We start from the raw sequence: 230686 nt of genomic DNA, 5'->3' as shown, positions 1-230686 counted from the left end.
CGTATACCGATTATCCTGAAAAGCCAACCTATCGTTTTGGCTATGGCTTAAGCTATACAAGGTTTGAATTGACCGATGTACTCTTTACCGATCATCAAGATCATTCGATTAAGGTTTCTTGTCGAGTGAAAAACACAGGTAATCATAGTGGAGCAGAGACGATTCAAATTTACGGGAAAAAACAACAAGGTTTTATTCCCCCACGAGAAAAAGAATTGCTCGCATTTAAAAAAGTACATCTAACCCCATTGGAAGAACGAATGATTGAAATTATCCTAACAAAAGAACAGTTATACTATTTAGATGAAACGTTTAAAGAAGTATTGCCAAGAGAAGTTCATTTGACAGTTGAAACAGTTACCTTTAAACAAAGTATTCAATTATTTAGAAAGGTTGATGATCATGAAAAAAGCACATGGTGTATCCGCAGTTGAACAGGAAAACGAAGACCGTAAGCTGCGAAAAGACATTGTCGAAAACCATCAAAGCGAAACAGATCATTACCAGGAGTTACCCGCTAATATCCAAAAAAAACTCGATTGGTTTCAAGATCAAAAACTGGGAGTGATCTTTCATTGGGGGCTGTATAGTATTCCCGGTATTGTAGAGTCTTGGCAATTGTCACAAGAAGACAGCTGGGCAAGAAAAATACCTTGGCGCACGAACATGGTCGAATTACGAGAAGATTATTGGGGGTTGATTCATAGTTTCAATCCTTATAAGTTTGAACCAACTAAGTGGGCAAAGCTGTGCCGACAAGCTGGTTTTCGCTACATGATTTTTACAACAAAACATCATGACGGCTTTACGATGTATGATACAAAGTATTCGGATTATAAAGTAACTGCAGCGACATGTCCCTACCATAAAGCGCCGCAAGCAGACATTTTTAAGGCAGTTGTCACCGCTTTTAGAAAGGAAGGACTAGCGACAGGTGCTTATTATTCAAAACCAGATTGGCATAGCTCTTATTATTGGTTGCCAGAAAGAGAAGCGACTGGGAGATACGCAAATTATGACCCAAAAGAGTTGCCTGAAGTCTGGCAGAAATATGATCGGTTTGTTACGAATCAACTCACTGAAATTAGCCAAAATTATGGCCAACTTGATATCTTATGGTTAGATGGAGGCTGGGTGAATCAGGGCAATGAACAACTCGATATGGAAAGAATAGCGAGTGAAGTTCGGCATTCTCAGCCAGATCTCTTGATTGTCGATCGAACCATTGGCGGGGCCTATGAGAACTATGTGACACCAGAAAGAAAAATACCTGAACAACCACCAGTCAAAGTATGGGAAAGTAATATCCCATTAACCAAAAATTGGGGCTATTGGCCAAATGATGAGTATAAAGAAGTAGCAGAAGTTATTCTATCATTCGTCCAGATCGTTGCAAAAGGAGGAAATCTACTACTAGGAATCGGACCTAAACCAAATGGAGAGTTACCTACAGAAGCGGTAGCGATTTTAGAAAGACTAGGCGATTGGTTGGAAAAATATGGCGAAGGAATCTATGAGACAAGAGCAGTACCGTTTGATTCCCCTGAAGGCTGGTATGTGACCCAGAAAAATGACGATTATTACTTTTTTTATAAAGAAAACGCTTCATCTTTATTGCTGTCTGAGGTAGGATTGGATTATAGAAACTTTACCATTCAAGAACTGTCTGAAAAAAATCAGGTAATGGGATCAGAAACTTTAGTACCAGGAAAAACGATAGAGGGCATTGGTTGTTGGCAACTAATGGCAGAATAAGGAGTGGATGCTAATTGATGAATGAATCAAACAAGCCAATATCTGTTACAAAAGCACCTTCTTTAAAAGAGCGTGGCGTGATTTTAGATATTGGACGTAAATTTTATTCAATGGATTTTCTGAAAAAACTTGTAGACTACATGGCTTCATTGAAAATGAATGCTTTGCAACTTCACTTTTCTGATAATGAAGGATTTCGGTTGGAATGCGAAACAATTCCAGAAATCACATCAGAGAAATTTTTGACGAAACAGGAAATGACGGATTTGATTGATTATGCGGAGCAAAAGGGGATTTCTGTGATTCCAGAGTTTGATAGTCCTGGTCATTTGCAACGGCTGTTGGCAATCTATCCACAATGGCAAATGGAGCGAAAAGGCGAGGATTCTTTGATTTTTCCCACTAATCGAGCCCTTGATATCACCAAAAAAGATGCAGTTACCATGATCAAAAAGATGATAAAAGAATATGCAGAGTTATTTCATCGTTCCGATTATTTCCATTTAGGTGCAGATGAATACATTGAATTTTCAGAGTTGGATAAATATCCTGCATTAAAAGCACAAGCAATCGTGGAATACCACGATCCAACCCGTCAGTATGATGTTTTCATCGACTACATCAATGAGTTAGCAGACTATGTCGAAACATTAGGTAAAAAAGCTAGAATTTGGAATGATGGTGTCTATAAAAAAGGACTGCTCATGAAAAGTAAATTAAAACCTTCTATTCAAATTACGTATTGGACGAAACATCAAGCAACAATGGCGACTGCGGGGGAATTTCTCACTCGTGACCATCAATTGATCAATGTCAACGATCAATTTTTCTATTTTGTTTTAGGAGAAGGTGCCAGTTATAAATATCCTACAGCTCAAAAGATTCAAGACCACTGGACGATTGATCAATTTCCTGAAAACCAACGATTAACAAACGAACAAATGAAAAAAGTACAAGGTGCCTATTTTGCCATCTGGAGTGACTACCCTGATGCTTTGACTGAAGAGGAAGTCTTAACGATGATTAAAGAACCATTAGCTGCACAACAGCAAATCATCTGGCACGAAACAATATGAACAAGCAGTGATCAAAGAGGTGAATCTATAGTTGATGTTGTCTTCAATAATTGATCCTGGTGTTTCTTAAAAGTTGTCCAAACAAAAAAGCCGAAGATTTCAAAAATTGTTTCTTTTTTGACATTCTTCGGCTTTTTTAGATCTAGAAATTGTTACCAGGTTCTTAACTATCTAATCAATAATAAGATCTGGTTAGAACGATTCTCGTACCAAAAGGCATCAACGCTAATTTAGCTAATTTAAACGACTGTTTACCAAATGGAATACCAATGATCGTAATATAGAGTATAAGACCACTAATCACATGGGCAATCGCTAATGGGAGTCCACTGATAATCAACCAGATGATATTGATAATTAAAGAAGTCCCACTATCGCTATAAATCACTTCTTTACCAAATGGGAAAAAGCTAAGAGTTGCCAGCTTAAAACATTGTAACCCGATTGGAATACCAATGATCGTTATACACCAAATGACTCCTGCTAAAAACCAACCAATCCCACCGATACAGCCTCCAAAAATAAACCAAATCAAGTTTCCTAACATTCTCATTTTAACACCTACTAAATTTTTTCCCATTATACCATGTAATGGTTCTTAGAGTTCCTTTATTAAAGTTATTTAATTATGTGTTTTTTGTTTTGGATAAATGTTTTTTAATATTAATTATATATAAAAATAGTTATTTAATGGTGAACTAAGAACAGAAAGAATGTGAATGGAAAAGTGGGTTTGCTTAATTACCTTAATAAAGAAAAGTGATTGACTTATGCATCTTTTAGATATATCATTCTTGTATCTAAAAGATAGATAAGGAGGAAGAAACATGATGAATGAACTGTTTGTTCTAGGAGAATTGATGGAATCACCACAAAATGGTTATCACTTAAGAAATGCAATGCAGGCTTCTTTAGGCAAAAATCGCAAAGTCAGTTTTGGTGTTTTATACCCATTGTTAGACAAGTTGGCAAAAAATGGCTTAATCACTATTACTGTTAATGAAGAAGGCCGTACACAAAAGACTGCCAGTATTACTGATAAAGGACGTCAACGATTTTTTGAATTAATGAAACAAGATGTTCCCAGTGGCGCTCATACAGAAGAAATTTATTTAATCAAACTCGATTCGATGCAACATCTCTCATTAGACGAACAAAAAGAATTGTTAATGGTCTACATACGTGAAAAACAAATCACGGTTGACGAAATCAAGGGCTATTTAAAAAAACTAGACGAAGTAAAAAAAATCGATCATTGGTATGCGTCTAAAAAATTAGAATTATTACTTGGAAAAGCTCAGTTAGCAATCCAGTGGGCAGAAGATTTTTTATCAGAACTACCTTATGTGGAAGAATAAGCATGATCATGGTGTAGAACAAAACGTGACAGTTCTTAACATCAGGTCGATTTTAAAACGTCATAAAAAAGCAACGATACTGTAACTTTTTATTAGTTACAGTCTCTTTTATACAAAAAAATATATATCTAAAAGATATATTAAGGACGATAGATGGAGGAATGAGCATGTCTCAACAAATCAAAATTGCCTTAGTAATGGCAATGAGTTTATTTATGGAAATATTAGATGGTACGATTGTTACAACAGCTTTACCCAAAATGGCGACCACTTTTTCAACAAATATGTCACAAATCTCACTTTTAATCAGTGCGTATTTAGTCACAGTGGCGATTTTTATCCCAATGAGTGGCTGGTTAGCCAATTATTTTGGTAAGAAAAAAATCTGGCTTCTGGCTGTTTTTCTATTTACCATTAGTTCATTAGGGAGCGCCCTTGCGCCTAGTTTTGGGGTTCTTTTAGGAATGCGAATGTTGCAAGGTTTCTCTGGAGCGTTGATGACACCTACTGCACGATTGATCGTTTTTGAAAAAACACCAGTCGACCAACTATTAAAAATGACGAGTTATCTTGTTTGGCCAGCATTAATCGCACCTGCGATCGCTCCTATTATGGGTGGAGCAATCATTACCTATTTAAGTTGGCATTGGATTTTTTTGATCAATTTGCCAATCGGTATGTCGAGCTTGATCCTAGGATATTCATTGATTCCGTCAGACCATGACCTGATCAAAAATAAATTTGATTGGCTCGGTTTTGTGGAAATGGCAATGGCATCCACCTTACTTGTAGTCGGTGCAGAATTATCTTCACGAGACGGTCTTTCATTTGAGATAGCAGGAATTGTGTGTATCGTGAGTGGAATAATATTTCTTTTGTTCACATATCAACATTTAAATAAAGTCGAACAACCCTTATTTTCATTAAAAGCCCTATCAAAAACTTCTTTTAGAATCGGCCAAACCAGTGGGGCAATCCTTTGGTTATCTGTCGGAGCGATGCCATACTTGTTGACGATCTATTTACAAAATATTTTTCATTGGTCAGCAGTCGTTGCAGGAAGTTATGTTATTTTCATTTTTATTGGAAATATTGGGATCAAACCCTTCACGACATCGATTATTCGCTCACTTAACTACAAAGGGGCATTGATTGCGTCATTCCTAATGATTTTGAGTAGTTCTTTCTGTTTAGTTTTCATTGAATCAACCACGTTTCCAGCGATTATTATGTTACTAGCTTTTGCTTCAGGAATCGGACGCTCGCTCGCACTCACAGCGTTTATGGGATTAAGTTTATCAGAAATTCCACCACAAGAACGCAATAGCGCCAATACCTTGAATACAGTTGTCCAATCTTTAGCTCAAGGATTAGGGGTATCATTTATTACGTTGGTGATTCATTTATTGGAAATCCAATTGTCGATCCCACTGGCTTATAGCCTAGGTTTTGCTGTTTTAGGGGCGCTAATGCTTCTGCCAATCATTGAAATCCTAAAAATCCCACAAACAATGGGCATAGCGACAATGAAGAAATAAATCTAAAATAGTAGACAGGTAGATTTATTGAAGAAAAATTTGAACTAAGGGTACTTTACAATCAAAAAACTATTCAAAAATTAGCCCTTCGCTGACTTGATTGAGCGAGGGGCTAGTTTATGTAGCGTTTTATCGAAAAGCCACATTGGTAGTAAGTTGAATAACGACACTTCGATTCAAACAAACGCCAACCCTATTACCAATAAGCAAATCAAGGATCATAGATTAGCGAGTCAGTACAAGCAATTGTTTTAAGTAATTGGCTAAAAACTCTGAATGACTATTCTTAGAGTAGATCTTGAAAAATGAGACTAAAATAAAATCATCAACTACTATAACCAAGTTCATTCGAGGTTCTTTAAATGTTTGTCGTAGATCTGATTTTTTGATCAACATAAGAACAAGTAATAATCCGATCTTACCTAGTAGGGAAAATCCTTCGTGTGACTCGGACACAAGTTAGCTTTCCTTAAAATATAATCGAGCCTATTTGATAAAGTTTCTTTGAGTATAGGAGAGGAATGATACCCAGTAAACGATAGTTCAAATCAATGATAATCAACGAGAATGCCTAAAAAATCTGTAATCTTCACAATAGTTCTAGTAAGCGAAGTATCAACGGATTGATTCTTTTAATAAAAATTATTTAAAAATTTTTATTATATAACAAATTAATACTCTTGTTATTGATTTACAATGTAATTGTCAGAACGATAAGCGAGAGGAGAAAATAATGGTTTTTAAATTCTTACAAAAATTCAAAGAAGCCAATCAACTGGAAAGCAACGCCCAAGAAGTGGTTTCCAAACAATACTTAGAAATAAGAAAAACGTCTTTTGTGCAAAAGAAAGATGAGAAAATCGTAATCGACTTTTTAAGTGACATGGATAAAGATTTCGGTAGTAGCCAAGATGATCGAGTGAGGCAAGGAGAACATTTTGAGCAATTTTTAGCAGCAGCTTTCCGATTAGCAGGATACGGGGTTGAGATAACGAAGAAAAGTTATGTCAAAGATCATCGTAAGTATGTGGGAGATGGGGGTGTCGATTTAATTTTGACGAAAGAAAAAAAGCGGATCGCGGTACAAGCAAAATCCAATCGCTTAAACGCAAAACCCACACCGACACTGATTGGACGTAAAGATATCACTAATTTTTCAGGAATTTCAAATAAAAATTGGGATAAAAAAATGTTTATCACCACTTCATTTTTTTATCAACAGGTCTATGAAGAAATTGAACAAAATGAAAAAGCAAAAGAAATCGAGTGGTATGATCGCTACGGGTTATTACAATTATTAAATCAAATCATACCAGAAACGATGCTAAAATTTCAGCTTTTAAATTCTTTGCCAATGGGTATAAAAATATGCCCCAAATGTAGTGAAGGAATCATAATTAATTGTCGAAATGGAAAAACCGGCCATCTATTTAAAGCATGTTCCTTACATTGTGGTCATACAGAAAAGTTCAACACAACGGAATGATTGCATTAGTCAGCGATTCTTTTTCCAAAATCTCTACATATACTAATACAGTGATACTTCGATTGAATGCTAGTCAATACTATGGACGCTAAGACAGCGTTATAGTTTAAAAAATCCACAAAAAATATGTGATGCAGCCATACTTGGGAATAATTCCCCGTCAATTTTTCAATAGAAAGAATAAACAGTTCAAACAAGTGATTAAGAAAGGACTCTAGAATGGATAAATGACAAAAATACTCAAAGTAAAGCAAATTGAAGCAATGAAATTTTATACGGATATCTATCGAGAAGCAAGTTCATTCAGAAACATGTGGGTAATCAAACCCTTTTATCTGTTTTTATATGTTCTTAGCCTATGGATTAATACGTTATTTATTCTAGTTATTTTGGGTAGTAGTTTTTTATATTTAACTGGAAATCCTCATGCTTATAATAATATTGAAACAATCTTTTACCAATTCAACGTGGCGACTGCGTTTCTGTTATTCTGTTACTATAAAAGATATCGAACAAAGCATGGTCGTCCTAAAAAATACCATAATTATTTATATAAACGAAAAGCTGAAAGAATGCTTGACGAGCGAAGTATCAATCAATTGATTTTTGATGTGGAATACTTGATCAAAAAGAAAGAAAACCACGGAACCAGTATGTTAAGTATTTACCAAAACTTTATCGTAGCTTTGTGTTTTCCTATCACGATCTATCTTATCCAAAATTTTTTTGAGAAAGGCAGTATAAATTTTAGTACTTTTCTAATCAGTCTTTTTCCACTGACATTCATTTTTGGGATTTTTAAATCGAATAATTTATTTATATTAGTAAAAAGCCTTTATGTCGAAGATTATTATATGCTTGTTCATGTAAAAAAAGAATTAGAATATATGAAGACAATCAAAATAAATAAGACCAAACGTTGAAAATCGGTATTTATGTGTCTCACTCAATCAATAGAAAAATAAACAGCACCTAATCTGTTCCAAAATAGTAAAACCGTCATTTTAGAGATAGGTTATATTCAATCTAAAGCTCAAACTCATCCTCACAATGATATGGGGTCAACTTATTAGTAAATATCTGGAATACGACTAAGGCTAGAGTGCGCGGAATAAATTCATAAAGAGAGGGATATTAGATGAAGTATATCACTAAAAGTTGGTCATTTATTTCTATTTTAATCTTGTTAATCATTTTTGAATTAGTTAACACATATCTTATTTATCAGTTTCCTATTTATTTACGAATAGGCATACTTATGCTCATTGGGTGGGGATATGAAATAATCATAAGACGTTTTTTTAAACATTAACTATAAAAAACTATGGTAGAACATCATGAAAAAATACTATAAGATTATCTCTGATTTACGTTGAGCAACTTTAGAATCAGCGCTTAATACAGCATTTTCAAGAAAATAAGATAGAATTAAAAAAGGTTAGGCTGGTTTCCTACGAGAACTAGCTATAATGATGCTGGAATAGCTATAGCCGGAATAATATAGAGGAGTGAGTTTTCTTGTATAAAAACTGGAAAAAGTATACGAAAAACCATCCATACGCTAGTATTATCATTGTGGCGTTAGTAACCAGTTTAATAGGTATTTTTATCGAATATTTACTGAATCGAGACTTTCTAAGAAGCGGCTTTGGAGTAACGTTGATTTTGATTATCGGGCAGATAGTTGTTGTAAAGAAAAATAAGAAATAATTTACTGAAATAAAGTGTCGGGGTAAGGAGAGTTTAAGTAATACAAGATTTAAAATTTTAAATAATAAATATTCAAGTCATATCTGAAATTTGATATGACTTTTTTGCTTTTAGATTTTTTGAACAGTATAAAGAAAATGATTAATTTTGCAGAAGAAAAATTATCTGTGGATACAAATATCTTGTTTTTTTAAAATGATTTTTTATTTATAACGTTTAGTTAATAGTATATATCTACAAAGTAATCTTTCAGAAATATGGCTAGTAAAAGTAAACGTAGACGATGTATAATAAAGATGTTTTAATATGTTATAGATATCTTGAACAATAAGATATTTTTTATTAAACTTTTGAATTTTTTTGATCATAATTATATTGATGCCATTAGGGGATACATTGTTATGGGAACAACACTAATTACTAAAAAAGATTTACTTAAAAAATTAGATATAACTACAGAAGTATTAAATTATTTAGTTAGACATGGTATGCCAAAAGATGAAGAAATGTTTGATTTTGCCAAAGTGATTTCATGGAGAGAAGAATGGTCAAAAAAAATATTGGGTAATATAGAAGTGGGTGAAGTTTTTACTAATAAAGAAATTGCAGAGAAATTTAAATGTTCTATGCAAGGCGGAATGAGAAGATCTCATAAAACTAATACTCTTGTACTCTTTAGTGATCAAACAGGAGGCAATGTTTATAAAGATAAATGGTTAAATGGTATTTTACAATACACAGGTATGGGTTTGAATGGTGACCAAATATTAGATAAAGCTCAAAATAAAGTTTTAGCTAATTCAAAATCTAATTTTGTAAAGCTTCATCTATTTGAAACCTTTAAACCAAAAGAACACACATATTTAGGAGAAGTATATTTAGCAGGAAAAATATATACTGATAATGAGCAAGATAATAGCGGTAAAATGAGGAAAGTATATAAATTTCCTTTAGCTTTAATAAATCAAAAGCAATTGATAGAAGATAAAGAGATATACAGTCATGAAGAGAATCAAATTAGATATGTTCGTAATTTGTCTAATATTAAAATAGAAGAGGAGGCAAGAAAAATTAGCAGTTATAACAAAAAAATGGCTGTTAAATATGGTAATAAAGAAGAGTTTTTATTTTCAAAAACAAAAGTATATAAACGAAATGTTTTCATATCCGAATACGTTAAGCGACTTGCAAAAGGTATCTGCCAACTCTGTCAAGAAAAAGCACCATTTATAAAAGACGGTGTACCTTATTTGCATTGTCATCACATAGAGTATTTATCAGAAGGGGGGAAAGATGTAATTGAAAATTGTATTGCATTATGTCCAAACTGTCACGCTAGAATTCATGAACTTGAGTTGCCAGATGATAAAGATAAACTAATTAAGATTGTTGCGGAGAGAGAGTATAAACTGACTCACATATAAAGAAAAATTAGCAACTTCGTTAAACCTTCTATACTTTTATAGGTACTGTATTATGCGAGCGTTCGCTATAAAAAGACTGGGTTGTATCAATATTTGTTCGAAGTTCTTTTTCATGGTCTTCTGGTAAATAGGCGTCTTCTAGAATCATATTAGAAAATGCATGAGATTTTCCAAGATAGGGAATATCTTCATAGTAACGGAGGAGCTCATACATTTTTGTAAAGTTCTAGGTTCGAGTATTAGGATCGGAAAGTCATTGTCAAATAAAGTAACTTTTACGCTTTATGGATATTTAAATATAAAATAATGAAACAATTGAACAAAAGAGAAAGGGTATGCTATAATAAACATGAAAAAAGGAACTGCGTCAACAGTTCCCTTTTGACAGCACCGCTAAAGACGGTGGCAAGTTATATAGTTATCTCAAAAAGGAGTAACCAATCTCTCGCTAAAGTGACGGTTACTTCTTTTTGTCGTTTTTGTGGGCTAAGGTTAGAATGCCAAAAATCAGTGTTGCGATCAAAGATCCAAAACTGATCATTAGCCCTAACGCTGCTTCCACAGACAAAAGGCGTCTCCTTTCTCTAAAGTTTGAGATTATGTGCATAAGCACCACCTCACTTTCAGATTAGATAGCCACCGTCATTAAACTTTACTGTCATAACTGATTATAGCATATAGGATTTGTTATTATTACCTTAAAAATAAAAACAACTGTTCTTTTGTTTTGGAAATTGAATAGAAGAATAAGCGTATGCTATAATGAAGATGAAAAAAGGAACTGCGCGAACAGTTCCCTTTTGACAGCACCGTTTAAGACGGTGGCTCAGTTTAATAATAGTTACAAAAAATAACCGTTCAAACTGGCTAAGTGTAAATTGCGGTTATTTTTTGTCGTTTTTGTGATTGCTGATTGTCAAAACTAACGTTGCAAAAGCTATCGCAAACATTAGCGCTTCAAAAACAGACAAGCTTATTCCTTTCTAGGGAGCAAGTCATAAACCAACATAGGCATCACCCAATTTCTATTGGGATTAGCCACCACATAAACTGTGCTGTCTCAATTATATATAGCATATAGACCTAGTTATTTTCTTGAAATTTCAAGTATAATTAGGTCTATTTTTTTGCTTAAAAATAAGAAACCAAGAGGGATTGTGAACTGAAAAAAGATCAAGAAAAAGGAGAAAAAAAAACTTTTTATCCGTGAAAACGTAAGTATATTAGAATCGATAGAAGTTAAAGTTATTTAGTCAAATAAGAAAAATTAAAGTTGCTTTATAACATAAGAAAGAAACAAAATAAAATAAGATTAAGGGGAACAAAAATCAATGAAACAACCAATCCCGCAGAACAAAAGGTTTCTGCGTATATCCATATCCCGTTTTGTGAGCATATCTGCCATTACTGTAACTGGCTGACTAAAATTAGTTCTTTTATTTAAAAAATTCAAATAGTTATGACTTTAAAAACGCTTTTTATGATGAGGTAAACTAATAACATCGTTATTAGTTTACAGTTGTATCGTCATATAAGACAAATAAAAAAATTGGGAGGATACAGATTTTTAAATGAAAATTAGTATTACTTACATCTGATTTGGTTGTCTCTATTACTCCATCAATCTCGATAGGATCAAATGTATTTGCTAATGAAAATACAGAAATTTCGTTGAATCAATCAATAGACAGAACTATTACTGAATAAAAGCTTACTGAAGGATTCAGGCAATTATTTAATTTAAATATTGACGATTTAATCACTATTTTGAAACAATAAGGAATTGATCCATATACAATTTTTACTGCTAGCGAAATAGCATTACAAAGAAGAAAAGAGCTACTCAGGGCTAGGGTAAATAAAGTATTTAATTTCAATAACGAAACAAAAGATATTTATTTGAACTCTTATATTGCGACTACTGCAAAAACTGTTGGGCTTGCAGCGATTGTACATTATGTAGGTTTAGGATAGCTCAAGCTATTAATGGTTCTATCGGAACTACTATTCATACAAGTAAAGGAATGATTATTCTTGTAAATAAACAACCAGGATGAAAATGGGGTTCGAATATTGATTGTTGAGTAATCATAAGTGTACGCAGCCAATAAAGTAAAGAAATCTTGATTGGCTGGTGTTTTATATGAAATATTTATCTAAAATATGGCTATTTTTTCATTATTTAATATTACTAGTGATTTTTGAATTGATTAACATATTTATTATTTATTGTTTTCCTATTTATGAGAGAATTGTAATACTTGTTCTCATTGCTTGGGGATATGAAATAATCGTAAGCCATTTAAAAAAAACATCTTTATAATCATAAGCAATAAAGAAATTGTTACATAAAATCATGAAAAAAAGACAACAGAATTATCGCTGATTGGTTAAACAATTGTTGGCCAAAAAACAAAAGAAATGATGAAGTACATAGTTAATGGGATAAGCATTAAATGAAAAGGAGATGGATACTATATGAGAATAGGTAAACTGATTACTGCTGCTCTTGGTGTGGCGAGCATAGCAAATGAAGCACGTAGTTTAGGACACCAAAATCAAGGAAGGGAATTAGAACGAAATCCGTATGTAGAAAACTTGGGTAGAATTAATTTTTTACCTGATGACATTCATCCACACGAAGTTCAACACTCGAAACACAACAATGGGATGAACGCTGACCAAACCTCAAGACTACTAGACGGAATGCAAAGAGATGATCCAAGACACCCCTATTCAGCTCAAATATCTAAAAAAAAATCTAAAAAATCTAAAAAAATGATGAAATTCATCCACACAAAGTTCGACACTCGAAACACAATAATGTGATGAACACTGACCAAACCTCAAGACTATTAGACGAAATGCAAGTCGATGATCCAAACCCCTATTCAGCTCAAAAATCTAAACAATCAAAAGAAATTGATGTAGAATTTTCAAAGCATCTCGAGGATCAAAAAGCTCATGACGGAGCAATTTATCAACTAGTGGAAAAAGAGTCAGAATTTATCAAACTCTTAAACGGATATATTACTGAAAAACCTGCAGAAATTAATCAATTAAAATCATACCGTGAGCAGTCTGAAGAATTATGCAAAGAATTACGTCTTGTGAGGAATGATTTAAAAACTTTTGTGAATAAGACAGAACAGAAGATGGAATCGCTTGAAAAATATTTAAAAAATGATGGAATAGAGAATAGAACAGAAGTAGAAGAATATGAGTTTCGTTACATAATGGACTTAGACAATCTAAAAAACAAAAAAAGGGAGGCCAATAGTTTTTTAGCGAATTGTAGAAAGCTAACAAGATTCCTAAAAAATGAGATAAACTACCTGAGAACCCCTGCAGTGCATTCTCTTGAAACAGAAAGTCCTACTATTTTTTCACAAGAGTCTACAAAATCAAAAGGAACCCATTTGGGTAGCACTTATAAAACAACGATAAGTATGCCTGAAATAACGAATAAACCTACAACAGCGCTACCTACTCTTTCTCCACAAGAAGAATCTATAGCAATAAGATTTGAAGATCTTTCAAACAATTTCAACATGGCAACTAAAAATATAAAATATTTACGTGAACAAATTAATGAGTTCCATTTACAGTTACGCTCGAATAAGAAAATGTCTCCTAGTGATATTCAGCAGACAGAAAAAAATCTTAATATTTTTGAGAATATCATCCTTCCAACATTAAAGTGTGAAAAAACGAATATTCAATATGCAATAATTAATGAGAAAAATTGTATAGAGTTGCTTGTAAAAAAAGGAAAATTAAGCCCCTCGTTAGCAACAAAGTATACTGATGAATACAATAAACTCATTAATAACTTTGAACAATCTAATAACAGAAGAAATAAAAGAGGCCAGTCAATGAAACCTACTCTTTCAGAAAAACTAACAAATACTGCTATAAAAACTAACAAAGAATTTTCAAGAACTAAACGAGAGTCAACTTTTGAAAGGTAGTCTATAAAAAAGTGTGTAAACCCCCAGAGGTTGTATCAAGTGATGCAGAGTTTTTCAAATGGATAAACCTAAAGAAAAGAATGATTAAAAGAATTAGATTTAAAACGTACATACAACATAAAAGACAGAATGAAATAGCTAAGAAGTTCAGCAATTGAGGAGATACTTGTTGAATTACCATGTGCCTGGTCTTTTTTGATTAGTCACTGTATAAACATTACTGTCTTTACCATTACACTCATATCTCTTTATTGGCAGAAGCAGGCGTTCCGATCAAAGCGATCATGGAGCGAGTGGGTCATTCCAACATGAAAACAACTTTAGAAATTTATAACCAAGTAACCAATACAACCAAAGAAAAACGAGTCCAAGAAATCGATTCTTGGATTTTTTAGTGGATTTGTTTGGAAAATACGGTTAGTATGCGTATATGAGAGGTTGTGAAAGCGATGGTATGCTTCAAGAATTAAGAGCGAAAAATCGAAAATAGCTTTCCATATTTTTGAATTTTTTGAACTTAATTCCGTAGAAGCAATCGCTTGAACACCGTTTAAAGAAGGTCGAAAACAGGTACGACTTTTCGACGTAAGGAGAATTTAGTTTAATGAATGAAACAACCAATCCCGCAGAACAAAAGGTTTCTGCGTATATCCATATCCCTTTTTGTGAGCATATCTGTTATTACTGTGACTTTAATAAAGTATTTTTAGAAGGTCAACCCGTAGATGAATATGTCGAGATGCTTCTAAAAGAAATGGAAATCACACTTGAACAACATCCTGTAAAAGAATTAGAAACACTGTATGTTGGTGGTGGGACACCTACGTCTTTGACTGCAGTGCAATTGGATCGTTTGTTAGCAGGCGCTAGGGAAATATTGCCTTTTAAAGAAGGAAAAGAATTTACGGTTGAAGCGAATCCTGGAGATCTAACGAAAGAAAAGCTTCAGGTCATGAAAAATTATGGAGTGAATCGTTTATCAATGGGGGTGCAAACTTTTGATAATCGGTTGCTGAAAAAAATTGGGCGGAAACATACCGCAGAGGATGTTTACCAAACAATGCGTTTTTTAGAAGAAGAAAACTTTACGAATGTGAGTATTGATCTGATTTATGCGTTACCTGGACAAACGTTAGAGGGCTATCGAGAGACATTGAATCAAGCACTTGCACTTGATTTGCCCCATTATTCATTGTATTCATTGATTTTAGAAAATAAAACGATGTTTATGAATTGGGTGCGGCAAGGGCGTTTAGAACTGCCTGATCAAGAAACCGAAACGCGAATGTTTGAAGAAACCATACAAGCGATGGAAAAAAAGGGACGTCATCAATATGAGATCAGTAATTTTGGATTGAAGGGGCATGAATCAAAACACAATTTGATGTATTGGAACAATGATCATTATTTCGGCTTTGGCGCAGGTGCAAGTGGATATCTTGGGAATAAACGATACCGTAATAAGGGACCGATTCAACATTATTTACGTCCATTAAGAGCAGGAGAACTCCCTGTTTTGGAAACTGAAGTACTTTTAAGAGAAAATCAAATCGAGGAAGAAATGTTTCTTGGGTTAAGGAAAAAGATAGGAATTTCCAAACAACATTTTTACGAACGATATCAGCAAACAATCGAATCGCTTTATTCAAAAGTTTTGACAGATTTAGAAAAAGAAGGATTATTGGTCAATGAATCCGATCGAATTTATTTAACGCCAAAAGGAACTTTTCTAGGAAATGAAGTATTTGAACGTTTCTTGCTTGAAAAATAGTTGTGAGAGGTCAATAAAACCTTTAAATTTCTTTATAGATCGATTAAATAATGGAAGGTATTAAGAAACCTATTTATCTTTCGTGTTGATCTATCAATGTATTTATCAGAGAACACCCCTTTTAGCACTCGTTAAATGAGAGTGCTAAAAGGGGTGTTCTTTTTCTTGACACACTATGCGCTTCTTGCTATATTAGTAAGTGGGTTAGCACTTAGAAGATATGAGTGCTAATGAGAGGTGAAGAAGATGTTAACACAAAGACAAAGTGAGATTTTACGTCTGATCATCCAAAACTATACGAGTAGCGGTATACCCGTCGGCTCCAAAACCTTAATGGAAGATGGAGTCAAGGCAAGCTCAGCAACGATCCGTAATGACATGAAAGCCTTAGAAGATGCTGGGTTGTTACTTAAAACTCATTCTTCATCAGGAAGGATTCCTTCAGCATTAGGTTATCGGCATTATGTGGATCATTTGCTAAAACCTGCTCGTGTAACCAATGATGATCTGCAGCAGATTCGGCTGTCTTTAAGCAAAGAATTTCATGAAATTAACGAGATTATTCAACAATCTGCTGAGATTTTATCCGAGCTGACTAGTTACACAACCTTCTCGTTAGGCCCAGAAATTAAAGACCGCCGTTTGACTGGTTTTCGTATCGTTCCTTTAAATAGTCGTCAAGTGATTGCGATTGTAGTAACTGATAAAGGAAATGTAGAAAGCCAAGTTTTTACACTTCCTGAAAATCTAGGAAGCCAAGATTTAGAAAAAATTGTTCGCATTGTCAATGAACGATTGGTGGGAGATCCATTGATGACTGTCTATCATAAATTGCGGACAGAGATTCCAATGATTTTGCATAGATATTTTCAGACAACTGAAGGAATATCAAATCTTTTTGATACGATACTCGGACATGCGTTTGAAGACAAAATTTATGTAAGTGGACAAATGAATCTACTAGATTATGAACTCCACCAAGATCTGGAGCAATTCAAATCGATGTTTTCGTTTATGACAGATACTTATGAATTAACCCAAATGATCGTCCCAACGGATAGTAACATCCACATCAAAATTGGATCTGAATTAGGAAATGAGCTTTTACAAAATATGAGCATGATCCAAGCAAGTTACGAGATTGCTGGACACGGTCGAGGTACAATAGCCTTGTTGGGACCAACCAGTATGCCTTATTCAAAAATGTTGGGTCTGGTAGATGTCTATCGTCAAGAATTAGCGAACAAGCTTGCTGATTATTATCGATCAATTGATTTGACTGGATCTTAGCATGAAAACGAATCACTGACTGATTAACGAAAAGGAGTGTGTCTTGTGAAAGAAAAAAAAGAAGAGTTAGAAAAAGACGTAGCGGATATTCAAGAAGATACGGAAATCGATACGGAAGCGACGGAAGACTCAGGTGTCTCTGACGTAGAAGCTGAAGAATTTGAGCGTTTAAATTTAAAGGCTGAAATGGAAGAGTTGGAAGATAAATATTTACGTGCTCGAGCTGAGATTGCAAATATTGCAAATCGAAGTAAAAATGAGCGTGAACAATTACAAAAATATCGTTCACAAGATCTTGCTAAAAAATTATTACCTTCAATTGATAACTTAGAGCGTGCTTTGGCTACAGATGTGGCTGATGATCAAGGTGCAAGTTTGAAAAAAGGTGTCGAAATGGTACTAGAAAGCTTGAAACAAGCACTTAAAGAAGAAGGAATCGAAAAAATCCCAGCAAAAGGAGAGGCTTTTGATCCGAACCTCCATCAAGCTGTACAAACCGTGCCAGCGACTGAAGAACTTCCAGCTGACACAATCGTCGAAGTACTACAAGAAGGTTACAAATTACATGACCGCGTATTAAGACCAACAATGGTTATTGTTGCGCAATAATGTCATGATATAAAATTAACTAAGATAAGGAGACGTTAATTATGAGTAAAATTATCGGTATTGACTTAGGTACAACCAATTCAGCAGTAGCTGTTTTAGAAGGAAACGAAGCAAAAATTATTGCAAATCCAGAAGGTAACCGTACAACTCCTTCTGTTGTCTCATTTAAAAATGGGGAAATTCAAGTGGGTGAAGTTGCTAAACGTCAAGCAGTAACGAATCCAAATACGATTTCATCGATCAAACGCCATATCGGTGAACCAGGCTATAAAGTAGAAGTAGAAGGAAAATCATATACACCACAAGAAATCTCTGCAATGATCCTTCAATATATCAAAGGATTCGCTGAAGACTATCTAGGTGAAAAAGTTGAAAAAGCAGTTATTACTGTGCCTGCTTACTTCAATGATGCACAACGTCAAGCAACAAAAGATGCTGGTAAAATTGCTGGCTTAGAAGTTGAACGTATTGTAAATGAACCAACTGCTGCAGCGCTTGCTTATGGCTTGGATAAAACAGATCGTGATGAAAAAATCCTAGTATTTGACCTTGGTGGTGGTACGTTCGACGTATCTATCCTTGAATTAGGTGATGGCGTATTTGACGTACTATCAACAGCTGGAGATAACCATCTAGGTGGGGATGACTTCGATAACAAAATCATTGATCACATGGTAGCTGAGTTCAAAAAAGAAAACGGCATTGATTTATCACAAGATAAAATGGCATTGCAACGTTTGAAAGATGCTGCAGAAAAAGCGAAAAAAGATTTATCTGGAGTATCAAGCACACAAATCAGCTTACCGTTCATCACAGCTGGCGAAGCAGGCCCTCTTCACTTAGAAATGACATTGACTCGTGCGAAATTTGATGAATTAACCGCTGATTTAGTAGAGCGTACAAAAATTCCAGTACGACAAGCCTTGAAAGATGCTGGTTTATCACAATCTGAAATTGATGAAGTTATCTTAGTTGGTGGTTCAACACGTATTCCTGCAGTTGTTGAAGCAGTAAGAAAAGAAACTGGAAAAGAACCAAACAAATCTGTAAACCCAGATGAAGTAGTAGCGATGGGTGCTGCTATCCAAGGTGGGGTTATCACAGGTGATGTCAAAGACGTTGTGTTACTTGATGTTACTCCGTTATCATTAGGTATTGAAACAATGGGTGGCGTCTTTACTAAATTAATTGATCGAAACACAACGATCCCTACAAGTAAATCACAAGTGTTCTCAACGGCTGCAGATAATCAACCTGCTGTAGATATCCATGTCTTGCAAGGTGAACGTCCGATGGCTGCTGACAACAAAACGTTAGGAAGATTCCAATTAACAGATATTCCTGCAGCACCACGTGGTGTGCCACAAATCGAAGTTACTTTTGACATTGATAAAAATGGGATCGTGAATGTTTCTGCTAAAGACCTAGGTACACAAAAAGAACAAAAAATCACGATTAAATCTTCTTCAGGTCTAACTGATGATGAAATCGAACGCATGGTAAAAGATGCAGAAGCGAATGCAGAAGCAGATAAAGCACGTAAAGAAGAAGTGGATTTACGTAACGATATTGATGCTTTACTATTCTCAGTTGACAAAACACTAAAAGAATTAGAAGGTAAAGTTGACGCAGAAGAAGTGAAAAAAGCGGAAGAAGCTCGCGATGAATTGAAAGCTGCTGTTGAAGCAAACAATATCGAAGAAATGAAAACAAAACGTGATGCATTGAATGAAATCGTGCAAAACTTGACAGTTAAATTGTATGAACAAGCTGCGCAACAAGCACAAGAAAATCCAGAAGCAGCACAAACAGGTGCAGATGATGTAGTAGACGCTGACTTTGAAGAAGTCGACGGAGACGACAAAAAATAATCTCATTAAGTAATCGTTAGCTGTTTAGTAGAAATGACAAGTTTCAGTAGAGAAGGTTTTCCCTTTCTCTAGCTGGGACTGTTATCATACAATACAACCTTTTGAATACGTTGTTAAACAATATTAAGCAGGATCTAAAAGACGAGTGAACCGAAGTTTATACAACAATTTACTTTGCCGTTCGTTTTTAGTGCCAATGCTTGAAAGAAGGTTTAGCAAAAGAGATCAGCTCTAAGAAATAATCCGAAGAATGCGAAAATAGATTCTCATATTTTCGAGATTCTTCGGATTATTTTCCGATAGTGCTACATTTAGAGTGGTCTAAAAGGTTAGTAGGCGTTCACTTTCAAGAATGAAGCGCAAAATAGTGACTTATCGTCTGGAGATTTGATGTGCATGATTATGCCTGTTGAATAACAGAAGTCATAAGAACAATGGGAGAATTTCTTGGACAATAGCTGTTGCTTTGAGGTAGTTCGATCTGGTCATAAGATAAGATTTGAGGAACATTCTTTCTTCAATTTGGAAAACTTGACTTAGGTATGAGCCTTAAACTAGCTTCCTTTTTTAAATACTTGAAAGTAGCAGTTTTTGTTTTCGTAAAAGTATGATATGATAACAAGCGACGTGGAAATGATGAGAACCAATAGGAGGAAAGCCTATGGCAACAAAACGTGATTATTATGAAGTCTTAGGGCTCTCGAAAGGAGCTTCTGAAGATGAAATTAAAAAAGCTTATCGAAAGCTATCAAAAAAATATCATCCAGATATCAATAAAGAAGCTGATGCAGAAGAAAAATTCAAAGAAGTATCAGAAGCTTATGAAATTTTAAGTGACCCGCAAAAACGGGCAGCTTATGATCAATATGGACACGCAGGTACCGATCCAAACTATGGCGCTGGTGGAGCCGGTGGCGGCTTTGGTGGTTTTGGCGGCTTTTCGGGTGGCGGTTTTGGCGGCTTCGAAGATATCTTTGATTCATTCTTTGGCGGTGGCGGTCGTACGGTAGACCCTAATGCGCCAAGACAGGGTGCGGATTTACAGTATACGATCGATCTTTCTTTTGAAGAAGCGATTTTTGGCGTAGAAAAAGAAATCAAGTATAATCGAGAAGAAATTTGTCATACTTGCCATGGAAATGGTGCGAAACCTGGAACACAACCAACAACTTGTCATAAGTGTCATGGATCAGGGACAATCAATGTGGAACGTCAAACGCCACTTGGCCGTGTGATGAGTCGTCAAACTTGTGACGTTTGTCATGGTACTGGTAAAGAAATCAAAGATCCTTGTCCAACTTGTCATGGTTCTGGTCACGAAAAGAAAGCACATTCTGTTAAGGTGAATGTACCAGCAGGTGTAGAAGAAGGACAACAAATGCGTCTGGCAGGTCAAGGTGAAGCTGGAGAAAACGGCGGACCATTTGGTGATCTATATGTTGTATTCCGTGTGGAAGAAAGTGATATTTTCGATCGTGATGGTTCAGAGATCTATTACGAATTGCCATTGAGTTTTGTACAAGCTGCTTTAGGTGATGAAGTAAAAGTGCCAACCGTTCATGGAGATGTCAAACTTAAAATTCCGGCAGGTACGCAAACAGGAACGAATTTCCGTTTACGTGGCAAAGGAGCGCCTAAACTTCGTGGAGGAGCTACTGGGGATCAACATGTGAAAGTGAAGTTGATCACGCCGAAGAACTTAAATGAACAGCAACGTGAAGCATTGCGTGCTTTTGCTGAAGCTGGCGGCATCAAAGTAGAAGAACAACAAGAAGATGGCTTCTTTGATAAAGTGAAAGATGCCTTTGGCGGTAAGAAAAGAAAATAAAAGAAAAGCAAATCAATAAATTCAGCTAGCATCTCTGGCAGTTAGACCAACATCTAATTGCTGGAGAATCGCCCGCCCTCTTATTGATTTGCTTTTTTTTATTTAGACAGGAGAAAGTGGCAAACAAATAATTAAAGCAGGGACGAAAGAAGAGGACAAAAAGGAATCAAGTGTTTTTTGTCAATTTTATAAATGCCTTTAAAATAAAGACCGTTGCAAGGGATAGGCATCCTTTTGCAACGGTCTTTAACAATTTCATCATCTTAAGGTTAAATATCTAGTACTTTATCTAGGAAATCTTTTGTTCGTTCATTTTGTGGATTTTCAAAGATTTGTTGTGGTGTGCCATCTTCTAGGAAATTCCCTCCATCAATAAACATGACACGATTGGCAACTTCTTTAGCAAAGCCCATTTCGTGTGTAACGATAACCATCGTCATCCCTTGCTTAGCTAATTTTTTCATGACGTTCAAGACATCTCCGACCATTTCTGGGTCTAGTGCAGAAGTTGGTTCGTCGAAGAGCATGATATCAGGATTCATCGCTAGAGCACGAGCGATAGCGACCCGTTGTTTTTGTCCACCAGAAAGCATTTCTGGATACATGTCTTTTTTATCTTCAAGGCCGACGGTTTGTAGCAATTTGATTGCTTTCTTTTCAGCGGCTTCTTTTGATTCTTTTTTCAAATCCATAGGTGCTAATGTAATGTTTTCTAGCACTGAAAGATGTGGGAATAGATTAAAATGTTGGAATACCATTCCAATGTGTTGTCTTACCAAATTGATATCGGTGTTTTTGTCCATTAAGTGGGCCCCGTCAATGATGATTTCGCCGTCTGAAGGCTCTTCTAAACGGTTTAAGCAACGTAGGAAGGTACTTTTTCCTGAACCGGAAGGACCGATGATACAAACAACGTCACCTTCGTTGATTGAAACATTGATATCATTTAAAACGGTATTTTCACCGTATTTTTTTACAAGATGTTCAACTAGAATTTTTTCAGCCATCTTATTTCACCTTCTTTTCTAAAACTTTTGCTAATTTTGTCAGAATAGTAATGAGGATCAAATACATGATAGCAATAATTAGATAGACGTACGTACTTTGTGTCGTACGTGCAACGATAATTTTACCAGTTTGCAGTAACTCTACCACACCGATCGCTGAGATGATTGTTGTATCTTTCAATGAAATAACGAATTGGTTCACGAAAGATGGCAACATGATCTTGATTGCTTGTGGTAAGATGATTTTTTGCATGGTTCGATTATATGAAAGTCCTAAACTGCGAGAAGCTTCCATTTGACCAACTGGCACAGCTTTGATCCCACCACGAACGATTTCTGCGATATAAGCGCTGGCGTTCAAAGTTAGTGTGATAATCCCGGCAATGAAGTCGGGAATAGTAAATCCGACGATACCTGGTAATCCAAAGAAGATGAAGAATGCAAGAACCATCATTGGAATACCGCGGATGACATCGACATAAATACTTGCAATTGTTCGTAGGGCTCTGATTGGCGCTACGCTGAATAAACCAAAGATAACACCAACAACTAATGCCAAGGCGAATGAAATTAAAGTTAATAAGATCGTTTGCCATAAACCTTTTAGTAAAACTTTGTAGTTGTTTTGTAATAGACCAGTTAGTGTAGATTCATCTTTGCTGGCTTTAGTAGGCGTATTATCTGTTGAGATATATTTGTTGATGATTTTATCGTATTCGCCAGTTCGTTTTAATTCTTTTAGACCTTCGTTGAACATTTGTAATAGTTCAGGATTTTGGCCTTTTTTCACAGCAAAAGCGTATTTACCACCAGATTCTTTAGCAATCGGTGTTTCTAATTGTTGATTGTTTTTAATTGCATAGCCGATAACAGGGTAGTCGTCCATCATGGCGTCAATTGCGCCAACTCTCAATCCGTCATATAACTGATCTGCAGAATCGAAGTACTTGATGGTATAGCCGTACTGGTCTTCGTGGGCATTTAAAAAATCAGCACTTTCAGTTCCAACTTTGGCACCTACTGTTTTTCCTTTTAGGTCTTCATAGGACTTGATTGAATTGTCTCCTTTTTTGACAGCGATTTGAATCCCGCTTTCAAAATAAGGATCTGAGAAATCATAGCTTTTTTTTCGTTCATCGGTCACAGTCATTCCTGCGATCATTCCATCTGCTTGACCAGATTCTAACGCTTGTAGCGCAGCAGAGAAACCACGATAATCCATACGTAGGTTAAATCCTTGCAGTTTGGAGATTGCCTCCATTAATCCAACATCAATTCCCTCGTATTTGCCTTCAGCGTTTTGAAACTCGAAAGGTGCAAAAGCTGAATCGCTGGCAATGACATACGTCTCTTTCTTAGGTTCTATTTTTTGCATCGTCTCGCTCGTACTTGAGTCAGCAGTAGTTTTATCGTCAGCTTGTACAGGATTGCTAAGCGCAAATGTGACAAGTCCTGTCATTATGAAAATAATCGTATGAAGCAAATGCTTTTTTTTCATAATTAACCTCCTAAAATTTCAATAACTTTTCATATTTTCCTATTATATGCGAAAACTAATAATAGATACAAGCTGAGTTGCTGAAAAAAATAAAAAAAATGTCATTTTGTAACAATCTATGTTATAAAATGTAACATAATAAATGTAGAGAGGAATCTGACGTAAGATAAATAATTACTTAAGGGACATTATTGATATATAATTTTGCTGCCTAATTTACTACATAATACATGTATGAATTTATATAATATAGTAGAAAAGAAAAAACTCAAAAGTAGCGAAAGTATGTTCGGTGTGGTATAATAAATCAACAAGGAATGCCTTTGCTTTCCTTTTCTTTTTTGTGGTCGTAAAATGAAGAGGAAAGAATGAAAAGGAGGATGAAATATGATAGAAAGAGATACCTCCCGACACTTTGAGTTGGTGTCAAAATATCAACCAGCAGGAGATCAACCCGAAGCCATTACACAGTTAGTTGATGGGGTAGTTGGTGGAAAGAAAGCTCAGATACTTTTAGGGGCAACTGGTACAGGGAAGACGTACACCGTTTCGAATTTGATTGAAAAAGTGAATAAGCCAACATTGATTATTGCCCACAATAAAACATTAGCTGGACAATTATATGGGGAGTTCAAAGAATTTTTCCCCAATAATGCAGTTGAATATTTTGTATCTTATTACGATTATTATCAACCTGAAGCTTATGTCCCTTCAAGTGATACTTACATTGAAAAGGATTCTAGTGTCAATGATGAAATTGATAAATTACGACATTCGGCAACCAGTTCGTTATTAGAACGAAATGACGTGATCGTGATTGCTTCTGTTTCTTGCATCTTTGGTTTGGGTTCACCTTTTGAGTATCAAAAACAAGTCGTTTCAATTAGACAAGGAGCTGAGCTTGATCGTAATCAATTGATTCGTGATTTAGTTAGTATCCAATTTGAGCGCAACGATATTGATTTTCAACGTGGTCGTTTTCGAGTACGTGGGGACGTTGTGGAGATTTTCCCAGCCAGTCGGGATGAACGTGCGTTGCGTGTTGAATTTTTTGGGGATGAGGTCGAAAGGATTCGTGAAGTCAATGCGTTGACTGGTGAGGTCTTGGGAGAAACTGAGCATGTGGCGATATTTCCAGCGACTCACTTTGTTACAAATGATGAACACATGGAACATGCGGTTGCAAACATCAAAGCAGAACTGGAACAACGTTTGACTGTTTTGCGAAATGAGAATAAATTGTTAGAGGCTCAACGGCTAGAACAACGAACGAACTATGATATTGAAATGATGTTAGAGATGGGTTATACATCTGGAATCGAAAATTATTCGCGACACATGGATGGTCGAAAAGAAGGTGAGCCACCATACACATTACTTGATTTCTTTCCCGAAGATTCATTAATGATTATTGATGAATCGCATGTGACAATGCCGCAAATTCGGGGAATGTACAATGGTGACCGCGCAAGAAAACAGATGTTAGTCGATTATGGTTTTCGTTTACCATCGGCATTAGACAATCGTCCGTTACGTTTAGAAGAGTTTGAAAAGCACGTGAATCAAATCGTTTATGTATCTGCTACGCCTGGTCCATATGAGTATGAACAAACGGATACAGTGATTCAACAGATCATCCGACCAACTGGGCTACTAGATCCAATCATCGAAGTGCGGCCGATCATGGGGCAAATTGATGATCTGGTAGGAGAAATCAATGAACGAGTTGAAAAAGATCAGCGCGTGTTTGTAACTACATTGACAAAGAAAATGTCTGAAGATTTGACTGATTATTTTAAAGAATTAGGAATCAAAGTCAAATATCTGCATAGTGATATCAAAACATTAGAACGTACCGAAATCATTCGTGATCTTCGTTTAGGTGAATTCGATGTACTTGTAGGAATCAACTTGTTACGTGAAGGACTTGATGTACCGGAAGTTTCGCTAGTAGCGATTTTGGATGCAGATAAAGAAGGCTTTTTACGGAGCGAACGTTCTTTAGTACAGACGATTGGACGTGCAGCACGGAATGCAGAAGGAAAAGTGATTATGTATGCTGACAAAGTGACTGATTCTATGCGCAAGGCTATCGATGAAACTGCTAGACGACGTAGTATCCAAGAACAATATAATCAAGAGCATGGTATCGTGCCGAAAACGATCATCAAAGAGATCCGTGATTTGATTTCCATCACGAAAGAATCCGAAGATGATGCAAAAGAAACGGTTCAAGTATCCTATGAAGAAATGACAAGAGAAGAAAAAGCTACATTATTAATGAAATTAGAAAAAGAAATGAAAGATGCTGCTAAAGCATTAGATTTCGAGACAGCCGCAAATGTACGGGATATGATTCTTGAACTAAAGGCGTCAGAGTAGGGGGATTATATGGCAAATGATAAAATAATTATCCATGGTGCAAGAGCCCACAATTTAAAAAACATCAATGTGACAATTCCGCGAGATAAATTTGTGGTGGTCACTGGATTATCTGGTTCTGGGAAAAGTTCGTTAGCATTCGATACATTATATGCAGAAGGACAAAGAAGATATGTCGAAAGTCTTTCTGCTTATGCACGGCAATTTTTAGGGCAAATGGATAAACCGGATGTTGATAGTATTGATGGGCTAAGTCCAGCAATTTCAATTGATCAAAAAACAACTAGTAAAAACCCTCGTTCAACAGTAGGAACTGTCACAGAAATCAATGATTATCTCCGATTGCTGTTCGCACGTGTGGGGCATCCTATCTGTCCGAATGATCACATTGAGATCACCAGCCAATCTATTGATCAAATGGCTGATAAAGTTTTAGAATTACCTGAACGAACTAAAATTCAAGTTCTTGCGCCGATCATTGTCAAGAAAAAAGGCCAACATAAAAAAGTTTTTGAACGTATTCAAAAAGAAGGATACGTACGTGTTCGAGTGGATGGAGAAATCTATGACTTAAGTGAAGTACCAGAATTAGAAAAAAATAAAAAGCATGATATCGCAATTGTCATAGACCGTGTCATCATAAAAGAAGGAATCCGTTCACGTTTGTTTGATTCAATCGAAGCTGCCTTGCGTTTAGCAGAAGGCTATGTTTTGATTGATGTCATCGGAGAAGAGGAAATGCTGTTTAGCGAGCATTACGCTTGTCCTTATTGTGGCTTTACTGTTGGTGAATTGGAACCAAGACTGTTTTCTTTCAATGCGCCATTTGGTGCTTGTCCTGATTGTGATGGTCTTGGTGTCAAATTAGAAGTGGACCAAGATTTAGTGATACCTGATCGTACGAAGACGTTGAGTCAAGGAGCGATCGTCCCTTGGAATCCAATCAGTTCACAATACTATCCACAGATGCTGGCTCAAGCCTGTGAAAGTTATGGGATTGATATGGAGACGCCTTTTGAAGAGTTGCCACTTGAACATCAAGAAATCGTGCTCAATGGGACAGACGAGCTGTTCCATTTCCACTATGAGAATGATTTCGGTGGTGTTCGTGATGTTGAAACAACTTTTGAAGGGGTATTGAAAAACATTAAGCGTCGGTACCATGATACAAACAGTGATTTCACAAGAGAGCAAATGAGACAATATATGACTGAATTGACTTGTCAAACTTGTCATGGGTATCGTTTGAATCCTCAAGCTTTATCCGTTCAAATCAATGGGACGAATATTGGACAAACGAACGAGTTGTCTATCCAAAAAGCGGTCAACTTCTTTTCAAATTTGACCCTTTCAGACCAAGAAAAAGTAATAGCTAAACCGATTTTAAAAGAAGTGAATGATCGACTTTCATTTTTAGAAAATGTTGGTCTCGATTATTTAACGCTGAGTCGTGCATCAGGAACTCTTTCAGGAGGAGAAGCACAGCGGATCCGTTTGGCTACTCAAATTGGTTCGAATCTCTCAGGAGTTCTTTATATTTTAGATGAACCTTCTATCGGACTCCACCAACGAGACAACGATCGGTTGATCGGTTCATTGAAGAAAATGCGTGATCTGGGGAATACATTAGTCGTGGTCGAGCATGATGAAGATACGATGCGTGCGGCAGATTATTTGATTGATGTGGGCCCTGGTGCGGGGCATCAAGGAGGAGAAATCGTTTCAGCTGGCACGCCAGCAGAAGTTGCTGCTGATGAAGATTCTTTGACTGGACAATATCTATCCGGTAAAAAGAGTATCCCAGTTCCAACTGAACGACGAAAAGGGAATGGACAAGCTATCAAAATCACTGGGGCAACGGAAAATAATTTGAAAAATATTTCAGTGGAATTTCCTTTAGGTGAATTTGTTGCGGTGACTGGTGTGTCCGGTTCAGGTAAGAGTACATTGGTCAATAGTATCCTAAAACGAGCTCTTGCACAAAAAATCAATCGTAATTCAGCAAAACCTGGTAAATTCAAATCAATTTCCGGTTATGAAAGTATTGAAAAAATCATTGATATCGATCAAAGTCCGATTGGGCGCACACCACGAAGCAATCCTGCGACATATACTAGTGTATTTGATGATATTAGAGATTTATTTGCACAAACAAATGAAGCTAAAATGCGTGGGTATAAAAAAGGCCGTTTTAGTTTCAACGTTAAAGGTGGACGTTGTGAAGCCTGCCGAGGCGATGGAATTATTAAGATTGAAATGCACTTTCTACCTGATGTTTACGTTCCTTGTGAAGTTTGTCATGGGAAGCGATATAATTCTGAAACGCTAGAAGTTCATTATAAAGGAAAAAGTATTGCAGATATTTTAGAAATGACGGTTGAAGATGCCGTTGAATTTTTCCAACCAATCCCTAAGATTCATCGAAAACTTCAAACCATTGTCGATGTTGGTCTAGGCTACGTTACGATGGGGCAACCAGCTACAACATTATCTGGTGGGGAAGCACAGCGGATGAAACTCGCTAGTGAATTACACAAAATAGCGAATGGTAAGAACTTTTATATTTTAGATGAACCAACGACTGGTTTGCATACAGATGATATTGCCCGGCTACTTGATGTCTTGCAACGTTTAGTAGATGCAGGGAATACGGTATTAGTGATCGAGCATAACCTTGATGTTATTAAAACCGGTGATCATATTATTGATCTTGGACCAGAAGGCGGGGAAGGTGGCGGTACGATTTTAGCCACTGGTACACCTGAAGAAATCATTGAGGTGAAAGAGAGTTATACTGGTCGATACTTAAAAAAAATCATGAATGGTGAAAACCAACTGGATAGTTAAAAAAAAATTAAAATCAAGTATCTATTCTTGTTTTATTGACCAGTATAGACTAAAATACGAAACATGGTAGTTCTTTCTACACTAATTGGTATAGATAAAAACTTCCTATAAGTTCAATCCGTTCAAAAAAGAATTGAGCAATCGGAGGAGATTCCTTTGATTGCTTTTTTCTTTATGGTATGATATTCCTTGTGTAGTTGAAAAAGAAAACTAGAGATTATGAGTAAGTGAGAGATAATGATGAACAGTAATGTAAACGAAGAATTTATTCCTATTTTATTGGGTAGCGACATGAATGTCTATGGAATGGCACGTTCATTTCATGAAGCGTATGGCAAAGTTTGCCAGGCGTATGCATCAAATCAGTTGGCACCAACTCGCTATAGCAAAATTGTCAAAGTAGACGTAATTCCTGGTTTTGATAAAGATCCGGTCTTTATTGAGTCCATGTTACGTTTAGCAAGAGAGAAATATTCAGATCAAACGAAGAAGTATCTCTTGATTGCATGTGGAGATGGCTATGCAGAACTGATTTCTCAGCATAAAGAAGAACTCTCAAAGTATTTTATTTGTCCTTACATCGATTATTCGTTATTTAAACGTCTGATTAATAAGGTTAGTTTTTATGAAGTTTGCGAGGAATACCAGTTACCTTATCCCAAAACGTTGATTGTTAGAAAAGAAATGTTAGTTGATGGGCATTTGAATCAAGAGTTACCATTTGACTTTCCAGTGGCATTAAAGCCGGCAAACAGCGTAGAATACTTATCTGTCCAATTTGAAGGTCGAAAAAAAGCCTTTATTATCGATAATCGTGAAGAATTTGACTTGATCTTAGGTCGTATTTACGAAGCAGGTTATACAAGTGAAATGATCGTCCAAGATTTCATTCCTGGGGATGATAGTAATATGCGTGTGTTAAATGCTTATGTCGATGAAAACCATCAAGTAAGAATGATGTGTTTAGGTCACCCATTACTAGAAGATCCAACACCAGCTTCGATTGGTAATTATGTGGTGATCATGCCAGATTATAATGAAAAGATCTATCAAACGATTAAACGATTTTTAGAAGATATTTCCTATACTGGTTTTGCGAATTTTGATATGAAATACGATCCAAGAGATGGTGAATACAAACTTTTTGAAATCAACCTTCGTCAGGGAAGAAGCAGTTTCTTTGTCACTCTTAATGGCTTGAATTTAGCAAAATTTGTGACAGAAGACCGTGTATTTGAAGTTCCATTCACAGGGACTACCTATGGGACGAGCCAATCGGATCAAGCAAAATTATGGATGGGTGTACCTAACAAGGTCTTTTTAACTTATGCAAAAGCAAATGAAGACAAAAAAGTTGCAGAAAAAATGATTAAAGAAAATCGTTATGGAACGACTGTTTTTTATGAGAAAGATCGTTCGCTCAAACGCTGGTTATTGATGAAGTATATGTTTAGAAATTACATTCCTCGATTTAAAAAATACTTTCATGTGAAAGAAGGTTGATTCATGGAAAACTTTTTTAGTATTTTGGGCGGAATGGGAACGATGGCCACAGAGAGTTTTGTCCGTCTAATCAATCATCGAACCAAAGCCTCAAAAGATCAGGAATATTTAAATTATGTATTATTTAATCATGCGACAGTTCCTGATCGAACGGCTTATATTTTAGATAGGGAACAAGAAAGTCCAATGCCTTACCTACTAGATGATGTTGAAAAACAAAATTTACTCAAACCAAATTTTATCGTTTTAACGTGTAATACAGCTCATTATTTCTTTGATGAACTTCAAGCAGCCACTGAGATTCCGATTCTTCATATGCCACGAGAAGCGGCAAATGAGCTTGTCAGACAAAACACAACTGGTAAAGTAGCCATCCTGGGTACGGAAGGTAGCATGAAAGCTGGAATTTATGAAAAGGAAGTGAGACAGCTAGGCTTTGAGGCTGTCATTCCTGATGCTCAACTTCAGGCGAAAATCAACCATTTGATTTATCATGATATCAAAGAATCAGATTATTTAAACAAAGAACTATACTACGAAATTTTGGCAGAAGCGGTGGCGCGATTTGATTGCGAAAAAATTATTTTAGGCTGTACAGAATTATCGTTGATGCAAGAGTATGTAGGGGAAAATGAATATCCCGTCATTGACGCACAGTCAATCTTAGCTGATCAAACGATCGCCCGTGCCTTACAACACCGACAAGCTACCATATCAAGTTGAAAACTTTTATGAGCAAAGATTAGGGGCGGATACCTACAGTGGTATTTGTCCCTATTTTTATCGACAACTTCATTTTTAAGAATGTTTAACTGGTAATGATACGCCCGGAAGTGATATAATTTTAGGAAGAGATATGAGAGGGGGCCGTTTGATATGGCTGATAATTTACAACTAGTAATCATCACAGGGATGAGTGGCGCTGGGAAGACGGTCGCTATTCAAAGTTTTGAAGATATGGGGTATTTCTGTATTGATAATATGCCACCAAATCTAATTCCAAAGTTTTGGGAATTGATCAAAGAATCGGGTAAAGTGACGAAAATGGCATTAGTGGTAGACTTGCGTTCACGCTCGTTTTTTGAAGAAATCCAAAATATGTTAGTCGAAATTGAGAATACGGATTTTATCGATACGTCGATTTTATTTTTAGATGCATCCGATGAAGAATTAGTCGCACGATACAAGGAAACAAGACGTACCCATCCAATGGCAATGAACGGTTTAGTCACGGAAGGAATTCGTAAAGAACGTGCGATATTGAATGATCTAAAGATGCAGGCCTCGGTCATTATAGACACGACGACTTTAACACCACGTCAGTTAAGGGAAAAAATCAATCAAACGTTTAAGACCAAAGGCGATCAAGGCTTTCGAATCGAATTTGTTTCCTTTGGATTCAAATATGGCTTGCCAATTGATTCAGATATCGTGATGGATGTACGCTTTTTACCAAATCCCCACTATATCCCTGAATTAAGACCTTTGACAGGAAAAGATCAACCAGTTTATGACTATGTGATGTCATTTGATGAAACTGAGCTGTTTTATAATAAGTTTTTAGATTTATTACAGACGGTTTTACCAGGATATATCAAAGAAGGTAAAAGCAGCTTGACGATTGCTATTGGCTGTACCGGAGGGCAACACCGTTCAGTTGCGTTAACAGAACGTTTATCAGGTGCTTTGAAAGAAAATTATAAAGTCAATGTGACTCACCGTGACAAAGATAAACGGAAAGAGACGGTGAATCGCTCGTGAAGATGAAAACTTACCGTATAAGAAAGCCCAAAATCGTTGTCGTTGGGGGTGGCACAGGCTTACCGGTTATTTTAAAAAGCTTGCGTAACCAAGGGGCTGATATTACAGCAATCGTAACTGTCGCAGATGACGGGGGCAGTAGCGGTGCAATCAGAGAATCAATTGCGATGGCGCCCCCTGGCGATTTGAGGAATGTGTTGGTTTCATTGTCGGATATGCCACAATTTTATGAAGATATCTTTCAGTATCGTTTTAAAAAAGAAGATCAATTTTTAGCCAATCATACGATTGGTAATTTGATCATTGCCGCTGTCGCAGAAATGAGAGGAAGTACATACGAAGCAGTACAACTCCTATCTAAGATGATGCATGTGGACGGTCATATCTATCCTTCTTCTGAAACACCATTAACACTCCATGCAGTTTTTAAAGATGGTACTACTGCGGTGGGGGAATCAAAAATTGCGGTCGATCGAAAAACGATTGATCATGTCTATGTGCGAAATACCACGGATGATAGCGAAGCCAAACCAGCACGAAAAGTTGTTTCTGCCATTATGGAGGCAGATATGGTCGTTTTAGGACCGGGTAGTTTGTTTACTAGCATTTTACCTAATTTGGTCATCCAAGAAATTGGAGAAGCAGTAGCTAAAACAGAAGCCGAAGTGGTGTATATTTGTAATATCATGACACAAAAAGGTGAAACAGAACATTTTACAGATGCTGATCATATTCGGGTGTTGCATGAACATTTGAAACGACCATTTATTGATACTGTTTTAGTTAACACAGAAAAAGTACCAGCAGGTTATATGGATCCCGAAATTTACGATGAATACCTCGTACAAGTAACCCATGATTTTCATGGATTACGGAATGAAGGTTGTCGAGTGATTTCGACTGACTTTTTAGAATTAAAAAATGGAGGTGTCTTCCATGATGGTGAAAAAGTTGTGGAAGAGCTATTTCGTTTGGTTTTTGGTTCCAAATATTAAACGGTAGGTTACTAAAAGAAAGGAGGAGAATAGGGTGTCATTTGCGGCAGATGTCAAAAAAGAACTTACTGGACTTGAAGTTCACCGCGAACATGCAAAGGCGGAATTAGCTGCACTTTTGCGAATGAATGGATCTTTAGGGATTGTGAATCAACAATTTATCCTAAACGTTCAAACAGAAAATGCAGCTATCGCTAGACGGATCTATTCTCTTTTAAAAGATCATTATAATGTCCGAAGCGAGTTACTCGTTCGAAAAAAAATGAAATTGAAAAAGAATAATGTCTATATCGTTCGTTTGAAACAAGGAACGAAAAATGTACTGATGGATCTAGATATCATGGACGGAATGATGTTCAATGGGCATGTATCTGATGAAATTTTAGGAAATGCACAAAAAATGCGATCCTATCTAAGAGGAGCATTCATGGCGTCTGGTTCAGTCAATAATCCTGAAACTAGTCGTTACCATTTAGAAATTTTCTCCATTTATGAACAACATAATCAAGACATTTGTGATATGTTAAATTATTATGGTCTTCATGCTCGAACATTGGAACGTCGAAACGGCTATATTTCATATTTAAAAGGCGCAGAGAAAATTGCTGACTTTTTAACCTTAATTGGTGCGACGAATTCGATGTTGCGCTTTGAAGATGTCCGTATCGTACGTGATATGCGAAACTCAGTCAACCGACTTGTCAATTGTGAGACAGCTAATCTGAATAAAACGATTGATGCTGCAGCAAAACAAATCGAAAATATTGAATTGATTGAAAGTAGAGTTGGATTAACTGCACTACCAGAAAAATTGCAAGAAATTGCAGAATTGAGATTAAAGCACCCAGAAGTCAGTTTAAAAGAGCTAGGAGAAATGATTCCATCAGGAGCGATCTCTAAATCCGGAATCAATCATCGAATCAGAAAGATTAATGAATTTGCAGAAAAGTTGCGCGAAGAAGCAAGTTAAGTGAAAAAATTTTTAATTTTTTAATTAATGAAGATTTTGGGACAAGTATTTGTCTCAGAATCTTTTTTTATTATATTTCCAAAAAAAGTTCTAATCAGTGTCCTTTAATATGTTAAAAAGTAAGTAGCAAGTCCCATTGATAACGGTTATTGCTACTAAAAACAAAGGAGAATAGTGTCATGAAATATCTGAATAAAATACTGAGAGCCAAGGTTGTTCAAGGTTATGAACAAGGAAAAACAGATGAAGAAATTGCAGATAGCTTGAAGATATCCCGTAAAACAGTGGTTGAAATCAAATTGCTTGAAATCGCATGTAAACTAAGTCAAGGATTTACGGAACTTGAAATAGCTGAACGATTTCACAAGCCCGTTGAGGAAATTCACAGAAACAAACACAACTATATTCTAAGACGTTTTTCGGATTCCTCTAGTAATAATTCCATTTCTGAGATTCCACCTTCCTCTAGGATTGACTCCATTTCTCAGCAGATAGGTGGTACGAAGGCGTATGTTCTTGAAAAAATAATTATTCAAAAGCTGAAAAAAATGGAAAATATCGAGGATATTACTAAGAGTGTTTCTATTTCATTAGGAGAAACTAAAAAGATAATAGAAAATTATGCAATACGAAAAATCTGTGAGGAAGGATACACACTGGAAGAATTGAATAAAATGTTGTATCTTAATTTGGCTGAGAATCCACGAGTCCATAATATCTACCTTGAAGTTAAAAAGGAAAACGAATCAGGAGAAAAAGGAGTAGAAAGTAGGAGACAAAATGAAATAATTAATTTTTACAAAGAAAATAGAAAAGACAAGTTAGAAGAAATAACATCAAATGAATTAAATAAATATCTAATTAATTATATTGCTATCCAAAGAAAGAAAGGTAAAAATATTGAGGAAATTGCACAAGAGTTGAATAGAAGTCATAAAACAATTCGAATGATAATAGCGCAATTTATTATCAGTGAATCAAGTAAGGGAACCCCTAAACAACACATTTCTACCTATCTTTGGTTAACAACAGCTCAAATGAAAAAAAATGTATACAACTATCTTACAGTAGAGTTAAAGGCTAATACAATGCAACATATTGCTTGGTTAAACAGTTCTACGTTCGATCAGATTCAATTAATGTATATCGAAGGCGCACTTGAAATGAAAAAATCCATTCATAAGATGCGCCCCAATAAAGATAGTTCAAAAAAATTAGCGTTTCTAAAACGCCACAATAAGGAGGAAATGAAGAAAATACGAGTAGAGTTCATTCAAGGACTTGAAAATAAAATAAGTCATGAAGAACTTATCGAGCAACTAAAGATTAGTAGACCAACTGCTTATAGGATACTTAATTTAGAAATCGCACGTAGCATATACCAAGGTTTTTCGGTACTTCAGATAGCTGAAAGACTACATAAAAGTTCAATTAGTATAATGGACAAAAAACATGCATTTATCCAAAATAGTTTTAAAAGGCATAGTGATATCCCTCTCATTGCTGAGAATATTGGTTGTTCAGAAGATTATGTGATGGAAAAATTGGTCGTTCACAAGCTAAAAATAAAGAAAAACATAAAGAATATCTCTGAAAGCTTGAATATTTCGGTAGAAAAAACTAAAACGATAATAGAGGATTATGCAATAAAAAAGATTCATCAAGGATATACACGGGAAGAATTAAATAGTATATTACCTGTGAGTTTAGATGGATATCCGAGGATACTTGAGACTTTCAAAAAAGTTGAAAAAAATAATAAGTTAGAGGGAGAAAGTAAAAACACAAATACCTTATTATTAAAAACACAACCAGAAAGGGTACTTGAACAACTAAGCTTCGAAGAGCTTGTTAAGAAACTAAGAAAAGGGATAAAAATTGGTGATATTGCAACCGAATTGGACTGGACTTCGGAAATGGTGAGACATCGAATGGCTGAATTTATTATACAACATTCAATTAAGGGAATGTCTAAAGAAGAAATAGGTAACCAGCTTTGTTTAACTCAAACTGACATAAAAGTACTTCCATATCAATATATTAGAGATTATATAGCAATGTACCATCAAATTCAAAGAATTGCGGAGAAAAATGGCAGCACGTTGGCTCAAATTTATAAGATATATGTAGAGGGGGGAGTTGCAAAAGGAGTATCCATTAATGAAATTGCATGTACGCTAAAGATAAACGAAGAAGCCGTTCAAGAGATAGTGAATAAAATTCAGAACGAATCTCAACCAGAATTAAACACTCCAGAACCACCTATCATTGAGAAAGCAATCTCTGAAGTTAAGAAAAATCTGATACAAGAAGGCACGATCCAACCACCAAAACCAATATCTATGGCTGAATCAACAAACCAGTTTCATCAAACCGACCCTGAACCAAATAGCTTAGATCTATTGAGTAAATCTATTATTAGTGAGTATAAAAAGAAAAAAAATATAAAAATGATTTCAGCTAAATATAATGTACCGCTAGAAGTGGTACAAAATATAATAAGCGAATACATAGTAAATAAAGGAAAGAAGGGGAGACGGATTAATGAGGTTGCGGCAGAGTTATATTTTTCTACCATTCATACAGGCGATGGACAAGTGTTATTTATCCATCAATCTGGAAAGGTCTCTGAAGTTAAGAAAAATCTGATACAAGAAGGTACGATCCAACCACCAAAACCAATATCTATGGCTGAATCAACAAACCAGTTTCATCAAATCTACACTAAAACGAATAGATTAGATTCATTGCGTGAAATCATTGTTAGTGAGTATAAGGAGAATCAAAATATAGGAGTAATTTCATATCAATATAATTTATCACCAGAAGAGGTCAAAGAAATAATATATGATTACATCCAAAATGAAGAAAAGAAAGAGAGGACAGTTAACGAGATTGCGGAAGAATTTTCTTTTTATTCCGTTCCTAATTCCGATGGAAAACTGCGGTTTATCCATAAAGATGAAGTGTTATCTCTAGTTAAAAACAATCCGTTGTACCAAAGCACGAGTCACCAACCACTACAACCAATATCTATGGATGAATTGACCAAACGTTTTCATCAAATCGAGCTTAGATCAAATAGCTCAGACCAAGTGAAAGGAAAATATGAAAAGAGTCAAGAAATGAAATCAGAAGGAGAGAGGAAGAGAAGAAATTCAGAATCGGATCCTGGCGCCCTGGACCTAAGTCTGAAAAAAGCACGGGTAGACTCACCCATATTGTCACAGCCAAAAAGTTTTTCATCGACTACAACTCGTGCCGTTGAAAAAGTACAAAATGTCATCGAACAGAAATGGCAACAGCATCTAAATAACCCACGTGTCCAAGCTAGTTTACGAAGCTTTGTCAACGAAAGGTCTTAGGATAGATAGATGGTGTATCAATCCGTTTTTTTAACTTTTTCTAAATTAAGATCTGGATAGTCGCTCAATCAAAAATGACCCAAGGACCTTAAAAATAGGCTAGGCTATTTTGAGGTTCTTTGGGTCTTGTTAGGATCGGAACGATAGTGTCAATCCTGATCAATAATGATTACAAGTACATGTGATAGTCAGGATTATTACTCGTTAATGTAGTCAATTAGCTCTTCTTTTTTGATCGATTCATCAAAAATATGCTCTTCCAAAATAACAGTTGGAACAAAACGGATATTGGCAGCATTCGCCTCAGCTATAATTGCTTGAGAGGCAGGAGATTCTTCTTGGTAAGTTAGACCTAACTTATTTTGAGCATAATCTGCTACTTCTGCTAGACTAAGATTTTTCCAATCATCCTGCGAATCAAATACTTTTTTGATTTCTCGTAAAGCTACTTGACCGTCTGACGTATCAATATGATGATGCATCACATTCCCACGTTGCAAACTTTCTTTTTCTTTATCAAAAAGTTTGATCACCCGTTGCAAACGACCTTTACTTACAGCTTCTTCGAGTAATTCATAAGATTCGTTGAACCATTGACGGCAATAAGGGCAAGCCAGATTGATAAACTCTGCCATTTTCTTAGGAGCATCTAAGTTTCCATAATGAATGCCAGTTTCGGTATTTGTTTTATCTGCTTTAATGATAGATATATCCATGTATAATCACCTCTTAGATTCATTTTAAGCATTTTTCAGGAAAAAGACTAGTTTTTTGTTTAATAAAGCATGTATCTTCTCATGTGAGTACTTTTACAGAATAGGTAGGTTTTCAGGAGCTTTTGCGTTATAATAGGTGGGATATTTGAGAGAATTTGAACAAGGATGATGACAAATGCGAAAAATGAAAACAATGGACGGAAATACAGCTGCCGCTTATATTTCTTACGCTTTTACAGAATTAGCTGCAATCTATCCCATTACGCCCAGCTCAACGATGGCAGAATTAGTGGATCAATGGTCTGCTAGTGGGAAGAAAAATCTTTTTGGACAACCAGTTAAAGTGGTTGAAATGCAATCTGAAGCAGGAGCGGCTGGTGTTGTGCATGGTTCGCTCAAAACAGGCGCGCTGACAACGACTTATACAGCTTCTCAAGGATTGTTGTTGATGATACCCAATATGTATAAAATCGCTGGTGAATTACTACCAAGCGTATTTCATGTCGCAAGTCGTGCAGTCACGACGAATGCGTTAAATATCTTTGGGGATCATGGGGATGTCATGGCTGCTCGATCGACTGGATTTGCGATGCTTGCAGAAAGCAGTGTGCAAGAAGTTATGGACTTAGCACCCGTAGCACATTTGGCTTCGATTGAAGCAGAGCTGCCATTCTTGAATTTTTTTGATGGTTTTCGTACGAGCCATGAAATCCAAAAAATTGAAGTACTAGAATATGACGAGTTAGCATCGTTAATCAATCAAGAGAAACTTGCTGCGTTTAGAAACAGAGCGATGAACCCTAACCACCCAACTGTTAGTGGAACGAATCAAAATCCAGATATTCATTTTCAGCAAAGAGAAACGATCAATTCGTATTACGAACAATTACCTCGCATCGTACAAAAATACATGCAAGCAATCAATGAATTACGTGGAACTTCCTATGATTTAGTCACTTATCATGGTGCTGCCGACGCGACAGAAGTCATCATTTCGATGGGGTCGGTAGCGCAAACGATTGAACAGACAGTCGATTATTTGAATAAAAATGGCCGGAAAGTCGGTTTCTTGAATATCCATCTTTATCGCCCATTCCCAATTGAAACATTGTTGCAAAAACTTCCTAAAACTACACAGTCAATTGCCGTATTAGATCGAAGCAAAGAACCAGGAGCTGGTGGGGAACCATTACTGCTAGATGTTCAAAGTGCACTTTATGATGCAACAATCTGTCCTAAAATAATTGGTGGGCGGTATGGATTAGGATCAAAAGATGTGACACCAGATCAAATCATCAGCGTTTTTGACGAGTTGCAAAAAGATGAACAAATGAAAAAACGATTTACAATCGGGATAGTGGATGATGTTACCTATCATTCTTTGGCACCAAGACCAACATTGGATTTAACGGATGCTGAAACTTATCAAGCTAAGTTTTGGGGTTTTGGTTCTGACGGGACAGTCGGTGCAAATAAATCTGCAATTAAAATCATTGGTGATCATACAGACAAATACGCCCAAGGCTATTTTTACTATGATTCAAAAAAATCAGGTGGATTGACGATTTCCCATCTCCGTTTTGGAAATACGCCAATTCGTTCTACTTATTTAGTTGAACATGCTGATTTTGTCGCTTGTCATACGCCTGCTTACTTGCACAGCTATGATTTAGTAAAAGGGTTGAAAAAAGGTGGCACATTTTTATTGAATACTTTATGGACAGATGAGCAGTTAGAAACGCATCTGCCTATTCGTCTAAAAAAATATTTGGCAGAAAATGAGATTCAATTTTATACGATCAATGCGATGAAAATTGCTCAAGAAGTTGGATTAGGTCGTCGTATTAACACTGCCATGCAAACGGCTTTTTTCAAATTAGCAAACATTATTCCTATTGAAGAAGTGATTCCGCTCTTGAAAGAAGAAGTGCTTAAAAGCTATGGTCATAAATCAATGAAAATCGTAGAAAAAAATAACCAAGCGATTGATCATACCCTTGAACTTCTCCATAGAGTTGAAATCCCCAAACATTGGCGATCATTAGAACTACCTAGCAAAAAAGAAGAGACAACATCACGTTACGTAAAAGAGATTTTTACGCCGATCAATGCTCAAGAAGGAAATCAACTGTCAGTAGGTACTTTAGTAGCCAACCAGATGACAACTGGCGAGATGCCATTAGGAACAGCAGCGCTGGAAAAACGAGGTGTAGCCCTAGAAGTCCCTGAATGGATCAGTGACCGTTGTACGATGTGCAATGAGTGCGCATTTGTATGTCCGCACGCAGCCATCCGCCCATTCTTAGCTGATGAAGAAGAGCTGACTGAAGCGCCTGAAGGATTTATCGTTCGTGATATGAGAGGACCTGACGGGTTAAAATATCGTATCCAAGTTTCCGTGGAGGACTGTACAGGATGTGGATTATGTGTGGAGGCTTGTCCAGCCAAAGGAAAAGCGTTAGTGATGAAACCTTACGAGGAACAAAAAGAACAAGCGGTCAATTGGGCGTTTGCAATGACATTGAGACAGAAAGAAAACCCTATGAAAGGAAAAAATACGGTAATGGCTACCCAATTTAACCAACCGTTGCTTGAATTTTCAGGTGCTTGCTCTGGTTGCGGTGAAACGCCATATGTGAAACTTTTGACCCAAATGTTCGGAGACCGAATGATGATCGCTAATGCAACCGGCTGTTCTTCAATATGGGGAGGAGCTTCGCCAGCATCACCGTTCACAACGAATGCTTGTGGGCAAGGTCCAGCTTGGTCTAATTCCTTATTAGAAGATAATGCTGAATTTGGCTATGGTATGTTACTAGCTGCTCAAACCCGTCGTGAAGCTTTAGCGCAATCTGTTCGTGAAATCATGCCAAAAGTATCGAGTGCGCTTCGACTGTTGATGGAGGACTGGCTCAACCATTTATTCGATAGCGAAGGAACACAACAACGAGCAGCTAAACTTCAGGCTGCGATGGTAGCGGAAGTACAGCAAGTCCCAGAATTGGAATCCATTCTTGAGCACAAAGATATTTTTGTCAAAAACAGTCAATGGATTATTGGCGGAGATGGTTGGGCTTATGATATTGGCTTTGGTGGTATCGATCATGTATTGGCTAGTGGGGCAGATGTGAATATCCTAGTATTGGATAATGAAGTTTATTCTAATACTGGGGGGCAAACCTCTAAAGCAACGCCAACGTCAGCTATTGCAAAATTCTCCGCAAGTGGGAAATATGCGTCGAAGAAAGATTTAGGAATGATGGCAATGACTTATGGGAATGTCTATGTCGCTCAAATTGCTTCTGGTGCCAATCAAATGCAAACAATCAAGGCGTTTGAAGAAGCAGAGAAATACCCAGGGCCATCACTAATCATTGCGTATACGCCTTGTATCACCCATGGTCTGTTGGGGGGCATGAAAGAATCGATTAAAGAAGCCAAAGAAGCTGTTTCATCAGGCTATTGGTCCCTCTATCGTTATAATCCAAGTTTAATTGAAAAAGGGAAGGTTCCGATGATTTTGGATTACAAAAAACCAGACTTTTCAACAATGGGCGATTTTATGCGTAAGCAAGTCCGGTTTTCTTCACTAGAAAGGGCCAACCCTCAATTAGCTGAAAAATTGTTTGAAAAAACGGTTCTAGATGCAAAAACTCGTTTTTACAATTATGCTTCACTCACTGGACAGCTTGATAAAATTAAAGAAAAACTAGAACCGTCTGATCCGATTGTAAAAGAAGAGGAAGTCGAAACGAAAAAGAGAAAAAAAGAACGTAAGATCGATGATGAAGCAGCAGCCAGAAGAGCTGCTAAAAGAGCAGAACGCGCAGCACGTCGAAAATGATGTTTTGATGTTTCGTTCAGTGATCCAACAATCTCATTCGGTGAATGATAAGCAAACAATTTAAAGGGCGGAAAAATCGATCGAATAATTTATGTAATTTTCTTGAAAAAAGTAGCCAGAATCGTCTCATATTTCCAAACATATGATATACTTAAAGGGAAATCTCAAAAGAGAAGAGAGGCTTTTTATGTCATTTCAAATCGGGGAACTTTTTAATTTAGAGTATTGGCAACAAATGTTTTCCGGTGACTTATTTTCTCTGAATTTTTTGGTAAACATACTGGATATTTTAGTCGTATGGTATTTGGTTTACAAACTGATCCAGCTACTAAGAGGGACGAAAGCGATCCAATTGCTCAAAGGCGTTGCCATCTTTATCGTGATTCGAATTGCGGCTGAGTTGATTGGGCTACACACGCTGTCATGGCTGATGAATCAAGTCATAACTTATGGTGTGATTGCAGCAATCGTCATCTTCCAACCAGAGATTCGTCGTGGGTTAGAACATCTGGGAAGAAGTTCGTTATTCAAACAAACGAAAAGCGAACAGCAAGAAGACGAGAAGATGATCCTATCCTTTGATAAAGCTATTCAATATATGTCGAAACGAAAGATTGGTGCTCTGATTACGATCGAGCGTCATACTGGTTTGGATGAGTATATTGAGACAGGCATTGCATTGGATGCAGATATTACTGGTGAGTTACTCATTAATATCTTTATCCCCAATACGCCGCTGCATGACGGGGCAGTTATTGTCAAAAATGGAAAAATTGCAGTTGCCAGTGCCTATTTACCTTTATCAGAAAGTATGTTGATTCCAAAAGAATTTGGAACACGTCACCGAGCTGCTGTCGGTATTAGTGAGGTCAGCGATGCAATAACTATCGTGGTCTCGGAAGAAACAGGAGATGTAAGTATCACTTTAGACAATCAATTGATACCAGGATTATCGCAAGAAGAGTATTTATCGATCTTACGAAAACAACTAATTGTAGAAGAAAAAAATAAAAACAAAAAGAATGGGCTTCAATCTTTCTTGGACGCAATGACTAAGGGAGGGGATCGGAAATGATCTCAAAAGAAAAGCGTACGAGTATTCTGTATGGGTTTGTTGCGTTATTGTTTAGTATCATTCTTTATTTCAATGCGAATGGTCAAACGATGCAAAACACATTATCTGGAAACGAGTCCTATTCGCAGACAGCTTCTGATGTTTCGATCCAACTTTTATATGATACCGATAAGTATTATATCCATGGTTACGAAAACACTACTACTGTCAAATTGGCTAGTGCGAATCGTATCCAGTTGATGGCTGAGGCAAATGAAGACACCCGTACCTTTAGGGTCACCGCAGACTTAGCACATCTAGGTGAAGGAACCCACGAAGTGCCATTGAAAATCAAAAATCTAAGCAGCGCTGTCACCGCTAAGTTGCAACCGGAAACGATCACGGTTACAATTGAAAAGAAAGTGACCAAAGACTTTGAAGTTAAAGCTATTCTGCCAACAGAGACGACGCCTTCTGGTTATAATTTAACTGAAACAACTGTCGATCCAACGAAGGTCACGATCACCACTGGAGATAAGACTTTAGCGGAAATTCATCAAGTGGTTGCAAAAGTCAACCCGTCAATGATAACGGACGATGGTGTGAATAGCAATGTATCTGTACAAGCGTTAAATTCAGCTGGTGAGCCGTTGAGTATTGTTTCTGATCCAGTGCAAGTCAACGTCACGTCAGATGCAATCAAACCGAAAAAAACGGTTAGCCTATATGGTATTCAACAAGGGACAAAAGGCGAAGGAATTAAGAACTATAATTTCAAGTTTTCCGAATTAGAGGCTGAAGTCACAGGGACGACGGAACAACTTGCTCAAATAGGGGATAGTATCGCTGTGCCTATCGACATATCAGGAATTACTCATCGAACGACTAGGACGATTCAGATTCCTGTTGAACAAGGAATGAGCGTCTCGCCTAAATCGGTTAAAGTTGAGATAACACCAGTGCTGGAATCGACAACTAGTGATTCTTCAGTCGATAAAAATCAAAGTTCGACTAAAAGGAATGACTCAACAACGTCAACGACAAAGTCGACTACATCGAGCACGTCACTTTCTAGTGTCCAGACAGAAAGCAAGCAAACTTCTGAAAGTACAGATTCGAGTGAATCCACTATGCAAAGTACACAAGAGAGTCAAACGTATTCTTCGGAAAATTAAGTTAAAGGAGCAAATTTACAATTATGGGTAAATATTTTGGAACGGATGGTGTCCGTGGCGAAGCCAATAAAGAATTGACACCAGAATTAGCGTTTAAGTTAGGTAGATGTGGCGGATATGTATTAAGCCAACATGAAACAGAAGGGAAACGTCCACGGGTTTTAGTTGGGCGTGATACCAGAATCTCTGGGCAAATGCTAGAAGAAGCCTTAATTTCTGGTTTGTTATCAGTTGGTATTGAAGTATTTCAACTTGGCGTCATTTCCACACCAGGAGTTGCTTATTTAACAAGATTGCAAAAAGCCAATGCCGGCGTAATGATTTCTGCTTCACATAATCCTGCACAAGATAATGGAATCAAATTTTTTGGTGCTGATGGGTTTAAATTAGTGGATGAACAAGAATTAGAAATTGAAGCATTGCTTGATGCCGAAGTGGACGAATTGCCACGTCCTTCAGCAGAGGGATTAGGAACAGTAGAAGAATTTCCAGAAGGCTTATTAAAATATTCTCAATTCTTAGTGCAAACGATCAATGGGGATCTATCAGGCCTAACCGTTTGTGTCGATGCGGCAAATGGGGCGACAGCAACTTCTGTCAACCGTTTATTCGCAGACTTAGAAACAGATTTTTATACGATGGGTACCAGCCCTAATGGCTTAAATATTAACGATGGTGTTGGTTCAACACACCCTGAAAAGTTAGCTGAAATGGTTGTTGAAAAAGGCGCCGATGCCGGTTTAGCATTTGATGGTGATGGGGATCGAATTATTGCAGTGGATGAACTTGGGAACATCGTTGATGGTGATAAAATCATGTTCATTTGTGCGAAATACCTTTCAAAGAAAAATCGTTTGAAAAAAGATACGATCGTTACAACGGTCATGAGTAATTTAGGATTCCATAAAGCGGTGGAAGAAATTGGCTTGAAGGACGTAGTTACTCAGGTTGGTGACCGCTATGTTGTAGAAGAAATGCGAAAAAATGATTATAATTTTGGTGGAGAACAATCTGGTCATATGGTCTTCCTTGACTTTAATACTACAGGTGATGGAATGCTATCAGGAATCCAATTACTGAATATTATGAAGCAAACTGGGAAGAAATTATCCGAGTTAGCGAGCGAAGTGACGATCTACCCACAAAAATTAGTAAATATCCGAGTAAGCAACAAAAATGGTGCAATGGAAGTTCCAGCGATCAAAAAAGTGATTGAAGAAACTGAGGCTGAGATGGCTGGCGAAGGAAGAATTTTAGTTCGTCCTTCTGGAACTGAACCATTATTACGTGTCATGGCTGAAGCGCCAACGGATGAAAAAGTAGCATATTACGTGGATAAGATTGCTGCAGTTGTTCGAGAAGAGATCGGACTTGAAGAATAAGAACTAAAATTTTTCTCATTTTAATAGTAATCGACTGTTATTTACAAAAATGTTTTCTTGTTTTTGTGAATAACAGTTTTTTTGTCTGTAGGAAAACAAATTTGGGTTGCTGTCAAATGCTTGTTCCAAGATAACTACTTTTTTGTATAAAATTAGCGTTGGGTTTAGAATATTCTCCGTTAAAAGTTGTTATGATAGAACTTTAATTTCTAATTATACGAAAAAAAAGGGCTTTTTTTATCTCTGAATAGATTAAACTAACTTGCGAAACAACTAATTTAGAGGAGGTAAATATGAAAATTTTCAAAAAACTGATTCGATTGATGATGATTGTTTTTCTATTTGTAAAACCGGTCATTGTAGTAGCGGTTGATCCATCTTATGCACCCTCTTATCAACTAGCAGAAGAGGTGATTATAAAAAATGGTGAATTTAATGATGGGTTGAATCACTGGATCGTTTCCAACCCTGGAAGTAGTAATCCTGCACTTGTGACAGATGAAAGTGGCAATCATTATGTAATGGCATCAAATGGAGAGAATATCCTGCAATATGTTCAGTTAAAACCGAAAACGACCTATCAATTCACTTATTATGTGATCGGAGACCCTTCGTTTCCAGCAATTGTGGAATTTGGCACGCTTAATCATGGGGAAGGGTTTATTTCGTTGAAGGATGAGAGACATTATAATGATGCTTGGAAACAACATGAATTTAGCTTTACGACTCCGGAAGGTGAAAATACATATATTATCCGTTTTGCGTCTAGTGGAAACGGGACAGCATATTTTGATAACGTTCAAGCCACTGCATTAGATTTGGAAGCTCCTACCAATCCTAAAAATCTGAAAGTCAACGACATTTCAAGTGATAGTGTTAGCTTGTCTTGGGAAGCTGCAACAGACAACGTAGGCGTAATGGGTTATTTGGTTTATCGAGACAACCAACTGATTCAAACAGTCACCGGTGCAGACCTCGCCTATACCGACAATGGATTAACGGAAGATACTACCTATACGTATGAAGTGAGAGCAGTTGATCAAGCGGGGAATGTATCAGTAGCGAGTAATGCAGTGACGGCTAGGACAAAACTGGCGAGTAGCAGCCCACCTGCAGTGCCTTTGAATTTAAAAGTCACTAGTGTAACAACTGATAGTGTCAGCTTATCGTGGGAATCAGCGACAGATAGCATTGACGTAATCGGTTATATCATTTATCGAGACAATCAGTTAATTCAAGGAGTGATTGGTGCGGAGGAAGTAGCATACACGGATATAGGATTAATGGAAGATACGATGTATACATATCAAGTGAGAGCAGTTGATCAGGCAGGAAACATATCAGAAATGAGTAATACAGTAACAGCTAAGACAAAACCAACAGAAGAAATTCTTCCTCCTGCAGCTCCTTTGAACTTGCGAATCGATGATGTAACAACTAACAGTGTCAGCTTGTCATGGCAAGAAGCAATCGATAATGTTGATGTAGCTAGTTATAACGTTTATCGAGATGATCAGTTGGTCCAAACGCTAACTGGTACGGACTTAACCTACATAGATACAGGGTTGATGGAAGATACCACCTATACCTATATAGTCAAAGCTGTTGATCAATCAGGGAATCTATCAGAAGCAAGTAATGCGGTAACGGCTAGGACAAAATCAGCAGAAGATCTGACTCCTCCTACGCCCCCTTTGAATTTACGAATCGATGATGTAACAACTAACAGTGTCAGCTTGTCGTGGGAAGCAGCAATCGATGATGTGGGTGTCACTGGTTATCACGTCTATCGAGACGATCAGTTAGTCCAAACACTTTCTGATACGGACTTAACTTACATAGACACAGGATTGATGGAGGCTACCACTTATACCTATAAAATCAGAGCGGTTGATCAAGCTGGTAATCTATCAGAAGCGAGTAATGCAGTGAAAGCAAGAACGAAAATGACAATGGAGGTGAGTCGCCCGTTGCCCCCTACTAAACTGAGATCAGCCCGTGTCACAGAACATGAAGTGGCTTTAATGTGGGACGCACCTGATGAATCAAAAGAAATCATGAGCTATCAAGTTTACCGAAACAATGTATTGGTAGGAGAAGTAGCGGGGGAAACCTCACTATATACTGATAAAGATTTACAGGAAAATACGAAATATTCTTATGTAGTTAAATCGAAAAACAAAGAAGGGAATCTCTCGGAAGAAAGTAATAAAATCATTGTGCAGACAAGCAAAAAACATGAGACGGTTCCTCCTTTAGAGGAAGAGATAGTAAAAGAATCAACGGAAAAACCACCTGTGGCAAAAGAAACCGAAACAAAAAATAATGGAGCGATTAATAAAGGAAAAGAGGAAGCAAAAGTGAATAAGAATACTGCTAAAAAGGTGAGTAAACAGTTACCAGCTACGGGTAATAAAGTTAGTCCATTGCTACAACTACTGGGGCTAACCATAGTGAGTGCAACAATCCTGTTATCTTACAGGAGACAAAAAAAGAGCCATCAAGCAAAACAGCCCGGAACTAATGCTTAGCTCCTTTAGATGGGGGACTCGATACAAAATAGGTTAAAACAATAAAAAGGCATTTTCGAACTGATTGATGACTACACAAAAAAGCCAAAAAGGCAATGAAAATTAAATTTCATTGTTTTTTGGCTTTTTTCATGGTGATACATGCTATATTTTTTTAACCTTTTTCCTATTCAACGGTCACTGATTTTGCCAAATTTCTCGGTTTATCAACATCAAGACCTCTTAGCAAGGTCGCATAGTAGGCAATCAATTGTGTAGGGATCACTGTGATTAATGAAGTGAGTAAAGGATGAACAACAGGCAATACTAATTGGTCATCTGGTCGATCTAAGCCTTTTGTAGCCATAACCAAAGTTTTTGCTCCACGACTTTCCACTTCTTTTAGATTTCCTCTCGTGTGTGCACCTGTTATCTCTTCGCTGATCATCCCGATAACCGGTGTGTTCGTTTCAATCAGCGCGATCGTACCATGTTTTAATTCCCCAGCTGCGAAACCTTCTGCTTGGATATAACTGATTTCTTTCAACTTCAATGCAGCCTCTAAAGAGACAGCATAATCTGTTCCACGTCCAATATAAAAAGCGTTTCTTGCATCCATTAGATAGTCAGCTGCTAACTCCTGTAAGTAGTCCTTTTGAGAAATTAGTTCTTCCATGCCATACGCTACGATACTAAGCTCGTGCGTTAGATCGAATTCTCTAGCTGAAGAAAGATTTTTTTCATGACCAATTCCTTTAGCAAGTGCAGCTAAAACAGCGATTTGAGCAGTATAAGCTTTTGTTGAAGCCACGGCGATTTCAGGTCCAGCATGTAGTAAAAGAGTGTAAGAAGCTTCCCTTGATAAAGTAGAGCCGGGTACATTAGTGATCGTCAATGATGGGTAATTCAATTCATTCATTTTCACGAGTACTTGTCGACTGTCTGCTGTTTCTCCACTTTGGCTTAAGAAAATAAAAAATGGTTTCTCTGAAAGTAAAGGCAAATTATAACCAAATTCACTTGCAAGGTGGACTTCCACAGGAATACGGGTTAATTGTTCTAAAATAGGTTTTCCAACTAAGCCAGCATGGTAACTCGTTCCACAAGCAACAATGTAGATACGGTCACTGTTTTTAGCTGTTTCTAAAAGTTGTTTGTCCATCAGTACTTCATTCTCATGGCTCACGTAAGTTTGGGCAATCTTTCGCATAACGATCGGTTGTTCATCGATTTCTTTCAACATGTAGTAAGGATAAGTGCCCTTTTCAATATCAGCTGCATCAATTTGTGCTTCAAAAGAAGTTCGTTCAACTGGTTGACCTGAGATCGTTTCGATTGAAATCTCATTTTTAGTGACGATCACTAATTCGCCATCTTCAATTTCAACAAATTCTTTCGTATAAGCCAGCATAGCCATTGCATCGCTGGCGATAACATTGAATCCGTCTCCCAGACCAATTAAGAGAGGGCTTTTGTTTTTAGCGACAAAAATTTGATCTGGCAGAGTACGATCAATTAATGCGAAAGCATAAGAACCTTTGATTAATTGAAGTGTTTTGACAAAGGCAGATTTTGTATCCAGTCCTTCATTTGCAAAAAATTCAATAAGATGAGCAATGATCTCAGTATCCGTTTCCCCTGAAAATTGATCCGTTTCTAAATAATCATTTTTTAGTTCAGCAAAGTTTTCAATTACACCGTTATGGACAAGAACAAAACGTCCGCTTTGAGAAGTGTGAGGGTGCGCATTTTTTTGAGAAGGTTCGCCATGAGTTGCCCAACGAGTGTGACCGATTCCGATTGTTCCCGCTGTTTCGTTTGTTAGCTTATCCTTTAGGTTCTGAATTCTACCTTGTGCTTTGACCAAAAAATCATTTTCGTCATTCGCAACAAAGATTCCAGCCGAATCGTATCCCCGATATTCTAATTTTTCTAAACCATTGATCAATCCTGGTGTTACGTTTTCTAATCCAATCATTCCGACAATTCCACACATAAAAAACATCCTACTTTCTATAATATAATCATTATGAAAGTTTCCAGCTGCTGGAATCGATTTTTGTTCTATCTTCACAGATAGGTTTTGATCGATCCTATAGAGTGCAGTCCCTAGGGTCATCCGCCGAATATTTCGATAAACCCTTTCCTCGTCATCTGTAACTACAGACCAGGCGCTATTCCTTAAAATGAGAATGGTATATCTAAACTCCTTTTTCGTATTTTTCTGGAAACTTCTTAAATGATAACGTTGTTGTGTGATGTTTGTCAATAAAAAAGAGAAAAAATAAAATTGGTCTATATGGTTGTGGCGGGAGGGTCGAAATGAAGTTTTGACTATCATCTTTTTGCAGACTTCGGTACAATATGAGAGTAAGTAAAAGAAGGAGGATGAAAAATGGCATCAAATATCGCAGTCTTGACATTAGGCATGCTAAAAAAACAGTTGGCCGAACTTGAAAAAGTAAATACAGTGGATGATGAAACCAAAATCTTTTTAGATACTGGTTGGGATAGTATCCAAGAAATTGCGCCTGATGCGTTGACTATTGGAGAAGCGCAACAATTCGTAGTAGAAGATGAGTGGACAAAAGAGAAGTTCAATGGATTTACATTAGTCGAAAAAGCAGAAAAAATGAATGCAACTGGAGAAAAAGAAACAGTGATCGTTATCAAAAATTTATATTAAGCGAGGGAGAGTATGAATAAAAAGCGTTGGATAGCAGTGTTGATTGCGGCAGGCTTATTGGTTGTTTCGTTGGTATCATCTAGCCTGACGTCAAATTCAAAAGAAGAAAAGCAAATGAGTGGTTTCAATAGCTTATTATATGGCACTAATGAATTATCGCCCACGGTTCTGGAAGAAGGAGATAGTTCAGAAAAAATCGTAAAATTGACGGTTGATGGGACGATCACTAGTGATGGAACATCAGGTTTGTTTGCAACAGAAGGATACAATCACGCTAAGTTTATGGAGCAATTAAATGCTATAAAAGAAGATAAAACGATCAAAGGGATGATGTTAGAAGTCAATTCTCCTGGTGGTGGTGTTTATGAAAGTGCAGAAATAGCTAAGACAATCAGTGATATCCGAAATGAACGAAATATTCCAATGTATGTCAGTATGAAAAATACAGCTGCTAGTGGCGGATATTATATCTCAGCCCAAGCAGATAAAATCTATGCAACAGAGGAAACAGTCACTGGGTCCATTGGTGTCATCATGTCAGGTCTTAATTATTCTGGACTTTTAGAAAAATTAGGGATCGAGGATACGACGGTAAAAAGTGGTGCATTGAAAGATATGGGTTCAAGTACTAGACCACAAACGCCAGAAGATCAAAAAGTCTTACAAACTTATATCGATAATGCCTACAATCGATTTGTCAAAGTAGTCAGTACTGGACGAAATCAATCAGAAGAAGAAGTCCGAAAAATTGCGGATGGTCGTATTTATGATGGAGAACAGGCGAAAGCAGTCGGATTAGTGGATGAAATTGGGTATCCACAAGACGCGTTAAAAGCGATGAGAAGTGAGCAACATTTAGAAAACGCTCAGTTAGTAGAATATGAAACGAATACTACTGGTTTTGCAAACACATGGTTCGGTTCGAAACTTGCTCAGCTTCAAGGCCTAAAAGCTTCTGAAACAAGTCAAATCTTGTCTTTCTTAGAAAATCAAGGAACCGTTCAATCACCAAAGGCAATGTATTATTACGGAGGTGAGTAAGCATGGCGAAGCAACCAGAAGATTTATCTTCACATAACAAGGCAGATCGTCCTGCTGTAGGGCCAGATCCGAGCTTTTCTCAAAAAGTACTGCAATCTTTTAAAGAAAAACCATTATCTGAAAGTGAAATCAAAGTAAAACAACAACAATGGCAACAGTATACCGAAGATAAAGAGGAAAAAATCAATGTAAATGACTTTCCTAAATATTTTTATGCAGGATTTTGGATAAGGTTTTTCGCTTTTATTGTGGATCTGATTTGTATTGGCTCAATCACACGTTTGACCATTGGCTTAGCGGCTAATTTAGACTGGTTAAAAGTATCCGATTCTTATTTAAGTATTTATGGTTTTGCTGCTTTGCTGATTTACCTTGGTTATTTTATTTTATTCACGAAATTAAATCATGGTCAAACGATTGGAAAAATGATTTTTGGGATTCGTGTGATTTGCTTTAATGAATCAGAATTGAGTTGGACAACAGTGCTAGTGAGAGAAGGCGCTTGTCGGTTCATTCTGAAATTCCCATTACTTTTTGTTGGCTATTTACCGACAATCTTTAATCAAAGAAAACAGCATATTGGTGATTATTTTTCAAATACGAGTGTAGTCACGCTAAATCTAGTCAAAGCCTTTAATCAAGAAATTAATACTTGATTCATTTTATTTTTTCAACATGGCAATCTAAAAAAGATTGTCATGTTTTTTTATGTTTGATACTATAGTTTTATTCATGATTTTACTGGCAAAGAGTCGAAGGGAGAACGAACATTGGAGCCGATTGATTTTCCTGATAAATACGAAAATCTTATGCGTCTAGCGCAACAAGCATTAGCTGATCATCAATATTTACAAGCAAAGACATTTTTACAACGAGCATTGGAGCTTAAAGGAACATTTGAGGCGAATCGTCTACTTGTCCTTTGCTTAGTTGAGCTAGATGAAAAAAAAGAAGCGCTGAATCAGGCGTTTCCTTATGAAAATGACTACCTGACAGATGAAAAAGTGGCAGCTTTTTATTTTGATCTGCTGATCCAAACAAAAGATTATCTTTATGCTCGCAAGTTAATTGCCAGCTATGATTTTTCTGATTTATTTGAGCAACTCATGGTAGAGAAGATCCAACAAGCAGAAAATTTCACGAGTCAAAATGACCGTCAAAAAATACGTAAGATTCATCTTAGTGTTGAAAAAATGCCGACAATGCCACCTGCAGAACAACTTTTGGTTGTTTCTGAGATTGAAGCGTTGCCTTATCATGAATTGGTACAAACAATCAAAAAAATGATTATCTTACCAGAGATCCACTTATTAGTGCGAGCAAAAATGTTAGAGTCACTCGTGCAAGTGAAGAAACACCAGCCAGTTGTTTATTTAACGATGGATCAGACGTTTATAGAAGTCATACCTGCAACATTACCAAAACCAGAAAAGCAGAAGGCTTATGAACAGTTAATGCGATTAGCAGAAGCTTATGAAGATCAAGATGCCTATCTTAGTACAGTGCTAAAAGAAGAATTTATGATGCAATCCGCTCTTCTTTATCCTGTTTATGATACATATGTCGGTGATCCCAAAAAATGGTTTGCTGATACACTTAGCATGTATGATCCAAACTATAATAATAGACAAACAGAAGCAGAGGAAGCAGATTTCCTAGAAAAAAGGGGAAATATTTTAAGGGAAATGCTACTCTTTCAAAGTGACCGTTGACACTTATCAGATAAAAAAGTCATGAAAAACGTGGATTCTAACCATTCAATATGTTTACAATTTGAAAGGGTTAGTGTACTATTTAAGGGTATGCATGAAACGTTTTTGATGTATAAAATGAATTTTCTAAACTCGGAGGGAACTAAATGACTGCAACATTTGAAAAAAAAGGCACAAACGATGGTGTTTTAAAATTTACGATTGCGCAAGATGAAATTCAAAAAGGATTGACAGCTGCGTTTAATAAAGTTAAAGGAAACTTGAACGTACCAGGGTTCCGTAAAGGGAAAGTTTCACGCCAAGTATTCAACCGTATGTACGGAGAAGAAGCTCTTTATGAAGACGCATTGAATGCTGTCTTACCTGAAAGCTATGAAGCAGCAGTTAAAGAAGCAGGTATCGAACCTGTATCACAACCTCAAATCGATGTTGAAAGCATGGAAAAAGGGCAAGATTGGGTGATCACTGCTGAAGTAACAGTTAAACCTGAAGTGAAATTAGGTCAATATAAAGATTTAGTTGTTGAAAAACAAGACCGTGAAGTTACTGAAGCGGATGTGGAAGAACGTATCAAACGTGAACAAGAAGCTCAAGCAGAATTAGTAATCAAAGAAGATGCTCCAGCAGAAAATGGCGATACTGTAGTGATTGACTTTGAAGGCTTTGTTGATGGCGAAGCATTCGATGGCGGAAAAGGTGAAAACTATTCACTAGAACTAGGCTCTGGTTCATTCATTCCTGGCTTTGAAGATCAATTGATCGGTAAAAAATCAGGTGAAAGCTTAGATGTAACAGTTACTTTCCCAGAAGACTATCAAGCAGAAGACCTTGCTGGTAAAGAAGCAGTGTTCAAAGTAACGGTTCATGAAGTAAAAGCTAAAGAAGTACCTGAATTAGATGACGAATTTGCAAAAGATGTAGATGATGAAGTTTCTACATTAGCTGAATTGAAAGAAAAATATCTAAAAGAATTGACAGAAGCAAAAGAAAAAGAAGCAGAAGACGCAAAAGATGAAGCTGCAATCCGCTTAGCTGTTGAAAATGCAGAAATCGTTGATCTGCCACACGTGATGGTTCACGATGAAGTACACCGTTCAATGGATGAATTTTTGAACAACATGCAACGTCAAGGAATCTCTCCTGACATGTACTACCAATTAACTGGTTCTACAGAAGAAGACTTGCACAAACAATTTGAAGGCGAAGCAGAAGTACGCACAAAAACAAATCTTGTAATCGAAGCTATCGCTAAAGCAGAAGGACTAGCAGCAACAGAAGAAGAAATCAACGCTGAAATTCAAGAATTATCTGAGACATACAACATGCCAATCGAGCAAATCAAACGAGTGTTAACAGAAGATATGTTGGAACATGATGTGACAATGAAAAAAGCAATCGATTTGATTACTGGAACTGCTACTGAAGCAAAATAATCATCTTTTATTGCATTTTATCAAAGAGGAAACTGAGAGGTTTCCTCTTTTTGCATATTTTCGATTTTTGGTTCTTGTTTAGTGCTTTTGCTTTTTTTTGAATTATGGTATGATAGTAAAAGACTGTAAAGTCTGTGATAGTTTCTTGCATTTATGATGCAAGTTAAGGGGTGAAGACCATGTATGATAATCCAAGTGGCAATGAGACCGTACGTTGTTCTTTTTGCGGGAAAACACAAGAAGAAGTAAAAAAAATCGTGGCTGGTCCAGGGGTCTACATCTGTAATGAATGTATTGACCTATGCAAAGAAATCATTGATGAAGAATTTTATGAAGAAGCGGTACGTGAATTCACAGAAGTACCAAAACCATTAGAAATTTTGGAAGTCTTAAATAATTATGTGATTGGTCAAGATCGTGCAAAACGTTCATTAGCTGTAGCAGTATACAATCACTATAAGCGTGTTAATCAACAATCCCAAGAAGATGCAGATGATGTTGAACTGCAAAAAAGTAATATCTGCCTGATCGGTCCTACTGGATCAGGGAAAACTTTCTTGGCACAAACATTAGCTAAAACGTTAAATGTACCTTTTGCGATCGCTGATGCAACCAGTTTAACTGAAGCTGGTTATGTTGGGGAAGACGTCGAAAACATCCTATTGAAATTATTGCAATCAGCTGATTACAATGTGGAACGAGCTGAAAAAGGGATCATCTACATTGACGAAATCGATAAAATTGCTCGTAAAAGCGAGAATGTTTCAATTACTCGAGATGTTTCAGGTGAAGGTGTCCAACAAGCCTTATTGAAGATTTTAGAAGGGACAGTTGCCAGCGTTCCCCCTCAAGGCGGTCGGAAACATCCTCATCAAGAATTTATCCAAATCGATACGACAAATGTTTTGTTTATCGTAGGTGGTGCGTTTGATGGGATTGAAACAATTGTTAAAAATCGTCTAGGAGAAAAGACAATCGGTTTCGGGACTAAAAATCAAAAATTAGCAGATGGCGAAAGTGTCATGCAAGAAATCATTCCAGAAGATCTATTGAAATTTGGTTTGATTCCTGAATTTATTGGTCGTTTACCAGTAATGGCAGCACTTGAAAAATTAACGACAGAAGATCTTGTGCGTATTTTGACAGAGCCAAAGAATGCTTTGGTCAAACAATACCAAAAATTACTTGCTTTGGATAATACGGAATTAGAATTTGAACCAGAGGCATTAACAGCAATCGCTGAAAAAGCAATTGCCCGAAATACTGGGGCACGTGGACTACGTTCGATTATCGAAGAAATCATGATGGATATTATGTTTGACATCCCATCTAATGAGAATATCGAAAAAGTGATCATTACGAAAGAAGCTGCTGAATTAACAGGAGAACCGACTGTCGTTTATAAAGATTCTGAGAAAAAAGCGGGATAAAAGCAGATAGAAGCTGGAATGCTGTCGTGAAAGTTAGTTATTGCTTTTGCGGCAGCTTTGTCTTTTTATCGAAACTATTGATTAATGATTAAGAAATTCTATTGACAGCAGGCGATTCAACGTTGTGATTACTCAAAATTGGCAAATAGGGAAGATGACTTTCGTTTATGTAAAAACGTACTTTCCGCATTCAACTGCAGTTTTTCGATCGTTGAATCTTAGAATGAAATCAAAAAACCTCAAAACATGAGAAGCTGTTTCGAGATTTTTTTCTTTAAGGTACGAATCAATTCATGCTTCTCGCAACCTGTTACACGGCGTTTAAGAAGCGACTCTTCGTATATCAGAGATTGTTTAATAAAGTAATATTAAACAATCTTCTCTCATCTCGATAGAGTTCCTTTCTTCTTCAACGACCTTTTTTAGGAGAGATTTTATGAAAGTACATCAAGCAGAAATAGTGATTAGTGCAGTTGCACCAAAACAATACCCAGAATCTGATTTACCAGAAATTGCTTTAGCAGGGCGTTCAAATGTCGGAAAGTCTTCTTTTATCAATACGTTGATTGACCGAAAGAATTTAGCTCGCACTTCGGGAAAACCAGGTAAGACCCAAACATTGAATTTTTATTTGATTGAAAATGCGTTACACTTTGTCGATGTCCCTGGTTATGGTTATGCCAAAGTATCAAAGACTGAACGTGCAAAATGGGGTAAAATGATCGAAACATATATTACGACCAGAGAGCAGTTGCGAGCAGTCGTTTCTTTAGTCGATTTACGTCACAAACCTTCCCAAGAGGATATCCAGATGTATGAATTTTTGAAATATTACGATATTCCAGTGATTGTCGTAGCGACTAAAGCGGATAAGATACCACGAGGAAAATGGAACAAGCATGAAAGTGAAATCAAAAAAGCGTTGGATTTTGATAATAATGATCAGTTTATTTTATTTTCTTCTGTCACAAAGCAAGGAAAAGAAGAAGCTTGGCAGGCAATTGAAGAAGCAATTTCAGAATAAAAAACTAGTAGCAGACGAAGGACTCAAAGAGGAGAACATTCGCTTGCTACTAGTTTTTTTCTATTTTTTTGTCTGTTCTTTTTTTTCGTCATTTTTTGGTTTCAAAAAGCGATCGATTTCTTCTTTTGAAGCAACTGTTTTTTCTGGATCAACAGCAAAGGATTCAAATAATTTATCAAGATTATCTGTACGTTCAAATTTAAGCCCCAAATTATTCACCTCTTTGATTATTTGTTTCTATTCTACCATGGATAGTTACTAAAATAATTGGAAGTCGTTAAATTTTAGTTTTTTCTTATGCTTAGTTATAATTTAATTATAAAATACTTTGAAAGGAGTGAGAGTATAGTGGAAGAACAACAATTATTAATGACGATTCAATTAACCGATTTGAATCAAAGTCAAAGAGAAAATGAATTGGAAGATTGGTTCTTTTTTATTCGAATGATGTTTAGTCCCTCATTTTTTCAAACTTCTCGTCAGACAGCACGAATATTTGAATGGACAACCTTTAAAAAGGAAGCAATGCAGGAATCTCAGTTCGCATTTGGTTGGCTGACTGTAAAAAATGAAACGAATGAGTGTCGTTTTCATTTTGATGGTCAACAATTGATCATTAAGAATATTTTGGAGAAGAATATTTTCTTACAACATGAATCGGTGATCAGAGATTATATCCAGCTTAAAATGGATAAAAATGGCGTATTTGCTTACTTACGTTCATACAATGAATTTAAGTATCATAATATTAAAGAAATTGAAGAACGGTTGAAGTTTGAAACACAAGAAGCTATTGATAAGTTGCCAAAGATGAGAGAACGATCGGGAGCGGTTGTGATTGATTGTAATCAATTGCCTGGTTACGATCTATCTCATGAGGGATTATGCTTTACTTCTTGTTGGGAAATGTATTACAGCTCTTACTACTATCGCATCATTCCGAAACAAGTATTTTTAGATGTCCAACAAGTGGAATTTGTAAAAGAGAAACAAAATGGTGTGATCTGTATTCAATTATATCGTGACCCTTTCAAATGGGCCGAGGAAACGAATCGACATTTTCAGACCTATTATCGTGACCAATTGGGATTTGATCATCTTTCTTGGGACAATGGTGTTGGGCTTTTGAAAGCCCCGTATATTGAGTATGCTTATACCGATCAAAGTATTCAATCTGTTCAATACCAAAATGAAAGAATGCAACCGACTCAGAAAAAGGATGCGACGTTCTTCGTTACTCGAAGTTATAATTTTGTCAATGATGAATACCACGAAAAGCGAGTAAGAGGGCGGTTGAATACACAAGCTTATTTTCCTTGGGTAGATGAGCAGCGGGCGCAGATGATGTTTTACAAAGTGATTGATCCCCGTATCTCTTTAGATGATGGGATCGAAGCTTATTGCTACTATATAAGAGAATACTTAGAGATCGCAGTTGACGATGAAAAATATCAAGAATATTTAGTTACTTTACGATTATACGTACCTACTGAAAATTTGACACAGCTCCCATTGAATGAAATTCGCGAAAAACTATCAGATATTCAGTTTAAGCGAATAAGAAAAAGACGAGGACGTTTAAGCTTTGACGTGAAAAAAGGTGTAAATCATCTTAGAGTAGAAATCTATGATTATCCAAAATTAAACAAATTTGCGACATTACAAAAAATTTGAGGTGAGCACATGGATAAACACTTATATTATCGGGTCATGTTACCTACAGCATTTGTAGCTTTTTTGATGTTCTTTCTTCCCAACATCCCTGTACGATCAATTTTGGGCTTTATCATTATGTTCATTGGATTAGGAAGGTACTATTATTTAGTGCATAGAAAATAAAGCATATAAAAGGTTGTGGAAGAATCGTACAGCGAATACCGTTTGTACTTCTTTACAACCGCTCAAGAGTCTGGACCAGTTGAAAGTTCAGACTCTTTTTTGAATGTTTTAGATTGTCTATGAATGTTTTTGAATGATTTTTATTGATTAATAAAAAGAATTATGCTACTATATGTCGTGAGGTGATCGTGGAAATGCTTACAGAAGAGCGCAGACAAAAAATACTACACTTGTTAGAACAAAATAAAATAGTGAAATCTCAAGATTTAGTAACACTTCTAAACGCTTCTGAATCAACGATTAGACGTGATTTGCAAGAGTTGGAGAATGATGGTCTGTTAGAAAGAATCCATGGTGGCGCGAAAAAAGGGCAACTTTTAGGGTTTGAACAGAATATGAGTGAAAAAACGCTCAAAAACGTTCAAGAAAAACAAACAATCGCTCGATTAGCAGCTCAATTAATCAATGACGATGACGTTATTTATTTAGATGCTGGGTCCACGACGTTAGAAATGATCCCATATTTGCAAGAGAAAAAGGTAACGGTAGTAACTAATTCAGTGAAACATGCAGCTAGTTTGGTTGATTTGCAACTTCCCACCATCATATTAGGTGGACAAGTTAAATTATCAACAAATGCTGTACTAGGAAATAGTACAATCAGCCAGTTAAAAAATTTCTATTTTAATAAAGTGTTTATGGGAATGAACGGTGTTGACTTGAACCGTGGATTTACAACGCCAGATCCGGAAGAAGCAGCCGTGAAACGTCTAGCAATGGCAAATGCGGAAGAAAGTTTCGTCCTGATTGATCATTCTAAGTTCAACAAGCTTAGTTTCACTTCTGTGGCACCTTTAGAAGCAGCTACGATCGTAACCGAACGTTGTCCATTGGAATTTGTTACCGATTATCGGGAACGGACAACTATCAAGGAGGCAGCTATACAATGATTTATACAGTAACATTAAATCCGTCGATTGACTTTATCGTACGTGTCGATGGGTTAAAAATCGGGGAATTGAATCGAATGAAAGAAGACTTTAAAGTTCCTGGCGGAAAAGGGATCAATGTTTCTCGAATTTTGAAAAGAATTGACTCTGATTCGACAGCCCTTGGCTTTTTAGGAGGCTTTACAGGAAACTTTATCGCAGAGTGGTTGGAAAAAGAAACAATCCAAACTTCTTTTACAACGGTTCAATCAGATACTCGGATCAATATCAAATTAAAATCTGATTCTGAAACGGAGATCAATGGTTTAGGCCCAACGATCTCAGATGAAGAAATCCAATCATTCAAGCAAGCGCTAAGTGTTGTGAACAAAGGAGACATCGTTGTCTTATCTGGTAGTACTCCTGCCAGCTTAAGAAAAGGGTTCTATCAAGAATTGATTGAGATCATTCGTGAAAAAGAAGCAGACTTTGTGATTGATACAACTGGGGATGATCTAAAAAATTCTCTTGCTAAAAGACCATTGTTGATCAAACCTAATAACCATGAATTAGCCGAATTATATCAGACACACTTTGATCGTGTGGAAGAGATTTTGCCATATGGTAAGAAACTATTAGCTGAAGGGGCACAAAATGTCTTGATATCAATGGCGGGAGATGGTGCCTTGTTATTTACTAATGAAGGTGCTTACCGATCAAACGTATTAGTTCGCCCGTTAAAAAACTCGGTTGGTGCAGGAGATTCAATGATTGCTGGATTTATTGGTGCTTATAGCAAAAATCAAGATCCAGTGGAAGCATTTAAATGGGGAGTCGCTTGTGGAAGTGCGACAGCATTTTCTGATGATTTAGCTTCTAGAGCATTGATTGATGAACTGTTACCAGAAGTTGAGATAACAAAAATAGATTCGTTTTCAGGAGGATTATCATGAATATCAAAGATTTAATGATCAAAGATGCAATGATCATGGACCTACAAGCAACTGATAAAAAAGGCGCAATTGATGAAATGGTCCAAAAAATGTTTGCTGCCGGAAGAATCTCAGATATTGAAACCTATAAAGAGGGGATTTTAGCACGAGAAGCGCAAACTTCTACCGGACTAGGTGACGGCATTGCGATGCCTCATGCAAAAAATGCAGCAGTAAAAGAAGCAACCGTACTATTTGCTAAAAGTAACAAAGGGGTCGATTATGAGGCATTAGATGGTCAGCCGACTTACCTATTCTTTATGATCGCAGCTCCAGAAGGCGCAAATGATACACACTTACAAGCGTTAGCTGCTTTATCCCGCCTTTTAGTGGATCCAGATTTTGTTGCAAAATTAAAAGAAGCAGATTCACCAGAAGCTGTACAAGAATTATTCCAAACAGCGGAAGATCAAAAAGCTGCGGAAGAAAAAGCAGAACAGGCAAAACAAGCTGAAGCTGCAACCGTTGATCCTAAGAGCAAGTTCGTTATTGCAGTAACCGCTTGTCCAACAGGAATCGCCCACACTTATATGGCGGAAGATGCTTTGAAGAAAAAAGCGAAAGAAATGGGCGTAGAGATCAAAGTTGAAACAAACGGATCAGAAGGCGTTAAAAACTTATTGACAGCTGAAGACATCGCTCGTGCGGATGGTGTAATCGTAGCAGCAGATAAAAAAGTTGCCATGGATCGCTTTGACGGGAAAGAACTTGTCAATCGTCCGGTTAGCGACGGGATTCGTAAGCCAGAAGAACTGATCAATCTTGCTTTAAGCGGTACTGCACCAGTTTATCATGGACAAGGGAAAGATACTGGTTCTGATGAAGGAAATGCAGAAGGAACCGTCGGCCAACGAATCTATAAAGATTTGATGAATGGTGTTTCTCATATGCTGCCGTTTGTTATTGGCGGTGGGATTGCGATTGCTCTTTCTTTCATGGTAGACCAATTTATGGGTGTACCACAAGATCAGCTTGCAAACCTTGGGAATTATAATCAAATTGCCAGCTGGTTCAACCAAATCGGTCAAGCTGCTTTTGGTTTCATGTTACCAGTTCTTGCTGGATTTATTGCTTCAAGTATCGGGGATCGCCCTGGTTTGATTGTTGGTTTTGCTGCTGGTGCATTAGCTAATACTGGCGGTGCAGGCTTCTTAGGGGCTTTGATCGGCGGTTTCTTAGCTGGATATGTCATTGTGTTCTTGCGTAAACTCTTCAAGAAATTACCTAAATCATTAGACGGAATCAAAACGATTCTCTTTTATCCCGTGTTTGGGTTGTTGATTACCGGTTTCTTGATGTTGTTGGTTAATGTACCGATGAAAGCAATCAATGATGCATTGAACGGATTTTTAACAAGTATGAGCGGTTCAAACGCTGCGTTACTTGGTGCTTTACTTGCAGGAATGATGGCTGCTGACTTAGGTGGACCAATTAATAAAGCGGCTTATGTTTTCGGTACAGCTACGCTAGCAACAACTGTTGCGACTGGCGGTAGTGTCGTGATGGCTTCTGTTATGGCTGGTGGGATGGTTCCACCATTAGCAATTTTTGTTGCTACTCGTTTATTCAAAAATAAATTTAGTAAAACAGATCAAGATGCTGGTCTAACGAATATTGTGATGGGCTTGTCCTTTGTAACAGAAGGATCGATTCCATTTGCAGCAGCTGATCCGATCCGCGCCATTCCAAGTTTCATTATTGGCTCTGCTCTAACAGGTGGTTTAGTTGGTGCTTTCGGTATCAAATTACTTGCTCCTCATGGTGGGATTTTCGTTGTATTCTTGTTAAGTCATCCAGTCTTGTACTTAGCATTCATCGCTATTGGTGCAATCGTTTCTGGTGTGATTTATGGTTTACTAAGAAAATCACCAACAGTAACAACAGCATAATTTTCAATTTATAAATATGAGACCTTCTTACGGAATTTAACAATAATTTTCGTAAGAAGGTTTTTTTGTGAGATTAAATGCAAATTTTTTGAAAATTAAAAAATGGAAAGCGAAATTGACAAATAGATGAATAAATATAGGATTTGTGATTAGAAATTAGTTATTTATTGACGGATATAAATGTGTATAGTATCATTTTTTTGTAATCTAATGTTAATCAAAAGCGCTTTTATATAAAAAAAGAATGGTTATAGAGGAGGGGAATATGAAAAAAAGTACAAAATGGGTTGTTTTATCGCTCTTTATTCTTTGTGCTAGTATTGTCCCAGTCAATGACTTTGATGCACAAGAAAATTCTGAGAATAGTGTAAATCTCCATGACAATGTGCAAACGAGCACAAGTGATGAGTACTCCGTTTCCTTTGAGACAACTACGGAAGAATCCCATGAAGATGTCAATAATCAAATCACCGAAGCATCAACAAGCAGCGAAGAAACAAAACAAGTGTTAGCAGAAAACGCTGAACTGTCCGACGAAATTGGTGCAATTAGTCCTTTGGTTGGAGAAGGATCATTAGAAAGTCCTTATACTGCAGCAACAGCAGATGAATTAATTAGGGTAATGAGTGAAATCAATAATGATTCAGGTTCGGGAACCTATTATGTTGCTTTGACAGCAGACATCGTGTATACAGATGCGGATGTTTTTGAGTTTTATAAAAATGTCGAGATCGATGGTCAAAATCATCATATGCTATATACCAACGCTTCCAACTCAACCGCTTCGAATACTGGCTATCGAGTGAAGATTAGTGGATTAAGAATCAAATTGAAAAACATGAATTTTGGAAGCGCGACACTAACTGATGAAAATGGCGTTATCTATGGCAACCAATCTTACTACGGGATCTTAGGGGCTGGAAGTTTATCTGTTCTCTCATTTGACGCGGTTTTTGAAAACGTCAATTATTATGGAAAGACTGGGGCGCAACCACTTCTAGCTTGGCATACAGAATCCACCTTCACCTTTGAGGGGAAAAATGAATTTGTCAGTGAAGCAGGAGCAAACAGCGAAGAGTTCATGGAAGGAAACAACATTACATTTGCGAAAGATTCGACGACGATTATCAACCACCAAACGAGTACGAATCTCGCTTTGTTTTATGGTTCAGCTTCTGGCGGATCGGGTGATCGGAAAATACGAGTCACTCTTGAAGAAAATGCGAATGTGCAATTGACATCAAGCAAAGATTATTTTTCTTATGATGGGACAGGATTAATTTTTACGATTGGTCAAAATGCTGAATTTTTGTATGAACAAACAGGTAACAAGCCAATGAATTTTACGAATGGTCAAGCAGCAGAAATCAATTTTGGCGCTAATTCACAAACTTCAATGATCAGCCAAGGCAGATTCAATTCAAATGGAAATGTTGTAATGAATGCGGATGAGCCCGATTTTGTTCGTTTTCAAAATACTTCTAATACCAACGGCTTGTTTGCTAGAAATATGACATTTAACCGGATCGATGGAGTAGCAGGAGAAATAGGAGGCTATCAATTTAGCTATTTAGCAACTGATCAAAGTTTACAAAAAAAGGAAGTAGTAGGAGCTGGTACAGCTACATTAAATGACAGTTACTTTACAAATACAGCTCTAAAACAAGCAATCTATCAAAAAAAAATCAATATTACCGATTGGAAAGCACAGCCGAGTGTAGCGGTCGGACAAAGTCAATTAGACACAACGATCAATGCTTATGAGCCAGCCAGTCGGATAGGAAAGGCAACGACGTTTAAATTAAGTACGAAACAACTTTGGAGTGAAACCGATTTAACGACTGAGGAAGCACAACAACAAGTTGAGCTTGCTGATGAAAATACAGCTGGGATGATCGCAGTCGAAGAAACCGCGGGAATGACATGGACAAAAGAAAAACTACCAGCTGGAACTTATTTTGTCTATACAAAAATAGCTGGTGCCGTCAACGATGATCCCGAACTTCAAGCCTATTTAACTGAAAGCCTTTGGATAGAACAACAGGTGGAAGTAGTCAAAAGTCCATTAAGTGTGGAAGTACCTTTAGAAATGATATTTGAATCGAAAACAGAAGGTGCATTCGACACGGCATCTTCGACCAAACCAATCATTAGTTCGAGTAACTATCCCATTGATTTTACGATTGGCATGGTTCAAGATCTTACAGCTGATTCATCAGTTGTGCTAGTCAATCAATTTTCTGGCGGAAATCATAACGAGTTGATTCTTAATCTTGTTGCCACTGATGGGACAACGATGGGACCGTTGGTTGTCGGGCAAAATAATGTGGACAGATTGGAAATTGCCCCTTTTTTAACAGAACCAATTGAACTTTATTTAGCTGGAGAATTTTCAGGAAACATTTTACAAAAATATTATCCTAGTTATGCCTTTACTTATCAACTATCAGCTAAAGAATAAAGGAGAAAAGCAATGGAAGAAACAAAACGGAAAAAACAAAAACAGGTACTACTCATTCTACTAGGATTATTGTTGTTGCTAAGTGGCTGGCTAGTGTACCGCTATTATCTTCAAGCAAAACCAGAGCCCGTTACTATTGTTAGTGGCGAATTTTTACCCGCTGGGAAAGATGCCCAAAAAATCTCTGACTCTGAAAAGAAAAAAATTGCGCAGGTTGCAGTAGATAAAAGCAAATTCAATTTAGTTATCTCACCTGAAGCGAAAATCGATCGACAAACAGGGAGCGGCGAATTGATGATAAAAAATCCCAGTGAAAATGGCTATCCGATCAATGTAGAAATTAGAGAAAAAAAGAACAATCAACTTGTTTATACTTCCGGTGCGATTCAGCCCGGGTATGAAATAAAAAATGTCACGTTGGAACAGGCATTAGAAAAGGGGGAGTATCCATCAGTTGCTTTATTTAGTTTGTATGACCCAGACACCAACGAAAAAAAAGGTCAAGTGGCTGCAGGAGTTACATTAACAGTTGAATAAAAAATAAAAGGGGTTTATTGATATGATGAAAAAAGTACTTGTAAGTATGTTGTTTAGTGGGAGTTTTGTTGGATTTGTTGCGCCCGCAATGGTTCAAGCGGAAGACGTGATTGGTGTTGACCAAGCCGATATTCAAATCAATGGTACGATTGGATTAGATAACACAGATCCAGAAGAAGCGATTGAGGAAAGTCATGACAATTGGATCAATGTGACATTAGATACAGCGACCATATTCTATAACGTAAGCGGGCGAAATGATATTGAATCTCCAACCTATACTATTGAAAATAAATCGGGACGTCCAGTTGATGTATCCATTGCAGATTTCGCGCAAACAAATGCCGAAAGTATCACAGAAATTTCTAGTCTAAATCTTGTTTCTCCAGCAGCAACGAACACTTCCTTGATCGCCGCAGGAACACTCACAGATTTTGCGACGACACCAGTCAAACTCTTTACATTAGCAAACAATGAAGGAAAACTAACTGCAAATGGTACCGCAAATAATGCTTTTTCGACCACCTTCAACTATGCTGGAACAGTATCTTCTACCACAGCAACCAAGAGTACACCAACGTTCAATTTGACGTTGCAATTAGATGCTGTATCTTGGACAGCAGCGCCTTAAACTGATTAAAAAAGTTAGAAGGGATAATATGAAGGCAACACTTGACGTAAAAGGATCACTTGGAATTGATGCCGAACTGCCAAATGACCAGCAAGAAAGTGCAGGGGCTCAAAAACCAGGTTATGTGATTAAAACAGAAGTAAAAACGATGAGTACCTTCCCCAAAACAACGGACACAGACAGTTTAATGATTAGTTTCTTGGGAATATTCCTTGTAGGAGTAACAATTACAGTGAAGTATTTTTGGGGAAATAAAGAAAGAGAATAAGATGAAAAGTTTTTTTAAAGATAAAGATACTGGTTGTATTTCCCTATAAAATAAAAATTTGCTCTTACCACTAGCATACTGGCTAATCGTAAGAGCAAATTTTTATTGCCTAAAAGGCTTGTTTCGTCGTTAAAATCGAAGAGCGAGCAACAATCGTTTTCCGTACGCTTGAAAGATGACGTTCATCGGTTAAGATGACTAAAATGTCGCCAACATTCATGATTGTATCCCCATGAGTCAAAATCTCTTTATTTCCTCTAATAATGGAAACGAGTAACATATGTTTTGGCCAATTGAAATCTCTGACCATTCGTCCATCCAATGTACTTTCCGCAGTGATTGGAAAATCAAAGGTTGTTTTGCCGACTAATATTGGTTGTTTTTCTTGTTGAATCAATCGCTCGAGTAAAGATTCGTAAATCGGATTGCCTCCTAATAAATCATTGCTAACGTAAGCGAAGAGTGAAACGACACCTAAAGGCATCAAATGATTCAAAGAACCGACCATCTCCGTTACTAAGATAATTGCAGTCAACGGGGCTTTTCCGATTGCTGTAAAGTAACCTGCCATCGCAATCACGAGAAAGTCTTTGACATAAATCGGATTCATACCAACTAAGTTCACTAAAGCCCCTCCATAAAATGCTCCAATCAGCGCACCTAAAGTTAGGATTGGTAAAAAAATCCCGCCCGGTAAACTGGCGCCATATGAAACCATAGAAAAGAAAAACCGTAAGATAAATAGACCTGCAATCAATGTTAATGGGTAAAAGGCATGTCCTGAAGTGATGATGATCTGGTTTCCGCCCCCTAGGATTGTTGGCCAAAAATAGCCAATCGGCAAAACTAAAAGAAAAGGAACGATTCCGTGAAAGTGTGCAGGAATCGGCAGCTTTCGATAAAATTTTGGTAAGCTAAGCAAAACGATCTGATAAATATACCCTAGCACACCGAGAATAATACCTAGAATAATTAAAAAACCATAATATTTTAACGGTAAAGACGGAATTTTTCCTAGAGACAATACAGGTTTCAAACCGAAAAAATAAAGTGACACAAAATTAGCAGTGATCGCTGATGTAAAGGATGTCAGCCAAACTAATGGAGAGAAAGAATGATGGATTTCTTCTAAAACAAATAATAACCCAGCAATCGGTGCATTAAATGCTGCTGCTAATCCCGCACTCGCTCCGCTAGAGATAAGAATTTTCTTTTCAGCTGAAGAGCTGTTTAATAATTGGCTTGTTCCTTCACCCACCACTGCGCCTAACTGGATTGATGGACCTTCTCGACCTAAGAATAAACCGGAACCAACCGATAACACGCCTCCAATAAATTTTTTCCATAGAACAGAAAACCATGAGACTGTTAATTCTCCTTGTAATTGTCCTTCAACTTGGGGAATGCCGCTTCCTTTAATATCGGGATCGCTTTTGATAAGAAATCCCACAAAAATAGCAATAATAATTGAAGCTGCTAAGATAAATGCTAAATATAAAGGTTCTTGTTGACTATGAAGGTAAACTTGTTCGGTTAATTCACCAAATTTCTCAATTGCCAAGCGAAAAATGCTAACGATACCGCCAGTGAGCAACCCAACTAAGACCCCTTTTAAAATATAATATAGTTGTGTTTTGTCGACATGTTTAAATAATGTTTTTGCTTTCATTGCTAATCCCTCGTTTCAATTTAATTTAGCGTGATTTTTTCTTTTTTACAAGAGGAAAAGAAAAGAAATTTTTTTTCATTGCAAATTCATCGCTTTGCAAACAAATTTTCATTTCGCTTGCAGTGATCAGATTGCGGTTATTACTACCCTATTCATAGATAATATATGCTTTAATGAAAGCTGGGGAAATGCTATAATTAAACGGATTGATAAAAGAAAGGATGTTGTAAATGTCATCCAAAAGTGAATTATTGAATGGGATGAATCCTCGACAAAAAGAAGCGGTTCTTCATACCGAGGGACCACTATTATTGATGGCCGGTGCAGGTAGTGGGAAAACGAGGGTCTTGACCCACCGAATTGCTTATTTGATTGAAGAAAAGGAAGTAAATCCGTGGAACATCCTAGCGATTACTTTTACCAATAAAGCCGCTAAAGAGATGAAGGAGCGGGTAAATGCCATTTTAGAATATGGTGGCGAAGATGTTTGGGTGTCGACTTTCCATTCCATGTGTGTGCGTATCTTAAGAAGAGATGTCGATTTTATCGGTTACAACCGAAATTTTACTATTATCGATTCTTCTGAACAGTTGTCTTTAATGAAACGTATCTTAAAAGAATTGAATATTGATCCGAAAAAATACGATCCAAGAAGTATACTTGGAACGATTTCACAAGCAAAAAACAACTTGCAAAACCCTCAGGAGTTTGCCAAGTTGCAAGGAAGTTACTATGAAGAAATTGCAGCTAAGTGTTATGTAGCTTATCAAAAAGAATTACAATATAACCAATGTATGGATTTTGATGACTTGATTATGAATACCATTCGGTTATTTGAAGAGCATCCAGATTCTTTGACTTATTATCAAAATAAATTCCATTACATCCATGTGGATGAATACCAAGACACGAACCATGCACAATATACTTTAGTTAATCTACTCGCCCAAAGATTCCAAAATTTATGTGTTGTGGGGGATGCTGATCAAAGTATTTACGGTTGGCGTGGCGCTGATATGCAAAATATTTTGGATTTTGAAAAAGATTATCCGAATGCCACAGTCATTTTATTAGAGCAAAACTACCGTTCGACTAAAACAATTTTAAGTGCTGCCAACCAAGTGATCGAAAATAATAGCAATCGAAAGCCGAAAAATCTTTGGACAGAAAACCGGGAAGGAAATAAAATCACTTACTACCGTGCAGATAACGAGCGAGATGAAACACGTTTCATTGTGGATCGTATGCAAGAGCAAATTCGTGAAAATCAACGGAATTATGGCGACTTTGCGATTTTGTATCGAACTAATGCTCAGTCTCGTGTGATGGAAGAAACCTTACTAAAAGCGAATATTCCTTATAAAATGGTGGGCGGACATAAGTTCTACGACCGTAAAGAAATTAAGGATATTTTAGCATATTTGAATGTGATTGCGAATCCTCAAGACTCAATCAGTTTTGAACGGATCGTTAATTCGCCTAAACGCGGGATCGGACCTGGCTCAATCGAGAAATTAAGAAGTTTTGCGACGATCCACCAATGGCCACTCCTTGAAGCGGCGCAAAATGTTGATTTAACTAACATTGGTGGAAAAGCCGGTCAACAATTAGCAGTTTTTGGCGATATGATCAATGACGTCACACAAATGGTTCCCTATCTAACAGTGACCGAACTGACAAAAGAAATCTTAGAACGTAGTGGGTATCTAGAGGACTTAAAAATTCAAAATACTTTAGAATCACAAGCAAGAATCGAAAACTTGGAAGAATTTTTAACCGTTACTCAAGAATTTGATAAACAATTTGAAAAACAAAATGAAGAAAATGCGGATGCACCAGAAGAAAAATTAACTGTATTTTTAAATGACTTGGCCTTAGTTTCTGACATCGATAATTTAGAAGAAGAAACTACCCAAGTGACATTGATGACTTTGCATGCCGCAAAAGGTCTTGAATTTCCAGTCGTCTTTCTGATTGGTTTGGAAGAAGGAGTTTTCCCATTGTCACGAGCCTTGATGGAAGAAAGCGAATTGGAAGAAGAACGAAGACTTGCTTATGTCGGGATCACGAGAGCAGAAGAAGCACTCTACCTGACCAATGCTTTTTCCCGTACCTTATATGGCAGGACGCAATATAATCGACCTTCTCGCTTTGTAGAAGAAATCGATCAAGAATTATTAGAAGTCCAAGGCATGCGGCCAACGCCAAAACAAACGAGTCCTTTTACGAGCAGAACAGCTAAACCAGCCTACAAACAACCAGTAACAACTGTTGTTTCTTCAAAAACAGCAACTGGTGGAGAAAGCAATAGCTGGAAAGCAGGCGATAAAGTCAATCATAAAAAATGGGGGATCGGAACAGTGGTAAGGGTAAATGGTACTGCCAAAGATTTAGAATTGGACGTGGCATTTCCTAGTCAAGGTGTGAAACGGTTGTTAGCAGCATTTGCGCCAATTGAAAAAGTTTAAACAGGGGGGATAAACGATGGAACATGAAATGACAATTGATGAAGCTGCAAAACGAGCAGAAGAACTACGATCTCGGTTAAATCGTTGGTCCAGAGAATATTATGTTGAAGATAAACCAACTGTCGAAGATTATGTTTATGATCAAGAATATGCTGAATTAGTAGCAATTGAAGAGCAATATCCTGATTTAATCACTTCGGATTCACCAACTCAGCGAGTAGGGGGGAAAGTTCTCAGTGGGTTTGAAAAAGTGACTCATGATATTCCGCTTTATAGTTTGAATGACGTATTTAGCAAAGACGAACTCTTTGCCTTTGATCAACGTGTCCAAAAAGCGATTGGTCGCCCTGTTGATTACTGCTGTGAGTTAAAAATTGATGGTTTATCGGTTTCCTTGCGCTATGAAAATGGCGAATTTGTTCGTGGTGCAACAAGAGGAGATGGGACGGTTGGCGAAAATATCACAGAAAATCTAAAAACAGTTCGTTCTGTCCCATTGAAGTTGAAAGATGCTATCAGTATCGAAGTCCGCGGCGAATGTTTTATGCCCAAAAAATCATTTGTGCAATTAAATCAAGCAAGAGAAGCAGAAGGAAAAGATATTTTTGCAAATCCTCGAAATGCAGCTGCAGGATCACTGAGACAACTGGACTCTAAAATTACTGCAAAACGTAATTTGGATACTTTTTTATATACGGTAGCGGATTTTGGACCGATGAAAGCAACAACCCAATATGATGCTTTAGAAGAATTAGAACAGATCGGTTTCCATACGAATCACGAAAAGCGTTTGTGTCATTCGATTGATGAAGTTTGGTCATTTATTGAAGAATACCATGAAAAACGAATGGACTTAACCTATGAAATTGATGGAATCGTCATCAAAGTGAATGAATTTTCTTTACAGGACCAATTAGGTTTTACTGTCAAAGCACCTCGTTGGGCAACAGCATATAAATTCCCACCGGAAGAAGTAGAAACGAAGATCGAAGAAATCGAATGGACGGTTGGGCGGACTGGTGTTGTGACACCTACAGCGATTATGACTCCGGTACGAGTGGCTGGCACGACAGTTAGTCGAGCAAGTCTGCATAACGGTGATTACATCAAGTTAAAAGATATAAGGTTAAACGATATTGTTCGTATCTATAAAGCAGGAGATATTATCCCTGAAGTAGCACAAGTCGTGTTGGATCAACGACCTGCTGATAGCGAACCTTATGTTTTACCAACACATTGTCCGATCTGTCATAGTGAATTAGTTCATCTTGATGAAGAGGTTGCTCTTCGTTGTATCAATCCGAAGTGTCCAGCCCAAATCAAAGAAGGATTGAATCATTTTGTTTCACGTAACGCCATGAATATCGATGGCCTAGGACCAAGAGTATTGGCACAGATGTATGATAAACAACTAGTTACAGATGTGGCTGATCTTTACAAGCTAACGGAAGAGGAATTGCTGACGTTAGATAAAATCAAAGAAAAATCAGCCAATAATATATTGACAGCAATCCACGATAGTAAGGATAATTCGGTCGAAAGATTGATATTTGGCTTAGGGATTCGCCACGTCGGCTCCAAGGCAGCAAAGATATTAGCAGAGCATTTTGGCGATCTGGAAACATTAAGTAAAAGTGACTTTGAATCGATCATTGCGCTAGACACGATCGGCGATACAATTGCTGATAGCGTAGTGACTTATTTCAGTAATGAAGAGGTCCATGACTTGATGTCCGAACTAAAACAAGCAGGTGTCAACTTTGAGTATAAAGGGATTCGTTCTTCACAGATCGAAACGATCGAATCACCTTTTAAAGAAAAAACAGTGGTTTTAACAGGGAAATTGACTCGTTTTACGCGTGAAGAAGCAAAAGAAACCATTGAAAATCTTGGAGGTAAGGTTACTGGCAGTGTGTCTAAGAAAACCGATATCGTGGTTGCAGGCGAAGACGCTGGTAGTAAGCTGACCAAAGCACAAGAACTAGGAATCGACGTATGGTCAGAAGAAAAAATGGCAGAAGCATTAGCTGACAGTCATTTTAATTAAGAAAATCTGATTTTTTTCAGACAAATTTCAAGAAACAATTTCAGATGGGAATCACTTATGTTAAAATAGAGAGCAAAGTTTTTAACTCGTTTAGAAAGAAGGGGTAGTATGGCGATCAGTGAAGAACAAGTAAAACACGTTGCCAAATTAGCAAAACTTGCGTTCGCAGATGAAGAACTTGCAAGTTTTACTGATCAATTAGGGAAAATCATTGATATGGTGGAAATGCTTGAGGAAGTTGATACAGAAGGTGTTCCATTTACATCAAATGTGGTTGAAACAGTGAACGTTATGCGACAAGACCGAGCAAGTGCTGGTTGGGATCGCGATGAATTGTTGAGAAATGTACCAGAAAAAGAAGATGGCTTTATCAAAGTGCCAGCAATTATTGACAATGGGGAGGCTGGCGCATAATGACAAAACTATATGATCTTTCTTTAGAAGAATTGCACGCATTACTGGTTTCTAAAGAAATCACTGCACAAGATTTAACAAGAGCAACCTTTGAGCGAATCAAAGAAACTGAGCCAGAGATTGAAGCTTTTATTACATTGAATGAAGAAAAAGCTCTGGCACAAGCCAAAGCGTTAGATGAAAAAGGAATTGACGAAAATAATGTCTTAGCTGGGATTCCAATTGGGATCAAAGACAATATCGTTACCAAAGATCTGTTGACGACTGCAGCTTCCAAAATTCTTTATAATTTTGATCCTATCTATGATGCTACTGTCATGGACAAAGTGTATCAAGCAGATATGATTCCAGTTGGTAAATTGAACATGGATGAGTTTGCGATGGGAGGAAGTACAGAAACTTCTTACTTTAAGAAAACAAAAAATGCTTGGGACCATTCGAAAGTTCCTGGTGGTTCTTCTGGTGGTTCGGCTGCTGCAGTCGCTGCTGGACAAATCCCAGTTTCCTTAGGTAGTGATACAGGCGGAAGTATTCGCCAACCAGCTTCATTTAATGGAATCGTGGGAATGAAACCTACCTACGGACGTGTGTCACGTTTTGGTTTGATCGCCTTTGCCTCATCACTAGATCAAATCGGACCAATGACTCGCAGCGTGAAAGATAATGCATTAGCTCTAACAGCAATCAGTGGCTATGATGAAAAAGATGGCACATCTTCTGGTGTTTCTGTTCCTAATTTTGCCGAAGGATTAACTGGCGACATCAAGGGGATGAAGATTGCTTTACCAAAAGAATATCTTGGCGAAGGAGTCGCTCCTGGCGTAAAAGAAAACATTTTGAAAGCGGCAGAAACTTTCCGTTCATTAGGTGCAACTGTAGAAGAAGTAAGTTTGCCACATTCAAAATATGGGGTAGCAGTCTACTATATCATTGCCTCATCAGAAGCAAGTTCCAACTTACAACGTTTTGATGGTATTCGTTTCGGTTACCGTTCAGAAAATGTGAAGAACTTAGAAGATGTATATGTGAATTCACGTACTGAAGGTTTTGGCGAAGAAGTCAAACGTCGGATCATGTTGGGAACATTCTCATTAAGTGCTGGATATTATGATGCTTACTTTAAAAAAGCGGGTCAAGTTCGAACATTGATCAAACGTGATTTTGAAAAAGTCTTTGCAGACTACGATTTGATCATCGGCCCATCTTCTCCAACAGTGGCATTTGGTATCGGTGAAAACATCAATGATCCAATCACGATGTACATGAGTGACATCTTAACAATTCCTGTTAACTTAGCTGGTTTACCTGGAATGTCAGTTCCTGCGGGATTATCTGAGAATATGCCGGTTGGTTTACAAATCATTGGTAATTATTTTGATGAAAAAACAATGTACCAAGCAGCCTATGCTTTTGAGCAAGCAACACAATTCCATAATCAAAAACCAGCAATTTTAGGAGGGAAAGGCGAATGAACTTTGAAACAATCATTGGGCTTGAAGTCCACGTTGAGTTAAAGACCAACTCAAAAATTTTCTCTCCAGCTCCTGCACATTTTGGAGCTGAACCAAACAGCAATACAAATGTGATCGACTGGGGATATCCTGGTGTTTTACCAGTAATGAATAAAGCAGCATTAGAATTCGGTATGCGAGCAGCACTCGCTTTGAACTGTGAAATTTCTAAAGACACACATTTTGATCGTAAAAATTATTTTTACCCAGATAATCCAAAAGCTTACCAAATCTCACAATTTGATCAACCCATTGGGCATGACGGTTGGATCGAGATCGAAGTTGAAGGTAAGAAAAAGAAAATACGGATCGAACGAGTTCACTTAGAAGAAGATGCTGGTAAGAACATGCATGGTATTGGTGGCTATTCTTACGTTGACTTAAACCGTCAAGGGACACCATTGATCGAGATCGTTTCTGAAGCTGATATGCGTTCACCAGAAGAAGCCTATGCTTATCTAGAAGCATTGCGTTCAATCATCCAATTTACTGAAGTTAGTGATGTGAAAATGGAAGAAGGTTCTATGCGCTGTGATGCCAATATTTCTTTACGACCTTATGGACAAGAAGAATTTGGAACAAAAGCAGAGTTGAAAAACTTAAACTCCCTTTCATTTGTTAAAAAAGGTCTAGCCTTCGAAGAAAAACGTCAAGCAAAAGTCTTACTTTCTGGTGGAGAAATCCAACAAGAGACACGACGTTTTGACGAAACAACTAATAAAACGATTTTGATGCGTGTCAAAGAAGGTTCTAGCGATTATCGTTATTTCCCTGAACCTGATATTCCTAAATTTATGATTGACGATGAATGGATCCAAAAAGTGAAAGCAAGCTTGCCGGAAATGCCTGCTTCTCGTCGTCAACGTTATATCCAAGAATTAGGGTTACCTGAGTATGATGCAATGGTTCTAACTCTATCAAAAGAAATGTCTGACTTCTTTGAAGCGACTTTAGAGAATGGTGCGGATGCAAAACAGGCATCTAACTGGTTAATGGGTGAAGTATCTGCTTACTTGAACAGTGAGAAACTAGAATTAGCTCAAACGAACTTGACTCCTGAAAATCTAGCAGGCATGATTCGTCTGATTGCAGATGGTACGATTAGTTCTAAGATTGCGAAAAAAGTATTCCGAGAATTGATCACAAATGGTGGCGACGCACAAGATGTTGTTGAAAAAAATGGTTGGGTTCAGTTGTCTGATCCAAGCAAACTATTACCAGTTATCAACGAAATCTTAGATAATAACCAACAATCAGTAGATGACTTCAAAAACGGAAAAGATCGTGCGGTTGGTTTCTTAGTAGGACAAATCATGAAAGCAACTAAAGGTCAAGCCAATCCAGGTGTCGTTAATAAACTGTTGCAAGAAGAATTAGCAAAACGCTAGGAGTAGATCATGAAAAAAGCTCGTGTTATTTATAATCCAACTTCTGGCAAAGAATTGTTGAAAAAAAATCTAGCGGATATCCTCCAAGCTTTGGAGGATTCTGGCTATGAAGCAAGTGCGTATGCGACAACACCAGAAAAAAATTCTGCCAAAAATGAAGCAAGAAGAGCAGCAGAAAATGGATTTGATCTGGTGGTAGCTGCGGGAGGCGATGGGACGATCAATGAGGTTGTTAACGGTATTGCACCGCTTGAGCATCGCCCTAAAATGGCGATTATCCCAGCAGGTACTACTAACGATTACGCACGTGCGTTAAAGATTCCACGGGATGATATCAAAGCCGCAGCTGAAGTTATCAAGAAGAATCAGACGGTTAAGATGGATATCGGTCAAACGGAAGATAGCTACTTTATCAACATCGCTGCGGGTGGTTATTTAACGGAGTTAACTTATGAAGTTCCTTCAGAACTAAAGAGTATTTTCGGCTATTTGGCATATTTAGCTAAAGGAGCAGAGATGCTGCCTCGAGTGAAACCAATCAAAATGCGCTTGAAATATGATGAAGGAGAATACATCGGGAATGCCTCTATGTTCTTTTTAGGACTCACTAATTCAGTCGGCGGGTTCGAAAAGATTGCTCCTGATGCCAAGCTAGACGATGGTAAATTTTCATTAATTATTGTCAAAACAGCGAATATTTTTGAAATTTTGCATATCGCAGCCTTGATGTTGAATGGTGGGCGCCATGTAGATGATTCTCGAGTGATTTATACGAAAACCAGCAGTTTGTATGTCGAAACAGAAGACGATATCAACCGACCGGTCATGATCAACTTAGACGGCGAATATGGTGGAAATGCACCTATGCACTTCCAAAACCTTCATCAACATATTGAATTTTATGCAAACATCGACCAAATTCCAGATGAAGCAATTACTGGTTCCGAAGAGGAGTTAGAAGAGGTCAGCAAAGAATTTGTCAAAGAAGTTGAGCGTTTGACTGATGAAGATATAGACGGTGACGGCAAGATTGCAGATAAAGAAAAATGACGTAAAGGGTGGGACAAATGATCGTTCCACCCTTTCGTATGATAAAAATTAATTCTTATTTATTGAAGGTCATTATGTAACAGTATGTTATTTTTCTTTGTTGAGTCTAAAGCAGGCGAACGAAAGATTGACAATTGGATCGTAAATGAAGTGAAGGCATCAAGTGAATAAATGGACTTGCCAAAAAAAGGCTCTATGTGTCTAAAAAAAATGTCCTGAAGCAATCCGGTACCAAGTCCCTATCCAATAAAACACAAATGATCGTTTTTTGGATATGACCGTAGTACTAAAAGCAAAACTGCTTCAGTTACAAACCTAAATGAGGAGTTATTATGAAAGAGAAACTATCAGTTAAAAAAAATGAACGTTACACATTAGATATTATCGATTTAAGTTATGAAGGTATGGGCGTAGCTAAAATCGATGGCTATCCTTTGTTTATTGAAAATGCATTGCCAGGCGAACGAGTGGAAGTGCTGGTAGTGAAAGTTGGAAATAAATTTGGTTATGGAAAAGTAGAAAAATGGCTAACTGAATCACCAGACCGTCAACCATTAAAGGATAATCGCCTTCTACGGACAGGAATTGCTCCTTTAGCACATTTGAACTATGAGCAACAATTACTTTTTAAACAAAAGCAAGTGGAAAATGTCATGAGCAAGATCGCAAAGATGCCAGAGGTTGACATTTTACCTACCATCCCAATGGAGAATCCTGTTGGCTATCGTAACAAAGCTCAGATTCCAGTGAGAAGAATGGATGGTCGTCTAGCAACTGGTTTTTATAAAAAGAATAGTCATGAACTAGTTGAAATCGAGGATTATTATATTCAAGATCCAGCAATCGATGAAGCCATCAAACGTGTGAGAGATATTTTGCAACGTTTCCAAGTACGTGGTTATAACGAGGCGAAAAATGAAGGACAAATCCGTCATATTATCATCAGAAGAGGTCATTACTCACATGAAATGATGGTCGTTTTAGTTACACGAAAAGAAAAATTCTTTAAAGGAAAGGAAATTGCTTCTATTATTCATGAAGAATTGCCAGAAGTCGTTTCAGTCGTTCAAAATATCAACGAAGAGAAAACAAACGTGATATTAGGCGATAAAGAGAAGGTTCTTTATGGTAGAAGTTATATTGAGGATCAACTATTGGGAAAAACTTACCGTATTTCCTCAAAATCATTCTATCAAGTGAATACTGAACAAACGGAAAAATTGTATCAAACAGCCATTGAATTTGCAGCGTTACAAAAAGAAGATACCGTCATTGATGCTTACTCTGGTATTGGAACGATCGGTTTATCTTTAGCTGATAAAGTTAAAGAGGTCTATGGCATGGAACTTGTTCCGGAAGCGATTGAAGATGCACAATTCAATGCATTAACAAACAAAATTGAAAATGCTCATTACGAAGTGGGTAAGGCAGAAACAGTCATGAAGAAATGGCAAGACAAAGGGATCAAACCATCTGTGATCGTTGTCGACCCGCCAAGAAAAGGATTAGATGCACGTTTTATTGCGTCAGCCATTGACATGGAACCTGCGAAATTAGTGTATATCTCTTGCAATCCAGCAACTTTTGCCAGAGATGCAAAGTTATTTGCTGAGTCAGGCTACGAAGTGAAAAAAGTACAACCAGTCGATTTATTCCCACAAACACATCATGTGGAATTAGTGGCGCTATTAGCACCTAAGGGATAATTCAAACTTAGTGAATCATGTAAAAGAATCAGAAAACTAGAAAATGATAACGTAGCTGACAATCATGAAGAAAGGGGTACAAGATGGATACAAAGGAAAAAATGCTTGAATTGATCAAAAAGAAACAAGGCGGCGGACGTTCAAAAAAAATGGCTGAGCCTAAAAATGATCGACGGAATATGCGAAAAGGACCAAAAATCTATAATAAATAATTAAAAAGAATCAACGCGAAACAGAATACGGCTCCTTGTCAATAAGGACTGATGAGTTGTGTAAAATCAAATCTGGGTTAGAAAGAACCTCATTCTGACTCAGATTTTTTTGTGTTTTGAAAACCACCTGCTATGCAGGTAGTTCCGGAAAGTTTCCAGCGAGGTATAAAAAAAGCCTCCTGAACTGATAAGATGAAGTAGGTTTCCCGACCACCACATCAAAAAATTTACGAGGTATCTTTTTATGAACAAGGCTACAGAAAGTTTATCACACACTGTTTGGAAATGTAAGTATCATATAGTGTTCGCTCCGAAATATCGCTGCCAACTCATTTATGGCAAATACAAAGTAAGTATTGGAGAGATTATACGTGAATTATGCGAAAGAAAGGGTGTGGAAATTTTAGAAGCAAATGCTTGTCCAGATCATATACATATGTTAGTCAGTATCCCGCCAAAAATAAGTGTCTCTCAATTTTTAGGTTACCTAAAAGGAAAAAGTAGTTTAATGATTTTTGATAGACATGCAGAACTCAAATATAGTTATGGAAATAGAAAGTTTTGATGTAGAGGATATTATGTGGACACAGTAGGACGAAACAAGAAAAAAATCGCAGAATATATTCGTAATCAATCACGAGAAGACCACGTAGCAGATCAGCTTACATTGTTTGAAGAAGTTGATCCATTTACTGAAGAAAAAAATCGTAAGAAACACTAAGAGCTTCTTTGAGAAGCAGCGAGTAAATGTGGTGCAAGAGGGAACCGATTCGGTAAGTCTTTTAGACTTAGGCCGGTAAAAGAGGCTTTCAGCCGCAAAACAAACCACCCGTTCACACGGGTGGTTTTGATTGTTATTAATGACTTTATTCATTAATGAAAATGGAACTGAAGAATCAATTCTGATTCATTAGTCCTATAAATTGTGGAACCAAAATTTTCAGTACGCTAATATGCTTTTGCAAGTGCCGTTGATATAAATTTGTTATTTAACTCTTAATTATAATGTAATATACTTAGAATATATTAATATTAAGGAAAAAGGCAGAGAGGTATTCAATGAAAATTTCAAATCTTATAATTGAGAATTATAGAAACATTCAAAGTATAAATATTAAGTTAGAAGATAATACAGCTTTTGTAGGAAATAACAATAGTGGGAAAAGTAACATATTACGAGCTGTCACATTACCATTTTTATCAAATGATATTGGATATAACGGAAAGAATCTAACATGGTCAGATATAAACAATCAAGCAAAAAAAATCTATTATGAATATATTTTCGCAAATCATAAATCCATAATAGATGGTTCGGTTAACTTGGAAGAATTTACAAGAGTGTTGCCCAAAGTGATAGTTGAAGTTACTCTGAGACCTAAGAATAATCTTGAGCTATATTTTGTTAAGGATTTATCGTGTGATATAAATGAAAGTGATGAAATTCGTTACGGAATTCGTTATGAATTCTTTCCAAAGAGTATTAACGATGTACTCAAAAGAATAAAGGAAATTTTCATTTCACAAGGAATTGAAACTACTGAAACAAATAAAATAGATATTAGCATAATTGAATCCATAAAAATGAATTTATTACCAATTGATTTATATACTCACTCTATAAAAGTTCCTAACAAAGATACCAGTATCCCATATGATGTTTTGAAACTATTTAAGTACACATCATTAATTGCTGAGCGTGATGATTTTTCTCAATCTACAGAAAGAATAGGTTCAAAATCTTTAGTAAAACTATTGCATATGAAATTGGATACTGATTCAAAAATAACAGTAGAAAAAGAATATACCAAGTTTTTTGAAAAGCTAAAGAGTTTAAGTGAAATGGAAAATATTATCAATTGGCAAGAAAATTCAGAAATAGAGTATGCTAACAATTTTTTTGAGAAAATTTCTATATTGCCTAATATGCCCAACATGAACTCTCTACTCAGTAGCGTTAAATTGGGGTATTCTAATGAACACTTATCGTCTCAAGGTTTGGGGCATAGGAACTTAATACTGCTATTAGTATTGCTTAATTCTTTCATTGAGAAGAAAGAGGATACGGCTTTTTCAGTGGTAACTTTAGAAGAACCAGAAGCACATTTATGTGTTAATAATAAGAAACTAATGTCGAGCTACATGAATGCCTTTGCTACAAAAGACAATTCAGTGCAATTATTATACTCTACACATAGCACTGAATTTATTAATAAGCTTCATTTTGATAGCGTTATAATAGTAAATGATGGTTGTGCATTTTCTTTATCTACAGAACTATCGAGTGAATGCAAAGACTACTTAACTAAGAATCCAAATCTCGATTTATATAAACTTTTCTTTTCAAGAAGGTGTATTTTGGTTGAGGGATTAACAGAGGAATTATTTATTCGTTCATACATTAATAGTCAACAATATCTTAGCGACATAGAAGTAATTTCATTTCATAAAGGTTTTAAAGATATAATGGATATTTGGGTGAAATTGAATTATGATAGCTCAAATCGTTTGGGAATTGTGCGAGATTTTGATAACCAGCCAAAGGCACAAAATGAACATGAGGAATATAATCAGTATAACAATATATGTGTAACCACTACTTCAGAATATACCCTAGAGCCAGAAATTGTAAACACTGGACAAAATTTTGAGTTGCTTAGTGATTATTTCAAGCGTAATTTCAACTGGGAAGTTGCAGATAAAACTGAGCTTTCTAAAAAATGGACAGATTCAAAATCATCCATTATGCTTCAAGTTTGTAAAGATATTTCAAGTGGCGAGCTTTTAAACTTACAAATGCCGGAACACATTAAAAAAATAATTGATTTTTTATTGCCAGTAAAAGAAATTTACTCTGAAACTATTATATCGGAGGAAAGTTGAAATGATAATTAAAATTGCAGGTGCTGGAGCGGGAAAAACTACTACAATGGCTGAACGGATTATTGTTAAGCAAAAAGAATTGCCCATAGATAAAAATATATACTGTATAACATTTACTAACAATGCGGTAAATTGTATCGCAGAAAAACTCAATGAATATTATGATACAATTCCTCGAAATATAAAGTTGAGTACAATACATTCTTTTTTGTATCAAGATATCATTAAACCGTATTACTACTTGTTATATGGCAAACAATATGAACAGATTTCGAGCATTGAGTTAGATCCCGTACCAAAATTTAAAAATTTTAAAATATCCGAATTAGAAAGAAGTAGCATTCTTCATGTAGAAGTTTTTACAGAAAGAGCAAAATGGATTATATGTAAAAAATCTACCGACAAGAAAAAAGAAAAAAGAAAAGTTTTATTGAATAATTTCTCCAAATATTGTGGGTATATTTTTATTGACGAAGCACAAGATATGGATAAGCATATGTTGGAAATAGTTAAAGGTTTGGATGTTTTTTCCATACCAATTGAACTAATGGGTGACCCTAAACAAGATTTGAAAGGTTGTGGTTCACTTCGTAAAATGGTTCTAGATTTTCCAGAAAAAACGAAGCATATCAATACTTGCTATAGATGTCCACAAAAACACTTAGATATTTCAAATACACTCGTTACTAAGTCAGAAAAACAAGAATCAAAAAAAGATAAAGGGATATTAAACATCTATTTTGAGTCTGATATTGATGTAAAAACACTCATTGCCAAAGAAAATTTTGATTTGATGTATATCTCTCAAAAAAATGAAAAGTATTCAACGACTCAACGATCCGAAAGTAATTACAAAATAGAAACTTTGTTTCATGAAATTGAACAGTTTTTATTAATCCATGATTTAACTAAGAATAAAAATGTCCTTTTAGTTAAGCAACTTGCCTACTATTTTACAATTGAAATGTTGGACACATACCTTAACACCCAAAATTCTACACTAGCTATGAAAAAGATAGGTGACACTTACACTATGGATACAAAGACTTATGCCAAAATAATAAATTCATTAAAAAGTAATGTGAAAGAGTCAAACGATAAAATATCGGTTAGTTCTATTGATAAAATCAAAGGGCGAGAGGGCGAAAATTGTTTGTTTATTTTAACAAATGATTTAGCACCTTATCTATTTGGAGATAAAAAAAATAACAATAAAACTAAAAATAGACTTTATGTAGCCTTAACAAGGTCTTTAGATAAGCTCTCGATTGTTGTTTCTAAAGGAGTAGAAGAATTATACTCAAAAGACTTTGTTTCTAATTATTTCAAACAATTCATTTAGCTTTATGTTTACGACGTTTCCTTTTAAGAAGCGTCTGTTCTATATAGTAATCTGATTACGTAAGGATTAATTATGAATAATGACTACCCTTTGCGTCTTTCGATTTAGAAAGCAAGTGATATATGAACCGTTCTACGACTGTAAAAGGGATGTCATTAATTACTAACTACTACTAACAACTACAACAAATAGAAAAAAAGAGGTAACTAATTTATGTAACTAAAAAAAGTAATTCCCAACATGTAAAAGACATTTGAATAATTAGAATACGCCGGTGAGGACAAGTTGAACAATTAGTAAAATCAATCGTATGTTTGAACTGGTAATGGAATTAGAGAGGAACCGCTCCTCGATAAATTGAAAGAAATTTAAGGTATGTGGTTTGTCCTTTAGCAAAATTGCTAGAACACGTAGAGAATATGGACTGTTATAGTGGTTTTGATTCTCTAGAAGTTAGTTCTCGCTACTGCGTGGGAGAAACTAGATATCTTGAGGAAGTACCAGTACCACGCAATATTCAAATCTATATCGACTATCAATTTTTCGGACGTGACATGGAAATTTCGGACAACTATATAGTCATTTCGCATGGTGTTTTGGATACGTTTCTTAAAATATTCTTATAATTATGAGTTTTTTCTAGTATAATATTTGTATTATAATTACACATGAAAGGAATCCTCATAATGGACAAAGAAAAACTAATTAAAAAGATAGATATATTTATGAACCAAGCACGTCAAGCTAATTGCTATTTTTCAATTGTAAAACAAGTTGCAGAAAACAGAACCAATTATTACGAAGAAATGTCTTTATCGAGTGCATTTTATTCTTATACCTACAATGCTTTAGTTGTGGCAACATTTATGGAGCTTTCCAAGATATATGATTCTCATCGTTATTCATCAAATATTCAAAAATTAGTTAAGGAATGTAGGGATAATATTGATTATTTCCCAAAATTTAAACTTCAAGAAGAAATAAATGTAAATGGCAAGAATCATACGCAAACTTTTCCTTTTATACACACTGTAATGGAAGACGAAAGAGATTTTTTCCAAGAGGAAATAGAACGTGAAAAACCAACTCAAGAATTACTTGGTGATAAAAATTTACCAATTTATGTAGAAATGACTATTGAAAGATACTTTGACCTTTATGAATGGCGTTTGAGTAAACTACATGAAAAAATCAAAAATTTATTAAAACAACGCAATAAAGTATATGCACATAATGATGAAGCTACTATGAAAGTAGACTTAGATATCATTATAAATAATTTTCCATTAGACTATAAGGATATTAATGATTTAATTGTATTTGCTTTAGATTTTTCAATATTTGCTAGTGCTATGCTAACAGGTATTAATAGAGCTAGCGAACCAGTTAATATTAATGATTGGGAAAATACCTTAAGAGCTGTAAGACTTGGGGAGAAATATAAAGAAGTAGACGTACAAAAAAAAGTTGAAGAATTAAATAAAAGTTTATAGGAATCATTGTAAAGAGCAATCAGCTATTATAGTAGATTGCTCTTTTTTTGTCACTTGTGGAACTAATGATCAATCATTGATTGGATAAGCTAATTTAAAAATGTATTGTTGTAAATCGAGCCATTCCTTTTTTGTAGGAAAATAAGAAAGTAAGAGTACTGGGCAAGGGCAGGTTGTATCTAGAAAATCATAATTGCAAACAACCAATGCAACCTCAGTTTCTAAAACCATCTTATGTGAAATAAATTTATTAGAGACAAAAAGAGGAACCACATTTTGTGGAAGCAATTGACATACGAATCGAGTCAAATAGTCTTCTAATCCGGGTTCTCCTTGGAATGAAAACAAAATTGTCTGTTTTTTTTGGGTAGAGGAAGAGGTTAAATTGGCATAATGAATAATACTTAACGTTAAGGCGATATCTTGATAGTGGGTAACAGAAAAAGGTAATACATGTGTATACTTTTTTAAATAGTTCTGCCATTCTTTAAAAAGTTTTTTGACTTTCATAGGTACGCTGGTATGAAGTTCTAAAGTGATTCGCTCAAAATGAGAAGAGATTTTTGTCAGCAGACGCAGGTTGCTGAGATATCCTTTTAACTTTAGCAGGTCGACATTTGTGATAGTTGTAGAATTCTGTAATGGTCGTAAAAATGGTTCATACTGTTCTAAGGTTGGAATATCTTCTGGATAGCACAGATTCAAAGTTTTGTTAGCTGGGTAGTAAGAAACACAATGTAAGCGTATGAGGTAAGACCAAACAATTTCCTCCTCGGCTACTTGGGTAATACCAAATCTACTTTTAAAATACTTTTTAAAAACCGATTTAAACTGAATGAAACTTGTTCTTGCCTTAATTTCTTTACATAAGGACGGTTCGAGATGAATCATTTGTTTATTTAATAAGCGCTGTTTTAAAATATTCATCCATAAGTTGATGCGAAAATAATTTGTTGCGATTTGCGTTGTCGCTTCTTGGAGTTCTTCGTATGTATTGTTGATTGTTTGATAAGAATGATTGGTCGTAAATGTTTGTCTAAAACCATGGTAAAACTCAAATAAAAAGTAACGGATATCTGCTTCATTTCCTAATAAATCTAATTGTTTAGTCGATAAAGTAAGGCGATAAAATTTTAATTCTTTGTTAATATGGCGAATGGTCTTTCTCAAAACTGAATGCGAGAGATGAAACTGTTCGGTGGCAGTTTGGAATGAATGAATACGACCTCGGTAGATTTCGTCAATCAATTTATAAACAATTGTATCTTTAGCAATCTCCATGACAATGGAATCAATCGTTTTGAATGTAGACACCATCAATCGGTAACCGATCTTTTTATAATATTTGATGGTCATTCCCTTGGGAAGTAATTGTTGTAAAGAATCAATATCCGCGCGAAGTGTCGGTGCTGTTGTTTCAAGTTCTTTCACTAGTTTTTCAGTTGAAGAAATCGAATCACATTTATGTAAATAGTAAAGAATTCTTATCTGCCGCTGTAATTGCTTGTTATTTAATAATCTGAAAAATAGGTTATTCATTCTTATTCCTTCCCGACTTTAATTAAAAGCCGCGTAATTTATTTAGTGAAATCTTTTTTATTTTAACTTGAATAAACGATGAGCTCAATTTTTTTACTAATATTTTTTTTGAAAGAAAAAAATAGAAAACTTTTCCTTCAAGTAATCGTTGATTATATAAATAGCTTTTATTTTAAAAACATGGTGAATTTAGGGGGAAAATCAATGAACAAGAAAAAGTTAGTCAAATGTTCGTTAGCGATTTGGTTGGCGACACAATCTCTGCTTCATCCGTTTTCTTATTCTTATGCCGAAGAATGGAGTAAACCAGACGAAGAGCAAGTACAAACAGCAACTAGTTTAAACGAACCAGGAGGTAAAAACGATCTGGTCGAAAATCCATTAGAAACAATGATCCAGGAACCTGATGAAAATCAGCCAGAGTTAGAAGAGTCAATGTCAGAAGTTCCGCAAGAAGAACTGGTAGAGGAATCAGAGAGCCTTGATCAACCAACTGAAAGTCAATCAGCTGTTGACTTAGATCAGGATCAATTGACGGAAAACACAGAACAAGAGGAGACGCTTCTCAACACTGCCACACCTACAGAAGAATCCACCGATATTGCCAGTGGTGTTTTCGGAACTTGTTCTTGGCGAATCGATGCAGAAGGTACATTATATATTGGAGGAGGCACATTGGGAGAAACACCGGTTACGTTTTTTCCTCCTTGGTTCAACAGCTATCGGTTTAAAATAAAAAAAATGGTATTCACTGGACCAACGATTGCTCCTAAAGAAACTCATCGCTTATTTTATGGATATAGTAATCTTTTGTCCATTGAGAATTTAGCTTATTTAGACGTAAGTCAAGTAACGGATATGACTTCCTTTTTTTCTGACTGTCGTGTACTAAATGGCGTTGATTTGTCAGGATGGGATACGTCAAATGTCACGAATATGTCTAATATGTTTTTTGAAGCATTTGACCAAACAGAGAATCTCATTCATCTTGATCTTTCAAGTTTCGATACAAGTAATGTAGTTGATATGAGTGGCATGTTCAGTCGATGTACCAAAGTACAATCAATCGATCTTTCTAGTTTTGATACGAGTAATGTTGTCAACATGAACAGAATGTTTTTTGCTTGTAATGAATTAATTACCTTAGATATCGCTCACTTTGATACATCAAATGTGGTTTATATGTCACGTTTATTCGCTGAATGTAAGAAGTTGCGCTATGTGGATGTCTCAAATTTCGATACATCAAGTGCGATTGATCTTTCAGTGATGTTTCGTTTGAATTATGAATTAGAGAGTGTGGACGTTTCTAATTTTGATACATCAAAGGTTGTTCATTTGCATTACATGTTTGATCAATGTCGCAAATTGAAAACGATCGCAGTGGAAGGTTTTGATACAAGTCAAGTAACATCCATGAATTATATGTTCAATGGCTGTAATAGTTTAACCTCTTTGGACGTTTCTAATTTTGACACCAGTCTAGTCCAAGCAATGAGATACATGTTTGCTAATTGTGAGTTACTAGAGACGATCGATGTGTCTAATTTCAATACAGAGTCTGTGAATTATCTGACATATATGTTCTTAAATTGTTCGAAAGTAAAAAAATTAGATCTTTCTTATTTTCAGTTTGAGGATCCCGTAGAAATGGCAGAAATGCTGGCTGGAACAACGAGCCTCAATGAATTGACTCTTGGTAAAGGCTATCGTTTTGTAGATTCAGCCAATCTTCCTGCTATTCCAGTAAAAGATGGAAACACTGGTTATTGGCAAAACGTTGGTTCTGGAACGGTTACGAACCCTGCAGGGGAATACGTGCTAACTTCAGAAGAATTGATGGCGAACTATACAGGAGCGATGGCAGATACGTATGTTTGGCAGAAAGAGCCAAACTATGAATCAATTTTAGCCAAAGATTCGACGCTTTACCTTGGTGAAACCTGGGATCCACAGGATAATTTTATTTCAGCAACAGATAAGGAAGGAAATCCCCTTCCATTTGATATGAGTATGGTCAGTGGAACAGTGGATACCTCAGTAGCAGGAGTGACACCGATTACTTATACTAATGGTAGCGCTGCTCAAGTCATTCATGTAACAGTGAAAGAAAACCAGGAGAGCATTCAGGCCAAAGACTCAGTTATTTATGTGGGTGATCAATGGGATCCACAAGCTAATTTTGTTTCAGCTACTGATGAAGATGGGATGCCTCTAGCGTTCACTCCAAAAATGGTGGAAGGTTCGGTGGATAGCCAAAAAACGGGCGATTATTTTGTGACGTATACCAACGGAATAGCAAGTAAGACGATCAAAGTAACGGTCAAAGAGAACAAAGAAACACTCGTAGTTAAAGGTTCCACACTCTATGTAGGAGACAATTGGAATCCACAAGACAATTTTATTTCAGCCAATGATAAAGAAGGAAATCCCCTAACATTTGACCAGAAAATGGTTTCTGGTAAGGTGGATACGACAAAAGTTGGCGTTTATCCAGTGACCTATCAAAACGGTCATCAAAAGAAAACTGTTGAAATCCATGTGCTAGCTGAACCAACTAAAGAAAAACCAGATGCGGATACGAACCAATCGGGGGATAAAAAGCCAGTACCAGCAACGCCAAATGAGACAACGAATAACAACGATCAGAGAGATAAAAAAGACGAAAAAAATGAAAAAAATAAAAAAGATGAAAAAGACGAACAAGAAGAACAAGAAGAACAAGAAGACAAAAAACTACCTACTACAGGTTATCAAAAATCAAGTCTTTCTATGATTGGCATGGCTTGCTTCTTACTTGGATTATACTTTGTTTACAAAAAAAGATAAACGTTAAATAAAGCGTAAATCAACTAGCCAATCTCCTCGTTTTACGTCATAATGTAAAAAAAGGAGATTGGCAAGATGGATAAAGAATTATTGATTATTGAATTGATGTCAGCAAAAGCAAAGATGTTGTCTATCATCAATCAACGAACGAAAAAAATGACATGGAAAATTGGGATGTATTTTATCGCTAACTTGTTGTTCTTGGTCGGATGGGGAAACATCTACCATCATTTAAAGCAGAATCATCCACATTCATTTAAAATGGAGCGAATCACTAGTTTGTACCATTTTTCAAGTTATGTTGACTTTGCGATAGGACTATTCTTGTTTTTACTCGTTGCTGTGCTATGGTTCAAAAAGAGGAACATCTCTAGGCATTATGATCAATGGCTGGAAAAACAAGTGGCGAATATGTTACATATTTCAGTTGGCTCTCAGGACGAAAATTATCTCTACTTGAGTGATCATAACAAAAAGGAGTTTACACTTGCGAAAAAGAGGCGTTATTTTCTGCTGCAAACGATGGAGGGTGTCTCACTTTTTCTAGGAGAACAACTTACTTGGTATGGCAGTAATCGATACTATGTTTTTATGCAAGTAAATGAACCGATAGACCGAAAAAACAAAAAAAGAATTGAGCCTTTTTACTCTCATTTAGCAATTGGAGTTGGAACACTCTTGTTGATTGGCGGGGGTGTTTATCAATTCATTAATGCAGGACCAGTAGCAACGTATGTACACTCTATGATGCAAAGCGAAGAAAAAGTAAGAAAAATGCCAACTTCGACTAATCAGGACGGATTATTGAAACCTGTTCAAACATCCGTCAATTTGACCACTGAGCAAACGAATGACGTAAAAATAGACCCAGAAACACAAGCCTTGTATTTGACGACGAATCAAGGAAAAGACTGGCATTTCGTTCCAATTGCTGTGGACTGGTTGCGTTTTGGTGACTATACTTTGACTTCGGGTACTGTTGCAAAAGGGGAATGGATGGACAAAACATTTGATGTTTCTCCTACTTTTTCTTGGTTTATCTATTCACCTGATCAAAAAAACGTTTACCTATTATCATCAGCTGATAATGGGAAGACGTGGCAAAAAAGTCAGATTACAGATCAAGGCGGACAGGTTCGTTATCGTAAAGCAAACTTTTTCACAAACGATCAAGGCGTCATGGTATTTTCATCCTCTACAGGAATGTCTGCGGAAAGTCTAAAAATTTATACGACCAACGATAAAGGGCAAAGCTGGCAAAAAAGCGGCAGTACCATCGTAAATCAACCGATTCAAAATGTTAGTTTTGTGACGAAGACATTGGGTTTCCTTTCTACAAGAGAAAACATCTATTATACGAATGATGGGGGACTAACATTCAAAGAATCCTTGGTAGCTATCCCGGGTGAGTATCAATTGGGAGGGATCGATTTGTTCCAGTCACCAAATGAAGTGGTACAAGTAAGTGCCAATAAATTGGAAACCAAGTTTTACCTCCTAAAAAATGGATCGATCGATACAGGGAAAATGTTTGCTTGTCTTTTTTATTCGACTGATGGTGGAGAAACATGGCAATTCGAACAACAATTATCGCAAGTAGAGAATCGCTAAAAAAGTTTAGATGAATTTCAACACCAAAAAGGAAACGGCGTAAGGAGAGACAATGACAATTTATGTAAGTGAAAGTTCTCTATGTAACGATTGAATTTGTGAATAAGAGAGATTGAAAGAATAGACCCATAAAAAAGAGCCTTGGAAAAAAGTCCAGGCTCTTTTTTATGGGGTTTAAAATAGGTAAAAAGTGTTCAAAATTACTCAGGTCAAGGCGCACTTTTCACAACCTCTTTTATGTGATTTGAAATTGGCTATTATATAAACTAGCATAAAGTGTTGGTTTGCTTAATAGTGACTGATGGGTTCCTTGTTCAATAATATTTCCATTTTCCATCACTAAAATCAAGTCGGCATTTTCAATCGTAGATAACCGATGGGCGATAATAAAGCTGGTTCGGTTTTCTGTGACAGCATTCATTGCTTTTTGGATCATTGCTTCGGTGCGGGTATCCACGCTGGAGGTTGCTTCATCTAAAATAACTACGGAAGGATTCGCCAGCAATACCCGAGCAATGGTCAATAGCTGTTGTTGTCCTTGTGACAACGAACCATTTTCACTTGAAATAATCGTATCATATCCTTCAGGTAACGTACGGATGAAATGATCACATTGGGCAATTTTGGCAGCCGCAATGATTTCGTCTCTGGAAGCTTGCTGTTTCCCATAAGCAATATTATCTGCCACTGTGCCTTCAAAGAGCCACGTATTTTGCAAAACCATCCCAAAGTGTTTACGTAACTCACTACGAGAGAATTTCGTGATATCGATTCCGTCGAATTCGATTCTTCCATGGTTTAGCTCGTAAAATCGCATGAGTAAATTGACTAATGTCGTTTTTCCTGCTCCAGTTGGTCCCACGATTGCAATTGTTTGTTTTGGTTTAGCCGAAAAGTTGACATTTTCCATCAAGATCTTATCTGGACTATAACCAAATCGAACATCTTTGAACCTGATTGAACCAGCAGGCTGGTCAAGTGATGTTGTATTTTCGTGATCAGAACGCTCATTTGGTTCATCCATAATCTCAAAGATACGATCAATCGCCGCCATAGCAGATTGCAACGAATTGATGACATAAGAAGCGGTCGAGATCGGTTCAGAGATTTGATTGATGTACTGCAGATAAGCTTGTAACAATCCTAGTGTGAGTCCACCAGATATTACTAAGATCCCACCTAAGACAGCACTTAAAATGAACGCTGATTGATTGATCAAGCGAATCGCTGGATAGATGGCAAAGTTCATGAATTGCGCTTTTTTAAATGCTTGGTACTGTGAATGATTTACTTGACGGATCGACTCGATCGCTTGATCTTGTTGATTGAATGTTTTGATGACCAAGTTACCTGCAAGATATTCTTCCACTTTATTATTTAATGAACCTAGTTCTGTTTGATTGTCATCAGAAATCTTTTTGTTTTTATTCGCAAAGAGTTGAGTGACCCATGAACTACCAACGATCAATAAAAGAATCAGTAACGTCAATTTGCTGTCAATATAAAACAGCATCAAAATGGAAAATAAAATCGTTACGATGGAAGTGAAAAATTGATTGATCCCTGTTAGCAAGACTTGTGCTAGTTGATTCAAACCAGTCGTTGTTCGGCTGATGATATCTCCTACCTGATGCTGATCAAAGAAGGCCATTGGTAATGTTTTGAATTTCTTGGTCATTTCTTTTCTAACATTAAGTGTGATTTTTTCACTCAATGAAGCCATTGCGTATTCTTGAATGAAAGAAGTAATACTACTTAAAAAAGAAAAAACGAGTAATAAAACAACAGGGAACAAAAGGGCATCCTTGATATCATGAAATGTCATTTCAGCAATCCCGATCGTACGGATTCGACTTAAAAGCTGATCGATACCAACGCCCATGATCATCGGCATTGCAACGACCATCAGGTTACCGATTAAACTACATAATAGTAAGCCATAAAATGTTTTGTGATCAGATTGGATCATTTTCCAAAAGCGGATCAAACTATGTTTATTCATTTTTACATCAGTTGTTTTCATATATTCCCTTCTTTCAAAATCCCTTGTGATTTAGCAAATTCCTGATAAGAAAGACAAGTAGCAAGGAGTGTTTCGTGAGTTCCTTGTCCCACGATTCGGCCATTGTCTAAAACGATGATGTGATCAGCGTTCATGATTGTACTCAATCTTTGAGCCACAATGATCAATGTCTTATCAGCCATTTCTTCATGGAGGGCTGTTCTTAGTTTTGCATCCGTCTTGTAGTCCAAAGCAGAAAAGCTATCGTCGAAAACATAGATATCTGCTGGTTTGATGAGCGCTCGTGCAATACACATCCGTTGTTTTTGTCCGCCAGAATAATTATCTCCGCCTTGTGCAACAAAACTAGCTAATTTTTTGGGCAATTTATCCAAAACTTCCTCTAATTGTGAAATACGTATAGCTGAGGTCAATTCTTCTTCTGTTGCATGCTCATTGCCCATTTGCAGGTTTGATAAAATTGTTCCACTAAACAGAAACGCTTTTTGCGGAACATAGCTGATTTTTGAGCGAATCATTTCTTGTGTTAATTGTTGAAGTGGTTGCCCCCCTAATGTAATCTGTCCACTGGTCACATCATTCAAACGAAGGAGCAATTTGGCTATTGTACTTTTACCAGAACCAGTTCCGCCAACGATGGCAGTTGTTTTGCCTTTAGGTACCTTAAAATGGATATCTTCCAATACAGGTTCTGAATCTTTGGTATAACTGAAAGAAACGTGTTCAAAAGATAACACATGCTCATCATCCATATTCAGCGAAGCTGTTGATGGATTTTCCGGATCAATGATCTCAATAGGTTGATTCAACACTTCTTCGATCCGCCGAAGAGAGGACATCGATTTTGGAACGACGACTAACACCATAGCTGCAGTCATTAGATAAGCCAACGTGAGCATCGAATATTCGACGATGGCAGTAACAGTCCCGATCTGTAGTGTACCTTCACTGACCAACGAACCACCAAACCAAAGAATGGCGCTGTATACGATCCCCATTAATAAAAAAGCAATCGGAGTGACCCAAGCAAATACGCGATTGACTCGGATCATCTGTGCGGCATACTTCTCAAATGTTTGATTGGTGCGCTTCTCCTCATAGTCTTGATTGTTGAAGGCTCGAATCATATTCACACCTGTAAAAAATTCCCTTAAAGTCACTGTGATACGATCCATTTTTGGTTGGATACTGAGAGATAGAGGGGTTCCTTTTTTCATTAAAATGTAAATAACGACAGCATAAATAAACACAGAAATCAATGTAATCAACGTCAATGTCATGGAATATTGAAGCATCATGACAATTGTAAACACCGCAATGATTGGTGCAGGTAAGATCATTTGACAAAAGAGTACAATCATTTGTTGGATATTATCTACATCATTAGTCATTCGAGTCAGAAGTGAGGCACTTCCAAATTCATCTGCATCTTTCATCGATAATTGTTGGAACTTATCAAAATAGGTTTCCCTTGTTTGGTAGCCAAATTTTGCAGACACTAGTGCAGAAAAATAGCTAGAAGCAATCGCTGAAAAAGTACCTAGCAAGGCTACGAATACCATTTGTAGACCAATGGTATAAATTTTACTGTTTTGACCAGTAACTATCCCTTCATCAATTAATGTTGCCACTAATTTAGGAACACCAAGTGTACCAATGATTTGTAAACAGACGAATAAAAAAGTCATGCCTACGATTTTTTTATTCTTCCATAGGAATTGTTTAAGTAATGTCATTTTGTTTCCTCCTTTTACTAGACAATAATGAATTTTACACCTTAAAGTTACTTGAAGGTCAATAGAAGAAGCGGTAAAATTAACAAGAGGTGAGCGGAAATGCCAAAACTTTACACAATCGGAGAAGTCTCGGAACTACTAAATGTACCAAAGTCAACGATTCGTTTTTGGGATGAGCAAGGGTTAATCCATTCTCTACGTCATGAAGAAAACGGATATCGGATGTTTAATATTGATGATATTTTTCAAATTTATGACATCAATTTCTATCGAAAATTAGATGTTCCAATCAAACAGATGAAAAATTTATATGGAAAAACGATCGAAGAACATTATGCAACGATTGCAGAAACAGAGCAGCGGATCAAGCAAGAAAAAATAAGTCTGCAAAAAAAACATGAAGAAATCTTGGCTCGAAAAGAACAATTAAAACTTATGATTGACAATCGAGGCATTACCAAAGAAACAATTCCTTTTGCGGCAATCGTCATAGTGGATTCCGACGACATTTTAGATTCGAAAGCCTATCTTGAAAACTATGCCAGCTTCGGTGGGTATTTTGATTTTTCGCTGAGCGATGAAATGATTTATGGCTTCTGTACAGACCAAACATCAGCCACAATTCCACTGTCTAAAATTGTTTGGTACAATCAGCCTGGTAAAACTTATCATCGATTTTTATTACAAGTGGAAGTCAATCATACCGAAAAGAACAATATCGAAGAAGTAAGATTAACATTAGCCCAACGAGGGTATCAAACAGGAAATGTGATTGGACAGTATCTGCTAACGAAGCAAACGGAAGAAGGAGTCTATCATGAATATTATTTAGGATGGATCGAAAGCCAAAAAGTAGAAGCTGATTTAACAAATGAGGATAAGCAAAAGTAGACGAAGAAGGAGCGGGAAAGGATAGTTATCTCGCTCTTCTTCGTCTATTTGGTTAGGATTTATCAGGGTTAAAACTTTCTCTAATGATTAGTCGTGTAGGATAAGTGACAATGATCGGTTCCTCTCTCAAACCATCGATTCGCTCCACCGCTAATCGAACAGCAGACTGACCAATGGCTTTTGCATTGATCGCTACACTTGTTAAACTAGGAGATAAATCAGCAATCGCCTCGATGTTATCGAAGCTAACTAGAACGATCTCTTCTCCAATTTTTCGATTGTCTTTTTGTAATGCTCGATAAACACCTAATGCTAAAGGATCGCTACCGATCAAAATGGCCGTCGGTAAATCATGTTTTTGTTTTTCGAGAAGTTTGGTCGCTAACTGCTCTCCGGATTCCTCTGTCCATTCTCCTAAATAATAATTGATCTGTTTGGTCAAATGATGATCTTGCATGAAATGGCGGTAGGCTCTGAGCCTTTTTTCATTCTCAGTTGTTGATTTCCGACCAGCTTCGTTAATATCGATTTGATAACCACCAATATAAGCGATGTTGGTGTGCCCATTGTCTAAAAAAAGTTCTAAAACAGATTTAGTCATTCGTTCGAGATCCCCATAGACCATATCCACTTCTTGTTGGATATCTGGATTATCTACTACAACTAATTGTCGGTTCTGTTTCAATAAATCGGCGATTGCACCTTTATCGATCGTACCGACTACGATTATAGCACCTAATTGATCCAAATCTTTCCACTCGGTCGGGTTATCCGACATATTATAAATTCGATTCATGCCGATATGGAGTCGGCTGGCTTCTTCTTCTAGACCTGCTCGTAATTCTCGATAATAAATATCTTTTTCTTCGCTGGCTTTACTGATTGCTGAAATGACACCGATGGAAGGACGGCGTTTTTTAATATATTTTCGCTTGTTGATATCATAATTTAATGTGGCAGCTGCAGTGAAAATCCGTTGACGAGTAGCAGCAGAGACACTGATCGTTTTGTCTTCATTCAAAACTCTTGAGACCGTAGCAGGTGAAACATTGGCTTTTCTTGCGACATCTCTAATTCCAACCATAAAATGGCACCCCTTACAAAAAAATAAAAATTTTTATTGACATATTTGTTTAGTAAACAGTATACAGGAAATGTAACAAAAGTAAACGGTTACTATTTATTTGAGAGGTGAAACAATGGAACAAGTGATGAAGAATCAAAGAGCAGCTTTAATCACATTTGACGAACAGGAAAAAGTATTTCATCTATCCAATTCAGAAATTTCCTATATTCTTCAAATTGAAGAAAGTGAAGTTCTGGCTCATGTTTATTTTGGTAAAAGAACGACCCATTATCATAATCATAAAAAATATCCTCGCAGAGATCGTGGTTTTTCTGGGAACGTCCCCTTAAATGAAGATCGAACGTATTCAAAAGATACATTACCACAAGAGTATTCAGGGCACGGAGGGATGGATTATCGATTACCTGCCTTGATGATTCGTCGAGAAAATGGATCAAATCTGCTTGATCTACGTTATGAAAGTTTTCAGATCCAAGAAGGAAAGCCAAATTTATCTGGATTACCGCAAGCGTATATCAAGAATGATACAGAGGCAGAAACATTGATCGTGACGTTGAAAGATCGTGAAGAAAAGATTTACGTGGATCTTTCCTATACGATTTATCGAGAAAGAGCAGTGATTACACGTTCGCTGGAGGTAAGAAATGAAACCAATGATCCAGTGATGATTGAAAAAGCAGCCTCTTTTCAACTTGATTTTACGAATTCAGGCCGGTTTGATGAAGTGATTGCCTTACCAGGAGCGCATGTCAAAGAACGGCAGATGTCTAGACAAAGCATAACAGATGGCATCAAATCATTTGAAAGCCGTCGTGGTTCAAGCAGTCATCAGATGAATTCATTCATTGCCTTGACAAATCATGCAACAACTGAATTCACAGGGGAAGCGATTGGGATCCATCTTGTTTATTCGGGAAATCATTCCTTTGAGATTGAAAAAGATGCCATTCAACAATTTAGAGTGATCGGTGGGATCAATCCCTATAATTTTTCTTGGGAGTTACAACCATATGAAAGCTTCCAAACACCGGAAATACTCTTAACTTATTCTGATCAAGGGTTGAATGGGATGAGTCAAGTGACCCATCATTTATTACGGGAACGAGTAGCAAGAGGGCGATTCCAATACCAAGAACGTCCGATCCTAGTCAACAATTGGGAAGCGACTTATTTTGACTTTACGAGCAAAAAGATCGAAGCGATCGTTGATGAAGCAAACGAATTAGCGATAGAGATGTTTGTTTTAGATGACGGCTGGTTTGGGAAAAGAGATTCGGACCAATCTTCTCTAGGAGACTGGTTTGAATATCAAGGGAAATTGAAAAATGGCTTAAAAGGGATCGCTGACTATGTTCACCAAAAAGGACTAAAGTTTGGCTTGTGGGTTGAGCCTGAAATGGTTTCCAGCGACTCTCAATTAAATCGGGATCATCCCGAATTTATGATGAAAGAACCAGGTCGTCAACCATCAGCTTCTAGATCTCAACACGTCCTTGATTTTACCCGAAAAGAAGTCCGGCAGACGATTGAAACACAGTTACGGCATTTGTTAGACAGTGTGGAGATCGACTATATCAAATGGGATATGAATCGATCGCTATCTGATGTCTATTCGGTGTCATTGGGCAAACAAAACCAAGGGGAAGTTTTGCATCGTTATCTATTAGGATTATATGAGATGATGGAAAACTTAACAAACGACTATCCTCATATCCTTTGGGAAGGATGTTCTGGTGGTGGTGGACGGTTCGATGCAGGGCTGCTTTATTATATGCCACAGTCTTGGACTAGTGACAATACAGATGCGGTTGAACGCATCAATATCCAATATGGGACGAGCTTAGCTTATCCTATTTCAGCTATGACTGCCCATGTATCAGCTGTTCCTAATCATCAAACGGGTCGAGTCACTAGTTTAAAAACACGTGGAGATGTGGCCATGGGCGGGGTGTTTGGATATGAACTTGATCTAACAAAATTATCTAGTGAGGAAAAGCAGGAAGTAGCGGCACAGGTAGAATTTTATAAAAAAATCAGACAGACAGTCCAATATGGCGATTTCTATCGTTTACAAAATCCCTTTGAGCAAAATATTGCTTCCTGGGAATTTGTTTCAAAAAACCAACAGGAAGTCCTCTTATTTATAAATCGTCGGTTGGCAAATGCACAGCCCGAATTTCATGAGGTACGCCTTGTTGGACTAAGCGAAGAAAAACTATACCAGAACCAGATAGATGGCAAAGTATATTCAGGATCGGAATTAATGACAATAGGTCTTTATTTCCCGGATTTTTATGGCGATTTTCAAACAGAATTGATTCATTTTATGAGTATAGACGAAGGAGAATAGAAAAATGAACGCATTGATTGAATGGTTAGATGATCCGCAAGTGTATCGAGTAAATCAAAGGAAAGCCCATAGTGATCATGTTATTTATGGTGCTAAAGAAGAAGTGGAAACAGGAAACACCAGAATCCAATCGCTGAATGGGAAGTGGCAATTTTGCTATTCCCGTAATGCTTTAGAACGTCCAGTGAATTTTTTTGAAAAGGAATTTGATAACAGTGGCTTCGATCAGATTGATGTTCCTGGGCATATCGAACTAGCAGGATACGACAAGATCCACTACATCAATACGATGTATCCATGGGAAGGGCATGAGTTTAGACGTCCGGCTTATACAACCGCTGGTAAGGAAGAAGCCGAGGGGATGTTTTCTCAAGCCGAGTATAACCCAGTTGGCTCATATGTGACGAACTTTACTTTAAATGAAGAAATGAAAGAAAAGGCGATCACCATTCGATTTGAAGGTGTCGAACAGGCAATGTATGTCTGGTTAAATGGGCACTTTGTCGGCTATGCAGAAGATTCTTTCACGCCTTCTGAATTTGATTTAACTCCTTATCTGGAAGAAGAGAATCGTTTAGCGGTAGAAGTCCATAAAAGAAGTAGTGCCGCTTTTCTCGAAGACCAAGATTTTTTCCGTTTCTTTGGGATTTTTAGAGATGTTTCATTGATCGCCAGAGGGAAAAATCATATAGAGGATATGTGGATCAAACCTCAAGTTGATCCCTCTTTTCAAAGCGGTTGGGTAGATATCGACTTGACTATTGAAAATCTTACTTCAAACGGAAAGCTACGTGTCCGACTCCTCAATTGCAAAGGAGAAGAGATCCATCAAGAAGGAATGGGAATCAAAGAACAAATCTCGTTGCATATTCCAGTAGATAAAATTACTTTATGGGATCATTTTCAACCCAATTTATACACCGTCGAATTTGAAACGTTTGATGATACTGGGGTGACGGAGTATAGTTACTATCCATTTGGTTTTAGAAAGATCGAGATCAAAGAGCGGATCATTTATTTAAATGACCGACGTTTGATCATCAACGGTGTCAATCGACATGAATGGCATCCTGAAAAAGGAAGAGCTATCGATTTGATGGATATGAAGAAAGATCTAGAAATCATTAAACATGCGAATATCAATGGGGTTAGAACCTCACATTATCCAAATCAAATCCCTTGGTATTATCTTTGTGATCAGGCGGGGATTCACTTGATGGCAGAGACCAATCTGGAATCTCATGGTTCTTGGCAAAAGATGGGGGCGTTTGAGCCGTCTTACAATGTACCGGGGAATGTTCCTCAATGGCGGGAGATCGTTCTTGACAGAGCACAGACAAATTTTGAGACATTCAAGAACCATACGAGTATTTTATTCTGGTCTTTAGGAAATGAATCTTACGCAGAAGAGAATATTCGTTTGATGAATGATTACTTTAAAGAAAAAGATCCCCATCGCCTTGTTCACTATGAAGGAAATTTCCCTAATCCTGCATTCGAAGATTCGATTTCTGATGTCAAGAGTTGCATGTATGCTACGCCAACAGATATCTGTGATTACCTTGAAAATGATGGGGAAAAGCCTTTCATTTTATGTGAATACATGCATGACATGGGGAATTCGTTGGGAGGATTGAATTCTTACATGGAATTATTAGATCGATACCCAATGTATCAAGGTGGCTATATTTGGGACTTTAAAGATCAAGCGATTCAAGTGATCGATCCATTGACGAAACAAAAAGTAATGAGATACGGTGGGGACTTTGATGATCGTCCAAGTGATTATGAATTTTCAGGTAACGGGATCGTCTTTTCTGATGGTCAAGAAAAACCGGCATTACAGGAGGTAAGGTATTATTATGGAAAATACAGCGATTAAAATGAAGATTATTTATGGAGATTGTACATTTGCTTTAAAAGGTGAAGGATTTCATTATATCTTTTCCTATACAAGAGGTGGGTTGGAATCCTTAAATAAAAATGGGAAAGAATGGTTGTATCGAGAAACGCTGCCGACGTTTTGGCGGGCTTTGACGGATAATGATCGAGGGAATGGGTTTGGCTATCGTTCGTCCATGTGGCTAGGGGCTGGGATGTACCCGAAAGTAAAAAATGTTCAAGTTTCCATTGATCAAAGACTAATCGAACAGCCAATTGCTCCGATCAATAATCGCTATTCCAATCATGAATATGCGCAATCAGCAGCGATCAAATTCACGTTAGAAATCAATACGGTGCCCAAAACAGAAGTCATAGTCAACTATGAAGTACAATCTGATGGGGAAATGAAAATTTCTGTCTTTTATCATGGACAGCAAGGACTGCCTGAATTACCTTTATTAGGTTTTCGCTTTATTATGCCAACCAAAGCGAAATATTTTGAATATGAAGGACTATCAGGAGAAACGTATCCAGATCGAATGGCAGGAGGAATCGAGGGTACTTATAAAGTAACTGGTTTACCAGTGACTCCCTATCTCGTGCCACAAGATTGTGGTGTCCATATGAAGACGAAATGGCTAGAAATCACTAGAGATTCTACGATGAATAATGCGGATCAAGGAAAGGAGGAATTTTCATTACGCTTTGAACAAGTGAACGGCGATTTTGCATTTTCAGCTCTCCCCTATAAAGCCGAAGAATTAGAAAATGCCACACATCTTGAAGAGTTACCACCAGCTAGAAGAACCGTCTTAGTGATTCAAGGGAAGGTACGTGGTGTAGGAGGAATCAACAGCTGGGGAGCAGATGTTGAAGAAGCGTATCATATTTCAGCGGAAGAAGACCATGAATTTAGTTTTATCGTGAAGTAAAGGTCGTGAAAGAAGCGGTCAGCTCCGAGCAAATAAGAGGCAATTTTTTAAAACACCTTTTCATGTTAAAAAAAATTTAGGCTTATTTCAAGATGCTGATGCTTGAATGCTGTCTATCTAGAGAAAGGAAGGATTGATAGCTAAGTATCGGTAAAGAACAATAGCTTTTCATATTATTAGCAGACATGAAAAATATAAAACCATAGACAAATAGACGTTGCTTTTCTAGGATCATCTATCTTAGAAGGGCAGCGTCTATTGCTAATAAGTATCAACTAACTGAATTGTTTATTTTTGAATTAACTGATTAATGGCAATGTGATTTTTACCGTTGTACCAACACCCATAATCGATTGGATCTGCAATCCATACTCTGTGCCGTAAAGCAATTTGATTCGTTCGTTCACATTCTTGACGCCGATTCCAGAAAAATAGTCCTTGTTTTTTTTCTTTTGATTTGTATCAAATCCATCACCGTTATCTACGATTTCAAAGATCAATTGTGTTTCGTGAATTTTTCCGAATAAAGTAATAAACCCACTTTTTTTTGTTTGAAAAGCATGTAAAAAAGCATTTTCAATAATTGGCTGAATCATCATATTGGGCACTTTAAAAGGGTATAGTTCATCGGGGACCATGATCCGAGTGGCGATATCATCACCATATCTCAATGAAAGAATATGGATATAGCTTTGCACACTTTTTAATTCTTCTTCGACAGTGATTGTTTCTGCTTTTTTCCCAATGGTACTTCTCAACAAATCAATAAAATGATCGATTCCATGAATTGCTTTTTGATTTTCTTTTTGCCAGATCAAAAATTTTAGACTAGTTAACGTATTGTAGATAAAGTGAGGCTGGATTTGGGCTTGCATCGTTTGAATCTCTAATTGACGTTTTTTCTTTTCGTTTTCAATTGAAGTAAAATAGTTCTCATCGATCGTTGTTAATAGTTGATTGATTGTAGTGCCTAAAGTCTTTGTTTCGTAGGTCCCTTGAACGTCTACTTGGGTATTATTAGGAATTTTTTTGATATGTTTTAAGGACTGAATCAAGGCATAAATCGACTTCGTCTGACGGTTCATATAGCGAAAGACAATAGCACCAACTACCATTAAAGTCATCAAATTAAAAAGGACGATCGGAACAATCAGTCCCATTTGATTGACTAGTGAACGAATATTTACTTTACTAATCAAAGCTAAGTTTTGTCGATATAATGGAACACGTGTTAAACGATTATAATCAACTGTTTTTGTTTCATTGGTATTTAAATCATTTAACAAGTTGGTTTTGGCACCAATCATGCCAGTTTCATTGGAGGTAATGATTTGATTTGCTTCATTGATGAGATAGATTTTGGAGACCTTCGAATGGATCGTTTCATTGAATAAATTCGCTAGCTCATCTGCAGTTATCGCAATGACAGCATACCCATAAATATGATTCAACGAGGAAGTCAATTTCTTAATGAATAGGATGCTGCTTTTTGTTTGGTCACGAGTAGTCAAACCAAAGTCGACAAAGAACATTTGGGTCGATGCTTTATGTGTCTTTGATTTTTGTACGACATCAGATCTCATGAATGCCGCAGCATCCATACTGGCAAGCATCTCGTTTCCAACGAAGGTATGTCCACTTTCACCATAGATCATCAGATCGTAATTGATGGAAGGAGAGATCGAAGTAAAGCTTCGGTTCATTTGTTGGATTGTTTTTACATTTGCGTAGTTATCTAACGAAGAGTGCGGATCGTTAGAGAAATAATTTTCGACTGCAGGGTTGTTAGCGACCATCGTTAAGGTATTTTCGATATTATCATTCAATCGTTCAAAATCACGTTGTATTTTGCCAAGCGTTAGTTCATTCGATTTATCAAATAGATGGATATAAGCGTTTTTGGATCGATCATAAATGAAGAAGGACAGAATAATCGCTTGAGTAAGAAGCGCAATGACTAGGACAACCAGTAGTTTTGTAACTAGTTCATACTCTTTGAATTTTTTCTTCATGTTTCAAACTTCCTTTTCGATATTGAGAAGGATTTAGCCCAGTTTCTTCCTTGAATACTCTTGAGAAATAACCAAGTTCAGCAAATCCTACTTGGTAAGAGATTTGTGAAAGTGGCTCGGTTGTCTCAAGCAAAAGCCGTTTCGCATGTTGTATCCGGACTTTTTTTAGATATTTAGTGAAGCTAATCCCATATTTCTCGGTAAACATGGTAGATAAATAACTATAGGAAAAATGAAATTTTTCGGAGATGATTTGCAAGGAAATATCTTGATGATAATTTTCTTGAACATAATCATAGATCGCTGTCAGAATTTCTGAGTTTTCATTCTTTTCCGGCGTGCTCCAACGCATCAATTGAGTGATGATTTTAGTAAACGTAATGGAAAAATCTTCGATGGTGGCGACGTTCGTTATAAGTGTTGGTAACGTAATTTTTAATGTCGTCAATTCTTTCGTCCCTTGACCATCTTCTAAAGCATTGATGAGTGCGTAGAGACGATTGATTGTTTCGTGTTTTAAAAATAAAGGGTCAATTTTTAAAGCGATCAGAGTCTCAATCGCTGATTTCATTTCTCTGATAGCGGATACATAATCTTTGTTGACAATCTTTGTTAAGTAGCTTTTCGTGCTCTGATCAAAGTGTGGAATCAAAGGGACTAATTGTTCTTCCGATACAACACCAGCACTTTTCTGATAAAAACGTTGTCCTTTGCCTAATTTTTTTAATCTTTGAAAACAATCGAACAGCTCACTTAGCTCTAAACAAGGGGAAATAATCAATAATGCATCAGATTTTTGCGCATATTCACGCAAAGAAGTCTGAATTTGTTCGAAACAATCCATGGAAGAAACATTTAGTAAGCAACCATATTCATAGTCGAGAGTGGTAAAAGGCTGACAATCAATCCAGGGTTCAGCTCGTTCTTCGTTACTTTTTAGAGAAGCTAGTGGAGCTAAATCATCCATTTCGCTATAGACGATGTAAAATAACGGGAAACGAAAAGGATCGTTAGATATCGTTGTTTTTTGTCCAGAGAAATATTGTGTTAAAGCACTATCTAGAGAGAATTTAGAGTCTAGATTTTTTTGGCCTTTTTTAACCAAATGGTTCAAAGCAGAAAGCAGGTTTTCTGGATTCAATTTTGGTTTAAGTAAATAATCGGATACGCCTTCTTTAAAAGAGTCTTTCACTAGTTGAAACTCATCATGGCTTGATAACACTAATATTTGAATATCAGGCTTGCTTTTTTTTAGGAGGCGAGCAAGTTCAATCCCATCCAGTTCAGGCATGATAAGATCAGTAATGACAATATCAATATCATTAGAATGAATAGAGAAAAAATCAAGCGCTTCCAATGAGTTTGAAAAAGCGCCTTTAATTTGGAATCCGTGGTTTGACCAATCAACCAAATTGGCTATGCCATGTAAGATTGTTTTTTCATCGTCGATCAATAATAAATTAATCAAGCTTGTTCCCCCTTTTAAACAGTTTCTCTTTTTAAAATACGGTTTTATTGACAGAAAAGCAAGATGAATTACTCAAAATAAAAAAATTTGAAATCTAAATTTGTGATTTTTTCTTATTTTGGGATATTTTTTGGAACTCTTTTAGAAACTAAGAAAACGATTACATTTTTTGGTATGATTCACATGTAAAGAATAAAAATGAAAAAGGCGGGTTGGATATGAAATTCAAAAAATTAGTAGCAAGTGCGACGCTTTTAGCTTCAGCAGCAGTTTTGTTTGCGGGATGTGGGAGTTCCTCAAATTCAGCAACGAAAGATGAAAATAAAATCAGTGTTTGGGCATGGGATGAAACGTTTAATATCAAAGCAGTCAATGAAGCAAAAAAAGTCTATGACAATAAAGATGTCGAAGTGGATGTCGTTACGATGTCACAAGATGATATCGTACAAAAGTTAAACACAGCATTAGCCAGTGGAAATACGGATGGATTACCGAATATCGTGTTGATTGAGGATTATCGTATTCAAGGTTATTTGAATTCTTATCCGGACGCATTTTCTGAGTTAACCGATATCGTAGATGAATCCAATTTTGCTTCGTATAAATTTGCGGTTAATAAGATCGATGATCAAATTTATGGCGTCCCATTTGATTCAGGTGTTACGGCTAATTTTTATCGAACAGATGTATTAGAAGAAGCCGGTTACAGTCAAGCAGATATGCAGAATTTAAGTTGGGATGACTATTTACAAGTTGCTCGAGATGTTAAAGCAAAAACGGGTAAAAAAATTACTGAAGTGAATCCCTCAGATCTTGGACGTGTCCGTATGATCATGCAAGAAGCTGGTGAATGGTACACTTCGGAAGATGGAAAGACGGTTACGATCAAAGATAACCAATCATTGAAATATGGATTAAATCTATTTGCTACACTACTTAAAGAAGATCTAGTGGAACAAACTTCAGATTGGAATGCAGGTGTCACGGCCATTCAATCAGGGGCTGTTGCATCAAGTCCAATTGGTGCTTGGTATTCCTCAACGATCCAAGGTGCTGAAGATCAATCAGGGAAATGGGCAATTGCACCGACACCTTCATTACCTGCCAATATGCAAAAAGCACAAGCTTCTAATTTAGGCGGAGCTGGGTGGTATGTGATCAAAGGTGTTTCAGGCGAAGAAAATGCGAAAGACTTCTTGAAGAAGACCTTTGCGACTAACGAAGACTTGATGGGAACCTTAGCGAAAGAAATCGGGTTAGTTTCTACCATGTTAAGTGCAAAAGATCAACCAGCTTATCAAGAGTCTTCTGAATTCTATAGTGGTCAAAAGGTGTTTGAAGACTTTTCTAAATGGACAGCGGAAATTCCACAAGTTAATTATGGACAAGAAACCTATGCAATCGAAGCAGTTGTAGCAGAGTCATTACACCGAATCATCAATGGAGAAGATACTGATAAAGTCTTGGCAGATACGCAAAAACAAGTAGAAGCACAGTTAGCCAATTAAGCAGAGTGAAATGAATTGATTTAGAGTATCAAATTTGTGTTGGCTGGTGATTTTTGAACGGTCATCAGTCACACAAATTTGCTATCTCTTAAAAATAGTTTCAATCAATACCGTAGAATTTTCGTGAGGACGCTGTCAATTACTCAGACAATTAGTTAAGAGGGAGGATTTGTGAGACGATCCTTAAATGACAGATAAAACGAAGATGAACGTAACGAAAGTGAGCAAAGCAGATGAAACAAAAAGATTTTTTCAAGAACGGAAATGCGTTTCTTGTTTTACCAGTTCTGATGATCTCGATCATGGTGTTTATCCCAATGATTTTAGCGCTGATCACTTCATTTCAAAGTGGTCCCCCAGTTAATATGAGTTTTAATGGTTTGGGGAATTATCAACGCATGTTGAATGATGCGACCTTCAAAAAGGCTTTTTTTAACACCTTTTTATATTTATTGGTACAAGTACCGATTATGTTGTTTTTAGCTTTATTTGTCTCTAATTTATTAAATGATAAAAAGCTTAAAATGAAAGGATTCTTCCGGACAGCGATTTTTTTACCCTGTATCACATCCATGGTTAGCTATTCGCTTATTATGAAAAGCTTGTTTTCTCAATCGGGATTAGTGAATAATTTTTTGATGACGATCGGCTTGATCGATATGCCAATTGGCTGGCTGACTCATCCAGTTTGGGCGAAAGTATTAATCATCATTTCGATTACATGGCGTTGGACAGGTTATAACATGATTTTCTTTTTATCAGGAATGCAAAATATTGATCCGGCAATTTATGAAGCAGCAGAAATCGATGGCGCATCTAAGTGGCAACAATTGATCAAAGTCACGATTCCTAACTTAAAACCAATTATTTTGTTTACGTCAATCACATCAACGATCGGTACGTTGCAACTCTTTGATGAAGTACAAAATATTACGGGTGGTGGACCAGCAAATGCAACAACTACGCTATCTCAGTATATTTACAATTTAAGTTATAAATTTACACCGAATTTTGGTTATGCTGCGGCGGTTTCATTTGTGATCGTAGTCTTTATTGTACTGTTATCAATCATTCAAACGAAAGTCGGAGGTGAAAAAGCGTGATAGATCAAGCAGAAAACAAAGTACTTCTTAAAGAGAATGAAAAAAAAGCGACTAAAACATTCGATTGGTTAGCTGTTTTTAAATATGCCTCTTTGAGCGTGATTTCATTTATTTCGATTTTTCCTTTTGTTTGGATGATCTTAGGAATGACAAATACACCTATCGATATTACTGCCGGAAAATTAAAGATCGGTAGCCATTTAGTTGTCAACTTCCAGAATCTTTTTTCAAATGACTTAAACTTTGCACGCTCATTGTGGAATTCAGCTTTGATCGCTATTGTAACAACGGTCTTAGCTTTGTTGATTTCATCTATGGCTGGTTATGGGTTTGAGATCTATAAAAGTCGAAAAAAAGAACGATTATTTACGATTTTGCTTTTATCGATGATGGTTCCTTTTGCTGCGTTGATGATTCCTTTGTACCGCATGTTTTCTAACTTAAACGGAACGATCTTAGGGATTAATAGCTTCTTAGTCGTCATTTTGCCTTCAGTAAGTACAGCTTTTTTGATCTTCTTCTTTCGACAAAACGTTAAAGCGTTTCCTAAAGATTTAGTAGAAGCTGCACGTTTAGATGGATTAAAAGAATTAAGTATATTTTTCCGTGTCTACCTACCCACTGCTAAAAATACGTATGCAGCTGCTGCAATCATAACTTTTATGAGTAGCTGGAATAACTATCTTTGGCCTTTAGTTGCATTACAATCACCAGATAAGCGGACGGTCCCATTAGTTTTATCTGCCATGGGAGCCTCTTATACACCAGATTACGGAATGATTATGGCCGGGCTTGTGATTGCAACATTGCCAACAGCTATCGTGTTCTTTGTTTTACAAAAACAATTCGTTCAAGGAATGATCGGTTCTGTCAAGTAAACGCGACTCGATGATAAAATTAGTTTGGTATAAACTTTAAATGTATAGGAAAAGCTGTCCCACTAAGGGAGAGCTTTTTTTCTTTTTAAATAACATTTTATATTAAAAATATATTTATGTTTAATTATTTAAATAACTTTAATTATTATAGGTTGTAAGGATAAAAATTTATAAATATTATATTGTTGCTATTTATTTAGTTGTTATTTATAATTAAATTGTACAAAAGATAACGTTTTCGTAATGGGTGAATAATTATTTTTTGTTCATAAAATAATTTTAAGGAGTGAGGCAAATGAAAAAATATGCGGTTAGTCTGTTGTTGTTTGTGTTTGGTATCTTTGTACTTTCAGCCAATGTTGGGGCGCAAGAACTCACGTCAAAAGAGATTTTTAGTATTCCGGAGCCGACGTGGATCTTCAACTCAGGGATGAGTAAAGGGAAAAACCATGATCGTCAGGATCTAGGTTTTATCTTAAGCGAAAATACCGAATTGAGAATGAGACAGACAAATGCTCATTTCAAGAATAAGTTAAAATTGCGACTACTAGGAAACGATAAAAAGAATGAAAAAAGTATCGAAGTTGGATCAAATTGGGTAAGTATACGTGCAGATGAGCCCTTGGTTCCATTTATTGATACACCGTACGGAGAAGGATCAGCACAGATCGAATACGAAGTGGTGACTTCCAAAGAAATGAAAGCGTTACCTGTTTATGGATATCATGGGAATGAGACCATGTTTTTTTCAATGTGGGATACGGAGGATGCAGAGTATGCGCTAATTCAAGGAGTAGATTTCCAATTACTCGTACCCAAATTGGACAAAGAACTAGTGAGAAACTTAAAAGATTTTCCATCAATTGATGCGTTGATTGAGTATCATCACGGTATTTTTGCTTTATTTAACGGTATCGCTGGTTTTGATGGTTCCGCACCAGAAAATCAGAACGGCGCGAATCGTTACTTTTTAAAGGCAGATGATTCTGGTGCAGGTGCTGCTTATTATGGGGGTGATTGGACAGCTAATAGTGAACCTACGACAGATATGTGGTTGAAAGAACTAAGTTGGGCAACATTACATGAAATTGCTCACGGTTATCAAGCTGGTTTTGATGGGCAAGATATGTATACTGGCGAAGTGTCAAATAATTTATTTGGGGTCCGATATCAGTATGAAAAATATGGAAAAAAAGCAGATGACATCGGTTGGTTGTTTAATTTAGGTAAAAAAGAAGAAGTCGAAAACAAGCTATATGATAAGTTGATCCGTGATGGAGACACTTACCATGATGTCGATGTGCGTGAACAACTGATTTTATTAACGATGTTCAAACAAAAAGCTGGAAATGACTCCTTCACTAAGATATATCAGGAATACCGTAAAATGGCTAATCAGAGTGATTTCAAAGATTGGGAATATACATTACCCAATTTAATGAATCGTATCTACAGTGAAAATAGTAAGCAGGATTTTTCTGCTACCTTAAAAAAACGTGGGTTGTATCTTGATGAATTTCAAGCAGAAAAAAATCGTGTGGCAGGTTATCCAGCTGTGGCTTCATTGGCAGATATTGTCTCTGAAAATGAGTTGGTGCGTGCACGTCAATTGATTGACCCAAACTATTTGATCAATTCTAATTTTGAATTGGTTACTAACGAGGAAATCGCCTCTCTAGGGTTGGTTGGTGATTTGACCATTGAAATTCTTCCTAGCGATTTGAGTAACTTTGAAGGGCTCACAGTTGAATTAAAAGATGGAGCAACTATTATAGCGAGTCAACCAGTACAACAAAAAATGACATTTAAAAATATTCCTAATGGGGTCTATCATTTAGAATTTTCTGGTGAACAAATGAAGTATTATTTACCAAGCGAAAATTATGTTTATGTAAAGGAAACCCAAAACCATGCTTCTCTTTCATTAATCAAAGCTGATATCAGTAAGTTAGCCGATGAAGATCTTATCTTTTATGGCTTTAATGATCAATGGTCAGGTTCATTAAGAACGAATTTGAATTCAAGAGAAGCAACACTTACCTTAAATATGCCAAAACCTCATTATTTATTTAAAGATGAACTTTATGTAAAAGTGACTATCAAATCTCAGGATGGCAAAATTAGGTATGAAAAATCGATTAATGGAGACATACCTGAACGATTCACCGATGACCATTTGTTGCTTGAGATAGGAGATAGCATAGAAATCTACCATGCAGAAGCAAGAAATCGTTTGAAAGGTCCAGAAAATCTTATTAATCGTGGCCAAAATACTAACCACTGGCTAATTACGGAACATGGGTTAAAACACCTTGGATTAAACAATAATCCAGAAAAAGATCTTATGGAAAAAATTGAAAAATTAGGGAATTCATTAGTAAAAGCTGAGGGTATTAAACCGATGGCGTGGGAAAGATCAATGGCTAAAAAACAATTATGGACAGCCATACAATCTCTATCTCCAAAAGATACAGAACATTATATGTCCCAATATTATGTTTTGTTTAAATAGCATATGATGAGAAGTCAAGATGAGCAGTCAAAATTATCGAATTGATCGTCTTTAGCAAAAAACTTAGCACCTTAGAGGTTGAGACGAAAGTGTTAACTATCAAGTACCAAAAGAATACCGAAAATTGCCAAGAAACACAAACGCTAGTTTTTTCTGTCGATTGTTATCTACTTTGTGCTTCTCCAATTTTTGATTAATTTCGGCTTATCTTTCAAAAATGCTGCTTTTATCTCGTCGTGAACAAGAGCTCTTTAAACACCGTTTATTCATTTTTAGATATAATAGAAGATACTGGGACAAAAAAGTTGTCTCAGTATCTTCTTTTGTTTTATCACAAGCGTTTGGTTTTAGTGATGTAATACAAATAAGACCAGTATAAAATATTAGCTAAATGGCTATGCTAGTATAAATGACTTGAATGGATCCTAAGATTTACTCAATAATTTTTTAAAATAGCTTCTTTTATATAACAAACACTTCTTTTTTGATATAAAAATGGTTACGCTTTCATTAGAATGGAAATATCAAATAAAGGAGTGAGTAGAATGAAAAATAAATGTTGCATGATTACTTTGGCTTCTATTTTATTGTTAGGATGTGCTACACCAAGTATCGTTTACGGAAAGGAACAAGAGGGACTATTGGCAAGAACAAGCCTTGCATCTGTTTCTCAATCCCTCAACAAAGGAAACGAGGGTCAAGTAAAAACAACAACACTTGGACTATCTGACGATGAGCAAGCGATCATTCAAGCAATCGGTAAAGGCAAGAATTTCAAGGGAAAACTTTATTTAAATTATATCCGAGATAAAATAACTGAAGTTTTCAAAGAGTATAATGGAGATATTTTTAAACTTCTAAGTGAATTCTCTTCGTTGATATCAGACCAAATTTCAGAAGTGAATGTAAAAGAACGCTTTGATGTTAGTCCAGAAGTAATCAAACGTTTGATTACAATCAGTGCGATGTATGACATTGCTTTTGCAAAAGACAGTTGTTTTATGAGCTTGCTTGGTGCAGCGAATGATGGAACGGCACCTGCTGAGCCTACAGGTTTTTATCCTAATACCACTCAATTAGAAGGAACGACCGTAAATAAGCAAGATGGAAAATTAATGACGTTGAAATCTTATTATGTGGATCAAAAATCAGATGTAACGGTGATGATTCATGGTGGTTTTCGAGGAAATTGGAATTTAGGGACAGTAACGGATGAGTATAATATCTTTTACAATGCGGGCTATAATTTATTATTTGTAGACCCTCGTGCCACTGGAAACAGTGGGGGCGATTATGTCACTTATGGACAATATGAGTCAGATGATGTGCTCTATTGGATCAATCGAGAAGTAGGAACTAAGCCGACTCAAAAGATTTTACTTTATGGTGGCTCAATGGGGGCTGCAACTATGATGTCAACATTAGCTAAGGATATCCCAGCAAACGTAAAAGGAATCATCGAGAATTGCGGATTTAAATCAATTGATGAACAACTTAGATACACCTACAAAAATACCGTAGCGCCTTTATTAGGTTCAATATTTGGGGAAGAATTTGACATTGTAGCAGACGAAGAACATGAAGATCTATATATGGGATTGTTGAAAGAGTATTACTTTGACCAAGAATTAAAAATGAATGTGAATGAAAATCTACCTGAAATTGGTATGGCCACAACGATCCCCAAATTGATCATTCACGGAGATGCTGATCAAGTAGTTCCTCATGAAAATGCGGATGAGCTCTATGATCTTTCCGGGGGCTATAAAGTCAAGTTGATTGTAGCAGGAGCTGGACATGGGGAAGCCCAATCAGTTGATCCCGTAGCGTATCAAACATATGTCACTAATTTTCTAAATTATCTTTTTGGAAGTCAAAGACGCTAAGAAAAAATGATTGATCTTTCTGAGAAATGCGACGAAGTTTGACACGATCGAGAGAGTAGCGCCACGCATATTTAGGTTGATGAAATAAGCCGAAGAATCTAAAATCATTTCCTTGATTTTAGTGTTCTTCGGCTTGTTTTTACTACATTTACTCAAACCACAAGCAGTTACAAATACATACATGAAAGTATTGAACCTATCTGATTTCGATCAAGATAAATGGAGAACGACTTAGTAGTTAAGGCATTTTCAGACCAATGAATGGGCATAGTGGATACTTTTGTATTCTTTTGGGGTACAGCCGGCGACCTTTTTGAACACTTGAATAAAATGACTTTGACTAGAATAAGCAAGCAAGTGACTGATTTCATCGTAAGAATGATCTGTAAACAATAACAAATGTTTTGCTTCGGTTATCTTTTTTTCTTGAATGTATCCGTGAATGGTAATCCCCATTTCTTTTTTGAAGTGGCTGCAAATATGTGCCTTATGTTTTTCAGTGATGGCAGCTAACTCGTCGACGGTGATGCGTTCGTATAAATGATTATCAATGTGGTTGACAATCGTTTTTACTAACATGGATTTTTGAGCTAAAGGAAAATTATGAAGCAGTTCCATAAAACGGAAGGTTGCTTCTTTCATATATTGCAGACATTCTTTGACTGAGTGGATATAAATCAGTCCCTGAATCAAAGAGTCGGACAGACCAAAGGCTTGATTGATCGGTACGCCTTCTTCAATACTCATTCTGGTAACGATGGCTACGAACGAGGCAAATTTAAGTTTCAACCCTTCCAATTCAAAGGGGGATAAAGAGACTTTATAGGTTTCTTTCATTTTATTAAAGACCCAAATGACTTTTTCAGGTTCGTTTCGTTTAATGTAATCTAGATAGCGTAATTCAAAATGATACGAATCGAAGGTTTCTTTGTGGATCCGTCGATCATAAAGATTATTTTCCAGGCTGTAATCAGTGGATAGATTTTTTTTATTTTTTTCTTGTTGAAAGTACCAAATAAATTCTTCCTTTTTGGTTGGTCGCTGAGTCAGAATCGTGTGTAATAGTTGGATATATTCTTCAAATGAATACTTGTCTTCTTTGGAATAATGAATATTATAATGGTACTCATGTCCCATAAAAAAACAAGAGGTTTCTTTTGAACCGATAATACCGCAAGGGCCAATGATCATCTGATATTCCTTTTGATCAGATTTAAAACAAAAATAGCCGTATAAATAGGATGTTGTATGGTAAAGCTGGATCTGCTCTGTTTTTTTAAATGGAAAATAGGTACTGATCGTGATTGGTAAGTCTTCTAAATTTTTTGGATGGATGAGATATCCGTTTTCATCAAATAATAGCATCGGAATCAGATATTTTCGGTACAATAAATCCATAGTTATTTTAATCGTATCGGTAGTCATAATATAAATACTCCTTGTGACGAATTCTTTCTTTTTATTTTACACGAATAAATTTTATATAGCGCGAATATTTTGGTATAAATGCTAATTTTTTTATATAAAATTCGTTTTTTATTCTTTATAATCTGTTCTATAAAGCGGTTACAAAGGAGGCGCCGATGGAAGCAGATCAGTTACAAGCTTTGTTTGATCGATTATCTGTTCAGGAAAAAATCGCACAAACGATCCAACTGAATGGAAGTATTCTATCAGAAAATGATGTGATGAATACTGGGCCAATGGAAGAATTAGGATTACCTCAAGAGTTAGACGTATTTGAGATTGGCTCTATTTATAATATCAACGATCATCAAAAATTAAAAGAACTACAAACAAAAGTTTTAGCAAAAAGTAAACACAAGATACCCATGTTGTTTATGTCAGATGTCATCTATGGGTTTCGGACAATTTTCCCCATACCTCTAGCTCAAGCTGGTTCTTACGATTTTGAGTTAATCCAACAAGCAGCTAAGTTAACAGCAGAAGAAAGTTATTTAAATGGCTTACATGTCTTGTTTTCACCAATGTTAGATTTAGCGCGTGATCCACGTTGGGGGAGGGTTATGGAATCTCCAGGCGAAGATGTTTATACGGCGAAAGAGTTTGCAAAAAGTATCGTCAATGGTTATCAGGGAGATAGTGAGACAAAAATTCCAGAAAAACATGTAGCTGCATGTCTGAAGCACTTTGCAGCTTATGGATCACCGGAAGCAGGACGAGAATATCAAGCGGTAGATATGTCCCATCAACGGCTTTTCAATGAATATCTACAGCCTTATCAAGCAGCAATTGAAGCAAAATGTGAATTAGTAATGACTGCTTTTAATTTGTTGAATGGAGTTCCTGCAACTGGAAATGAATGGTTGAATCGAGAGATTTTACGTTCTCGCTTTGGGTTTGATGGCGTATTAGTTTCAGACTATGCAGCAATCAAAGAACTGATTCCTCACGGGTATGCCAAAGACGAAATAGATGCAGCCAAAAAGGCACTCATTGCAGGTGTTGATTTAGACATGATGACTTCGATTTATGCCAATCACCTGTCTGAATTAGTACAAGAGCCACGATTTATGCAACTTCTCGATGAAGCGGTGTGGCGTATTTTAATGCTAAAAAATAAATTGGGCTTATTTGAAAATCCTTATCGTGGCTTGGAAGAAGTGAATACTGGAGAAATCTTAACCGAAAAAGCTAAAGAAGCAGCAGTCGAGTTGGTTGAAAAAAGTTGTGTTCTTTTAAAAAATAATGACACACTTCCATTAGTACCAAATCAAAAAATTGCTGTGATCGGTCCATACGGCGAAAGTCCTCTCACTTTAGGTTTTTGGGCTTCAGTTAGCGGAAAGCCACAAGATACGGTTACTTTGAAGGAAGGATTGAGTCGCCATTTTGCGACAGATCACTTAATGTTTGCTAAAGGATACAATTTATTCGATTCTTATGATGGGTTTGGACCTCTGAAAAAAGGAATGGAATTATTGAATGGGCCAATTGCAGAAGAGGAATCATTAATGGAAGAAGCTTACCAGATTTCTCAAAAAGCTGATGTGATTGTATTAACATTTGGCGAACAATTTCTCGAAAGTGGTGAAGGAGCTTCTAAAGCTCACTTACAGATTTCAAAAAAACAACAACGTTTGATCAAAAAATTACATGAATTAAATAAACCAATTATAGGCGTACTATATACCGGTCGACCGCTAGTCTTAACGGATGTAGAAAAATATTTCGATAGTTTATTACTTGTCTGGTTTCCTGGAACGATGGGTGGGATCGGAATCGCTAATTTACTTGCTGGTAAAGTCAGTCCTTCTGCTCGTCTATCGATGACGTTTCCTAGAAGTGAAGGACAACTACCGATTTATTATGCTCAGACCTCCACAGGCAGACCAATATCAACAAGCAATCATTCTGAGCGTTTTGTCTCAAAATATATCGATGAATCCAATGATCCGCTATTCAAATTTGGAACGGGAATGAGTTACGCCTCATTCGAAAGTCAATTACTGAGAAGTGAGCCAAAAGACCAATTTATTGAGATCAATTATTTAGTGAAAAATCGATCGGATGTTTCAGCAGAAACAGTGACACATGTTTATCTTCATCAAGAATATGCTTCGATTGTGCAACCGGAAAAACGATTGGTCAGCAGTCAGCGAATCTATTTAGAAGCAAATCAAGAAAAGCAAGCAAGAATCAATATTCCAATTTCTGACTTAGCTATCTTTGATAATAATGGAAATAGTTGGATAGAAGAAGGTGTCTACCATTTTTATTTAAATGTCGACGGGTTAGAAAGTGTTACCACATGGGAATATAAACAATAGGGGGATTACGATGGAAAAATTAGAAGCGTTTTTAGGAAGTAAGTTATTACCATTATCGCAAAAATTACAACAAAATAAAGTGTTAGCTGCTTTGATGGAAGGGTTTATTCGTACGAGTCCAATCACTTTGGGGATTGCGCTGATTACGATCGTAGGGAACTTCCCAATTCCTGGTTGGATCGATTATTTGACTTCATTAGGTATTTACCCACATGTAGAAGCTATTACAAATGGTGCAACTGGGGTATTTTCATTGTATGTCGTTTATAGTCTGGCTTTTTCTTATGCAAAACAACTGGGGACGAATGAGCGAAACGCAGCAATTATTTCTTTAGCTAGTTTTGTGATGTTGATGCCTCAAACTGTCGCAACAATGGCTATGCAAAATGGAGAGGCTGTAGACTCTACGATTGCAGCATTACGCTTAGATTTCTTAGGCGGACAAGGCTTGTTTATTGGAATGATCGTTGCGTTAGTGGTTACTCAACTTTATGCTTATCTATCGAAAAAAAATATTGTGCTTAAATTACCAGATAGCGTACCTCCGATGGTTACGCAATCATTGGCACCGGTCTTTGTTGTAACAATCATCTTTGTCCTTGTATTTATTCTGCGTATCTTATTTGGTTTGACAAAATCTGGCTCGATTTTTCAATTCTTTATCGATGTGATCAATGCACCGCTTAACGCGTTGGTTGCTAGTCCATTATCAATTATTATTATCATGGAAGTATTAGCTGTCCTTTGGTTCTTTGGGATTCACAACGCAGTTTTACAAGGACCATTAGGAGCAATCAGTATGACGATGGTTGTCTCAAATATCGCAGCTTTCCAAAAAAATGAAGCTTTGCCTTACTTGATTCCTTCTGTGATCTACATGGGAATGTACGCTGCAGGCTTCATGGGATTTGTGACGTTCTTTATGATTCGTAGTAAATCTGCCAAAATGAAACAACTTGGGAAATTATCCGTCATTCCTGCCATTTTCAACATTACGGAACCCTTGATGTTTGGTATGCCGATTATTTTAAACCCATTGTTTTTCATTCCACAAGTCTTTACACAGTTGATCGCAGGCTTTGTGACGTGGGGATTAACCACAACCATTTTACCGATTTCATTGAACCCAATGATAAGTTTATTGCCTTGGACGACACCAACTTTTGTTAAGATGCCACTTTCTGGTGGGATAAATTATACAATCTTGATGGTTATTTGCATGGGCATCGGGATCTTGATGTGGTATCCATTTATCAAGATTGCTGACAAAAAAGAGTATGAATTAGAATTAAAAGCAGAAGCCGAAGCTAAGGAAGCAAAAGAAAAGATGGCTGGTGTGATTGCAGAAGAAGTTCAAGCATAATGGAGGAGAGCAAATGGTCGTTTTAGGGATTGATATTGGAGGGACGATGATCAAGACCGCTCTGATTTCTCAGAATGAAGTTTCTTTTAAAAAGCGTTTTCCAACACCTTCAGATAAAGAGCAATTTCAACGATTATTATCACAAATGATTCGTGACTATCAAGAAATCCAATCATTCCATAAAATTGCTTTTTCAGTACCTGGATCGGTTGATCAGTCTGGGACAGTTCGCTTCGGCGGTGCTGTTCCTTATCTGGATCAACTCCAATTGCAATCGTTTTTAGAGTTGGAGAATTTCGAAGTGTTCGTTGAAAATGATGCCAAAGCTGCTACTTCCTGTGAAATGAAATATGGCAATTTAAAAGGGATCCAACAAGCCGCAGCAATTATTTTGGGAACTGGAGTTGGCATGGGCATTTGTATCAATGGACAGCTTTATAAAGGAACGCACATGCAAGCCGGTGAAATTAGCTTTATGATCCGTGATCGTCAGATTACTGGTAAAAACTCGTTTGTAGGTATGGGTCTGTCGGCTGTTTGGTTGATCAAACAATTAGCTGAATTATTAAAAGTAGACAACGAGGGCGAACAGGTCTTTGCTGCCTTAAAAGACAGTGAGAATGAGTCAGCCAAAGCTTTATTTCATGATTATTGTAAACAGGTTGCTTTTCTTTGTTTCAATGTTCAAACGCTGCTAGATGTTGAAAAGATCGTCATTGGTGGAGGAATCAGTCAACAAGAATATTTGGTCCAGACGATTCAACAAGCTTATCGAGAGCTGTTTACAGTAGCGCCAATCATCAAAAAAACATTACAACCAATGACGATTGAAGCAGCAAAATTTCAAGCAGACGCCAATTTAATTGGTGCGGCCATAAAGGAGAATGAAGATGAAAAATAAATTTCCAACAGATTTTTTATGGGGAGCTTCTACCAGTGCTTATCAAGTAGAAGGCGCTTGGAATGAAGAGGGGAAAGAACCATCTGTTCAGGATATCAAGTCTATCCCAGAAGGAACGACTGATTTTAAAGTTGCCTCTGACCACTACCATCGATTGGAAGAAGATGTCCTTTTATTTAAAGAGTTAGGACTAAAAGCTTATCGTTTTTCGATTTCATGGAGTCGTGTAATGCCTAATGGAAAAGTGAATCCAGCTGGTATTGCTTTTTACAAACGTTTGATTGAGTTATTGAAAGAAAATGATATCCAACCAATCGTAACTGTTTTCCATTTTGATTTGCCTGCGTCCATTGCCGAAAAAGGTGGTTGGGAAAATAGAGAAACGATTCAAGCTTTTGCGGATTATTGTCAGGTATTATTTGACCATTTTGGGCAAGATGTTCCACTTTGGCAAACAATCAATGAACAAAATGTCATGGCATTGGCTGGTTCTGTAATTGGGACAAGTAATAAAAGTATGAAAGAAAAATTCCAAGAAAACCATCATATGTTAGTCGCACAAGCCCTCGTGACCAGTAATTACCACAAAGGGAATTATAACGGCAAAATTGGACCAGCACCTAACATCGCCAGTGTGTATCCTGCTTCAGATAAACCAGAGGATCAGATGGCCGCTTTATATATGAGTGCGCTTAGAAATTGGCTCTTTTTAGATGTTGCTGTTTTTGGGAAGTACAATCATAATGCTTGGCATTTATTAGAGAAGATTGGTGCGGAACCAGTGATTACTGCAGAAGATCAAACAATTTTAGCAGAAGGAACAGGAGACTACATTGCATTTAACTACTATAATACAATGACCGTCTCCAGTTATTTTGCCAAAGAACAAAAAATAGATCAGCAATCCGGTTTTGGGATTCCAGGATTCTTTCAAACAGTCGAAAATCCACATTTACCAATGACGGAATTTGGCTGGCCTATTGATCCAGAAGGGTTTCGTTTTACTTTAAATGAAATTTATTCTCGCTATCGCTTACCACTCTTGGTGACAGAAAATGGGATCGGTGCATCAGAACAACTCATTGACGGGAAAATCCATGATGATTATCGGATTGATTATTTACATCAACACATCCAGCAAATGGCTTTAGCGATTGAAGATGGCGTTGAGGTGATCGGTTATTGCCCATGGAGTGCGATTGATTTGATCAGTACCCATGAAGGAATCAATAAAAGGTACGGATTTATCTATGTCAATCGGACCGATGAAGAGTTACTCGATTTAGCACGGTATAAAAAGGATAGCTTTTATTGGTATCAACAAGTGATTGAGGAAAATGGCTTAGGAGAATGAAGCAATGAGAACAAAAGAAATTATTTTTGATCGCAAGGCAAATACCGGTCTCAAGCTTTACTTACAAGAAGAATTGTTTGAATCGCAGCCAATCGAAAAACGTCCGTTTATTTTAGTGATTCCTGGGGGTGGGTATTCTTTTTGTAGTGAAAGAGAAGGGGAACCGATCGCATTAAGCTTTCTGTCAAAGGGCTATCATGCAGGTGTTTTACATTATCATGTAGGAGAACATCGTCATTTTCAAAAAGCATTGTCTGATGGACAAAAAGCAATGGAATTACTTCAAGAATGTGCGGAAGAATGGCAGATTGATCGTCATAAGATTGCGGTCATTGGCTTTTCAGCAGGTGGGCATTTAGCAGCAGCCATGTCGACAATGTTAGCGACTAAACCCGCTCTATGTTTATTAGGTTATCCAGCTATCCTCTCTTCTTTTTCAGAGGTCATGGGTATTTCTGCTCCTTCTTTGGAAGAATGCGTGACGAGTGATACGCCGCCGACGTTTTTATTCTCCACATTTGAAGATTCGATCGTTCCTATCGAAAATTCCTTACTATATTTACGTGCGTTAGAAGAAAATGATGTTCCTTTTGAATCACATATTTTTCAAAAAGGACCTCATGGACTTTCTTTGGCAACTAAGTGGTACCGCACATCTGATGAAGTGACAGACGAACGTTTTGCTCGCTGGTTTCCATTTGCGATGGAATGGATGGAATCACAGTGGGAACAACAAGAAAAAGGCAACGAATTTTCGACCAGAGAGATCATCGACATACCGATTTTTCAACTCGTAAAAGAGGCAGAAAATCAGCAAGTTCTCCAACGATTTTTCCCTAGCTGGCAAGATCCTAGTCGTTTCAAATTGGTAAAAAGACTTAATTTAAAGCAATTACGGCGAATGATTCCAGATCAAATGACGAATGAACGATTTGAACAATTGATCGATGGATTGAATCGACCAAAGGAGGAGCATTGAATGCAAGCTTACCTTGTCCATGAAAGTTATAAAGCGACCAACCGTCTGACGGCTGAACAGCCTCAGGAACTTACGGAGTTAACTTTTTATAAGAACAGTAAAAATGCTTGTCAGTTACTACTTCATGACGGGCGAAAAAACCATTTCGTACTATCGGATGAATTTTCGATACCAGATGCTATTGAGATACCGATTTATCGTATCGCTATCGAATCCTCGTTACCAGTAAAAGCTCAATTTATTGACTATTATTTAGGCAACGAAGATATATTGTATGCTGATAAGTTGTTAGAACAAACAGTGAAAACTTATTCAGGCGATCGTTATGCGCCAATTTATCTGGAATTTCCTTTGGATACTGAAATCAAGTCTGGCAGCTATTCACTAGAAATAACAGTTTACCGTTCATATTTGACAGCCGGTGACGAAGAAGTAGTGACGAAAAAATTAATGATTGACGTTTCAGATTATTGTTTTCCAGATAACGTGACTCAGAAATTTAATTTGGACATCTGGCAACAACCGTCTAATTTAGCGAGAAGTTTTCAAGTCCCACTTTGGAGTGAGACTCATTTCCGATTGATTCGCGAAATGGCTGCCAGTTTAGCAGCTATTGGGCAAAAAGCGGTAACGGTGATCGCAGGCGAGATCCCTTGGAAAGGTTGGTTCAATTATATCGTCAAAGACTATCCAGCGAATCTCTATGAATATTCAATGATCAAAGTCAAGAAGGATATCAAAGGAGAATTGACGTGTGATTTCACCATTTTAGATCGCTATCTTCAAACAATGGCAGAAGCAGGTATCGATCAAGAAATCAACGTCTTTGGTTTGTTAGGTGTGTGGCAAGTACCATTCTTCCCATTGATCCAACAGTTAGATTACCCTGAAAAAATCGTGGTTCGCTATTTTGATGAAGCCTTGCAAAAGATCGGATTCATCGAAAACAAAAATGAATTGAAGTCCTATTTCAACCAATTATTTGAGCATTTCAAAGAGATTGGGGTATGGGACAAAGTCAGGATTATCTCTGATGAGCCGAAGATTCACGAAATAGACACCTTTAAAGCTTCATTAGCAGAATTAAAGTCAGTGGATACTAGTGTTCAGATAAAAGTCGCTTTTGATAAAGAAAACGTCTTGGAACAATTGCTGCCAGATGTCGATTTTCCGGTCACTTCTTTTTATTGTACGTGCAACCATTATCAGCAGTTAACACAAAGCCATCCAGGAAAGACACAATATTATATTTGTAATTATCCTGATCGTCCGAATACCTTTTTACACAGCTCATTACTAGAGACTCGTATCCAAGGAATTTTAGCGCATTGCTTCAAAACAGATGGTATGCTGCGTTGGGCATATAATTGCTGGCCAGAAAATGTGCGAGAAGATATCCGCTATAATACTAGTTCGTTACCGATCGGTGATACTTGTCTCATTTATCCTAGCTATTCTGGACAGTTATTGTTGTCTTTACGTTACAAACAATTGCAAAGAGGAATTGAAGATTTTTACTTGGTCAAAGAAGCAGTGAAAAAGAATCCGATTGTCGCACAACAATTGTTAGATGCATTTCTAGGCAGCAGCGAACCAAAAGAATGGATGCAAGATAGCCATACAAGCAACCAACGTTTGTTTAATCAACAGGCAGACGAATACGAAGCAATTCGAAAACAATTGATTGCTTCCTTGTCTTAGAGCTGAGTACTTGTTTTGTGGTTACTTCCCACAGGTGAAACAAGAAGAGACTCTTAGTTCCAGACGCTTTTTGATCACCTTGCTAAACAACATGCCTTTCTTTTAAAATCAAGCCCCAAAATTTGAAAAGTTCGTTCTGATTTTTCATTCTTGATTTAAGGCATTGTTGCTTATAACATAAAGAGAAGCCAAAGGAGCCGAAACCAAGTTTGATTTTCGCTCCATTTGGCTTCTTTTTATGGTAATGTCATATTTGAGTATTTTTTTATTGAAAAAAATAACAGCGTTTACCTGTTCTGCTCGTAACTTGTGAAGGAATCAGGTAAAATAGAGTAAAGGAGGAGGATATATGCTAAAAAATTTAAAAGAAGTTGTTATCGCCATTTTACCAATGACGCTTTTAATTGTTATTTTAACTTTTATTTTCGCACCGCTTGACTCAGATGAAATGATTTCTTTTTTGTTTGGGGCAGGGATTATGATGATTGGCATGACACTATTTTTATTTGGCGCCGATTATTCGATGATGGAAGTCGGGCGATTAGTGGGAAAATATATGATCAAAAAGAAAAGTCTCACAATCCTCATTGCTTTAGGATTTATGATTGGAATTGTAATCACGATCGCAGAACCTTCCGTTCAAGTGTTGGGACAACAAGTCAATCAGATTTCTGAAGGAAAGATTGGCCGAGTGTTGTTAATTGGAATTGTAAGCGTTGGCACAGGTGTCTTTTTAGCGTTTGCTCTTTTACGGGTTGTCTTCAAATTATCTTATTATCAATTGATGGCGATTGGTTATGTTGGTGTATTAGTCGCTTCATTTTTTACAAGTAATGAATTTATGCCGATTGCTTTTGATTCTGGAGGCGTTACGACTGGACCGATTACCGTTCCTTTTATTCTAGCATTAGCTGGCGGACTGACTAGTATGATTCGTCAAGAAACGAGTGCCAATGATAGCTTTGGGATGGTTGGGATTGCATCTTTAGGTCCAATTCTGGCAGTAATGATTTTAGGGGTGATTTTTCAATGAAGATAGTCCAAGAATTATTCTCGGGGATAGAAATCATTTCCTATGAGGTGTTAATCGCCATATCGCCGATCATACTATTATTCTTAGTCATGAACTTCCTGAGCTTTCAGATGAGTAAAGAACGTTTCTGGGCTATTATCAAGGGCTTTTTGATCACTACTGTCGGATTGATCTTATTCCTGCATGGTGTCGATCTGGCTTACGTTCCTGTTGGACAACATCTAGGTAGTGTACTTGCTAGTTTAGAACATAATCAGCTTTTGATACCTTTAGGGTTCTTGATGGGGTTTTTAGTTGGTTTCGCAGAACCAGCGATCCATGTCATGGTTAAACAAGTGGAAGAGTTGAGTGAGGGAAGAATCAAAGCAAAAATCATGTTAGCAGTCATCTCTATTGGGATTGGCTTAGCAGTTGGGTTATCTATGTGGCGTTTATTAGTTGGTTTTTCTCTCTACTATTTTTTGATTCCAGGATATGGCTTAGCTTTTATTTTAGGACGCAAGGTTGATAAAATTTTTCTTGCTATGGCATTTGATAACGGAGGGGTAGCGACTGGCCCCATGTGTTCCACGTTCATTTTATCGATGTGTGTGGCAATCGCCACGCAAATTGAAGGAAGAGATCCGATTATTGATGGATTTGGAGTAGTGGCTATGATTGCATTGACGCCCATATTATCGACATTGGTTCTAGGCTATATCTACAAAAGGAAAGATGAAAAAGATAAACAAGCCAAACACAAATTACAACAGTTGGAGGGAAAAAAATGAAAGATCCTGTAGCGTTGAATCTGAATATGATCGTCACGATTGTTGATGGGGGAATGGGGTACGAAGTGATTAAGTTTTCAAAAACCGCCGGAGCAGCTGGAGGTACGATACTCCATGGGCGTGGATCAGGGATTCATGATTCTAGTAATTTTTTAGGTCTGGAAATCTCACCTGAAAAAGATATTGTGTTAACCCTCGTACCTGATAGTTTAACCAATCAAGTCATGGAGACGATTGGTCAGGGAATCAACATTGATGTTCCAGGAAATGGTATTTGTTTTAGTATTGATGTCGATAAAGTCATTGGGATCACTAAAATCCACCAATATCGGGAAGTGATCGAGATGAAAGAATTGATGGAAAAAGAGGAGTGAATCTGCAATCGCTCAGGTGGTTTCATTGTTTTAAGGAGAATTTGATGAATTACTAAATTTTTATGAAACCCTCCTCTTTTACCAGACAACTTTTTAAAAATATGCTATGTTAAAAATGATAAAGGGGGAGAAAAATGAATTTTTTAGTGGTGCTAAAGGATCAAGTCATCAACCGTTCGACCTTTCTTTATGTTCAGTTAAACAAGGGGAAAACTTTGTTGCATTTTTCGCCAGAGTTTCATTTAGAAGGTCAAACACTAGGAGAAATCTATCAATCAGAAGGGTTAACTGCACTTTTGCTCTTTTTTAATAGAGAACTTGATTTACCTGTGAAAGATTACCTTGAGCTTTCATTGACAAGTTGGGATCAGGCAGTAACAGAGCTATTTCCAAATGGCTTGATAATCAAGGATAACAGCCAGTTGATACAGTTAACGGTCAGTGAACTTCAAAGACAAATGCGTTATAAAATTGATGAGAAAGATTCGTTTTCAATTTTTCAACGGCAACAAAAAATCTTAAAAAGTTTTTTAAGTGAAATTGGTAAAAAACGCCATTTATTAAAGACAACTCAATTATTAAAAAAATATCCTGATTTAGTTCATACATCGATTCAATTAACACAATTCTTAACGCTGATTCGCCGATTTGTTCGCTTGAAGGAAGTGCCTTCTAGAAAGCTCACGTTACCGTTAGCGGATACATTTCGTGTCGTTCAAAGAGCGCAGGAAAAGAAAGTCATCGTGATTGACTTTATGAAGAATCGGAATGCACTTCATCAATTAACAATGGAAAAAGCGAATTAAAGCTTTTTCTTTTTGCTTTTTTTTGCCATAATAAGAGCAACAGGAGGAGTTACGATGGCACAAATTTGGTTAAGACGCTTGATTGAATACAAAAGAAAATACAACCAAGTGATGCAAGGACGTTATGCAACATTTGATTCGTTGAACCGAGTATTGTTGATTCTGGCACTATTCTTTCGTCTGTTTCAATTTTTACTTCCTTTTTCAATCGGCTATTTCTTATTTTGGGGATTACTCGGTCTAATCGTATTTCGATTGTTATCGAAGAAAATCTATGTAAGAATAAATGAAAATCGTAAATTCATCGAAAAATCGAATCAAATAAAATTATGGTTTTCTCAGTTGAGAAAGCCAAAAAATTCAAAGAAAGTGATGGAGTACACGTTTTTTTCTTGTCCTACTTGTCACCAAAAGCAAAGAGCGCCACGAGGTAAAGGACGAATTCGAGTGACTTGTAAAAAATGCGGTACCCAATTTGAAACGAAAGTCTAGGTGAAGAGGATGAAGTTAGTCTTATTACGACATGGTGAAAGTGAAGCCAATTTTCAAAATTATTGGACTGGCTGGTTAGATGTTGCGCTAACTGAAAAGGGGATGCAACAAGCAACGGAAGCTGGACGAAAAATGAATGAGCAAGGATTGGTTTTTGATATCGTTTATACATCTGTACTAAAAAGAGCAATCAAAACGTCACAGTTAGCTTTAGAAGAAATGAATCAATTGTATCTTCCCGTCCAAAAAACTTGGCGGTTAAATGAACGACATTATGGGGCATTAGTTGGTAAAAATAAAACGGAGATGAAAAAAGAATATGGCGAAGAACAAGTCAAAAAATGGCGTCGTGGCTATCGAGAAGTTCCGCCACTCGTAGCAGAAAACCATTTTGATCGACGCTATGATTCTTTAGATCCACGTTTGCTCTCCCATGGTGAAAGCTTAGAGATGACAGTTGAGCGCGTGGTTCCTTTATGGCAAGATGAACTTGCACCACACTTATCAGCTGGTAAAAATGTCTTAGTGGTTGGACATGGGAATAGCTTACGTGCGTTAACGAAATACTTAGAAGATGTACCAGAAAATCAGTTGGATACGATTGATATCCCGAATGCGCAACCGATTCAATACACTTTAAATAAAGAGTTAAAAATCCTCGGAAAAGAATTGTTATAAGAGGGACATGTTTTGTGGGAATATGAATAGATTTAAAGGAAAGAAGTTACGATGATAAAAAATTATGTTTGGGATTTTGATGGAACATTATTTGATACTTATCCAGCCATGGTCGATGGAGCGCTTCAAGCAATGGCTGCGTTAGGTATCTTAGCGGATCAAGAAACGATTTATCCGATTATGAAGAAATTTTCCACCCATCAACTAATCAAAGAATACCAATTACCAGAAGAACAATTTACACCCTTGTTTCATCGTTATGAAGCAGCGAGTCAGAAAATTTCCAAGCCTTTTGCAGGCACCCAAGAAGTGTTACGATCATTGAAAAGCCAAGGTGCAAAGCATTTTATTTTGACCCATCGACTCTCATCCTCAACTTGGGGATTACTTGAGCAGTTTGATCTAACTGATTTAATTGAAGAAGTCATTGGGATTGATCGGAATTTTCCTCGTAAGCCAGCGCCCGACTCATTAAATCATTTAATCCAAAGACATCAATTGAAAAAGTCGGAAACGATCATGATTGGTGATCGTCGTTTAGATATAGAAGCTGGTAAGAATGCAGGAGTCTTGACTTGTTTGTATGATATTGATCATTTTTTACAAGATATTCCTGCCGATTATGTTGTAGATGATCTCTTAAAAATCCTTGATATCAAGGAGAAAGCAATAAAATAGTATCCTCTTTCAAAGTGAGGTATGTTATAATTTGAATAAGGAGTGATCAAATGGAAATCAAAAGACAAAAAGAAGTAGTAGAGGCCTTTCACTATGATTTTAAAAGGCCTGATCAAGAAGTTGAAACAGATTTAAAAGTAGGATTTTCTCCTCTGAAAGAGACAATTGAGAACTATCCGAAAGAACACAGTATCGTAGGAGCACGTTTAGAATTTCGCTTAGTCTTTGATACATATGTTTTATCAGGAAGCGTGAGTCAAATTAATCATATCCTTAATCGAAAGATTGAAGGACAAAATGATGTCACACAAGAAGAAGTGGATGAGCTAGTTGCACCATTATTTGATATCGTCAAACGAATGGCTTATGAAATAACTGAGATTGCATTGGATCAACCAGGTGTAAAACTGAATTTTCAATCTGAAAAAGAAGAAAATAACGCATAAAGCGTGCTTAAAACCAGTAGTGATAGTCACAGACTATCACTACTGGTTTTTTTCTATTACTAATTGTAAGCAAAACGAATGTAATTTTTACATAAATAGTCTAGAATGAACGAGTCGCTGAAAAAAATATTTTCAGGAAAATGATTGAAGAATCATTTTCGGGAACCTTTACTTCCTTAGATGGACTTGTCATTAAAAATTAGAGGAGGAATAAAATGACAACACTCATCACAGTTTTAGTGGTTCTAGTTTTTGCGGTATTATTATATGTTTTTTATCGCATGCAAAAGCGCCATGCAAAATTTTCAACAAGGGTTTATACAGCTCTAGCTATCGGAATCGTATTTGGTGGCTTATTACAATTGATTTTTGGAGTAGATAACCAAGTCATCAGTCAATCAATGGAATGGATCAATATCGTAGGTGAAGGCTATGTCGGCTTCTTACAAATGCTGATTATGCCATTAGTATTCGTCTCGATCGTTGGCGCATTTACAAAAATGAAAGTTTCTGAAAAATTAGGTAAAATCAGTGCAACAGTATTAACCTCACTGCTTGCAACAACAGCAATTGCTGCATTGATTGGAATCGGTACAACCATATTATTTGGTCTTCAAGGAGCAAAGTTTACCGAGGGCGCAGCAGAAACAGCTCGAATCTCGGAATTAGCCACTCGCCAAGAGAGTATCCAAGGATTAACGATTCCGCAACAAATATTATCATTCATCCCTAAAAATGTTTTTGCTGATCTAGCTGGTACACGTGCAACAAGTACGATCGGTGTTGTGATTTTTGCTGCATTTGTTGGGATTGCTTATCTAGGGGTCAAAAGAAAAGCACCGAAAGAAGCAGAATTTTTTGCCAATTTGATTGATAGTTTATATAAAATCGTTATGCGTATCGTTACCTTAGTTTTACGTTTGACTCCATTTGGCGTCTTTGCGTTGATGACGAATGTGATGGCTACTAGTGATTTTGTTGCCATTATCAATTTAGGAAAATTCGTACTTGCTTCGTATGTTGCTTTACTAGCAGTCTTGATTGTTCATTCATTGATCTTGCTTTCAGTGAAAGTCAATCCGTTTGACTACTTTAAAAAAGCTTTTCCAGTATTGAGCTTTGCTTTTACTTCACGTTCAAGTGCAGGGGCATTGCCATTGAATATCGAAACACAGACCAAAGCGTTAGGTGTGGATGAAGCAACAGCGAATTTTTCAGCCAGCTTTGGTTTATCAATTGGGCAAAACGGCTGTGCAGGTGTGTATCCAGCGATGCTAGCCACGATCGTTGCTCCAGCTGCTGGAATTGATGTTTTTAGTATTGGCTTTATCTTGATGTTAGTTGCAATCGTCACGATCAGCTCATTTGGTGTAGCCGGTGTTGGTGGTGGCGCAACGTTTGCTTCATTGATCGTCTTAGGGGCGATGAATTTGCCAGTTGCCATCGTTGGCTTAGTTATCTCAGTAGAACCATTGATTGATATGGCTCGAACAGCAACGAACGTCAGTGGCAGTATGGTTGCCGGGATTGTCACAAGTGCTAGAATTAAGGACTTGGATCGTGAAGCAATCAAAGATGATTCAAAAGTCATTGATGTCAATGCTTAGTTATAAGCCAAAACAGATTTCGTCTTTGAGACGGGATCTGTTTTTTTTATAAGCGATTGATACAGAGAATCTATTTTATTCCGAAAAGTGAAAACGAGATTCCATCCACTCCAAAAACTATGACAATAAGGGCAAGTATAAGAGTATAAAGATGGAGTGAAGATAGCTTTTCCGATCTCCGTATGCTAAAATAGTTAAGCTTATGACTTCTAAAACGAAGAAATGTAGGAGGATTTACATGTTTACCAATGAAATGAAAATCATGTTATATGTTGATGATGTGAAAAAAAACGTTGATTTTTGGACTGCGGTTGGATTCAAAGAATTAGATCGTCAAGAAATGCATGGCACACTGGTTGTAGAAATCGCCCAATCAGAGAAGGCGACTACTTCACTTGTCTTATACGATCGGGAATTCATTGAACAACATTCCCCAGAAGTTGCTGGAAGTTCCCCATCCTTGATGTTTTATAGCGATGATATTTTTGATTTATATAAGAAAATGCAAGCACAAGGTACGGTATTAGGCGAATTAGTCCAGTTAGGTGAAGAATACGTATTTAATTTTGCCGATCCTGATGGTAATTATTTTGCAGTAACAGGGAAATAAAGAAATGATTTGAAGGTAGTCTTCAGACACTCATTCTACTAGTAGTTAAACAGGTCATGTTTAGCGACTAGTAGAGTGGGTGTTTTTCACTTGGTAGAACCTAGTTTATGTAAATGGTCATTCCATCGTTGAGGTCATCTTATTCCATCTTTTATGTAGTAAAGTTTGCCTAAATTAAAAAACGATAATTATATTATGTTAACTGAAGAGTTTGAACATAAATACACAAGCATAAATATCGTCAAACGAACCTTACTTTTTTTATACTATTCTGGAGAGAAGAGAAGGAAGGAAAGAAAACATGGATTACCAAGTATTACTTTATTACAACTACACAACCATTGAAGACCCAGAGCAATTTGCGAAGGAACATTTAGCCTTTTGTAAATCGTTGAATTTAAAAGGAAGAATCTTAGTTGCCAAAGAGGGAATCAACGGCACATTGTCTGGAACGATCGAAGAAACTGAAAAATATATGGCGATGATGCATCAAGACGAGCGTTTTGCTGATACATTTTTTAAAATTGATCCAAGTGAAGGCCACGCATTTAAGAAAATGTTTGTTCGTGCACGACCAGAACTTGTTTCTTTGAAATTAGAAGACGATATCGATCCTCACGAATTGACAGGAGATTATCTCTCACCAAAAGAATTCAAAGAGGCAATTTTAGATGAAGATACTGTTGTCATTGATGCCAGAAATGATTACGAGTATGATCTAGGACATTTTCGTGGGGCTGTTCGTCCTGATATTAGAAGCTTTAGGGAACTCCCTAAATGGATCCGTGATCATAAAGAAGAATTTATGGAAAAACGAGTGGTTACTTATTGTACTGGTGGGATTCGTTGCGAAAAATTTTCTGGTTGGTTAGTCCGTGAAGGCTTCAAAGATGTTGGTCAACTACACGGCGGGATCGCGACTTATGGAAAAGACCCTGAAGTTCAAGGAGAATTGTGGGATGGTAAGATGTATGTGTTCGATGAACGTATTGCAGTTGATATCAATCAAGTGGATAAACGAATCGTAGGCAAAGATTGGTTCGACGGTACGCCTTGCGAACGCTACATCAATTGTGGCAATCCTGAATGCAATCGTCAGATGTTGACTTCTGTTGAAAATGAAGAAAAACATTTAGGTTCTTGTTCGATCGAATGCGCAAAACATCCACAAAACCGCTACATCAAAGAGCATCAACTGTCTGAAAAAGAAGTAGAAGAAAAATTAGCTGCTTTTTTTAACTAGCATTTAGTGACAAGCTGAAAAATAAACATAGCAGGAGGAGCTGTTCTCCAATCACCTAGCACTAGTTGAGCGCTGAGTGAACAAGGGATTTCCTTTGCTATCTTTATTTTTGGCTTGTCTTTTTTTCTTTTTATTGAGAAAATCAGTATAGGAAAGGGAAAAACCTTTTTGATAAGTGTAAATCTATGCGAAAGATACGTTATACTACAATGGAAAGGGAGAGTTTTATCATGAAAAAGTGGGTGTATGCGATTGGCGATGTTCATGGAAAATACGATCTCTTTAAAAAATTGGTCAACGAATTTGATCCATTAAATCATCAATTAGTATTGATGGGGGATTTGAATGATAGAGGCCCTAACACGAAAGAATGTTTTTTACTAGGTATGCAACTAGTCAAAGAAAATAACGCGATTTATCTTCGAGGAAACCACGAAGAGTACTTTTTGCAGTTCCTCCAAAGTCCTGAAGACTGGTATGAGCCTTATTTACGGAATGGTGGCAAAGAAACATTTGACAGTCTTTTACACCCTGGGTCAACTGAAGAGTATTCGCCCACAGAGATTGCGTTGATGATTCGCTCACGATATGGCGAACTGATTGATTTTTTATGTGAGCGGCCGCTTTATTATGAATGGCATAATTATCTCTTTGTCCATGCAGGGGTTGACTTAACTAAAAAAGATTGGCATGATACAAACCCTCATGATTTCATCTGGATCCGCGAACCTTTCCATGAAGGTAAAAATAATACAGGAAAAACAATCGTTTTTGGTCATACCATTACCCCTATGCTACACGGAGATATGGAAACGACAGATTTATGGATTCACGATAAGAAAATCGGAATTGACGGTGGAGCAGTCTTTGGTGGATCGATGCATGGTGTGGTTTTTGATGAAACTGGTATCGTTCAAGACATTGAGTATCAAAACACTGAAGGACCGTGGCAAGGAAATTAATGGATCAGGATAACAGTACATGATTCCTTATAAAAGTATTGAGGAAACTCAAATTCCTCAACTATTATAGGGGATTTTTAGTGTGATTGATTTGTTTTGCTAAGAGCTGCTATAAGTACTGTTATCAAATATGATAAAATAAATAAGTATGTGAGAAAATCCACCATTTTTATTTAGAAACAGGGAATAATGAAAATGGCTTTAACTTAAAAAGGGAGTATATTGATGGCAGAGAATTTAAATCAAACAATTGTCCAGTTAGTTCAAAAAGAACTAACGATGTATCATTCAAAACAACTTACCACCGTATTGAATTTATTGAACGAAGGAAATACTGTCCCATTTATTGCACGTTACCGAAAAGAAATGACCGGTAGCTTAGATGAGGTACAAATTCGAGAAATTGAAGAGCGCTATGCTTATTTAGAAAACTTAGAGAAACGAAAACAAGAAGTGATTCGTTTAATCGATGAACAAGGTAAGCTAACGCCAGAATTGAAAAAAGACATTACTTTAGCAGTTAAAATGCAACAAGTAGAAGACTTGTATCGTCCTTATAAACAAAAACGCAGAACGAAAGCGACGATCGCAAAAGAAAAAGGATTAGAGCCTTTTGCCCAGTGGCTTCGTCAATTGCCCAATGAAGATGTCTATGCAGAAGCAAAAAAATACCTCAATGATGAAAAAGAAGTTCATACGGTCGAGGAAGTATTGCAAGGCGCTCACGAAATCATTGCTGAAGAAGTCAGTGATAATGCAACTTACAGAACGTGGGTACGCTCCTATACCTACAATAAAGGTTCTTATGTCAGTGTCGTTAAAAAGAAGGAGCTAGATGAAAAAGCGGTATATGAAATGTATTATGATTATGCCGAACCCATTCATAAAATCGTCTCTCATCGCATTTTAGCGACGAATCGTGGTGAAAAAGAAGGCATTTTGAAAGTCGGACTCCAAGTGGAAGAGGAACCTATTTTGTCTTATATGGAGCGGCAATTGATCAATAACCCAGCTTCTCCCGCAACTATGTTTGTTAGGAATGCTTATCAAGATAGTTACAAACGATTTATTCAACCTGCGATTGAGCGGGAAGTGCGCAATGAATTAACTGAAAAAGCTGATGAGCAAGCAATTGCGATCTTTGGAGAAAACCTCCGTAATCTATTGTTACAACCTCCTTTAAAAGGAAAAGTCGTTTTAGGATTCGATCCAGCCTATCGTACAGGATGTAAGTTAGCTGTAGTAGATGCGACAGGTAAAGTTTTGGCAATTGAAGTCATCTATCCGCATAAACCTGCTTCTCAAGCGAAACGTGAAGCTGCAGGACCTGCTTTTGTTCAATTGATCAACCAATACCAAGTAGATATGGTCGCAATAGGAAATGGTACTGCTAGCCGTGAATCAGAACAATTTGTTGCTGAACAATTAAAATCAGCTGATCATAAAGCGTACTATGCGATCGTGAATGAGGCGGGAGCTTCTGTTTATTCTGCAAGTGATATTGCCCGCAAAGAATTTCCTGACCTCCAAGTGGAAGAGCGAAGTGCAGTGTCGATCGCTCGACGTTTGCAAGATCCATTAGCTGAATTAGTGAAGATTGACCCTAAAGCTGTAGGAGTTGGACAATACCAACATGATGTTTCTCAAAAACGTTTAGCGGAACAATTAGATTTTGTAGTAGAAACTGTGGTCAATCAAGTGGGTGTGGATGTTAATACTGCAAGCCCTCAATTATTGCAACACATCTCTGGTTTGAATAAAACAACTGCTCAAAATATTGTGACTTATCGAGAAGAAAATGGTGCGTTTGAGACGCGAGCGCAATTGAAAAAAGTTCCTCGCTTAGGACCAAAGGCTTATGAGCAAGCGATCGGGTTTATCCGTGTACCAGGTGGGAAAAACATTCTTGATAATACAGGCATTCACCCGGAAAGCTATCCAATTGCAAAAGAAATTCTAAAAAGCAACGGGTTATCAGAAAAAGCATTAGGTAAAAAAGAAGCAATCGAAACCCTATCTCAACTTTCTTCCACTCATTTATCCAAAACATTATCTGTAGGAGAAGAAACGTTAGCTGATATTCTTGAAGGGTTAACCCGACCTGGTAGAGATATGCGGGATGAAATGCCAGCTCCACTCTTGCGTTCAGATGTTTTAAGTATGGAAGATTTGAAACCAGGGATGGAGTTGAAAGGGACTGTACGGAATGTAATCGACTTTGGTGCGTTTGTTGATATCGGTGTAAAGCAAGACGGATTAGTTCATCTTTCTAAATTAAGTAAAAAATTTGTTAAACATCCTACTGATGTCGTTTCTGTAGGCGATGTTGTAACAGTTTGGATTGAAGCTGTTGATGTCAATAAAGGAAGAATCAGTTTAACGATGCTTTCCCCTTATGAGGCGAAATAAAGTGACAGAAATCGAATTGCAGCAACTCGTTGAAAAAATCTCGCTAGATAGTTTTTCATTGCCCTTTAAGCATCAAGCAAAATTCAATTCTCGTTTGCGATCTACAGGGGGACGGTATCACTTAAACGACCATCATTTAGATTTTAATTGGAAGATGTTTCAAGAAGTGGATGAAGCGACAAAAGTTGCAATCATTAAACATGAATTATGTCATTATCATTTGCATTTAGCTAATAAAGGTTATCGTCACCGAGATGCTGATTTTAAGGCTTTACTAAAAAAAACGGGTGGTTTAAGATACGCTCCTGCTCTTTCTGCTAAGAAAACGACTAAAATTGAATGGTATCAGTGTGCTAGTTGTACAACCGATATTTACCGCAAACGAAAAATCGATACCAAACGCTATGTTTGCGGGAAATGTCGAGGGCATTTGATTTGGAAGGAAACACTGGATAAAATGCCAAATGAACAGCTTTCCAGTAAGTAAAATATCTTAAAAAGGAGAAAGAAGCTCATGACGAATCAAGGGGAACAATTGAAAGATTGGAATTGTTTGCTATCCTTTTTGGCTGATGCAAGTGATCAAAGAACAAATGATTCGGCACCAATAGTGATTCTAGCAGGCAATGGCTTACCGATTCTTGCTGATAAGGCAGCTGAACTGTATTTGCAAGGACAAGTGCAGCAAATTTTTCTAGTCGGAGGAATCGGACATGCTACTAAGGTGCTTCGCCAAAATTTTGCAAAGCAAGGGGTTTTATTTGAGGATGGACTCAGTGAAAGTGAGATGTGTTTTCGTTACTTAACAGAAAAATACCACATTCCAACTGAAAGATTCATTTTAGAAACAACCTCGACGAACTCTGGGGAAAATGCACAACATGCCTTGACGATCCTTCAAAAAAAGGGCGCTCTACCTGAACGGATTTTTCTTATGAATGATCCAACATTACAGCGACGTACCAGAGCAACTTTTGAGAAGGTCTGGAAAGGCACAGGAGTAGAATGGTGTAACTATGTCCCATTTGTTCCCCAATTAATTGAACTAGCGGAAGAGTTACATTTTTCTCAGCCAGAGTTGAACGATCAATGGTCGAAAGATTATTTCTATGCGTTAGTTTTAGGAGAAATGGTTCGTTTGAGGGATGATGAACAGGGCTATGGACCAAATGGGAAAAATTATATGAATCATGTGGACATCCCACAAAAAGTTTGGTCAGCCTATCAACGAATCCGTTCTTCTGTTTCAGGAACTTTCTTGCGTTCATGAGAAAATCATCCCTAGTAGACCAAACGAGAGCGTTAGCCAGTTTTTAAATTTGAACGATTTTTCAAGTAAGTAACCTCTTCAAATATATTTGGTTGAAATTTTTTTAGGTTTATATGATAATGAGGAACGTGTTGTAATAGAAAACAAAATAATGGATGATATTTAAGAGAAGAGGATTCAAATGGAAAATCAAAATAAATTATACCATTTTGTTGGTATTAAAGGATCAGGAATGAGCTCATTGGCACTTGTCCTACACGAGCAAGGGTTACCAGTACAAGGATCAGATATCGAAAAATATTTCTTTACACAAAGGGATTTAGAAAAAGCAAATATCAAAATTTTGCCTTTTGATGCAGAGAATGTTCAACCTGGAATGACGATCATTGCTGGTAATGCTTTCCCAGATACGCATGAGGAGATTCAAAGAGCGAAAGAGTTGGGATTAGAAGTTGTTCGTTATCATGACTTTATCGGCGACTTTATCCAAAACTACACGAGTATTGCAGTGACTGGTTCACATGGTAAAACGAGTACGACAGGATTACTTTCACATATGTTGACTGGCATTCGTCCAACAAGTTATTTAATTGGTGATGGCACAGGACATGGCGATCCTCAAGCAGAATTTTTTGCATTTGAAGCTTGTGAATATCGTCGCCATTTCTTAGCATATTCGCCTGATTATGTTATCATGACAAATATTGATTTTGATCATCCAGATTATTATACAAGTATTGATGATGTGTTTACCGCATTTCAATCAATGGCAAATCAAGTGAAAAAAGCGATCTTTGCCTATGGAGATGATGCTTACTTAAGAAAATTAGAAGCAGATGTTCCGATCTATTATTATGGTGTTTCTGAAGATGATGATATCCAAGCTCGGAATATCGAACGCACAACGACGGGGTCAGCTTTCGATGTGTACCACAAAGATGAATTTGTGGGACATTTCACTGTTCCTGCTTTTGGCAAACATAATATATTAAATGCATTAGGCGTGATCGCAGTTGCTTATTTTGAAAAACTAGACCAAGAAGAAGTAGCGAAAGAATTGTTAACATTCCCAGGTGTAAAACGTCGCTTTAGCGAAAAAATCGTAGCTGATATGACAGTTGTAGATGATTATGCTCATCATCCAGCTGAAATCAAAGCAACAATCGATGGGGCTCGACAAAAGTACCCTGATAAAGAAATCATTGCAGTTTTCCAACCTCATACATTTACCCGCACAATTGCTTTGATGGATGAGTTTGCAGAAGCACTAGATCTTGCAGATAAAGTTTATCTATGTGATATATTTGGCTCTGCTCGAGAAGAACAGGGCGATGTCAAAATTGAAGATCTTGGCAATAAAATCAAAAAAGGTGGTCAAGTGATCAAAGAAGACAATGTTTCTCCTTTACTTGATTTCCACGATGCTGTCATTATCTTTATGGGTGCAGGGGACGTTCAAAAATTTGAACAAGCGTATGAAAAATTATTAAGTAGTACGACAAAGAATGTATTGTAATCTATTTTTTAAGTAGTCGATTGTAAAGCAGTCTCTATCTGTTAAAGAATGAAACTTAACAGGTAGAGATTTTTTGATTTTTCTGGTTTTCAAAAGAGGAATCAACATCGCTGTCTTCTTTCAGTTTCGTTAATATTTTCTTGTTTTAATCAGTGTAACTTGCCTTTTTGGACTGTTTTGATACAATAAGAAGTGATCAATATATAAACTGGAGGGTTACTAACTTGAACATAAGTAAACCACGTAAATTAGGAAAAACCATCAATGAACTGGAGGAAGGGGACTCGTTGTCTTTAACTGAATCGATTGAAGACAATCAGCTGTTATTGTATTTAGGACTAACAAATGATGCGAATCCACTCTACATCCAACATGATTTTGCGAAACAAACGGAGTACCAACAACCGATTGTGCCTTCTGTCATGTTGATGGGCATCATCACCAGTGCAATTTCAAAACATTTGCCAGGTCCTGGGTCTCATGTAGTCAATTTTTCTGTCAATTTTATTGAGCCAGTTTTCCATTATCAAACATTGACTTTTCAGTTTGATATTATCAAAGTAGACAAAATGAAAAATGTCGTGACAATCTCTGTCGAAGCAAACAATAGCGAAGAAAATCGGGTATTGGATGCAGTAGTGATGGTTCAGCCACCGGTCGAACCAGAATTAGAGATTACTCTTGAAAGTGAAGGTGAAACATATGAATAATCAAGGTACTATTTCAACAGGACTGAATCGCTTCTATGCTAAGGTCTATGGTTATCTAGGAGGAGGTCTAGCATTAAGTGCGATTATCTCTTATCTCGCATTACAAGTATATCCTCAACAAGTTTTCTCGTTCATCAATAATTTTCCATTAGGCTTTATGGGTCTCTGGATCGTAGAGTTGATTTTAGTAGTTGTATTGGGCGTTAAAGCAGCTAAAAACCCAAGTTTAGCTATTGGTGGTTTTATTGCGTATTCGCTCTTGAATGGACTGACGTTAGCTGTCACATTAGCGATGTATGATATCGGTAGCATTACCAGAGCGTTTATTACAGCAACTGGAATGTTTTTAGGGATGTCCGTTGTAGGCTTGGTTACTAAAAAAGATTTGACAGGTGTCGGCCGTGCCGGAATGGCCGCATTGATCGGTGTCATTATTGCCATGGTCTTAAATGTCTTTATCTTACGAAGCAGCGCAGTAGAGTTGTTTATTTCTCTTCTTTTAGTCGTGATCTTCGCAGGAATTACCGCATATGACAACCAAAAGATCCGGTCAATCTATATAGAATCAAATGGGACAGCACATAGTGGGATTGCCGTATTCTTGGCATTACAACTATATCTTGATTTTATCAACTTGTTCTTAGCATTCTTAAGAATTTTCGGACGTAACAATTAAGCGATTGAATGGATCGTTCAGTTGAACAATAATTATGAGAGTGAAAAGCATTGAGTCTTTTCACTCTTTTTTGTCCAGTAAAGTGGTTAATTTGCGTTTTTCTTTTCGCTTTCCTCAGTATTCTTTGTTAGAATAAATAAGAACTTTACAGTAAGGAGTTAGGCAGATGACAAAAAATAAATTATTACTTGTAGATGGAAATAGTGTTGCTTTTCGCGCATTTTTTGCTTTACACAATTCATTAGAACGGTTTAAAAATAGAAATGGGTTGCATACAAATGCGATCTATGCTTTTAACACGATGTTTGAAAATGTGATGCAAAAAGAGCAACCTACTCATGTATTAGTTGCATTCGATGCAGGAAAGACGACATTTAGAACCGAGATGTATGCAGAATACAAAGGTGGCCGTTCAAAAACTCCTGGAGAATTTAAAGAACAGATGCCTTACATTCGTGAATTACTCACAGGACTAGGTGTCCAATACTATGAATTACCTAATTATGAAGCGGATGACATCATTGGGACATTAGCCGAAAAAGTCAATAAAGAAGAATTTGATGTCGTTGTTTTATCTGGTGATCGAGATCTGACTCAATTAGCTAGTAATGAAATCAAAGTAGACATTACGGTGAAAGGTGTGAGTGATATCGAAAGTTACACACCTGAACATGTGGCTGAAAAATATGATGGGTTGACGCCAAGTCAAATCATTGATATGAAAGGTTTGGCAGGAGACGCTTCAGACAATATTCCTGGTGTGACGAAAATCGGCGAAAAAACAGCAATCAAATTGTTAAAACAATATGGATCCGTTGAAGGGATCTATGAGCATATTGATGAAATGAAACAAAGCAAAATGAAAGAAAATTTGATCAATGATAAAGAACAAGCTTTCTTATCCAAACAATTAGCGACGATCAATACAGATGCGCCAGTTGAAGTCTCAATTGATTCATTGAAATATGAAGGGAAAAACTTAGAGAAATTGGTGCCATTTTATAAAGAAATGGAATTTAAACAATTCCTGGCAAAGCTGGACCTTGTTGAGGAAGAAGTAGAACTTGAAGATATCCTATTTGAAGTAGTCCATGAATACCATGAGGACATGTTCACGACTGACATGGCTTTATATGTGGAGATGATGGGAGACAATTACCATACAGAAGATATCGTGGGTGTAGCTTGGGGGACGAAACAAAAAATTTATGTTACGAATGATCTAGCGTTATTTGAGAACGAAGCTTTTTGTGCTTGGTTAGCTGATCCAACACGGTTGAAAAAAGTCTATGATGCCAAACGGACCTATGTGGCTTTAAATCGTTATGCCACGAAAACAAAAGGGATCGATTTTGATGTATTGCTTGGTGCCTACTTGCTTGATACAAATGAGAAAAGTACGGATATTGAAGGAATCGCTGCCCATTATGGCTATCATGAAGTGCAGTCAGATGAAGCAATTTATGGAAAAGGGGCAAAAAAAGGATTACCGGAAGAGGAAGAAGTATTTTTTGCCCACCTTGCCAGAAAAGTATCTGCCATTAATGTTTTAACACCTAAGTTAAGTCAAGAATTAACAGAAAAAAACCAAATGGCCTTGTTCCGTGAGATGGAACTACCCCTTTCAATCATCTTAGCTGAAATGGAAATCACTGGTATCAAAGTTGATGCTTCTCGTTTACAAGAAATGAAAATCGAATTCTCCAATCGATTGAAAGAGATCGAGGAAACAATCTATCAAGAGGCTGGTGAATCCTTCAATTTAAACTCACCAAAACAATTAGGGGTCATTTTATTTGAAAAAATGGGGTTACCGGTGATCAAGAAAACGAAGACAGGCTATTCCACTGCGGTCGATGTTTTAGAACAATTAAGAGAACAAGCCCCAATCGTGGATGACATCTTGACGTATCGCCAAATCGCCAAGATCCAGTCAACTTATGTAGAAGGTTTGTTAAAAGTCATTCAATCCGATGGAAAAGTCCATACCAGATATGTTCAAACATTGACTCAAACAGGGCGTTTAAGTTCAGTAGATCCTAATTTACAGAATATTCCTATCCGCTTAGATGAAGGGCGAAAGATTCGCCAAGCGTTTGTGCCTAGAGAAAAAGACTGGTTGATTTATTCATCTGACTATTCACAAATCGAATTGCGTGTCTTAGCTCATATCTCGAATGATGAACATTTAAAAGCAGCCTTTCTTGAAGGACAAGATATCCATGCAAGTACTGCTATGCGTGTTTTCGGGATTGAAAAAGCAGAAGATGTTACACCAAATATGCGTCGTCAAGCAAAAGCAGTCAATTTTGGGATCGTTTATGGCATTTCTGACTATGGTTTATCACAAAACCTTGGGATTACAAGAAAAGCAGCACAACAGTATATTGATACGTATTTTGAAAAATATCCTGGAGTCAAAGAATATATGGAACGTATCGTTCGTGAAGCGAAGGAACAAGGATTTGTCGAAACTCTTTACCATCGCAGACGTTATTTACCAGATATCAATTCACGAAATTATAATATACGTTCTTTTGCTGAAAGAACAGCAATCAATACCCCAATCCAAGGAAGTGCCGCTGATATTCTTAAAATCGCGATGATCGAGTTGGATAAACGCTTAAAAGAAGAAAAACTATCAGCAACCATGTTGTTACAAGTACACGATGAATTGGTTTTTGAAGTGCCAGAAACAGAATTAGAACGATTAGACAAATTAGTAAGTGAAGTCATGGAACATGCCGTGTCCTTACACGTACCATTGATTACAGACAGTAGTTGGGGAAAAACGTGGTATGAAGCGAAATAGCTGATTGCCACTATTGAACCGATCTGTTCAATAAATAGATAAAAAAGCAAATAAGTCGAAGGTGAAAACATGCCAGAATTACCAGAAGTAGAAACTGTACGAAAAGGCTTGTCTCGTTTAGTCGTTGGAAAGAAAATCCAAAAAATCCAAGTCTTATGGCCAAGAATCATTGAACAACCAGAAACAGCAATCTTTGAAGCTTCGTTAGTTGGCGAAGAGATTCTGGCTATTGATCGAAGAGGCAAGTTTTTAATTTTTCGTTTGAGTCATTATGAATTGATCTCGCATTTACGTATGGAAGGAAAATACCAATTTGTTGAAAAAAATGAACCGATCGATAAACACACGCATGTCATTTTTTTCTTTGAAGATGGTAGCCAACTCCGATACCATGATGTACGTAAATTTGGACGAATGACATTAGTTGAAAAAGGAGCGAGTGATGCTTACAAAGGCATCATGAAATTAGGTCCAGAGCCGTTGCCAGATACATTTTTATTAGACGGCTTTCGTTTAGGCTTACAAAAATCTCATAAAGCGATTAAACCATTATTATTAGATCAAAAATTAGTAACAGGTTTAGGGAATATCTATGTGGATGAAGCGCTTTGGGAAGCGAAGATCCATCCAGAACAGCCAGCGGATACATTGAAGCCCAAAGAAGCAGAGTTGTTACGAAAAGCAATTATTGACGTGTTGTCTCGGGCAATTGAGGCTGGCGGAACGACGATCAGGAGTTATCTCAATGCGTTAGGCGAGTCAGGTAACTTTCAAGTAGCTTTACATGTCTATGGTCAGACTGGTCAACCATGTGTTCGTTGTCATACACCGATCGTCAAAACAAAAGTAGCGCAAAGGGGGACGCACTATTGTCCAAATTGCCAAAGACTAAAAATCAGCAAGTAGGCTATGTCTTAGGCTTAACTGGTGGGATTGCTACTGGGAAAAGCACTGCAGCAGCTGTTTTTAGCCGTCACCAAATCCCGATGATCGATGGAGATATCATCGCCCGTGAAGTCGTCCAACCTCAGACTCCTGGATTGGCGGCAATCGTTCAAGAATTTGGAGAAGAAATCCTTCAAGAAGATGGCTCGCTTGATCGAGTAGCTTTAGCTAAGATTATTTTCGATTCGACAGAACAAAGACAAAAACTTGATCGCTTATTAGACCCATTTATCCGTCAAGCGATTACGGAACAGATTAAGCAACAAAAAGCAAATTATCCTTTAGTTGTTGTTGATATCCCTTTATTATTTGAAGGTCATTATGAACAGGAAATGGATGCTGTAGCAGTCGTTTACCTTCCAGAAGAAATTCAATTGCAACGTTTGATGAAAAGAAATCAATTGACACTGGACGAAGCAAAGAAAAGAATACAAAGCCAGATGCCGATTGAAGAGAAGAAAAAATTAGCAGATATCGTTTTTGACAATTCCGGTAGTAAGGATGAACTGACTTGTCAAATCGAACGTTGGCTCTTGGACTTCAACAATCGATTTCTTTGAGTATATTTAGATAGTTTGCTATGCTGAATATAAAGAAAAGAGGGGGATTGGTATGGGGACTTTTAAAAATCAAAAAGATAAAGTAGTCGGTTCTGCAAAAGAAAAACTAGGAGAGATCTTGAATAAAGATGAGCTGGTAGATGAAGGACGGGCACAATCAGAAGCTGCAAAAGAAAATGATGAACGCTACAAAGCCAGAGTCGATGAATTAGAAGACCAACAAGCAGAAAAAGAAGCCAAGGAGCAAGATCTGACACAAGAACGAAAAAAAGATGATCCAACACACAAAAAAACACCTTTACCAGAAGCCGATCATATTCCTGAACAACAAAAAATCGATGAACAACGAATGAAACATTATACAGGGATTGAAGAAAAACTTTAATGGGTATAACTTAGACTGTTGAAACAGAGAGTGAGACAAGTTTTGTCTCACTCTCTGTTTTTTTGAAGTATGCACCTGAAAGAAGTTTTTAAGAAGCACTGTTTTACATGCAGTTTTCTCGAAAGTCAAGCCTAATTGTTTTGCTTTGGAACAATTTCGATCAATCGATTGAAAAAAAGGTTCTTCTAACGAGGTTTTTTATACAGGAGAGTCGCCTGTAAGAATTGTTTCATGTTATAATACAACTAGTTACATGTGTGAAACTTTTTTTATGAAAAGCAGGAGTGAATCATAAAAATATATGTTTCATACGTAATTATTTACGTAACTATTATCGAGTGAAAATTTATCCTTTGACTGTTCGTTGAATCAATACTATATAAATTGATTCAATATATTAAATGAATGTATATCAGAAAAATTTCAGATTAAGAGGTGAAAATAATGAGATGTCCTAGATGTCAACATAACAATTCCCGAGTGATTGATAGTCGACAAGCGGATGATGGTCGAGCAATTCGTCGAAGACGAGAGTGCGAAAACTGTTCTTTTCGTTTTACAACATTTGAAAGAATTGAAGCAGCACCTTTATTAGTGATCAAAAAAAATGGGGAACGGGAAGAATTTAATCGTGACAAGATTTTAAGAGGATTAATCCGTTCAGCAGAAAAAAGACCAGTTGCGATGGAACAAATGGAGCAAATCGTAAATCATGTTGAAAATCGGGTGCGAAGTCTTGGTGAAAATGAAGTATCGACGACGTTGATCGGAGAATACGTGATGGAAGATCTGGTCAATTTAGATGAGATTGCTTATATCCGTTTTGCCAGTGTTTATCGTCAATTTAAAGATATGTCGGTGTTTTTAAAAGAATTACAAGACATCGTTGATAAAGCAAAAGAAAATAATAAAGAGAATCATAAAGAAAACAACGAATAAATCAGAAATAAAATCAAGTCATAAAAGGAGGCCAAATTCCTTGGATAACGCATGGAAAGAGCTTCAACCTAAAAATATCTACCAAGGAAGAAAAAGCTATCCGCTAAGAGAAGAAGGGAAATCCTCATTACTTTATCTCTACCAGCCATTAATCGGCAGTGAAGCTTTGAGTTTGTATTTTACCTTACTATCAGAAATTCCTTTACAAAAAGGCGTTGGACCGGAAGGATTACATGCTGATCTGTTAAGTAGCTTGAATTGTGGTATTCCTCAGCTTTATGAAGCACGAAAAAAACTAGAAGGGATCGGACTTTTAGAAGTTTTTTTCAAAGAAGACCCTAGCTTAGGGGGATGTTTTATTTATGAGTTACTTGAGCCAATTGAACCGTTAGCATTTTTTAAAGATACATTATTGTCTTTTCTGCTATTAGAAAAAGTCGGTCAACGGCGTTTCGATCAGTTGATCCAACTGTTTCAGCCGGAACATTTTCCGACGAATGATTATCAAAAGATCACGAAGAAATTTTTAGAAGTATATCGCTTTAATGAAAAAACATATGCTGCAGATCAAGAGAAACTCGAGGAAAACCAACAGTCATTTACAATCAAATCAACTGATCTGGGGAAGTCCATGGAACAATCCACTCTTGATTGGCGCTTTTTGACAGATTGGTTGGCAAAAAAACATATCATGAATCTAGATGAATCATTGAAGGAACAGTTAACAATGTATCATTTACTTTATGGCGTGGATGAGTTGACATTAGGTGAATGGGTCATACAAGCGTATGATTTTTCTGAGCAGACAGTATCTGTCAAAGAGCTTCAACGCATCGTATTGATGAACCAACAGACGAAGCGAACAAATACATTGGCTAATCAAAATGAAGAAGCAACCTCTGCCAATCAGAATGAGACACCTAAGGAAGCAACTGCTCTGACAAATGCGACACTACAGTTAGTGAACGAAGCCAAAAGCATTCCGCCAATGAAATATTTAGAGGCACTGAAACAAGCAAAAGGCGGCTATGTGTCAAAACAAGAAACTTGGCTTTTACAGGATTTAGTTTCACAATCGGGATTGTCGAATAGTTTGATCAATATCCTGATCAATTATGTCTTAGTAATCAAAGATCGTCCTAGCTTAACCGCAAGCTTTGTCAACACGATCGCTAACGAATGGGCACAAAAAAAGATCATGACCCCAGAAGAAGCCATTGAACATATTCGGAAAACCAATAGCAAAGGCAAACAAAATACTAAAAATACGAACCAGAATTATTCAACTAATCGTCGAAACGTTCGTCGTGAGAAATTACCGGATTGGGTCAACCAGCCTAAAGAAGAGAAAAAAATCAGTAGTGAGAAAAAAGCGGAGATCGAACGACGATTCAAAGAATATTTTGCCAAGAAGGAGGGAGATAGCTAATGGAAGATGTAGGAAAAGAATTAAAGCGGATCATCAGCCAGCGAAATTATCAACAAAAATTTGCTGAAATGATCGAAGAAGTCCTCAACGATCCAGATGTGCAAGCCTTTTTGGCGGATCACAAAGATGAATTAACACAAGCAGATATCGAAAAAAGTTATGCAAAACTATATGAATTTGTCCAAGAAAAACGAAAATACCAAAAAAATGATCCTACGATGATCGCTCCTGGCTATGAGCCCAAGCTAACCTTGAATTTTCATTATGTCGATGTGACTTATGTTCCAACAGAAGCCTTATTGGCGAAGAAAAGACAAGAAGAAATTAGGAACCGGATCAAAGCTGTCGATATGCCAAAAGATATCCAAGATGCTTCTTTCAATAATTTTGAGCGTACCGATGGACGGAGCTATGCGAGCTTTGAAGCATTAGACTTTGTGGAAAATTATAGTGCAAGTCCCAAAGACTATCACAAAGGACTTTATTTAGTTGGTAGCTTTGGAATAGGAAAGACCTATCTTTTAGGGGCGACTGCCAGAGAACTAGCCATTAAAGGCTTTACAACTACACTTGTCCATTTTCCGACTTTTGCTGTTGAAATGAAACAAGCGATTGGAAAAGATCAAGTCGCAGAAAAACTAGATGCGGTCAAACGTTCACCCATTTTAATGATGGATGACATTGGCGCCGATGCAATGAGTAGTTGGATCAGAGATGAAGTCTTTGGTGTGATTTTGCAATATCGAATGCAAGAGCAACTGCCAACCTTTTTCTCATCTAATTTTACAATGAATGAATTGGAACAACATCTTGCTGTGACGCAGCGTGGAGATGAAGAACCATTGAAAGCCAAACGAATCATGGAACGAATCCGTTACTTGACGAAAGAAATTGAAATGACTGGACGCAATCGAAGAAATGGCTAGCGAAAAGAGAAAGCATAGAAGTCATAATTTTAGCCTTAGTAGGATTAGAATATGTGATCGAGAAAGCCTTTTGCTGAATTAGTTATTGCCCTATTTCCTGCCTATTGCTTTGATGGGTAGGAAAATAAGCAATGCAAATAATTAATTGAGAGAAGTCTGCAAATAATTCTCTTTTCAATGACTCTCGATGTTCACTTAGTTATTCAAGAAACTCATAATTTGAGATGAAAGTGTATCTGAATTCATACTTAACGCCACTTTTTTTGATCGTAACAAGCTACAAAAGTGGTGTCATACTGGATAGAGTGATGATTACAGAGAAGCTTACGCCTGATCAATAGTCATCATGGTAACGAAAAAAGACAACCATAAATTTCTGATGAACAAGTATCAAAAACAAAATTGAACGACTAAAAACAGAATATATTGATTATCGTCAACTAAATAAAAAGTCAAAGAACGATCATCAATTGAAGTAATGTAAATAATTAGCCGGAGGATAAAGATATGAAAGTGATTTTTTCTTGTTTGTTGGCGACAGGGTTACTTTTTTCGCTAACAGGTTGTGGTAATGGAGATAAAAATGAGGCATCGATCGATTCGATTAGTGCGGAAACAACGACTAAAGCGAAGGATTCTTCTAACGAAGGACAAAGTATTTTTAAGGGTGAAATTGAAAGTATTGATGATTCAGTCGATGATACCATTCAAATCAAAGTGGTCAATGTAGATGAAATCGAAGACCCCGAGAATATTGGAACCTCTTTTGATAATGATGGTGTAACACTAAATGTTTCGAATGATCAATTAGTCGGAGGTAAGGAATCTTTTCAAAAAGGTGACGAGATCAAGTTTACTTTAAAAGAAAAACCAATTATGACAATGTCAATCCCTCCGCAAATTCCTGGTAATTCGATCGTTGAGGTAAGAGTTATTGAATAGTCAGTGTTAAACGTTTCGTAAAAGCAAATAGCTCATCAGGAGATTTGAAATTTTTCTTTTTCAAATCTCCTTCATTTATAGGGAAAATGTTATAATGAGGGGGAAGGAGTGAAGGTATGAACCACTTAGATTTATCGAAACGCTTAGCATTAGTGGGAGAACATGTCCCAACAGGAGCGTTTTTAGCAGATATTGGCTCTGACCACGCTTACTTGCCAGTTGCATTAATGTTAAAGGATAAAATTGAATTTGCTGTAGCTGGCGAAGTGGTGAAAGGCCCTTATGAGTCAGCAAAAAAACAAGTACAGAAAAATGGTTTAGAAAAGCGGATCGTTGTTCGTTTAGCTAACGGATTAGATGCGATTGAGCCAACAGATCAGATCAATGCGATCACGATTGCTGGTATGGGTGGGGCTTTGATTCGAGATATTTTAGAAGCAGGCGCCAAACAGCATCGTTTAACAGGGAAGGAGCGTTTGATTCTCCAACCAAATATTGGCGAGCAAGCAGTGAGAAAATGGTTGCAAGATAATCACTATCAAATTATTGCAGAAGAGATTTTAGAGGAAAACAAAAAAATCTATGAAATCATTGTAGCTGAAAAAACATCGACGAAGCATATCTATAATGAGGAAGAGATTCTGTTTGGTCCATTTTTATTGCAAGGAAAAACAGTGGTCTTCCAAAAGAAATGGCAAAGAGAATTAAAACAAAGGCAAGCGATTTTAAGACAATTGGCACAAGCACAGAACCAAGAAGAACGTGTTGAAGCGATAAAAAAAGAAATCCAGATGATCGAGGAGGTTTTAGCTTAATGGCGATCAACGGTAATGAATTTATTCGCAAATTTGAAGAATATTGTCCTCAATGGTTGGCTGAAGAAGGAGATCCTGTGGGGCTACACCTCGGAACATTAAATAAACCGATTCAACGCATAATGATGACGTTAGATGTTCGTCCAGAAGTTGTGCAAGAAGCCATCGAAAAAAAGATTGATTTGTTAATTGCTAAACATCCTCCCATTTTTCGACCAATTAAACGATTAACAACGGATCATCCACAAGAAAAAATGTATGCTGATTTATTAAAACATGATATTGCTGTCTATGCAGCACATACCAATATGGATATTATCGAGGATGGATTGAATGATTGGTTTTGTGAAGCGTTAGGAATCAATGTCGAAAATTATTTGTTAAAGACACATACAAGGCATTACAAAAAACTAGCTGTTTATGTACCGATTGAAGACGCTGACAAATTACGTAAGGCTTTAGCTGAGGCTGGTGCGGGTGAACAAGGTCATTACGATCATACAAGTTTTACCAGTATTGGCGAAGGTCGTTTTCGACCGAATGAACAGGCACATCCCGCAATTGGTAAAAATGGCCAACTAGAAAAGGTAGAAGAAGCTAAAGTGGAAGTGATTTTTCCTGAAGACCGTGAGGAAAAAGTGTTATCAGCTATGTATCGTGTCCATCCTTATGAAGAAGTAGCATTTGATTTGTTTTCAATTGACGAACCGACTCAAACCTGGGGGATCGGTCGAATCGGAGAATTACCAGAAGCGCTTGATTTAGATACCTTTGTATCTAAAGTAAAAGAAGTCTTCCAATTAGAAGGGCTACGAGTTGTTCGTCCAACTCATACAAAGAGCACTGTTAAAAGAATCGCCATTTGTGGTGGTAGTGGCGAAAAGTTCTATCCTTATGCATTAGCTCAAAAAGCGGATGTTTATATTACTGGAGATATCTATTACCACACAGCTCAAGATATGCAAAGTGCAGGCTTGATTGCGATTGATCCAGGTCATTATATTGAATCTTTATGTAAAGAAAAGTTTGTCGAAAAATTTGAGAAATGGAAACAAGAAGAAAATTGGACCGTTGATTTCTTTGTTTCAGAAACGGATACGAACCCATTTCAATTTAACTAAAGGAGAGCTGTTGTATGTACGAAAATCTTTTACCACGTTTTTTACGCTATGTTAAGACTGAAACCAGATCTGATGAAAGTAGTCAAACGACTCCTTCGACACAAACACAAGTCGCTTTTGCGCAAGTCTTGAAAAAGGAATTAGAAGATTTAGGACTAACCAATGTATTTTACAATGAAGAAAATGGATTTGTTATAGGAACATTGCCAAGTAATATTGAAAAGAAAGTTCGCTCGATCGGTTTTATTGCTCACATGGATACCGCAGATTTCAATGCAGTCAATGTTAATCCACAAATCATTGAGAACTACGATGGGGAATCAACGATTGTTCTAGATAGTGAAGAACATTATACATTAAATACCAAAGACTTCCCTAATTTGAAAAACTACGAAGGGCACACATTGATCACGACTGATGGCAGTACGTTGTTAGGTGCGGACGATAAAGCTGGGATCGCTGAAATTATGACCGCAATGGAAATTCTGCTGAAAAACCCAACTATCCCTCATGGTGAGATTAAAGTAGCTTTTGGACCAGATGAAGAGATTGGGGTAGGAGCAGATAAATTTGATGTCCAGCAGTTTGATGTTGATTTTGCCTATACCGTTGATGGTGGACCTTTAGGCGAATTGCAATATGAAACATTCAGCGCAGCTCAGGCTAATATTTCAATTCAAGGAAAAAATGTCCATCCTGGTACAGCCAAAGATACGATGATCAATGCATTACAATTAGCGATAGACTTCCATAATCAACTACCAGCAGATGAAGTCCCAGAAAAAACGATAGGTTATGAAGGGTTCTTCCATTTGATGGGATTAAATGGAAATGTCGAAGAAGCAACTATGAGTTATATTATCCGTGACCACGATCGAGAAAAATTTGAAGCACGGAAAGCGAAAATTACTGAAATCCAAGAAAAACTAAATAGTCGCTTCGATCAGACACGCGTGAAAGTTGATATGTATGATCAGTACTATAATATGCGAGAAATTATTGAAAAAGATATGAGCATTGTTGAATTAGCAAAACAAGCGATGATCGATTTAGAAATCGAGCCTGTGATTGAACCAGTACGAGGTGGAACAGATGGATCGAAAATTTCTTATCTAGGCATTCCAACGCCTAATTTGTTCGCAGGTGGCGAAAATATGCACGGCCGATTTGAGTTTGTTTCTCTTCAAGTGATGGAAAAAGCAACAGATGTGATTGTAAAAATTGCAGAATTGAATACAAACGTATAAAATCAAATAGGAACGTGGATGGATCAAGTAAGTGAACGAAGTGGATCTATCCTTTTAGCTGGGGGTGGGCGTATTCCAACAATGGAACGTCTGACCCCTTGGTTTTTGTGTAAAAATGGGAGGAAGAAAGAAATGGAAAAATTGCTAGTTTTTTATAATCAAAGCTCAGGACAAGATGAAGGTGAAAAATTAGCAAGCTGGTTTAAAGAATATGCCTTAAAGAAACGACCAGAACTAATCATCAATCTCACGGAAACAGGTCCTTCGATCAAGCATGAGACATTAGTCAAAAAAGCTGAAGAAACGCACGCAGATACCTTAATCGTAATCGGAGGCGATGGTACGATCCATCATATTGTACAGGCTTTTCAAGATAAACTTGAGCATTATCAAGTAGGACTACTACCAGGAGGAACGGTCAATAATTTAGCCCGTGTTCTCGGTATTCCATTAGAAAAGGAAAAAGCTGCAGACATTATCTTAGAGGGACAAATCCGTCAAATCGATTATGGAAAAGTCAATGATGAAGTCATTATCTCAACTTTAACGATCGGTATACTGGCAGATACAGCTGTTTGGATCAGTCAAAAAGAAAAGCAAAAATATGGTTCTTGGATTTTTATCAAACGGTTCATCAAGTTATTATTAAAAAAGAGAAAGTATCATTTAGATATCAAAACAGAAAAAGAACATTGGCGAGGAAAAACACAATTATTGACAGTCACAATGTCTAACTCAGTAGGTGGTTATACGAATTTTGATGATTCAGCTTCACCCGATGATGGTATGTTTCATGTCACAATCATCCCATCTTTAGATATTTTTCGATTTGTTTTTTATTTGCCTCGTTTAATCAAAGGAAAAATTTACTCTGTCCCAGGTATCAATTATTTGACTGCTAGTCAGATCAATATCCAAGCACGGGAAAAATCAGTTGGCACTCGTACAGATGGTGATACGACAGATAATCTGCCTATCGAATTAGTCGTAGTCAAAAAAGGGTTGTCGGTCTTTGCTCCTAAAGAAGAGCAAAAATGATGTGCTAGAGGTGGAGGAAAACACGTATGGAAGCTTTACTACACAATCCTTTGTGGTTTTATTTAGTGATTGTCAATTTATATTTATTTTGTTTGATGGGTTACGACAAGTATCAAGCAAAAAAAGGCGGTTGGCGCGTTCCAGAAAATAATTTGATTTTTGTTAGTTTATTAGGCGGTGGAATTGGGGGATTAATTTCTCGTAAAGTATTCCATCATAAAACGAGAAAAAAGAAATTTACAGTAGGATTTGTACTAGGTGTATTGGTGGATTTACTGTTGATTTATTTTTTTCATTAAGGAGTAATTGATGGCGACAAAAGGTGCAAAAACGAAAATAGCGTTAAATCTATTCTTATTGATTGGAATTTTTGCCATTATTTATTATTTGATCAACCAATCTTTTGCAGATATTTTCGCTGAATTGCTGTCTACAAGCTTTATCGTTCTGGTAGCGGCATTATTGTTAGGAACGATCTATCAGGTGGCAGAAGGGCGTTCAATCAAAGAGATTGCCCAGCCTTTCGAACCAACATTTTCCACTTGGGATGGTTTTTGGACATCTTGCTATATTGAATTTTATCGAATCGTTTCATTTGGAACAGGCACTTTGATTTCAGAAATTTATTTTTATAATAAAAAAGGAATGAAATACTCACAAGGTGCAGGTGTCACTGCGTTGCATATGATTATGTATAAATTAGCCGTGATTACCTATGCGATCATTGGTTTGATCATCCAGTTCTCTTTATTTTATTCCAAAGGACCAAACATGATTTGGTTCATTATTGCTGGCATTATTTTAACTGGGCTGATCATTGCCTTTTTATTGATGGTCTCAATGAGTCTGAATCTACAAATTTTCTTTGTGAGTATCTCAAACAAACTGTTTCGAAGTGAACGCATCAGAAGTTGGGTAGATACATGTAATACACAAATCTATTCGTTGAGAGAAACTGTCCAGACAATTGTCAAAGATCGAACAGCTCTGTTACGCATCTATTTTTGGAATATGGTCAAACTTATTTTTTGGTATATCATGCCCTATCTCTTTTTGGTTGAAAACCATCCCACGATCGACTTTCTCTTGACCTTTTCATTTATCAGTTTTGCGGTAGTATTATCTGGTGTCATCCCTACACCAGCTGGAATCGGCTCATTTGAATTTGTCTATCTGTTGTTATTCAGACCACTTGTGGGAACCGTAGATGCTGTTTCTTCTTTATTACTGTATCGGTTTAGCTCATTTATCTTACCTTTTATTTATGGGTTATGTTACGTGATTGCTGATCGTCGAAAGGTAATAAAACAAGAGATCCAAGATGTAAAAAACAACAAAAAAGAATCAAATTGATTATTACAGCGATTGTATAGAGTCATTTTATTAGATCTAAAACACAACAGTAAGTCCATCCAAGTTGGCTCTGTTGTGTTTTTTTTTGATCACTTATTTCCGATAAAATAAGCGAGGTTATCTTTTGACCAAGACTGACCAAAGAGGTATAATGATTATTGGAACGAGATGTATCATATTGAATATTGAAATTTTATATTCAGGAGGTAAGTAAAATGAACATTGAAAAAATGACAACCACGCTTCAAGAAGCGATCGCTGAAGCGCAACAAATCGCTGTCACAAGAAAACATCAAGAAATTGATATTGCGCATTTGTGGAAGATTTTTTTACAACCAAACCATTTTGGGCGCAATCTATACACTGATGCGGGAATGGATGTTGATACGTTTGAAAAGGAAGTAGATCGTGTATTAGATGAATATCCCACAGTTTCAGGGGGAAACGTCCAATATGGTCAGAATCTAAGTCAAAATCTATTCCGTTTATTAAATGAAGCAGACCAGTTAAGAGAAAGTTTTGGCGATGAATTTCTTTCAACAGAGATTGTAATTTTAGCCTTGATGAAATTGAAAAATTATCCATTGACGGTTTATTTGACCAAAAATGGTTTATCAGAAAAAGAGTTACGTAAAAATATCGAAGACATGAGAGGAGGAGAAAAGGTGACATCTAAAAATCAAGAAGAACAATACAAAGCATTAGAAAAATACGGCGTTGATCTTGTTCAACAAGTCAGAAGCGGGAAAATGGATCCAATCATTGGACGTGATGAAGAAATTCGGGATGTTATCCGTATCTTATCTCGTAAAACCAAGAATAATCCAGTATTGATTGGTGAACCTGGTGTCGGTAAAACAGCAATTGTAGAAGGGTTAGCACAACGTATCGTACGAAAAGACGTGCCAGAAAACTTGAAAGATAAAACGATCTTTTCATTAGACATGGGGGCATTGATTGCTGGTGCTAAATTCCGTGGTGAATTTGAGGAACGATTAAAAGCTGTGCTGAAAGAAGTCAAGAAAAGTGATGGACGAATCATCTTATTTATTGATGAAATCCATAATATCGTTGGTGCAGGGAAAACTGAAGGCAGCATGGATGCTGGAAATTTATTGAAACCAATGCTTGCTCGAGGTGAATTGCATTTAATCGGTGCTACTACATTAGATGAATATCGTCAATATATGGAAAAAGATAAAGCATTAGAACGACGTTTCCAAAAAGTCTTAGTCAAAGAACCGACAGTAGAAGATACAATCAGTATCTTACGAGGATTGAAAGAACGTTTTGAGATTCATCATGGAGTCAACATTCATGATAATGCATTAGTCGCTGCTGCCACTTTATCTGACCGTTATATCACAGACCGCTTTTTACCAGATAAAGCAATTGATTTGATCGATGAAGCAAGTGCAACGATCCGAGTAGAAATGAACTCTATGCCGACTGAGCTAGACCAAGTGACTCGTCGCTTGATGCAATTAGAGATCGAAGAAGCAGCATTGAAAAAAGAATCAGACGATGCAAGTAAAAAACGTTTGAAAAATCTACAAGAAGAGTTAGCTGATCTTCGTGAAGAAGCAAACTCGATGAAAATGCAATGGGAAACAGAAAAACAAGAAGTCAATAGTGTTTCTTCTAAACGTGCGGAAATCGATAAAGCCAAACATGAATTAGAAGATGCAGAAAACAACTATGATTTAGAACGGGCTGCCGTCCTAAGACATGGAACGATTCCTCAATTAGAAAAAGAATTAAAGGAATTGGAAGCAAAAGCTAAAGACAGTGAAATCAAAATGGTTCAAGAATCAGTCACTGAAAACGAAATTGCGCAAGTGGTTGGACGTTTAACTGGTATCCCAGTCACAAAATTAGTGGAAGGGGAACGAGAAAAACTAATTAAGCTTAACGAAACATTGCATAAACGTGTGATTGGACAAGATGAAGCAGTAGATGCAGTCAGTGATGCGGTCATTCGCTCTCGAGCAGGATTGCAAGATCCAAATCGCCCACTAGGTTCTTTCTTATTCTTAGGACCAACCGGAGTTGGGAAAACAGAATTAGCGAAAGCTTTAGCAGAAAACTTATTTGATTCTGAAGAACACATGGTGCGGATCGATATGAGTGAGTATATGGAGAAACATGCCGTATCTCGTTTGGTTGGGGCTCCTCCAGGCTATGTTGGCTATGAAGAAGGCGGACAATTGACGGAAGCCGTTCGCAGAAATCCTTATACGATCGTTTTACTCGATGAAATCGAAAAAGCCCATCCAGATGTCTTCAATATCTTGTTACAAGTATTAGATGATGGGCGGTTAACTGATTCTAAAGGACGTGTGGTTGACTTCAAAAATACCGTTCTTATCATGACCAGCAACATTGGTTCTCAACTGTTATTAGAAGGAGTGTCAGCAGATGGCACTATCCCTGAAGAAGTGGAAGAACAAGTAAGAACGATCCTTCGAGGTCATTTCAAACCAGAATTCTTAAATCGAATCGATGATACGATTTTATTCACACCATTAAGTCTTGAAAATGTGAAAGGAATCGTTGATAAAATGGTGGCGCAATTGGCAAAACGATTGGATTATCAAGAAATTCATCTAACAATCAGCGACGAAGCCAAAACATGGATCGCAGAAAATGCCTACGAACCAGCATACGGGGCTCGACCATTGAAACGCTTTATTACGAAAGAAGTAGAAACACCATTAGCCAAAGAAATCGTAGCAGGACACATCTTACCAAAATCTAAAGTAACGATTACCTTGCTAGCAGAGAAACTTCATTTCCAAACGGAAGAACTTGAAGACACGGAAGAGTAAAGAAACGGTTAACATTCGCAAGAAAACGGGTGTTGGCGAACAGTAAGTAGAATCGATCAAATGTTTAGTTGAGCCACACACCATCTCAGCTTTTAATAAAAAAACAATAAAGTTAGGTTAACCATCTAGCTTTATTGTTTTTTTGTAATTTGGTCATAATTCTGAAAAAATCATTCATAAAATAAGTTGATCTCAATCGTTATCTCCAAGTTCATCTACTCATAAGGTAATGTTTTTATTCCCCATATAAATAGGAGTGGTCAGGTAAATATCTTCTTTGGTTCCCATCATTTCAACCCTTGTCACTAAGTACAATTTTCATTGGGAATGGTAACAAAATCACTGTAAGGGTTGATGATAAGAAATAAGTGGGTGAGACAAAATGAGCTGCCACCTAACCATTGACGTTTTCACGCACAATTTTAAGGAAGCATCTCACTTTTGTCACAATTCTTTAATGTGATATTTTTTTTTGCTCTATTTCAAAATTTTCAACCGATAATTTTCAAAATAATCACGATTGTTTCTTCCTTGGGTCCAAGCAAAGATTCCCATGACCAATGCACCAATCGTATTTGTGAATAAATCACCCATCGTGTCCATCAAAGCAGCTCGTCCGACAAATAAGGTGCCATCTGAAGCGGCAAACCGTTGGAGATTCATTCCTAAGAATTGATCACAGAGAAATTCCCAAAATTCCCAGAACACGCCACAGAGGCCAGCAAAGGCAAAACCAAACAGTAAAAACAACCATGGACTAGTCTTCGCAATTGGTGCATCTTTCAATAATAAGCCGATCAATCCGTAACCTAGGGCAGTCAATACCATAGGACTAACGGCGTGTAAAATTTTATCCCAGAATGAAATGATACTGATCAAATGCATACCGGTACCTAAGAACACGGAAATAAACAAGAAAAACCAATAAAATAAAACAATGGCATCTGGAACGTATAATTTTGCGATCTTTCTAACGATCTGAGGGAGAAAAATCAATAGAATCCCAGCTAAAGATTCGATGATGAAAGTAACTCCCTGAGTAGTTGAATATTTTTTAGTAATAAATTCATAAAGGTTATAACAAACCACAAACACACCAAAAGCAACAAGTGCAAGTTGGATTTTTTTCATTGTCTTATTCATGGCTCAAACCTCCATCTAAGTAAGTCTTTACTTGACTGAGTAACGCTTCTTCACTAGTTACGAGAGCGCCATTTAGCTTGATTAACCCAATTGTATAAAGATTTAAATAATGGAATTGGTTTTCAGCTACTTCTTGTAAAGCAGCAATTTTTTGCGGGTGGGTACCGCCTTGTTGCCGACTATCTGTATACAATCCAATGACAGGAATCCCTTTAGCATAGGCAACACCAATTTCGGATGCAACACCAGGATCGATCGTCAAACCATCTAATAGTGCAATCATCAAATCACTTTCCAACACCTTTTCTGTATCGGCTAAAGCAATCATCTGACTATCAGCATAGGCTGTTTTATCATTGATCGCTTCGTTTTCTTGCGGAAGATAAATGGTTAATTCATTGGAAAGACTCCTGATTTCTTCTACAAGTTTCGCATTATATAATAAGTCACTTTTCGCAAAAAGTGGGGCAGCAAAATAAATATTCATTTTCATCGTCCTTTTCTTAGAAATAGTCACTGAAATAAGCTTCCATATTTGGAAGAATCAATTCAAGTGTTTTAAGTGTTTCATCATCTGTTTTGATTCGTTCGATCCTTGCAAGATAAGAAGGGCGACGATAATTCATCATCAAACAACTTAATGTTTGAATGGACAACTGAACCGATTGTCCGACAGGTTCGTCCACGACATCCAATTGTCCGTCTTCGTTCCAGACCAACCCAAAAACACCATTGTTCCATGAGGCGATAGGGTCCTCGACAACAAAGTGGAAAGGTTTCGCAGTAGAAACGAAGGGGAATTGCTTCAGAAACTCTTTGACATCTACGATTCTCGCCATGTAATAAGGCTCGATCTGTTCTTTTATTTGACTATCTTCAATCAAGAAAGCCAGTGGCTCATTTTTGTAGATGTCACCGTGAACCCAGTAAACCATTGAAAAGTGTGCTGAAATAAAATTCCATAAACCATTCCGAGCTTCTTGATTCAAGTAAAACATCTCTTTAACATGGAAAATTTCTTCAGCGACCCAATAAAATAAAACACCAATTGGTTCATGCTCTTTCGTATAGTAGATCGCAGCTGTCCGTTCCTCTTTATTTTCAAATCGCCAATATTCTTCCCAATGAAATTGGCTACGAAACAAAGCACCGTGATTTTGAGCCGCAAACTTCTGATACACTCGGTAAACATCTGGATGATCTACTGGTAATCGTTCAACCATTCCATCCACAGGAACATTCTTCGGTAATTGGGTATCACGAATTTTAAATGTCAACTTATCAGACATGATTTCCCAACCCTTGCGTCGGTAATAAGGCACGCTATAGGGATAAAGATAAGAGATCCATTGTTTGTTTTTGCGCATATTATCTAACGCAACCAAGATCAAGTCTTGCATCAATCCATGATTTGCATATTCAGGATACGTTCCAACACCGGTAACGCCCCCCATTTTGTAGGGTGTGCCGTGGATGTTAACTTCACATGGATAGATCGCAATTTGAGAAATCAATTTGTTATGGTGGAACCAGCCAAATACTTCCGATAGTTCCAAAATTGGGCGCTTGGAGCGAATAAATGCCCCTTTGCTTTCAAAACCACTTTCTTCGATGTCTGCTTCTGTTACTTGAAAGACATAAGACAATAACTCATTGAATTGATCAACATCTTTTTCAGTAACAGGTTTTAATTCAAGATTTTCTCTGAAATCTTTTTCATCCATTCTTTCATCTCCAATTATTTACTTGTTATTAGTATAGCAAATTTTCATAAAAAAAACTTCTAAAGCTGACTAGGTAAAAAGTCTTTAAATTCATGCTTTTCATTGATATAATGAGAGGTGCTGATTAAACGAAAAGAGGAGACGCTATGGATATAAAAAAAATGAAACAACGACAAGAGCAAATTCGAAATTTTTCGATCATTGCTCATATCGACCATGGAAAATCAACGCTGGCCGATCGTATTCTGGAAAAGACGAACACTGTGACGTCTCGTGAAATGCAGGATCAGCTATTAGACTCAATGGATCTAGAGCGTGAACGTGGAATCACGATTAAATTAAATGCTGTCGAATTGAATTATACAGCCAAAAATGGCGAAACCTATATCTTCCATCTAATCGACACCCCTGGGCACGTCGATTTCACTTATGAAGTATCAAGGAGTTTAGCAGCCTGTGAAGGTGCGGTATTAGTAGTTGATGCGGCACAGGGAATCGAGGCTCAAACATTAGCAAATGTTTACTTAGCTTTGGATAATGATCTGGAAATTTTGCCAGTCATCAATAAAATCGATCTTCCAGCTGCTGATCCAGAACGTGTACGACAAGAAATCGAAGATGTTATCGGAATCGATGCCAGTGAGGCAGTCCTGGCTAGTGCTAAAGCAGGAATTGGGATTGAAGAAATACTTGAACAAATCGTTGAATATGTACCAGCCCCATCAGGCGAGCTGGATGCTCCTTTGAAAGCATTGATCTTTGATTCCGTGTACGATAGTTATCGAGGAGTCGTTCTGAATGTTCGAATCACAGACGGCATGGTCAAACCAGGCGATAAAATCAAATTGATGAGTAACGGCAAAACATTTGATGTGACAGAAGTGGGAGTCTTTTCACCAAAAGCTGTTGCTAGAGATTTCTTAATGGTCGGTGATGTAGGGTATATCACGGCAAGCATCAAAACGGTCCAAGACACACGAGTAGGGGACACAGTTACGCTGGCAGATAATCCAGCAGAAGAAGCGCTACCTGGATACCGTAAAATGAATCCAATGGTTTACTGTGGATTATATCCAATTGATACTTCCCGTTACAATGATTTGCGTGAAGCACTTGAAAAATTACAACTAAACGACGCAGCACTACAGTTTGAACCTGAAACCTCACAAGCCCTTGGCTTTGGCTTCCGTTGTGGATTCTTAGGTTTATTACACATGGATGTAGTCCAAGAACGTTTGGAACGTGAGTTCAACTTAGAGTTGATCACAACCGCACCTTCTGTAATCTATCATGTGAATAAAACAGATGGGTCTATGACAGTCGTCGATAATCCAGCAGATTTTCCAGAACCAGTAACGATCCAAGATGTTGAAGAACCTTTTGTGAAGGCACAAATCATGGTTCCAAATGATTTCGTTGGTGCAGTGATGGAATTATCCCAAAGAAAACGTGGAGAATTCATCACAATGGATTATTTAGATGATTATCGAGTGAATGTCGTTTATAATATTCCGCTTTCTGAAATCGTTTTTGACTTTTTCGATAAACTAAAATCCAGTACGAAAGGTTATGCTTCCTTGGATTATGAAATGTCCGGTTATCAAAAGAGCAAGTTAGTAAAAATGGATATTTTATTAAATGGAGAAAAAGTCGATGCGTTAAGTTTCATCGTTCACCGAGACTTTGCTTACGAACGAGGAAAAGCAATTGTTGAAAAACTGAAAAAACTAATTCCACGTCAACAATTTGAAGTGCCGATCCAAGCAGCTATCGGACAAAAAATCGTTGCTCGTTCAGATATCAAAGCATTACGTAAAAACGTCTTAGCAAAATGTTATGGTGGAGATGTCTCACGTAAACGTAAACTTCTTGAAAAACAAAAAGAAGGAAAGAAACGAATGAAACAAATCGGTAGCGTCGAAGTCCCACAAGAAGCCTTCATGGCTGTTCTGAAAATGGACGAGGACGAACCGAAGAAATAGCAAAGGGTCTAGCCATTGAGCTAGACCTTTTTTATCTGTTTTTCCCACGGTTTTCCCAGGCTCTTTGTCAAATGATGTTGGTAAAGAGAAATCTTAGAATAATTTGGGCAGAAAGAAGAAAAACTTCTTTCTGTTCTTTTTATTTGGTTAAAATAGTTTTACCGTGTCGAATCATGATCTGTCGTTTGAAATGATAAAAATTTCGAAACCCATAAGCATTGCTTTTAATACTTTAATATGGTTGTTTAAACATTCTAGTGGTCCGTTTGAATAACTGTAGCGGAGGGCGTTTTGGGTCTGCGGCAGAAACTTTTTAAATGTTCGCAAAGTTGTCGCATAAGTTTCAGGTAGCTGGCTGACTTCTCTGGATAAACAGTCCTCAAATAGTGAATGATCTCTTTTCTTTTTAAGATTGATGACATCTATTTAGAGCTACTTGAAAGAGTAGCTCTTTTTAGTTGCTTTTGATTAATCTATTTTATAAAAAATAGATTGTATTTCTATTCTGCCATTTTTGGTTAAATATAATGTTTTTTATTATTAGGTAATATTTTTTATATTAGATATAACAAAAACAAATAAAAAAACTTAATTTAATAGATTATAATTATAATGTGCTACAAGATATTTCATGTTGTATTCGCATTATTCAGGTTAAACTATGTAGCACAAAATAAATTTCGTAGTAACTACGATCAACCTCACAAAGATCTCCTGTATTTTACTGCGATTTATTATCTATGAGACTACTCATAAGAGTAGTCTTTACATAAAAAACTAATAAAGAAGGTATCACTATGTATTATGTAGAAGTACAAACACGAGGAGTAAAAAACAAACAATATGTCAAAAGTGTAATCAATAATTATCCACTATTAGGATCATGGAAAGAGGCTGAACCATTTTCAAAAGAATGTGCATTGCAAATAAAATCAGTTTTAGAACAAGAACTAATTTGTGGAAAAGCAATAGTCAATATAGTAGAAAAGTAAAATTTATTAAAGTTTTAAGTAAATGATGTAATATTGTAATTAGTGGTGTTAGTCATTTATTATCAATTTTAATTTTTTCATCCTTTAATTAATCATTCTAAATATTTACTCCAAATTTTGTATTAAAAAGTGTATCAAGCAGTTATCCTTGTGTTACCGTTGCATCCGTGTTATAGTAAACAAGTAATCTAATTTGAAACGTAATCTGAGCGATATATTCACACTATAAAAACTCCTTTTACCAAGTAATATTAATTGCAACAAAACACATATTAGGAGGAAATATATATGAATAACGGTACAGTAAAATGGTTTAACTCAGATAAAGGTTTTGGATTTATCACTGGTGAAGATGGAAATGACGTATTTGCACACTTCTCAGCTATCCAAGGCGATGGATTCAAAACATTAGATGAAGGTCAAGCTGTTTCTTATGATATTGAAGAAGGACAACGTGGACCTCAAGCGGTAAATATCGTAAAATAATGTTGAACTTTAACCATCTCAATCGAGGTGGTTTTTTTATATAATGGCTCATAACCGTCCGGTCGTATCTTCGAGTCCTACAGGGTAAAAAATATTCTATTAAAGAAGAAAATTCGCCATTTTTTCGCCCATTTATAAAATATCAATTATTATTATATGAGTATCAGCAAGTATTAAATAATAGGCTCTTGCTTAATATGAAAGTTGGTATAATAGGATTTATAATGATGTATAGATATTAGAAAAACTTTATGAATAACACAATCTTATAGGAAGCCTTCATGGCTGTTCTGAAAATGGATGAGGATGAACCGAAGAAATAGCAAAGGAGCCTGGGACAAAACTTGTCTCAGGCTCTTTTAGTATCTCTAAAACGAATAAACGGTGAGACAAAAGCAGCATCTTCGGAAATAAGCCGAAATTTACCAAAAATTTGAGAAGCAATTTTCGGAAATTCCTTCTTATTTCTTGATGCTAAACACTTTTTGTCTCAACCTCTTTTTTATCTGTTTTTCCCACGGTTTTCCCACATGTGAAAGGGAAGGATCAAAGGCATTATCGTGTAGCATTTTTTCAAAAATATCAAATGAATCAATGTTTTTTCAATAAAATCACAAAAATAGAATAGGGTATATAGGAGGAAAGAATAAGGAGAGCGATCTTTTCGAGATGAGGATGAATCGAAAAAATAGTAGTGATTGTTTGAAAATAGTGTAAAAATTAGATCATGTTTACATAGATTTGCCACCGGTGTTTTTTTGGTGGCAAACCTCAAGCGTTCTTTCTAAGTTCAACCGTTTCATTTTTAAAAAAGAAAAATGTTTAACCTTTGATTTTTACCTTAGATGAACCACTAAAGCATTAATTAGACATAGTAAGGCAGGCAACAATTCTGTGCAAGGTATGATTGTATGTACCTAACCAAAGAAGAGAAAAGTAGGTGAGGTAGCTGAATAAAACGGATGTCCCACTTAAGAAGAAACGTCCAAGTTATTCTCTAGGTGATGAGATGATAGGGAAGCTCGAATGACTTTATGAACAGGATAAAAAAAACTGAATAAGCGTATCTATCCTTCTGATACATTAACGAAAATTATTAATGATGTGATATGAAGTAAGAAAAGCTTTTGAAAATTGAAAACAGCAGTAAGGGGTGGAGACACAACAGGCATTTATTTAGAAAAAAGATAATCAACTAGTGATTATCTTTTAGAAAGTTACCAATTAATTTGAGGACACTGCTAGAAAATAAGATAAGAGCAAATCCCAAAATATTTATGAAAAGGTTGAAATCAAAAAAATAGCATTAAGTATAACAAGAATCATTCCGGTGTATACCAATATATTAGTGTTAAGTTTGCTGAGAAGTGTCATGTTTTTTCCTCCCTATCACTTTAAAAAAAGTGTATCTCTTATTAAATTTATAGTCAATGCTCAGTGAGTAATGTAATTAAATAATCGATAAAATAGGGGAATAAGAATCAAAATTGAAAGACGGATTTTATAAAAGTGCATACAGAATTGGGGGATTGGTAGCAGATCTTCCAACTAAAAATTCTAAACAACACAGAAAGTAAAAGTTGGTGATAAGAGTCGCTGTATTCCAAGAAAAGATTTCCCTTGGATTTTCTCATTTGTTGGTGAAGTAAAAAAAATAGATGCCTATTCTGCAATGGTAAAAATCATATCTACTCATGTAGAAGATGTTCATTTAGTTAATGTTTACAGAGTAAGAACGATTATTCCTATGGAAATAATCGGGGTGTTAAAGACCTGAAAAAAATCAAAAGTTCGTTTGATATTATAAGAGATTTATTAGGATGTACTTTTATTCTTGCTCTCATTCTTATGTTTGTGAGGATTTAATGAAACTAGTGTCGAATTTTCAAAGAATGGATTATAAAACCAGAAGCTGTTGAAGCCTACTATACAGGCTTCAACAGCTTCTAGCTATTATTTTTCACAAATAAAAATAATTCTTTGAGTAGATCATTTTGGATTTTTTCATTTCTAGCAACTACAATATTTTGTTCGTCATTATCATTTTCTAAATCCATGATTTTGATATGGTACTTATCTTCTAAAGTTCCGTCATTCATTCCGGAATATAAGAAAGCCAATCCTTCTCCCGTTGATACCTTTGATAGTCCTTCGTCAAGAGATTTCACGTAGGCATTTGCTTTTACATTGAATCCATGTTTAACAAACTGATTAACGACATAATCAACAATCATAGGGGAGTGTTTTCTTTCCAGTAAAACAAAGGTTTCTTGACTCAATTCTTCAAAGTATAATTTGTTTTTAGCGCTTAGTGGATGACGAATAGGCAAAGCAAGCTGTAAATGATTCTGAATAAATACGAATGTATCGATATTATTTGTGTGTTTAAAATAAGGTGATAAATTAAACACTAAATCATATTGATCATTTAAGAGCCCCTCTGTCAAATTCATCGGTGTATCTTGCTTTATCAAAAATTTAATGGTTGGATGACTTATTTTGAACTGTTCAAACAGTTCATACATTTTACCCATATTAAAGCTTGAGGGATAACCGATTTTTAATAATTGAGCAGATTTACGTGTTTCTATTTGCTGATCAAACATGTGTGTCAGATAATCTACTCGTCTTAAAACATCGGTTGCTTCACGTAAGAACTGTTCACCGGCACTTGATAATGTAAGGGTATGTGTGTGCCGAATGAACAATGCAATACCTAATTCAGCTTCTAACTCTTGTATTCGCCTGCTTAAAGTAGGTTGAGACACATACAATTTTTGTGCAGCTCTTGTAAAACTACCTTCAGCAGCAACTTCAACAAAGAATCTTAAGGTTGATAACTTCATAATGACTCCATTCTGGTAAAGATACTATGGTAGTCTTAGTATAAAGTTAACACGTCAGTTTCACAAGTTTTTCTAAGAATTGTTTGAAGTTTGCATAACAGGTAATTGTAGATAAGAAGCATACTCACCGCCGGTATGGAGAATATGTGCTCCTTTATTATCCGGTATACAGCCAGGTGTTCCAGGCATTACTGATCCGAGCTCATCTTTGGTGCTTATAACGATTCGTAAAGTCTCGCCAGCTTGGTAAGAAAGGCCAATTGGACTTAAACTGATATCCAAATCAACAATTTCTTTTGGAGACAGTTTTTCAACTCGGTCAAAGCTGTAAGCAGGGATTTCATCAGTCGCTTGACTATCAAGATGGCGCATGGATGCACGTAGTCGACCCCAAGCACCTTTATATCTCAACGCAGAAGCACCTTCTTGCGTAAAATCTTGAAGGGCAGCACCATGATTAGGAACTACAAATTCACTTAAAACATTTCCGAATGTATCCAATTTTTGAACCCATACAAAAACATCCATATCATCATAACCATCGACCTCAATGAAGAGTTTCACTTTCGGATAGCCAACAAAGTGGGTTTCTTTATCAAAGGTCATCTGGAAAGAAGTACGACCAGGTAGATTATCTGCTAGATATTTGACAGGAAGGTCTGTAGGTTCAGGTGTTTCTTGTAAAGAACGAAATTGTCCATTCATGTAATAGCGTTTATTTTCGCTAGTTGCCGGTGGGAAAGATTCTGCTGGAATATCTGTTTGGTTTCCACCTTGAAGATCTAGAAGAGAATAGCGCACAGTTGGAGTGTCTGGCCAGCCATTTTCTTTTCCCAGTAAATAATAATCAAAGAATCGGCGCAACTCTTCAGTATTGCTTTCATCATAATAGTATGGCCATTCTTGACGATCATGGATACGAAGCCACTTTTCTTTCGATCCTAAAGAACGCCATGAGCGGAAGGTTCCTATTGTATGCAAAGTATTTGAATAACTTGCAATAACAAAAGCTGGCACGATGATTTTACTTGGATCAGCTACTTTGTCTTGCCAAAGTGCAGCATTTGCTAATGGATAAGCAGTCATTTCTTTTGTTAAATCTTCGCGTTTCGCACCTGTTGCGCTAACATGATTGACTTGTAATCGTTCAATAAAATTTTTATCAGGAATTCCGCCAATAAAAGCCAAATCACGATATCCGTCAGCAAGCCCTTCAGTAGGATTGATACAAGTTAAGTGTGGAGGCTGTTCGGCAGCAATATACCATTGCGAAAAAGCTAGATAGGACGTTCCTGTCAGGGCTGTTTTTCCATTACTCCAAGATTGAGAAGCCAGCCATTCAATCAAATCATAGCCATCTTCTGCTTCTTGAGAGCCAATCATCGTAGTATCGCCTTCACTATGAGCGATACCACGCATATCAGGATTACAAACAGCGTATCCGTGCGTACACCAATAGGCTGGATCAGGTGCTTCAAACTTCGTTAAGCCAGAATTCCAATGATTGCCCATACCTAACATGTTGAATAGGTTTTTATAACGAGGTGCGGTTCCGGCACTTTTTCCATAAGGGCTCCAAGCAATCAGAACAGGTACTTTTTCATCAGTAATCGGTAAATAAATATCGGTATATATTGTCACCCCATCACGTAGTTTGACAGGGACATCCTTCAACATTTTGATATCACAAGATAATGGCTTGAATCCTTCTGCGATCAGTTGTCCTTTCTCTAAAGTTATTTCTTTTGTCTCAAAAGGACTAAGGACACCGTGTTCAATCCCATTATCAATGTATTCGAATGATGGGCTAAAGCACATTTCTTCAGTAATTTTTGCAGTCATTTTTATTACCTCCAATTAAATAGTATGAATCAATTAAACTGTTTTAATTATAGGAGGTAGTATTTCAGAAGTAAAATTGTATTTTTGGATAGTCATCCACCAATTTTTTGTGTTATTCAAAAAATGAATAGATTCCCTAAAAATGTAACTAGCTAGTTAGATTCTGTAAAAAAGTCAATATATGAAAAGTTATTCTTTTCACTATGATTGATCCCACTAGTGAAAGAATAAATAGAGCAATGATCATTTTTCTCAAGCTGGGGTAGTTGATATCGTTATTTTGTAAATGCAAAAAAATCAGATGGATAAGTCCCCTTTTCTTGCAGAGCTATACTAAGAAGACTGCTAGGTTATGTTAGAAGATAAAGCAAGAGTATCATAAATAGATTGATTGATAGAGTCAATCATTAATTGACGGAGTTGATAAAAATCATCTTTGCAACCGTCACTAGTTAAAAAAGATTTATTGATTCGTCCCAGTGACATGGAATTATTACCTTTTAGCAAACCGGAAATGATCAAACTAACGATCGATGGACGATTCGGTAATGCTATAAACAAGACGATTACTGGGATACTTTGATATAGCTGGCAAAGACGGTGTAATCAGCCATCGGTATAAGCAAGTATACTATCAGAAGGCATATGCAACACAATTCAATAATACATTGACCAAATCAAATGTGATCAAAGCATTACAAGGATTTTTTGAAGTCAAACAAGATGGTTTGCTCGGGCAGGATACAGTCAAAGCCTTACAGAGATGTTTAGGAGGGTGTGATCAGTCCTCTTGCAGATATAGTGACGTAGACTAGCAAAAAAATTATAAAAAAGCACTCATCCTTTAGTTGGTTGAGTGCTTTTTTTGTTCATTAAGATATCCAACTAGACCATCAAGATTCTTTTCCACCGCTTCTGCCAATAAAAGCATCGTACCGATTTTGACATTTTTCCAATCATCGGAATTGTTTAAACGGGTTAGACTACTCGCTGTGATACCTGTTTTTTTACTGACTTGATAGTTGCTTTTGAAACCAAAGTCTTTTTTGTATTGATCAAACCAATTCATATTATCACCTACTTAAATTTATAAACTAGATATCTTAATCCACTGATAACTACCGCTATTATTGAAATAAATAAGAGCAAATTCACTATATGGTTCATAAAATTATGCTAGATTGAAACCGAAGAGGGGACCCCCTTGATACTTCTTTAGTTGACTTTCGTATTTTGTTTTCGTCTTGCTGTGTCAGAGCTGAGGAGTAGTTACGATATTGACTAGAGAAGCAATTCATTTTTCCAGCTTTTTTTCACCTCCTTAACTCTATTTATATCACACTATCAATAGTATCGGAATTCAATATTTTCCTTTAATAAAAAGATAAACAAGCCCGAAAAACAAGTTATTTATACAACTAGCTACTTGAAAGTGTAAAAAATAAGGAAAGGGTTTATAGAATCATAACCAGTATTCCTGTAAACAGAAGTAGATCTAAAAGCATGCGTGAACGTTTATTGGCGATTCAAGGTTTTATATTTTAGTAATTGATCGTAGTTTTATAGAAAAAAACACAAAAATGTCTCTTATCTAGGGCTTTTTATTTTGGACAAAATATTATAAATAATGTTACCCGAATGGTAGATTTTTCTGATTGTCATGGGAGAATGGATTTAGCTTTGTGACTTGAAAAATGACTCGTTATTTTCATATGAATTGATCGTAAACCAGTGTATGCTATAATCCAAAACGTTAACGAACAATGTCTTTTGAATGTTAAGAAAGTTAAAAATATTTAAATTGGTGGTGATTGAATGCAAACTTTTTTGACGAAATCCTCCCAAAAAAAAGTGAAACTAATTCACTTTTTACTTGAAGCGGACAATGGGTATACGATGGATGAGATACAGCAATATATAGGAGGATCTGTTAAATCAATTTCTCTTTATATGAAGGAATTATCAGAGCTGTTTGAACAGTTTAATGGGAAAATTGTTTTACAAAATGAGAATAATCAGCGCTTTTGTATCCAAAAGGAAGAAGACTTTCCCATATATAGTATTTATCTTCCCTATTATAAAGAATCATATAATTACCAATTAATTGATTTTATGTTCAAATATCCCGAAAAAAGAATCGAAGACTTTGCAGAAAAACAATATACGAGTACATCTACCGTTTTTAGATATGCTAAATTATTAGTTCCTTACTTTAAAAGATACAAGATCGGTTTTCACTCGTTTAAACTGGAAATAGAAGCCGAAGAGATCAATATCAGAAGTTTTTATTACTATTTTTATTGGGAATCAACACGAGATGGTCACTGGCCCTTTTTGATTGATTGTGACAGGATCATGAAGTATGTTCAATGTTTTGAAAAAACCTATGGATTTAAATTAGATGCTTTACAAACGAAAACGCTGAGTTTTTGGTTAGCGATTATACTTGAAAGAACTAAGAAGCAGAATATTTCGCTAGATGAAGAGGTGAAATCAACAATCGAGAGTGATCCAAACTTTGAATTGGTCTCGATGTGGTTGAAAGAAAGCCAGTTGCTATTGCCAGACAATGAACGATATTTTCTATATCGGGTAATCTATGCTTTCGGTATTGTTGAGGGAAAGGTGTGCTATGAGCAACAAGCAGTGCGTGCTCATACAAAAAGTCAAAGTTTAGCCTATCGTTTAGTAGAATTGCTCAGTTGTTCGCTAAAAGAAGTCTTTGATTACGACTTTGATCGAAGGAACCAGAACCATTTGTTTAGCTTGATTGCGTTTTATGAAAGAAGCTGTTTTTTCTGGGGGAATCCCGATGTTTTTTTCAATAAATCATATATATCTGAAGTAGAAAAGCTTGATCCTCAAATTTGTCGAATAGTTCAGAAGTTTTATGACTCAATGATACAGATAGCTCCCACAGAGTTATTACCCCATTTAAAAAACACGCACCAGCTGTTTTTAAATTATTACTATTTGCTGGATTATTATGGACTGTTACTCAAAAGTATTCAACCAATAAAAATTTTGCTCACGGATGATCTACATCGTCCTCATCGATTATGGTTAATGAATAAAATCAAAACATTGTTTAGTAATGTTTATGCTCTTTCTTTTTTTGATTCTGAAACCAAATTTGAAGAGGTTGATTTAGTGATCTCAAATTATTTCTTGGATACGAAAAATACACCGTTACTGTTAATGAAAAACATTCCGACAGAACGTAACTGGCGAAATCTTGAAAAAATTTTATATGAGTTGCATAGAGAAAGAACTACAAACAAATAATTAAATACTTATCAACAATCAAAATTTTCAAGGGTTTATTTGGCAGAATCTGAGACATAAAACTCACACTTTATTCTAAACGATGTTTAAGCATCAGCTCCTTGAAATAAGCCGAAGAATTCCAAAAATAGGAAAACTGTCTTTGGATTCTCCGGCTTTTTCTCAAATCTGGACATATCACGACCTCTTTTTAATTGGAAAATAGATTGAGTCAATCAGTACTTTTGGATTTGATCGTAAATGGCTTAGCTGAGAATAAGTCGAATTGGCACCTGTTTTCAATCAATTATTGCAGTATCAATAGGAAATCAAATGAGAGACGAAACGTTTTTCAAAAAAGTACTTCTAATTTTTTTCCAGATTCCGGAATTTTTTTACTGTTTTTTTCCTCATCAAGAAGTGGAAGAATAGTTGTAGTCGCAATTGCAGACTAATTTTTATTAGGAGGAAGAGAATTATGAAGAAACAAGTTGTTAGTATAGCTGGACTTGCCTTATTGGCATTAGGGACATCTAGTTCCGTGGTTTGTGCAGCTGAAAATGAAGGACTAACAAGTCAAGTCACAAATAAAACAAATGTAACTTTGAAGGAAGGCTCGGGTAGTGATGTTCAGCCAGTGGTACCAGATGATACCCATGATGACGATCCAAGCACAGGAGCGAAAGGCTCATTGTCTATTCCTTTCGCATCAAACATTACTTTTGGTGAACAAGAAATCCAACAAGGAGATGCGGATTATTTTGCATTGAATAAAAAGCCATTTGTCCAAGTGAATGATACTCGTGGGGGAGCGAAAGGCTGGACATTAGGTGTATCTATCTCACCATTTACTTCAACAGATAAAGATCACTCGGAGTTGACAGGCGCACAGCTATCTTTAAGCAATGGTCAAGTAGTAACGAAAAACAACTCATCCAAAGCACCTCATTTGGTAGAGTCAAAAGATCATACATTTGTACTAAACGAAGTCAATCAAACCGTTATGTTAGCTCAACCAGGCGAAGGTGCAGGGGCTTTTGCTGCAGTATTCGAAGGAACAGATGGCAAGAACGAAAATGTGAAATTACATGTTCCCCGGGCAGGTGTGGAAGCAAAAAATTATACAGCTGAGATTACTTGGACGTTAAGCGATGCTCCAGTATAAATTTAGGCCGGGATGGGGCTGGATAGTCTCCATCCTTTTTATGACAAGTTTACTGTTTGCTTGCCACTCTGCCTCAGTTTTTGCTGAAAAAACAGAAGTGAACTTTGAAGCTAAGGCTGTCTTGCCAGAGAATCAACGTTCAGAAGTAAGCTATTATGATCTTAAAGTTGAGCCTAACCAGTCCCAAGAGTTGACGATAAAGCTTAAAAATACCAGCTCTGAAAAGATAAAAGTCAAAGTAGCAGCCAATAATGCGACTACCAATAAAAATGGGGTGCTAGATTATTCACAACATGATCAAAAATTATTAGGTGGTCCTTCTTTAGAAGAACTGATTTCAGGTCCTCAAACAGTTGAACTGAATCCGAATGAAGAAAAAGATGTCGTGTTTCAATTAAAGATTCCGTCAACTGGATTTGAGGGGACGGTTCTGGGTGGTTTTTATTGCTATGAAGAAAAGAATAAGGTAGAGGATCAACCAGCTGGATTTAGCTTAGCAAATAAATTTGCGTATACAATTGGTATCCAACTCCAATGTTCAGACAAAAAAATTGCTCCTGAACTAAAACTCTTGGAGGCGAAGCCAGGACTAGATAATGGTTATTTAACAGTCTATGCAAAACTGGCAAATCCACAACCAATGATTATGAGTCAATTGGATCTTCATGCTTTCATCACAAAAAAGAAACAGAAAGAAGTACTACACGATGTTAGTAAGCTGGTTTCTTTAGCACCACGAAGTACCTTCAAATTACCGATTAGTTGGGAAAATGAACCTTTAAAAAAAGGAGAGTATACGTTAACTACCGTTTTGAAAGAAAAGTCGGGGAAAGTTTGGACGTTGAAAAAAGACTTTACGGTAAAAGGAAAAGATGAAAGTCTTAACAACAAAACGGTTAAGCTTAAAAAATCGAAGAACAATAACTACCAATACTTATATGGGGGGCTAATTGTTTGCTTACTCATTATTGGCTTGTTACTGTGGCATATTACAAAATTGCGAAGGAATAAAGGAAATTAAAGGAAGTGGCACATTGATGAAAAAGCGATGGCTCAATATACTCTTACTGGCTTTCTTAGTTGTTTTCCCACGAATTGGTTTAGCTGATAGCCAGGTCAATAGTCAGGTAGGGATTCGTTTTTACCAACCAACGAGTGCGCACCAAATTGTCCCAATGGAAAAAGTTCTTAATCCAAATGAGAGAAATAGACCAGTTACTGATGGACAAGCGAAGTCTGAAGAAGTTGGAAAAATAAAAATGTATCCCAAAACAAACCAATCTAACCATCATTTATCTCTCTTTATTGGTGCAGCTCTATTGACTTTAGTCATCCTGTATTGGTGTAAAAAGAGGAAGAAATTTGTTCGTAAGTTTAATAAAATTTGGTTACTTCCTTTTTTGTTAGGGTTGATTGGCATATTTCCAAAAGAAGTTCGAGCAGCTGGAAGTATTACAAATCTTCCGTATTTCAGATATGCAAATACGATAGAAACTCCCGCCAATAACACATTTATGATGCATTATGGTAGTTTTACAACTGTGGAACAAGTTAAAGGTCAGTATTCTGGGAATTGGCTGGTTGTCAATCAGGAGAATCCAGAAAGTAGTGCGTTGATCAAAAATGTTGGCTTTTTTAATGGGAAACCAGTAGATGTTAAAATAATAATGAAAAAAAAGGATGGACAAGCAGGAGGAGAGATCGGTATTGGCAATCCAAAGAGTTTTTTAGATATCGATATCACTGGCGAAGTCTTTCTTACTTATGAATTTTTCGATCAAGCGGGGAATGCCTTTCCAATTGAAACTTCTTTTAATTATTTTGGGATCAATCGAAACAAGTATATCGGCTATAATCATATTGGTAAGGTGGCAAAATATCTTGTTGCGAATAATCCAACAGATATCAGTTACCATACGTGGAGTGATGATCATTCTTTCTGGACGTATTTTGAAAATAATTTTTCGAAACCATGGGGGCATCCTACACAAGAGTTCCAGATTATCACTAAACCAGTAACTAAAATAGAAACGGTTGTTAAAAACTTAGATAATACGCCATCCTCTCTCATGTATGAAACAGATTTTTTGGCTAGTCCAGAGTTTCCTGCTGCTGAAGCAGTGGATAAGCGTTTTGATAAGGAACAACAAAAGGTTACTTTAAATGCGATGCAAACCATACCGAATGTGGGGCATGGGAATAAAATGAAAGATTTATCTGTGGCTTTTTCATTGGATGATGTGACAGCTCACTCACAATATAAGATTAAAGATTTTAACGTAGTGAAGTTTGATGGGACGGACATTAGTGATCTTTTTGTGGGGAGTCAAAAAGAGGATCACTCCTATCAACTAACGTTAAAAGACCCTAACAATGAAAATCTTTATGATACAGTTTTGAATTATCAACTTAATCTTGAGTGGATTGGGAGTAAGCAAAATCCGGTAGATAAAACGAATTTGAAAGAAGACTATTTAAACATTCCTTTCACTGTTACTACACAGATTAATCACAAACAGAAAGGAACGAGTTCTGCCTATTCTTCTGTATACTACGTGGGGAAGGTCATACTGAATTACTTGGATGAAAATAACCAACAACTTTCTGATCCTAAAATCATTTCAGGAATCATAACAGCTTCTTTTGATCTATCACAAGAATATCCAGAATTGAACGGATATTATCCAGTCAAGGAAATAGTGGAAAGGGATCAAGGAATCTTTACTCCAGAAGAACAGCAATTCGTTCATCATTATAAGAAAGGTTCGCCAATTGAATTTACTTTGATGCCTAAAGAAAATCCTTTACTGTTTTCTCGTTTCTCAAAAACCAGAGAGGTGACGATTCATATTTCTTGTGAAGAGAAACAGAATTTATCATTTATGGCGAAATGTGGAGATGAAGTCTTAAGGTTAAAGGACTATCCAAGTTCCGAAAACGAGATCCAAGATAAAGTGAATGTTCAGCTTCCTGAAAATTGGTTGAACAAGGAAGTTGCTTTTTATATGGAAAACGAAAAAGGACAAAAATCAAAGGAAGAGAGCCGTCAGGTTTTAATTGATCACGGGGTTAAGCTTAGATTACCGGAACAGTTGACGTTTGGGGAACAACAGATTCCGGATCAAGATCAATCGGTACAAGCAACGAATCAAAAAGAAATTCAGCTTAACGATGAAAGTGTGTTGGAGAAGAGTCATTGGCACGTTAAGTTAAAAGAAGAACGACCTTTAACTAACCAAGAGAATGACCAGTTGCATAATGCTCTTCATCTGCATAGGAGTGGAGTGGATCAAACGATTAATGCAGAAGACCAATTGGTTTGGCAAGGAGAGGGTAGCGCGAGCTTTACTGATCATCATAAGATCCAGTTAAATTTATATCCTTTTTACAAAACTGGGGCATATCAAGGAAGCCTAATTTGGACATTAGAAGATGCGCCAGGATAAGATGGTTTTGACCAAACGATTCTTTTTTTATAGTCCCTCATAAGAAAAAGGATAAACGCAAAGGACACGAGTCAGAAAATAGTTGATTCGTGTCCTAAGCTTTGGTTATCAAGAGACTTATCAAAGACTTTGTCGTTCGATTACTCCAATTAGAAGAATACAACCGAGGTTTATAAAATGATATGCGGGAACTATGAAATACGATCGAAAAATTAGTTCACTTATGTAATATAAATTTTATGTAATATATAGAAGTTAGTATTAGGAAGGATGAGATGAAAAAAACTAAACAAAACTAAATGAACGCAAAATACACAAACTGTTCAAAGCGATAACAGATAGTGACTATTTAAAAGAAGGACAGTAGATACTCGCTATTTCTGAACTTGTTTTTCACCAAAAAACGACGGTTAACCATATCAATAGCTAACCGTCGTTTAACTTTTTTTCTAAAATGGCCTGATATGAATCTATAAACTAGACTGTTGCTTTAAATTTAGCCGCTTTTTCGATAGAAACTAATGGGCTAAACTGAATTTCGATGTCTCCAGTTTGATTCAGACCAAAATGAGCAGTACAATCCATTACTTTATCAGGAGCAACTGATCCCATTGTATTGTCATTTGGATAAGAAGAAGCTTTTTTATCGTCTGAGCCATAAACTTCTACATCCATTCCTACAGGAAGGTCATTTTGACCATTGTTTTTAATTGTGTAAGTAATCTTGACTACTTGAGCAGGTTGTTCATCTGCAAATTGATTTCTTTCGTCAGTAAGTTCCACACTGTTTAATGTGTACTCAGCATCGCCAACTTTTACAGTATCCCCAACTTGGTAAAAACTTTCTTGCGCTTCTTTTGAAGAAGAGCTTGATGTAGCTTCTTTAGTAGAACTTGTTTTTGTCACTTTTTCTCCGCCGTTATCACTTGCTTTATTGTCATCTGAGCCACCCAGTGCAGATCCAATTATTGCTACAAGAATGATTGCTAGTACCCAAAACCAAACTTTTTTATAAAATGGCTTTTTCTCCTTTACTACGTAACGTTTGCCATCTTCCCCTACAACACTTTTTTTAACCATTGTTTCCTCCATAATAATTTTCTAATTTACTCCCACTTAATGGCAGGTAGTGATAGTCGCCAAAATATAGATATCTTATGTTTCATTTATTAAGACATCTTTACTACCAAATATTCAGTTTTTCACAAATGAAAAGCTTCAAAAAAAACACCTAACAGTTCGCATCAAATAAGAATATTCATTTTTTACTTACATATAGTAACATGATGTGTTTGATTTGAAAATATGTAATTATAAAATTTGTTATTTTTTATTATTCGAAAGATCATGTTAGGTATCGAGAAAGTAATAGAAAAGTAGGATTATCAAAAAAATGTAGGAGATGATAAGCATCTATTGATAAGTGGTTAATGTCATTTATGTGACAAATTTGAAAGATAAATAAATGGAAAAAAAAGCTCAAAAAAGATAAAATAAGTTAAATTTATTGATGAGGTGAGTTTATGAAAAAGGGAATATTCGGGGTTATTGTATTAATTTTATTAGGAGTTGGAGGATTTTTCGGTTACAAATATTATAGCGAAACGTATAAAACAACTACTGCATACACTAAGATTCCAACAGAAGTGCCAGAAAAAACGAAATCAAAGAACAGCGATGGGAAAATCATTGCGGGTGAATATAGTTACCATTATGACGTGACTTTTGTAAAAGCTGATGGTAAAGCAACCAAACGAACATTTAGTGTGAGTGGAGAAGCACCACAACCATTGAAACCAGGTAGTTACGTGCAAGCTGACATCAGTGACAAAAGAACAAGTTCTCCTAGAGTAATTGCAGAAGAAAAGATTCCTAAAGAAATCAAAAATAAAGTAGACGAATTAAATTAGTTTTCAAAAAAATGAAAGAGACGATAAAAAGTCTGATTCAAAATCAACTATTAAATCTAGCCGGAGCATGTACTGGTTAGATTTTTTTGTTGATCAGTTATTCCATGTGATGGAGCATTGACTCAATTTGATGGAGAAATGGATTAGCAGGGGTTTGCCCAAATACGCATTCTAGGATTCGCAAATGAAATTTTGACAAAAAATCATTAATATGGTTTATTAAGAATAGAAAGATGAGGTGAATGAAATGGATAATGACCAGAGGTACTCTAAGCTTGCTAAGGATAAAACCTTTGTAACTTGGGGAATGATTCCGGTAGTCGGCTTTTTTGGACTTTTAGTGTCGTTGATGATTTTCATTTAAATATCTTCAAATAGTTAGGTGAGGCTTCTATGTAAACATAAGCTACTGCCCAAAAATGTCGAGAGACGCCAATGGGTAGAACAGGGATTGTCGATAGCAAGGCTTTTCTTAAGGTAGCTAAGTGCAAACTTTACGTTGCATAGTGCCAAAGCTCAAACGTGACGTAAGTCAAACGAAAACGGTAGCAAGAGCATCAATTAGTTCTGAAGACAGGATAAAAAAATGAAACGTTTGTAGACGTTTAACATTTATCCTGTCTGAAGAGCAGATGCTGGAGCGCCGTTTATTTGTTATTTTGCAGCAGGTGTTTCAAAAATTTTTTTACTAATTTTGTTTAGGTTAGTTTTTTAGGCTGTAAGATTATTTTTATTACATCGATTATCGCTGGACACCTTGCATAGTTTTCTTTGTTAGAATGCCAGTAGTTACAGATTTTAAAAAGTGAAAAATAATATTCTTGTCATTAAAACAAGTGAGCTATTTCTTCTTTTTGATAATAATGAAAACAAGAATGGAATAGAAGATGGTGGAAAAAGCGAGACCTTTAAGATAGAAATCGAATAATTGAACAGGTTGACTATAGGAATATTCTAAAATTTGGATCATAAAATAGATAGACGGAAAAGAGGAGAGAAGCATTAGTATGTCATATTTGTTCCATTTTGTATAAAGAGACAAAAAAAGAATAATACCAATAAAAGGGATCCAAAACAGTAATTTACTCATCGTAATCATATGACCCATCCTTATACAGCCTTTGCATAATTTAGATAATAGCACGTAGTATATAACCGACAAAGAGTTTTGTATTACCTTGTCCAATTTTTAATTGTATACTCATTAATGGCAGAATAAGTTAAGGAGAGAACTGAATAAAGTGAGGTAAATAGACGACAAAAAAGCACCTACCATTGAATGAATAGGTGCTTTTAAAGTGAACTAGAACTGTAATCGTTCATTTAGGGTTTTCACTCCTATGCGGATTTTTTCAATTCTTGCACTGCTTGTTCAATCGTCACTCCAGTGGCTACTCGATTTTCATTTGTTTTATCAAATACCACAAATAGATTCAAATCAGTATTTAGAGTTACACGATATTGTAAGTCTTTGTTATAGAATGTCATAATCATTCTCCTTTCTTAAATTCTTGCGAAAGGCAACGAAACGTTGATAACGAAATTCCATTTATTATTATAGCATAAAGAAGAAAACTTTGCTAATTAAGGATTGTTTAACTTTATATAGAAGATAAGATAAACAGGATAGAAATAGCCTATTCGCTTTAATTAAAAAACTATAAAAAAAGTAGAGGTTTATTCTTGTGTTTCTCATTTATCTATGCTATATTAAGTAAGTAATCTATTTTGAAACGTAATTTGAGCTAACTATTTTAGTTTATGACTCCTTTTGCCTATCAATAATTTATTGCAATAAAATCGTACGTTGATACGTATTAGGAGGAAATATATATGAATAACGGTACAGTAAAATGGTTTAACGCAGACAAAGGTTTTGGATTTATCACTGCTGAAGATGGAAATGATGTTTTTGCACATTTCTCAGCTATCCAAGGTGACGGTTTCAAAACATTAGACGAAGGTCAAGCAGTGACTTTTGATATTGAAGACGGTCAACGTGGCCCTCAAGCAGTAAACATCGTAAAAGGTTAATACTGTCATAATAAAAACTACTCTTTCATTAGAGTAGTTTTTTTGTTTTTTCTTAGTAAAGAAAAATGCTGCTCTGCCGCTCAAGTGAATACTATTGAGGAAGGGATACGGGCCTCTCCCTATTCAATAGCGAAGAATCGTGATCGACGAATGAATGTGTCAGTCAGACAGTTTAAATGAATCCTAATATAATGAATATGAGAGTGAAAAAAGGTTCATACTCTCATATTCATTGCGTTTATTTGAATCAATAAATGAGGAAAATCTGATGAACTTTTAAGAATCCGTAGCTTTTATATGGATTAAATCAATTCCTTTTTGTTTAAGGTTTGTTAAACAGATCATCAGGTAGTCCTCGTCATGCTCAGGATAAATAGGTGAAGTTTGTTTTTGAGGAGAAAGATAAGTATAAGGATCACAGGCTTTCCCACGGTACTCCGGGACAGACCATTCTGGAGAAGGAAGATAATGGCGCTTTTTCATTTCAGTAAGAATAAGTTGGTGATACTGATAAAGCTTGTAAGGGGAATGTTGGAAGACATAATCAACTGTTGCATGCTTTCTTCCCCAACCATTACCTCTTAATGCACAACATTCTCTATGTTGACCTAATAATTGTTTTCTAGGAAGCAAAGGGATTAATTCTTCATGCCATAAGCGCATTTACTCACTCTCTTTCATTTAGATTAGATGGTTTAATTTACGCGGTCTGGTTTTTCTGATCGTCCGATCAAATAGTCAACAGATACATGATAAAAATCCGCAATAAAAATTAGATCGATAGCGCTCGGACAACGTTTTCCCTGCTCTAATTGTAGATAAGTTTCCAACGGGAGTGAGGTTTGTTCAGCCACTTCCTTAACGGTTAAATTCTTTTTTTTTCGGAGATAATCCAGCCGACAGCGTAGTGTATCTAATAAAATCGCTTCTTCAATACTCATAAATTCGCTCCTTTTGTCATTCAAATAAATTCATCGATCAATGCTTTCTATTTAAATAAACCAAATAAGCAATTGGCAATAACAAAGCTAGAATCAAACCAATCAGTTCTGCTACGAATAATTGATCTGGTTCAAAATACTGATAATTTAAGATTTTATATGAAAAAAAGATTGCTGGTAACGTAAAAAACGCTAAAATTAGGCGTTCCTTGTTCCAGTTGATTAAGTAACAAATAATAGGGATAAGAATTAAGGTAGGAATAAAAAAAATAAGTCGACTCAATGTTATCATAGTACTAACTCCTATAGATTTCGTATTTAAATAATCATTGATTTTCAGTCGTAGGTTAACAACGAACAACCACTTATACTAAGAGGTGGAAAACACTTCGAAAAGTGATTACGACTTAAATAATCATAAGAATAAAAAAACAACCCAAATACAAGATAGCACGTTCCGAGTAACAGAACAAATAATATGCTACGTGTTTGAAAAAACAAATGATTCAAGCAATTCATATACCAAGTGATAGAGCATTTGTGGTGAAGAGGGAGGGGAAGAGCTGGAAATCGTCTGATCAAAATAAAATATTTGTTATTTAATGGAATACTTTTGGATTTTTATTAATTAAGCTTGTTTCGGATTTTTATTCATGCTATAGTAGATATAAGTTATTTTTATATCTTGAAATTTTTACTGTACCCTTAGCTCAGTTGGTTAGAGCTGACGGCTCATAACCGTCCGGTCGTAGGTTCGAGTCCTACAGGGTACATATTAAAGCGCTCGTTTCTTTAAACAATGATTAGATAATCATTGTTTTTTTATTTTAAAAAGTTGCATGCTTTTAGAAATGACTAATAACTGACGTTTCAACTATTGTTTATTGGAGATGGGGAACCTCATTTGATATTTTTTATAAACGCTATAGGAAGTTTAGTAGTAAAAAAATCCTAACCGTTACTTTCCACAAAGTGAGGGAACGATCAATACAAATTTTAGGAAATAGATAGTACGAACAAAGAAAAGCCTTTAGTAAATAACGAAATAAAACGCCCACAAAGTTAAATGTTGTGGGCGTTTTATTTTCGGTTACTTCAACTCAACATTAAAATCTTTGAGTAGTTTTAGCGCTTGATCGCCATGCTTGTTTTCAGAAACAAAAGCTGTATCCACTAAAAAATCAGCTTCTGGAAATACGCTTTGTAAAGCAATGGTATTCGATAAGACACAGAGATTCGTTTCTGTACCAACGACTTCAATGTGCTTTTCTTTTTCATCTTGGTCAAAAGCTTCTTGTTTAATCTCAAGTAAGCTTTCCGGTGGCATCGTGAAGTAGTATTTCTTGACGACTTTTTCATTTTCTTTAGGAGCAAGTGTAGGAATGATTTGCAAATCTTCGCCTTCTTCATCCTGCTCTTTTCGCTCGACTGGTATATCTCTGGTAAAAAGAATATATTCGTTTTTTTTACGTGCAGCTTCTAAACGTAAGTGGATTTGTTTGATTAACTTATCTGCGTGCTGAACATAATATTTACTCTCAGGATCTAGAATATGATTTTGCATATCGACGATTACTAACAATTTTGTCTCCCTCCTTAAACCTTAATAATAATTGTTGATAATATATGCTACACCAGCTTCTTCATTTGTTTTGGTTACTTCATCCGCAATATTTTTTACCTGTTTCTGTGCATTTCCCATCGCAATACTTGTTCCACTGACTTTTAGCATCGCAATATCATTTTCCTGATCACCAAAGGCAACGATCTCATGAGGATCGATTTCCAAGGTCTCAGCTAAAAAGATTAATGAGTGAGCCTTTGTTACATTTTTAGGTGTGATTTCCAAAAAATGTGGGTCTGAAAAGACGGAATCAATCCCTTCACTTTTTAAATCTTGTTGCAGTTTTTGCAATTTTGATTCATCTTTATCTGTTAATGCCAATTTTAAATAGCTGACAGATGGATCTTCTAATAACTTAGTGATCTCAGCAAATGTCTGATTTTGTAAATTGAAATGTTGGTAGTAGGGATCATCTTTCACCAAATTTGACTCATCAAAGGTTAATTGATCATCTTGAGTTTCTCGACTAGCAATAATTGATATTTTTGCCTCTTGTGCTAAGAAGAAGGCCCGTTTAAGGGTAGCAAGCTCAATTTTAGAACGTTTCAATACGTGAAGGATCTCGCCTTTCATCATCTTTGCCACGAAAGAACCATTAGATGAAATCAAATAGCCGCCGATCCCAAGTTCTTCAAATACATCTTTAGCAGAGATGCTATTTCTACCAGTCGCAATCGTGACGATCCCACCATGTCGATCAAAGTTTTGAAGTGCCTCGATATTTTCTTTTGGTATCTTTCCATTCCGATCGAGTAAAGTACCATCTAAATCAATTGCTGCTAATTTCATATTATTCGCTCCCTTTATCTATTGCTTACTCTAAGGTTAAATGAGAATTTCCTAAAATAAAAATAAAATGCTTTGTGTTTTTGAATTTTTTCAAAAAATATTCTTAGTTTTCATTAGACATATATAGGTAGTATTTCAAATCCTATAATTGAATAAATAGGCAGAAAAACGATTAAGTTAACGTTTTCAATTCGATAAAAAAGGTTTATTTTTATGAATTATTCAATGAAAATGAAGCATATCTTTTGCTTTAAAGTTTATTGAGGCATATTCTGGATATAGAAAAGGTTAGAAAAAGATTAGAAAAAGGAGTGATTTTAATGGAGATGAAACAAGGTATCGTTCCGGTAGTAACTGCTTCAGATGAAAATTACGCTCCTTACTTAAGCGTGATGATTGCCACTGTACTGGAAAACTCCACTAAAACAAGACACATTTATTTTTATGTCATTGACGACGGTATTTCTGAATATAGCAAAGAAGGACTTAGACAAACGGTTAAAAAACATTCAGACAATGCAACGATTCAATTTTTAACAGTTGATAAAGATGTCTACGAAGATTTCCTAGTAAGTGACCATATCACTACTACAGCATACTTAAGAATATCTTTACCTAAGATCTTAGCTAAATACGACTATAAAAAAGTGCTTTATTTAGATTCAGATATTTTAGTACTGGATGACATCGTTCATTTATATGATCAACCATTAAATGGTAAAACGATTGGAGCTGTCATCGATCCAGGTCAAACGAAAGCTTTGAAACGGTTAGGGATTGAATCAGATGCTTATTATTTTAATTCAGGCGTGATGGTTATCGACATTGATCGTTGGAATGAAAAAATGATTACTGAAAAAACAATCAATTATTTAAAAGAAAATGGTGATCGAATTATTTACCATGATCAAGACGCGTTAAATGCAGTTCTGTATGAAGACTGGGAGCAATTAGAACCAAAATGGAATATGCAGACTTCTTTGATCTTTGAACGTCATCCTGCTCCAGATGCTGCGTATGAAAAATTATACAAAGCAGGAAATGAATCGCCGTCGATCGTTCATTTCACAGGGCATGACAAACCATGGAATACGTTAAAAGATCATCCATATACAAATGTCTATTTAAAAAAATTAGCGCATAGCGTTTTAAAGAAAGTGGGAGAGGTAAATGAATAGAAGAAAAGAAATCGCAATCGTATCAAGTTGTAATACCAAATTTGTGCCTCATCTAGCGGCGCTGTTCGTTTCAGTATTAGAAAATAGTGATCCAAAAGTTTTTGTACGATTTTATGTCATTGATGACAACATTGATAATGAAAGCAAACAATTATTACGTTTCTCTGTTAAGAATTCTCGTATGAATACAGAGGTTGAATTCTTGAAGATCAACAAAAAATTCTTTGAAAATGTAGTAACAAGTGATCGTATTCCGGAAACTGCTTACTATCGTATTGCTATTCCTGAGTTATTTAGAGGAAAAAATGTCGAACGTCTTTTATATATGGACTGTGACATGATTACCGTAAAAGATGTTACACCATTATGGGATCTTGAATTTAACGGTGCGATCTTGGCCGCCGTAGAAGATGCTGGTTTCCACCAACGATTAGAAAAAATGGAGATCCCAGCAAAATCAACACGCTACTTTAATTCTGGATTGATGCTCATCAATGTTGAAAAATGGTTAGAACAAGACATTACTAAAAAAGTTCTAACATTCATTGAAGAAAATCCTGAAAAATTACGTTTCCACGATCAAGATGCGTTAAATGCAATTTTACATGATCGTTGGATTCCATTACATCCAAAATGGAATGCTCAAGGGTATATCATGGCAAAAGCGAAGCAACATCCTACGCCACAAGGAGAAAAGGAATACGAAGAAACACGTAAAGATCCATCGATCATCCACTTCTCTGGTCATGTTAAACCATGGAGTAAAGATTTTGAAGGGCCAACTAAAAAATACTACGATAAATATGCAAACATGACAGCTTTCCGTTGTGTCGCAAAATTTCCTAAATATCCACTTTATGCCAGAATCAATCGTAACACAGAAGTGAGCCGCTGAGGAAAAATGTCGTAACTTATATATAATCTGAAGGAGATGATGATGATGGAAATCACGATGACAAAACATGCGATGGAGGCATTGACAAAAAAAGTAGGAAAAGATTCAAAAATTGCTTTGGCATTGATTGATTCTTCAGATCCGTTTTTAAGAGATAAAGGGGCTTGTGCAAAAGGCAGTTTTTTCCAGATTATTCCTTTCTTTGTAGAATTTGGGAAATACGTCAATAAAATCGAACATCCCACTCTGGAAATCTACACATCTAAATTAGAGCAATCTTATTTAGGTAGACATTTGAATCTTGCATATGACCACCAATTAAACAGTTTCTCTTTAGAAAATGAGATTGTTGTCTTGGATCGTAACATTAAATTAAGCAACTGTTTCTTTAGCTAACATCCTTTGTAGAAAGGGAGATTGATCATGCTGGACTATTACTTTATTGGAAAAGAGAAAGTAATAACGACAGACAAAAACAACTATAATTGGCTCGTGATCGACAGTAGTGACACTAAGGAAATCGAACAGGTGATTGAAAAGTATCGTTTACCAAAAGATATCTTTGTCGGAACTTCTCTGCCAGAAGAAGTTTCAAGAATCGAAGAGCTTGTGGGGACGAATTTGAACCATCCGATTTCCTTAGTGCTACTGAATTTGTCCAACCAGGAGCAGAAAATCGAGAATCGATTAATGCCTATTTCGTTTATTTATTCGGATGAGTTATTGATTAGTTGTATCGATAAAAAAACGGACTTTTTTGATCGAGTATTAGCAAAACATGGGAATAAGATCAATTCTTTTGAAACACTTATTGCATATTCTGTCTTGAACATCTATACCCATTACGTGAAAGAACTAACAGAAATGAAAAAGAGGATTGATTCCCTCGATCAAGAAGCGCGTAAAACGACGGAAAACGAAGAACTATATAAGCAAGCGGATTTAGAACGGGACATTGTTTATATTGACCATACGTTGAGAGATCAAAAAGAGACTTTAGATACCTTATGGCAATCAGAAGATTTTGTTGAGAAATTAGCTGATGCTCGTCTACTTTATGACATCCAATTGAGACAAAGACAAACAGAAAAAATGATTTTGATCTATCGTGACTTGTTAGAAAGTATTGGGGATCTTTTTAATGGAATGATGGACAATCATTTGAATCATCTAATGAAATATCTTGATTCGGCGGCACTAGTGATCTCTGTTCCAGCATTGATTGCAGGGATTTGGGGGATGAATACTGGCGGATTACCTGGTAAAAGCTCTGGCTTAGCCTTTTTATTAGTTATCTTTGGCTCGATCGTTGTTGCAGGAGCTGTAGGCTACCATCTTTACCGAAAAGATTATACAAAATAAAAAAGTACCAAACTATGAGGAGGATACACATGACAGAACCAAAATTAATTGATCCACGTAAACTTTACCATACTGAGGAATTTCCTAAACAAGATCAGGATACACCAGCATTACAAAAAGAAATGCAACCAGTTCCTGACTGTGGAGAAGAATCTTATGAAGGATCAAATCAACTAGAAAATCGCCGTGTTCTGATTACTGGCGGAGACTCAGGGATCGGGCGCGCGGCAGCTATTGCTTTTGCAAGAGAAGGGGCAGATATCGGCTTGCACTTTTTCCCAGGAGAAGAAGAAGATGCCAAACAAGTAGCTTCCTATATTGAAAAAGCAGGACGAAAAGTTGTTTTACTACCATATGATCTTAGAGACGAAACAGCGCCTAAAGAAATCGTTGAAAAAGTTGTCAGTGAATTAGGTGGCTTAGATACATTAGTATTAAATGCGGGACAACAAATCTCTTGTCCGGCTATTGAAGAAATTCCATTAGAACAAGTGAAAGACACATTCATGGTGAATATTTTAGCAATGTTTGCGATTGTTAAAGAAGCAGTTCCACATATTCCAGCAGGAGGAGCAATCATCAACACTACTTCTGTTCAAGCGTTCAATCCAAGTGAACATCTTTTAGATTACGCTTCTACGAAAGCTGCGATTGCAAACTTTACGATTGGCTTAGCAAAACAATTAGCACCAAAAGGCATTCGTGTTAATGGAGTAGCTCCTGGTCCTATTTGGACACCACTACAGTTAGACGAAGGACAACCGGAAGATTCTATTCCTGAATTTGGTCAACAAAGCTTGCTTGAACGTGCCGGCCAACCAGTAGAATTAGCTCCAGTTTACGTTTTCTTAGCTTCAAATAAAGCGAGCTACGTTACTGCACAAATTTATGGTGTAACTGGTGGGGAAGCTATCAACTTATAAAAAATGGGAGGTGCCAGGATGAATAAAGGGACTAAAACAATTGGTGTCATTTTTTCTCTGCTACTTTTGTCTATTCTACTATTTGTCGTCTTGATCAGTGCGGTCTATCCTTTACCATTGATGCTTGAACGATTCCGTTTCTTTACAATAACGAATTACTATATGCAGCAATATATTTTTTGGGTAGCAGTCGGCTTAGCGATTCTACTAATTATTGCATTATTGATCGTCATTTTTTATCCGAAAACGATTGGAACCTTCTTATTGAAAAAAGGGGACGGCGAATTAACGTTAGACAAAAAAGCGATTGAAGGTATGGTTCGTTCACATTTACATGAAGATGAATTCATTCACTCACCTAAGGTTAATATCAAAGCTACAAAAAATAAGATAGCAGTTACAGTTAAAGGTGAATTAAAACGGACTTCTTCATTGATCGGGAAAACAAGAATATTGATGGATGAAATCGAAAAAGAAGTGAAACAGTTACTCGGCACAGATGAGCAAGTAAAAGTGTCGGTGAAGTATACAGGTTACCAAGCACCTACCAATAAATATCAAACAAACGAACACGCTCGTGTGGAATAAGGAGGGGCACAAATGAATGAACTTTTTGCTGCTTATAAGCTTCCGATCATTTGCGGGGCAATTGGGTTGATTCTCGCCGTACTATTGATTACAGTGGGATTCTTTAAAACCTTGTTGCTGATCCTTATGGCGATCATTGGCGTGGCGGTCGGAATGTATTTAAAACAAACGAAAATTTTTGATCATAAATCTTAGGAGGAAATTCTATTATGGATAACAACAAAACAAACAACCAAAACAAACCAGTATCTGCACATCCAGATCCAACGACACCGAACAATGCAAATGGTGTTCATGATGCTAAAGATAAAACAGCACCCGTTTCAGCACATCCAGATCCGGTTGTACCCAACGTTGAAAACAAAGTGGCTCATGATAAAAAAGAAAACGAAGGACAATCAGAACAACAAGGAAAACATGAAAATTTTAGTAATCCAAAAGAACATCATGGAGATCAGCCAAAACCTCCAATGCCAGGGCATACACCACCTAAGCCAGAAGCCCCAGCAAAAGATCAAAAAAACACAACGGAAAACGGCGAATCTATGAATGGTGATGTGACATATGAAGATAAGGTCATTCAAAAAATCATAGGCATCTCTTTAGAAAAAGTGGATGGATTATTAACAGCTGATGGTGGCTTCTTCTCTAACGTGGCAGAAAAATTAGTCAACACTGATAATGTAACAGCCGGTATTGACACGGAAGTTGGGAAAAAACAAGTCGCTGTTGACCTTAAGATCGTTGTTGAATACGGCAAAGACATCGAAGAAATTTACCAACAAATCAAAAAAATCATTGCCAAAGAAGTTCATGAAATGACACATCTAGATGTCATTGAAGTCAATGTCGATGTGGTCGACATTAAGACAAAAGAAGAATATGAAGCAAACAGTGAAACAGTTCAAGATAAATTGACAAATGCGGCAAAAGCCACAGGAGAATTTGCATCTGAACAAACGGAAAAAGCCAAATCAGCAATTGAGCAACAAAAAGAAAATAACCAATAATCAACTGATTCAAGCAAGAATTAGCTGTTCGTTCAGTCGCTAAGTAGTTGAAAGCGAAGTAACTAAAAATTAGTTTATTTATAGAGTCAATAGAAGAGATCGAGACAAGTTTTTGTCTCGGTCTCTTCTATTTTTGGCTAAGGCTCCTTTTTTAATGGTAAGTAAAATGTTTTACATAACAAAAACAGCTTCTGTCTTTTAGTGTTTGTCCATTGTGAAAAAGTGACATTACATATTCTTGTGATTCACATTAAACTTAAGAAGTAGGGTTTTATTGAAGTTTTTCCATAAAAATAAACGTAAAAGGGGCGAATTGGGAGAAAAGAAAAAAAACTTAAGAAACATAACGTTTTAACTTTACTAAATTGGCAGAAACAAAGGAAGAAATCAAACATAAGTATGGCATAAAAAGGAGTCTTTCTTATGAGAAAACAGACATTACTTTTCTATTGCCATTTAAAGATATAGCCTTAAAAGGAGGAGTACATTGAAAACCAGAAAAAAGTTATTACATAGTACATTAATATTAGCGCTAGCGCTTGGACAAACCAGCGGGACAGTTGTTGAAGCTGTTTCGATGTTAAGTTCAGTGGGAAGTATTGATGTCAAGAAAATTTCAAAAATGAATGAAAAGAAAACTACGACCAAGAAAGAAGTAAAAAAAGACGAGAAACGCACGAAGGAAAAAAACACCGAGAAAGACAAAAAAGTTGCTGGTTCAACAGAAAGTAATAAAATAAAAAGTTCAATTGAAAGTTTTGCTAATCCGACATTTGAATTACCAATACCTGTTGGAGCTGACATTATAGCGGCATCTACTGACTCAGAAAAAGAAATTGGAAAAGCTGTAAATGAATTTCTTTCTAAAAAGTTGAATCATATGATAGATAATTCGACAGATGATTTTAAAGTAGGCGATACAATTACTTATAAAATTCCTGGCGTCTTTCTAGGTGGGAATACGAATGGAGCTGAAATCATTTCTAGTGAGTTCAGTGATTTCTGGGAGAACTGGGAAAACTCTAGTAATTATAGAGTCACTCTTCTAAATATTTTAAGAGGTACATATGCCTTGTTTTATGTTACTAGTGAATCAGAAAGTGGAAATTGGCAAATGAAAATTACCACCTCTGATCAAGCTAATGGACTTTATTATGTAGCACCTTCAGATAATAATTTATATGTTACCTTTACGCGACTAAAAGTAGCTATTCCTCAAAAAGAAGTATTCAAAGTAAGTAAGTTCCCTTATAGTAATATCAATCATGATTATGGGGTAGCTTATACTACTCGTTATGTTCCGATGACGTTTAACGTTGATTTTCCTAAAAGTAAAGGAACGCTTAAGGCAGAGGTAAAAGATGGTCCTCATGTGGTCGAAGAAAAGAGCTCTCCTAAACCAGAAGATTATGTAGAGGTGAAAGATAGCCTTGGAAAAGTGACTTATACATGGATAACAAAACCAGATACAAATAAACTAGGAAATCAAAACGTTAAGGTATTAGTGGAAGATGAAACAGGTCGGTCAAAAGAACTAACATTTACGATGACAGTTAAATCTCTGCTCACAGTAAAAAAGGAAGCAGGTGAAATCTATCAATATTCTCTTTTGCCAGATGTCAATGATTATTTTGAGGTAACCACGGAAGGATCCTATACGCTTCAATGGTCTAATAACCCAAATACAATGACAGCAGGAATACATAAGTGGGAAGCTACAGTAAGAACCTCTGATAACCGAGAAATAACGAAATCAATAACCATGAGAGTGCTGCCACATCCTGAGTTACAACTAAAATTAAAACCGATTGAGGATCGTACCGTAACCTTGGTGGAGTCGTCTGATACGTTAGCCAATACATTTAAAAACTATATTGAAGAGGCAACACTGTTAGGGGAACCTGTAGCGATTGATGATCTTGAGTTTGTTGCGAACGAATCGTCCAAGACTGAATTTCAATCGGTTGGTACCCATGAAGTACGCATCACTGTGCAAGCAAAGCATCCTAATTCTAATGTTATGATCAAAGGATCTGGAACTACTACCGTGAACGTACTATGGGGTAATACCATCTTAATACGTTCGGTTGATGGCTATTCCGCCGGAGCTTTTGCGTTAGATGGTAGTAATTCTAATAGTGCCCCAGCTACGCTATCGATTCGTCAGGGCATTGCGTCTCCTTTAAATGAAGGAGTTGGCGATATGACCGATCCATTTGGTCTTTATTATCGTTTGGAAATCTTGCGTAATGGCAATGAAATTTACAAACAAGAGGTGCCGAAACGTGCCACGTTACAAGAAATCATGAATGATTATGGAGATGCTAATAACAACACTACGGTACAAATGAATGATATTATCCAAATCACATATCCAAGCAAGACACCTAATGCTTCGGTTGTGATGATTAAGGAAAAAGAAAATGATTTTACGTATGGTACGGAGATCGCTCGTTACCGTGTGACTCCTTATGGGTTTGATCCAGCACCTGTCATGACGGCAGAAAGTGCGGAAAAAGCGTTCGTTTTAGGCGAAGACGTGAAGCAAACGAATTTGAATGAACTAGTAAAAAATGTGCGGATCAACGGTGGGGTAGCGGACAATGAATTTTATACAGTAGAACCTCTTGATGAGTTTGATACCAGCACGATCGGTAAACGAAATATGCGGGTCAAAGTCACGACAAAAGATAAACTTGCTTCTGAAATCATTGAGATTTCTTATCAAGTGAAATGGGGAGACACTTTTGTTATTAAAGGTTTGAAAGAGGCGACAGTTGGTGCGTTTAGTTTATTGAAGAATCAAAATCAATGGCAAATCCAAGCTTCTCAAGGAGTGGACGGCACAAACTTAAATGATCCGGTGGATAATTATTTTGGGCGTGATACCTACTATTCTATCGAAGTTTTACAAGGAGCTACCAGCAAGTTCCGTTATGAAGTGGCAGGTAATCAGTCGATTCGTGAATCCATCCAGGGATTCAATAATGGGCAACCGTTGACGGTCAGTAATGGCGACGTGATCAAAGTGTATCATGCCGATCCTCTTGGGAAAAATCTTTTAATGAAAGATGAATTAGTCAAGGATTATACGATTGGTTCCAATTATGCCTATTATGAAGTCACTGACCATGGCTTGGAACCAATTTTAGCGGTTGCGGCTGATTCGATGGCTCAAGAATTTATCTTAGGTGAAGATAGTAGTAACGTTGATGGTGCGAAGTTGATCAATAGCATTACGATTAATGGAACGGCAGTGGGAAGTAATCAATATACAGTCAAACAAATGAGTGATTTTGATACTTCGGTGGCAGGATCACAAACGATCAACGTGCGTATTGATACGAAAGATGGACTCGTTTCAAAAGAAATCGAGGTTCCTTATGAAGTTAAATGGAACGATACGATTTTGATGAAAGCTCAAAATGGTCAATCAGCCGGAGCCTTTTCATTACATTCTGGGACTTCCAGTACGAATCGTGTATTAGTCTTTAACCAAGGATTAAAAACCGATCTCAATGCACCTATTAGTACCGATTCTTCGCTTTATTATTCCATTGAAGTATTGCGAGACGGGCGTTCTGTCTATCTACAAGAGGTACCGGGACGTGCTTCTCTCCAACAGGTAATGGACAATTTTGGGACGAAACAAACGTTAAATGTCCAAGCCGGTGATGTCGTTAAAATGTATCATCCTCAACGTTCAGAAGGTAGTTCGGTGTTAATGGTAGATGAAATGGAAGAAGATTATACCTATGGCTCACAATATGCCTACTATCGAGTAACATCCTATGGTTTTGAGCCGATGTCAGTGATTGAAGCTGTTGGCTCCAACAAAGCATTCTCATTAAAGGAGAATACGAAAACGACGGACTTGAGTCAATTGTTAGCACAAGTATCGATCAATGGCGAAATTGTTACGAGTGAAGACTATACAGTGGAGAAACTTTCTGAATTAGATACCGCAACTGTGGGCAAAAAGGAGGTCAGATTAAAACTGACGACAGCCGATGAGACCGCAGATATCGAATTGGATGTTCCTTACGAAGTGGTTTGGGGAAGTACCTTCTTGCTTAAAGGATTAGATGACCAGAATGTGGGCGCTTATAGTATTGTGGAACAAGATGGAGAGTGGACGATCCAAGCTGGCAAAGGGGATGATTCCACCGTTTTAACCAATCACGTGAATAACATTTTTGGTCGCGATACTTACTATCGGATCGAAGTAGTAGCAAGTTCAGAAAATCAACCGAAGGAAGGTTCTGGTGTAACCGTTGAAAATATTATGGGCTTAGATCCGACTACTCAATTATCGGAACAAATAAAATACCAGTATGATGTGACTGGAAACATGACTGTGGGTCAGGCTATCAATGGGTTTAATAATGGGCAGCCGTTGTCAATTGAAGAAGGGGACATCGTAAAAGTTTATCATGCAGAGGCGAAGAATAATTTATTGATGCGAGATGACTTGACGAAAAATTATACAGCGGGTTCAAATTATGCCTATTATCAAGTAGCCAATCAAGAATTTGAACCGATCACTGAGATGAAAGCTGAAACAATTTCACAAGAATTGACATTAGGCGAAGATGCTAGTGATATTGATGGAATGGATTTGATCAAAAATGTTACTTTCAATGGTCAAAAATTAGATACGACATTATATGATGTCGAACAAGTTTCTGACTTTGATACGAATACCGCTGGAGCGAAGATGTTAACAGTGAAATTGTCTACCGCAGATGGTGTCACTTCTACGGATGTGGAAGTACCTTACGAAGTCAAATGGGGAAGTACGATCCAGCTCAAAAATAAAAAAGGTGAAACCGTTGGTACTTTCGGCTTAACAAAAGACAAAAAACAATTGAAACTCCAGGCGTTACAAGGAAAAGAAGGAACGAACTTAGCTAGTCGAGTCACTGAAGTCAACGATGCAGATGTGTATTATGGGATCGAAGTCTTTACAAATAACACTAGTAAATATAAATACGAAGTGCGAGGCACACAAACGATTGCCCAAGCAATCGAACGATTCAATAGTGGGGAGCCATTAAAAGTTTCTGCAGGGGATCAAATCAAAGTGTATCATACGGATCCAAGCGGGAATGTCTTGATGGCAGAAGAAACGGAGCAAAATTATACCTATGGTTCCAATTATGCGTATTATAATGTGACCGAATACGGCTTTGAACCGACTGGGGACTTTACCGTGACACCGGCAGAAGCAAAAATAATCATCAATACCAAACAAGTGGATCTTAAAGATCTCTTGAAAGAAGTGAAAGTCAACGGGAAAGAAGTACCGAAAAACGCCTATACAGTGAAATTAGATCCTGAAACCGAAATCGATACTTCAAGTTTAGGAAATCGTGTCGCTAAATTAGTGGTCAAAGTTGACCGCTCTTACGGTGGATTTTCTACTGAAACTGAAGCGACTTATGAGGTGGTGAAAGAAGGAACACCAGGAGCGTTAGGAGAAAGTTCAGGCGAAGGAAATACAGAAGAAGAGACCAACGCGGAAGGTGAAGGAACAGAAGAAGCAAATGGTGGTAACTTACCAAAAACCAATGAAACCAAAAATGCAATGTTCCCTCTATTAGGCACCGTACTAATTAGTTTGGTAGGAATGTTTCTGTTTTGGAAAAAGAAAAAACCAAAAGAAGAACCAAAAAAGTAGTATAATCCTATTGAAATAAATAAAGCACTCATTAGTTGTCGTAAAACTTCTGATGAGTGCTTTTTTGGCACTGAGCTTACCATTTGCACAAATAAAGCTCTATACAAGTCTGAGGATAACAGCTATCGTCTATCAATATCCGAAAAAATTCTTTGGTAAGCTTTGGAAAATAGCTTTTCAACGATTTTACTGTATGTATAACGAAAATTATAGTTATTATAACAAAACTAACAATGATGTCTGCTTAACTAAACGTACATGTCGGTTTCAAGTTACTACGATAATCGTCCTGTTGAACTTTATTCATTAACCACATATAGAGGGTGGGGGAATTCTATCTAAAGTAAATTTTATTGTAATATCAGTTTTACTCAGCGTTTTTACTATCTGAAATGAAACGGAAAAATCAATGATGATTCATCAATCCCATAAATATCAGTTTTTTTCATTTCCTTTTATATTTATAGTACAATTTAAAAAATAACGATTTGAAGTAAGTCTATTTTTCCTGGTTTGTTGGTAAAATATGACATTGTACGATAAAATAATTCCTTATATGCTTCTTGATGAAAGAAAAATTTTTTTCTTAATAGAGTAATCAAGGGAGGATTATGTTGAAAGATAAAAAACGATTATTGAAAAGTGCGTTGATTTTTGCATTGATACTCGGTCAAACGAATAGTGGGACTATCGTGGGAGCAGGTTCGATGTTGCCTACAAATGAAAGCAGATCTATAAGTCAAAAATCAAAAAGAACTGAAAAAACAAATCAGGGAAAAGAAAAAAAAACAAGTGAAAAAGCAGATAATAATAACCTAGTAGATTCAGAAGATGATCAAAAAAATACAACAATTTCTTCTAGAGACTCTGTGCTAACCAGTTATCAACGTGGAGAACTTAGGAAGACAGCTTCTGCGTATTTAGGAAAATATTTGAATTTTAGGATAAGACTTACAGTAGATGAGATTAACTTAAATTATAAAGTAGATGAACAAGTAAATTTAAAAGAATATATACTTGTTTCAGACTTTGATTATAGCAATCAGATAGGTCTTATGGAACCAGCTTATGACCCTGATCTCCTTCGTGATGGCATTCTGATAAAGAATGACACAATATATTTATTACCTCAAGGGGCACCACATAATGGAACTATTCCAGAAGGTAAACATTTTAGTGTAGATTCAAAAAGCGGAAATTGGCGAATGAAATTGGTCCAATTAGAGGGTCCGGCTTATCATGTTACATTCACTCGTCTGAAAATTGCGCCAAACCAACCCGAGATTTTCCCTATGGAAATCGCTTATAAACCTACTTACTTGTATGGGATAGTTAAAGAATATGATGAAATTGATTTTTCAGTAGATTTTCCTGATGCAGAAGCAAGTATTGGGAAATTGAAAGCTTCAATAAAAGATAGCGTACATACGCTTAAACAAGGTGATGAGGTACCTAACGCTGTAGAATATATTGAGTCAGTAGAGAATACTCGAGGAAATGTAAAATATGAATGGAAAACGTCTCCTGATACGAGTCAGCCAGGAGTGCAAGAAGCGAAAATAGTAGTCAGTGATGACTCTGGAAGAACACTTGAAGTCACTGTGCCGATTACGATTATGCCTTTGCCGCTAGAGATGTTACCAAAAGCAGGAGAACATAAACTCATACAATATGGTGCTGTTCCAAAAGCAGCCGATTATTTTAATGTGGTGAATCATTATGAAGAGTCTACATATAAAATTGAATGGGTCAAAGCCCCTGATATGAATCAAGAGGGTGTTCAAACATGTCTGGCGAAAGCGACCTCCTCAGATGGGCGTACTGCAGATAGTGCAGTACAAATTGAAGTTATCTCCAATCCAGGTTTAGAAGTTAAATTAAAACCATTAGAAGAACGAATATTAGGAGTATCCTACCCTTCTTTAAGTTCAAATTTTAAAAATTATATAGAAGAAGTGACACTGTTAGGTGAGAAAGTAGACGTTAATGAGCTAGAATTGGTCGTGGACGAAACAACCGATACAAATTTTCAGACTATTGGTCAAAAAGAAGTAAACATTACAGTTAAGAAAAAAACTTCTGAGGCGAGTGTCTGGATTAAAGGAACAGGAACCACTACAGTCAACGTATTATGGGGCAATACCATCTTAATGCGTTCAATTGATGGCCATTCTGCAGGTGCTTTCACTCTTGATGTCAGTAACTCAAATAATGACTCCGCAGCTCTTTCGATTCGCCAAGGATTAGAATCACCGTTAAACGTGGCGGTAGGAAAATTACAAGATCCATTTAAACTGTATTATCGGTTGGATATTTTACGTAATGAGAGAACGATCTATACGCAAGAAGTAACAAATCGGGCAACTTTACAAGAAATTATGAATGCTTTCGGAGATAAAGAGAATAAAATAGAAGTTAAAATAGATGATATCATCCAAATCACACACCCAGGGAAAACAGCTAATAGCTCGGTCGTGATGATTGATGAAGAAGAAAAAGATTTTACATACGGAACAGAGAATGCTCGTTATCGTGTAACAGCGTATGGTTTAGACCCAGCTCCCGTAATAACAGCTGAAAGCGCAAGAGTATTTTTTTTAGGCGAAGATATCAACCAATTGAATCCACAAGAGTTCATCAAAAATATACGTCTTAATGATCAATTAACTTCGAATGAACAGTATAAAATCAACCTTATCGATGGGGGGGATACTCGAACAGTTGGTAAGCAAACGATGAGAGTCAATATTACCACAAAAGATGGTTTAGTCTCTGAAGAAGTTGAAGTCACTTATCAAGTGAAATGGGGTGATACTTTCGTTCTAAAGGGGTTGAAAGAATCGACTGTTGGTGCATTCAGTTTACTAAAAAGTAATGATCAATGGCAGATTAAAGCTAGCCAGGGCGTAGAAGGTACAGAATTAGACGAGCCAGTCAATAACTACTTTGGCAGAGGTACCTTTTACTCCATTGAAATTTTACAGGGGACAACTAACAAGTTCCGTTATGAAGTGATAGGCAATCAGTCGATTCGTGAATCCATCTACGGTTTCAACGAGGGAAAACCGCTGGATGTCAATGAAGGTGACGTGATCAAAGTGTACCATGCCGATTCTGTTGGGAAAAATCTATTAATGAAAGACGAATTAGTCAAGGATTACACGATGGGTTCCGATTATGCGTATTATGAAGTCACTGAATATGGCTTGGAACCAATTTTAGCGGTAGCGGCTGATTCGATGCCTCAAGAATTTATCTTGGGTGAAGACAGCAGTAACGTTGATGGATCGAAGTTGATCAATAGTATTACGGTCAATGGAACGATAGTGGCTAGTAATCTATATACAGTCAAACAAATGAGTGATTTTGATACTTCGGTGGCAGGATCACAAACGATCAAAGTACGTATTGATACGAAAGATGGGCTGGTGTCAAAAGAGATTGACGTTCCCTATGAAGTCAAATGGGGAAAAACTATTTTGATAAAAGCTCAGAATGGACAATCAGCCGGGGCCTTTTCATTATATGCGGGAACTTCCAGTACGAATCGGGTATTAGTCTTTAACCAAGGATTAAAAACCGATCTTAATGCACCAATTAGTACCGATTCTTCACTTTACTATTCCATTGAAATAGTGCGTGAAGGGCGATCTGTTTACTCGCAAGAGATACCGGGTTATGCGACTTTAGAAGAGGTAATGGCTAATTTTGGCTCGAAACAAAAATTGAATGTCCAAGCAGGTGATATCATAAAACTATATCATCCCCAACGTTCAGACGGTAGTTCTGTCTTACTGGTAAATGAAACAGAAAAGGACTATACCTATGGTTCTCCATATGCTAATTACCGCATAACTTCTTATGGTTTTGAGCCCATGCCGGTAATTGAAACTGTAGGACCAAATAAAGTTTTTTCTTTAATGGAAAACACTCAAAATATAGACTTGAGTCAGCTATTAGCGAATATAACGATCAATGGTGAACGGGTGGAAAGCAAAAATTATAAGATTACGCAACTTTCTAAAATGGACACCTCTACTGTTGGTAAAAGAGAAGTCAAATTAAATCTTAAGCCAGAAGATGGCTCAGCAGATATTGAACTGGATGTTCCTTATGAAGTGGCTTGGGGAAGTACTTTCTTACTTAAAGGGTTAAATGACCAGAATGTGGGCGCTTATAGTATTGTGGAACAAGGCGGAGAGTGGACGATACAAGCTGGCAAAGGGGATGATTCCACCGTTTTATCGGATCATGTGAATAGTGCCTTTGGTCGCGATACTTACTATCGAATCGAAATAGTAGGAAATCCAGAAAATCAGTCCGAAGAAAAAACAGGTGTCACTGTCGAAAATATTATGGGCTTAGATCCGACTACTCGATTATCGGAACAAATAAAATACCAGTATGATGTGACGGGCAATATGACAGTGTGGCAGGCGATCAATGGGTTTAATAATGGCCAACCATTACCGATTGAGGAAGGGGACATCGTTAAAGTTTATCATGCAGAGGCGAAGAATAATTTATTGATGCGAGATGACTTGTCGAAAAATTATACAGCGGGTTCCAACTACGCCTATTATCAAGTGGCCAGTCAAGAATTTGTTCCCATCACTGAGATGGAGGCTGAAACAGTTTCGCATGAATTTACCTTGGGCGAAGATACCAGTGACATTGATGGAATGGATTTGATTAAAAATGTCACTTTCAATGGTCAAAAATTAGAGACGACATTATATGATGTCGAACAAGTTTCTGACTTTGATACAAATACCACTGGACAGAAAATGTTAAAAGTGAAATTGTCTACCGCAGATGAGGTGACTTCTACAGAAGTGGAAGTGCCTTACGAAGTGAAGTGGGGAAGTACGATCCAACTAAAAAATCAAGATGGCGATACTGTAGGTGCCTACAGTTTGATAAAAGAAAACAAACAAATCAAACTCCAATCATTACAGGGAGAAGACGGAAGTGACTTATCGAACCGTATCACAGAATATGATGACATGGAAATTTACTATGGGATTGAAGTTTTTACAAATAACAGCAGTAAATATAAATACGAAGTTCGCGGTACGCAAACAATTGAACAATCGATTAATCGATTCAATAGTGGGGAACCATTAAAAGTTTCGGTGGGAGATCAAATTAAAGTGTATCATGCCGATCCAAGTGGGAATGTCTTGATGGCAGAAGAAGAAGAGCGAAATTACACTTATGGTTCCAATTATGCGTATTACAATGTGACTGAATATGGGTTTGAACCAACAGGAGATTTTACCGTGACACCAGCAGAAGCGAAAATAGTTATCGATACGAAACGTGTGGACCTTAAAAATCTTTTGAAAGAAGTTAAAGTCAATGGCAAAGAGCTGCCGAAAACTGCTTATACGGTTGCATTAGATCCTGAAACAGAAATCGATACTTCTTCTTTGGGGTATCGTGTTGCTAAACTAGTCGTGAAAGCTGACCGTTCCTATGGTGGTTTTTCTACTGAAACTGAAGCGGCTTATGAAGTGGTGGAAAAAGGGACGGATGGTGCTTTAGAAGATGGTACAGAAGATAGCATGACTGAAGATAAAGAGATCACAGGAACAGATTCAGAAAAAAAGAACTCAAATGGAGACAATACAAGTGGCGCAAAAAATGGTAATTTACCAAAAACCAATGAAACAAAAAATACGGTTTTTACTGTATCAGGTGTCTTGATTGTTAGTTTAGCGGGAATCATCCTGTTTTGGAGAAAAAGAAAAGCAAATAAAAATTCTAAAAAATAAGATAATCAGTTATTAAAAAGCCCACGTTAGCTAGACTACAGCTGCCGTGGGCTTTTTTGTCGGTCTTCAGATTGATTAGAAAGTAGTTAGCTTTCATTGGTGTCACTCAACTAAAGAAATGAGCTACTCTCTCATTTGGCTTGTATCTTGATATTCGAGGATATCACCTGGTTGGCAGTTTAAAACTTCGCAAATCTTATCGAGCGTAGAAAACCGAATCGCTTTTGCTTTACCATTTTTTAAAATAGAGATATTAGCCATCGTAAGACCTACTTTTTCACTCAGTTCGGTCACGCTCATTTTTCGCTTGGCTAACATGACATCTAAATTGATAATAATAGACATTCGACACCTCACACTGTTAGATCATAGTCATTTTTTAAATAAATGGCTTGTTTGAGTAAATCAATCAAAATGCTTGAAAGGATGTAGATAAAAAAAGGGATAAAGAGTAAGACGAAAGCGATGAGTAGGATTCCTGGACTATCGCTCATATCAGCTATTTGATAAAATTTTGGCAAAATACCAAATGCAAGGATCGTGATACATAAAAGGCAAGATCGGATTTTACTGCTAAGCTTTAGACTCTTCTTAGTAAAAGTTTCCTTTGAAGGGAAGGTTTTGACTAAGCGGAGCAGGAAGAAATTGAGCAACAAAGTCACTAGAAGGATCAGGTAAAGAACTAGAATAAATAGTGTAGTTTGCCAGTTGCTAAATGGATTTGTAGGATTTGTACTCAATTGAATAGTTAATAGCGTTCCCAAGAGAAGGGGAACAAAACAAAAAACAGAAACGATTAATTGGATAAAGAACAGTTTGGATTTCATAAAATGCCTCCTAAATTTTTATTAGTATAGCATGAGGTTTGTTCATTATCAATAATTATTTATCGATAAACGATAAATAAAAGGATGGACAAACGCCTTTTTCAATAAAGAAAAGGCGTTCTAACGAATCATATTATATTTTAAAGCTGTAAAACTATTACTAAAAATGGACTATTTCTCATTTAAACAATGTATTCCCTAACCACTAATACATCCTTGTAACCCTGAAGTTACGCCAGTGGGATTAAATTTCATCAAAACAAATCAAAATCTCGCATAAAATATTTATCGCAATAGATTAATTATAACATATCTTTTGCAAAAAAGATATTTAATTTAGATTACATTTGCGATAGTTTTAAATAACAGAACTTTTAAGTAGAAAAACGTATCATTATCATGTTTATACCCTCCCAAATCTAAAGTAAATATGCTAAAATCACAAATAACAACGAAGATCATGATTGGTTGGGAAAATTTATTTCTATTTTTCGTTATTAAAATTAGGTGTACAAATAACTAATTGTTTTATTTTGTTTGGTTGTGGGGAGTGGAGAAACAAAATACGCTAGTATAAATTGTTATATAAGTATGGATAAAAAATTCAGATAAAATTATTAGGTTGTTAGGGGAAGTTTAAATGAAATTAAATGAAGAAAGTTTATTTATCCTAATTTTGATTGGTCAGCTTTACACTGTTTTTATGGCTCTTGGTTATCTAAGGAATCTTTTATCAAATAAAAAGTTTCAGTTGTTTTCGTTTGTTAGTGTAATCGCTTATATTGCTTTATATCAATGGATCAATATCATAGCGACAGTTATCTTATGGGCTGGGTTATGTCTAAGTATCTATATCATTGATCGAAACATTGATATAGCGATATTTTATCCTTCGATTATTTTATTTTTCTACATATTCATTGATGGAACAGCCAAATATCTATATAAAATTTTAGGGTGGGATATCAGCGATTTTTTTACAGCTGTTTTAGGAACAGGTTGTTTGTGGATCGTTACTGTTTTTCTAAAAAAAATGGTCATACCAAAGATTATTAGGGATAAAACGACTCTAAAAATAGCGGCCATTGTTGTTTTTTTTACGATTATTGTTTACTTTATTAACATTTGTAGTGATCGTTTTTCTGTTTTAGCAAGATTCCTAGTTATCAGTAATGAATTATTTACGGTTCTTTATGGTGTAATGTCTACCATAATTTATTGTGTACTACTTTTTATCAAGAAAAAAGAATTCGAAACACGAGAACAGCAAAAAGAAATGCGTCACCTGATTGAATACAGCGAACAGATCGAAAATAACTATCTTGCATTACGAAAATTTAAACACGATTATAAGAATATTTTGTTTTCAATAGAGGATTATATTCAAACAAAGGATATTGAAGGGCTGCAAAAGTATTTTTATCAAAGTATCAAAGCTACTGAAACGATTTTTGAAGAAAACAATCTCCCAATTGCTTCGATTTCAAATCTTAAAATTAGAGAGATAAAAAGCATTATTTTGAGTAAATTATACGTGGCTAGCCAAAAGGGTGTCGAAGTAAACGTAATGATTCCAACACCCATTACGGATATCGCTATCTCAACAGTCACACTTGTTCGTATGCTAGGGATTATACTGGATAATGCAATTGAAGAATCAGCCTTTTTAGAAAAGGGAAAAATTGAATTGACTATTATGGAGGAAGACAAAAATTGTTTTTTTGTCTTAATGAATCAATGTCGTTCGAGTATTCCTAAATTACATGAATTGAAAAAAGTAAATTTTACTACTAAAAAAGGAAATCAAGGACTAGGACTAACGAATCTGGACGAGCTTGTTCATTTGAACGAGAATGTTTTTTTAGAAACAAAAATTGAAAACAATCGCTTTATACAAATCATAACGATTAGTGGAATGAGGGGCTAGTAATGTTAAAAATATTTGTTTGTGATGATGAAATTGCTCATCGTAATAAGCTTACTCGAATGATTACAAATTATTTATTGATGAAAGACTATGATGTTCAATTCCAATTTGCTACGGATGATCCAATGATGATCTTGTCGTTTATTTCAAAACATAAAACAGAAGGAATCTATTTTTTGGATATTGATCTAAAAACGGATTTAAATGGGATCGAGTTAGCAAAAAAAATCAGAGATTACGACCCAACAGCAAAAATCATTTTTGTGACAACTTATACAGATCTAGTCTATTTAACTTTTTTATACAAAGTAGAAGCATTAGATTACATTGTCAAAGATAATATGGATACTTTTCAAAAGAGAGTGACGGAATGTATTGACGTCGCAATTGAACGCTATTTGAATACAAATCTGGAAACTAGACCCCAAATTTGGATTAAGAATGGTCCAATTGATGTAAAGTTATATGTCGATGAGATATTTTATTTTGAATCTAGTCCAACACCCCATAAATTGATCGTCTATTTAGATAACCGCAGAATTGAGTATATAGGGAAGATCAAAGAAGTAGAAAGTATGTATGAGGTATTTTGTCGTTGCCATCAATCTTATGTAGTTAATCTGATGAATGTGAAAGAAATCAATAAAAAAGAACGAGTGATTACTATGTCCAATGGAGCAAAATGTTTAGTTTCTACTCGTCATTTAAAAAAAGTAGTAAATCAGTTCAAGAAATTAACCAGTTGTTGATTACATCTCCAGGTATTCCGCACTTTTGATCAAATAACGTTCACTTTTGATAAAACCAACTATCTTATAAAAAAACAAATATAATATAGATGAAAAGGAGCGGATCAAATGTCGGAAGAATCTATATCTTTAGAAGAAAAAGTTTCAAAAACAATTAGTAAGCGGATAGGAAGACAATTACAATTGTCAGAAATTGACTTGGCAAAAATGGAATATGGATTAGCTGTTCTTCTGGTAATTAGTTCAAAGATATTTTTTATCTACTGTTTAGCTGGGTGTCTTCATATTATTCTGCCGGTTTTGACTACTCATTTGGCATTTACACTAATGAGAAGAACAACAAAAAGTTTCCATGCAAGAGATAGTAATGTATGTACGGCCTTAAGTCTATTTTTCTTTGTCTTATTACCATATCTAGTTACTACTTTTGCTGTAGATGTCACAAGAGCCACCTTTATGATCTGCAGTCTCATGATTTGCTTGATCTTGTGGTTCAAAGGGATAGTGATCGCACAAAAACCGGCGAAAAGTTCTTTGCTAAATGGAAAGAGCCAGATGATAGTGGTCAGTTTGTTCCTAACTATTTTTGGTGGGATTCAATCAAGTAACCGTATTCGTACCTTACTGTTGTTAGGCATGATGATCTCAACCCTTTTAATGTTTGTTCAAAAAAGAAAGGATGAAGAAAATGTTAAAAAAAATTAGCTCAAAAAAATTAAAATACATGCAAATTTTAGCAACTGTTGCTATTGCTGTTGCTACAGAAGCTATAGGTAAAGGAACAATGTGTACAGGAATTATTTATGAACCAAAAGTACCTGATGCATTGAAACAAATCGAGAAATAAACTTGGAAATAGAAATACTAGTGGAATAAAAAGAATTCATTATACGAATAAGTCTTAGGATCAAAAATAGTAGTTGCTATTTTGACCCTAAGACTTATTTTTTTCGATAATTTTGTAAGAGCAAAACAAATATAAAAAAGAAAAAAGATTCCCATAATGTCGTTGTCCAACTAAATTCTTTTGAAATTCCAAAAAATAAATTCCCTGCATTAGAAACGATTAAATAAATTAAGGTAGTTATTAGAGCATAAATTATTTTCTTTACCATAATCTCACAACACCCCTTTTTTCAAAAACATGGCTAAAGCGTTCCATTTCTTCAAATGATCTTTACTTAAGTATAATTCATTTAAAAGATATTTGGAAAGAAATTTTATCTGTTTTTTACAGATAAGAAAGAAGAAAGAGAGTAGGAAACGATAAATATTAGAAAATTTTCATAGCAACTGATAGTTTTTTGTAATAATAACTGAGCATTATCTTTGCATTTTTTAATGTAGACTACTATCCTTTAAATATACCCAATAGAAAAAAGGCAATACAGTCTATTGGAGGGAAACGTTATTTATGAATGATTGTCATAGAAAGTGAAAAAAGGCTATTAGTATTAGCATGGCATGGTAGCGCTTTCTATTAAATCTTGTAAATAACATGTGTGATCACGGTCAATTAGAAGTAGGAGGTGGAGAATGAATAAAGGGTGGAAGATCGTCGGTATTCTTGCAAGTTTATTCTTGCTGACGGTGCTTTTAGGGATTGCGTTGATCAACGCACCGTATATGATGCCAGAACAGTTGGAACGTTTTCGATTTTTTGTCATAACGAACTACTACATGCAACAATATCTATTTTGGACAGCTGTCGTTTTTGCTATACTTGTGCTTATTTTGTTATTAGTTGTTCTTTTCTATCCAAAATCCAAAGGAACGTTTGTTTTAAAACAAAAAGATGGAAAACTGACTTTAGACAAGAAAGCAATCGAAGGGCTTGTGCGATCACAATTACATGAAGAAGAATTTGTTGGTTCACCAAAAGTTCGAGTACGCTCAACAAAAAATAAAATCAATGTCCATGTAAAAGGGGATTTAAAACGAACATCCTCTTTAATTGGTAAAACAGGAGAATTGATGCGTGACATTGAACAACAAGTGGCACGAGTACTTGGTACTGAACAAAACATCGCTGTAGCTGTTACTTATAGTGGATTTGAAGATTACGACAGTAATGCACACAAGCACGCTCGAGTAGAATAGGAGGGGCCCATCATGAAAGAGATATTTTCAGCGTACAAGCTCCCTATTATCTTCGGGGGACTTGGCTTACTGTTAGCTGTTTTATGGATAACAGTTGGATTTTTTAAAACACTTCTAATATTAATCATGACTGCTATAGGTGCAGGCATTGGTTTTTATTTGAAAGAAACAAAAATATTTGATCAATTTTTTAAATCTTAGGAGGAACTGGACATGGAAAACAAAGAAATCAAAAACACAAATACAATGACATCTGAGAATAACCATATTTCACGTGGAGAATTAACTTACGAAGATAAAGTAATTCAAAAAATCATCGGTTATGCTTTGAAAGATGTTGATGGTTTATTAACATTAGATGGCGGTTTCTTCTCAAACATTGCTGAAAAATTAGTGAACACGGATAATGTCACAGCAGGAATCAATGCAGAAGTTGGTAAAAAACAAGTAGCTGTTGACTTAGATGTCGTTGTAGAATACGGAAAAGATATTGAAAATATCTATGATCAAATTAAAGACTTGATCAGCCGTGAAGTGAATGATATGACACATTTAGATGTAATTGAAGTGAATGTGAATGTAGTTGATATCAAAACACAAGAAGAATATGCAAAAGATCAAGAAACTGTCCAAGACAAAGTGACAGATGCTGCTAAATCAACTGGTCAATTTGCTTCAAAACAAACAGATAAAGCAAAAGCAGCTATGAATAAAGGAACACAAAAAGTGAAAGAAAACACTGAACCACGTGTTCAGTAATTGATTGTTAGTAAAAGAAATTAGGAGGAAATTAAAATGGGATTTATTTGGTCATTAATCGTCGGTGGTATTATCGGAGCAATTGCAGGGGCTATTACAAATAAAGGTTCTTCAATGGGAATCATTGCTAACGTAGTCGCAGGTCTAGTTGGATCAGCGATCGGACAAGCTTTACTTGGCACTTGGGGACCAAGTATCGGGGGCATGGCAATCGTTCCATCATTGATTGGTGCAATCATTCTTGTATTGGTCGTATCATTCTTTGCTCGTAAACTGTAAGAATTTGATCGGATCATTTGATCGATCATAAATAAAATCAGAAGCTGAGACAATAATTGTCTCAGCTTTTTTTATCTACTTTAAAAAAATTCGGTCTAGTTAGTAAAGTTTATTCGTGTAAGCTGTTTAGAATAAAAATATCATTGTTATTGTGAAGTTTTACTCAAAATCCTCTTGACTTAGAGTTGACTCCAAGTAGTACAATATCTTTTGTGGTAACAATTACTAAGGCCGAAATGAGTTATTCTTTTCGGACATGTTATTGCAAAAGGAGAGAGAATAGTGAGTATAAAGACAAACATCTTAGACCAAATCAATGGTCCAACAGAGGTAAAAAAACTAACGATAGACGAAATGTCTGAATTAGCTACAGAAATGAGAGAAAAGATTTTACAAAAAAATAGTGCGATCGGAGGACATGTCGGCCCAAATTTGGGTGTCGTGGAATTAACAATTGCTTTCCACCATGTGTTTGACTCGCCCAAGGATAAAATTGTTTGGGACGTTTCCCATCAATCTTATGGACATAAGTTATTAACTGGTCGTAAAAATGGATTTGAGGAGGGAAGCTACCACGAAATTAGTGGCTATTCCAATCAACATGAAAGTGAACATGATTATTTTACTGTGGGGCATACTTCAACTTCGATCAGTTTAGAGGTCGGTCTTGCAAAAGCCCGTGATTTGAAACAGGAGAAAGGAAATATCATTGCTTTTATCGGGGATGGTTCCTTAAGTGGAGGCTTAGCTTTTGAAGGTTTGAATAATGGTGGAACAATCAATTCTAATTTGATCGTTTTAGTGAATGACAATGAAATGTCCATTGATGAGAATCAGGGAAGTTTATATCGTCATTTAGCAGAGCTTCGTGAAAGCAATGGGACAAGTAATGATAATTTATTTAAAGCGATGGGGTATGATTATCGCTACATTGCGGATGGTAATGATTTAGAAACAGTAATTGAGGTTTTCAGAGAAATTAAAGACATTGACCATCCAATCGTTTTACATGTTCACACCGAAAAAGGTCATGGCTATGAGCCAGCCGTCGAAAACAAAATGAAATATCATTGGCATGTACCGTTTGATTTAGAAACAGGCGAAGCGAAAAATGCTCCTACTAGTGAAAGTTTTAATCAAATAATTATGAACTATCTTGATGAAAAAACGAAAACAAGTGCAACGCCTATCGTGGCTGTGAATGCTGCGATTCCAGGAATGTTTGGCTTAAAGGAATTTCAAAAAAAACATCCAGAACACTACTTTGATGTGGGGATTGCAGAACAACATTCGATCACATTTGCTTCTGCTTTAGCATCTCAAGGGATTCGACCTGTGGTATTCCATTCAAGTGTGTTTTTACAACGAGCATATGATCAATTATCTCATGATTTAGCGATCAACGAAAATCCAGTAGTCATTCTAATTGGAGGAGCAAGCATCTCAGGAAGTGATCGTACTCACCAAGGGACTTTTGATATTCCTTATCTTTCAAGTATTCCTAATATTAAATATCTAGCGCCAGCTACGAAGGAAGACTTACTATCGATGTTGGATTGGAGTTTATCACAAACCGATTCACCGGTTGCTATTAGAATCCCTGCTCATGGTGTGACATCTGGTGAAGCGATCGCAGAAGACTACGCTATTCCAAGATACCAACGTCTGGTTGCTGGAGATAAAGTTGCGATCTTAGCACTAGGTGGCTTCCTTGAATTAGGTAAACAAGCTTTAGAAGAATTTGCGAATCAGGGGATTTCAGGCACATTGATTAACCCTGGAACGATCACCGAACTTGATCATGAAACTTTAGAAGAATTAAAAGAAAATCACCAATTGATTATCACTTTAGAAGATGGTAGTCTTTCGGGCGGATTTGGTGAAAAAATCAGTCGCTATTATGGAGATTCAGCAATCCAAGTTCTAAACTTTGGTTCTCAAAAAGAGTTTACTGATAGTGTACCTATTCAAAATTTGTATGAACGTTACCATCTGACACCAAAACAAATCGTAGCAGATAGTCTTAGCAATTTAAATCAATAGAAAAAAACAGAGTAAATTCGTGATATCAAACGAATTTACTCTGTTTTTTTTAAGAAATCCGACTTAAATAAACTATATTTATATTATGTAAACAAAGTTAGGCATAAACCGAACGAGTAATGAAATAAACATTGCTTTTATCGATAAGAATCCCATAGAATAGAAAAGTAAAGAAATAATCTATTTTTAAGGAGGTATTTTTTTGATTGATTTGCAAGAAATATTTACACAAAACCAGATTGAGTTTGAACTTTATCGCCATCGTCCGATTTATACCAATGAGGATGCGTTAGTTGTAAAAGAGGAACAAGGGTTTAGTGGTACTGAGACGAAGAGCTTGTATCTAAAAGATAAACAAAACAATCGCTATATTTTTTTAACCTTCACGACTAAAAGAAGCGACTTTAAAAAATTAAGCAAACTGATTGGTAAAAGAGTGTCAGTTGTTTCGGCTGAAGAAATGGAAGCGGAAACGGGACAAAAGCCAGGTGCTGTTTCACCATTTGGTTATGAATCATCTGTTCCTGTCATTATTGATGAAGAAATATTCGCTCAGGAAAAATTAGTATTTGCACCTGGTAGACCTGATCAAACCTTGGTAGTCAAAGTGGCTGATTTAGATAAGATCATTCAAATATTAGAAATAAAAACGTATGTATTACCAGCAGGGAAGTGACCTGTAACCATAATGAAACAGGTTCATCTTAAGTAAAACCTTTTGTTTAACGTAAGGTTTCGTGATAGAAAAACTGCGCATGAGTAAAGTAGCAGATGTGACGTTCCATATCAAAAAGCTTAGCTGATCAGAAAGTAAATCGAACATGGTTCAGACAAAAACGATGAGACGATCGTGAAAGTAAAACAAAAAAGCAAATGTCTAAGCTATAAACAAAAGTGTCATTTTGTTATAAAACATCGATCATCAGCTTTTTTATTTGGAAATTATTTTGTTCCTGTAATCAAGTTAATTGAGATAATAGTTGATCATATCCTAATTCTCTGGCATAATCTTCGGCAGTTTTCCCTTGATTATCACGCAATTCTTTATTTGCACCATGAGCCAATAATTCTCGGACGATGTCTTGGTAGATCTTTGAGCCATCTCGCAAAGCCACAGCTTCAATCAAGGCAGTATAGCCATAATGATTTTGATGGTCGATATCAACACGACCATCAGTTAGCAAAAGTTTGACGTTGGCTAAATGTCCTTTTTCGGCAGCTGGTATCAAGGCATTACCACCAAAACGGTTAACGATCGACTGATCAGGTTCACTATTTTCAAGCATATAAGCAAGAATCTCAGTTTTTCCTTGTGCGCCAGCATATAAGTAAGGGCTATCTTGAATATGATCTTGTAAGTTGATGTTCGCACCGTGATCAATGAGGATTTTTGCAATATCGATCATATTATGGTGGACAGCAATCAATAATGGGGATTCTCCTTTTTCATTTTGTTCATCAATCATCGCAGTTGATTGGTCTAACAACGTTTGAACTAGATTTAAATCCTCGGCACTAACAGCTTGTAACAAGCGACCTGGAGCAATTGACATTGGTGTTTCCTCCTTTGATGGATGGTTGGAATTAGTTGGTAAAGGCGCAGAAGTTGTAGAATCCAAAACAATCGAATTCGTGCTAGTATTAGTACCATTTGATTGAGAGGAATGATCGGCACATCCTGCAAATACCAATAACGTAGGGAATAACCATAGGATTGAATAAGGTTTCATGAAAACGCCTCCTCCATATTATTTTAGTTGAAATAGCCATAAACAGCAAAATAAATACTTGCTAAACAATGCACAGCTCTTTATATAGAGGCAAAAACGTAATAAGCAACGCTTCCAAGACGGATTCTTGACAAAAAAAGAACAATGATAGATAGTAAAAAATAGTGTCTGACTAAATCTAGACAGGAGAACAGCTTTTGATTCTGTCAAATGAAAGTAGGGGAGTAGATGTTTACACGTTTGTCATCTCAATTAACAGAAAGAGAAAATTATAAATTACTGATTGGTTCAATTATTCCCAGACCAGTAGCTGTTGTTTCAACATTAACTGAGAAAGGGAACTTAAACATTGCGCCATTCAGCTATTTTAATATCGTTAGTTCAAATCCACCCATCGTTTCGTTAGCTGTCCAAAGAAAAAATGAGCAGATGAAAGATACTGCTAAAAATATCTTAATAAGGAAAGAAGCAATTATCCAAGTTTTAGATGAGCTAAATGTGGTGGAGGTCAATAAAACAGCAGCAACTCTTCCGCAAGAAGAAAGTGAACTAACCTTGACTAACTTGACTACGAAAATAAATAGGAATGGTTCAATTCCACCAATCAATGAGTCAAAAATTGTTTTTGAAACGGATTTATATGACCATCTCGAAATTAAGAATGAGCAAGAAGTTACTGCCGATCTTTTCTTATTAAAAATCCATACGTATCAATTAAATGAAGAGGTATATGATCCAGTATCCGGGAAGATCGATCCCAAGAAACTACAACCAGTTAGTCGATTAGCAGGGAATGATTATGCAACCTTAGGGAAAATCTTTACCATCTCTAGGCCAAAGTGAACCACATGACGATAAATATGTTATTTTTAGAGGATGTATAATCCTAAAAATAGTATTATAATATTGGCGTAAGTTCATTTCTTTCATGAATGGAGTAAGAAATTAAATTTAGCTAAAACATTTTTTAGTTATAAAAAACAATAAAGTTTTTTTAGGTAAACCGAATGATTTAAAGTTTTATTTGAAATATACAAGTAAAAAGGCAGATATGAGGTTTTCTGGTGCATGGATAAACTGGTATGTAAATGTTAAGATAACTTTATAATTTATTCCGAAAAGTGAAAACGAGAAAATTAAAACAGAAAAATCAATTAAGTTAGCAAAGGATTTTCATATTAAACGACTTCCTAAAAAGGGGAAATATATTAAAGATTGATTAATTTTGTTTTTTTATCAAATAAATGATTGCTAAAATAGTTAAAGAAGCTTACTATTAACTCTGTAAAAAATAAAAATAGTAATAACCTTGTTAGGTGAGGCTCCTATACAAACATATGCTATTGCTCAGAAACGTCGAAAGACGCCAATGAGTCAAACAGGAATTGTCGGATTAAGGCTTTTTCAAATAGCTAAGAGTGTTTCTTTACGTTGTATAGTGCTAAAACTCGGACGATGAGATGATGCTAGGTCAGAATTCTTGTTCGAAAAGGTTTCTGACCTTTTCTTATATTCTATAACTGATTCTATATTTAACTGCTCGTGTTCGCCTAACTTGTGTAAGAGGAGGGGGATATGCGATGTGGAAAAACAGAAAGATCGACTGGTTGATTTTAGGCCCTTATTTGGCTTTGTCAATTGTCGGTCTTTTAGAGATATATAGTGCTAGTTCCTATCGTTTATTGGTAGCAGGAAGTGATCCTAAAAGCTTATTTATTCGGCAATTTTTGTTTATTATTCTTAGTTGGGGCGTAATTGTATTGACCTATTCCATCAGATTACAAGTTCTACTGAAACCAAGAATAATAAAAGCTGGATTGATTGTATCGGGCTTATTATTAGCGATGATGAAACTCGGGATTTTTGCTGTAACAGTTAATGGTGCCCAGCGGTGGGTTTCAATCGCTGGAATCCAGTTTCAACCGTCAGAAATCGCAACCATTTTTTTGATTTTATATTTAAGTCGTTTTTTTAGAAATGACCGCAGTGTTCCTGAGAAACTTCATATACCAGTGTTGATCGTGGGCGGAATCGCCGTGCTTGTTTTGTTTCAACCTAAAATTGCGGGAGCACTGATGATTTTAGCTATTGCTGGAGCTATCTTTTGGGCTGCAGCTATTCCCATTAAAAAAGGGTTGATAATTATCGGAGCAGCGATTGCTAGCTTGATCTTAGTAGCTGGCTTAGTTTTACTACTTGAAAAGCATCATTTGTTACCTTCATTTTTTGAACACGCTTATGACCGAATCGCAATGGTTCATAATCCTTTTTTAGATGAACATGGTGCAGGATACCAGATGAGTAACTCTTACTATGCACTATACAACGGTGGCCTATTTGGTCGAGGAATGGGGAATAGTATTACTAAAAAAGGTTATCTCCCTGAATCCGAAACAGATTTTATTTTCTCAGTCATTGCTGAGGAGTTTGGGTTGATAGGCGCATTACTTGTTTTGTTTTTGCTTTTCTTATTATGTATGCGAATCTTCCAAAAGAGTACGAAACAAAAGAACCAACAGGCAACTTTGATCTTAATTGGTGTAGGGACATGGATACTCGTTCAGACAAGTATCAATATTGGAAGCATCCTTGGTTTAATTCCAATGACAGGTGTACCATTGCCATTTGTCAGCTACGGAGGAACAAGCTATTTAATCTTGTCTTTCGCTATTGGATTAGCTTTGAATATCTCGTCTCGACAAGTGAAAGAGAAAAATAAGCAGGTTGAGAGGTTACAACTCAAGAAACCTGAACTGTTAAACAAGAACAATTAAGAATCTCTCAATTGGACTATCATAATAAAAAAATGGCTATATTTCAAGTAAGAGGTTCGGTTAGAAAGAGGAATCGAAAATGAAAACATTTCAAAAAGTGATTTTAGGTCTATTGACGGCAGTCGTCATTGTCATCGGCTATTTTTCTTTTGAGTTTGTTCATGGTTATTCTTCAACGAGTCGAGCAGACGATGTACCAAAAGTAGAAGCCAAAAGTGTTCCTAAGATTATCAATGTGGCATTGATTGGCTCTGATGCCCGGTCGAAAGAAGAAAATGGACGTTCAGATTCTTTGATGATTGCTCAGTATAATCAAAAAACTAAAAAAGCAAAATTGGTTTCGATTATGCGTGATTCTTATGTAGATATACCTGGGCATGGTCAAGATAAGATCAACGCAGCTTATTCATATGGCGGGATTGATCTTTTGAACCAAACATTGAAAGAAAATTTCAAATTTGAAACACCTTATTATGCAAGTATCACCTTCCAAGATTTCATTGATTGTGTCAATGAGCTATTCCCTAACGGCGTAGATATCAATGCTGAGAAAGATTTAGACTTGGATGGTGTATACATCAAAAAAGGTGAACAAACGATGGATGGGAATACCTTATTGCAATATGCGCGTTTTAGAGAAGATGCTGAAGGAGATTTTGGACGGATCAGAAGACAACAACAAGTGATCAAAGCAATTTCTAAGCAATTAAAAGATGTGACTTCCATCCTTAAATTACCAAAAGCAATCGGTCAACTCTTGGGAAGTATTAAAACGAATTTACCTGAAAGTGTATTAATTGATTGTGGCATTGATTTCTTAAAAGATGACAAACCAATTGATACGTTATCTGTACCAGTTGAAGGTAGTTGGAATTTTAATGATTACACACCTTCTGGTAGTGTACTAGAACTTGATTTAGAAAAAAATCAATTAGCAATCAATCAGTTTTTAGACCAATAGATTTACATTTTATTTAAAGTGTAAGAAGTTAGAAACAAGCGATTGTCGTTGTGTTCTAGCTTCTTTTCTTATGGTAAAATGGATAGAAGTTAAGATAAGAAAATGTGAGCGGAGGGACAAAATGAAACGAAGTGACAATCATCATAGGAACAAGACTGGCGTTTATCTAACAAGTGCCCTTGTTTTGGTTCTTGCGGCTGGTGGCGGGTATTTTTACTATCAAAAAACGCAAGAAGAGCAAGTGGTTTCAGCAGGAGAAAAAACGATCCAACAGTTTGCGGAACGTTTGAGTACTGGCGATTACAAAAAGGCGATGTCATACACGCAAATTGATTCACAGACTAAGAAGACAATTTCTGAAAAAGAAGCTCTTGAAAAATACCAAAACATTTACGGAGCTGTGGCCATAAAAGGCTTGGAAATCTCTAATTTAAAAGTGACGAAAAAAGATAGTGAAACCTATTCTTTTTCTTATAAAGCTAAAATGAATACAAGCTTAGGCGAATTAAAAGACCTATCATATAAAGGAACTTTGACAAATAAAAATGATCAGATCAAAATCAACTGGCAGCCGAACTTGATTTTTCCTCAAATGGAAGATACAGACAAAGTAAGTCTGACTAGTGAGGAAGCTAAAAGAGGCGATATCCTTGATCGAAATGGAAAGAAATTAGCAACGACGGGCAAATTGAAACAGTTAGGGATCGTTCCTAGAAAGCTAGGAGAAAAAGAAGAGAAAATAGCAAACATCAAAGCAATTGCTGCAGCTTTCGATCTTTCAGAAGATGAAATCAATCAAGCTATCTCTCAAAGTTGGGTACAACCGGACTATTTTGTTCCTCTAAAAATCATTGATGGACAAACCCCCGAATTACCAAGCGGAGCAGCGATCCAAGAAGTTGATGGTCGCACCTATCCGTTAGGCGAAGCAGCAGCGCAATTGATTGGTTATGTTGGTGATATCTCAGCAGAAGATATCAAAAAGAATGCTGAATTAAGTAGTAATGGTAAAATTGGTCGTTCTGGTCTGGAAATGACTTATGACAAAGAACTACGTGGCACCAATGGGGGAAAATTGAGTATTACGGATGCTGATGGGACAGAAAAAGAAGTATTGATCGATCAAGAAGTGAAAAATGGTCAGGATATCAAATTAACTCTTGATGCCGATGCTCAAAAAATCGCATTTGATAGTTTAGGTGGAAAAGCGGGTTCAACAGTAGCGACTTCGCCAAAAACGGGTGAATTGTTAGTATTAGCTAGCTCTCCAAGTTATGATCCAAACAAAATGACAAATGGAATCTCCCAAGAAGATTATCAAGCCTATACTGAAAATAAAGACCAACCATTTATTAGTCGTTTTGCTACCGGTTACGCTCCCGGATCTACATTTAAAATGATTACTGCCGCAATCGGATTAGATAATCAAACGCTGAATCCAGACGAAGTATTGACGATCAATGGATTGAAATGGCAAAAAGACCAATCATGGGGATCATATCAAGTTACTCGTGTCAGCGATGTGCCTCAAGTCAATCTGAGAAATGCAATGATTTATTCAGATAATATCTATATGGCTCAAGAAACCTTGAAAATGGGTGAGAAGAAATTCCGCGAAGGATTAAATAAATTCATTTTTGGGGAAGACTTAGATTTGCCGATCAGCATGAATCCCGCACAAATCTCAAATAAGGATAGTTTCAAGTCAGAAATCTTATTAGCAGATACTGGTTATGGGCAGGGAGAACTATTGATCAATCCGATCCAACAAGCAACGATGTATTCTGTTTTTGCCAATAATGGAAATCTCGTTTATCCAAAATTAGAGATGGATAAAGAAACGAAAGTTAAACAAAATGTCATTGCTTCAACAGCTGTACAGACGATTCTGCCAGATTTGAAAGATGTTGTTCAAGATACGAATGGTACCGCTCATTCTTTAGCTGCTTTAGGCATACCAATAGCAGCAAAAACTGGTACAGCGGAAATCAAAGAAAAACAAGATGAAAAAGGACAAGAAAATAGCTTCCTATTTGCTGTGAATCCTGATACAAATGGTTATCTCATGATCAGCATGTTAGAAGATAAAGCAGAAGGTGATTCTGCAACGAAACGTGCACCTGAGTTGCTCCAATACTTGAATCAAAACTATCAATAGACGAATGAATAAAACTAATCAATGACTGTAGTCACTACTTACATTTGGGCTAGGAAACCTAAATTATTTAGAATACTACAGTCACTCGATTAGTTTTTTTATATAGGGATGCTTTAGAATGATCTTTTTACTTTTGGTTTAACGATAAAAGTAGCTAAACCTAATAAAATGAATCCAATAATGAATGGCATCGTATGATGGAAAGTAGCATATAGTTGACCACCAATCATCGGACCGATCACTCTGGCTAATGCTTGGATGCTTTGTGAAGCCCCTTGGATTTTCCCTTGGTCCTCTTTGCTAGCATACGTTGAAATCAAACCATTATAGGAAGGACTAAAAATCGCATCACCTAGCCCGAAAAAGACCATGCCGATGATAAAGCAGGGGATCGAGCTATAAAAAGCGGAAAGGATGATGACAGAATAACCAATCATTTCACTGATAATACCCATAGTAATGATCTGGTTTTCTCGCCAAAATTTTAATAAAATCGGCATAATCAACAGTTGAGCAATAATGTCCATAATGCCAATTAACGAGAAAGTAAAACCGATGATGATTGGCGATAAATGGAAAGTATCAATTGAAAATTGAGCAAAAATCGCTTGGAATGAACCGTTGGGTAGCCAAATCAAAAAACCTGTGATCAATAACCATTTGACTGATCGAAAAGTGAAAACCAATTGGAGTTGCTTGAAGGGATTGATTTGCTGAAGAGAAAGATTTCTTGTACGTTCACGTTTAGTCAAACTTTCAGGCATGAAAAAATAACCGTAAACCGCATTACTCAAAGACAAAAAGGAGGCAACGTATAAGGGAGTTGCTGGTCCGTACTGTGCCAAGAACCCACCAATCAAAGGACCTGCTGCAGTTCCAATCCCAACAGTCGCGCTAATCCATCCAAAATATTTTGTTCGACTTTCAATTGGTGTCAAATCAGCAAAATAGGCAAGAATAGCTGAGATTTCACCGCCGGTCAGCCCCTCAATTATTCTACCAAGAAAAAGTATCCATAAAGCTCCACCAAAGCCAAATAAATAGTACCCAAACGCAGAGCCAAACAAACTAATGATCAAAATAATTTTCCGACCAAACCGATCACTGAGTGCGCCTAACATAGGGGCGGCTAAAAACATGGAAAAAGCATAGATCGCACTGAGTAGTGTCACCATGGTTGCTTGTTGCTGTGTGTTTTTTGTGTATTGCTCTACCATAAATGGGATGACCGGATTAACGATTGTTAACCCTAATCCAATCAAAAAGATCGAAGTGAAACCAAAAACGAGTGCATGTTTGTTGATTGTTGTATTCATATCAAAACTCCTTAGCTATAAAATGTTTCCTAGGAAACATTTTATATAGTATATGTTTATTGTTTCCTTGTCAACAATAAATGGAGAGATACTACGATAGAAGAATGAAATCTAACGAAGCAGAGAGCAAAAAAAACCGTGATCTTAAGATCACGGATGATTACACATGCACTTTATTTTTCTAATTTTGTTCTTTTTAAATTTTCTCTAAAGCGACCGATAAAACGAAAAACAGTATCAAACTCTTCCTTAGTCATTTGTTGAAAAACGACCTCATTTTCTTTAAGAAATTCTTCATGGAGCTTTTGATGCATTTTGTTAATACGCTGACCTTCAGCTGTCAGGCGAAAGTAACGCTCTTTTTTATTTTCAGGTTTCTGATAGCTTTCAAGTAAGCCGTTAGTGATCATTTTTTTAGTTAGCTTACTAATCGCTCCACGAGTCATGTAACTAGCATTTGCTAATTTGGTTACATTTGGATTTGGAATTGATGCTACTTTTTCGATTAAGTCGATCTCATTTAAAGAATAGCCTTCGAGTACTTGTTCTAATTTTGGTTTATTACGCCAAGTGATCTCGTTAGTCAGATCGACCATCTCACTAATCAATTTAAGTCTTGAGTCCATTTTTCACCGTCCTTTTTCTCTAGTATAACGAATGGACATTATCATCACAACATTCATTGATAGATAGTAAGTTAATTGGCGTATACTTTTTTAGTGAAATATTTAAGAATCAGAGGTGAGATCAGAGTACTTAACAAAACAACGATCACTAAAGGAGAGTAGTAGTGATTTTCAATCAAGTTGCTTTGTTGTCCGATCTGTAAAATAATCAGTGCCATTTCACCACGAGAAATCATACCAGCTCCTACCATGAGTGCACTGTTGGAAGAAAAACCAGAGAATTTTGCTCCAATATATCCGCCAATAAGTTTAGTCAGAATCGCTACGAGTGTCAAAATCAAAATAAATAGTATCTGTTCACTAAAGTTAGAAAAATCTACTTCTAAACCAACACTCACAAAAAAGACGGGGATGAATACTGCATATCCTAAAGCTTCAACATTATTGTAAACTTCATGTTTTACTTTTGTTTGACTCACTGCAATCCCAGCAAAAAATGCCCCAATTACTGAACTTAACCCAATCAGGTCTGCTAAATAAGACATTCCTAGGCAAATGACTAATGACATAATGATAATGGCTGAATTCGCATAGATTTTTTCTGCTAGAGACATTAAAAATGGAGCGATCCATTTCACTAATAAAAAGATAAATAAGAAATAGAATAGTTGTTCCAACAAGAGTAAAGGAAGGGGTAGGTTGCTCGTAGACTTACCTGTTAAAAAAGATAAACTGAAGCTTAGCACTAGAACAACCAGAATATCATCAACAACAGAGGCACCTAGAATCGTTGATCCTTCCTTCGTATTCACAACATTTAATTCTTTTAATACTTCGACAGAGATACTAACAGAAGTCGCAGCTAAAATAATCCCAAAAAAGATTGCTTCATTGTTCGCTACTTGAAACGCCTCGCCAGTAAGCCAACCGAAAAAGACAGGGAAGAGGATTCCTAAAAGTGCTACAAACATTCCTGGTTTAAAATATTTTTTCAATAAGGATAAATCACTTTCCAAACCTGCTAAGAACATCAGCAAAATGACACCAATTTCAGAAAAATCATGAACTAAAATATTAGGATGAACCCAGCCAAGTCCTGCTTGTCCTAGTAATACACCAACTAACAATTGTCCAATAACAGCCGGAATTCCAAATCTTCTCGAAATATGCGAACCAATTGTAGTTGCAACAAGGATTAAACATAAAATACCAATAAACTCCATAAGATAGTCAAACCTTTCTTTATTCAATAGTCTCAAATATATAATAACATTAATTATTTTATTTGTGGTGAAAAGAGATTATCTAGAAAACTGCAAAAAGAGACTCGAAAATGAAAAATTTTTAAGAGCAAATAAAAAGAGGCAGCATTCAGAAAGTTTTACTCTTAGAAATGAAAAGCTTTTAGAAAATTAGCTTTTTCTATCTTCTAGTTAAGCAAACTAATACACATGCAACCTCTTTTTTCCTTAAGAATATCTCTTGTTCACTTTGAAATAGGTAATGATTTCTGAGATACCCATGAAAATTAATAGCCCACCAAATAATTGGAAGAGTATCATGACGCTTTTGAATGGATTGAATAATAAAATCAAACCACCAATCAATAAGAGAATACTATAAGCACTCCAACCTTTCGAACGGGTGTTAAGTCCGACGAATAATTGAAAGAGACTTTTTAGGATAATAACTAAACCTAAGATAACTGGTAAGAGCGAGACGATTGCTGCTGCAAAGACCCACACGATTAGTGCGAGAATAAAAAATGCAATCCCGCTAATTAAACCAAATCCCCATGCACCCGTTTGTTTTCGGTTTTTATTTGCTTCTAAAAGATTCAAAATCCCCAATAAAACAAAATACGCTGTAATGAGGTAGCCAATAAAATGGAATACAGCTGTCGGATTGATCACAATTGCAAGTCCGGCAATGATGTAAATGGCTGACCTTAGCAATGCGTAACGCTGAAAATTAGTACGTATCATTTCAAACATAACATAACCTCCTTTTATTCTATTGTAACGGTAAACGGTTATTCTACCAAACAAAAACCTGTTTTTTTATTTAGCTTCTTAATATTTTATCCATTTTCTTGCCTTTTGCAAGTTCATCAATTAGCTTATCTAAATAACGTATTTCCTGCATCAGTGGGTCTTTGATCGTTTCCACTCGCACACCACAAATCACCCCAGTTATCAACTGTCTGTTTGGATTCAGTTTGGGTGCTTGTTCAAAGAAGACTTGGAACGTTACTTCATTTTTCAGTTGTTTTTGTAATTCTTCTTCGGTATAACCAGTCAACCAGCGGATGATTTCATCCACTTCTGACCGAGAGTGTCCTTTTTTCTCAGCTTTTTTTACATAGAGAGGGTAGACACTTGAGAAACTCATGGTGAAAATTCGTTGATTCATGATAGCACCTCCTACGATAAGTTTTCTTTTATTATATTCGTTTGTTCAATAAATGTGTACTTATCGCAATTGTAAAAAAAGAATAAATAAAAGGCTAAGGCAAGTTGATGAATAAACTTGTCTTAACCTTTTGAGATTTGTAGCAAAGTTATTCTTTTCTCATCAAATAGTCAAATGCACCAAGGGCTGCTGTAGCACCCGAACCCATAGCAATAATGATCTGTTTATAAGCACTATCTGTGCAATCACCAGCAGCGTAAAGTCCTGCTTCACTGGTAGCACCATGGGCATCAGTGATGATTTCTCCTCGATCATTTAACTCTAGTGTTCCAACTAACCAATCCGTATTAGGAACCAAACCAATCAGAATAAACACACCTGAAACAGCTATTGTGTGTTCTTCCTGGGTGGAACGGTCGATATAACTCAACGAATCAACCTTTGTCTGACCACTGATTTCTTTCGTCTGGGCATTTAGAATGACAGTGACATTTGTTAAAGTAGCTAGTTTATCTTGTAATACTTGGTCTGCTTTAAGTGTCGGAAGAAACTCTAAAATATATACATGTTTCGCCAACCCAGCTAAATCAATGGCAGCTTCAATCCCTGAATTTCCGCCACCAATCACTGCGATTTCTTTTCCGGCAAAGAGGGGACCATCGCAATGAGGACAATAGGCAATTCCTTTGTTTTTAAATTCTTTTTCACCAGGAACATTGATTGAACGCCAATGAGCTCCTGTTGCAACAATCGTTGTTTTTGATTTCAGCTGATTGCCGCTTTTTAAATTGATTTCAAAGAGATCTGCTACTTTTTTTAGTGACACAACTTGTTGATTTGTCATAACATCAACAGGATAAGACCGTAAATGTTCTTCGACTTGTTTCATCAATCGTGGACCTTCTGTGTAAGGTGTACCGATTAGATTTTCGATGCCTAACGTTTCTACGACTTGACCGCCAAGTGTATCAGTTACGAGTCCAGTACGGAGGCCTTTTCTAACTGCGTAAATCGCTGCGCTGCTTGCTGCTGGACCGCCACCGATAACTAGAACGTCAAATAATTCTTTTGTATTGATTTTCTTTTGTTCCATTAGATTCGGGCCAGCTATTTTTCCTAAAATTTGTTCAATCGTCATTCGTCCACTAGCAAATTCTTTTTCGTTTAAAAAGACGGTTGGCACGGCCATGATTTGTTTTTCAGTGATTTCATGCTGATACATCCCACCTTCGATCATCGTATGGGTGATCAACGGATTCAAAACCGCTAAAATGTTTAACGCTTGAACAACATCAGGGCAGTTGTGACAAGTTAAACTGACATAGCTCTCAAAATGTAGAGCCTGATTAATTTCTAAAATGGATTGAATCAAAGTATCAGCTATTTTAGGTGGTCGTCCACTTACTTGTAATAAAGCAAGGAGGAAAGATGCAAACTCGTGGCCTAAAGGAATACCTGCGAAAGTGATCCCGCTAGTCTTTTGTAAAGAATTGATTTCAAAGCTAGGGGTACGTGGCAACGTCTTTTGTTCAACCGTAATTTTATCAGTCATATCTGCCACTTCGTTCACAAACTCGAATAATTGTTGAGAATTGGCAGTGTCATCTGTACTAACCGAAAAAACGACTGGTGCTTCCATTAAATCAAGATACTGAGCTAAATTTTGTTTCGTTTCCTTATCTAACATCGGCTCATCCTCTAAATCTTTCCAACAAGATCGAAACTAGGTTTTAGTGTTTCGCCACTTTCTTTCCATTTCGCTGGACAAACTTCACCAGGATGCGTACGTACATATTGTGCGGCTTTGATTTTGTCAATCAAGGCACTTGCGTCACGTCCAATACCATCAGCATTGATTTCCATTGCTTGTACGATACCATCTGGATCTATGATAAAAGTTCCTCTTTGTGCAAGTCCACTTTCTTCATTCAATACATCAAATAGACGAGAAATGTGGTGAGAAGGGTCGCCAATCATGGCATATTCTATTTTTCCGATAGCTTCAGATGAGTCATGCCATGCCATGCTTTATGTGTAAAGTGGGTATCCGTTGAACAAGAAAAGACTTGGACGCCTAGTGATTTTAATTCATCGTATTGTTCCTGTAAATCCTCTAATTCTGTCGGACATACGAAAGTGAAATCTGCTGGATAAAAGCAAATAATACTCCAATTACCAGTAAGATTAGCATCGCTGATATCGATAAATTCTCCGTTTTTATAAGCTTGTGCGGTAAATTCTCCAACTTTTTTTCCAATCAATGACATATGAAAACCTCCAATTTATTTTACTTTATTTATAATTAATATAATTTAATAACGGTTGCAAAGTCAAAGGTTTTTTGGTTATTTTAAGAATGTCTCGTAAAAATAGGAGGTTATTTATAGGTGCAATAGAAAAAGCAGTACATGGGAATAGTGGCTGCTTCCTTTGTTTAGTAGGATTCGTCGACTATTTTTCCATGAACGGCTGCATTGGATCATTTATTAGAAAATGGTGTGCAAGATGTATAATCATTTTCTTGTTTTAATTCAAAGATATATCCAGCAATTTGAGTAATTACTTTTTTCCATTCTTGCGGTGTCACATAATTGTCCAATAAATAGATTTTTTTGATATGTGACGGCAGATGCTCTAAGGGACAGTCACTGACGATGATATCACATTCTTCCATATAATTTTTTTGGATGATGATCGACTTGGAAGAAAAGATCTGCTCGATTTTGACCATCAAATCTTTACTCACATAAAAATCCTTGGTGTAATTGATACCTATGACGATCGAGTGTTGAGGTTTAAAGCGATCATACAAATGAAGTAAGTCTTCAACGATCCATTGCATATTTTCTTTGATCAATAGATCTGGCAGCTCTTTACTGATTTTTTGTCTAAAAGTGACGTAGAATTGTTTGATCTCATTTTGTAAGTTTTCAAAATTTTCTTTTCCTTCATATAAAGTATAGGTAGGTAAAGGAGTATTGGGTTGATCAGGATTCAAAAAAGTACTGAAAAGTTTATTTCGAGCAAAGTTCAAGGCATAAAGTTTTTGTTGGTTTACTGGTACTTTTAAATGAAAGTGTCGGCTAAAAGACTCCACTAGCTTTTTAGAGTAAACGATGTAAGGAACATTAGCTTCTAGTAACATTTGGTAATGTTGAAAGCTAAGCTCGTCACTTTCTAGTTTTGAGATCGCTAATCTTGCTAACAGGTTGATTAAAACCCGCTGTTCATGACAAATAGATAAATGATCGTTAAGCAAATCAAATTCTGGAGTAACCAAGTATTCAATATAGTCATATTCTTTAAACTCTCTTTGGACATTCTTCAACGATGTAACTGGAAAGTTCTCTACACAGATTTTTAATAGTAAAAATAATTTCTCTTTCATCCCTCCACTTAGGGCATCAAGTAATTCTTGTTTAAAATAAGTTGTTAGTTCATACGTAATAGATTGTGGGGTTTCCATGCCATAGGGGACAGAAGTATTTGAAAAAATATTCCAATAAACATCTAAAAAACAATACTGGATCTGTACTTCCGTTCCTGCTACGATTTTTTTTCCTTTAGCTGTAAATTTAAATGCAATCCCATACAATTTAAGGAACTGATTGACAGCTTTCATTTTGGAATAAAGATAAGAGGAGCTGTAATTTGTTGTTTGACTAATGCTAACAATTGAATGACCAGTTGGTTCTAACAGGGCTGTTAAAATTTTAAAATTTGTCGATTCTAAACAGTATTTTCCAAATAATTCATAATAACATTTTGCACTATCTGTATTCTTTAAATCTAACTGGACAAATTTCTTTTGCCTGATCAAAGAAACATCTTCTAAATCAAGTGTCATAAAATCCTGTTCTAATTCTTGGAGATAAAGCAAAAAATTAGAATCAGACATCTCAAAATAATCAGCGAGGTAGTGAGTGGTAATGAAGAATGGGTGTTCTGCAAGAAAAAGAAAAATATTGAGCTTGGTAACACTTTTTTTATTTAAAAGATACTTTTTGATTGCTTCTTGTGTTTGCATGTTATTCCTCCATTTGATTTTCCATCCAGCATTTTACTAAAAAATTAGCTATTTTGAACAAAAAAACAGTAATAATATTTTAGCCGTTTGTATTATCTTATGTATTGCAAGCCAAAAGTGTTTGAAACGGGGGAGATGTAAAAATGAATCACTTAAAACTTATAATGGCTACTGTTGCTTTGACAGGCCTATCGGTAACTGCCGAAGCAACGCAACAAGTAAAGATTGAAGAGCACCACCCAATCGTTACTAAAACGAAAGAGCCTGGGTGGGCAAACGTGAATTGTATCACACTACAGGATGAATTTTCCACAACAAATTCAGGAATCATGAAATTTCCGGTGGGAAAAACGGTACCAGTCAAAGCCAGTGTCAGCTATTCAGGCGATAGACAACCAATCTCACAATCCAATGTAGTATTTGAGAATGTTGATCCAGCATTGACGATTGGGTACGATCCAACTACGCTTCAGATTAATGGACATAAGGCTAGTTTTACCTTTACTGTAACATTAAATCAACATTTAACAAAGCCAGCATTATTTACGATCAAAGTAGCTGATGGCAGTCCGACAGATAATCAGCATCTTACGCCTTATAGTCAACGTCAGACAGTTGAAGAAATGCTTAATGTTGATGAGGATAATTTTACCGAATTACCAGAAATTGAACCAACTGATCCAACACCGGAAGAAAAGCCAGATCCAGTCGAACCAACTGATCCAACACCGGAGGAAAAACCAGATCCAGTTGAACCGACTGATCCAACGCCAGAAGAAAAACCAGATCCAGTCGAACCGACTGATCCAACACCGGAGGAAAAACCAGATCCAGTTGAACCGACTGATCCAACGCCAGAAGAAAAGCCAGATCCAGTCGAACCAACTGATCCAACACCGGAGGAAAAACCAGATCCAGTTGAACCGACTGATCCAACACCGGAAGAAAAACCAGATCCAGTTGAACCGACTGATCCAACGCCAGAAGAAAAGCCAGATCCAGTTGAACCGACTGATCCAACACCGGAAGAAAAGCCAGATCCAGTTGAACCGACTGATCCAACGCCAGATGAAATGAAAAAACCTCAAGTGGAAATCGAGATACCTAAGAAAGAAGAATTTCCAACTGTGGGGGAATCTTTAATTGACGTTAATACGAAAAATCAAGTAATTTTGCCAGATATGATCAAAGAAAAATCGCATCAGATGTCTTTATCAGGTAGTTTAACGCCTAAAAATGAAAACACTTATGAAATAAACAATGATAATTTCTCAGATAATGAAAAATCTCTTGGTAATGGTATAAGTGGTCAATTACCAAAAACAGCAGATAAAGCAACACCAAGTTTTATGTATCTTGGGTTTACACTTATCATTTTCTCTATTTTCGGAGTGAGAAAGTTACGAAATAGTGAAAAACAAAGTTAAAGCAAACAAATAATATTATTATTAAAAGAAGAGAATGAGGAGTACATCCTCATTCTCTTCTTTATAAATTAGAAAATTACTAGAAAAATAAGTGATGAACCATAAGTATTGAATCACTTATTTTTTATTTGTTTAAATAATGTATTTGTTCTTGATCAACCACTGGATAAGTAATCAATTCAGTGCCTTCGAGATTTTCTTTATGCATTTCAACTGCGGTGATTTGGTGATTGTTGTAAGTAGTATAGTAATAGATCCCTTTGTCCATGTTACAACAAGATGAATAGATCGTATATTCAAACTTCCCATTTCCTACATCACACAATCCTTTTTGTTGTTCCACGGATGTTAATATATGGAAAAATTGGTTCACGCTCTCCATCTCTGAATCTCCTGAGACTGATTGCCATTTTGTAAAGGCAGCTTTTACGAAACGAGAAGCAGATGATAAATCGCCTGGTAAGCCTAATCCACCCATTCCACGACTATACACATCCAACTCTAGATTTTTCGCAAAATGATTGGAAGATACAGTAGGAGAAACATGACGGTAGTTATTTAAATTAAACAATTGATAATCAAAAGGTGGATTATTTGTTAATACACCGACTGGATTATTGTAAATTTTCAAACCATCAATGGTTGATTCGATCACGAGAGCTTCATTTTGGTCAGCAAGCAGCCAGTGAAGAGGAGAAAGTGGAAGTTCTTCACTAAAATTGATATTTACTAAGTTGATCTCAGCAAGTAATTTTTTTGCCTCATCGATTGTTGCGCATTTTCCTAATAACCAAGGGATAAATTCGAATGGTGAGATATTGGTTTTACCAGAGTCTTCTTCAAAGTAATGAGCATTTTCAGGGAAATTCAAACCTGCCATGCTAAGTCCTTTTTCATTTGTTGCTTCAAAATATAACGGATAATTATCAACAACTGCAGCCATACCAATTAACGCATAGTGAGAGGGTAGAGGATCCGTTCGACGAAATTTAAAAGGATAGTTTCTAGGCGTAATTGTCACTACTTGTCCATAAGAAAGCTCTAAATCTAAGTTTCGTCCAAAATAATGATCTTTAGTTGCATAAACAATGGATGTACACATGATACATCTCCTCCTTTTATTAATATAAATTAATGATAATACTAATTTTAATTTTTTACCAGAAAAACTGATTTTTGATTAAAAAAACTCCTATTATAAAAAAAGATCTTTTCTAAGATGGATTTACTTTGTAAGGATTAACAAGACAAGTGTGCGGTGTTCTAGAAAATTTTAGCGCAAAATAAGCCGAAGAATGCCCTAACTAGAAGGGATTCTTCGACTTATTTCTCAGAGCTAGAGACGTCACAAAATTTTTATGACAATTAAACTGAAGTAAATCTTACAGGTTCTGATTCAAAGAAAGTCACTCTTTGAGGGGATGGTTGGGAATTTCTTTCACTTTTAATATATCTAATAAAAATGTAAAAATTGGAATACCAACAATCAAACCCCATACTCCTAAAAAGCGTTCGCTGATCAATAATACAATAAAGGTATAGAAAATCGGTAATTCTGTTTTACTAGACATCAATTTTGGATTCAAAACATAAGATTCAAGTAAATGGACGATTAAAATCGTTAATAAGATGTAAACCACATCTTTTATGCCACCTTGAGAATACGCAATAAAGGATAAGGGCACACAAGAGATAATGACACCAGCAACTGGGATCAAACTTAAAATAAAGATCATAATTGCTAAACTAAGCAACTGATGGAAACCAAAAGCAGCTAAAGCAATTGTTGTGAGGATCGTGTTTAATAAAGCAATAATGAACTGTGCCTCTAATACTAATCCAAAGGTATTGACAAATTTATCAGCAAAGTAATAAATGTCTTGGAAGAACCAAGAAAATTCGCCTTTTAAGAATAAGCGGGAAAATAGGATTGTTTTTTTCTTTTCGATCATAAAAAAGAAACTTAAGATAAAAGACATAGTAAAGGCGACAGCCATCTTACCAAAGTCTTGCAAATAGCCTAAAGCAATTGATGCACCATTTTGTAATTGTTCAAAGAAATCATTTCTTTCAATGTAATTATGGATATAAAGTAAAACCGGATCAGCGTCTTTGGGTTGATGTTCATAGAAATTGATGACTGATTTGACCATGTCAAATGTTTGGTGTACCAAGACGGGGATATAAATTGTAAATGCTAAATAGATTAGGTAAACCACAAGAGCATAAACAATAATGGTTAATACCCCGGTTGGAACCTTAATGAATCGTTGGATAATTTGCACTAAGTGAATCATTAAATACGTAAAAATAAAAGTTAGTAAAATTGTTGTAATCATGCTTCTCACAAGAAAAAGGACTACAATAATGATTAATAGAACAGTCATACGACGAATTTTTTCATTCGCCAAAAAGCGTTGGTAAACAGACAAATCAACAACCTCCAAGTAATTTAAGTCATAGCGTACATATTTGATTATAAAGCGGAAATAGGGAATTAGGAAGAAAAAAATAAAAACTGCAGACATTGATGAGCAATGTCTGCAGTTTGACTGTTTAGTTCCTAGTGTTTTTCCCGAAAATTAGTTAGCATTTTCTTGCTGAGTTTTTGCAAAAGAACAAGCTCATCCGGTTCAAGTGGAAGACTCGCTAATATTTTAGCAGGAATATCTTTTGCTTTTTCTTCTAAAGCTTTTCCATTAGAAGTCAGTGATAGAATCGTAATACGCTCGTCTTTATCTGCTCTTCTTCTTTGAAGTAGGCCTTTGTCAGCCATTTTTTTTATGACGGGCGTCAAGGTTCCAGAATCTAAACAAAGTAAGCTACCAAGTTCTTTCATTGTGACTTGTTGGTTTTCCCATAAAACAAGCATTACCAGGTATTGCGTGTAAGTTAAATCTAAAGGCTTCAGCAAAGGGTTGTACGAGCGAATGATTTCTTTAGAGGTGGCATATAAAGGAAAGCACAACTGGTTTTCTAAATATAAATCTTCCATTTTCTCCACCTCGATTCTCGTAGTTCCTTGTTAGCATAGCTGATTTTGTAATAAATGTCTAGCTGTTAACGGCAGTCAATGTCACTTCAATATTACCTGCAGTTGCTTTAGAATATGGGCAAACCTTATGAGCTGCTTCCAATAATTCTTGTGTTTCTTCTAAAGAAAGACCTTCAACATGACCTTCAATTTCAACGCCTAAAACAAAACTCATTTCATTTTCAGCATACAAAGATACTTGAGCACTGATGGTAGAAGCACCAGAG

The 230686-nt window shown here is 36.4% G+C and carries 181 protein-coding genes, 1 tRNA gene, 4 pseudogenes and 2 riboswitches (2 of these 188 only partly in view); of the genes and pseudogenes, 141 read left to right on the top strand and 45 right to left on the bottom strand.

What is annotated here, in order from left to right; translation table 11 throughout:
- The 3 genes in view from IGK21_RS07850 to IGK21_RS07840 are tightly spaced (at most 17 nt apart) and all read left to right on the top strand, a layout consistent with a single transcriptional unit that may run on beyond the window.
- Nucleotides 1-434, top strand: partial view of a glycoside hydrolase family 3 N-terminal domain-containing protein gene (locus IGK21_RS07850; protein ID WP_034698294.1) — the 3' portion only. Its footprint begins 1804 nt before the window's first position; 434 of the gene's 2238 nt are visible here — the last part of the coding sequence; the start codon falls outside the window, past its left edge; it ends in the stop codon at nucleotides 432-434.
- Nucleotides 403-1755, top strand: coding sequence for an alpha-L-fucosidase (locus IGK21_RS07845; protein WP_034698555.1), 1353 nt, complete (start codon nucleotides 403-405; stop codon nucleotides 1753-1755). The genes IGK21_RS07850 and IGK21_RS07845 overlap by 32 nt, the downstream gene beginning before the upstream one ends.
- A gap of 17 nt (nucleotides 1756-1772) precedes the next feature.
- Entirely contained in the window at nucleotides 1773-2831 is a 1059-nt protein-coding gene (locus IGK21_RS07840) for a family 20 glycosylhydrolase (protein WP_232622374.1), read from the top strand.
- Between the two features lie 175 nt (nucleotides 2832-3006).
- Here IGK21_RS07840 and IGK21_RS07835 read toward each other — a convergent pair whose 3' ends face one another.
- A complete protein-coding gene (locus tag IGK21_RS07835) occupies nucleotides 3007-3384 on the bottom strand; it encodes a YccF domain-containing protein (RefSeq protein ID WP_010718913.1) in 378 nt (125 codons plus the stop codon).
- Between the two features lie 274 nt (nucleotides 3385-3658).
- Here IGK21_RS07835 and IGK21_RS07830 point away from each other — a divergent pair, with 274 nt between their 5' ends.
- Together IGK21_RS07830 and IGK21_RS07825 are read left to right on the top strand one after the other, a co-directional pair.
- Entirely contained in the window at nucleotides 3659-4189 is a 531-nt protein-coding gene (locus IGK21_RS07830; protein WP_034698288.1) for a PadR family transcriptional regulator, read from the top strand.
- A 167-nt stretch (nucleotides 4190-4356) separates the two neighbouring features.
- Nucleotides 4357-5727: an MFS transporter gene (locus IGK21_RS07825; RefSeq protein WP_034698286.1), complete on the top strand. Its 1371-nt coding sequence runs from the start codon at nucleotides 4357-4359 to the stop codon at nucleotides 5725-5727.
- A 225-nt stretch (nucleotides 5728-5952) separates the two neighbouring features.
- Here the strand turns inward: IGK21_RS07825 and IGK21_RS07820 are convergent, their stop codons facing one another.
- Nucleotides 5953-6183 (bottom strand): hypothetical protein, encoded by a 231-nt coding sequence (locus IGK21_RS07820; protein WP_034698283.1) that lies wholly within the window; start codon nucleotides 6181-6183, stop codon nucleotides 5953-5955.
- A 277-nt stretch (nucleotides 6184-6460) separates the two neighbouring features.
- Here IGK21_RS07820 and IGK21_RS07815 point away from each other — a divergent pair, with 277 nt between their 5' ends.
- From IGK21_RS07815 to IGK21_RS07805, 3 genes are all read left to right on the top strand, one after another.
- The gene (locus IGK21_RS07815) at nucleotides 6461-7213 is read left to right on the top strand and encodes a restriction endonuclease (RefSeq protein ID WP_034698282.1); all 753 of its coding nucleotides are present in this window, start codon (nucleotides 6461-6463) and stop codon (nucleotides 7211-7213) included.
- A 227-nt stretch (nucleotides 7214-7440) separates the two neighbouring features.
- Nucleotides 7441-8136, top strand: a complete 696-nt coding sequence (locus tag IGK21_RS07810; protein ID WP_232622373.1) for a hypothetical protein — start codon at nucleotides 7441-7443, stop codon at nucleotides 8134-8136.
- 1188 nt (nucleotides 8137-9324) lie between these two features.
- Entirely contained in the window at nucleotides 9325-10347 is a 1023-nt protein-coding gene (locus IGK21_RS07805) for an HNH endonuclease (RefSeq protein ID WP_034698278.1), read from the top strand.
- Between the two features lie 460 nt (nucleotides 10348-10807).
- Here the strand turns inward: IGK21_RS07805 and IGK21_RS07800 are convergent, their stop codons facing one another.
- Complete coding sequence (locus IGK21_RS07800) at nucleotides 10808-10954, bottom strand: putative holin-like toxin (protein WP_081186522.1); 147 nt, start codon at nucleotides 10952-10954, stop codon at nucleotides 10808-10810.
- A gap of 1871 nt (nucleotides 10955-12825) precedes the next feature.
- On the opposite strand from IGK21_RS07800, the gene IGK21_RS07795 reads away from it, so the two are divergent.
- The 7 genes from IGK21_RS07795 to dnaJ all read left to right on the top strand — a co-directional run bounded on the left by IGK21_RS07795 (nucleotide 12826) and on the right by dnaJ (nucleotide 21687).
- Nucleotides 12826-13176 (top strand): hypothetical protein, encoded by a 351-nt coding sequence (locus tag IGK21_RS07795; RefSeq protein ID WP_181915050.1) that lies wholly within the window; start codon nucleotides 12826-12828, stop codon nucleotides 13174-13176.
- A 35-nt stretch (nucleotides 13177-13211) separates the two neighbouring features.
- Complete coding sequence (locus IGK21_RS07790) at nucleotides 13212-14318, top strand: hypothetical protein (RefSeq protein WP_147281801.1); 1107 nt, start codon at nucleotides 13212-13214, stop codon at nucleotides 14316-14318.
- Between the two features lie 604 nt (nucleotides 14319-14922).
- On the top strand, nucleotides 14923-16089 hold the full coding sequence (hemW, locus tag IGK21_RS07785) for a radical SAM family heme chaperone HemW (protein WP_034698273.1): 1167 nt from the start codon (nucleotides 14923-14925) through the stop codon (nucleotides 16087-16089).
- A 246-nt stretch (nucleotides 16090-16335) separates the two neighbouring features.
- Entirely contained in the window at nucleotides 16336-17379 is a 1044-nt protein-coding gene (hrcA, locus tag IGK21_RS07780; RefSeq protein ID WP_010718939.1) for a heat-inducible transcriptional repressor HrcA, read from the top strand.
- 45 nt (nucleotides 17380-17424) lie between these two features.
- A complete protein-coding gene (gene grpE / locus IGK21_RS07775) occupies nucleotides 17425-17988 on the top strand; it encodes a nucleotide exchange factor GrpE (RefSeq protein WP_010718940.1) in 564 nt (187 codons plus the stop codon).
- Between the two features lie 41 nt (nucleotides 17989-18029).
- The gene (dnaK, locus tag IGK21_RS07770) at nucleotides 18030-19859 is read left to right on the top strand and encodes a molecular chaperone DnaK (RefSeq protein ID WP_181915049.1); all 1830 of its coding nucleotides are present in this window, start codon (nucleotides 18030-18032) and stop codon (nucleotides 19857-19859) included.
- 661 nt (nucleotides 19860-20520) lie between these two features.
- Nucleotides 20521-21687, top strand: coding sequence for a molecular chaperone DnaJ (gene dnaJ, locus IGK21_RS07765; RefSeq protein WP_010718942.1), 1167 nt, complete (start codon nucleotides 20521-20523; stop codon nucleotides 21685-21687).
- A 269-nt stretch (nucleotides 21688-21956) separates the two neighbouring features.
- On the opposite strand, the gene IGK21_RS07760 is transcribed toward dnaJ, so the two are convergent.
- Nucleotides 21957-22694: an amino acid ABC transporter ATP-binding protein gene (locus IGK21_RS07760; protein WP_010718943.1), complete on the bottom strand. Its 738-nt coding sequence runs from the start codon at nucleotides 22692-22694 to the stop codon at nucleotides 21957-21959.
- Nucleotide 22695: 1 nt separating this feature from the next.
- Entirely contained in the window at nucleotides 22696-24192 is a 1497-nt protein-coding gene (locus IGK21_RS07755; protein WP_010737741.1) for an amino acid ABC transporter substrate-binding protein/permease, read from the bottom strand.
- 387 nt (nucleotides 24193-24579) lie between these two features.
- On the opposite strand from IGK21_RS07755, the gene uvrB reads away from it, so the two are divergent.
- From uvrB to IGK21_RS07715, 8 genes are all read left to right on the top strand, one after another.
- On the top strand, nucleotides 24580-26574 hold the full coding sequence (gene uvrB / locus IGK21_RS07750; RefSeq protein ID WP_034698271.1) for an excinuclease ABC subunit UvrB: 1995 nt from the start codon (nucleotides 24580-24582) through the stop codon (nucleotides 26572-26574).
- Nucleotides 26575-26583: 9 nt separating this feature from the next.
- The gene (gene uvrA / locus IGK21_RS07745; RefSeq protein WP_181915048.1) at nucleotides 26584-29421 is read left to right on the top strand and encodes an excinuclease ABC subunit UvrA; all 2838 of its coding nucleotides are present in this window, start codon (nucleotides 26584-26586) and stop codon (nucleotides 29419-29421) included.
- Nucleotides 29422-29658: 237 nt separating this feature from the next.
- Nucleotides 29659-30924: a D-aspartate ligase gene (locus IGK21_RS07740; RefSeq protein WP_010718947.1), complete on the top strand. Its 1266-nt coding sequence runs from the start codon at nucleotides 29659-29661 to the stop codon at nucleotides 30922-30924.
- 3 nt (nucleotides 30925-30927) lie between these two features.
- The gene (locus tag IGK21_RS07735; RefSeq protein ID WP_010718948.1) at nucleotides 30928-31647 is read left to right on the top strand and encodes an amino acid racemase; all 720 of its coding nucleotides are present in this window, start codon (nucleotides 30928-30930) and stop codon (nucleotides 31645-31647) included.
- A gap of 153 nt (nucleotides 31648-31800) precedes the next feature.
- Entirely contained in the window at nucleotides 31801-32685 is an 885-nt protein-coding gene (rapZ, locus tag IGK21_RS07730) for an RNase adapter RapZ (protein WP_010718949.1), read from the top strand.
- On the top strand, nucleotides 32682-33680 hold the full coding sequence (locus IGK21_RS07725) for a gluconeogenesis factor YvcK family protein (protein WP_010718950.1): 999 nt from the start codon (nucleotides 32682-32684) through the stop codon (nucleotides 33678-33680). Before rapZ ends, IGK21_RS07725 begins: the two co-directional genes overlap by 4 nt.
- Nucleotides 33681-33714: 34 nt before the next feature.
- Entirely contained in the window at nucleotides 33715-34650 is a 936-nt protein-coding gene (gene whiA / locus IGK21_RS07720) for a DNA-binding protein WhiA (protein WP_010718951.1), read from the top strand.
- Nucleotides 34651-34829: 179 nt separating this feature from the next.
- On the top strand, nucleotides 34830-38015 hold the full coding sequence (locus tag IGK21_RS07715) for a hypothetical protein (RefSeq protein ID WP_181915047.1): 3186 nt from the start codon (nucleotides 34830-34832) through the stop codon (nucleotides 38013-38015).
- Between the two features lie 197 nt (nucleotides 38016-38212).
- Here IGK21_RS07715 and IGK21_RS07710 read toward each other — a convergent pair whose 3' ends face one another.
- Nucleotides 38213-38731 carry a thioredoxin domain-containing protein gene (locus IGK21_RS07710; protein WP_034698266.1) on the bottom strand — a complete coding sequence of 173 codons (519 nt, stop codon included), beginning with the start codon at nucleotides 38729-38731 and terminating at the stop codon, nucleotides 38213-38215.
- Between the two features lie 175 nt (nucleotides 38732-38906).
- On the opposite strand from IGK21_RS07710, the gene nifJ reads away from it, so the two are divergent.
- The 5 genes from nifJ to IGK21_RS07685 all read left to right on the top strand — a co-directional run bounded on the left by nifJ (nucleotide 38907) and on the right by IGK21_RS07685 (nucleotide 48717).
- A complete protein-coding gene (gene nifJ, locus IGK21_RS07705; protein WP_181915046.1) occupies nucleotides 38907-42575 on the top strand; it encodes a pyruvate:ferredoxin (flavodoxin) oxidoreductase in 3669 nt (1222 codons plus the stop codon).
- A gap of 187 nt (nucleotides 42576-42762) precedes the next feature.
- A complete protein-coding gene (gene cdaA / locus IGK21_RS07700) occupies nucleotides 42763-43650 on the top strand; it encodes a diadenylate cyclase CdaA (RefSeq protein WP_010737735.1) in 888 nt (295 codons plus the stop codon).
- Nucleotides 43647-44804 carry a CdaR family protein gene (locus IGK21_RS07695; protein WP_010718959.1) on the top strand — a complete coding sequence of 386 codons (1158 nt, stop codon included), beginning with the start codon at nucleotides 43647-43649 and terminating at the stop codon, nucleotides 44802-44804. The genes cdaA and IGK21_RS07695 overlap by 4 nt, the downstream gene beginning before the upstream one ends.
- Before the next feature lie 23 nt (nucleotides 44805-44827).
- Entirely contained in the window at nucleotides 44828-46186 is a 1359-nt protein-coding gene (gene glmM / locus IGK21_RS07690; RefSeq protein ID WP_010718960.1) for a phosphoglucosamine mutase, read from the top strand.
- Nucleotides 46187-46479: 293 nt separating this feature from the next.
- Nucleotides 46480-48717: a fibronectin type III domain-containing protein gene (locus IGK21_RS07685; RefSeq protein ID WP_181915045.1), complete on the top strand. Its 2238-nt coding sequence runs from the start codon at nucleotides 46480-46482 to the stop codon at nucleotides 48715-48717.
- Nucleotides 48718-48883: 166 nt separating this feature from the next.
- On the opposite strand, the gene glmS is transcribed toward IGK21_RS07685, so the two are convergent.
- The gene (glmS, locus tag IGK21_RS07680; protein ID WP_181915044.1) at nucleotides 48884-50692 is read right to left on the bottom strand and encodes a glutamine--fructose-6-phosphate transaminase (isomerizing); all 1809 of its coding nucleotides are present in this window, start codon (nucleotides 50690-50692) and stop codon (nucleotides 48884-48886) included.
- A gap of 399 nt (nucleotides 50693-51091) precedes the next feature.
- On the opposite strand from glmS, the gene IGK21_RS07675 reads away from it, so the two are divergent.
- From IGK21_RS07675 to yihA, 7 genes are all read left to right on the top strand, one after another.
- Nucleotides 51092-51382, top strand: coding sequence for a hypothetical protein (locus IGK21_RS07675; protein ID WP_010737730.1), 291 nt, complete (start codon nucleotides 51092-51094; stop codon nucleotides 51380-51382).
- Between the two features lie 12 nt (nucleotides 51383-51394).
- The gene (sppA, locus tag IGK21_RS07670; RefSeq protein ID WP_181915043.1) at nucleotides 51395-52423 is read left to right on the top strand and encodes a signal peptide peptidase SppA; all 1029 of its coding nucleotides are present in this window, start codon (nucleotides 51395-51397) and stop codon (nucleotides 52421-52423) included.
- A 2-nt stretch (nucleotides 52424-52425) separates the two neighbouring features.
- Nucleotides 52426-53079, top strand: a complete 654-nt coding sequence (locus IGK21_RS07665) for an RDD family protein (RefSeq protein WP_181915042.1) — start codon at nucleotides 52426-52428, stop codon at nucleotides 53077-53079.
- A 114-nt stretch (nucleotides 53080-53193) separates the two neighbouring features.
- A complete protein-coding gene (locus IGK21_RS07660) occupies nucleotides 53194-54135 on the top strand; it encodes a hypothetical protein (RefSeq protein ID WP_034698256.1) in 942 nt (313 codons plus the stop codon).
- 146 nt (nucleotides 54136-54281) lie between these two features.
- The gene (gene tig, locus IGK21_RS07655; protein ID WP_010718967.1) at nucleotides 54282-55568 is read left to right on the top strand and encodes a trigger factor; all 1287 of its coding nucleotides are present in this window, start codon (nucleotides 54282-54284) and stop codon (nucleotides 55566-55568) included.
- A gap of 179 nt (nucleotides 55569-55747) precedes the next feature.
- Nucleotides 55748-56998: an ATP-dependent Clp protease ATP-binding subunit ClpX gene (gene clpX / locus IGK21_RS07650; RefSeq protein WP_010718968.1), complete on the top strand. Its 1251-nt coding sequence runs from the start codon at nucleotides 55748-55750 to the stop codon at nucleotides 56996-56998.
- A 436-nt stretch (nucleotides 56999-57434) separates the two neighbouring features.
- Entirely contained in the window at nucleotides 57435-58022 is a 588-nt protein-coding gene (gene yihA, locus IGK21_RS07645) for a ribosome biogenesis GTP-binding protein YihA/YsxC (RefSeq protein WP_010718969.1), read from the top strand.
- A 60-nt stretch (nucleotides 58023-58082) separates the two neighbouring features.
- Here yihA and IGK21_RS07640 read toward each other — a convergent pair whose 3' ends face one another.
- The gene (locus IGK21_RS07640) at nucleotides 58083-58232 is read right to left on the bottom strand and encodes an SPJ_0845 family protein (protein WP_010737727.1); all 150 of its coding nucleotides are present in this window, start codon (nucleotides 58230-58232) and stop codon (nucleotides 58083-58085) included.
- Nucleotides 58233-58367: 135 nt separating this feature from the next.
- On the opposite strand from IGK21_RS07640, the gene IGK21_RS07635 reads away from it, so the two are divergent.
- From IGK21_RS07635 to IGK21_RS07600, 8 genes are all read left to right on the top strand, one after another.
- Nucleotides 58368-59696: a hypothetical protein gene (locus IGK21_RS07635; RefSeq protein ID WP_181915180.1), complete on the top strand. Its 1329-nt coding sequence runs from the start codon at nucleotides 58368-58370 to the stop codon at nucleotides 59694-59696.
- Nucleotides 59697-60055: 359 nt separating this feature from the next.
- Nucleotides 60056-60811: a DeoR/GlpR family DNA-binding transcription regulator gene (locus IGK21_RS07630; protein ID WP_010718973.1), complete on the top strand. Its 756-nt coding sequence runs from the start codon at nucleotides 60056-60058 to the stop codon at nucleotides 60809-60811.
- Nucleotides 60808-61743 (top strand): 1-phosphofructokinase, encoded by a 936-nt coding sequence (gene pfkB, locus IGK21_RS07625; RefSeq protein ID WP_010718974.1) that lies wholly within the window; start codon nucleotides 60808-60810, stop codon nucleotides 61741-61743. The genes IGK21_RS07630 and pfkB overlap by 4 nt, the downstream gene beginning before the upstream one ends.
- Nucleotides 61740-63671, top strand: coding sequence for a PTS fructose transporter subunit IIABC (locus IGK21_RS07620; RefSeq protein WP_010737724.1), 1932 nt, complete (start codon nucleotides 61740-61742; stop codon nucleotides 63669-63671). Before pfkB ends, IGK21_RS07620 begins: the two co-directional genes overlap by 4 nt.
- A gap of 265 nt (nucleotides 63672-63936) precedes the next feature.
- Nucleotides 63937-66132 carry a hypothetical protein gene (locus IGK21_RS07615; protein WP_438719163.1) on the top strand — a complete coding sequence of 732 codons (2196 nt, stop codon included), beginning with the start codon at nucleotides 63937-63939 and terminating at the stop codon, nucleotides 66130-66132.
- 12 nt (nucleotides 66133-66144) lie between these two features.
- Nucleotides 66145-66669: a hypothetical protein gene (locus tag IGK21_RS07610; RefSeq protein ID WP_010718977.1), complete on the top strand. Its 525-nt coding sequence runs from the start codon at nucleotides 66145-66147 to the stop codon at nucleotides 66667-66669.
- A 22-nt stretch (nucleotides 66670-66691) separates the two neighbouring features.
- A complete protein-coding gene (locus tag IGK21_RS07605; RefSeq protein WP_010737721.1) occupies nucleotides 66692-67300 on the top strand; it encodes a hypothetical protein in 609 nt (202 codons plus the stop codon).
- Between the two features lie 28 nt (nucleotides 67301-67328).
- Nucleotides 67329-67568 (top strand): hypothetical protein, encoded by a 240-nt coding sequence (locus IGK21_RS07600; protein ID WP_010718979.1) that lies wholly within the window; start codon nucleotides 67329-67331, stop codon nucleotides 67566-67568.
- Nucleotides 67569-67677: 109 nt separating this feature from the next.
- Here the strand turns inward: IGK21_RS07600 and IGK21_RS07595 are convergent, their stop codons facing one another.
- Nucleotides 67678-69237: a ClC family H(+)/Cl(-) exchange transporter gene (locus tag IGK21_RS07595; protein WP_010737720.1), complete on the bottom strand. Its 1560-nt coding sequence runs from the start codon at nucleotides 69235-69237 to the stop codon at nucleotides 67678-67680.
- A gap of 230 nt (nucleotides 69238-69467) precedes the next feature.
- On the opposite strand from IGK21_RS07595, the gene pcrA reads away from it, so the two are divergent.
- From pcrA to IGK21_RS07530, 13 genes and pseudogenes are all read left to right on the top strand, one after another.
- On the top strand, nucleotides 69468-71705 hold the full coding sequence (pcrA, locus tag IGK21_RS07590; RefSeq protein ID WP_063627213.1) for a DNA helicase PcrA: 2238 nt from the start codon (nucleotides 69468-69470) through the stop codon (nucleotides 71703-71705).
- A 16-nt stretch (nucleotides 71706-71721) separates the two neighbouring features.
- Complete coding sequence (gene ligA / locus IGK21_RS07585) at nucleotides 71722-73752, top strand: NAD-dependent DNA ligase LigA (RefSeq protein WP_094940120.1); 2031 nt, start codon at nucleotides 71722-71724, stop codon at nucleotides 73750-73752.
- Nucleotides 73753-73860: 108 nt separating this feature from the next.
- Entirely contained in the window at nucleotides 73861-74166 is a 306-nt protein-coding gene (gene gatC / locus IGK21_RS07580; RefSeq protein WP_010718983.1) for an Asp-tRNA(Asn)/Glu-tRNA(Gln) amidotransferase subunit GatC, read from the top strand.
- Nucleotides 74166-75638 carry an Asp-tRNA(Asn)/Glu-tRNA(Gln) amidotransferase subunit GatA gene (gene gatA, locus IGK21_RS07575; RefSeq protein ID WP_034698246.1) on the top strand — a complete coding sequence of 491 codons (1473 nt, stop codon included), beginning with the start codon at nucleotides 74166-74168 and terminating at the stop codon, nucleotides 75636-75638. Before gatC ends, gatA begins: the two co-directional genes overlap by 1 nt.
- Nucleotides 75635-77065 (top strand): Asp-tRNA(Asn)/Glu-tRNA(Gln) amidotransferase subunit GatB, encoded by a 1431-nt coding sequence (gene gatB, locus IGK21_RS07570; RefSeq protein WP_034698244.1) that lies wholly within the window; start codon nucleotides 75635-75637, stop codon nucleotides 77063-77065. Before gatA ends, gatB begins: the two co-directional genes overlap by 4 nt.
- 9 nt (nucleotides 77066-77074) lie before the next feature.
- The gene (locus IGK21_RS07565) at nucleotides 77075-78115 is read left to right on the top strand and encodes a diacylglycerol kinase (RefSeq protein WP_010718986.1); all 1041 of its coding nucleotides are present in this window, start codon (nucleotides 77075-77077) and stop codon (nucleotides 78113-78115) included.
- 332 nt (nucleotides 78116-78447) lie between these two features.
- The gene (gene rlmD, locus IGK21_RS07560) at nucleotides 78448-79821 is read left to right on the top strand and encodes a 23S rRNA (uracil(1939)-C(5))-methyltransferase RlmD (RefSeq protein WP_181915040.1); all 1374 of its coding nucleotides are present in this window, start codon (nucleotides 78448-78450) and stop codon (nucleotides 79819-79821) included.
- An 83-nt stretch (nucleotides 79822-79904) separates the two neighbouring features.
- Nucleotides 79905-80033: a hypothetical protein gene (locus IGK21_RS07555; protein WP_010718988.1), complete on the top strand. Its 129-nt coding sequence runs from the start codon at nucleotides 79905-79907 to the stop codon at nucleotides 80031-80033.
- A gap of 244 nt (nucleotides 80034-80277) precedes the next feature.
- Nucleotides 80278-80754: pseudogene (gene tnpA / locus IGK21_RS07550) on the top strand (IS200/IS605 family transposase).
- Between the two features lie 338 nt (nucleotides 80755-81092).
- Nucleotides 81093-82916: an AAA family ATPase gene (locus tag IGK21_RS07545; RefSeq protein WP_181915039.1), complete on the top strand. Its 1824-nt coding sequence runs from the start codon at nucleotides 81093-81095 to the stop codon at nucleotides 82914-82916.
- Nucleotide 82917: 1 nt separating this feature from the next.
- On the top strand, nucleotides 82918-84258 hold the full coding sequence (locus tag IGK21_RS07540; protein ID WP_181915038.1) for a UvrD-helicase domain-containing protein: 1341 nt from the start codon (nucleotides 82918-82920) through the stop codon (nucleotides 84256-84258).
- Between the two features lie 377 nt (nucleotides 84259-84635).
- A complete protein-coding gene (locus IGK21_RS07535) occupies nucleotides 84636-84884 on the top strand; it encodes an antirestriction protein ArdA (RefSeq protein WP_181918568.1) in 249 nt (82 codons plus the stop codon).
- A gap of 60 nt (nucleotides 84885-84944) precedes the next feature.
- Nucleotides 84945-85751, top strand: coding sequence for a hypothetical protein (locus tag IGK21_RS07530; protein WP_181915036.1), 807 nt, complete (start codon nucleotides 84945-84947; stop codon nucleotides 85749-85751).
- Nucleotides 85752-85820: 69 nt separating this feature from the next.
- Here IGK21_RS07530 and IGK21_RS07525 read toward each other — a convergent pair whose 3' ends face one another.
- Entirely contained in the window at nucleotides 85821-87290 is a 1470-nt protein-coding gene (locus IGK21_RS07525) for a helix-turn-helix domain-containing protein (protein ID WP_063627210.1), read from the bottom strand.
- 204 nt (nucleotides 87291-87494) lie between these two features.
- Between IGK21_RS07525 and IGK21_RS07520 the strand changes: the two genes are divergently transcribed.
- Nucleotides 87495-90119, top strand: a complete 2625-nt coding sequence (locus IGK21_RS07520) for a BspA family leucine-rich repeat surface protein (protein WP_181918567.1) — start codon at nucleotides 87495-87497, stop codon at nucleotides 90117-90119.
- A gap of 75 nt (nucleotides 90120-90194) precedes the next feature.
- The gene (locus tag IGK21_RS07515; protein WP_181915035.1) at nucleotides 90195-91730 is read left to right on the top strand and encodes a WD40/YVTN/BNR-like repeat-containing protein; all 1536 of its coding nucleotides are present in this window, start codon (nucleotides 90195-90197) and stop codon (nucleotides 91728-91730) included.
- Nucleotides 91731-91965: 235 nt separating this feature from the next.
- Here the strand turns inward: IGK21_RS07515 and IGK21_RS07510 are convergent, their stop codons facing one another.
- Nucleotides 91966-93753: an ABC transporter ATP-binding protein gene (locus IGK21_RS07510; RefSeq protein ID WP_181915034.1), complete on the bottom strand. Its 1788-nt coding sequence runs from the start codon at nucleotides 93751-93753 to the stop codon at nucleotides 91966-91968.
- Nucleotides 93750-95489, bottom strand: a complete 1740-nt coding sequence (locus IGK21_RS07505) for an ABC transporter ATP-binding protein (protein WP_063627207.1) — start codon at nucleotides 95487-95489, stop codon at nucleotides 93750-93752. The genes IGK21_RS07510 and IGK21_RS07505 overlap by 4 nt, the downstream gene beginning before the upstream one ends.
- Nucleotides 95490-95588: 99 nt before the next feature.
- On the opposite strand from IGK21_RS07505, the gene IGK21_RS07500 reads away from it, so the two are divergent.
- A complete protein-coding gene (locus IGK21_RS07500; protein WP_010718996.1) occupies nucleotides 95589-96380 on the top strand; it encodes a MerR family transcriptional regulator in 792 nt (263 codons plus the stop codon).
- 52 nt (nucleotides 96381-96432) lie between these two features.
- On the opposite strand, the gene IGK21_RS07495 is transcribed toward IGK21_RS07500, so the two are convergent.
- Nucleotides 96433-97464 carry a LacI family DNA-binding transcriptional regulator gene (locus IGK21_RS07495; protein ID WP_010718997.1) on the bottom strand — a complete coding sequence of 344 codons (1032 nt, stop codon included), beginning with the start codon at nucleotides 97462-97464 and terminating at the stop codon, nucleotides 96433-96435.
- A 115-nt stretch (nucleotides 97465-97579) separates the two neighbouring features.
- Between IGK21_RS07495 and IGK21_RS07490 the strand changes: the two genes are divergently transcribed.
- Genes IGK21_RS07490 through IGK21_RS07480 form a run of 3 tightly spaced genes read left to right on the top strand, consistent with a single transcriptional unit; the run spans nucleotide 97580 to nucleotide 102633 of the window.
- Nucleotides 97580-99817, top strand: a complete 2238-nt coding sequence (locus tag IGK21_RS07490; RefSeq protein WP_181915033.1) for an alpha-galactosidase — start codon at nucleotides 97580-97582, stop codon at nucleotides 99815-99817.
- A gap of 4 nt (nucleotides 99818-99821) precedes the next feature.
- Nucleotides 99822-101699, top strand: coding sequence for a glycoside hydrolase family 2 protein (locus tag IGK21_RS07485; protein WP_181915032.1), 1878 nt, complete (start codon nucleotides 99822-99824; stop codon nucleotides 101697-101699).
- Entirely contained in the window at nucleotides 101680-102633 is a 954-nt protein-coding gene (locus IGK21_RS07480; RefSeq protein WP_181915031.1) for a beta-galactosidase small subunit, read from the top strand. Before IGK21_RS07485 ends, IGK21_RS07480 begins: the two co-directional genes overlap by 20 nt.
- A 299-nt stretch (nucleotides 102634-102932) precedes the next feature.
- Here IGK21_RS07480 and IGK21_RS07475 read toward each other — a convergent pair whose 3' ends face one another.
- Both IGK21_RS07475 and IGK21_RS07470 read right to left on the bottom strand, forming a co-directional pair.
- Complete coding sequence (locus tag IGK21_RS07475) at nucleotides 102933-104645, bottom strand: cache domain-containing sensor histidine kinase (RefSeq protein ID WP_181918566.1); 1713 nt, start codon at nucleotides 104643-104645, stop codon at nucleotides 102933-102935.
- Nucleotides 104620-106113 (bottom strand): response regulator transcription factor, encoded by a 1494-nt coding sequence (locus IGK21_RS07470; RefSeq protein ID WP_010737705.1) that lies wholly within the window; start codon nucleotides 106111-106113, stop codon nucleotides 104620-104622. Before IGK21_RS07470 ends, IGK21_RS07475 begins: the two co-directional genes overlap by 26 nt.
- Nucleotides 106114-106331: 218 nt before the next feature.
- On the opposite strand from IGK21_RS07470, the gene IGK21_RS07465 reads away from it, so the two are divergent.
- The 5 genes and pseudogenes from IGK21_RS07465 to IGK21_RS07445 all read left to right on the top strand — a co-directional run.
- Nucleotides 106332-107621, top strand: a complete 1290-nt coding sequence (locus tag IGK21_RS07465; RefSeq protein ID WP_096709043.1) for an ABC transporter substrate-binding protein — start codon at nucleotides 106332-106334, stop codon at nucleotides 107619-107621.
- A gap of 233 nt (nucleotides 107622-107854) precedes the next feature.
- On the top strand, nucleotides 107855-108724 hold the full coding sequence (locus IGK21_RS07460) for a carbohydrate ABC transporter permease (protein WP_010719005.1): 870 nt from the start codon (nucleotides 107855-107857) through the stop codon (nucleotides 108722-108724).
- On the top strand, nucleotides 108721-109602 hold the full coding sequence (locus IGK21_RS07455) for a carbohydrate ABC transporter permease (protein ID WP_010719006.1): 882 nt from the start codon (nucleotides 108721-108723) through the stop codon (nucleotides 109600-109602). The genes IGK21_RS07460 and IGK21_RS07455 overlap by 4 nt, the downstream gene beginning before the upstream one ends.
- Before the next feature lie 295 nt (nucleotides 109603-109897).
- Entirely contained in the window at nucleotides 109898-112114 is a 2217-nt protein-coding gene (locus IGK21_RS07450) for a putative mucin/carbohydrate-binding domain-containing protein (protein ID WP_181915029.1), read from the top strand.
- A 647-nt stretch (nucleotides 112115-112761) separates the two neighbouring features.
- Nucleotides 112762-113991: pseudogene (locus IGK21_RS07445) on the top strand (alpha/beta hydrolase); the annotation flags it as partial.
- A gap of 258 nt (nucleotides 113992-114249) precedes the next feature.
- On the opposite strand, the gene IGK21_RS07440 reads toward IGK21_RS07445, so the two are convergent.
- On the bottom strand, nucleotides 114250-115425 hold the full coding sequence (locus IGK21_RS07440) for a helix-turn-helix transcriptional regulator (RefSeq protein ID WP_081127492.1): 1176 nt from the start codon (nucleotides 115423-115425) through the stop codon (nucleotides 114250-114252).
- A 158-nt stretch (nucleotides 115426-115583) separates the two neighbouring features.
- On the opposite strand from IGK21_RS07440, the gene IGK21_RS07435 reads away from it, so the two are divergent.
- The 39 genes from IGK21_RS07435 (at nucleotide 115584) to clpB (ending at nucleotide 157709) form a co-directional block, all read left to right on the top strand.
- Nucleotides 115584-117791, top strand: coding sequence for a glycoside hydrolase family 3 N-terminal domain-containing protein (locus IGK21_RS07435; protein WP_181915027.1), 2208 nt, complete (start codon nucleotides 115584-115586; stop codon nucleotides 117789-117791).
- A 10-nt stretch (nucleotides 117792-117801) separates the two neighbouring features.
- Nucleotides 117802-119154: a PTS sugar transporter subunit IIC gene (locus IGK21_RS07430; RefSeq protein ID WP_010719011.1), complete on the top strand. Its 1353-nt coding sequence runs from the start codon at nucleotides 117802-117804 to the stop codon at nucleotides 119152-119154.
- Between the two features lie 13 nt (nucleotides 119155-119167).
- Complete coding sequence (locus tag IGK21_RS07425) at nucleotides 119168-120055, top strand: ROK family protein (RefSeq protein ID WP_181915026.1); 888 nt, start codon at nucleotides 119168-119170, stop codon at nucleotides 120053-120055.
- Nucleotides 120045-121409: a glycoside hydrolase family 1 protein gene (locus IGK21_RS07420; RefSeq protein WP_181915025.1), complete on the top strand. Its 1365-nt coding sequence runs from the start codon at nucleotides 120045-120047 to the stop codon at nucleotides 121407-121409. Before IGK21_RS07425 ends, IGK21_RS07420 begins: the two co-directional genes overlap by 11 nt.
- A 4-nt stretch (nucleotides 121410-121413) precedes the next feature.
- Nucleotides 121414-122388: an alpha/beta hydrolase gene (locus IGK21_RS07415; protein WP_181915024.1), complete on the top strand. Its 975-nt coding sequence runs from the start codon at nucleotides 121414-121416 to the stop codon at nucleotides 122386-122388.
- Nucleotides 122389-124089, top strand: a complete 1701-nt coding sequence (locus IGK21_RS07410; RefSeq protein ID WP_181915023.1) for a DUF4091 domain-containing protein — start codon at nucleotides 122389-122391, stop codon at nucleotides 124087-124089.
- A gap of 349 nt (nucleotides 124090-124438) precedes the next feature.
- Nucleotides 124439-125122 carry a DUF1538 domain-containing protein gene (locus IGK21_RS07405; protein WP_010737694.1) on the top strand — a complete coding sequence of 228 codons (684 nt, stop codon included), beginning with the start codon at nucleotides 124439-124441 and terminating at the stop codon, nucleotides 125120-125122.
- Nucleotides 125119-125892, top strand: a complete 774-nt coding sequence (locus tag IGK21_RS07400) for a DUF1538 domain-containing protein (RefSeq protein ID WP_010719018.1) — start codon at nucleotides 125119-125121, stop codon at nucleotides 125890-125892. The genes IGK21_RS07405 and IGK21_RS07400 overlap by 4 nt, the downstream gene beginning before the upstream one ends.
- The gene (locus IGK21_RS07395; protein ID WP_010719019.1) at nucleotides 125889-126266 is read left to right on the top strand and encodes a P-II family nitrogen regulator; all 378 of its coding nucleotides are present in this window, start codon (nucleotides 125889-125891) and stop codon (nucleotides 126264-126266) included. The genes IGK21_RS07400 and IGK21_RS07395 overlap by 4 nt, the downstream gene beginning before the upstream one ends.
- A 134-nt stretch (nucleotides 126267-126400) precedes the next feature.
- The gene (locus tag IGK21_RS07390) at nucleotides 126401-127072 is read left to right on the top strand and encodes a hypothetical protein (protein WP_181915022.1); all 672 of its coding nucleotides are present in this window, start codon (nucleotides 126401-126403) and stop codon (nucleotides 127070-127072) included.
- A 54-nt stretch (nucleotides 127073-127126) separates the two neighbouring features.
- Nucleotides 127127-127564 carry a hypothetical protein gene (locus tag IGK21_RS07385; RefSeq protein ID WP_010719021.1) on the top strand — a complete coding sequence of 146 codons (438 nt, stop codon included), beginning with the start codon at nucleotides 127127-127129 and terminating at the stop codon, nucleotides 127562-127564.
- A 9-nt stretch (nucleotides 127565-127573) separates the two neighbouring features.
- Nucleotides 127574-128242, top strand: a complete 669-nt coding sequence (locus IGK21_RS07380; protein WP_181915021.1) for a 2,3-bisphosphoglycerate-dependent phosphoglycerate mutase — start codon at nucleotides 127574-127576, stop codon at nucleotides 128240-128242.
- Nucleotides 128243-128296: 54 nt separating this feature from the next.
- On the top strand, nucleotides 128297-128920 hold the full coding sequence (locus IGK21_RS07375) for an HAD-IA family hydrolase (protein WP_181915179.1): 624 nt from the start codon (nucleotides 128297-128299) through the stop codon (nucleotides 128918-128920).
- 50 nt (nucleotides 128921-128970) lie between these two features.
- Entirely contained in the window at nucleotides 128971-129366 is a 396-nt protein-coding gene (locus IGK21_RS07370) for a DUF1149 family protein (RefSeq protein WP_181915020.1), read from the top strand.
- A gap of 215 nt (nucleotides 129367-129581) precedes the next feature.
- The gene (locus tag IGK21_RS07365; protein ID WP_181915019.1) at nucleotides 129582-130973 is read left to right on the top strand and encodes an L-cystine transporter; all 1392 of its coding nucleotides are present in this window, start codon (nucleotides 129582-129584) and stop codon (nucleotides 130971-130973) included.
- Between the two features lie 238 nt (nucleotides 130974-131211).
- Nucleotides 131212-131583 (top strand): VOC family protein, encoded by a 372-nt coding sequence (locus IGK21_RS07360; RefSeq protein ID WP_181915018.1) that lies wholly within the window; start codon nucleotides 131212-131214, stop codon nucleotides 131581-131583.
- A 301-nt stretch (nucleotides 131584-131884) separates the two neighbouring features.
- Complete coding sequence (gene trhO, locus IGK21_RS07355; RefSeq protein WP_010719027.1) at nucleotides 131885-132826, top strand: oxygen-dependent tRNA uridine(34) hydroxylase TrhO; 942 nt, start codon at nucleotides 131885-131887, stop codon at nucleotides 132824-132826.
- 230 nt (nucleotides 132827-133056) lie between these two features.
- Nucleotides 133057-133788 (top strand): metallophosphoesterase family protein, encoded by a 732-nt coding sequence (locus tag IGK21_RS07350; protein WP_010719028.1) that lies wholly within the window; start codon nucleotides 133057-133059, stop codon nucleotides 133786-133788.
- A gap of 225 nt (nucleotides 133789-134013) precedes the next feature.
- Entirely contained in the window at nucleotides 134014-136197 is a 2184-nt protein-coding gene (locus IGK21_RS07345) for a Tex family protein (RefSeq protein WP_181915017.1), read from the top strand.
- A gap of 1 nt (nucleotide 136198) precedes the next feature.
- Nucleotides 136199-136684, top strand: coding sequence for a SprT family protein (locus IGK21_RS07340; protein WP_034698181.1), 486 nt, complete (start codon nucleotides 136199-136201; stop codon nucleotides 136682-136684).
- A gap of 27 nt (nucleotides 136685-136711) precedes the next feature.
- On the top strand, nucleotides 136712-137467 hold the full coding sequence (locus IGK21_RS07335) for a YdcF family protein (protein WP_161651738.1): 756 nt from the start codon (nucleotides 136712-136714) through the stop codon (nucleotides 137465-137467).
- A gap of 181 nt (nucleotides 137468-137648) precedes the next feature.
- On the top strand, nucleotides 137649-138983 hold the full coding sequence (murC, locus tag IGK21_RS07330; RefSeq protein WP_010737682.1) for a UDP-N-acetylmuramate--L-alanine ligase: 1335 nt from the start codon (nucleotides 137649-137651) through the stop codon (nucleotides 138981-138983).
- Between the two features lie 224 nt (nucleotides 138984-139207).
- Nucleotides 139208-139693 (top strand): MaoC/PaaZ C-terminal domain-containing protein, encoded by a 486-nt coding sequence (locus IGK21_RS07325; protein ID WP_010737681.1) that lies wholly within the window; start codon nucleotides 139208-139210, stop codon nucleotides 139691-139693.
- Complete coding sequence (locus IGK21_RS07320) at nucleotides 139686-140369, top strand: Bax inhibitor-1/YccA family protein (protein WP_010737680.1); 684 nt, start codon at nucleotides 139686-139688, stop codon at nucleotides 140367-140369. Before IGK21_RS07325 ends, IGK21_RS07320 begins: the two co-directional genes overlap by 8 nt.
- Before the next feature lie 166 nt (nucleotides 140370-140535).
- Complete coding sequence (gene polA / locus IGK21_RS07315) at nucleotides 140536-143181, top strand: DNA polymerase I (protein WP_181915016.1); 2646 nt, start codon at nucleotides 140536-140538, stop codon at nucleotides 143179-143181.
- A 69-nt stretch (nucleotides 143182-143250) separates the two neighbouring features.
- On the top strand, nucleotides 143251-144087 hold the full coding sequence (gene mutM, locus IGK21_RS07310) for a DNA-formamidopyrimidine glycosylase (RefSeq protein ID WP_088775527.1): 837 nt from the start codon (nucleotides 143251-143253) through the stop codon (nucleotides 144085-144087).
- Nucleotides 144051-144686: a dephospho-CoA kinase gene (coaE, locus tag IGK21_RS07305; RefSeq protein ID WP_161637842.1), complete on the top strand. Its 636-nt coding sequence runs from the start codon at nucleotides 144051-144053 to the stop codon at nucleotides 144684-144686. Before mutM ends, coaE begins: the two co-directional genes overlap by 37 nt.
- A 52-nt stretch (nucleotides 144687-144738) precedes the next feature.
- A complete protein-coding gene (locus IGK21_RS07300) occupies nucleotides 144739-145071 on the top strand; it encodes a hypothetical protein (RefSeq protein WP_010719038.1) in 333 nt (110 codons plus the stop codon).
- Nucleotides 145072-145515: 444 nt separating this feature from the next.
- Complete coding sequence (gene nrdR / locus IGK21_RS07295; protein WP_010719039.1) at nucleotides 145516-146010, top strand: transcriptional regulator NrdR; 495 nt, start codon at nucleotides 145516-145518, stop codon at nucleotides 146008-146010.
- A gap of 40 nt (nucleotides 146011-146050) precedes the next feature.
- Nucleotides 146051-147439: a replication initiation and membrane attachment family protein gene (locus IGK21_RS07290; RefSeq protein WP_053766818.1), complete on the top strand. Its 1389-nt coding sequence runs from the start codon at nucleotides 146051-146053 to the stop codon at nucleotides 147437-147439.
- Nucleotides 147439-148365: a primosomal protein DnaI gene (gene dnaI, locus IGK21_RS07285; RefSeq protein WP_010737675.1), complete on the top strand. Its 927-nt coding sequence runs from the start codon at nucleotides 147439-147441 to the stop codon at nucleotides 148363-148365. The genes IGK21_RS07290 and dnaI overlap by 1 nt, the downstream gene beginning before the upstream one ends.
- Before the next feature lie 507 nt (nucleotides 148366-148872).
- Nucleotides 148873-149307, top strand: coding sequence for an LptM family lipoprotein (locus IGK21_RS07280; protein WP_010737674.1), 435 nt, complete (start codon nucleotides 148873-148875; stop codon nucleotides 149305-149307).
- A gap of 116 nt (nucleotides 149308-149423) precedes the next feature.
- Entirely contained in the window at nucleotides 149424-150122 is a 699-nt protein-coding gene (locus IGK21_RS07275; protein ID WP_181915015.1) for a tRNA (adenine(22)-N(1))-methyltransferase, read from the top strand.
- Nucleotides 150122-151243: a Nif3-like dinuclear metal center hexameric protein gene (locus IGK21_RS07270; RefSeq protein WP_053766820.1), complete on the top strand. Its 1122-nt coding sequence runs from the start codon at nucleotides 150122-150124 to the stop codon at nucleotides 151241-151243. Before IGK21_RS07275 ends, IGK21_RS07270 begins: the two co-directional genes overlap by 1 nt.
- Before the next feature lie 14 nt (nucleotides 151244-151257).
- A complete protein-coding gene (gene pepT, locus IGK21_RS07265; RefSeq protein ID WP_181915014.1) occupies nucleotides 151258-152490 on the top strand; it encodes a peptidase T in 1233 nt (410 codons plus the stop codon).
- A 132-nt stretch (nucleotides 152491-152622) separates the two neighbouring features.
- Nucleotides 152623-153528: a diacylglycerol/lipid kinase family protein gene (locus tag IGK21_RS07260; protein ID WP_025480176.1), complete on the top strand. Its 906-nt coding sequence runs from the start codon at nucleotides 152623-152625 to the stop codon at nucleotides 153526-153528.
- Between the two features lie 26 nt (nucleotides 153529-153554).
- On the top strand, nucleotides 153555-153827 hold the full coding sequence (locus IGK21_RS07255) for a DUF1294 domain-containing protein (RefSeq protein WP_010719047.1): 273 nt from the start codon (nucleotides 153555-153557) through the stop codon (nucleotides 153825-153827).
- Nucleotides 153828-153837: 10 nt separating this feature from the next.
- On the top strand, nucleotides 153838-154881 hold the full coding sequence (locus IGK21_RS07250; RefSeq protein ID WP_438719142.1) for a lysylphosphatidylglycerol synthase transmembrane domain-containing protein: 1044 nt from the start codon (nucleotides 153838-153840) through the stop codon (nucleotides 154879-154881).
- A gap of 215 nt (nucleotides 154882-155096) precedes the next feature.
- Nucleotides 155097-157709: an ATP-dependent chaperone ClpB gene (gene clpB / locus IGK21_RS07245; protein WP_010737669.1), complete on the top strand. Its 2613-nt coding sequence runs from the start codon at nucleotides 155097-155099 to the stop codon at nucleotides 157707-157709.
- A 477-nt stretch (nucleotides 157710-158186) separates the two neighbouring features.
- Here clpB and IGK21_RS07240 read toward each other — a convergent pair whose 3' ends face one another.
- Genes IGK21_RS07240 through IGK21_RS07230 form a run of 3 tightly spaced genes read right to left on the bottom strand, consistent with a single transcriptional unit; the run spans nucleotide 158187 to nucleotide 160576 of the window.
- Complete coding sequence (locus IGK21_RS07240; protein ID WP_010719050.1) at nucleotides 158187-158852, bottom strand: hypothetical protein; 666 nt, start codon at nucleotides 158850-158852, stop codon at nucleotides 158187-158189.
- Nucleotides 158845-159339 (bottom strand): nucleoside 2-deoxyribosyltransferase, encoded by a 495-nt coding sequence (locus tag IGK21_RS07235; protein ID WP_010719051.1) that lies wholly within the window; start codon nucleotides 159337-159339, stop codon nucleotides 158845-158847. The genes IGK21_RS07240 and IGK21_RS07235 overlap by 8 nt, the downstream gene beginning before the upstream one ends.
- A gap of 16 nt (nucleotides 159340-159355) precedes the next feature.
- Entirely contained in the window at nucleotides 159356-160576 is a 1221-nt protein-coding gene (locus IGK21_RS07230; protein WP_096710282.1) for a GNAT family N-acetyltransferase, read from the bottom strand.
- A gap of 146 nt (nucleotides 160577-160722) precedes the next feature.
- Between IGK21_RS07230 and lepA the strand changes: the two genes are divergently transcribed.
- Nucleotides 160723-162558 carry a translation elongation factor 4 gene (lepA, locus tag IGK21_RS07225; protein ID WP_010737667.1) on the top strand — a complete coding sequence of 612 codons (1836 nt, stop codon included), beginning with the start codon at nucleotides 160723-160725 and terminating at the stop codon, nucleotides 162556-162558.
- A 139-nt stretch (nucleotides 162559-162697) separates the two neighbouring features.
- Here lepA and IGK21_RS07220 read toward each other — a convergent pair.
- Nucleotides 162698-162981: pseudogene (locus IGK21_RS07220) on the bottom strand (transposase); the annotation flags it as partial.
- Nucleotides 162982-163355: 374 nt separating this feature from the next.
- Between IGK21_RS07220 and IGK21_RS07215 the strand changes: the two are divergent.
- Together IGK21_RS07215 and IGK21_RS07210 are read left to right on the top strand one after the other, a co-directional pair.
- Nucleotides 163356-163550 (top strand): hypothetical protein, encoded by a 195-nt coding sequence (locus IGK21_RS07215; protein WP_010719054.1) that lies wholly within the window; start codon nucleotides 163356-163358, stop codon nucleotides 163548-163550.
- A 288-nt stretch (nucleotides 163551-163838) separates the two neighbouring features.
- The gene (locus IGK21_RS07210) at nucleotides 163839-164036 is read left to right on the top strand and encodes a cold-shock protein (protein ID WP_010718754.1); all 198 of its coding nucleotides are present in this window, start codon (nucleotides 163839-163841) and stop codon (nucleotides 164034-164036) included.
- Between the two features lie 1946 nt (nucleotides 164037-165982).
- Here IGK21_RS07210 and IGK21_RS07205 read toward each other — a convergent pair.
- From IGK21_RS07205 to IGK21_RS07195, 3 genes are all read right to left on the bottom strand, one after another.
- Nucleotides 165983-166882 (bottom strand): LysR family transcriptional regulator, encoded by a 900-nt coding sequence (locus tag IGK21_RS07205; protein WP_161651727.1) that lies wholly within the window; start codon nucleotides 166880-166882, stop codon nucleotides 165983-165985.
- 72 nt (nucleotides 166883-166954) lie between these two features.
- Nucleotides 166955-168724, bottom strand: a complete 1770-nt coding sequence (locus tag IGK21_RS07200; RefSeq protein ID WP_053766825.1) for a CocE/NonD family hydrolase — start codon at nucleotides 168722-168724, stop codon at nucleotides 166955-166957.
- An 844-nt stretch (nucleotides 168725-169568) separates the two neighbouring features.
- Nucleotides 169569-169793 (bottom strand): XRE family transcriptional regulator, encoded by a 225-nt coding sequence (locus IGK21_RS07195; RefSeq protein WP_094940216.1) that lies wholly within the window; start codon nucleotides 169791-169793, stop codon nucleotides 169569-169571.
- A 746-nt stretch (nucleotides 169794-170539) separates the two neighbouring features.
- Here IGK21_RS07195 and IGK21_RS07190 point away from each other — a divergent pair.
- The 4 genes from IGK21_RS07190 to IGK21_RS07175 all read left to right on the top strand — a co-directional run bounded on the left by IGK21_RS07190 (nucleotide 170540) and on the right by IGK21_RS07175 (nucleotide 176599).
- Nucleotides 170540-172009 (top strand): helix-turn-helix domain-containing protein, encoded by a 1470-nt coding sequence (locus tag IGK21_RS07190; RefSeq protein WP_181915012.1) that lies wholly within the window; start codon nucleotides 170540-170542, stop codon nucleotides 172007-172009.
- Nucleotides 172010-172466: 457 nt separating this feature from the next.
- Entirely contained in the window at nucleotides 172467-173153 is a 687-nt protein-coding gene (locus IGK21_RS07185) for a WxL domain-containing protein (RefSeq protein WP_010719065.1), read from the top strand.
- Nucleotides 173140-174174: a DUF916 and DUF3324 domain-containing protein gene (locus tag IGK21_RS07180; protein ID WP_181915011.1), complete on the top strand. Its 1035-nt coding sequence runs from the start codon at nucleotides 173140-173142 to the stop codon at nucleotides 174172-174174. Before IGK21_RS07185 ends, IGK21_RS07180 begins: the two co-directional genes overlap by 14 nt.
- A gap of 16 nt (nucleotides 174175-174190) precedes the next feature.
- Nucleotides 174191-176599: a MucBP domain-containing protein gene (locus tag IGK21_RS07175; RefSeq protein ID WP_252703144.1), complete on the top strand. Its 2409-nt coding sequence runs from the start codon at nucleotides 174191-174193 to the stop codon at nucleotides 176597-176599.
- 477 nt (nucleotides 176600-177076) lie between these two features.
- Here the strand turns inward: IGK21_RS07175 and IGK21_RS07170 are convergent, their stop codons facing one another.
- Nucleotides 177077-177679 carry a DUF4352 domain-containing protein gene (locus IGK21_RS07170; protein ID WP_010719068.1) on the bottom strand — a complete coding sequence of 201 codons (603 nt, stop codon included), beginning with the start codon at nucleotides 177677-177679 and terminating at the stop codon, nucleotides 177077-177079.
- A gap of 443 nt (nucleotides 177680-178122) precedes the next feature.
- Here IGK21_RS07170 and IGK21_RS07165 point away from each other — a divergent pair, with 443 nt between their 5' ends.
- Nucleotides 178123-178509 (top strand): DUF1093 domain-containing protein, encoded by a 387-nt coding sequence (locus IGK21_RS07165; protein ID WP_010719069.1) that lies wholly within the window; start codon nucleotides 178123-178125, stop codon nucleotides 178507-178509.
- A 367-nt stretch (nucleotides 178510-178876) separates the two neighbouring features.
- A riboswitch (M-box (ykoK) riboswitch) is annotated at nucleotides 178877-179045 on the top strand.
- A gap of 802 nt (nucleotides 179046-179847) precedes the next feature.
- On the opposite strand, the gene IGK21_RS07160 is transcribed toward IGK21_RS07165, so the two are convergent.
- Complete coding sequence (locus tag IGK21_RS07160) at nucleotides 179848-179997, bottom strand: hypothetical protein (protein WP_010719071.1); 150 nt, start codon at nucleotides 179995-179997, stop codon at nucleotides 179848-179850.
- A 345-nt stretch (nucleotides 179998-180342) separates the two neighbouring features.
- Here IGK21_RS07160 and IGK21_RS07155 point away from each other — a divergent pair, with 345 nt between their 5' ends.
- A complete protein-coding gene (locus IGK21_RS07155; protein WP_010719072.1) occupies nucleotides 180343-180543 on the top strand; it encodes a cold-shock protein in 201 nt (66 codons plus the stop codon).
- Between the two features lie 276 nt (nucleotides 180544-180819).
- Here the strand turns inward: IGK21_RS07155 and IGK21_RS07150 are convergent, their stop codons facing one another.
- The 3 genes from IGK21_RS07150 to IGK21_RS07140 are packed head-to-tail and all read right to left on the bottom strand — an operon-like array spanning nucleotide 180820 to nucleotide 181776.
- The gene (locus tag IGK21_RS07150; RefSeq protein ID WP_053766832.1) at nucleotides 180820-181206 is read right to left on the bottom strand and encodes a TIGR02328 family protein; all 387 of its coding nucleotides are present in this window, start codon (nucleotides 181204-181206) and stop codon (nucleotides 180820-180822) included.
- Nucleotides 181207-181238: 32 nt separating this feature from the next.
- Nucleotides 181239-181484 (bottom strand): helix-turn-helix domain-containing protein, encoded by a 246-nt coding sequence (locus IGK21_RS07145; protein WP_063627160.1) that lies wholly within the window; start codon nucleotides 181482-181484, stop codon nucleotides 181239-181241.
- A gap of 37 nt (nucleotides 181485-181521) precedes the next feature.
- Complete coding sequence (locus IGK21_RS07140; RefSeq protein ID WP_010719075.1) at nucleotides 181522-181776, bottom strand: hypothetical protein; 255 nt, start codon at nucleotides 181774-181776, stop codon at nucleotides 181522-181524.
- 407 nt (nucleotides 181777-182183) lie between these two features.
- Between IGK21_RS07140 and IGK21_RS07135 the strand changes: the two genes are divergently transcribed.
- Nucleotides 182184-182257: transfer RNA gene (locus IGK21_RS07135), tRNA-Ile, on the top strand.
- 317 nt (nucleotides 182258-182574) lie between these two features.
- Here IGK21_RS07135 and IGK21_RS07130 read toward each other — a convergent pair.
- Complete coding sequence (locus IGK21_RS07130) at nucleotides 182575-183066, bottom strand: isochorismatase family protein (RefSeq protein ID WP_181915009.1); 492 nt, start codon at nucleotides 183064-183066, stop codon at nucleotides 182575-182577.
- Between the two features lie 21 nt (nucleotides 183067-183087).
- Nucleotides 183088-183897, bottom strand: coding sequence for a Cof-type HAD-IIB family hydrolase (locus IGK21_RS07125; RefSeq protein WP_010737655.1), 810 nt, complete (start codon nucleotides 183895-183897; stop codon nucleotides 183088-183090).
- Between the two features lie 320 nt (nucleotides 183898-184217).
- Between IGK21_RS07125 and IGK21_RS07120 the strand changes: the two genes are divergently transcribed.
- From IGK21_RS07120 to IGK21_RS07075, 10 genes are all read left to right on the top strand, one after another.
- Nucleotides 184218-185075, top strand: a complete 858-nt coding sequence (locus IGK21_RS07120; RefSeq protein ID WP_010719078.1) for a glycosyltransferase family 8 protein — start codon at nucleotides 184218-184220, stop codon at nucleotides 185073-185075.
- Nucleotides 185068-185970: a glycosyltransferase family 8 protein gene (locus IGK21_RS07115; protein WP_010719079.1), complete on the top strand. Its 903-nt coding sequence runs from the start codon at nucleotides 185068-185070 to the stop codon at nucleotides 185968-185970. The genes IGK21_RS07120 and IGK21_RS07115 overlap by 8 nt, the downstream gene beginning before the upstream one ends.
- 45 nt (nucleotides 185971-186015) lie before the next feature.
- Nucleotides 186016-186366 carry an iron-sulfur cluster biosynthesis family protein gene (locus IGK21_RS07110; RefSeq protein ID WP_010719080.1) on the top strand — a complete coding sequence of 117 codons (351 nt, stop codon included), beginning with the start codon at nucleotides 186016-186018 and terminating at the stop codon, nucleotides 186364-186366.
- A 27-nt stretch (nucleotides 186367-186393) separates the two neighbouring features.
- Nucleotides 186394-187332 (top strand): magnesium transporter CorA family protein, encoded by a 939-nt coding sequence (locus tag IGK21_RS07105; RefSeq protein WP_010719081.1) that lies wholly within the window; start codon nucleotides 186394-186396, stop codon nucleotides 187330-187332.
- A gap of 29 nt (nucleotides 187333-187361) precedes the next feature.
- On the top strand, nucleotides 187362-188255 hold the full coding sequence (locus IGK21_RS07100; RefSeq protein ID WP_010719082.1) for an SDR family oxidoreductase: 894 nt from the start codon (nucleotides 187362-187364) through the stop codon (nucleotides 188253-188255).
- 18 nt (nucleotides 188256-188273) lie between these two features.
- Nucleotides 188274-188843 (top strand): alkaline shock response membrane anchor protein AmaP, encoded by a 570-nt coding sequence (gene amaP / locus IGK21_RS07095; RefSeq protein ID WP_034698115.1) that lies wholly within the window; start codon nucleotides 188274-188276, stop codon nucleotides 188841-188843.
- Nucleotides 188844-188855: 12 nt separating this feature from the next.
- Nucleotides 188856-189038, top strand: coding sequence for a DUF2273 domain-containing protein (locus IGK21_RS07090; protein ID WP_010719084.1), 183 nt, complete (start codon nucleotides 188856-188858; stop codon nucleotides 189036-189038).
- A 14-nt stretch (nucleotides 189039-189052) separates the two neighbouring features.
- Nucleotides 189053-189853 (top strand): Asp23/Gls24 family envelope stress response protein, encoded by an 801-nt coding sequence (locus IGK21_RS07085; RefSeq protein ID WP_088762742.1) that lies wholly within the window; start codon nucleotides 189053-189055, stop codon nucleotides 189851-189853.
- 487 nt (nucleotides 189854-190340) lie between these two features.
- Nucleotides 190341-195533: an LPXTG cell wall anchor domain-containing protein gene (locus IGK21_RS07080; protein WP_181918564.1), complete on the top strand. Its 5193-nt coding sequence runs from the start codon at nucleotides 190341-190343 to the stop codon at nucleotides 195531-195533.
- 614 nt (nucleotides 195534-196147) lie between these two features.
- The gene (locus tag IGK21_RS07075) at nucleotides 196148-201310 is read left to right on the top strand and encodes an LPXTG cell wall anchor domain-containing protein (RefSeq protein ID WP_181915007.1); all 5163 of its coding nucleotides are present in this window, start codon (nucleotides 196148-196150) and stop codon (nucleotides 201308-201310) included.
- Between the two features lie 123 nt (nucleotides 201311-201433).
- On the opposite strand, the gene IGK21_RS07070 is transcribed toward IGK21_RS07075, so the two are convergent.
- Together IGK21_RS07070 and IGK21_RS07065 are read right to left on the bottom strand one after the other, a co-directional pair.
- Nucleotides 201434-201655, bottom strand: a complete 222-nt coding sequence (locus IGK21_RS07070; RefSeq protein ID WP_010719089.1) for a helix-turn-helix domain-containing protein — start codon at nucleotides 201653-201655, stop codon at nucleotides 201434-201436.
- A gap of 8 nt (nucleotides 201656-201663) precedes the next feature.
- On the bottom strand, nucleotides 201664-202137 hold the full coding sequence (locus IGK21_RS07065; protein WP_010719090.1) for a DUF2975 domain-containing protein: 474 nt from the start codon (nucleotides 202135-202137) through the stop codon (nucleotides 201664-201666).
- A 640-nt stretch (nucleotides 202138-202777) separates the two neighbouring features.
- Here IGK21_RS07065 and IGK21_RS07060 point away from each other — a divergent pair.
- The 10 genes from IGK21_RS07060 to IGK21_RS07015 all read left to right on the top strand — a co-directional run bounded on the left by IGK21_RS07060 (nucleotide 202778) and on the right by IGK21_RS07015 (nucleotide 210670).
- Nucleotides 202778-204064: a sensor histidine kinase gene (locus tag IGK21_RS07060; RefSeq protein ID WP_034698104.1), complete on the top strand. Its 1287-nt coding sequence runs from the start codon at nucleotides 202778-202780 to the stop codon at nucleotides 204062-204064.
- Between the two features lie 2 nt (nucleotides 204065-204066).
- Complete coding sequence (locus tag IGK21_RS07055) at nucleotides 204067-204813, top strand: LytR/AlgR family response regulator transcription factor (protein ID WP_034698101.1); 747 nt, start codon at nucleotides 204067-204069, stop codon at nucleotides 204811-204813.
- A gap of 108 nt (nucleotides 204814-204921) precedes the next feature.
- Nucleotides 204922-205518: an accessory gene regulator B family protein gene (locus tag IGK21_RS07050; RefSeq protein WP_034698099.1), complete on the top strand. Its 597-nt coding sequence runs from the start codon at nucleotides 204922-204924 to the stop codon at nucleotides 205516-205518.
- The gene (locus tag IGK21_RS07045) at nucleotides 205502-205660 is read left to right on the top strand and encodes a cyclic lactone autoinducer peptide (RefSeq protein ID WP_034698094.1); all 159 of its coding nucleotides are present in this window, start codon (nucleotides 205502-205504) and stop codon (nucleotides 205658-205660) included. Before IGK21_RS07050 ends, IGK21_RS07045 begins: the two co-directional genes overlap by 17 nt.
- Nucleotides 205661-206349: 689 nt before the next feature.
- Complete coding sequence (gene amaP, locus IGK21_RS07040; RefSeq protein WP_034698091.1) at nucleotides 206350-206913, top strand: alkaline shock response membrane anchor protein AmaP; 564 nt, start codon at nucleotides 206350-206352, stop codon at nucleotides 206911-206913.
- 12 nt (nucleotides 206914-206925) lie between these two features.
- Complete coding sequence (locus tag IGK21_RS07035; RefSeq protein ID WP_010719095.1) at nucleotides 206926-207114, top strand: DUF2273 domain-containing protein; 189 nt, start codon at nucleotides 206926-206928, stop codon at nucleotides 207112-207114.
- Between the two features lie 12 nt (nucleotides 207115-207126).
- On the top strand, nucleotides 207127-207672 hold the full coding sequence (locus tag IGK21_RS07030) for an Asp23/Gls24 family envelope stress response protein (RefSeq protein WP_010719096.1): 546 nt from the start codon (nucleotides 207127-207129) through the stop codon (nucleotides 207670-207672).
- A gap of 36 nt (nucleotides 207673-207708) precedes the next feature.
- The gene (locus IGK21_RS07025; RefSeq protein ID WP_010719097.1) at nucleotides 207709-207951 is read left to right on the top strand and encodes a GlsB/YeaQ/YmgE family stress response membrane protein; all 243 of its coding nucleotides are present in this window, start codon (nucleotides 207709-207711) and stop codon (nucleotides 207949-207951) included.
- A 282-nt stretch (nucleotides 207952-208233) separates the two neighbouring features.
- Entirely contained in the window at nucleotides 208234-209994 is a 1761-nt protein-coding gene (locus IGK21_RS07020) for a 1-deoxy-D-xylulose-5-phosphate synthase (RefSeq protein WP_181915006.1), read from the top strand.
- A gap of 202 nt (nucleotides 209995-210196) precedes the next feature.
- A complete protein-coding gene (locus tag IGK21_RS07015; protein ID WP_034698084.1) occupies nucleotides 210197-210670 on the top strand; it encodes a YbaK/EbsC family protein in 474 nt (157 codons plus the stop codon).
- A 283-nt stretch (nucleotides 210671-210953) separates the two neighbouring features.
- Here the strand turns inward: IGK21_RS07015 and IGK21_RS07010 are convergent, their stop codons facing one another.
- Nucleotides 210954-211724: an ankyrin repeat domain-containing protein gene (locus IGK21_RS07010; RefSeq protein ID WP_034698082.1), complete on the bottom strand. Its 771-nt coding sequence runs from the start codon at nucleotides 211722-211724 to the stop codon at nucleotides 210954-210956.
- A gap of 228 nt (nucleotides 211725-211952) precedes the next feature.
- Here IGK21_RS07010 and IGK21_RS07005 point away from each other — a divergent pair, with 228 nt between their 5' ends.
- The 4 genes from IGK21_RS07005 to pbp4 all read left to right on the top strand — a co-directional run bounded on the left by IGK21_RS07005 (nucleotide 211953) and on the right by pbp4 (nucleotide 217617).
- The gene (locus IGK21_RS07005) at nucleotides 211953-212567 is read left to right on the top strand and encodes a flavin reductase family protein (protein WP_034698079.1); all 615 of its coding nucleotides are present in this window, start codon (nucleotides 211953-211955) and stop codon (nucleotides 212565-212567) included.
- A 458-nt stretch (nucleotides 212568-213025) separates the two neighbouring features.
- Nucleotides 213026-213191: riboswitch (M-box (ykoK) riboswitch) on the top strand.
- Between the two features lie 113 nt (nucleotides 213192-213304).
- A complete protein-coding gene (locus IGK21_RS07000) occupies nucleotides 213305-214498 on the top strand; it encodes an FtsW/RodA/SpoVE family cell cycle protein (RefSeq protein ID WP_034698076.1) in 1194 nt (397 codons plus the stop codon).
- 79 nt (nucleotides 214499-214577) lie between these two features.
- The gene (locus IGK21_RS06995; RefSeq protein WP_010737634.1) at nucleotides 214578-215459 is read left to right on the top strand and encodes an LCP family protein; all 882 of its coding nucleotides are present in this window, start codon (nucleotides 214578-214580) and stop codon (nucleotides 215457-215459) included.
- A gap of 121 nt (nucleotides 215460-215580) precedes the next feature.
- Entirely contained in the window at nucleotides 215581-217617 is a 2037-nt protein-coding gene (gene pbp4, locus IGK21_RS06990; RefSeq protein ID WP_181915005.1) for a penicillin-binding protein PBP4(5), read from the top strand.
- A gap of 113 nt (nucleotides 217618-217730) precedes the next feature.
- Here pbp4 and IGK21_RS06985 read toward each other — a convergent pair whose 3' ends face one another.
- The 8 genes and pseudogenes from IGK21_RS06985 to IGK21_RS06950 form a co-directional block, all read right to left on the bottom strand.
- On the bottom strand, nucleotides 217731-218933 hold the full coding sequence (locus IGK21_RS06985; RefSeq protein WP_181915004.1) for an MFS transporter: 1203 nt from the start codon (nucleotides 218931-218933) through the stop codon (nucleotides 217731-217733).
- A 173-nt stretch (nucleotides 218934-219106) separates the two neighbouring features.
- Entirely contained in the window at nucleotides 219107-219559 is a 453-nt protein-coding gene (locus tag IGK21_RS06980; RefSeq protein ID WP_063627145.1) for a MarR family transcriptional regulator, read from the bottom strand.
- Between the two features lie 71 nt (nucleotides 219560-219630).
- Nucleotides 219631-220782 carry a cation:proton antiporter gene (locus tag IGK21_RS06975; protein WP_010719107.1) on the bottom strand — a complete coding sequence of 384 codons (1152 nt, stop codon included), beginning with the start codon at nucleotides 220780-220782 and terminating at the stop codon, nucleotides 219631-219633.
- Nucleotides 220783-221028: 246 nt separating this feature from the next.
- Nucleotides 221029-221553: a DUF308 domain-containing protein gene (locus IGK21_RS06970; protein WP_053766849.1), complete on the bottom strand. Its 525-nt coding sequence runs from the start codon at nucleotides 221551-221553 to the stop codon at nucleotides 221029-221031.
- 70 nt (nucleotides 221554-221623) lie between these two features.
- Nucleotides 221624-221971, bottom strand: coding sequence for a DUF2200 domain-containing protein (locus IGK21_RS06965; RefSeq protein WP_010737628.1), 348 nt, complete (start codon nucleotides 221969-221971; stop codon nucleotides 221624-221626).
- A gap of 148 nt (nucleotides 221972-222119) precedes the next feature.
- The gene (gene ahpF / locus IGK21_RS06960) at nucleotides 222120-223658 is read right to left on the bottom strand and encodes an alkyl hydroperoxide reductase subunit F (RefSeq protein ID WP_181915003.1); all 1539 of its coding nucleotides are present in this window, start codon (nucleotides 223656-223658) and stop codon (nucleotides 222120-222122) included.
- An 11-nt stretch (nucleotides 223659-223669) separates the two neighbouring features.
- Nucleotides 223670-224238 (bottom strand): annotated as a pseudogene (gene ahpC, locus IGK21_RS06955) (alkyl hydroperoxide reductase subunit C).
- A gap of 212 nt (nucleotides 224239-224450) precedes the next feature.
- The gene (locus IGK21_RS06950; RefSeq protein ID WP_181915002.1) at nucleotides 224451-225998 is read right to left on the bottom strand and encodes a helix-turn-helix domain-containing protein; all 1548 of its coding nucleotides are present in this window, start codon (nucleotides 225996-225998) and stop codon (nucleotides 224451-224453) included.
- 143 nt (nucleotides 225999-226141) lie between these two features.
- Here IGK21_RS06950 and IGK21_RS06945 point away from each other — a divergent pair, with 143 nt between their 5' ends.
- Complete coding sequence (locus IGK21_RS06945) at nucleotides 226142-227425, top strand: LPXTG cell wall anchor domain-containing protein (protein ID WP_181915001.1); 1284 nt, start codon at nucleotides 226142-226144, stop codon at nucleotides 227423-227425.
- A gap of 124 nt (nucleotides 227426-227549) precedes the next feature.
- On the opposite strand, the gene bsh is transcribed toward IGK21_RS06945, so the two are convergent.
- The 4 genes from bsh to IGK21_RS06925 form a co-directional block, all read right to left on the bottom strand.
- The gene (gene bsh / locus IGK21_RS06940) at nucleotides 227550-228527 is read right to left on the bottom strand and encodes a choloylglycine hydrolase (protein WP_063627142.1); all 978 of its coding nucleotides are present in this window, start codon (nucleotides 228525-228527) and stop codon (nucleotides 227550-227552) included.
- A gap of 304 nt (nucleotides 228528-228831) precedes the next feature.
- Nucleotides 228832-229857, bottom strand: coding sequence for an AI-2E family transporter (locus IGK21_RS06935; RefSeq protein ID WP_010737621.1), 1026 nt, complete (start codon nucleotides 229855-229857; stop codon nucleotides 228832-228834).
- Nucleotides 229858-229988: 131 nt separating this feature from the next.
- Entirely contained in the window at nucleotides 229989-230420 is a 432-nt protein-coding gene (locus tag IGK21_RS06930; protein ID WP_034698048.1) for a MarR family winged helix-turn-helix transcriptional regulator, read from the bottom strand.
- A 58-nt stretch (nucleotides 230421-230478) separates the two neighbouring features.
- Nucleotides 230479-230686, bottom strand: partial view of an organic hydroperoxide resistance protein gene (locus IGK21_RS06925; protein ID WP_010719118.1) — the 3' portion only. It continues 203 nt past the right edge of the window; 208 of the gene's 411 nt are visible here — the last part of the coding sequence; the start codon falls outside the window, past its right edge — the gene reads right to left on this strand; the stop codon is at nucleotides 230479-230481.

The organism is Enterococcus sp. DIV1421a (assembly GCF_051711025.1).
GTDB classification, from domain to species: domain Bacteria; phylum Bacillota; class Bacilli; order Lactobacillales; family Enterococcaceae; genus Enterococcus_B; species Enterococcus_B hirae.
Note: the sequence above shows the minus strand (reverse complement) of the source record. Positions and strands in the feature narration are given on the sequence as shown.

Bases quoted from the DNA above. Each gene is read 5' to 3' on its own strand.
- IGK21_RS07845 (WP_034698555.1), top strand. From the start codon at position 403: ATGAAAAAAGCACATGGTGTATCCGCAGTTGAACAGGAAAACGAAGAC.
- IGK21_RS07840 (WP_232622374.1), top strand. From the start codon at position 1,773: ATGAATGAATCAAACAAGCCAATATCTGTTACAAAAGCACCTTCTTTA.
- IGK21_RS07835 (WP_010718913.1), bottom strand. From the start codon at position 3,384: ATGAGAATGTTAGGAAACTTGATTTGGTTTATTTTTGGAGGCTGTATC.
- IGK21_RS07830 (WP_034698288.1), top strand. From the start codon at position 3,659: ATGATGAATGAACTGTTTGTTCTAGGAGAATTGATGGAATCACCACAA.
- IGK21_RS07825 (WP_034698286.1), top strand. From the start codon at position 4,357: ATGTCTCAACAAATCAAAATTGCCTTAGTAATGGCAATGAGTTTATTT.
- IGK21_RS07815 (WP_034698282.1), top strand. From the start codon at position 6,461: ATGGTTTTTAAATTCTTACAAAAATTCAAAGAAGCCAATCAACTGGAA.
- IGK21_RS07810 (WP_232622373.1), top strand. From the start codon at position 7,441: ATGACAAAAATACTCAAAGTAAAGCAAATTGAAGCAATGAAATTTTAT.
- IGK21_RS07805 (WP_034698278.1), top strand. From the start codon at position 9,325: ATGGGAACAACACTAATTACTAAAAAAGATTTACTTAAAAAATTAGAT.
- IGK21_RS07800 (WP_081186522.1), bottom strand. From the start codon at position 10,954: ATGCACATAATCTCAAACTTTAGAGAAAGGAGACGCCTTTTGTCTGTG.
- IGK21_RS07795 (WP_181915050.1), top strand. From the start codon at position 12,826: ATGAGAATAGGTAAACTGATTACTGCTGCTCTTGGTGTGGCGAGCATA.
- IGK21_RS07790 (WP_147281801.1), top strand. From the start codon at position 13,212: ATGCAAGTCGATGATCCAAACCCCTATTCAGCTCAAAAATCTAAACAA.
- hemW (WP_034698273.1), top strand. From the start codon at position 14,923: ATGAATGAAACAACCAATCCCGCAGAACAAAAGGTTTCTGCGTATATC.
- hrcA (WP_010718939.1), top strand. From the start codon at position 16,336: ATGTTAACACAAAGACAAAGTGAGATTTTACGTCTGATCATCCAAAAC.
- dnaK (WP_181915049.1), top strand. From the start codon at position 18,030: ATGAGTAAAATTATCGGTATTGACTTAGGTACAACCAATTCAGCAGTA.
- dnaJ (WP_010718942.1), top strand. From the start codon at position 20,521: ATGGCAACAAAACGTGATTATTATGAAGTCTTAGGGCTCTCGAAAGGA.
- IGK21_RS07760 (WP_010718943.1), bottom strand. From the start codon at position 22,694: ATGGCTGAAAAAATTCTAGTTGAACATCTTGTAAAAAAATACGGTGAA.
- IGK21_RS07755 (WP_010737741.1), bottom strand. From the start codon at position 24,192: ATGAAAAAAAAGCATTTGCTTCATACGATTATTTTCATAATGACAGGA.
- uvrB (WP_034698271.1), top strand. From the start codon at position 24,580: ATGATAGAAAGAGATACCTCCCGACACTTTGAGTTGGTGTCAAAATAT.
- uvrA (WP_181915048.1), top strand. From the start codon at position 26,584: ATGGCAAATGATAAAATAATTATCCATGGTGCAAGAGCCCACAATTTA.
- IGK21_RS07740 (WP_010718947.1), top strand. From the start codon at position 29,659: ATGATGAACAGTAATGTAAACGAAGAATTTATTCCTATTTTATTGGGT.
- IGK21_RS07735 (WP_010718948.1), top strand. From the start codon at position 30,928: ATGGAAAACTTTTTTAGTATTTTGGGCGGAATGGGAACGATGGCCACA.
- rapZ (WP_010718949.1), top strand. From the start codon at position 31,801: ATGGCTGATAATTTACAACTAGTAATCATCACAGGGATGAGTGGCGCT.
- IGK21_RS07715 (WP_181915047.1), top strand. From the start codon at position 34,830: ATGAAATATCTGAATAAAATACTGAGAGCCAAGGTTGTTCAAGGTTAT.
- IGK21_RS07710 (WP_034698266.1), bottom strand. From the start codon at position 38,731: ATGGATATATCTATCATTAAAGCAGATAAAACAAATACCGAAACTGGC.
- nifJ (WP_181915046.1), top strand. From the start codon at position 38,907: ATGCGAAAAATGAAAACAATGGACGGAAATACAGCTGCCGCTTATATT.
- cdaA (WP_010737735.1), top strand. From the start codon at position 42,763: ATGTCATTTCAAATCGGGGAACTTTTTAATTTAGAGTATTGGCAACAA.
- IGK21_RS07695 (WP_010718959.1), top strand. From the start codon at position 43,647: ATGATCTCAAAAGAAAAGCGTACGAGTATTCTGTATGGGTTTGTTGCG.
- glmM (WP_010718960.1), top strand. From the start codon at position 44,828: ATGGGTAAATATTTTGGAACGGATGGTGTCCGTGGCGAAGCCAATAAA.
- IGK21_RS07685 (WP_181915045.1), top strand. From the start codon at position 46,480: ATGAAAATTTTCAAAAAACTGATTCGATTGATGATGATTGTTTTTCTA.
- glmS (WP_181915044.1), bottom strand. From the start codon at position 50,692: ATGTGTGGAATTGTCGGAATGATTGGATTAGAAAACGTAACACCAGGA.
- IGK21_RS07675 (WP_010737730.1), top strand. From the start codon at position 51,092: ATGGCATCAAATATCGCAGTCTTGACATTAGGCATGCTAAAAAAACAG.
- sppA (WP_181915043.1), top strand. From the start codon at position 51,395: ATGAATAAAAAGCGTTGGATAGCAGTGTTGATTGCGGCAGGCTTATTG.
- IGK21_RS07665 (WP_181915042.1), top strand. From the start codon at position 52,426: ATGGCGAAGCAACCAGAAGATTTATCTTCACATAACAAGGCAGATCGT.
- tig (WP_010718967.1), top strand. From the start codon at position 54,282: ATGACTGCAACATTTGAAAAAAAAGGCACAAACGATGGTGTTTTAAAA.
- clpX (WP_010718968.1), top strand. From the start codon at position 55,748: ATGTATGATAATCCAAGTGGCAATGAGACCGTACGTTGTTCTTTTTGC.
- yihA (WP_010718969.1), top strand. From the start codon at position 57,435: ATGAAAGTACATCAAGCAGAAATAGTGATTAGTGCAGTTGCACCAAAA.
- IGK21_RS07630 (WP_010718973.1), top strand. From the start codon at position 60,056: ATGCTTACAGAAGAGCGCAGACAAAAAATACTACACTTGTTAGAACAA.
- pfkB (WP_010718974.1), top strand. From the start codon at position 60,808: ATGATTTATACAGTAACATTAAATCCGTCGATTGACTTTATCGTACGT.
- IGK21_RS07620 (WP_010737724.1), top strand. From the start codon at position 61,740: ATGAATATCAAAGATTTAATGATCAAAGATGCAATGATCATGGACCTA.
- IGK21_RS07615 (WP_438719163.1), top strand. From the start codon at position 63,937: ATGAAAAAAAGTACAAAATGGGTTGTTTTATCGCTCTTTATTCTTTGT.
- IGK21_RS07610 (WP_010718977.1), top strand. From the start codon at position 66,145: ATGGAAGAAACAAAACGGAAAAAACAAAAACAGGTACTACTCATTCTA.
- IGK21_RS07605 (WP_010737721.1), top strand. From the start codon at position 66,692: ATGATGAAAAAAGTACTTGTAAGTATGTTGTTTAGTGGGAGTTTTGTT.
- IGK21_RS07600 (WP_010718979.1), top strand. From the start codon at position 67,329: ATGAAGGCAACACTTGACGTAAAAGGATCACTTGGAATTGATGCCGAA.
- IGK21_RS07595 (WP_010737720.1), bottom strand. From the start codon at position 69,237: ATGAAAGCAAAAACATTATTTAAACATGTCGACAAAACACAACTATAT.
- pcrA (WP_063627213.1), top strand. From the start codon at position 69,468: ATGTCATCCAAAAGTGAATTATTGAATGGGATGAATCCTCGACAAAAA.
- ligA (WP_094940120.1), top strand. From the start codon at position 71,722: ATGGAACATGAAATGACAATTGATGAAGCTGCAAAACGAGCAGAAGAA.
- gatC (WP_010718983.1), top strand. From the start codon at position 73,861: ATGGCGATCAGTGAAGAACAAGTAAAACACGTTGCCAAATTAGCAAAA.
- gatA (WP_034698246.1), top strand. From the start codon at position 74,166: ATGACAAAACTATATGATCTTTCTTTAGAAGAATTGCACGCATTACTG.
- gatB (WP_034698244.1), top strand. From the start codon at position 75,635: ATGAACTTTGAAACAATCATTGGGCTTGAAGTCCACGTTGAGTTAAAG.
- IGK21_RS07565 (WP_010718986.1), top strand. From the start codon at position 77,075: ATGAAAAAAGCTCGTGTTATTTATAATCCAACTTCTGGCAAAGAATTG.
- rlmD (WP_181915040.1), top strand. From the start codon at position 78,448: ATGAAAGAGAAACTATCAGTTAAAAAAAATGAACGTTACACATTAGAT.
- IGK21_RS07555 (WP_010718988.1), top strand. From the start codon at position 79,905: ATGGATACAAAGGAAAAAATGCTTGAATTGATCAAAAAGAAACAAGGC.
- IGK21_RS07545 (WP_181915039.1), top strand. From the start codon at position 81,093: ATGAAAATTTCAAATCTTATAATTGAGAATTATAGAAACATTCAAAGT.
- IGK21_RS07540 (WP_181915038.1), top strand. From the start codon at position 82,918: ATGATAATTAAAATTGCAGGTGCTGGAGCGGGAAAAACTACTACAATG.
- IGK21_RS07530 (WP_181915036.1), top strand. From the start codon at position 84,945: ATGGACAAAGAAAAACTAATTAAAAAGATAGATATATTTATGAACCAA.
- IGK21_RS07525 (WP_063627210.1), bottom strand. From the start codon at position 87,290: ATGAATAACCTATTTTTCAGATTATTAAATAACAAGCAATTACAGCGG.
- IGK21_RS07520 (WP_181918567.1), top strand. From the start codon at position 87,495: ATGAACAAGAAAAAGTTAGTCAAATGTTCGTTAGCGATTTGGTTGGCG.
- IGK21_RS07515 (WP_181915035.1), top strand. From the start codon at position 90,195: ATGGATAAAGAATTATTGATTATTGAATTGATGTCAGCAAAAGCAAAG.
- IGK21_RS07510 (WP_181915034.1), bottom strand. From the start codon at position 93,753: ATGAAAACAACTGATGTAAAAATGAATAAACATAGTTTGATCCGCTTT.
- IGK21_RS07505 (WP_063627207.1), bottom strand. From the start codon at position 95,489: ATGACATTACTTAAACAATTCCTATGGAAGAATAAAAAAATCGTAGGC.
- IGK21_RS07500 (WP_010718996.1), top strand. From the start codon at position 95,589: ATGCCAAAACTTTACACAATCGGAGAAGTCTCGGAACTACTAAATGTA.
- IGK21_RS07495 (WP_010718997.1), bottom strand. From the start codon at position 97,464: ATGGTTGGAATTAGAGATGTCGCAAGAAAAGCCAATGTTTCACCTGCT.
- IGK21_RS07490 (WP_181915033.1), top strand. From the start codon at position 97,580: ATGGAACAAGTGATGAAGAATCAAAGAGCAGCTTTAATCACATTTGAC.
- IGK21_RS07485 (WP_181915032.1), top strand. From the start codon at position 99,822: ATGAACGCATTGATTGAATGGTTAGATGATCCGCAAGTGTATCGAGTA.
- IGK21_RS07480 (WP_181915031.1), top strand. From the start codon at position 101,680: ATGGAAAATACAGCGATTAAAATGAAGATTATTTATGGAGATTGTACA.
- IGK21_RS07475 (WP_181918566.1), bottom strand. From the start codon at position 104,645: ATGAAGAAAAAATTCAAAGAGTATGAACTAGTTACAAAACTACTGGTT.
- IGK21_RS07465 (WP_096709043.1), top strand. From the start codon at position 106,332: ATGAAATTCAAAAAATTAGTAGCAAGTGCGACGCTTTTAGCTTCAGCA.
- IGK21_RS07460 (WP_010719005.1), top strand. From the start codon at position 107,855: ATGAAACAAAAAGATTTTTTCAAGAACGGAAATGCGTTTCTTGTTTTA.
- IGK21_RS07450 (WP_181915029.1), top strand. From the start codon at position 109,898: ATGAAAAAATATGCGGTTAGTCTGTTGTTGTTTGTGTTTGGTATCTTT.
- IGK21_RS07440 (WP_081127492.1), bottom strand. From the start codon at position 115,425: ATGACTACCGATACGATTAAAATAACTATGGATTTATTGTACCGAAAA.
- IGK21_RS07435 (WP_181915027.1), top strand. From the start codon at position 115,584: ATGGAAGCAGATCAGTTACAAGCTTTGTTTGATCGATTATCTGTTCAG.
- IGK21_RS07430 (WP_010719011.1), top strand. From the start codon at position 117,802: ATGGAAAAATTAGAAGCGTTTTTAGGAAGTAAGTTATTACCATTATCG.
- IGK21_RS07425 (WP_181915026.1), top strand. From the start codon at position 119,168: ATGGTCGTTTTAGGGATTGATATTGGAGGGACGATGATCAAGACCGCT.
- IGK21_RS07420 (WP_181915025.1), top strand. From the start codon at position 120,045: ATGAAAAATAAATTTCCAACAGATTTTTTATGGGGAGCTTCTACCAGT.
- IGK21_RS07415 (WP_181915024.1), top strand. From the start codon at position 121,414: ATGAGAACAAAAGAAATTATTTTTGATCGCAAGGCAAATACCGGTCTC.
- IGK21_RS07410 (WP_181915023.1), top strand. From the start codon at position 122,389: ATGCAAGCTTACCTTGTCCATGAAAGTTATAAAGCGACCAACCGTCTG.
- IGK21_RS07405 (WP_010737694.1), top strand. From the start codon at position 124,439: ATGCTAAAAAATTTAAAAGAAGTTGTTATCGCCATTTTACCAATGACG.
- IGK21_RS07400 (WP_010719018.1), top strand. From the start codon at position 125,119: ATGAAGATAGTCCAAGAATTATTCTCGGGGATAGAAATCATTTCCTAT.
- IGK21_RS07395 (WP_010719019.1), top strand. From the start codon at position 125,889: ATGAAAGATCCTGTAGCGTTGAATCTGAATATGATCGTCACGATTGTT.
- IGK21_RS07390 (WP_181915022.1), top strand. From the start codon at position 126,401: ATGAATTTTTTAGTGGTGCTAAAGGATCAAGTCATCAACCGTTCGACC.
- IGK21_RS07385 (WP_010719021.1), top strand. From the start codon at position 127,127: ATGGCACAAATTTGGTTAAGACGCTTGATTGAATACAAAAGAAAATAC.
- IGK21_RS07380 (WP_181915021.1), top strand. From the start codon at position 127,574: ATGAAGTTAGTCTTATTACGACATGGTGAAAGTGAAGCCAATTTTCAA.
- IGK21_RS07370 (WP_181915020.1), top strand. From the start codon at position 128,971: ATGGAAATCAAAAGACAAAAAGAAGTAGTAGAGGCCTTTCACTATGAT.
- IGK21_RS07365 (WP_181915019.1), top strand. From the start codon at position 129,582: ATGACAACACTCATCACAGTTTTAGTGGTTCTAGTTTTTGCGGTATTA.
- IGK21_RS07360 (WP_181915018.1), top strand. From the start codon at position 131,212: ATGTTTACCAATGAAATGAAAATCATGTTATATGTTGATGATGTGAAA.
- trhO (WP_010719027.1), top strand. From the start codon at position 131,885: ATGGATTACCAAGTATTACTTTATTACAACTACACAACCATTGAAGAC.
- IGK21_RS07350 (WP_010719028.1), top strand. From the start codon at position 133,057: ATGAAAAAGTGGGTGTATGCGATTGGCGATGTTCATGGAAAATACGAT.
- IGK21_RS07345 (WP_181915017.1), top strand. From the start codon at position 134,014: ATGGCAGAGAATTTAAATCAAACAATTGTCCAGTTAGTTCAAAAAGAA.
- IGK21_RS07335 (WP_161651738.1), top strand. From the start codon at position 136,712: ATGACGAATCAAGGGGAACAATTGAAAGATTGGAATTGTTTGCTATCC.
- murC (WP_010737682.1), top strand. From the start codon at position 137,649: ATGGAAAATCAAAATAAATTATACCATTTTGTTGGTATTAAAGGATCA.
- IGK21_RS07320 (WP_010737680.1), top strand. From the start codon at position 139,686: ATGAATAATCAAGGTACTATTTCAACAGGACTGAATCGCTTCTATGCT.
- polA (WP_181915016.1), top strand. From the start codon at position 140,536: ATGACAAAAAATAAATTATTACTTGTAGATGGAAATAGTGTTGCTTTT.
- mutM (WP_088775527.1), top strand. From the start codon at position 143,251: ATGCCAGAATTACCAGAAGTAGAAACTGTACGAAAAGGCTTGTCTCGT.
- IGK21_RS07300 (WP_010719038.1), top strand. From the start codon at position 144,739: ATGGGGACTTTTAAAAATCAAAAAGATAAAGTAGTCGGTTCTGCAAAA.
- nrdR (WP_010719039.1), top strand. From the start codon at position 145,516: ATGAGATGTCCTAGATGTCAACATAACAATTCCCGAGTGATTGATAGT.
- dnaI (WP_010737675.1), top strand. From the start codon at position 147,439: ATGGAAGATGTAGGAAAAGAATTAAAGCGGATCATCAGCCAGCGAAAT.
- IGK21_RS07280 (WP_010737674.1), top strand. From the start codon at position 148,873: ATGAAAGTGATTTTTTCTTGTTTGTTGGCGACAGGGTTACTTTTTTCG.
- IGK21_RS07275 (WP_181915015.1), top strand. From the start codon at position 149,424: ATGAACCACTTAGATTTATCGAAACGCTTAGCATTAGTGGGAGAACAT.
- IGK21_RS07270 (WP_053766820.1), top strand. From the start codon at position 150,122: ATGGCGATCAACGGTAATGAATTTATTCGCAAATTTGAAGAATATTGT.
- pepT (WP_181915014.1), top strand. From the start codon at position 151,258: ATGTACGAAAATCTTTTACCACGTTTTTTACGCTATGTTAAGACTGAA.
- IGK21_RS07260 (WP_025480176.1), top strand. From the start codon at position 152,623: ATGGAAAAATTGCTAGTTTTTTATAATCAAAGCTCAGGACAAGATGAA.
- IGK21_RS07255 (WP_010719047.1), top strand. From the start codon at position 153,555: ATGGAAGCTTTACTACACAATCCTTTGTGGTTTTATTTAGTGATTGTC.
- IGK21_RS07250 (WP_438719142.1), top strand. From the start codon at position 153,838: ATGGCGACAAAAGGTGCAAAAACGAAAATAGCGTTAAATCTATTCTTA.
- clpB (WP_010737669.1), top strand. From the start codon at position 155,097: ATGAACATTGAAAAAATGACAACCACGCTTCAAGAAGCGATCGCTGAA.
- IGK21_RS07240 (WP_010719050.1), bottom strand. From the start codon at position 158,852: ATGAATAAGACAATGAAAAAAATCCAACTTGCACTTGTTGCTTTTGGT.
- IGK21_RS07235 (WP_010719051.1), bottom strand. From the start codon at position 159,339: ATGAATATTTATTTTGCTGCCCCACTTTTTGCGAAAAGTGACTTATTA.
- IGK21_RS07230 (WP_096710282.1), bottom strand. From the start codon at position 160,576: ATGGATGAAAAAGATTTCAGAGAAAATCTTGAATTAAAACCTGTTACT.
- lepA (WP_010737667.1), top strand. From the start codon at position 160,723: ATGGATATAAAAAAAATGAAACAACGACAAGAGCAAATTCGAAATTTT.
- IGK21_RS07215 (WP_010719054.1), top strand. From the start codon at position 163,356: ATGTATTATGTAGAAGTACAAACACGAGGAGTAAAAAACAAACAATAT.
- IGK21_RS07210 (WP_010718754.1), top strand. From the start codon at position 163,839: ATGAATAACGGTACAGTAAAATGGTTTAACTCAGATAAAGGTTTTGGA.
- IGK21_RS07205 (WP_161651727.1), bottom strand. From the start codon at position 166,882: ATGAAGTTATCAACCTTAAGATTCTTTGTTGAAGTTGCTGCTGAAGGT.
- IGK21_RS07200 (WP_053766825.1), bottom strand. From the start codon at position 168,724: ATGACTGCAAAAATTACTGAAGAAATGTGCTTTAGCCCATCATTCGAA.
- IGK21_RS07195 (WP_094940216.1), bottom strand. From the start codon at position 169,793: ATGAATTGGTTTGATCAATACAAAAAAGACTTTGGTTTCAAAAGCAAC.
- IGK21_RS07190 (WP_181915012.1), top strand. From the start codon at position 170,540: ATGCAAACTTTTTTGACGAAATCCTCCCAAAAAAAAGTGAAACTAATT.
- IGK21_RS07185 (WP_010719065.1), top strand. From the start codon at position 172,467: ATGAAGAAACAAGTTGTTAGTATAGCTGGACTTGCCTTATTGGCATTA.
- IGK21_RS07180 (WP_181915011.1), top strand. From the start codon at position 173,140: ATGCTCCAGTATAAATTTAGGCCGGGATGGGGCTGGATAGTCTCCATC.
- IGK21_RS07175 (WP_252703144.1), top strand. From the start codon at position 174,191: ATGAAAAAGCGATGGCTCAATATACTCTTACTGGCTTTCTTAGTTGTT.
- IGK21_RS07170 (WP_010719068.1), bottom strand. From the start codon at position 177,679: ATGGTTAAAAAAAGTGTTGTAGGGGAAGATGGCAAACGTTACGTAGTA.
- IGK21_RS07165 (WP_010719069.1), top strand. From the start codon at position 178,123: ATGAAAAAGGGAATATTCGGGGTTATTGTATTAATTTTATTAGGAGTT.
- IGK21_RS07160 (WP_010719071.1), bottom strand. From the start codon at position 179,997: ATGACATTCTATAACAAAGACTTACAATATCGTGTAACTCTAAATACT.
- IGK21_RS07155 (WP_010719072.1), top strand. From the start codon at position 180,343: ATGAATAACGGTACAGTAAAATGGTTTAACGCAGACAAAGGTTTTGGA.
- IGK21_RS07150 (WP_053766832.1), bottom strand. From the start codon at position 181,206: ATGCGCTTATGGCATGAAGAATTAATCCCTTTGCTTCCTAGAAAACAA.
- IGK21_RS07145 (WP_063627160.1), bottom strand. From the start codon at position 181,484: ATGAGTATTGAAGAAGCGATTTTATTAGATACACTACGCTGTCGGCTG.
- IGK21_RS07140 (WP_010719075.1), bottom strand. From the start codon at position 181,776: ATGATAACATTGAGTCGACTTATTTTTTTTATTCCTACCTTAATTCTT.
- IGK21_RS07125 (WP_010737655.1), bottom strand. From the start codon at position 183,897: ATGAAATTAGCAGCAATTGATTTAGATGGTACTTTACTCGATCGGAAT.
- IGK21_RS07120 (WP_010719078.1), top strand. From the start codon at position 184,218: ATGGAGATGAAACAAGGTATCGTTCCGGTAGTAACTGCTTCAGATGAA.
- IGK21_RS07115 (WP_010719079.1), top strand. From the start codon at position 185,068: ATGAATAGAAGAAAAGAAATCGCAATCGTATCAAGTTGTAATACCAAA.
- IGK21_RS07110 (WP_010719080.1), top strand. From the start codon at position 186,016: ATGGAAATCACGATGACAAAACATGCGATGGAGGCATTGACAAAAAAA.
- IGK21_RS07105 (WP_010719081.1), top strand. From the start codon at position 186,394: ATGCTGGACTATTACTTTATTGGAAAAGAGAAAGTAATAACGACAGAC.
- IGK21_RS07100 (WP_010719082.1), top strand. From the start codon at position 187,362: ATGACAGAACCAAAATTAATTGATCCACGTAAACTTTACCATACTGAG.
- amaP (WP_034698115.1), top strand. From the start codon at position 188,274: ATGAATAAAGGGACTAAAACAATTGGTGTCATTTTTTCTCTGCTACTT.
- IGK21_RS07090 (WP_010719084.1), top strand. From the start codon at position 188,856: ATGAATGAACTTTTTGCTGCTTATAAGCTTCCGATCATTTGCGGGGCA.
- IGK21_RS07085 (WP_088762742.1), top strand. From the start codon at position 189,053: ATGGATAACAACAAAACAAACAACCAAAACAAACCAGTATCTGCACAT.
- IGK21_RS07070 (WP_010719089.1), bottom strand. From the start codon at position 201,655: ATGTCTATTATTATCAATTTAGATGTCATGTTAGCCAAGCGAAAAATG.
- IGK21_RS07065 (WP_010719090.1), bottom strand. From the start codon at position 202,137: ATGAAATCCAAACTGTTCTTTATCCAATTAATCGTTTCTGTTTTTTGT.
- IGK21_RS07060 (WP_034698104.1), top strand. From the start codon at position 202,778: ATGAAATTAAATGAAGAAAGTTTATTTATCCTAATTTTGATTGGTCAG.
- IGK21_RS07055 (WP_034698101.1), top strand. From the start codon at position 204,067: ATGTTAAAAATATTTGTTTGTGATGATGAAATTGCTCATCGTAATAAG.
- IGK21_RS07050 (WP_034698099.1), top strand. From the start codon at position 204,922: ATGTCGGAAGAATCTATATCTTTAGAAGAAAAAGTTTCAAAAACAATT.
- IGK21_RS07045 (WP_034698094.1), top strand. From the start codon at position 205,502: ATGTTAAAAAAAATTAGCTCAAAAAAATTAAAATACATGCAAATTTTA.
- amaP (WP_034698091.1), top strand. From the start codon at position 206,350: ATGAATAAAGGGTGGAAGATCGTCGGTATTCTTGCAAGTTTATTCTTG.
- IGK21_RS07035 (WP_010719095.1), top strand. From the start codon at position 206,926: ATGAAAGAGATATTTTCAGCGTACAAGCTCCCTATTATCTTCGGGGGA.
- IGK21_RS07030 (WP_010719096.1), top strand. From the start codon at position 207,127: ATGGAAAACAAAGAAATCAAAAACACAAATACAATGACATCTGAGAAT.
- IGK21_RS07025 (WP_010719097.1), top strand. From the start codon at position 207,709: ATGGGATTTATTTGGTCATTAATCGTCGGTGGTATTATCGGAGCAATT.
- IGK21_RS07010 (WP_034698082.1), bottom strand. From the start codon at position 211,724: ATGAAACCTTATTCAATCCTATGGTTATTCCCTACGTTATTGGTATTT.
- IGK21_RS07005 (WP_034698079.1), top strand. From the start codon at position 211,953: ATGTTTACACGTTTGTCATCTCAATTAACAGAAAGAGAAAATTATAAA.
- IGK21_RS07000 (WP_034698076.1), top strand. From the start codon at position 213,305: ATGTGGAAAAACAGAAAGATCGACTGGTTGATTTTAGGCCCTTATTTG.
- IGK21_RS06995 (WP_010737634.1), top strand. From the start codon at position 214,578: ATGAAAACATTTCAAAAAGTGATTTTAGGTCTATTGACGGCAGTCGTC.
- pbp4 (WP_181915005.1), top strand. From the start codon at position 215,581: ATGAAACGAAGTGACAATCATCATAGGAACAAGACTGGCGTTTATCTA.
- IGK21_RS06985 (WP_181915004.1), bottom strand. From the start codon at position 218,933: ATGAATACAACAATCAACAAACATGCACTCGTTTTTGGTTTCACTTCG.
- IGK21_RS06980 (WP_063627145.1), bottom strand. From the start codon at position 219,559: ATGGACTCAAGACTTAAATTGATTAGTGAGATGGTCGATCTGACTAAC.
- IGK21_RS06975 (WP_010719107.1), bottom strand. From the start codon at position 220,782: ATGGAGTTTATTGGTATTTTATGTTTAATCCTTGTTGCAACTACAATT.
- IGK21_RS06970 (WP_053766849.1), bottom strand. From the start codon at position 221,553: ATGTTTGAAATGATACGTACTAATTTTCAGCGTTACGCATTGCTAAGG.
- IGK21_RS06965 (WP_010737628.1), bottom strand. From the start codon at position 221,971: ATGAATCAACGAATTTTCACCATGAGTTTCTCAAGTGTCTACCCTCTC.
- ahpF (WP_181915003.1), bottom strand. From the start codon at position 223,658: ATGTTAGATAAGGAAACGAAACAAAATTTAGCTCAGTATCTTGATTTA.
- IGK21_RS06950 (WP_181915002.1), bottom strand. From the start codon at position 225,998: ATGCAAACACAAGAAGCAATCAAAAAGTATCTTTTAAATAAAAAAAGT.
- IGK21_RS06945 (WP_181915001.1), top strand. From the start codon at position 226,142: ATGAATCACTTAAAACTTATAATGGCTACTGTTGCTTTGACAGGCCTA.
- bsh (WP_063627142.1), bottom strand. From the start codon at position 228,527: ATGTGTACATCCATTGTTTATGCAACTAAAGATCATTATTTTGGACGA.
- IGK21_RS06930 (WP_034698048.1), bottom strand. From the start codon at position 230,420: ATGGAAGATTTATATTTAGAAAACCAGTTGTGCTTTCCTTTATATGCC.